Below are 222,021 nucleotides of genomic sequence, written 5' to 3' on the forward strand. Positions count from 1 at the left end.
AGGAGCCTATGACCATCGCAGGCTCCTGCTTTCGCAGGAGCACGGTTCTGATCAGGTGCTCGTGATCATCCCGCTTACTCAAATCCCTGTATCGCAAACCGCCGGATCGCCGCTGTCGAGCCCCTTCTTCAGCCATTCCATCCGCTGGGCCGACGTTCCGTGCGTGAAGCTGTCCGGCATCGGCCGCTGCCCCGCTTCCTTCTGCAGCGTGTCGTCGCCGATCGAATTCGCCGCCCGCATGCCTTCCTCGATGTCGCCCGGCTCCAGGAGCTGCCGGTTCCGCGCCCCCCAGACGCCGGCGTAGCAATCCGCCTGCAGCTCCACCTTCACCTGCACCGCATTGCCTTCGGCGGAGGAGGCGCGCGACTGCAGCTGCCGCGCCTTGTCCAGCGTGCCCGTCAGGTCCTGGATATGGTGCCCGATCTCATGCGCGATGACATAGGCCTGCGCGAAGTCGCCCGGCGCGCCGAAACGCTGGCTCAGTTCGTCGAAGAAGCTGGTGTCCAGATACACCTTCTGGTCCGTCGGGCAGTAGAACGGCCCCATCGCCGACTGCGCCGCGCCGCATCCCGACACGTCGGACCGGGTGTAGAACCTGAGCGTGGACGGCTGGTAGCGCTGCCCGCTCTCGGCGAAGATCTTGCCCCAGGTGTCCTCGGTCGATCCCAGCACCTTCAGCGACCAGCGCTGCACCGGCGTCAGCTGCGAGACGTCGCGCGACCCCTGCGTCTGCACCGGCGCGCCGCCGCCGCCGATCAGGCTGAGCGGGTTGATCCCCATCACCAGCGCGCCGACGATCATCACCACGATAACCAGGCAGCCGAGCTTGGGATTGGCGAAAAGCAGGCCGAGCGGTAGCCCCCCGCCGAACCCGCCGCCACCGCCGCGCCCCCCGATCTCGAAGTTGGAGCTTTCGCGCTGGTCGTCGAGCCGCATCGCAGGTCCTTTCGCTGACGGCACAAATGCGCCACGTCAGCGCCGGTTGCATGCTGCAGCGCAGCATCCCATGTTGCCGGCATGGCCGATGCCGATCCGAGTCGCCCGCCGAAGAGCGCGCTGCCCTTGCCGCCGCAGGTCGCGCTGGTCCTCCAGGGCGGCGGCGCGCTCGGCTCCTATCAGGCCGGCGTCTATGAGGCGCTGAACGCGGCGGGGGTCGCGCCGAACTGGGTGGCGGGCATCTCGATCGGTGCGGTGAACGCCGCGATCATCGCCGGCAACCCGCCGGAACGCCGCGTCGAACGCCTCCGCGCCTTCTGGAACAACGCCTCCAGCCAGCTGCCCAGCTTCCCGATCTGGCCGGACGACAACATCCGCGAGTTCCTGCACGAATGGTCGGCGGGCTTCGTCGCGATGGCCGGCATCCCGGGCTTCTTCAGCCCGCGCCTGCTGCCCCCCGTCTTCGCGCCGCCGGGCAGCTGCGATGCGCTCAGCTTCTACGATTCGGCGCCGCTTGCGAAGACGCTCGACGCGCTGGTTGACTGGGATCTGCTCAACACCGGACCCGTCCGCCTCTCGGTCGGCGCGGTGGATGTGGAGAGCGGCAATTTCCGCTATTTCGATACCTGTACCGATCGGCTCGACGCGCAGCACGTCATGGCATCCGGTGCCCTCCCGCCGGGCCTGCCCCCGGTAGAAATCGACGGCCGCTGGTACTGGGACGGCGGCATCGTCTCGAACACGCCGCTGCAACAGGTGCTGGATGGGCAGCGGGAGGAGATGCTCGTCTTCCAGGTCGATCTGTTCTCCGCCACCGGCGCGCGGCCTAAGACCATCCTCGACGTCTGGGCGCGGCAGAAGGAGATCCAGTATTCCAGCCGCACCCGCCAGACGACCGACCAGATGCTCGCCACCCGCAAGGCCCGCGCGCTCACCGCCCGCGTGCTGAAGCGCTTGCCTGAGGACATGCGCGACGATCCCGACGTGAAGCGGCTGATGGCGATGGCCGAGGAGAAGCCCGTCAGCGTCGTCCACCTGATCTACCGCGCGAACGCCTGGGAAGGCGGTTCGCGCGACTACGAATTCTCCCGCCGCACGATGGAGGAGCATTGGGCGGCCGGCGGCGCGGCGGTGGCGGACACGATGCGCGAGAGCGCGGTGATCGCGCGCAACATCGTCGATGGCGCGGTTGCCTCGTTCGATCTGACGCGGCGTTAGGACTACATACCCCCACTCCGTTCGCCCTGAGCTTGTCGAAGGGCCAGCGCCCACCGTCTCACTGGCGCTTCGACAGGCTCAGCGCGAACGGGTTCTGGATTGTAGGAGAGACAGACACATGACCGAAACCCGCACCGAAACCGACAGCTTCGGCCCGATCGACGTCCCCGCCGCCGCCTATTGGGGCGCGCAGACGCAGCGGTCGATCGGCAACTTCCCCTTCGGCGCGACCGAGCGGATGCCGATCGGCATCGTTCATGCCCTCGCCATCGTGAAGCAGGCGGCCGCCCGCGTGAATCGCCGCCACGGTCTCGACTCCAAGATCGCCGACGCCATCGAAGCGGTGGCGGCCGAGGTCGCGGCGGGCAAGCTCGACGACCAGTTCCCGCTCGTCATCTGGCAGACCGGCTCCGGCACCCAGTCCAACATGAACGTCAATGAGGTGATTGCCGGCCGCGCCAACGAGATCCTGACCGGTACGCGCGGCGGCAAGTCGCCCGTCCATCCCAACGACCATGTCAATCAGGGCCAGTCCTCCAACGACAGCTTCCCGACCGCGATGCACATCGCCGCAGCACTCGCCTGCCGCGATCGGCTATTCCCCGCGCTGGAGAAGATCGAGGCGGCGCTGCTCGAAAAGGCCAAGGCCTGGGACGACATCGTCAAGATCGGCCGCACCCATCTGCAGGATGCGACGCCGCTGACCCTCGGCGACGAGTTCTCCGGCTATTACGCGCAGATTCGCCTCGCCCGCACGCGCCTCTGGCCGCTGGTCGAACATGGCCTCGCCAAGCTGGCGCAGGGCGGCACCGCCGTCGGCACCGGCCTCAACGCGCCGAAGGGGTTCGCCGAGGATGTCGCGAAGGAGATTGCGGAGATCACCGGCTTCCCCTTCGAGACCGCGCCCAACAAGTTCGAGGCGTTGGCCAGCCACGACACGCTGGTGGACCTCTCCGGCCGCCTCAACACGCTCGCCGTCGCGCTGACCAAGATCGCCAACGACATCCGCCTGCTCGGCTCCGGCCCGCGCTGCGGCCTGGGTGAACTCCATTTGCCGGAGAACGAGCCCGGCAGCTCGATCATGCCCGGCAAGGTCAACCCCACCCAGGCCGAGATGCTGACGATGGTCGCCGCCCAGGTCATCGGCAACCACACCGCGATCACCGTCGGCGGCATGCAGGGCCATATGGAGCTGAACGTGTTCAAGCCGCTGATCGGCGCGAACATCCTTCGCTCGATCGATCTGCTGGCGACCGGCATGGACAGCTTCACCGACCGCGCCCTCGCCGGCCTCGAACCCGACCGCCGCCGCATCGCCGACCTCCTCGACCGCTCGCTCATGCTGGTAACCGCGCTCGCGCCAGAAATCGGCTACGACAACGCCGCCAAGATCGCCAAGCACGCCCACCAGCACGGCCTGACCCTCAAGGAAGCGGGCCTGGCGTTGGAGTTGGTCGACGCAGAAGCCTTCGACCGCGTCGTAAAACCCGAAACAATGCTCGGCCGCTAAGACATCCTCCCCACGCTGTGCATGGGGAGGGGGACCGCCGCCGCAGGCAGTGGTGGAGGGGAATGCGCGCGCTACCCCTCCACCACGCTCGGGGAGGATGACCAAGCCCAAAAACTCCGTCCATCCCGAGCGAAGTCGAGGGACCCCATCGAGCGAAGCCGAGATGCCACCCGCACCGCCTCGGCTACGCTCGGCGAATGTCCCTCGACTTCGCTCGGGATGAACGGTCTATGGACGGGACACTCTGCAAGGATCCCCATGCCTACCGGTCTCGTAGCGCTCCTCGACGACATCGCCGGCCTCACCAAGCTGGCCGCCGCCTCCCTCGACGATGTGGGCGCGGCGGCGGGGAAGGCGGGGGCTAAGGCGGCGGGGGTGGTGATCGACGACACCGCCGTCACCCCGCAATATGTCACGGGCCTCAGCCCGCAGCGCGAACTGCCGATCATCGCCAAGATCGCCGCCGGCTCGCTCCGCAACAAGCTGCTCATCCTGCTCCCCGCGGCACTCCTGCTCAGCGCCTTCGCGCCCTGGGCGATCACGCCGATCCTGATGTGCGGCGGCGCCTATCTCTGCTTCGAAGGCGCGGAAAAGGTGATCGAGGCGTTCGAGGGCGACACCCATGCCGCCGAGGAGGTCATCCCCACCGACCCCGCCACGCTGGAAAAGCGGCAGGTGGCGAGCGCGGTGCGTACCGACCTGATCCTCTCGGCCGAGATCATGGCCATCGCGCTCGCTGAGGTCGCGGCGGAGCCGATCTGGGAACAGGCGGTGATCCTCGCGCTTGTCGGCATCGCCATCACCATCGGCGTCTACGGCGTCGTCGGCCTGATCGTGAAGATGGACGATATCGGCCTCCACTTCGCGAAGAAGCGTGGCGCCGCTGTCCAGGCGATCGGCCGTGGCCTCGTAAAGGGGATGCCGATCGTGATGAACGCCATCTCCGTCATCGGCACGGCGGCGATGATCTGGGTCGGCGGCGGCATCATCGTCCACGGGCTTGAGGTGCTCGGCCTCCACGAGCCCGCCGGCACGCTCCACCACTGGTCTCACGCGGCGGGCGGCGGCCTGCTCGGCTGGCTGGTCACCGCCATCGGCTCCGGCGTCGTCGGTCTCCTCCTCGGCGGCGCGATCGCCTTCATCCTCCACAAGGTGAAGCACTGAGGGCCTCAACCGTCATCCTGACGCCCTCCCCTCGTCATCCTGACGCCCTCCCTCGTCATCCTGACGAAAGTCAGGATCCATTCGACGCTACGCCAGAACATCTGACGCTGCGCCGAATGGATGCTGAATCAAGTTCAGCATGACGGGTGCGCCATCACGGTGCGGCGATGGAACTTCACCCCGCCTGCCGCGCTTGTCCCCGCGACATCGAACAGGGAGACGAACATGATCGGCAAGGTTCTCGCAGCGATCATCGGCAGCAAGATCGACCAGCGCGACGGCAGCGGCGGCGTGAAGGGCGCGATCCTCGGCGCGACCGCGGCCGGCGTCATCCGCCGCATGGGTCCGCTCGGCATCGTGCTGGGCGGCGCCTATCTCGCCAAGAAGGCGTACGACAAGCGCCGCACCGAGCGCGTCGTCACCCCGGCCGAATAACCCACTCCCGTCATCCTGACGAAAGTCAGGATCCATTTACGCTCGCGTCCCACTGAAACGGAGCGCCGAATGGATGCTGGATAAGGTCCAGCATGACGAACAGGCCTAGCCGCAATCCCCCTCCGCGCACCCTTCGGTCAGCTCGACCTGAAGGGTGACGTGCCCGATCCCGAAATCATGCTCCAGCCGGTGCTTCGCTGCCTCGAAGAAGGCGAGACCCGGGTAGCGTGGCATGACGACATGCGCCGTCAGCGCGGTCTCGGTCGTGCTCAGCGGCCAGATATGGACATGGTGCACGCGCTCGACGCCGGGTAGCGCGCGCAGCGTCCCGTCGACCGCCGCGACATCGATCCCCTCCGGCACCGCCAGCAGCGACATCGATACGGAATCGCGCAGCAGCCCCCATGTCCCCCACAGGATCACCGCCACGATCACCAGGCTCACCGCCGGGTCGATCCAGGCGAGCCCGGTCATCTGGATCACGAACCCCGCCACCACCACGCCCGCCGACACGCCCGCATCCGCCGCCATGTGGAGATACGCGCCCCGGATGTTGATGTCCCCCTTCTGCCCGCGCGCGAAGAGGAGGGCGGTCGCCCCGTTCACGACGATGCCGATCCCCGCGACGATCATCACCGTCGCCCCCGGCACCGCCACGTCCTCGCCGATCCGCCGCACCGCTTCCAGCGCGATCGCGCCCATCGCGACCAGCAGGAACAGCGCGTTGAACAAAGCCGCCAGGATCGTGCTGCCGCGCAGGCCGTAGGTAAAGCGCGGCCCGCCGCGCCGCTTGCCGATCGCCACCCCGGCCCAGGCGACGACGAGGCCGAGCACGTCGGACAGATTGTGCCCGGCGTCCGCCACCAGCGCCATCGATCCTCTCGTGAACCCGACCGCCGCCTCCACCACCACGAAGGCGAGGTTCAGCGCGATGCCGATCGCAAAGGCGCGCCCGAAATCGGCGGGTGCATGGCTGTGCCCATGGTCATGACCGTGGTGGTGATGGGCGTGTCCGGCGCTCATGGCCTTTCACCTAACAGCAACCGCGCCTTCACCCCAACTGCCAAGTCCGGATCGCCGCGACCGGGTGCACCAGCATCAGCACGTTCAGCGTCAGATTGTCGCGGATCATCCAGAGCGTCAGCAGCTCGAAGACCACCGCCAGCGCAACCGTCGCCGCCACCGGCAAACGCCGCGCCAGAAAGAACCCGATCGCCATCGCCCCGATATCCGCCACCGAGTTCACCACGCTGTCCCCGACATAGCCGAAGGCGAAGGTGGCATGGCGATAGCGGTCGATGATCACCGGACTGTTCTCCACCACCTCCCACGCCGCCTCCAGCGCCACCGCGATCACGAAGCGGATCGGCACCGGCTTCTTGCGCAGCAGCAGCCACCCCGCCGCATAGAACAGGAACCCGTGGATGACGTGGCTCGGCGTATACCAGTCCGCCAACATCTGGCTGTTGGTCGCCCCGGTGACGGCATTGCTCCACAGATCCACCCGCCCGCAGGTGCAGATCGGATGCCGCCCCATCAGCAGCAGGATGACGGCAGCGGCAAGGACGACCAGGAGAGCGGCGGCATACGGACGACGACGGATCATGCCCCGGCCTACCCCATCCTCCCCGGCACGGGGAGGGGGACCGCGCGAAGCGTGGTGGAGGGGGCGTTCCGCACACAAGGCGGTGGATGTTGGCAACCCCCTCCGTCAGCGCGTGCGCGCTGCCACCTCCCCGTGCCGGGGAGGATCGATCCGCGATTGACGCACCCCGCTCCTCCGGCGCACAGCCCCGCCATGACCCCGTCCGCCACGCCACCCCATCTCGAACTGCCCCGGCGCGGCCTGCTCTTCGTGTTGTCCTCCCCCTCGGGCGCTGGCAAGTCGACGATCGCGCGGATGCTCTTAGAGGCGGACGGCCGCATCGCCATGTCGGTCTCCGCCACCACCCGGCCGATGCGCCCCGGCGAGGTCGACGGCCGCGACTACCATTTCGTTGATGTCGCCCGGTTCAAGGACATGGTGGCCGCCGGCGACCTCCTCGAATGGGCGCATGTCTTCGACCATCGCTACGGCACCCCGCGCGGCCCTGTCGAGGCGATGCTGGCCGAGGGTCAGGACGTCCTCTTCGACATCGACTGGCAGGGCACGCAGCAGCTCTATCAGCAGGCGGGCGGCGATGTCGTCCGCGTCTTCATCCTGCCGCCATCGATGGAGGAGCTCGGCAAGCGCCTGCGCGGGCGCGGCACCGATGACGATGCGGTGATCGCCGGCCGCATGGCCCGCGCCGCGGCCGAGATCAGCCATTGGGACGGCTACGACTATGTCCTCATCAACGACGATATCGATCGCTGCTTCGCCGACGTCACCGCCATCCTCCAGGCCGAACGTCTCGCCCGCAAGCGGCAGACCGGCCTGATCGGCTTCGCCCGAAAGCTCATGGCCCCGGCCTAAGGCCCGCGCTACAACCGCTCCCACACACAGGGAGGGTTTCGCCAATGGTCCGCGTCCTGATCGGCAGCATCGTCGCCGCCATCGCCATGTTCATCACGGGCTTCGTCTTCTGGGCGACCCCGCTTTCGAAGCTCGGCCTCTCCTCGGTCGACGTACAGCAGAGCGCGAACGTCCAGGCAGCACTCGCCGCCAACCTTCCCCACACCGGCGTCTACATGATCCCCTGGCCCGACACGCCGGAGGGGACCGCCATGTTCGGCCGCGGCCCGATCGCCAGCGTCGATTACAACACCGCCGGCGCCAGCCTCACCAACCCGACCCCGATGATCGTCGGTTTCGTGCAGGAGGTGATCGTCGCCCTCTTCATCGGCCTCGGCCTCCTCGCCATCTCGGGCCGCGTCACCGACTTCCCCTCCCGCATTAAGGTGGCCTTGGCGCTGACCGGCGCGGCGGCGATCCTCATCACCACGCAGGACCCGATCTTCATGCACGGCGACTGGCGCCACGCCCTTTACAACCTCATCGCCTGCTTCGCGGTGCTGGCGGCGGGCAGCTTCGTGCTGGTCAAGTGGTTCCTCCCCAAACCGATCTCGGTAAGCCTGCGCTGACCGATCATCCTCCCCCGCCAGGGGGAGGGGGACCGCCAAAGGCGGTGGAGGGGGAGGCCGGCGACGTCTTTCGAAACGGGCCTTCCCATCCGCCCCCTCCGTCAGGCTCCGCCTGCCACCTCCCCCTAGCGGGGGAGGATTTCCCACCGCCAATCCTCCCCTGGAAGGGGAGGGGGACCGCCGCAGGCGGTGGAGGGGTAGGGTACCGCACAAGACCGGCGTCCGATCGATGCTGACCGGCCCGGCTCCGCCAAACCACAACCCGCGCCCCCGCACCACCTACCCCTCCACCAGCCTGCGGCCGGTCCCCCTCCCCCTCCGGGGGAGGATGAAGGAGGCCCATCCACAGCCCCGCACAAAGCTGGGGAGAACCCGCGCTCAACCACTAGACATGGCATCCCGCCCCCGGACATACTACATTCTGTAGCGTGGGCCGGTTGAGTCGTGCCGCCGCGCCCGTACCCAAAGCGGAGTTCGTGAAGCCATGTCCCTCCTCCAGGCGTCCCGCGTCTACAAGCCGTTCGAATACCCCTGGGCCTATGACTTCTGGAAGCGGCAGCAGCAGCTCCACTGGCTGCCGGAGGAGGTGCCGCTGGGCGAGGATTGCCGCGACTGGGCGCAGAAGCTGACCGACCACGAACGCAACCTGCTCACCCAGATCTTCCGCTTCTTCACCCAGGCGGATGTCGAGGTGCAGGATTGCTACCACGAAAAATACGGCCGCGTGTTCAAGCCGACCGAGGTCAAGATGATGCTGACCGCCTTCTCCAACATGGAGACGGTCCACATCGCCGCCTACAGCCACCTGCTCGACACCATCGGCATGCCCGAGAGCGAGTACAGCATGTTCCTTCAGTACAAGGAGATGAAGGACAAGCACGATTACCTGGCGACCTTCGGCGTCGATACCGATGAGGACATCGCCCGCACGCTCGCCATGTTCGGCGGCTTTACCGAGGGGCTGCAGCTCTTCGCCAGCTTCGCCATGCTGATGAACTTCCCGCGCTTCAACAAGATGAAGGGCATGGGGCAGATCGTCACCTGGTCCGTCCGCGACGAGAGCCTGCATTGCGACGGCATCATCCGCCTGTTCCACGCCTTCGTGAAGGAACGCGATTGCCTGACCAAGGCGGTGCAGGAGGATATCCTCGACCAGTGCCAGAAGACCGTCCGGCTGGAGGACGCGTTCATCGACCTCGTCTTCGAACAGGGTCCGGTCAACGGCATGACGCCGAAGGACATCAAGAAGTACATCCGCTTCGTCGCCGACTGGCGGCTGGGTCAGCTGGGGCTGAAGCCGATCTACATGATCGAGGACCATCCTTTGCCGTGGCTCGCCCCGCTGTTGAACGGCGTCGAACACGCCAACTTCTTCGAAACCCGCGCGACCGAATATTCGAAGGCCGCGACCAAGGGCAACTGGACCGACGTCTGGGACGCCTTCGACCGCCGCAAGGCCGCCAAGGCCAAGGCCGAGGTCGCGAACGAGGACGCCGAAGGCGGGCTGTTCGGCACGGCGGGCGTGGCGGCGGAGTAGCAGTATCCTGCGAGGCTGATACACCTGATGAGTTCATCAACCGAATGGGAGCGCGTTAAGAACTTCTGGCCAGTTCTGGTCGGCACGTACCCTGTAGTCGTAGGGATGTACGCCGCAGGGCTTTTTTGGTCTCTCCCGAAGGGAGTCATAGGAGCATTCGGAGCAAGTGACTTCCTTTTTCGGGCATCTATCATATATCTTACTTTGGCCGCCGGACTGATTATACCGATATTGATTATTACTACAGTCTACTCCGCTTTGGTTCCAGATCAAACGCACGAGAAGATTAAAGCGGCAGAGTCTGCGGGTAAGGCAGTTCGGTGGCAGGAGATGAGTAGGCGCCGAAGAGTAGCCTACATAATACCCTGCACTGCCATGTTGGCTCTTATGTTGTTCTCGTTTGTGTATGATCGCGAATATGCTGCCGAAGGTCCGAGGCTACTCTTCAACGCTATTATATTCTTGTTTGTCTTCGGAATAATATGTCGTCCTTTCTTCCCGCCCGGGAAGTGGAGGGAGCTGAATCTTTTGTTTTGGTGCACTGCCTTGGTAACGCTCCCGCTTGTTCTTGGGTATAACCAGGGGCAGCCTGAGAGAGGCGCTCCAATTATCAACTTCAAAGGGGTGGCGTGTCCGGTGACACTTGTCGGTGAGACGTCAATTCTAGCCCGCTGCCAAGAGCACTTCATAGTGATATCTAGGGTCCGGACTCACAACCACCAGATGACGGTGGCGGCGAGGGCGATGGCGCTCATGAAGTTCTTGATGTTGCGATCGAAGCGGGTGGCGAGCCGCCTCCAGTCCTTGAGGCGGCAGAACATGCGCTCGATGACGTTGCGCTGTTTGTAGATGGTGCGGTCGTAGTCGTACTGGACCTTGCGGTTGCAGCGCGGCGGGATGACGGCCTGGGTGCCGCGCTGGTCGAGCCACTCGCGCAACTCCTGACTGTCATAGCCCTTGTCGGCGACGAGTTCGACGGATGGGGGCAGCGCCGCGATGCAGGTCTTGGCGACCTTGCAGTCGTGGACGTTGCCGGGCGTCAGCAGGAGGACGTGAGGGCGGCCCTTGGCGTCGCAGACGGCATGGACCTTGGTGTTCCGGCCGCCTTTGGTGCGGCCGATACCATGGGCCAAGGCCCCCCTTTTCCACCGCCTGCGCAGCGGTGGACCTTGATGCAGCTGCTATCGATGAACAGCCGGTCCGGCGCGTCGTCGGCGCCTGCCAGCGCGCTGAAAATCCCCTCCCAGATGCCGCGCTCGGACCAGCGCACGAAGCGATTGTAGAGCGTCTTCTTTGGCCCGTACACGTCCGAGCAGTCCACCCAGCGACCGCCGCAGCGGAGCGCATGCACGATCCCGCTCAGCACCCGGCGATCATCCACACGTGCCTTGCCGCGAACGTCCGTCGGCAGCAGTGGTGCGATCCGCTCCCACTGCGCATCGGAAAACCAGAAGAAATCAGCCATTCCACCGCCTCCACACCAACGCAGTGAATCACGATCCAAGCGGTAGCAAAAGCCGTTATTGGGTCCGGACCCTAGAGACTCCCTCGATACACCACTAGTGTGGAGAAAGAAAAAGAACTAGAAAACGTGTATTGATATAGGGGTCGCCGGATCGGCTTTAATTTAGGGTAACACAGTGGGCCTTGATAGCACGATAGACATGATCGTAAAGCAGACCCTTGCGATCTGGACTGCTCCAGTGCCATTCACTGTCTGTTTGATCATCGTTACGGCGTTAGTCTGGCGTGCCATGAAGTGGATTTACGAACAGAAACTTGAGAGACTGAAGGACGATGTTGCTTGGGCGGAGCGGCAGGTGCGGCGGAAGAGCGCTGAAGAACATGCAGCCCTCTCTGTACAGATCGATCCATCTGTCCCGCTACGATCTGAGGTTCACATCAAGGCGGATGCTGGTCTGTTAGCGCCAAAAGAACGCATCTTCCTTCCCAAGGAAGCGACGCCCGAGAATTTGGCCTCTCTTCGGCTCAGGAGTTCCGGGGTAGAGACCGACCGACAGCTTGCTAGCTATAAAGGCAAGTGGATCCATTTCTCTGGTATCGTAGAGGCAACGGGTTTCAGCATGGGCGAGACTTACGTAAGACTGAACCCGGGAGAGCGGAGCAGCCTACGTGAAACCTTCGCACATCAAGTTACGGTGTATCCGTCAAGTTTAAGCGCCAACACTGTGGAGTTTCTGACGCCGGGGCAGTCACTAAGTGGTATTGCCGAGATCGAGGATGTTGGCACGTTTGGTATAATCCTTATCAAGGCAGAGTTCGACTGAACCCTCGTGCGGTAAGCGCCGAACTTTCAAACCTGCTGTCCTACAGCTAACCAAATCGGCTAGCGCTCCCCGAATCACACAACCGGGGATGCACCATGACCGACGCCAGCCACGCCGACTTCGACCGTTCCGAAGACACCTCCGCCGATCTCCCCAGCTTCACCCCCGCCGTCACCCGCGCGCGGCATGACGGCTGGACGGCCGATCGGCAGCGTGTGTTCATCGCCGTGCTGGCGGAGACGGGGTGTGTCACCGATGCCGCCGATGCGGCGGGGGTCAGCCCGCGTTCCGCCTATCGCCTGCGCGCGCGGCTCGATGCGGCGGACTTCGCCTTCGCCTGGGATCATGCGTTGCGCCAGGCGTCGAACCGCCTCGTCTCCGCCGCGTTCGAGGGCGCGATCCACGGCCGCACGCAGCAGATCTGGAAGAAGGGCGAGCTTGCGGTGCAGAGCCGTACCCCGTCGGACCGCCTGCTGATCTTCCTGATCAAGCATCTCGACCCCAACCGCTTCACCCATCCCAGCCATTCGAAGATCAACGATCGCCTGCGCGCGCCGGAATATCTCGCCAGCCGTCAGGCCAAGCTGGTCGACCTGCCGCTCGATCCCGACCCCGGCCTGCCGATCGAGCCCCACACCGGCAACCACCCCCGCGACCCCGCCTGACCCCTCACGCGTATACGCGTACGTACATGCGCGCGCGTTGAGGTGAGACTTTTGCGACTTTCCGGGCCGTCCGAACGGCCCACCCGCTCTTTCCAACCGTCGAAAACCACCACAGTGAGATAGGGGCCGCCGCCAACTCCCCTCGTCCGACCGCGCCGCGAACACCCGTCCATCCCGAGCGAAGTCGAGGGACGCAGGCCGAGCGCAGCCGAGGCGCTCTTCCGCCCGCCGCGCGAAACCTCTCGACTTCGCTCGATGACCGTCCCTCGACTTCGCTCGGGATGGACGGAGCGAGGTGGACACCGTTCCCGCGCACAACCGCCCCCACACCCGTTCGCACTGAGCCTGTCGAAGCCTGTCCTGAGCGACTGTCGCAGGCAGGCAGTCGAAGGGTGCTGCCCACCGCGTTCCGCTGGTGCTTCGACAGGCTCAGCACGAACGGCGTGGGAGAAGGTAGACCGGGTGATGGGGCGCCCGCTCCGTTCGCACTGAGCCTGTCGAAGTGCCACCGCCCACCGCCCCACCAGCGCTCCGACAGGCTCAGCACGAACGGCGTGAGAGAGGGAACAGGGGGCACCGGATCGCTTCCACGCCCACCCGCTCCGTTCGCACTGAGCTTGTCGAAGCCTGTCCTGAGCGCCTGCCTTGCAGGCAGTCGAAGGGTGCCAGCGCCCACCACTCACCAGCGCTTCGACACGCTCAGCGCGAACGGGCGGCGCGAGAATGCCAATCGAACTCCCCGTCCCAACCTTCCCCCGCTGGACCCGCCGCCCAACCCCTGTAATCTGGCGCGATGCGTCATCCGTTCCGTACCGCCGTCCTCGCCCTCCTCATCCTCCTCCCCGCCGCCGCCACCCCGGCCCACGCCGCCGGCGGCATGGTCTCCGCCGCCGATCCCCGCGCAGCCGAGGCCGGCCGCAATATCCTGCGCGAAGGGGGCAGCGCCGCCGACGCCGCCATCGCCATGATGCTGGCGCTGACCGTGGTGGAGCCGCAGAGTTCCGGCATCGGCGGCGGCGGCTTCCTCCTCCACCATGATGCGAGGACCGGCACGATCGGATCGGTGGACGGGCGGGAGGCGGCACCCGCCTCCGCAGGGCCTGACCGGTTTCTCGGCGCGGATGGCCGGCCGATGCCCTTCATGTCGGCCTGGCCGGGCGGCTATTCGGTGGGCGTGCCGGGCAACATCCGCCTCGCCGCCCGCGTCCACGCCCGCTGGGGCCGCCTGCCCTGGAAGGCGCTGTTCGCCCCCGCCATCACCCTGGCCGAGGAGGGCTTCAAGGTCACCCCCCGCCTCAACCGCGCCATCGCCAACACGTCGAAATACACCAACTGGCAGGACTTTCCGGCGATCGCCGCCCTCTACCTGAAGGACGGCGAGCCCGCCGCGGTCGGCACCCTCATCCGCAACCCGGCGCTGGCGAAGACCCTCCGCACCCTCGCCGATGAAGGGCCGGACCCCTTCTACACCGGCGAGATCGCCCGCCAGATCACCGATGCGGTGGCGACCACCACCCGCAACCCGACTGCGCTCACCGCCGCTGATCTTGCCGCCTACCAGGCTAAGGATCGCCCGCCCGTCTGCGGCAAGTACCGGGCGTACAAGGTCTGCAGCATGGGCCCGCCCTCATCCGGCGCGCTGACCATGCTGGAGATCCTCGGCCTCCTCGAACGCTTCGACATTCGGAAGCTCGGCAAGGACAATCCGGTCGCCTGGCACCTGATCGCCGAGGCGATGCAGCTCGCTTATGCCGACCGCGAAATGTGGATGGCCGATGCGGATTTCGTGAAGGTCCCCGTCGCCGGCCTCATCGACCCCGCCTATCTCGCCGCCCGCTCCCGGCTGATCTCCCCCACCCACGCTGCCGCCAAGTACCCCGCCGGCAATCCCAAGGGTGCCGAACCGCGCACCGCCTCACCGGAGACCGAACCCGCCGGCACCACCCACTTCGTCGCCGTGGACGGGGAGGGGGATGTCGCCACGATGACCTCCACCGTCGAAAGCGGCTTCGGCAGCCAGCTCGTCGCCGGCGGCTTCGTCCTCAACAACGAGCTGACCGACTTCTCCTTCGCTCCCGAGAAGGACGGTGCCCCCGTCGCCAACCGGGTCGGGCCGGGCAAGCGTCCGATGTCTGCCATGACCCCGACCATCGTGTACGACGCATCGGGGAAGCCGGTCTTCACCGTCGGCGCGGCGGGCGGCCAGACGATCATCATGCAGGTGACCAAGGCCGTCATCGCGCATCTCGACTGGGGCCTCTCGGCGGAGGAGGCAGTGGCGCTCCCCGCCCTGTTCCGTGCCGCCCCGGCCGTGGCGCTGGAGGACGGCACGGCCATCGTCGCAATGAAACCCGCCCTCGAAAAGCTCGGCCACACCGTCGTCCTCGGCAAGAACGCGCTGAAGGCCAATGCGGCGGAACGGACGGCGGACGGCTGGATCGGCGCGGCGGACCCGAGGAGCGAAGGCGTGTGGCTGAAGGAATGAACCACACCTCGGTTCGCAAGGAGAGAATACCTCCCGCCGTTCGCCTGAGCCTGTCGAAGGGCCAGTGAGACGGTCGGCGCTGGCCCTTCGACAAGCTCAGTGCGAGCGGCGTGGAGAGGAGAGCGAGTGTTGAAACCCGAACAAGCCCCCAACCTCGTCGCCTTGTTCCGCGCTCAGGCGGCGGCGAAGGGCGGCGCCCCCTTCCTCTTCGCCAAGACGGACGGCCGCTGGTCCTCGCTGACCTGGGCCGAGGCCGCCGCTCAGATCGACGCCCTCGCCGCCGCCCTCCGCACCCTCGGCGTCGCCCCCGGCGACCGCGTCGTCATCCTGTCCGAGAACCGCCCCGAATGGCTGATCGCCGATTTCGCGATCATGGCGGCCGGCGCGATCACCGTGCCGGCCTACACCACCAACACCGCCGCCGACCACGCCCATATCCTTACCGACAGCGGGGCGCGGGCGGCGATCGTCTCCACCGCCAAACTCGCCAGACCGCTGATCGAGGCGCTGGCCGAGGCACCCGCCTGCCGCGACCTCATCGTCATGGAGCCGGTCGCGGCCCCTGTCGCCGTTCAGGACTGGCGGACGCTCCTCGCCACCACGGCCAGCCCGCCGCCACTCGCCACCACCCGCACCGACCTCGCCTGCCTGATCTACACCAGCGGCACCGGCGGCCGGCCCAAGGGCGTGATGCAGAGCCACGGCGCGCTCCTCGCCGACATCGCCGGATGCGCGGACATCATTGAGGGCGACTTCGCGATCGGCGAGGATGCGCTCCTCTCCTTCCTCCCCCTCAGCCACGCCCTCGAACACACCGCCGGCCAGTTCCTCCCCGTCGCCCTCGGCGCGGAGATCCATTATGCCGAGGGGATCGACAAGCTCGCCGCCAACATGGCCGAGACGCGACCCACCGTCATGATCGTCGTCCCTCGCCTGTTCGAGGTCCTCCGCCAGCGTATTGCCCGAGAGATCGAGAAGCAGGGCGGACTGCCCCTCCGCCTCCTCAACCGCGCCCTCGCCGCCGCTGACCGCAGGGCGGCGGGCAGGACCACGCTCCTCGACCGCCTTCTCGCCCCGGTCATCGATCGCACACTCGGCGCGAAGGTCCGTGCCCGCTTCGGCGGTCGGCTGAAGGCGCTGGTATCCGGCGGCGCGCCGCTCAATCCGGAGGTCGGCCGCTTCTTCGAGGCGCTCGGCCTCACCGTCCTGCAGGGCTATGGGTTGACCGAGACAAGCCCCGTCCTCTCCTGCAACCGCCCCTCGGCCGGCGTCGCGATGGACACCGTTGGCCCGCCGATCAAGGGCGCGGAGATCCGCATCGCCGAGGATGGCGAGATCATGGCCCGTGGCGAGATGGTCATGCAGGGCTACTGGAACCTGACGCAAGAAACCGCTCGCGTCCTCTCCCCCGATGGCTGGCTCGCCACCGGCGACATCGGCCGCTTCGACGAACGCGGCCGCCTGCAGATCACCGATCGCAAGAAGGACATCATCGTCAACGACAAGGGCGACAACATCTCGCCCCAGCGGCTGGAAGGCCTGCTGACGTTGGAGCCGGAGATCGCCCAGGCTGTGGTGACGGGCGACCGCCGTCCCTACCTCGTCGCCCTGATCGTGGCGGAGGAGGGGGCGGACGCCGCCGCAGTCCAGGCCGCGCTCGACCGCACCAACCAGCGCCTGGGCGTCACCGAAAAGGTCCGCCGCTTCATCCTCGCCGACTCGCCCTTCACGATCGAGAACGGCCAGTTCACCCCGTCGCTCAAGGTCCGCCGCCACGCCGTCCGCGCGGTCTACGGCGATCGGCTGGATGCGCTCTATCGCGCCTGATTAGGTGACCGACGGAGCTTGTGGTATAACCCGACTCATCGGCGTTCCTAGTATTGGCACGGCGCTGACTGACGGTCGTTACCAAGGCTGCCGCTATCGCGAGGCAGCCCCTATGCGTACTGTCGAAATCCTTCAGTCCACCGTCGATGATTGGCCCGTCTTCCACGGTCGCTACAACGGCGCCCCCGTTACCATCCGGCTGGACCGCACCGCCTACATCAAGCTGGGCGGCGACTGGTCGCCCAACATGGCCGCCGTCAAGGACGCGCAGGTGCTGAAGCGGGTGGAGGAATGCGCCGGCCGCATCATCGCCGCGAACCGAACCGGTACCGCACCAGGCGACATCGTCATCACCGCACTCGACCTCGACTGACCTTTCCGCTGTCCTACAGGATGGCACCTGCCACATAGACACGGAGCCAGGACTCATAGCCACCAGCGGCGAGGCTGATGGCGGGGGGGGGCATTGGGGATCACCGATGGGGTGTCGCGGCCGATGAGCGGCGGAGCACGTCGCTGTCGTGGGCGCCGTCCGCGGCTCGGCCGGCGGTCCACCGGCTGTCGCCGGCGCCTGGAATGCGCGCTGCCACCCGCTCTCGGCCGAGCGGTTGTAGAGCGTCTTCTTCGGCCCGTAGCAGGCCCGCGCATCCACCCACAACCACCGCTCAGTAGCACCTGCGGATGCCCGAGATGACCCGACGGTCGCCGCTTCATCAAAGGTTCACGCTTGTCTGTCACTCTTCGCAAGTCATCAGGAGGGGGTGCAGCATGGCGACGCTGCCACAGGACGGCCAGGAACGCGGCTTCACGCTGCGGCACGATGTCGAACGGCTCTGCGCCGACTTTGCGGGTCTGCCCGTTCGTATTCTCTACAACCGGTTGCGCGAGGTGCGGATGATCGCGGCGGAGCTGGGCTGGACGCCGCTGGTCGCGCTGGTCCGCCGCTGCGAGGAGGCGGTGGCCGATGGCAGCCATGTCGTCGCGCGCGGCCTTCTGACTGACGCGATGCGCGACGCCGCCGCGCTGGGCAAGGGCGATGCGGCGGCAAGCCAGGCCTATCTCGCCAGCGTCAACATGCGCCTGCGGGGCTAAGCCGCCTCATCTCACGCAAAGACGTCACCCCAGAGAAGGCCGGCGTCGCTCCAAATGATCGTCTTTACCGATCGTTGCGATCGAGGAATTAAACCCTCATCTTGGCGAAACCATGCCATCGGCATGGCGTTCGGGGACGCAATAGCGTTCTTGCAGTACGGAGATAGATGATGGCCGACACCGCCCCCGCCCCGCTTGCCACCCCCACCGACATCACGTCCAACTCGGCCAAAACGGTCGCGGAGGCGCTGAACGGCATCCTCGCCGACAGCTTCGCCTTGTATCTGAAGACCAAGAACTTCCACTGGCACGTCTCCGGCCCGCATTTCCGCGACTATCACCTGATGCTGGACGAACAGGCCGCGCAGATCCTCGGCACTACCGATGCGATCGCGGAGCGGGTCCGCAAGACCGGCAACACCACCTTGCGTTCGATCGGCGACATCTCCCGCCACCAGACGATCGAGGACAACGACAAGGACTTCGTCTCGGCCGAGGACATGCTGAAGGAACTGCGCGAGGACAATCTCGCCCTCGTCACCTCGCTGCGTGAGGCCAAGGACATCGTCGACGACGCGAAGGACAACGCGACCAGCGGCATCCTCGACGAATGGACCGACCTTGCCGAGGAGCGCGCCTGGTTCCTCTTCGAGGCGAGCCGCAAGGGCTGAGCCGAGCCGTGCCGGAACAGCGCCCATCGCACGGCGTTACGCTCCTATAACAAGGGAGTTCTGCCATGCTTAGATGGGCGCTCATTTTCCTCGTCATCGGCGTGATCCTCAGCGTCCTCGGCTTCGGTGGCCTTGGCGGGACGTTCGTGGACATCGCCAAGATCCTTGCCTTCGTCGCGATCGCGATCTTCGTGATCTTCCTTGTGCTCGGGCTGATAGCCGGTCGAAAGGTGATGTAGCGATACCGCCTCATCATCCCGGCAGAGGCTCGGATGATGAGGCGAAGGTTCTTAGATGCACGCCTTTTCGCAGCTCCTCGACAATCTGGTCTACACGCGCTCGCGGAACGGCAAGCTGAAGCTGATCGCGGACTACCTCCGCGTCACGCCCGATCCGGATCGCGGCTATGCGATGGCGGTGCTGACCGGCGCGCTCGATCTGCCCGCCGTGAAGCCCGCCGCCATCCGCGCCATCGTGGAGGAGCGGGTCGACCCCGTCCTCCTTTCGATGAGCCACGACTATGTCGGCGACTTCGCCGAGACGGTGGCGCTGATCTGGCCCAAGCCGGAGGGCGAACCGGAGGAGCTCGACGACGGATCGCTGAGCCTGTCGGCGGTGGTCGAACGGCTGACCTCCTTGAGCCGCGCCGAAGGGCCGCGCGCGCTTGCCCGCATGCTCGACCATCTCGATGCGGCCGGGCGCTTCGCGCTGCTCAAGCTCGCGACCGGCGGCCTCCGCGTCGGCGTCTCTGCCCGGCTGGCCGCCACCGCCTTCGCCCAGGCCTTCGACGTCGATGTCGATCATGTGCAAGAGGCCTGGCATGGCGATCGCCCGCCTTTTACCGCGTTGTTCGAATGGGCGGGGGGCAAAGGCGAGCGGCCGGAGGCGAAGTTTCGCCCCTTCATGCTGGCGCATCCGCTGGAGGACCTGCGGGTCGATATGGCCGACTATGCCGCCGAGTGGAAATGGGATGGCATCCGCGTCCAGATCGCTCGCGCTAATGGCGAGACGCAGCTGTTCAGCCGGGCGGGCGACGACATCACCGGCAGCTTCCCCGATGTGGCGCACGCCTTCGACCGCGACGGCGTGGTGGACGGCGAACTGCTGGTAAAGGGCGAGTTCCAGGGCGGAGAGGCTGCGAGCTTCAACGCGCTCCAGCAGCGCCTCGGCCGCAAGGCCGTGACCGCCAAGATGCAGGCCGACTACCCCGCATTCGTCCGCCTCTACGACATCCTGGTCGATGGCAGTGAAGACGTGCGCGACCTGCCCTGGAGCGATCGGCGTACGCGGCTGGAGGCGTTTGCGTCGAAGCTGAACCCAGACCGCTTCAATATTTCCGCCCTTATCGATGCGGACAGCTTCGACACGCTCGAGGAGATCCGGGCCACCGCTCGCGATGCCGCGATCGAGGGCGTCATGCTGAAGCGGCGAGACAGCCCCTATGTCGCCGGCCGCCGCGTCGGTCTCTGGTACAAGTGGAAGCGCGATCCGCTCTCCGCTGATTGCGTCGTGATGTACGCGCAGCGCGGGCACGGCAAACGATCGAGTTACTATTCCGACTACACCTTTGGCTGCTGGACCGAGGATGGCGAGCTATTGCCAGTCGGTAAGGCCTATTCCGGGATCACCGACGAGGAGGTGCGCTGGCTCGATCGCTTCGTCCGCAACAATACGGTGCAGCGCTTCGGCCCGGTGCGGGAGGTGGCGAAGACTTTGGTGCTGGAGATCGCCTTCGACTCGATCCACGAGTCGAAACGGCATAAGTCCGGCGTCGCCATGCGCTTCCCCCGTATCTCCCGCCTCCGCACCGACAAGCCTGCGGCGGAGGCGGACCGCATCGACACTTTGCGACGAATGATTGCCTGACGGAACCGCATCGGTGGTCCGGCGCTTGAAAAAGCGTCACTTCTAAAAGGACCAGTACATGCGTAGCTCAGCGTTCCGATTGACCGCCATCACCCTCCTCCTCGGATCGGTCACCCTGACCGGCGCCTGCTCGCGCGGGGCGACCCGGGGCGGCTTGATCGGCGGCACGGCGGGCGCGGTCGCGGGATCGGTGACGGGTCTCGGTACGACCACAGGCGCGGTCCTGGGCGGCACCGCGGGTGCTGTGATCGGCGACAAGGACGGCAAGAAGCACAAGCACCGCCGTCACCGCGACAACTGATCTATCCGGCATCTTCGTCGCCGCAGCCGCGTGGTTCGTCGTGAACCGCGCGGTCGTCGCGTGTCCGCCGCCCTTCGTCGTGGCGTGATCGTCCACCGCTGACAGCCTCGCCAAAGGGCGTCCCCAGAGTTTTCTCAGGGAGATTGCACGTGGCGAAGAAGACGGGCGGATATGGCGCGGATCAGATGCTCGACATGGTCGGCGAAGCGGACGAGTTCCGCGGCGGCTATGGTGGCGACTCGCTCTATGGCATGGCGGGCAACGACAAGCTGTACGGCCAGCAGAACGACGACACGCTGAACGGCGGTGAGGGTAACGACTACCTGGATGGCGGTTCGGGCTATGACATGCTGTTCACCGACGCTGGCAAGGACACCCTGTTGGGCGGCGCGGGCGATGATACCTTCTTCGTGATCGACCTCGCCGACGCCAAGGGTGACACGATGGACGGCGGCAAGGGCGTCGATACGCTGACCCTCTCGCTCACCGACAGCAATGCCGCCATCAAGTTCACCGCCGCGGACCCGATCAAGTCGGTCAAGTTCAACGGACAGTTCGACATCAAGGGCATCGAGAAGTTCAACATCTTGGCCGGCAAGGGCAATGATGCGATCACCGGCTACGTCCTTGGCGATTACCTGAGCGGCGGTGCAGGCAAGGACACGCTGAACGGGTCGGCAGGCAACGACTTCCTGCAAGGTGATGCCGGCAACGACAAGCTGGACGGTGGTCAGGACAATGACTTCATTTACGGCGGGACCGGCAAGGACGTCATCAACGGCGGAAGCGGAAGCGACTTCCTCTATTCGGACGGGACGCTCAACACGGATGACGACAGTTCCGGTGGTGACAGGGGGACCGAAGCGGATACGCTGAATGGCGGCACCGGCGGCGACCGTGTTTCGGTAGGCGTCAAGGACGTGGCGGACGGTGGCGCCGGTCATGACAACCTCCACCTCTACTTCCGCAGCAGCAGCGTGGCGGAGAACTTTACCTTCAAGGCTTCGAACACGTTCAAGAGCGGCGGCTCGGCCAAGAACTTCGAGACGCTGCACTTCGAAGGCGGCTCGGGTGCGGACAGCGTGACCGGAGGCGCAGGCGACGACATCCTCGACGGCGGCTCGGGCAAGGACGTGCTGCGCGGCGGCGCGGGTCAGGACACGCTGATCGACAGCGCGGGCGCGGACAAGATGTACGGCGATGGCGGGGCCGATTACTTCAGCATCGGCACCGAGGCACTGGACAAGGACGTGATCGACGGCGGGAGCGGCACTGACGAGGTGTGGTTCTCGGACGAGGCGGACTTCTCCGTCTACCTCGACATGGCCGACCAGAAGAAGCACGAAGGGCTGGCCAAGGGCGACACCTATACCTCGATCGAGGCGTTCCATGGCACCGGGCTGGACGACGTGATGATGGGATCGCGCAAGGCCGCGGATCGCTTCTTTGGCGAGGATGGCGACGATGTCCTGAACGGCCGCGACGGCAATGATAGGCTGGAAGGCGGCGAGGGGGCGGACGAGCTGACCGGCGGCGCTGGCAAGGACGTGTTCGTGATGAACGTCGCCGACGACGAGGACGACTCGCCCTATGCCAACGGCCATTGGCGCGGCGACACGGTGGTCGACTTCAAGCAGGGCGACGACAAGCTGCAGATCTCGCTCAGCGACTTCGGGCTCGGCAGCGCCAAGGCCTTCGTGCTCACCTCAGGCACGGCGGCGAAGACAGCGGGCGCCGAGTTCTTCTTCGACGCCGCGACCGACCGCCTCTGGTTCGACGCGGACGGCAAGGGCGGCGACCATGCCGCCGAGCTGATCGCCACGTTCGAGAACGGCGTAAACCTGAAGGCGACCGACTTCATCTTCGGGTGAGCCACGGCTGAAGCACGGGAGCCGGCGCCTCGACGTCGGCTCTCATTTCAACGCATGGTGGCCAGACGATCCTCGCAGGCGTGCATGGCGTTTCCGCTCCACGCTGTTCTTGCCAAGACAGGCCGGGCCGCCGATCTTTGTCTCGGGAGGACCATCGTGGCGGACCATTGTTGTGCAGCCAAGGGCCGCGAACTGGAGCGTCTTGCCCAGCAGTCCGAGCAGCGGCGCGTGCTGCAGATCGTGCTCGTCATCAATGCCGCTATGTTCGTGGCGGAATTCGGCGCAGGGTTGGTCGCTGGATCGACGGCGCTGATGGCGGATGCCGTCGATATGCTCGGTGATGCGATCGTCTATGGTATCAGCATCTATGCCCTGACGCGCAGCGCGCGCTGGAAGGGCGGCGCGGCACTTGTCAAAGGGCTGTTCATCCTGGCGTTTGGCGTCGTTATCTTGATCGAGGTCGCGGTCAAGTTGGCGAGCGGCGTGCCGCCATCGTCGGCGCTGATGCTTGTCTTTGGTGGGCTTGCGTTCGCCGCCAATCTCGTCTGCCTGCGCCTGCTTTGGCGCTTTCGCGGGCAAGACGTGAACATGTCGAGCACCTTCGAATGTTCGCGCAATGACGTGATTTCGAACGCTGGCGTGCTGGTGGCCGCGGGTGGCGTGGCGCTGTTCGCGTCTCCGTGGCCGGACCTCATCATCGGGGCGGTGATCGCAGCCCTGTTCCTGCGGTCAGCCTTGGGGGTGATTCGGGATGCGCTGCCGGTGATGCGCGCGGCCTGATGTCGCCGGGTGCGAACCGCGAGACTAACCAGCTCGACAAAAAGCCCGGCCTGCATTGCTGCGGGCCGGGCTCTTTCTATCCGCCGGGGCGGAGGGGTCAGATCGTGGTCAGGTTCACCGCGGCGTACTTGCCGCGACGGTCGACCTCGAGTTCGAACTCCAGGCGGTCGCCCTCGTTGAGGTTCGACATGCCCGCGCGCTCGACCGCGGAGATGTGGACGAAGGCGTCCGGCTGTCCATCATCGCGCTGGATGAAGCCGAAGCCCTTCATCGCGTTGAAGAACTTTACCGTGCCCGTCGACTTCTCACCGGTCAGCTGACGCTGCGGACCGCCCATGCCGCCGCCGGCGCCGCCACGGGGGCCGCCCGGGCCCGCGTCACGATCGCGCGGCGGGCCGCGGTCGGTGACGGGAAGAGGCTCGCCCTCGATCTTCAGCTCGGTCGCGGAGACCTTGCCGCCGCGATCGACCAGCGTGAATTCCAGCGGCTGACCTTCGGCCAGGCCGGTCAGGCCCGCCTGCTCGACAGCGGAGATGTGGACGAACACGTCCTCGCCACCGTCATCACGGACGACGAAGCCGAAGCCCTTCTGCGCATTGAAGAACTTCACGACGCCCTTGCCGGTGCCGACGACCTGGGGAGGCATCCGGTTGCCGCCGCCGAAGCCGCCACCACCGCCGCCGCCACGGAAACCGCCGCCGCCGCCACCGCCGCCGAAGCGATCGCCGCCGCCGCCGTAACCGCCGCCGCCACCGCCGAAGCGATCGCCGCCGCCGCCATAGCCGCCGCCACCGCCGAAGCGATCACCGCCGCCGCCGTAACCACCGCCGCCGCCGAAACCGCCGCCGAAGTCATCGCCGCCGAAGCCGTCGCGCTTGTCCCTGCCACCGCGCTGACCGCGCCGTCCTCTATCGAAACCCATGCCTTGCAGTACTTTCCCGCCGCCCAAATTCGTCCAAGACCGGCGCACAGGGCGTTGCCCACCGGTCCGTCAGCGCCCGAGCAGTGAGCGCCAATTGGAAGCCATAGCCTACATTCCCTCTTGCGGCGAGGGGATTCACGTGATTCAGCTTCGATTCAGCCGTCATGTGGCGCGATCAGCCTTAAAAGCGGATCGACTCACCGCAACGATCGCGTAGGAGAGGCGAAATGGATGGGATTTTGGCGCTTCTATCGGACCCCTCCGCCTGGGCGGCGCTCATCACCCTGATTGTGATGGAGGTCGTGCTCGGCATCGACAACCTGATCTTCATCTCGATTCTCTCCAACAAGCTGCCGCCGGAGAGCCGGGCGCGAACGCGGCGGATCGGCATCGCCCTGGCGCTCGGCATGCGGCTGGGGCTGCTGTCGATGATCGCCTGGATCGTCGGCCTGACCGCGCCGGTGTTCGACCTCGGCATCCGAGGGCCGGTCGATGCGCATGGGCTTGCCGCCTTCGAAACGACCTTTTCCTGGCGGGACCTGATCCTGATCGCGGGCGGCCTCTTCCTGGTGTGGAAGGCGACGACCGAGATCCACCATTCGGTCGACGACAAGCCTGCCGACGCGGGGACCGTCGCGGGCAAGGCGAGCCTGACCGTAAGCGCGGCGATCGTTCAGATCATCCTGCTCGACCTCGTCTTCTCGATCGATTCGATCCTGACGGCGGTCGGCATGACCGAGCATCTGCCGGTGATGGTGGTGGCGGTGATCTTCGCGGTGGGCGTGATGCTGTTCGCCGCCGATCCGCTCGGCAACTTCATCGCACGCAACCCGTCGGTGGTGATGCTGGCGCTCGGCTTCCTGCTGATGATCGGCATGGTGCTGATCGCCGAGGGTTTCGGCGCGCATGTGCCGAAGGGGTATATCTACACCGCCATGGCGTTCTCGGCCGGGGTGGAGGCGCTGAACCTCTGGTCCCGCGCGGCGAAGGCGAAGCGGCGCTAGGAACGCCGCCTCGCCGGCCGTTACTGGTAACCGCCTTCCTCTTTCCGCTCCTCGGCGGCCTCTTCCTGCGCTTCTTCCATGTCCTTGGCCTCGTCGTCGGCAGGGCCGGTCTTGGGATCGTCGATCATGGCGATCATCTCCTTTGCTGGGGCAGGGGCAACGATCGGGGCCGGGGGCGTGTCCGTCCATATGGCCCACGATGATTTTATTGAGCCGCCCGCGCCATCGGCCTATGCGCCGGGGATGACAGTTCACTTTCACGAAGAAGACCTGCCCGAAGGCGTGCTTGCGCCCGGGCCCGTGGCCGTCGATACCGAGACGATGGGCCTCATCACGCCGCGCGACCGGCTCTGCGTCGTGCAGATCTCCGACGGGCGGGGCGACGAGCATCTCGTCCGCTTCGGCCCCGGCAGCGACTATGCCGCGCCGATCCTGCGCGCGGTGCTCGCCGATCCCGACCGGTTGAAGCTCTACCATTTCGCCCGCTTCGACCTGGCGGCGATCAAACATTACCTCGGTGTCGTCGCCGCCCCTGTCTACTGCACCAAGACGGCGTCGCGGCTGATCCGCACCTATACCGATCGCCACGGCCTCAAGGAGATCGTGCGCGAGCTGTTGGGGCAGGAGATTTCCAAGCAGCAGCAGTCCTCCGACTGGGGCGCGCCCGAGCTGTCCGACGCGCAGAAGGACTATGCAGCCTCCGACGTCCGCTACCTCCACGCGCTTCGGGAAAAGCTCGACGAGCGGCTGAGCCGCGAGGGGCGGATGCCGCTTGCCCAGGCCTGCTTCGACTTCCTGCCGCACCGCGCCGATCTCGATCTCGCGGGCTGGCCGGAAATCGACATCTTCGCGCATATCTGAGGCGGCGGCGTGGCCTCGGGGGCCTTGGAGAAGCGCGGCTGGCGCGAGCGCTGGGCGACACCTGGCGGACGCCATGATCGCGTCATCCACGCCCTGCGCATCGCCTTGCCGGTGGCGATCGGCGCGATGGTCGCCGTGCTGGCGCTGGCGCCGCTGACCAGCGGGCGGGACATCAGCTTCGTCCTGTCCAAGGACCGGGTGGAGGTCGCCAAGGAGCGGATGCGGGTGACCGACGCGCTCTATCGCGGGCAGGATGCGCAAGGGCAGCCGTTCAGCCTGCGCGCGGGGTCCGCGGTGCAGGCGACGTCTCGCGACCCGGTCGTCAAGCTGTCGGCGCTGACCGCCAAGATCCAACTGCAGGACGGCCCGGCCGATGTGGTGGCGAAGACCGGGCGCTACGACATGAACGCGCAGAAGGTCTATGTGGACGGGCCCGTGACCTTCAACGGCCCGGACAATTACCGGATGCTGACCCGCGACGTCAGCATCGACCTCAACACCCGGAAGGTGGTGAGCGGCGCGCCGGTGGACGGGACGATGCGGCTCGGGCGGTTCAGCGGCAACAAGATGACCGCCGATCTCAACGCGCGCACGGTGCGGCTGGACGGGCGCGCGCGCTTGCATATCGACCGGCGCGGCGGCAGAGCGGCGCGATGATCGCCCGCGCGCCGCTTTCACTTCTTGTCCTGAGCTTGGTCGCGACCTCCGCGTTCGGGCAGGCGACGTCATCGCTGAAGAACCACGACAATAACGCGCCGATCGACTTCGACGCGGATTCGATCGAGGTGCAGGATCGCGCCGACCGTGCCGTGCTGACCGGCAACGTCCATGTGCGCCAGGCCGAGATGACGATGGAGGCGGCGCGGGTCGTCGTCGCCTATACCGACAACGGCCAGTCCACCGATGTGCAGCGGCTGGACGCGTCGGGCGGCGTCACCCTGCGCAGCCCCACCGAGACGGCGCGGGGTGCCTTCGCGATCTACGACGTACCGGGGCGGCTGATCACCATGATCGGCGGCGTGACGCTGCAGAAGGGCAGCAACCAGGTGAAGGGCGGCCGGCTGGTCGTGAACCTGGTCACCGGCCGCGCCACGATCGACGGATCGGCAGTGGGCGGCGGCAACATCAACTCCTCCGGCGGCCGTGTGAGCGGCAGGTTCACCGTGCCGAAGCGGGCCGGCCAGCCGACGGGCAGCGTGACCCCGCCGGGCAAGATCTCGGCGACTCCGCCGAAGTAAGGGCGGGCGTTCCGCTCCCTTAAGTTGTGTAAGTTGCGGCTCGTGAAGCGTCTTGCCCGCCTTTGCGCCGGGCAGGCGGCACCGAGGCGGCGGGTACGCGGCATCGACGCGGCAGTTGCGCCGCGCCGAGGCGATCGGTCGCTTGCAATCGGGGTGAGGCGTGGAATGACTCATCCGGGAAGGTGAACCAGAAAAGGCGCGTGTAGGACAGCGAAGTTGCGGGCCGCTGCTTACGATCCGTCGTTCGGGGTGACGCTGCGGCGCGTCAGGCGCTACACACGACTCGTGGCTCTCGCGATCATCCTTTCCGCGCTGGCGATGACGCTGATCGTCGGGGTGCGATATCTGATCGTCTCCGGAGCGTTTGCCTTTGCCACGCGGCTGCGTCAGCCGGGGCTCTATGTCGGGCTGGACAAGCAGATGCGGCGGGAAGTGTGGTGGTCGCTCGCCTCCGCCGCGATCTACGGGGTGCCGGCGGGGGTAGTCGCCTGGGGCTGGCAGGAACGGGGGTGGACGCGGATCTATGCCGATGTTCAGGCGTATCCCCTCTGGTGGCTGCCGGTCTCCGTGCTGCTCTTCCTCTTCGCGCACGATACGTGGTTCTACTGGACGCATCGCTGGATGCACGCGCCGCGCCCCTTCCGGATCGCCCATGCCGTCCACCATGCCAGCCGCCCGCCGACGGCATGGGCGGCGATGTCCTTTCATCCGATCGAGGCGCTGACCGGCGCCGTGGTGATCCCGGCGCTCGTCTTCGTGATACCGATCCATGTTGCCGCGCTCGGGATCGTGCTAAGCATCATGACCGTGATGGGTGTCACCAATCACATGGGGTGGGAGATGTTTCCGCGGGGCATGGTGAACGGGGCGGCCGGACGATGGTTGATCACCGCGACCCATCACCAGCGGCATCATCGTGACTACAGGTGCAATTATGGGCTCTATTTCCGCTTCTGGGATCGCCTCTGCGGCACGGATCACGGGCTTGGCGATTTCGACACTCGCGCTGATGGGAACGGCGCCGGCCGGCACGCTCCACGTCTCGATCGAGAAGCTGCGCAACCATGACGGCCTGCTGCAGGTCTGCCTGACGACCAATCCGAAGCGCTTTCCCAATTGCGTCGGCGATCTCGCCGCGCATCGGCTCAGCCAGCCGGCGACGAACCCGAACGTCGCGTTCACCGGCCTGCCGAGCGGCGACTACGCTCTCGCCGTCTTCCATGACGAGAACGCCAACAAGCGGCTCGACAAGGTGATGATGGTGCCGCGCGAGGGCTATGGCTTTTCGCGCGACGCCGCCGTCCGCTTCGGCCCGCCGCGCTTCGCCGACGCCGCCTTCCCCGTGACTGCGGGCGACACGCAACAGTCATTGAAGATGCGATACCTCCTCTGAATTGGCGGTTGCCAATCGCAAGGCGGCACCGCACCTTGTGAACAGACGGGCGGCGCGCCCTCGCGCGCCCGGAACGGAGGGTTATGTCGCGCAAGCCTGTTCAGGCTCAGGCCGGGGAGCGTTCCCGGCTGGAACTCCAGTTCGACAAGCCGCAGCTGCTCGGGCGGCTCTTCGGCGAATATGACCGCAACCTGATCGCGATCGAGAATCGCCTCGGCGTCTACGTCTCGGCGCGCGGCAACAAGGTCCAGGTGGAGGGAGAGGCGAGCGCCATCGCGCGCACCCGCGACATCCTGACCGGCCTCTACAACCGTCTGGTCCGCGGCGAGGATATCGATGCGGGCGCGGTCGAGGCGGTGATCTCCATGACGGCCGAGCCGATGCTGGACGGCATCGTCCGGGTCGAACAGAATGACGGCCCGCCGATCCTGATCCGGACGCGGAAGAAGACGATCGTCCCGCGATCGATCACCCAGATCCACTACATGCAGATGCTGGCGTCGAAGGACATCATCTTCGCGCTCGGCCCGGCCGGCACCGGCAAGACCTATCTGGCGGTGGCACAGGCGGTGCAGCAGCTGATCGCCGGCTCGGTCGATCGCCTGATCCTATCGCGCCCGGCGGTGGAAGCGGGCGAGCGGCTCGGCTTCCTGCCCGGCGACATGAAGGAGAAGGTCGATCCCTATCTTCGCCCGCTCTACGACGCGCTCTACGACTGCCTGCCCGCCGAGCAGGTCGAGCGGCGGATCGCCAGCGGCGAGATCGAGATTGCGCCGATCGCCTTCATGCGTGGTCGGACGCTGGCCGACAGCTTCATCATCCTGGACGAGGCCCAGAACACCACGCCCGCCCAGATGAAAATGTTCCTCACCCGCTTCGGCCAGAACAGCCGCATGGTGGTGTGCGGCGATCCGAAGCAGATCGACCTCCCCGACATCGGCAAGTCGGGGCTGGCCGACGCGGTCAACAAGCTGGAGGGGGTGGAGGGCATCGCCACCGTCCGCTTCGGCGCGGGCGATGTGGTCCGCCACCCGATCGTCGGCCGGATCGTGGAGGCCTATGAGGGGCCGCTGGACTAGGCGAACTTTCCTGACCCCGTTCGGGCTGAGCCTGTCGAAGCCCCAGTGAGACGGTCGGCACCGGCCCTTCGACAAGCTCAGGGCGAACGGGCTTGGGTGGATACGAGCGGTTCTGAACCGTTGCGCCTTTCCGCCGTTCGTGCTGATCGCGGAGCGAACGGAGGCGCCTGATGATCGAAGTCGAGACGGATGTGGGTGAAGGCTGGCCCGAGGGCATCGACTGGCCCGCCCTCGCGCAGCGCGCGGTGGAGACGGCGGTGGTCAACAGCCCGCACAAGGTCCTCGCCGCGAAGACCTATCCGATCGAGGTCTCGGTCAAGTTGACGAACGATGCCGAGGTCCAGACCCTCAACGCCGCCTATCGGCAGAAGGACAAGCCGACCAACGTCCTCTCCTTCCCGATGATCCAGGAGGATCTGCTCGACGCGGTGAACCGCGAGACCGACGGGGAGGTGCTGCTGGGCGACATCGTCCTGGCGCTCGGCGTCTGTGCGGCCGAGGCGGCGGAGAAGGGCGTTTCGGTCGAGAGGCACGCCACCCATCTGATCGTCCACGGCACCTACCACCTGCTCGGTTTCGACCACATGAACGATGCCGAGGCCGAGGAGATGGAGCAGCTGGAACGCGACGCGCTGGCTCAACTCGGCATCGACGATCCCTATGCGGTGGAGGAGGCGTGAGCGCGTGACCGACCACGTCCTCGCCGCGCTGGTGGCCGCCGAACAGCGCGGCTTCGCCCTCCTCGATGCGATCGAAGCCGCCGGGATCATCGCTCCCGGCCGGCTCGAATCGGAGATCGAGCGCGACATCTTCGCGATCGCCGCGCGCGACTTCGGCGTGACCGAACATTGGCACGACCGGGTGGTGCGCGCCGGGCCGAATACGCTGTGCATAGCCGGCGAACCCGCCCCTGACCGCATTGTAGCGACCGAGGACGTCGTCTTCCTCGACCTTGGCCCCGTCTTCGGCGATTGGGAGGCGGATGTCGGGCGAAGCTACGCGGTGGGCGGCCACCCGGAGATGCACCGCCTCGTCGCCGATCTGGAAACCGTCTTCGATGTCGTGAAGGCGCGGTTCGATGCGGACGACGCGATCACCGGCAGCGGCCTCTGGGACGTCGCGCTGGCCGAGGCGGAGGCGCGCGGCTGGCGCTTCGGGGGGCAGATCGCCGGCCATGTCGTCGGGCAGTTCCCCTACGCCCGCTCCCCCGCCGGCCGCGACGGCGGCCGCGTCAGCCCCGCCAACCCACAGCGGATGCGCGACCCCGACATGCTCGGCCAGCCCCGCCACTGGATCCTGGAAGTGCACCTGGTCGAACCGGGCGGCCAATGGGGCGGCTTCTACGAACGGCTGATGCTCTCGAACTAACCGCTCGGGAACGAGGGAGGCCATAGGAATCCCCCGCCACTCCCGCTATCTCTCTCCCCGTCACAACAAGGGGCCAGCGGCCGAAAGATGCCGGACGATTCCAGTAGCAGCGGGTCCGCCGATAGCGGCGGGCGATTGTGGCGGGGCTTGCGTGCCCTGCTGTTCGGGGAGGAAAGCGAGCCGACGCTCCGCGACCAGATCGAGGAAGCGATCGAGGAGCATGAGGACGACGCCCCCATCAAGGGCGACCTCTCGCCTGTCGAGCGCCAGATGCTGCGCAACCTGCTACACTTCGGCGAGCGGACGGCGGGCGATGTCGGCGTGCCGCGAGCGGACATCATCGCGGTCAACGAGAAAGCGAGCTTCGCCGACCTGATCGGCTGCTTCGCGGAGGCCGGGCACAGCCGCCTGCCGGTTTACCGCGACAGCCTGGATACGGTGATCGGAATGGTCCATGTGAAGGACGTGTTCGCGATCATGGCCCGCGGGGACGCGTACCCAGAGGATTTGAGCGGCCTGATCCGCCAGCCGCGCTACGTGCCCGAATCGATGGGCGTGCTCGATCTGCTGGCCGAGATGCGCTCCACCCGCACCCATCTCGCCATCGTGCTGGACGAATATTCCGGCACCGAGGGCCTCGTCACCATCGAGGACCTGATGGAGGAGATCGTCGGCGAGATCGAAGACGAGCATGACGAGGAGGCGACCGCGCTGATCGTGCCGCTGGACGACGGCCTCTGGGCGGTGGACGCCCGTGCCGAGCTGGAGGACGTCGCCGAGGCGATCGATCCGCGCCTTGCCGAGGTGGAGGAGGATGTCGACACGATGGGCGGCCTCGCCACCGTGCTGGCCGGCCATGTCCCGGCCGTCGGCGAGGTGGTGGAACATGCCAGCGGCTGGAAGCTTGAGGTGACAGAGGCCGACGAACGGCGGGTGTCGCGGCTGAGGCTGCACCCGCCCGCTCCCGAACCGCAGGAAGACTGACCATGCTGAAACGCATCCTGATCGCGCTGACGGTCGTCATCATCGCCGGGATCGGCCTGATCTGGTGGCTCGCCTCGGGCGGGCAGGCGAAGCTGGATGTGGCGGACGTGCAGGGCCGTTTCCCGAAGATCGTCGACCCGATCGGCGCGCGCATCATCCCGGTGATGAACGTCCCCAAGGCGGTCGGGTGGAAGGACGGCGCGACGCCGGTGGCCGCCCCCGGTCTGAAGGTCGCGGCCTTTGCCACGGGCCTCGACCACCCCCGTCAGGTCTATGTCCTGCCGAACGGCGACGTGCTGGTGGCGGAGAGCAACAAGCCCGCCGATTACGGCGACGGGAAGGGCTTTACCGGCTGGGTTCAGGGACTCGTCATGGGTCATGCCGGCGCGAAGGCACCGTCCGCCAACCGAATCACCCTGTTGCGGGACACCAATGGCGACGGGGTCGCGGACGTGAAGACGCGGTTCCTGACCGGCCTGTGGGGGCCGTACGGCATGGCGCTGGTCGGCGACCAGCTCTACGTCGCCAACACCGATTCGCTCTGGCGGTTCCCCTATCAGACGGGAGCGACGAAGATCGCGTCGAAGGGCGTCAAGGTGATGGACCTGCCGGGCAAGCCGTTCAACCATCACTGGACGAAGAACCTTGTCGCCTCGCCCGACGGCAAGTTCCTCTACATCGCGATTGGATCGAACTCGAACGTGGCCGAGAACGGGATGGCGGCCGAGGCCGAGCGGGCGCGGATCTGGCAGTTCGACCTGACGACGAAGGAACGGACGACCTTCGCCTATGGCCTGCGCAATCCTGTCGGCCTCGCCTTCGAGCCGCATTCCAAGCGGCTGTGGACGGCGGTGAACGAGCGTGACGAGCTGGGGTCGGACATCGTGCCCGACTATATCACCAGCGTGCAGTTCGGCGGCTTCTACGGCTGGCCCTATTATTACTGGGGCGGTTTCCCGGACAAGCGCGTCGGGCCGGACGAGTCGACATCGCAGGAACAGATCGACGCGATGGCGCAGTACGTGACCCGACCGGACTATGCCGTCGGCCCGCATACCGCGTCGCTTGGCCTGACCTTTGCCGAGGGCGCGAAGCTGGGGCCGAAATTCGCCGATGGCGCCTTCGTCGGCCAGCACGGATCGTGGAACCGGCGGCCGGTCTCCGGCTACAAGGTGATCTATGTGCCGTTCGGCGCGAATGGCTTCCCGGTGAAGGACGTGAAGCCGGTGGATGTGCTGACCGGCTTCCTCAACAAGGATGGCGAGGCGCAGGGTCGGCCGGTGGGTGTCGCGGTGGACAAGGCGGGCGGGCTGCTGGTGGCCGATGACGCGGGTAACACGATCTGGCGGGTGACGGGGAAGTAGCAGAACCCGTCCATCCAGAGCGAAGTCGAGGGACGCTCATCGAGCGAAGCCGAGAGATGTGTGGACGGGCCTCGGCTGCGCTCGGCCTCAGTCCCTCGACTTCGCTGGGGACGGACTGTTGATGATCAATCCCGCGCGAACAGCTTGGATCGATCGCGAAAGGCCTTGAACTCCAGCGCATTCCCGCTGGGATCGCGGAAGAACATCGTCGCCTGCTCGCCCGCCTTGCCGGGGAAGCGGACATGCGGTTCGATGCCGAAGACGACGTCCGCCGCCTTCACCCGCTCCGCCAGCGCCTCCCAGTCCGACCAGTCGAGCACCACGCCGAAATGCGGCACCGGCACGTCATGACCGTCGACCGGATTGGTGAGCCCGGCGGGCTGCGCGGCGGGATCGAGATGGGCGACGATCTGGTGGCCGTAGAGGTCGAAGTCGATCCACTCGTCCGCCGACCGCCCCTCCGGACAGCCGAGCACGCCGCCGTAGAAGGCTCGCGCGGCGGCGAGGTCGTGGACCGGGAAGGCGAGGTGGAAGGGGGCGAGCATGGGGGAGTAATACAACATCCTCCCCGAGCTTGTCTCGGGGAGGGGGACCGCCGCCGTAGGCGGTGGTGGAGGGGCCGGCGCGACGACCGGTGCTACGCACCGCCCCTCCACTAGCTCCGCTGGTCCCCCTCCCCATCTCCGATGGGGAGGATGTGCAGGATTGCTCCGGTCACATTCCTCGGCAATAGCCGCCTTCGTGCTGCGCTACCCCAAGACCATCGCCTTTGCCGCCGGTCTCGTCTCCGCGACCGGCTTTGCGCCGCTGTCGTTCTGGCCATTGACGATCCTTGCCTTCGCCGTGCTGATCGCGCTGCTTGCCGAGGCGAAGACGGTGTGGCGGGCGGCGGGGCTCGGCTGGTGGTTCGGGCTGGGGCAGTTCGTGCTCGGCCTAAACTGGATCGCGACGTCGTTCACCTATCAGGCGGCGATGCCGGCCTGGCTCGGCTGGATCGCGGTGGTGCTGCTGTCGCTCTACCTAGCGCTCTACCCGCTGGTCGCGACGGTCGCGGCATGGGCGATCGCACGCCGCTATCCTGCGGTCACCGGCCTGGCGCTCGCCGGCACATGGGCGGTCGGCGAATATCTGCGCGGGACGTGCTTCACCGGCTTCGCGTGGAACCCGGTGGGGGTGGCGCTGGTCGATCGTTCGATCGCCGGTGTGGCAACGGTGCTCGGCACCTACGGGCTCTCGGCCATGGTCGTTCTGATGGGCTGGCTGATCGCGGTGGCGGTGCGTGGGCCGGACCGCCGCTGGGCCTATGCGCCCGCCGTCATGCTCCTGCTGCTGCAGGGTGCGGCGGCGCTGGTGCCCCCCGCGCCGCAGCCGACGCGCCACGCGCCGCTGCTCCACATCGTCCAGCCAAACATCGGCCAGCAGGACAAGTGGCGGGAGGATTTCGAGGCGCAGAACTTCGCCCGCCTGGCCAGCCTGTCGGGTCGGCCCGGCCCGCGCCCGCGCCTGCTCCTCTGGCCCGAGGCGGCGGTGCCGGACTATCTCGAACTCGATGCGCTCGCCCGCAATCGCCTCGCCGCGCTGCTCGGCCCGCGCGACGTGATGATGACGGGCGGCGTGTCGCTGGTGACGAACGGCACGCAGGTCACCGCCGCGCGCAACAGCCTGTTCACGCTGGACGCGGGCGGCCGCCTCCTCGGCCGCTACGACAAGGCGCATCTGGTGCCTTATGGCGAGTATCTGCCGATGCGGCCGCTGCTCTCAGCCCTCGGCCTGTCGCGCCTCGCGCCCGGCGATCTCGACTTCCTTCCTGGCCCCGGCCCGCGCAGCGTGGACGTGCCGGGCTTCGGGCGGGCGGGGATCCAGATCTGCTACGAGATGATCTTTTCCGGCCATGTCATCGACGACGCGGATCGCCCGTCCTTCGTGTTCAACCCGTCCAACGACGCCTGGTTCGGCGCCTGGGGTCCGCCGCAGCACCTCGCGCAGGCGCGCCTCCGCGCGATCGAGGAGGGACTGCCGGTGCTGCGCTCCACCCCCACCGGCATCTCGGCGGTGATCGCGGCCGATGGCCGGCTGGAGAAGGCACTGCCCTGGCGCGTCGCGGGCGCGATCGAGACGGTGCTGCCCGCGCCCAAGCCGCCGACGCCGTTCAGCCGCCTCGGCAACATCCTGCCCGGTCTCTTCGCGCTCGCCCTGATCGCCGCCGCCATCGCTGCCCGGTGGCGCTTCGCATGACCTGGGCGAAGGTCGCGCCGGTCCTGATGCTGGTCTGCTCGAACGTGTTCATGACCTTCGCCTGGTACGGTCATCTGAAGCACAAGGCCGCGCCGCTGGTTCTGGCGATCCTCGTCAGCTGGGGCATCGCCTTCTTCGAATATTGCCTCGCCGTCCCCGCCAACCGCATCGGCAGCGAAGCCTATGCGCCGGCCCAGCTGAAGGCGATGCAGGAGGTGATCACGCTGGCCGTGTTCTGCGGCTTCTCGGTGCTGTACCTTGGGCAGAAGGTGACGGTGAACCAGCTGATCGGCTTCGCCTTCATTGCGCTCGGTGCGTTCTTCGTGTTCCGCAATCCGCTGGGGGTCTCATGAAGGGACTGGTCGCGCTCCTCGCGCTTCTCGCCGCGCCGGTGCACGCTGGTGAGGTCAAGGTCGCGGTCGCGGCGAACTTTACCGAGCCGGCGAAGGAGATCGCGGCCGCCTATGAGAAGGCGAGCGGCGACCGCGTGACGCTCAGCTTCGGGTCCTCGGGTGCGTTCGCCACGCAGATCGCCAATGGCGCGCCGTTCGAGGTCTTCCTGTCGGCGGATGCGGAGCGGCCCGCCGTGCTGGCGATGGGCGGGCAGGGTGTCGCGGGCAACCGCTTCACCTACGCCACCGGCCGCCTCGCGCTCTATTCGACCAAGGCCGTTCTGGCTGCCAGTCCATCGGCATTGGCCAAGGGCGCCTATGCCAAGCTCTCGATCGCCGACCCGAAGGCCGCGCCTTACGGGCAGGCTGCGGTCGAGACGCTGAAGGCGCTGAGGCTCTACGACGCCGCCGCCCCGAAGATCGTGCGCGGCGCGTCGATCGCGCAGGCTTATCAGTTTGTTGCATCGGGTGCGGCGGACCTCGGCTTCGTTGCCCTCAGCCAGATCGTCACGGTGCCGGGCGGATCGCGCTGGATCGTGCCGGAGAAGTACCACAGCCCGATCACGCAGGATGCGATCCTGCTGAAGACTGGTGTCGCCAACCCCGCCGCCACCGGCTTCCTCCGCTTCCTGAAGTCCGCCAGGGCAAAGGCGATCATCAACCGCTACGGCTACAAGATCGGCTGAGATGGAGAGCGGGCTCGGCACGGTCGTCGCGACCACCCTGTCGCTGGCCGCGCTGACCACCATCCTGCTGCTGGTGCTGGCGACGCCGCTCGCCTGGTGGCTGGCCCGGCGGCCGTGCTGGTGGAAGGAGATCGTCGGCGCGGTGACCGCCCTTCCGCTGGTCCTGCCGCCGACGGTGATCGGCTTCTACCTGCTGCTGGCGCTCGGGCCGGACAGCCCGCTGATGACGCCGCTCCACGCCTTCGGCATCCGCACCCTCGCCTTCACCTTCGAGGGGCTGGTGATCGGGTCGGTGGTCTATTCGCTGCCCTTTGCGGTCCAGCCGCTGCGCAATGCCTTCGAAGCTCTTGGCCCCGCGCCGGTCGAGGCGGCGCTCAGCCTGGGCGCATCGCCGCTGCAGGCCTTCGTCCGCGTCGCGCTCCCCCTAGCGCGCGGTGGCTATGTCGCCGCCGCCATCCTCGTCTTCGCGCACACCATCGGCGAGTTCGGCGTCGTCCTGATGATCGGCGGCGTCATCCCCGGCGAGACAGAGGTGCTGTCCACCCGCCTCTTTACCCTGGTCGAATCGATGCAGTGGCACGACGCGCACCTCATCGCCGGCGGCATGGTCGCGCTGGCGTTCGTGGCGCTGACCGGGCTGATGGTGGTGCAGCGCGTGACCTTCTTCCGCGACGGGCGGGAGTAGGGCCCCCCAGGCGCTAGAGTATGAAGTCCGCCGCCGTCAGCTTGATCGCATGGTCGAGGTCGATGACGAGGTCCGCCTTCCGGTCGCCATTGGTATCCGCGCTGATGTAGGTATGTCCGCCGGACAGTTCGTAGCGGACCTCGCCACCCTTGCCGCTGAACGCCGCCGTGCCGATGAAGGCGAAGGCATTGTTCTTGCCGCCCGGCCTTGCGTCGATCGCCGAAAGATCGATGCGGTCGCCCTGACCCCGGTCGAAGTCGGCGATGCGATCAGCGGTGGCGCGGGTGCTGCCGCTATCGCGCGCGGCGAAGGCGAAGACGTCGTTCCCCGCCTCGCCGGTCAGCACGTCCTTGCCGGCCCCGCCGAGCAACGTGTCGTCGCCATAGCCGCCATTGAGGCGATCCGTGCCGGTGCCGCCCTCCAGCCGGTCATTGCCCATGCCGCCGACCAGGCTGTCATTGCCCGACGCGCCCTGGACGGTGTCGTCGCCGCGGCTGCCGTCCAGCTTGTTCGCGCCGGTATTGCCGGTGAGGAGGTTGGCGTCGTCATTGCCGGTCCCGCCAAGCGCCGCCTTGCCGGTCAGCACCAGCACCTCGACATTCACGGGCAGGGTATAGGTGACCGAGGATCGGATCGTGTCGCGCCCCTGGTCCGCCCGCTCCACGACGAGGTCGGACTTGTTGTCGATGATGTAGACGTCGTCACCGGTCAGCCCGCCCATCTTGTCCGCGCCGGACCCGCCGTCGAGCGTGTCGCCATAGGTCGTGCCGATCATCGCGTCGCCGCCACCGAGGCCCATGATGTGCCATTGCGCCGTGCTCGTCGGCTGCAGTTCGTCGGCGCCCGCGCCGCCTTTCAGCATGTGGACCTTGTTGTCGGCGTCCACGACGACGGTGTGAACGCCCGCGCCGCTGCCGTCCTGCCCGCTGTCGTCGGTCCAGCTGACGGTGAAGCCGCCGTCCTCGTTGGCGAGGAGATCGACGAACCCGTTCGAGCCCTTGGTCACCAGCGGAAGCTCGCTGCCGATCTTCACGCCGCGGGCGTCGAGGATCTGCGCGACCAGCTGATTGCCTTCGGTGGTGTAGGCGATGGCGATCTGCTTGTTCGCCAGCTGGACGACCGCGGGGTTGTCGTAATTGGCATATTCATCGCTGACGACGAAGGCGTCCCCGATCGGCTTGCCATCCGCGCCGAAGATGCGGGCATTGATGCCGCGCGGCAGCGTCGAATCCCAGGTGACGATGAAGCCGCCCCCCGCCAGCGCGGTCACGACGCTGTGCTGGCCGATGTGATGCGGCTGCTCGTCGATCACGAAATTGTCGCCGATCTTCTTGCCCGCGGCGGAGATCCGCTGTCCGTAAAGGTCGCCATAATTACCGGGATTGTCGTTGCTGGTGGTCCACGTGACGACGACGCTCCCGTCGGTGAGGGACGTGACGGAGGGAAGCACGGCACCGGGGTGGCGGACGACGTCGATCGCCAGTTCCGCGCCCACCTTCTTCCCCGTCGCGGAGAAGAATTGCGCCCTGATCCCTTCATTGTACCCGAACGCCCTGACGGCGCTGCTCTGCCAGACAGCGACGAAGCCGCCATTCGCAAGCGGGGTGAGATCGGGGGCGTGCTGAACGAGGTCGGTCTGCGTATTGAGCACGAATTCGTTGCCGACGGGCTTCCCCGACTTGCCCAGGATCTGCGCGCGAACGTCGTAGTCGTTGTAGACGCCGCCGGCCCAGGCGACAACGACATTGCCGGATTTCAGCGTGATGATCGACGGTTCCATCTGGTTGCCGGTGGTCACCGTGTTGACCGCGATCTCGCCGCCGACCTTCTTGCCCGCCGCATTGTAATACTGCGCCATCACGGCGTAGCCGTCGGTGTCCTGATTGGTCTCGCTGCCGTCCGTCCAGGCCAGGGCATAGCCGCCGTTCGAAAGGCGGGTCATGCGCGCGTCGAACTGATGCCCAAGCTTCGTCGTGTTCACGATCGCCGATTTCGAACGCAATACATAGCCGGTCATGCGAATCCCCCCGCCCGTACAGATCCCGACGCGGTCGGTGGCGAAATCGACCGCGGCAGTCAAAAGAAATTAACCGTGTTTTCGGTTGCTTAACCAAGTTTTTCATATCGCGCGATCGGACTTGCCGTCGCGACGATGACGGCTAGGTTGCGGTTCCATGAAGAGCATCCTCCTTGCCGCCGCCGCCCTGTTCCTCGCCGCCCCGGCGCTCGCTGCCGAGCCGCCGAAGAAGGAGGAGGCCGCAAAATCCGACCTCGACCTGCCGCCTATGGCTCCGGACAAGACGATCAAGCAGACCGCCCGCATCGGCGGCGCGACGGTCGGCTACGAGGCGACGGTCGGCCATATCGACGTGCGGGACGAGAAGGGGAAGGTGATCGGCCAGGTCGTCTATACCGCCTACACCATCCCCGGCCGAGCCAATCGCCCGGTCACCTTCGCCTTCAATGGTGGGCCGGGCGCGGCGTCGGTGTACCTGAACCTTGGTGCGCTCGGGCCGAAGCGGGTGCAGTTCGGCGGGCAGGGCGATGCGCCGTCCGACAGCGCGGTGGCGGTCGACAATCCCTATAGCTGGCTCGACTTCACCGACCTCGTCTTCATCGATCCGATCGGCACCGGCTTCAGCCGCAGCCTCGTCGATATGGATGCCACCAAGAAGGCGTTCTGGGGGCCGGAACAGGACATCAAGTACCTGTCCCGCGTCGTCTACGACTGGCTGCAGAAGGAAGGGCGGATGACGGCGAAGAAGTACGTCGTCGGCGAAAGCTATGGCGGCTACCGCGCCCCGCGCCTCGCCTTCGCACTCCAGCATGACATCGGCGTCGGCGTGAACGGGGTGGTGATGGTCTCCCCCTATCTCGATCCCGCCGCGACCGGCGACAGCACCGCCATGTCGCCGATGCCCTGGGTCATCACCCTGCCGTCGATGGCCGCCGCCTATCTGGAGCGGCAGGGCAAGCTCTCGGCCGAGGCGATGCGCCCGGTCGAACAATACGCCCGCACCGAATACGCCACCGACATCCTCGCCGGCCGCTCCGACCCGCAGGCGACCGCGCGCATGGTGCAGAAGGTCACCGCCTTCACCGGCCTCGACCCCGCGCTCGTGCAGCGGATGGAGGGCAAGGTCGACAGCTGGACCTTCACGCGGGAAGTCCACCGGCGGGAGGGCAAGATCGGCAGCTGGTACGACACCAACGTCACCGGCTACGATCCCTTTCCGGCGGCGGCCCAGCGCAATTCGGACGATCCGATCCTTGAAGCGCTGAAGGCGACGACGACCAGTGCGATGGTCGATTTCGTGACGCGGCAGGTCGGCTGGAAGACGGTCGATCACTACGAGCCGCTGTCCGAGACGGTGAACCGCAACTGGGACCGCGACGGCATGGACGACAAGCCGGTCACCGACCTCCGCAAGGCGATCGCCAACGATCCGAAGATGGGCGTGCTGATCGTCCATGGCTGGGACGACCTGTCCTGCCCCTATTTCGCGTCGAAGCTGATCGCCGACCAGATGCCGTCATTCGGCAAGGCCGAGCCGGTGGCGCTGCGCGTCTACCCGGGGGGTCACATGTTCTACAGTCGCGCGGAGAGCGCAGATGCCTTCAAGCGCGACGCACGGGCGATGTACGGGTTGTAAGGCTGTTCGGGGTGTCTGCGGTCCGGCGGTCAACTTAGCGGAAGATATGAATGCGCTTCTGTTGGCGGCGGAGGGGAGCTGGACATCCCCCAAAAAAGCGTCGGGACAGCATAATCCCACCCACCGGTTATGAAGTGGCGAAGTTCCGCACCAGTTTCGGGCAGATCATGTGACTTTCGGCCATGCACCTGGGCGCAACCCGGACGCGGACGGTCTTGGCTGAGCTTTACCTGCTTATCCCAGGCAGCGGGCTCATAGTCTCGCCGATCGTCGCCGGCTGAGGTAAGCGGAGGCCAGTGATCAGGTCTAAACCGTACGCAGAGGGCGATACTGACTCCGCGTTCGCACCATCCCGCGGGCCCTGCAATGACTCACATCGTCCAATTTAGACTCTAGGCTTTTTGCGTGCGGCTCATAGCGTCGCGGCAGGGCTGACACCTTGATCCTTACGGGACGCCTCGATGGAGTCGATGCGGCTGCAGGCACGCACCGTCACGAAGGTCATGGTGACCATCCAGCCGAAGAAGACGGCGAAGATGAACCAGAAGTCGATCAGGCCGGCATAGGTGAACGGCCCCGTCTTGAAGAACTCGATCAGGGCGGCGGGGCTGATCGTGAGGGCGCACCAGAAATTGTACATGGCCACCCAGCGCGGCATCAGCCTGGGGACGTTGTGGTCGCGCAGGATCGCGATGCCGATCATCACCATGAAGACGGCGAAGGGCGGCCAGCTGAGGATGAAGGTGAACCAGGTCCAGTCGTTCATCACCTGGATGAACCAGGCGTCGAGATCGGGCGCGCGATAGGCGAGCGTGGCCCAGGTGAACGGCATGATGAGGAAGAAGACCACGCCCGCCCCCGCATTCGCGACGGACACGAGGGTCAGCACGGGAAGGCCGCGCTCCATGAAGCGAAGAACCATCGCAATGGCGCAGGCCCAGGTGAGATAGCAGGTGAAGCCGAGGCACTCGATCGCGGTGCCGATGCGGATCTGCAGCGCCCGCTCGACGAAGATCGCCTTGATCGCCTCGGCCGGGAGAGCGGGGGAGGGGGGCGGCAGGAAGCCCATCAGCCAGAAGCTGAGCGCCAGGCTGCCGACGAGGACGACGCCGGACCATGCCATGACCCTGATCAATCCGGTGTGGGTCCTGTGTTCCATCTACTCGCCCCTCCCTGCTTCGGCGTTGTTCAGCCCCCGAACTTGTAGGCGAAGGTCACGCCGTAGGTCGCGCCCATTCCGGTATAGCGGCCGATCACGTCGGCGAGCGAGACCACGTTGTTCCAATAGTACTTGTTGAAGATGTTCTTGCCCCAGAGCTGGGCGCGCCAGCGATCGTCGGCAGAGGCGATGCCGGCGCGGGCATCGACCAGCGTGTAGCCCTTGATCACGAAGAGGCCGTCGCGGGCGGGTATGGCGCCGACCGGATTGGTCCGGCCGCCGACCACCGCCACGGTGGACGACCGGTAATTGGCGGCCGCGCCGACGAACAGCTTCAGCGAGTCGCCGAGGGGCACGCGGTATTCGGCGTCGGCGGCGAGCTGATATTTGGGCGTGAACGGCACCTCGCTGCCGGCGAAATCCGCCTCGACGCCCGAGGCGTTGATGCCGGTGAACTCCTTGATCTTGGCGCGCGTGTAAGTGAAGCCGGTGGAGAGCGTGAAGTTCTCGCCCGGCGTCAGGATCGCCTCGACCTCCGCGCCCTTCACGTCCGACTTCGGGATGTTCTGCACGACGTCCAGAAGGGCGAAGACGGGGTCGCGCAGCTTCGACCGCAGCTGCTTGTCGGTGTACTTGTAATAGTAAGCGGCGGCGTTCAGCTGGAGCAGCCGGTCGAACGGCCGCAGCTTGACGCCGAGTTCATAGGCCAGCACCGATTCCTGAACGACGGGCAGGTACTGCGCGAAAGTCGAGGCGGAGGTGGTCGGGAAGCTGCCCGCCTTATAGCCCTTGCTGACATTGGCGTAGACCAATGTGCCGCGCTGCGGCTTCCAGTCGATGCCGAGACGCCAGGACAGATTGTCCTCGTTGATCCGGGCGTTGTACGCGCCAGGCGCGCCGGCGGGCAGGTAATCGACCACCGGGCTGCCGTCCGGGAACTGGTTGAAGCTGAAGCAGCGGTCGGGTGAGTAGGCGCCGTAGGCACCGCCCAGCAGCACGTCGAAGAAGAACCCGCCGGTCCCGTTCGGCGCGCCGCTCGGATCCTGGTTGCACATATAGGCCTTGCGCTTCGCCTCGGTATAGCGCGCGCCGGCCTTCAGAACGAACTGGCCGACATCGACCTCGCCGTTACCAAAGACGGCGTAGTTCTCCATCGTCTGATTGTTCGTATAAAAGCTGTTGAAGATCGGATAGCCAAGCGTCTTGCCGAGATAGATGTTGGCGAACGACTCATCATAGCGGTTGTCGACATTCTGATCGACGGTACTGTGTTCGTAATTCGCGCCGACGGTCCAGCGGAATGCCTGATTGCCACCGTTCGACAGCCGCAGTTCCTGCGAGAAGCTCTTAATCCGGCCGCGGTCGGCGGTCAGTTCGAGGGTGCGGATCGGCAGGCCGTCCCCTTCCGTCCCCTGCCGCTGCTTGTAGTCGGTATAAGCGGTCAGGGACGTCAGAGTGATCGCGTCGGTGATGTCCACCTCGCCCCGCAACGACGCCTGCCCCATGCGATTGTCGGCATAAGGGATGCCCGGCGTCCAGTCCGCCGCACGCGGATTGAACGGCGTGAACGGGAAGTTGAACGCGCCACCATCCGCCGGAGTGACAGGATAGCTCGGGAACAAAGCGAGGAACTGCGGCGACTGGGTCGAACTCTTGTCCTTCCAGCCGTTGACGTTCAGCAAGAAGCGCACGCCGTCGTCATCGTCATAGCTGAGCAGCAGGCGGCCCATATAGTTGCGAAGATTGGCGTTATGATCGCCGGGGCGGCTAACGCTGTACTGCCAGCCGCCGCCATGTTCGACGCGGCCGGACACGCGGATGCCGACGGTCTCGCTCAAGGGGCCGCTGACATAGCCTTCACCAGTGAAGCGGTTGAAGCGGCCATAGCCGACCTCCAGCCCCGCCTGAAAATCCTTGGTTGGCTTGGCGGCGATGTAGTTGATAGCGCCGCCGGTGGCGTTCTGGCCGAAGAGGGTCCCCTGCGGCCCCTTCAGCACCTCGATCCGCTCCAGATCGAAGACCGAGTGGCGGGTGAGAACCGGAAAGGAGAGGGGGACTTCGTCGAGGTAGACGCTGACCGTCGGGTAGGAGCCGAGCGACGTGTCGTAGAAGCCGACGCCGCGAAGGGTGAACACCGGCGTGCCGTTCTGCGTGTTGGAATAGCTGAGGCCGGGCACCAGCTTCGCCACGTCGTCCAGCGAGGCGACCTGTCGCTGACGCAGGCTCTCGCCGCTGACCGCCGCGATGGTGAGGCCGACATCGTTGATCGACTGGGCGCGCTTTTGCGCGGTGACGATGATCTCGCCGCTATTGTCCTCCGGGGAGGGGCCGGTTGGTGAGGTCTGCGGCGAGACCGGAGTCTGGACCGGCTGCCCGGCCTCGATCTGGCTCTGGGCGAGCGCGGAGGCGGGGAGGGCGAGCGCGGCAAGGCCGGCGACACCCGACATGAGCCCGATCTTGCGGTTCGAAAGGCGCGACTGCGCGGCGGCTGCTTTCATCTGATCCTCCCAGTTCTATTTTGTTGCCCGGTCGAAGACTGTCCTCGCCGGTTCGAGTTCTTGGCTATGCTTGCAGTGGAAACAGGATGCTGCGGGCGTCTTCATCCAGGATGAGCGGATCGGGGATTGCGTCCAAGTCCACGGCCCGCCGCACCGCAGGACGCGCGGCGACGGCCTCAAACCAGCAGGCGACGTTCGGATAATCGGCCAGATCGATATCGTGATGGTGCCGGAACGCGATCCAGGGCCAGCAGGCGATATCGGCGATCGAGTAATCGTCGACGATGAACTCGCGACCCTCCAGTTGCGTATCGAGGACCTTGTAGAGCCGCTTCGCCTCCGTCCAGTAACGGTGGTAGGCGTAGGCGATCCGCTCGCTCGCATAATGGCGGAAATGGCCGAGCTGTCCCAGCATCGGGCCTTGCCCCGCCATCTGCCACATCGTCCACTGGAGCACCCGCGCGCGTCCTCGCGCATCCTGCGGGATCAGCCGGCCGGCCTTTTCGGCCAGATAGACGAGGATCGCGCCGGATTCGAACATCGGGAACGGCTCGCCGCCATCGGCCGGGTCTTGATCGACGATCGCGGGGATCTTGTTGTTGGGGCAGATCGCCAGGAAAGCGGGATCGAACTGCGCGCCCCTTGTGATATCGACCGCGTGAAAGCGATAGTCGAGGCCAAGTTCTTCCAGAGCGATCGACACCTTGAAGACGTTCGGGGTGGCGCCGCCGTAAAGGTCGATCATCGAAGAGCGGCCGATGCGGACGGAAGTACCATGCGCTGCGGGATCGCGCCCTGCGACGGGCGCGGCGTTTGCTTCGCCATTTCCCTCTCCTGTTTGCGTGTGAGGGCCGCGTTCCTTCACGCACCCTGCAAGCATCAACAAAACCGACTATACGTTATCTAAAGTAAAGGCTTTCTGTCAATCGCTTTAGTTGGGCCGTTCAGGGTTTGCTTGACCTTCAGCCATGTTTTTCGAGGAGACGACGGAGCGCCTCCGAGATCGTGTATCCGCCTGCCGCCAGGAAGGAGAGCAGGACGTCCTGATGCGTCTGCCCGTCGCCCGCGCGGAGCGCACAGCCGAGCGACAGGACGAATTGCTTCCAGGTGGACAGGACCTTGTGCCAGGCGAGCTTCTGCGGATCGATGGGCAGGCCGCCCGCCGCCGCATAGGCGTCGAGCAGTTGCGCCTCGCTCTCGAACATGCCGCAGTGGAACGGCTTGCCGTCCTCCCGCGTGACGTAGAAGTCGGTGAGGATATAGGCGAGGTCGGCGTGCCGATCGCCCAAATAGCCGAGTTCCCAGTCGAGCACAGCCGTGATCTCGCCGGTCGCCTCGTCGAAGAGGAAGTTGCCGGTGCGGAAATCGCCATGCACGACCGAGAGGCGATCCAAGATCGGCGCGTTCCCGCGTAGCCATTCCTGCGTCAGGACGGCGATCGGGGTGTCTTCGTAGAGATCCTCCGCCCAGGTCCGCGACCACCAGTTGACCGCAAGGTCGGCCGCTTCGGTGGTGCCCTCGCGGGGGTGGACGAAGCTGGGGAGGGCGTCGGCCGGCACCGTGGCGCGGTGCAGTTCCACCATGCAGCGGACGTAGTCGGGGGCCAGCCCCTCGCGATACTCCTGCGTGAAATGGGTTCCGATGCCGCTGACGTTCGATGAGACCTTGCTCGGCTTCGTCACGCCGCGGACGAAGCCGGAGACCAGCGACGGCGTGCCCATCTGAGATCCGTCCTCGTCGATGAAGTAGACGGGCGGGGCGGGGATGATCGTCCCGCCGAACTGCATCAGCTCGAACTCGCGGCGGCGGCTTGTCTGCACGATCGAGGCGGCCGGCTCGCAGCGCAGGACCATCGTCTCGCGCTGCCGTCGCTCGCCATCGTGCGACCAGTCGAGATCGAACAGGAACTGCTCCTTGGACGCGCCGCCGGTCAGCGGGCGAAGATTGCGGACGGTAAAGGGGCCTTCTACCTGAGTTTCGAGGAAGCGGTTCAGCCGCTCGCCGACGATCTCCAGCGGTGGCGATGAGTAATGTTTGCGCTCGCGCCGACGCATCAGCTTTTCCGTCAGCGTCTGGTCCACCGCCGGCTCGGTGGGAAAGCGCTGCCGCAGCGACGCGATCCAATCCTCGGTCGGACGTTCGCGGAGCGCTGGCGTGTCGATCATGGCTGTCCTCTCCTCCGACCCGTCGATGCGGGCTTTGCGCAAAGCCTATGCCAGCAGAGCGAAGGACACAATTGCAAATTGACCATTTGGTTTTTAACTGGAGTTCGCGTTACATGAGCGCCGGAGGCTGCGGCACGCGATCGCGGCGAAAGAGGAGAGCGAGATGATCCGTTCCGAAGATGTTGGATATCACACGCCGGAAAACGTCACCTACGACTGGGCCGAGACCTCGTTTTTCTCGATTTACCTTCCCGAACCGAACCTCGTCGCCTGGGTCTACCTTGTCGCGCGGCCCGGGGTTGGGGCCATGGTCTGCGACGTCGAGGTGATCGACCGCATCGGCCGGATCTCGCTGGAGGCGCGCTATGCCGATTTCCAGCAGCACCTGCCTCTGCCGGAGCGATTCGAGTCATTTACCTTACCAAATGGTCTGACGCTGGAGGCAAAGGACGAGCGGACTTACCGGATCGACTATGTGGGTGTCGACGACACCGAACTGCACTGGGATGTGCGTGGGCTGATGGAGCCGTTCGACATCCACGATCAGGGGATGGACCCGCTGGCGTCGCATGACCCCAACGCCAGCGGCTTCGGTGCGGCCTATGCCAACCATTTCGACATGACCGCGCAGGTCACCGGCACGATCAAGGTGCGCGGCAAGAGCTATGACGTCGATTGCGTGACCACGATGGACCATAGCTGGGGTCCGCGTGGCGAGCGGGGCATGCGCTCGATGGGGTGGATCAATGCCAATTTCGGCACCGACCTCGCCTTCCAGACGATCTGGAGCTTCGATCCGCTGGCGATCGGCTGGGATCAGTTCAAGCTGGCCCATGGCTATGCCCTGATCGACGGGCGCGTACGCGGGCTGACGGCGGGTCGCATCCGTGCGATCCGTCCGGGTGGGAAGAAGGTGTTCCCGGGTGGCTACGAGGCGGTCCTCACCGACCTCGACGGCGCGGAATACCGGCTGGTCGGCACGGTCGTCGCGCAGCAGCCCTGGGCCTGCTACAGCTGCAGCATGCCGATCCTGTCGCTGGTCCGCTGGACCTACAAGGATCGTGAGGGATCGGGACAGGCGCAGGAAAACTGGCCGCTCGACTCGCTGACCGGCCAGGGTTTCGAGCCGTAAGGAGGCGAGGATGCAGCCCAGCTTCGATCTTCGGCTCCGCTCGGTCGAAAAGGCTCTGACCGAGACCATCCTCCCCGCGATCGACCCGGCCCAGTCCGCCGCCGTCGAGCAGCTTCACCTCGTGATCGGCTCGCTTCGCGTTCTTCGCGACCAGTCGGACTACGCCCATTGGTTCGAAGTCGTGGAGGCGCGCGAGATGGGCGCGCTGGCGCGCGAACTGATCGATCGCTTGCCCGCCGATGCAGACGAGGTCGGTGGTGCGCGCGACGTGATCCGCGCCGCCGACGAATGCGCCGCGCGCTTCGATCGCCCGCTCTCGGCGCTGCGTGAGGCGAACCGCGCCTTGCGCGACGCGCTCGCCGCGCTGATCCGCGCCGCGCTGGCGGATCCTTCGGCTAACGGAAAGCTGCGCGCTCAAATACTCGCGCATAGCGAGCGCCAGATCGCGCGGGAGCGGGCCTTTGTCGCGGCAACCGGCTTCGATTGTTATCCCGATACGCTGCGGGGGATCGAAGAAGCGCTGCGCTGACCGCCGGATGTCGTAAACGTGTGATCTAAGTGTTGCGTCACATGTTTGTGTATGTATTCTACGCAAAACAACGAAAGCAGAGGGGATCGCCGTGGTTCGGCCTTATCGCTACGTCCGTGCGTGCGCCTGGAGCGGGTTGATCCTGCTCGCCGCAACCGTGCTTTTCTGGGGGGTGCTCGGCCGCAACATCCCGCCGATCTCTCCCGCGCTGGATGCCGAGGCTTTCGCCGCCGAACTGCGCCGCCACGCGCCGACGATCCGCATCGGCATGATCCTGCAACTGCCGTTCTCGGTGCTCTACCTCGTCTGGGGTGTCGCCATCTCCAAGGTGATGGAGCGGGTGGAAGAGGACAACAATGTCTTGTCCACGCTGCAGATCTGGGGCGCCGGTTTCACCACCGTCGTTTTCGTCGTGCCCTGCGCGATGTGGCTGACGCTGGCTTACCGGCCGGAGGTCATGGACCCGAGGACGCTTCAGATCCTCTATGACTTTGCCTGGTTCTTCTTCGACATGGCCTATTCTTTGACGACGCTGCAGACGATCGCGATCGGCATCTGCTTCCTCTCGGACAAGCGGCCGCAGCCGCTCGTCCCGGCCTGGGTCGCCTGGCTGACCATGTGGGTCGGCATCAGCTTCGTCCTGGAAACGATGATGCCGCTGGTGACCGACGGGCCGTTCGCCCGCAACGGCCTGCTGAACTACTGGGTGGAATTCTCGCTGTTCTTCCTGATGATGCTGGTTTTGTCGATCTATATCTTGAAGGCGATCACCCGGCTGGAGCTGGAGCATAGGGAAACGGGCGCGCGCGCATGAGCGAGGTCGCCGACAGGGCGCATGAGACCGAGAAGACGGCGAGCATCTGGACGTTCATCGCGCTGGATTGTGCCAGTTTCGGCCTCTTCTTCCTGGTGTTCATGACGGAGCGGATCGGGCAGGCGGCGTTGTTCGATCGCTCGTCCCGGATGCTCGATGACCGTATCGGGCTCATTAACACCGGCATCCTGATCACCAGCAGCTGGCTGGTGGCGCGGGCGACGCATCTGTTCCGCCGGGGCGATGCGGCCGCCACGCTGCGCAATCTGGTGGCGGCGCTGGTGGTCGGCAGCGGATTCGCGCTGCTCAAGGCCTACGAGTATGCGGTGAAGATCGAAGCGGGCATAAACCCGCTGACCAATGAGTTCTTCACCTTCTACTTCGCGCTGACCGGCGTTCACCTGCTCCACTACCTCGTGGGTCTCCTGATCCTCGGCGTGCTGATCGCCGGCGCGCGGGCGGCGGCGCAGGGAAGGCCGGCGGCAAGCTATCCGGTCTGGCTCGAATCCGGCGCCCTCTACTGGCACCTCGTGGATCTGTTGTGGGTGTTCCTCTTTGCAATGCTCTACCTGTTGGGAGCGCGCTAATGGCAGGCATCACAGCAGTGACGCGTGCATGGCTCGCGCTCCTCGTCATAAGCGCGATCAGCTTCTGCTTCGCCGAAATTCTGGAGAACCGGGCGCTCGCCGTCGCGCTGATCATGAGCATCACCGCGGTGAAAGTCGGCATCATCCTCATCCGCTTCATGGACCTGCGCACGGTATCGCGCGGCCTTCAGGTCTATTTCGCTCTATGGACAGCAGCCTGTGCGATCCTGATCTTCAGTTGCTCGCTGCTTCCGTGAGTTTGAGGGCAATTGCGCCCTCTTTTTAGTCCGTAAACCTGTTGACAAGTACGGCAGGGCACGTACTTTGCGTACGCCGGAAACGTAAAAAATAGCGTCGGCGGTACAGGAGAGGAATTTGCCCATGAGGTCCAAACTGCTCTGCGGCATCGCCGCGGTTACCGTAACGTCCCTCCATCCTGCAGTGGTGAGCGCACAGGCGACACAGGTGCCGGACGGAAGCCAGTCCGCGCCGCCGCCTGCCGCTGGCGCGATGGAGACCGTTCCTCAGGATCAGCCGACTCGCTCCGTCGGCGTTCAGGCGGCGACACCGGCCAACACGGCTGATGTTGCGACCGGGGCGGAAGAGACCAACACCGCCCAAATCGCCGACATCATCGTGACGGCGACCCGCCGGTCGGAGAACCTGCAGAACGTCCCCGTCGCCGTCTCCGCGATCTCCTCGGCGGCGCTGAAGAACGCGGGCGTGTTCGAGACGTCGGATCTCAACCGATCGCTTCCCAACCTCCAGGTCTCCTCGCCCTATGGCAAGCAGCAGCCGAACTTCTCGGTCCGCGGCGTCGGCGTCGGTACGGAGTTCAACGCGAACGCGGCTTCGCCGGTCGGCGTCTATGTGGACGAGGTCTACCAGGCGTTCCGGTCCTCGCACGGCCAGCAGCTGTACGATCTCAACCAGATCGAAGTCGTGCGGGGACCGCAGGGGACCTTGTACGGTCGCAACACGACGGGCGGCGCGATCAACTTCATCACGCACGGTCCCTCGCTCGAAGGGCAGGAAGGCTACGTCACGCTCGGCTACGGTAACTTCAACCGGCGCGCGGCGGAGGGCGCGGTCGAGGTGACGCCGGTCGCGGATACCTTCGGCATCCGCATCGCGGGAACCTATGTCGATTCAGACCCTTACCTGCACAACATCCTGCCGGCCGGCTTGAACACCAGCGTTGCGGGCGGCGCATCGGGGCTGAACCGCAACAGTGGACGCAGCCCGGGCGGGTACAAGAGCACCGGTCTGCGCATCAGCATGCGTTTCAAGCCGAGCGAGGATCTGGACCTCGGCGTGAAGGTCTATGCGGGCGAGTCGATCGGCGGAACGGAGCCGCCGATTCCCACCGGGCAGTCGAAGAACAGCGACGTGATCGACTATACCAGCCCCACCTTCCTACTGGGTGGCCTGTTCTCGAGCCTCGCCCCGACGGGGCTCGTCCCAACCTCGTACAGCCGGGATGCGCGCGGGCTGAAGGAGCGGCAGCTGGAACTCGACACCATCGGCTCCGCCGAAAGCAGGGCGCGCGGCGCGGTGTTCAACGCCAAGCTTCGCCTCAGCGACACGCTCCGCCTGATCAACATCACGGGATATGATGACGGCGAGTATCTGCAGACCTCGACCGACTGCGACGGATCGCCGTTGCGACTGTGCGCCATCGGTTACGGATCGAAGTTCCACGCCTTCAACCAGGATACGCGCCTGGATTTCACGTCCGGCAAAGTGAAGTTCATCGTCGGCGGCTTCTACGGCAAGGATGTCGTCACGACCGACAACCGGCCGGACTTCTTCAATCTGCTGAGCGATGTCCGGACGGCGGTTGGCCTACCGGCCAGCTATTTCAATCCCGGTGGCAATTTCAACGGCACCATTCTTTCGGCGACGTCGCTGCCGACCGGTATTCGCGCCGAGAACCACTTCCGGCAGACCCGCTCCTCCCTAGCGGCCTATGGCGAGGGCAGCTACCAGATCACCGACACCCTGAAGATCACGGCGGGCCTTCGCTACACGAAGGACAAGAACCGGTTCAAAGACGGCCTGACCACCTATTACGACGACGCCGGCGTGGCGCGTCTGGTCAGCGTGTCCGGGTTCCAGCAGGGCGGGGCCTTCGCCCCGTACTTCCTGCAACCGGTTCTGAACGAGGCGGGCGAAGTGGTCGTGCCGGCCTATTCCAGTCTCGGCCTCGCGCCGCCTACGCCGCTGGAGCGCAAGGGTTCGTCCAACCGCCTGTCCGGTCGCGCGATCATCGATTGGAAGCCGACCGACCGGACCCTGCTCTACGCCAGCTACAGCCGTGGCTATCGCGCGGGCACGTTCAACGGTCTGGCCTATGGCAGCGCCAACCAGGTGTATTTCGTCCCGCCCGAAACGGTGAATGCCTATGAGGCCGGGTTCAAGTCGCGCTTCTTCGACAACCGGTTCCAGCTGAACGCAGCCGTGTTCTACTACGATTACAAGGGCCAGCAGGGTCAGGTGGTGGACGCGACCGCGACGGCGAACCTGATCTCGCTGGACGGCACGCTGAAGGGGCTGGAGGTCGATGCGCAGCTCGTCGTCACCCGCCGCCTGCGGTTCAGCGCCGCCTTTGGCCTGCTCGATTCCAGCTATAAGGACGGCGACTGCCCCTCCACCCCTGTCACGGGCTTCCCGGCGCAGATCGGCAGCTGCGTCGTGTCATCGGGCGGTGCGGTCAGCGTCGCGGGCAATCCGTTCCCCTTCGCGGCGAAGAGCTCGGTGAACCTCGGCGGCGACTGGGATGTGTTCGACATCGGCGAGGGCAAGTTCACCCTGCATGCCGACGCATCCTATACGGGCCGCTTCTACTATGACTCGTTCAAGGACTACAGCCGGCCGCCGCTCACCAGCGTCACGACGGGCAAGTTCGCCAATGGCGAGGGCAATTACTGGGTGGTCAACGCCCGCGCCACGGCAACGATCGGGCAGGTGTCGATCTCCGGCTGGGTCAAGAACCTGACCGACACCGTCTACTATCCGTACGGCATCGCACTCGAAAACCTGTTCGGCAATGGCTATCGGGCGCGGAATGAGCCGCGCACCTATGGCATCGACGCCACCGTCCGCTTCTGACGATCGAAGTCGCGATTGGCCGGCCTGTAGAGAGGATCTAGAATGAACGCTGCGACATCCCTTTGCAGGCTTGCCCGTCCGGGGCTGGCCGTGGACCCGATCCACGACAATCGCCACAGTCTGCCGGATCTGCCCACCGCGCGGGAATCCAGCCCCTATCTGTTGCACCTGCCCGATGAAGGGATCGCCTGCTTCACCTATACCTGGGTGAACGGGAACAGCGAGGCGGGGGCGGCGCTCGCGATCTTCGGGCCGGGCGTGGGCGCGCCGATCGAACAGAAGCTCGCCGACCGGCCGATCCCGCGCGATGTCGACTGGCGCGACTGGCGCATCGAAGGTTTCGAGATGCGGCAGGACGTGCAGTTCGGCCATGCCGATGTCCGCTGGGAAAGCGCCGAGGCGCTGGTGGAGTTCAGCTTCGACGCGTTCCACCCGCCCTATGCCTATGGCACCAACGCGGAGGGTTGCCCGTCTTACGCCGCGACCGACCGGATCGAGCAGAGCGGGCATGTCGCCGGTCGCTTCGTCCTGGCGGGTCGCGAGATACCGTTCACCACCGTCGGCCATCGCGACCACAGCTGGGGCACGCGCGACTGGGGCGCGTTCCAGCATTACAACTGGTTCCAGGGGCAGAGCGCCGACGGCACGTCGATCCACTGGTGGCGCTTCCTCGTCCACGGGCGGATGCATCTGCGCGGCTATGTCGTGAAGGACGGGCTGATGGCGGAGGTCACCGACGTTCAATCCGACGTGACGTTCGATGAGGCCCTCTGGCAGCAGCGGCTGACCGCCACCGTGACTGACGAAGCGGGACGGCGCACCGAGGTGACCGCCGAGTTCTACGCGCACTACACGCTCCGCGCCGACGCGAAGCTGCACCTGCGCGAAGGCGCTGCGCGCGCGACCTTCGACGGGCGGCCGGGCAATGGCTGGCTGGAGGTGGCTTGGCCGCCCGCCTATCTCGAACACGCCGCCCGCTGAGGAACCCTCAGGCGAGCAGTTCGGCGATCGGCGGCACTTCGGCCTCGCAATGGTCGAAGCCCGCCGAATTGAACCAGCTCCGACTCCGCAGCGACTGCCGCTCCGAAAAGGCGAGGACGGCCCCATCGACCTGCCGCCGATAGGCAGGGTCGCCATCTGCCGCCGCCGCGCGCATCAGCCTTTCGAGCGAGAGCCCCAGCTGGTGGAAGGCGGCGCGGTCGTCTGTCGCATCCCTGGCCTGCGCGCGATCGGCGGCAAGCGTCTCCGCCGCCGCCATCGTCTGCGGCCCGCCCGCCGCCTCCGGCAACCCATCGACGATCTGCGCGAGATCGTTCAGGCAGGTGCGGTGATAGGCGCCAATCATCGGCATATGTTCGATCAGCATGGCGAGTTGCGCCGCCATCACGCCGCATTGCTCGACCGCCAGCGCGTTGTTCGGGTCGATGGCGGGGACGATAACTTGGCTGAAGGTGTTGAGGACGCTTTGGAGGCGGATCGCGGGGTCCGGGGTCATTCGACATGTCCCTTCAAAAGCTTGCAAAGCGTGTCCGACATGCCCGCCGCGCAGGAGGCCAGGAAGGCGAGCAGGGCGTTCTGGTGATTGGTGCCGTCGCGCGCAGCGCGGATGGACGACGCATGGTTCATCCCGATCAGCTTGTAGCTGGTCAGCACGCAATACCAGTGCAGCACCTTCGGATCGACGACCCGGCCGGTCAGCGCGCTATATTCGCGTATCAGTTGCGAGATGGGGAACATCGACCCCGCCATCAGCTCGCCTTCGCTGTTGCGCGTTCCGAACAGCGGCTCGAAATTATAGGCGAGGTCTTCGTGGAAGTCGCCGATATGGGCGAGTTCCCAGTCCAGCACGGCGGTGATCTGCAGGCTGTCCTCGTCGAACAGGAAATTCCCGATCCGATAGTCGCCGTGAAGCAGCACCGGCTCCTCACAGACCGGCAGGTGATCGTAGAGCCACGTTTCTGCCAGGGTCAGCAGGGGCAGAGCGTCGATCTGCTCCAGCTCGCGCACCTTCGTCCAGTAGTTGACCTGCCAGAGCGCGGCGTCGGTCGTGCCCGCACGCGGTCGTGGATAGTCGGGCAGCGATGCCGACCCGAGGTCCGTCGCGTGGATCGAGACGAGATGGCGGATGAACTGCGGCGTCAGTGCAGCGCCCACCCGGTCGCCCATCGTCGCGCGAACGCCGGACGGGCCGCTCGTGCTGGCGCTCGGCTTGGTCACGCCGCCGACGAAGCCGGTGATCATCGCCGGCTGTCCCATGGCGCTGCCGTCATCGACGCACAGGACGGGCGGGACCGGCACGACCCCGGCAACCGCGCGAAGCACCTGCGCCTCGCGCGCGCGGCAGGTCTCGATGATACCCTCCAACGGGTCCATGCGGAGGACGCAGCGGGCGAACTGCGGCGGCACATCGCCCTCCAGATCGAAGACGAACTGTTCCTTGGACGCGCCGCCGCCCATTCGGCGGACATTGCGCGCGCGCGCCGGGATGGCTTCGCGGGCAAAGAGATGTTCGAGGCCGGTGACGACTTCTTCCACCGTCTTCGGAATGTATCTTACCGTGCGCGGACGTGCGGCCTTCGTCTCCAGCAGTTCCAGCAGGCGCGATTCGATCGCCTCACGCGTGGCTTCCACGGCTCATCCTTCCTGCGCCGCGCTGGGCGCGCTCCTATCGCTTCACATCCGCCTCTTTCGGGCGGGTAGGCCGTAAACAGCCTAACCATTAGGTCAGGATGCGGCAATGGGGTTGTGAGGCTCGACGCTTGATGTCCACGGCGGAAGCGCCAAGATCGGCGGGTTCGTTGGCGTGCTTCGCCGACCGACTGTGTTTGACAGACTGGTCAGTCTTCCGGCACTATACGTGAAGGACATACGCGCTGGATCACGACCGGCCCGAGTCTGTGAGAGGAAACATGCAGGCTGCCGTTCACGCCTACCGGTTCTGCAATACGAGACCGCTGGAGTCGCGACGCCTGCCCGGCCTGTTGGAGGCGCGACGATGAACGAGATGGTGGCCGATTTTCGCGGGCCGACGACGAATTTCACCGCGCTCATGGACTTGCCGACCGGGCCGGTCCCGACCGAACCCTACCGCTCGCCCGCCTATTTCGAGCTGGAGCGGGAGCGCATCTTCAAGCGCGCTTGGCTGTGCCTCGGCCGGGAGGAGCGGCTGGAGAAGCCGGGCAGCTATTTCGTCCAGCCGATCGAGGTCGCCAAGGCGTCGGTGCTCGTCTGCCGCCAGAAGGATGGATCGATCAAGGCGTTCCACAATGTCTGCGCGCATCGCTCGAACACGCTGGTGCTCGATACCGAAGGGACGGCGACCCGCTTCGTCTGCCGCTACCACAACTGGACCTACCGCAATGACGGCGCGCTGGCCGGCGTGCCGGACGAGCGCAACTTCTTCGGCCTCGACAAGAAGACCTGCGGGCTGAAGTCGATCGCCACCGAGACCTGGGAAGGCTGGATCTTCATCAACCTCCAGCGCGAACCGGAAGTCAGCCTGGCCGAGTTCCTCGGCGACTTCGGCGAGCAATATCGCGGCATTCCCTATCAGAACGCGAACAAGTCGATCCTCTACGTCTCGCATCTCAACGCGAACTGGAAGGTGATCGCCGACGCCTTTGCCGAAACCTACCACATCCCCGCGATCCACCCCGAGACGATCGGATCGACATTCGCGAGCAAGGAAAACCCCTATGCGCGCCCGATCAGCGCGCAGGGTTGGGGGCCGCATCGCTCGGTATCGACCTATGGCAACCCGGAATACGCCCCGCCGGAGCGCGCGCGGGTCGAGCGGCTGGCCTATAGCAGCATCGCGACCGGCAACGTCCTGTCCGCCGCCGGGCTCGACGACATGGACGTGTTCCTGAAGCATCCGGCTATCAATCCAACCAAGTCGCAGCATTGGGCGGTCGACGTCACCTGGCTGTTCCCGCATTTCCAGTTGGATGTGTCGCCGGGTGGATTCTGGACGCATCACTTCTGGCCGGTCACCTACAACAGCACCCGCTGGGAAGCGCGCTTTCACATGCCGGATGCGCAGGATGTGTGGCAGCGCCTCCAGCAGGAGCACTACATCGCCCGGCTCGGCGAGATCCTGCTGGAAGACGTCGGCAATACGGAGCGCACGCAACAGGGCCTCGAATCCGGCGCGCACGACACGATGCCGCTGCAGGATGGCGAAGTGATGATCCGCCACAACCTGCATCACGTTCAGAAATGGATCGATGCGGAGACGGCCAGGGACGCGCTGGCGTGATCGCCGGCTGACTGACACGATAGATTTGGGGAGACTTGGACGATGGGTGCCGAACATCAGCGTTTCGCGACAGGTTCGCGCGGAGACCTGACCGAGGCGGCGGGACTGGCGACGACCCCGGTTCCCCTCGAACCCTATCGCTCGCGTGCCTTCTTCGAGCTTGAGCGGGATCGCATCTTCAAGCGGGCATGGCTGATGCTCTGCCGCGAAGAGGAACTGCCGGAGGTCGGCAGCTATGTCGTCCGCGAGATTCGCCCCTGCAACGTCTCGACGCTGGTGACGCGTTCGAAGAACGGCATTCAGGCGTTCTACAACAGCTGCTCGCATCGCGGCAGTCAGGTGGTCAACGCGCCGCAGGGCAAGTCGGCGCGGTTCGTCTGCCCCTATCACAAATGGACCTATTCCAGCGACGGTCGCCTTATGGGCATCACCGACGAATCCAATTTCTTCGAGGTCAACAAGGCCGATTGCGGCCTGACCAAGATGTCGACCGGTGTCTGGGAAGGCTGGGTTTTCGTGAACCTGCAGCGTGAGCCGGAGGTTTCGCTCGACGAGTTCCTCGGCGACCTGAAGCAGCATCTCGCCGGCTTCTACTATCAGGGCGCGGAGAACCCGGTCGTCTTCACCGCCGAACTCGACGCCAATTGGAAGGTTGTCGCCGACGCGTTCATCGAGACCTATCACATTCCGCATATCCACCCGGAGACGATCGGGACCACCTTCGCGTCGGCCGTGAACCCGCATTCTCGGCTGCTGAGCGCCACGCAGCTGAAGCCGCATCAGGCCGTGTCGATGTTCGGCAATCCCGACTACGCGCTGGACCCGAATAACAAGGTCGAGGCCCTTGCGGCTGCGGCGGCAGGCGAATCCGGTAACGTCATCTCTGCGGCCACCAAGGAAGATGCCGCACGCTTCCTCGCACATCCGGCGATCAACCCGACGCGATCGACGCATTGGTCGATGGACGTCAATCACATCTTCCCGCACGTCCATATCGACACCGGACCCGGCGGCTTCTGGGTCCACCATTTCTGGCCGGTATCCGAGAACACATCCTTCTACGAAGGCCGCTTCTACATGAAGCAGGCGACCACGATCCAGGAACGGTTCCTGCAAGAAATCTACATCAACCGTGTGGCGGAGGTCGTGCTGGAGGATCTGGTCAACGTCGCGCGGACACAGGCCGGTATCGACAGTTGCGGCAAGGAAAGCATGCAGCTTCAGGACAGCGAAGTGGCCATCCGCTATTCGGTGGATCAGGTGCTGAAATGGGTCGCGGCGGACAGCGTTGCGGAGGCGCTGGCATGATCGCGACAGAGACGGCGACCCGCCTTCCGGACGGGTTCGAGGAGCTGGAGCCTTTCGTCGGTAAATGGGCGGCGGAGAATACCGAGCGCCGGATCCAGATCCGATCCGAGTCCACGATGGAGGACATCCAGGCCTTCTACGATGCGATGACGGAGCGTGCTGCCGAGGCGATGAACCATGTCGCCAAGTTCCCGCTGCACGATCTTCCCCCTCAGGAGGCGACGTTGAGCAAGCTGCTGCTGGCCCTCGCCAGTGCGGCGACCGCGATCGAGATCCATGGTCAGCCGGTGGCACCGGGCGCGGTCTACCCCAACAGCATCCGGCTGGTTCGGGGAACGGCGCCGTTTGGCTGAGTAATCCGCCAAAGACGGCTTGACCCTCCCGAACGATGTCGTAAACTCGTTCACAAAATAGGAGGGGCTATGACGTTCGCGAAGCTTTCGCTCTCGGTCGAGAACGGTCTGGCGCGTTTGACGCTGACCGATGCGGCGCGCGGCAATCCGATCGACGACATCCTCTGCGGCGAATTGTCGGAGGCGGCGATCCGCTTGTCGGAGGACGCGGAAGTACGCTGCGTCTTGCTGACCGCGGAGGGTAAGGCGTTCAGCTATGGTGGCGATATCGCCGCTTTCACCAGCGACCTCGACGATCTTCCCCGCAACATCAAGCGGTGGACGACGACGCTGCATAGCGCGATCGCGCGGCTTCAGCGGATGGACGCACCGATCGTCACCGCGGTCCAGGGCGTTTGCGCCGGGGGCATGTCCGGCTTTGTCGCCGGCAGCGACATCGTCGTTGCAGGTGAGGATGCCCGCTTCGTCGCCGCCTATGCCGGCATCGGTTTCAACTGCGACGCCGGCTCCTCGATCATGTACACCCGCCGCATGGGCGCGGGACGCACACGCCGCTTCCTACTGCTGAACGAGACGCTGAGCGCGGAGGAGGCGCTGGCGGTCGGGCTGGCGGACAAGGTCGTGCCGAGTGCGGACCTGATCGCGGAGGCGACCGCCATCGCCACCAGGCTGGCGAACGGGCCGACCAAGGCCTTCGGAGAGATGCGCCGCCTGCTGCTGTCGGTCCACGATCAGCCGCTGGAAACCCAGCTTGAGCTTGAGGCTCAGGCGCTCGCGCGGAGTGCCGGGACGGAGGACGCGCGGGAGGCGCTCACCGCCTTCGCGCAGAAGCGCAAGCCGACGTTCCGGGGAGCTTGAGCCATGTGGGCCTACCCGGAAATCCGCATCCTCGGTCAGTATCCGACCTACTGGGCGCGCCATGACCCCAGCCGCGCGGCGCTGCGAACGGCAGACGAGACGCTGGACTTCGCGGGGTTTGAGCGGTTCGCCAACCAGGTCGCCCATTGGCTGAACGACGGCATCGCGGCGCAGGGCCGGCTCGTCGGCTTCATGGGCCGCAACAGCATCGACTTCTACGGCGCGCTGTTCGGTTGCGCGAAGACGGTCAGCGGTCTGGTCATCTACAACTGGCGTCTCGCGCCGGCCGAGCTGGCGGCTCAGATCGCCGACAGCGGCGCGCGGCACGTCATCCTCGAACGCGAATGCGAGTCTTTGTGGTCGCAGGCGCTGGCCCTGCTGGAGAACCCGCCCGAGGCGATCTGGATCGATGCCGAGCGTGATCTGCGCTCGATCGTGGCTGGATTCGCCACCGACGAGCCGGCGGCGCAGCCCTCGCTCGAAGACGTCGCGTTCCAGCTTTATACGTCCGGCACCACCGGCCGCCCCAAGGGCGTGATGATCAGCCACGGCGGATCGAACATGATGCGCTTGAGTGAGCATCTCGAACCCGCCTTTGACTGGCAGGCGGGCGACAGCTTCGTCAACGCCCTGCCGAACTTCCACCTCCTCCACATCGGCATCATGCTGCAATGCCTGTATAACGGCGTCGCCATCGACATCGTTCGGCAGTTCGAACCCGCCGTGGTGCTGGAGGCGATCGACCGCAGGCGGCCAACGCTGCTGACGCTCACGCCGACGATGCTGCAGATGTTGCTGGATCATCCTGCGGCGGCGGCGACCGACTTCTCGTCGATCCGCCTGACCCTCTACGCGGGGTCCCCGATCTCGCTCGGCCTGATCAAGCGGGCGATCGCGTCGATGCCGGGCCAGTTCATGCAGTTCTACGGCTCGACGGAGGCGGGTGGCGCCACGTCGATCCTGCGTCCCGACGAACATGATTTGACCAGCGAGGAGAAGCTCAAGAGCTGCGGCCGGCCGCTGCCTCTGATCGAGTTCCGCATCGTCGATGGCGACGGCAATCCGGTGGCGGATGGCGAGCCAGGCGACCTCTGGATCCGTCAGCCGTCGATCACCACCGGCTATTGGGGCCAGCCGGAACTGACCGCCCAGGTGCTGAAGGACGGCTGGTACAATAGTGGCGACATCGCCCGCCGTGACGAGGAAGGCCTCTACTACATCGTGGACCGGGCCAAGGACATGATCGTGTCCGGCGGCGAGAACATCTATTCCGCCGAGGTGGAGAATGTCCTGTCGACCCACGCGGCCGTGGCCGGCGTCGCAGTGATCGGTGTGCCGGACGCCCGCTGGGGCGAATGCGTGAAGGCGGTCGTCATCACGCGCGCCGGCCATGACAGCGACGAGGCGGGCCTCATCGCCTACTGCCGACAGCATCTCGCCGCGTACAAGGTGCCGAAGAGCGTGGACTTCGTAGACGCCTTTCCGCTCGTCCCCTCGGGCAAGGTGTCGAAGAAGGACCTTCGCGCCACCTATTGGGCGGGACACGAGCGCAGCGTCGCATAGTCGCGAACGCAGAGCAGATCGAAGCTCTGCCAGCTTTTCCTTCCGATGTAGGAAAATAAGTGCTTTGCCGCTGCTGGCTCTTTCGATCGTCTATAATGCCTCCCGCGTGCGAGCGCGCGCAGGCGGGCGCGGGCGCACGCGTTGAGGGGCGACCTTTGAGACTTTCCGGGCCGTTCGCCAGTCCGTGGCCGCCAGCGACCCTCCTGGCAGTCCGTCGCGCTTAGGCGGGCATCCTCATTGCCCGGCGGGCAGCGGCGTAATCCTCCGCGAGCCGGTCGATATACGCGGTGGCCGACTCGACCCGCTTGATCGCGCCGATCCCCTGGCCGGCGCTCCAAATGTCGCGCCACGCCTTCTGGTTCGATCCGCCACCCTTGATGTTGATCGCGGCACCTTCCGGCCTCTTCAACTCCGCAGGGTCGAGGCCGTTGGCGAGGATCGAGGGCAGCAGGAAGTTCGCGTCGACCCCGGTGAAGCAGTTGGTGGTGACAATGTCGGCGGCGGCACTGTCAACGATCATCTGCTTGAACCCGTCCTGCGTGTTCGCCTCGGTCGAAGCGAGGAAGGGGGAGCCGATATAGGCGAGGTCCGCGCCCAGCACTTCGGCCGCCAGCACGGCGCGCCCGGTGGCGATGCAGCCGGACAGGATCAGCAGCCCGTCCCACCATTCCCGGATTTCGGCGGCAAGCGCGAAGGGGGAGAGCGCGCCGGTATGGCCGCCCGCGCCAGCGCCCACGGCGATGATCCCGTCCACGCCCATCTCCGCGCATTTCCGCGCGTGACGGTCCTTCACCACGTCCTGGAAGACAAGGCTGCCGTTCGCCTGCAGCGTGCGGACGAGATCCGGGTTGGCGGCGAGTGCCAGGACGACGATCGGCACCTTGTGGCGCAGCACGACGTCGAGGTCGGCTTCAAGCCGGTCGTTGGAGGCATGCGCGACGAGGTTGATGCAATATGGCGCGTCCCCCACCGCCTCGCGGATGCGGGCGATGTCCTCGTCCAGCGCGGCGGTGCTGCGCGGATTGAGCGCGGGCATCGCGCCGACGATACCGGACGTGCACTGCGCGATCACGAGGTCCGCTGTCGATGCGATGAACATCGGCCCGGCCATGACCGGCAGGCGGAGCCGTGCGCGGAGATCTGCGGCAGGCGAAGGGCGCTGGTCAGCCAATGGTCATCACTCCCCGGTCAAGAACAATGCGGTCGCCGACGTTCGCGGCGAACGCGAAACCATCGTCGGTCCGCCAGATGGAGAAGGCGAGGGTGTCGCCCGGCATCACCACGCCCGCGAACCGACAACCCAGCGTCGTGATGCTCGACGGGTCGGCCCCGGTTGCACGCGCGACCGCGATGCCGGCCATGCCGTAGGAGGCGAGGCCCTGCAGGATCGGTCGGTCGAAGCCCGCCGTTCTCGCGAAAGCGGGATCGAGGTGGAGCGGGTTCCAGTCGCCGGACAGGCGATAGATCAGCGCCGCGCGCCGGCTGGTCGGCACCGAACACTGGTAATCGGGGACGCGGGCGGGGACGGGATCGTCCTGCCTGGCAGGCGCGGGACCACCGAAGCCCCCGTCTCCGCGCAGCAGCAGCGTCTGCCGCAGCTCGCAATGAAGCGCACCGGACTGCGCATCGGCGATCTGGCGCGCGACGGTCAGCACCGCACCGCGACCCTCACCGCGATCGGTGAGCGACTCGACGCCGCCGGTGCCGATGATCTCGCCCTTCGGAGGGAGCGGCGCATGGAAGCGGGCGAACTGTTCGCTGTGGACAAGCCGCTTGAAATCCACGCCGAAGCGTTCGTCGCGTATCCACATGCCCGGCGAGGCGAGGGTGACCGCATAGCTCGGCAGCACGCGCAATTGACGCTCATCCAGAAAGGCGAGGTCAGCCGCGTCGCAAGGATCGGCACCGAGCCCCAGGCCCAGCGCGTAAAGAATCGCATCGCGCTCGGTATAGGCGTGCCGCGTCGGCGCGAAGCTGTGCGCGAGCAACGCCTCGGCATTCAGCGCCATCGTCAGACCGGATCCCAGGTGAAGACGTCGCCCGATTTGTGTAGCGGGTAGAAGTCGTTGCGGAATTGCGCAAACACCCGCTCGGCCACCGTCTCAGGCGTCCAGCCCTCAGCTGTATGCGCCGTCCGGATCGGGCGGGGCTGCGAGAACAGGTAGATCTCGTTGTTGCGGACGCCGAAGATCTGGCCGGTCACGTCCGCGCCCTCGTCGCTCGTCAGGGCCACGACGAAGGGGGCGATCTTCTCCGCCACCAGCTTCTTCAGGCCTTCGACGCGCTTCTGCTGCTCGGGCGTTTCGTTGGGGATCGAGCTGACCATCCGCGTCCAGGCGAAGGGGGCGACGGCGTTCGAGCGGACGTTGAACCGCTGCATGTCGATGGCGATCGACTTGGACAGGCCGACGATGCCGAGCTTCGCCGCCGCATAATTCGCCTGGCCGAGATTGCCGACCAGACCCGAGGTGGAGGTCATGTGGACATAGGCGCCCGAGGCCTGTTCCTTGAAGAAGGGGGCGGCCGCGCGGCTGGTGTTGAAGCTGCCCTTCAGGTGGACGGCGATCACCGCGTCGAAATCGTCCGGGCTCATGCGCGGGAAAAGCACGTCGCGCAGGTTGCCGGCGTTGTTCACGACCGCGTCGATCCGGCCGAACGCGTCCACCGCGGCCGTGACCATCGCGCAGGCGCCAGCAAAGTCGGCGACACTGTCGTGGTTGGCGATCGCCCGCCCGCCGGCTGCCCGGATCTCTTCGACCACCTGCTCGGCGGGGGAGGCACCTTCCGCCTCGCCCTCACCGTTGAGGGCGACGCCAAGATCGTTGACGACCACCGCCGCACCCGCGCGCGCGTATTCAAGAGCGATGCCCCGTCCGACACCGCGGCCCGCGCCGGTGACCAGCACGGCCTTTCCGTCCATCATCCCCATTGAAACGTCCTCAGTAGCTCTTTGGAAGGTCGAGCACCTTCTCGGCGATGAAGCTCATGATCAGCTGCTCGGTGATCGGGGCCAGGCGGGTCAGCGCGCTTTCGCGGTACAGCCGCTCCACGTGATATTCCTTGGCGTAGCCGAAGCCGCCATGCGTCGCGACCGCCTGCCAGGCGGCGTCATGGCAGGCGCGGGCGGCGAGGAACTTGGCGCTGTTCGCCTCCGCGCCGCAGGGCAGGCCCTGATCGTAGAGGCGCGCGGCCTTCTGGACCATCAGCCAGGCGCTCTCCAGATACATCCACTTCTCCGCGAGCGGATGCTGGATGCCCTGGTTCATGCCGATCGGACGATCGAAGACGACCCGCTCCTTGGCATAGGTAACGGCGCGGCGGAGCGCGTCGCGGCCAATGCCGATCGCCTCACAGCCGATCAGGATACGCTCAGGGTTGAGGCTGTGGAGGATGTAGCCGAAGCCCTTGCCCTCCTCTCCGATGCGGTCCTCATCGGGGATGAACAGGCCGTCGATGAAGATCGCGTTCGAATCGACCGCTTTGCGACCCATCTTCGGGATCAGGTGGACGTCGATCTTCGACCGGTCGAGATCGGTGTAGAAGATCGTGATGCCGTCGGTCGGCTTCTTGCAATCCTCCAGCTTGGTCGTGCGGGTGAGGAGCATGATCTTGTTCGCGACCTGCGCGGTGGAGGTCCACACCTTCTGCCCGTTGACGACATAGCCGCCCGGCACCTTTTCGGCGAAGGTCTTGATGCGGGTGGTGTTCAGCCCGGCGTCCGGCTCGGTAAAGCCGAAGCAGACCTGGTCCTCGCCGGAGACCAGCCGGGGCACCCAGCGCGCCTTCTGCTCATCGGTGCCCTTCACCACGATGGGATGCGGCCCGAACAGGTTGATGTGGATGGTGGACGCCGCCGCGAACCCGCCGCCGCAGGACGCGACCTCGTTCATCATGGTCATCGCCTCGGTCACGCCGAGGCCGGAGCCGCCATATTCCTCCGGCATGGTAATGCCCAGCCAGCCGCCGTCCGCCATCGCGCGGTGGAAGTCGCGCGGGAACTCGCCGGTATTGTCGCGGTCCAGCCAGTATTCGTCATCGAACGGCGCGCAGACCGCGCGCACGCCCTCACGGATCGCGTCCAGATCCTCGTCGGTCGGCAATGGCCTTGCCTCGCTCATGCTCGCACGCCTCCGATACGCTTGAAGAGTTCCGGTCCCCGCCAGAGCAGCCAGGCGGCGGGAACGATGTTGCCCATCGCACAGGTCAGGATGAACAGGCCGATGGTGAAGCCCAGCCGCCGCTCGAACGCGTAGACGATCAGCGCGAACAGCAGGAAGCCGCAATAGACGTCGGCCCAGACGAACACGCCCCAGGCGCGCTGCCAGACATAGAGCTGATCGGCGATCACATCGCCTGTCGCGAAGGCATAGAGCACGAACGCCGTCAGGAAGACGATCACGCCTATGCAGATGATACGTGCAGTCGCGCTCATGCGGCTTCTCCAATGGCGGCGAGCGTCCGGCGTGCGGCCTTGAGATGGGGGATGTCGTACATCTTGCCGTCGATCCCCAGCGTGCCGGCATCCGGCGCGGCCGCGAACGCGTCCACGATCCGCCGCGCCATCGCGACCTCCGCTTCGGAGGGCGAAAAGCAGTGGTTGATCGTCGCGACCTGATCGGGGTGGATGGCGATGCGGCCGGTGAATCCGTCGCGGCGCGCCTCGCGGCAGGATTGTTCCAGCCCCTCGGGGTTGCGGAAGTCGGCGTAGAGCGTGTCGATCGGGGCCACGCCCGCACTGGCAGCGGCGTAGAGGCACATCGACCGGGCCTGCTGGTAAGGCCGCGTCCAGGCACCGTCGGCCTCCTTGTTGTCGGTCGCGCCGATCGCGGCGGCGAGATCCTCCGCGCCCCAGGTCAGGCCGACAAGGCGCGGATGGGCGGGTGCGTAGCTGCCCAGCGCGAACATCGCGGCAGGCGTCTCGGTCGCGACCACGGCGATCTTCACGGTACCGACCGGCATCCCTGCCTTGGCTTCGAGCGCGTCGAGATAATGGCCGATGCGCACAATGTCCTGCGCGCCGTCCACCTTGGGGATAAGGAGGCCATCGAGACCCGGCTTCACCACGGCGGCGAGGTCGTCGAGCGTCAGCCCGGTATCGAATGGATTAGTCCGCACGAAGAATGCCCAATCACGCGCCGCCCGATCGTCGAGCAGTTCGGCGACCTGCGCCCGCGCGCGCTCCTTCTGCGAGGGAGCGACGGAGTCCTCTAGGTCGAGGATCAGCACGTCCGCGCCTACGCCCGAAGCCTTGGCGAACTTACGCTCGCTGTCCCCCGGCACGAACAGCAGCGAGCGGAGCCTCATGCCGGTCGCGCCATCATCAGCGCCGCGCGGGTGGTGCGGCAGACAACCTCATCACGCTGGTTCAGGCCGACATGCTCGAAGGTAACGATGCCCTGGCCGGGGCGGGAGGCGGAGGGGCGCAAGGCCTTCACCTCCGTCTCCGACCGGATCGTGTCGCCCGCGAAGACCGGCTTCGGGAACACGGTATCGGTCATGCCCAGATTGGCGACGGTGGTGCCGAAGGTGGTCTCCTGCACGGTCAGGCCGATGACGAGGCCGAGAGTGAAGATCGAATTCATCAGCGGCCGGCCGAACTCGGTCGTCGCGCAATAGGCGTGGTCGATGTGGATCGCCGCCGGATTGTAGGTGAGCGAGGAGAACAGCATGTTATCCATGTCGGTGACGGTCCGGCGGATCTCGTGCCGAAACACGCGGCCGATCTCGAACTCCTCGAAGTAAAGTCCTGGCACTTAATCCGCTCCCTCGTTGAGGCGGCCGAGGATCGAGACCGCCGCGACGCTGTTATACGGCGCACCGCCGAGATTGTGAGTGAGGCCGAGGCGGACGTCATCCCGTTGCCGCTCACCCGCGCGGCCGCGCAGCTGGGTGTAGATCTCATAGGCCATGCGCAGCCCCGACGCGCCGACCGGGTGACCGAAGCATTTCAGGCCCCCGTCGATCTGACAGGGCAGGTCGCCGTCCCGATCGAAGCGCCCGTCGAGCACGTCGAAGGCGGCGCGCCCCTCGTCGGACAGGCCGAGGTCTTCCATCGTCACAAGTTCCGTGACCGAGAAGCAGTCGTGCACCTCGGTCAACGACAGGTCGCGGCGGGGATCGTCGACGCCCGCTTCGGCATAGGCCCGCTTGGCCGCCTCCCGCGTGTTGCGGACCGACGCGCCGTCCCACTCGCTGTACTGCATCTCCCATCCGTTGCTGGCCGACAGCTGGATCGCCTTGATCGTGACGGGGTTCTTCTGGCCGAGCGCCCTTGCGATTTCCGGCGTGGTGACGATGGCGCAGGCGGCCCCGTCCGACACGCCGCAGCAGTCGAAGAGGCCGAGCGGGTCGGCAATCATCGGTGCGCCGAGGATCTTGTCCATGTCCACCGCCTTGCGCAGATGCGCCTTGGCGTTGAGCGCGCCGTTCTGGTGGCTCTTCCACGAGACATGCGCCATCGCGCGCTTGAGATCACCGGGGTCGAGATCATGCCGCGCGGTATAGGCCCCGGCCAGCTGCGCGAAGGTACCGGGCGCGGAGCCATAGGGCATCCACAGATCGTTCGCGACGCCCTTCGTACGCAGCGGCAGGCCACCATAGCCAGTGTCCTTCAGCTTCTCGACCCCGAGGGCGAGCGCCACGTCCACCGCACCGGCCGCGACTGCATAGGTCGCAGCACGCAGCGCCTCGGTGCCGGTCGCGCACATGTTCTCGACGCGGGAGACCGGGATGTTCTTCAGGCGCAGCGCATGGGCGAGCGGCAGCGCACTGTTGCCGACATTGATGTCGTCGAGGGCATTGCCCATCCACGCCGCCTCGATCCGCTCGCGCTCGATGCCGGCGTCGGCGATCGCCTCCTCGAACGCCTCGACCATCAACTCGTCGGCACCCTTGTTCCAGTGCTCGCCGAAGGTTGTGCAGCCCATGCCGATGATCGCGACGCGATCCTTGATGCCGCTTGCCATGTCAGTTCTCCAGCACCGGACGTGCCGCCGGTGCAGCCTTCCAGAAATAGGTACGGAAGCCGCGCCGCCGGTCGTGCGACTTGATGCGGAAGCGCATCCGCAGCTGGTCGCCGACCCGGAACCCTTCGGCACCCGCGTCGGTCAGCTCCATCAGCACGCGCGCGCCGTTGTCGAACTGGACCAGGCCGAACCAGAAGGGCGGGTCGGGCGTGTAGTTGAGCCGGTCGGCGGTGACCGACTTCAACGTGGCGGTCAGGTCCGCCAGCCGCACGTCCTCCATCGCCTCGGGCCCGCTCGCATCCGGGCGGACGGGGACGCGGCTCTTGGGGAACTGGACGTTGCCGGCGGCATCGCGCCCGCCGACGAACCCCATCGCATCGCGGCCGTGGCGTTCAAGCACGGTCCCTTGCGCCTTCTGCTCGAACTCGGCGCGCATCCCCCAGTCGAGGTCGATCGCGCCAGTCAGCGAAAGAAAGCGGGTGTAATCCTGCGTAACGAGCCCGCCGCGCAGCATCTCGGCCACGTCGGCAGAACCCGCCACTTTGCCGGTGACCTCGAACAGGAGCGCGTCGCATCCCGATCCGAAGCCCGCGACGAGAACGATGTCGCCGGGCTTCGCAGCGGAGAAGGCGAGGCCCGCGGCGAAGAGCGCATGAGCAGCACCAAGGTCGCCGGCGCGGCTTTCAAGGTCGGCGGCGTGGTTGGGGGCGGCGGTGCCGACTGCCCGCGCGAGATCCTTCCACGTCCCGGACAGCGGCTCATGGACCGCGGCATGGGCGATCCGGCCGCCATCGATCCCGGCTGCCGCGCAGGCGGCCCGGATCGTTGGTGCCAGGACGGCGGAGACGGCCGTCTCACGAACGAACCGTTCCTCATAAGCGTAGGGTAAAGGCGACTCGCGGGACGCATAGAGATCGACAAGGTCGTGCGAGAGGCTGGCATGGCCGATCAGCCGCGCCGCGCCCGTATCGCCCACGCGCACCGCGCCGCCGCCATCGCCAAAGCTGCTATGCGCGGCGCTGCCCGGCTTGGCCGGCCGCTTCTCGCCCGCGATCACCACGGTGTCGCCCCCGCCGAGCAGCGCGTCCAAAAGACCGGACACTGCACAGCGCCGCGTCCCCGCAAGGTCGCTGGTGCGGGTGGTTGGCGCTAGGCCGAGCGCCTCGACCGCAAGGGTGGCATGCGACCGCTCGTAGAAGGGGGCGGAGGTGGAGGCGAAGACGAGTCGATCGAAGGGTGCGCCGACGATCTGCCGGCCGGCTTCGACTGCCATGGTCACCGGGTCCTCATCCCACCCGGCAAGCGCGCGATAGCCGCCGCCGCGTCCGCCGAGGCCCGCATAGCGCAGCGCCTTCGATGCCGCCGCCCGCTCGAAACGCAGCAGCGGCAGATAGCCGCCGACTGCCGAGATGAACCTGTCTGTCATCCTCAACCCGTTCTGCTGTCCCGCGCTTGTTGACAGGTGCGAACAAGTTTGTAAACAGGTTGACGACAATGAGCGCTGTGCGCCGCGGGAGAGATGCGTGACCGACGTCTTCAAGGATGATGTGCTGGCCGGCAAGTCGGTTCTGGTGACCGGCGGCGGATCGGGTCTCGGGCGTGAGATCGCCGGTGCGCTGGCCCGCAAGGGGGCGGTGGTCCATATCTGCGGCCGGCGTGAGGCTGTGCTGGCGGAAGCGGCGGCGGCGATGCCCGGCGAAGTCCATGCCCATGTCTGCGACATCCGCGATGCCGAGCAGGTCGACGCGATGATCGACGCGATCTGGAAGGTCGGGCCGCTGACGGGGCTGCTCAACAACGCGGCCGCCAATTTCATCGCGCCTACCAAGGAACTGTCGCCCCGCGGTTTCCGCGCGGTGACCTCCACGGTGATGGACGGCAGCTTCCACGTCACGCTGGCCACCGGCAAGCGCTGGATCGCCGAGGGGCTGCCCGGATCGGTGGTCAGCAACCTGGTCACCTGGGTGTGGACCGGCTCGGCCTATGTCGTGCCGTCCGCCATGGCCAAAACCGCGCTCCATGCGATGACGATGTCGCTGGCGGTCGAATGGGGCCGCTACGGCATCCGCCTCAACGCCACCGCGCCGGGACCCTTCCCGACGGAGAGCGCGTGGGAGAAGCTCAGCCCGATTCCCGACGTGCAGTCGAGCGCGACGCGGCCGGAGACGGTTCCGCTCGGCCGCTATGGCCAGATGAGCGAGTTGGAGAACCTGATCATCTTCCTCTTGTCCGGCGGGTGCGACTACCTGACCGGTCAAACCATCGCGATCGACGGTGGGCAGCATATCGCCGGCCCCGCCACCTTCGCCGACCTCAACCAGATGACCGACGAGCAATGGCGCGCCGCGCGCGAGGCCATCCAGCAATCGACCGCGCGCGACAAGGCGCTGCGTGCGACCAAGGACTGACAGGCATGATCCAACGCACCATCTTCCGCGAAGAACATGAGATGTGGCGCGAAACCGTGCGCCGTTTCGTCGAGAAGGAGATCGTCCCCTTCCACGCGGAGTGGGAAGAGCAGGGCATCGTGCCCCGCGAGCTCTGGCTGAAGGCCGGTGAGGCGGGCCTGCTGTGCTGCACCGTACCCGAGGAGTATGGCGGCCTTGGCCTCGACTATCTGTTCGATGTCGTCGTGTTCGAGGAATTGTGGCGTGTCGGCGCGAGCGGGCCGGGCTTCCTGATCCACACCGATCTGGTCGCGACCTATATCCTGTCCTTCGGGACCGAGGAGCAGAAGCGTCACTGGCTGCCCAAGATGGTCAGCGGCGAGGCGATCGGCTCGCTCGGGATGACGGAGCCCCATGCCGGCAGCGACCTGAAGGCGGTGCGCACCCGCGCGATCCGCGATCCGCAGGCGGCCGCCGGTGACAACGACGCCGACTTCATCGTCAACGGGCAGAAGGTGTTCATCTCCAACGGGCAGATGTGCGACCTCATCGTGCTCGCGACCAAGACGGACAGCGCGGCGGGGGCCAAGGGCGTCACCCTGTTCCTGGTCGATGCGACGACCGAAGGTTTCAAGCGCGGCCGCAACCTCGAAAAGCTCGGCATGAAGGCGCAGGACACGTCCGAGCTGTTCTTCGAGGACATGCGAGTGCCCGCCTCCGCCATGCTGGGCGAGGAGGGTGCCGGCTTCAAGATCATGATGACCAAGCTGTCGCAGGAGCGGCTTGCCCAGGCGATCCGTTCGGCCACGGTGACGGAGACGATCATCGATTGGACGGTGGACTACACCGCCGAGCGCAAGGCGTTCGGTCAGTCGATCGGCGATTTCCAGAACACGCAGTTCGTGCTGGCGGACCTGAAGGCGCGGGCGACGATGGCGCGTGTCTTCACCGACCGCTGCATCGACCTGTTCATGGCAGGCCAGCTCGACTCGGTCGATGCGGCGATGCTGAAGATGGTCACCACCGAGCTGCATTGTGAAGCGGCGGACAAGTGCCTGCAGCTCTTCGGCGGCTGGGGCTATATGTGGGAATATCCGATCTGCCGGGCCTATGCCGACGCGCGCATCGTCAAGATCGCCGGCGGATCGATCGAGATCATGAAGACGATCATCGCGCGGGAGATGTTCAAGGGTAAGCTCGCCAAGGCCGCGGCCTGAGAAGCATGGTGTCGGCGCAAGTCGTTCAGATGTGTATGGTTGTTCTGCGGCGGGCCGCTATGGTGCGGGTCCCCTCGAACTTGCAGGACCCGCCGTGCCCAAGGATTTCGCCACCAGTGTTCGCTTCGGCTTTCTCGTCCACGATGTCTCCCGCCTGCGCCGCATCGTCATCGATCGCGCCCTTAAGCCGGTGGGCATCACGCGTTCGCAATGGTGGGTTCTCTCGTTCCTCGGGCGGCGCGACGGCATGACCCAGACCGCGCTCGCCGCCGACCTCGATCTGACCAAGGTCGCCATCGGCGGCCTGCTGGATCGCATGGAAGGGTCGAAGTTCGTCGAGCGGCGGGCCGATCAGCGCGATGGCCGGATCAAGCGCGTCTACCTGACCAGCGCGGGCGTGAAGTTCCTGGAAAAGATCCGCGCCAATATCGAGGAGGTCGAGACCGAGATCCTCGACGGAATCGATGAGGGGGCGCTGCAGACGACGACCGCCACGATGCGCGAGATCAAGCAGAAGCTGCTGGTGATGGCCGGCGGCGATACCGGTGTTTCGGACGAGTAGGGAGATTTCTGGTGAGGGGATTGCAGGGGAAGGTGGCGATCGTCACCGGTGGCGGCCAGGGGATCGGGCGCGCATTGTCGCTCCGTCTTGCCGAAGAGGGCGCGAAGGTCGCGATCTTCGACCTGAAGCCTGAGGCCGGGGAGGAGACGGCCAAGCTCGCCGGCGAGGGCGCGACGGTCAGCACTTATGCGCTCGACGTCGGCGATCAGGATGCCGTGAAGGACGCGGTCGCGCGGGTCGAGGCCGAGCTGGGTCCGATCTGGGCGCTGGTCAACAATGCCGGCTGGGATCAGCCGATGCCGTTCCTCGCCACCGACAAGGCGCTGTGGGACAAGATCATCCGCATCAACCTCTACGGCCCGCTCAACACCCATCATGCGGTGGCCCCGCTGATGGTCGAGCGTCGCGCCGGTCGCATCATCAACATCGCGTCCGACGCCGCGCGCGTCGGGACCAGCAACGAGGCGGTCTATTCCGCATGCAAGGGCGGGCTGATCAGCTTCACCAAATCGGTCGCGCGTGAGCTTGCTTCCAAGGGCGTGCTGCTGAACGCGGTCTGCCCGGGGCCGACCAATACGCCGATGATGGCAAGCGTGCTGGGCGAGGGCGAGCAGGCGGTGAAGTGGAAGGACGCGATGGTCCGCGGCATCCCGCTGAAGCGCATGGGCGAGCCGGACGACTATGCCGGCATCGTCGCCTTCCTCGCTTCGGACGACGCGAGCTTCATCACCGGCCAGACCTTCTCGGTCGCCGGCGGCATGAACATGATCTGACATGGCGGACGCCGAAGCCCCGCCATTCCCGGGTGACTGGGACTGCACCGAACTGTCCAACACCGGACCGTGGACGATCGGTCAGGTCTGGATCGATCGGACGCAGGGCAAGTACTGCATGATGGTCGGAGAGCAGCACTGCAACGCCTTCGGCATGATGCACGGCGGGGCGATGGCGACCTTCGTCGATGCGCAGGTGGTGGCGGTGCGGCCCTATACGGGCGCGGAAAGCAACCATACGCCGACGGTTACGCTCTCGGTCGACTATCTCGCCGGGGTGCCGGCCGGAAGCTGGCTTCTGCTGACGGTGGAGATTCTCCGCACCACGCGCACGTTGATTTTCACGCAGGGCGTTGCGACCGTCGATGGCAAGGCCGTCGCGCGGACCAGCGCCATCTACCGGAACAACCAAGACAAGGGAGCCTGAGATGGCTGAGCATCAGTTCGAAGACATCATCTACGAAGTCCGCAAGCGCGCGGCCTGGATCATCATCAACCGCCCGAAGCTCTACAACGCGTTCCGCGCGCAGACGATCGAGGAGCTGATCGCCGCATTCAAGCTGGCGGCGGACGATCGTGGCGTTTCCTCGGTGGTGCTGACCGGTGCCGGCGACAAGGCGTTCTGCACAGGCGGCGACCAGTCCGCGCATGAGGGGCAGTATGACGGCCGCGGCATCGTCGGCCTGCCGATCGACGAGTTCCAGTCGATCATCCGCGACATTCCGAAGCCGGTGATCGCCCGCGTGAACGGTTTCGCGATCGGCGGCGGCAACGTCTTTGCGACTCTCTGCGACCTGACCATCGCCGCCGACACGGCGAAGATGGGTCAGGTGGGGCCGAAGGTCGGTTCGGTCGATGCCGGCTGGGGCACCGCGATGCTGGCCCGCCATGTCGGCGACAAGAAGGCGCGTGAGATTTGGTTCCTGAACGAGCAGTACACGGCGCAACAGGCCCTTGAGATGGGCCTGGTCAACAAGGTCGTCCCCGCCGCCGAACTGGACGCTGCGGTCGATGCGTGGACCGACATCCTCGCGGAACGCTCGCCCACCGCGCTCGCGCTCGCCAAGCGTTCGTTCAATGCCGACAGCGACAACATCCGTGGCATCAGCATGCTGTCGCTGAACGCGGTGAAGCTGTTCTACGATACCGAGGAGTCGAAGGAAGGCGTGCGGGCGTTCACCGAGCGTCGCAAGCCGGACTTCCACAAATACGTGAAGTAACGGCGCGACCGCCGTGCCGCGCGCGATCGCACCCGATCAGCTGGCGGAGGTGCTTCCGCCGGGCGGCCTGACCCTCGTGTCGGGCTGCTCGGCGGACTCCACCGTGCTCCTCGACGCTGTGGAGGCGGCGGGCGAGGCGCTGGGCGCGATGACCTTCTCCGGCATCTTCGTCGGTGGCCTGAACCGGCGCACCTGGCGCGCCGGTCTCGACAGCCGGGTGCTGTCCTTCTTCCTGACGCCGGAACTCCGCGCCGAGCGGGAGCGGGTCGAATTCCTGCCGCTCTGCTATGAGGACCTGATCGCAGAGCTGCGGCGGCGCAGGCCGGCTGCGATGCTGTTGATGTGCGCGCCGCCGGACGCATCGGGCATGTGCAGCTTCGGCACGGAGGTCGGTGTTCTCGCCGATTTCTGGCGCGAGGTCCCGGTCCGCATCGCCCATATCAACCCTTTGATGCCGCGCACGGCGGGCGATTCCGGCATCCCCTATGATGCGCTCACGGCGGTGATCGATCACGCGCAGCCGCTCGCCGCGATGGAGTCCGGCCGCGACGATCCGGTGGCGGATGCGATCGCCGGCCATATCGCGCCGCTGGTGCCGAACGGGGCGACCCTGCAGACGGGCCTCGGCAAGGTTCCCGACGCCGCGATGCGGGCGCTGACCGGCCACCGCGACTTGCGCGCCCATACCGGCCTGTTAGGGGAGGGGCTGCTCGACCTCGTCCATTCGCCGGCAATGGCGGACGGGCCGAGCGCCGTCGTCGGCGTGGCGATCGGGGACGAAGCGTTCTACGGCCGGCTGGATCACCCCCGGCTGGACTTCCGCCCCGCCTCGGTGACGCACGATCCCGACGTTCTCCGCGCCATTCCCGACTTCATCACGATCAACTCCGCGCTTGAGGTCGACCTGTTCGGCCAGGTCTACTCCGAACTCACGCCCAAGGGCCTGATGTCCGGCCCCGGCGGTGCTTCCGACTACGCCCGGGGGGCGCGGGGACATGGCGTTCGCATCATCGCGCTGCCCGCCAGTGCCGCGCGCGGGGCGGTCAGTCGTATCGTGCCAGCGGGCACCCCGGCTGGCCCGGTCTCGCTCGGCCGCATGGATGTGGACGTGATCGTGACCGAACATGGCGCGGCCGATCTGCGCGGCCTCGGCCATGACGCGCGCGCTCAAGCGCTGATTGCAATCGCCGCGCCCGATCACCGCGACAGCCTTGCCGATGGCTGGGACGCCTTCGCCCGCCGCCTCTGAGCGGCCACACTCCAGCACGGATCGCCTCTATGATCGACCTACCCGCACTCACCCAGTTCCGCGTCGAGCCGCAGGATAATGGCCTCGTCCATTTCGTCTTCGACTGTCCCGGGCGCACGATGAACGTATTTTCGGAGGCGGCGATCGAGGATCTCGGCCGCTTCGCCGAATGGCTGGCGGATGCGCCAGTGAAGGGTGCGCTGATCCGCTCGGGCAAGGACAACGCGTTCTGCGCGGGGGCCGATCTGACCGAGCTCGGCGTCGCTTACGACATGATCGTCGCCGCGCCGGAGCGGAAGCGCTTCAACTTGGCCTTCGACCATTTCTTCCGCCTGAGCCTCGCCTGCCGCGCGCTGGAGACGGCGGGCAAGCCCGTCGCCGTCGCGGTCGCGGGTCTGGCATTGGGCGGAGGCTGCGAACTGACGCTTGCCGCGCATCACCGTGTGCTTGTGGACGATCCGAAGGTGGCGATGGGCCTGCCGGAGTCGCTGGTCGGGCTCCTGCCCGGTGCCGGCGGGACGCAGCGTCTGCCGCGTCTGATCGGCATCGAGGCGGCCTTGCCGATCCTGCTGGAGGGCGCGAGGCTGAGCGGGCAGGCGGCGGTCGATGCGGGGCTGGCCCACGCGCTCGCCGCGCCGGGCGAGGAAATCGCCCGCGCCGAGGCGTGGCTGCTCTCCGCGCCCGAGGCCAAGCAGCCCTGGGATCGCGACGGGTGGATCGCACCGGCCGGCGGGGATGTGGCCGCGACGATCGGGCCGGTTCGCGAGCGCATTCTGGCCGAAACGCTGGGCCATTATCCCGCGCCGCTCGCCATTCTCGACTGCCTTGAGTTCGGTCTGCCGCAGGTCTTCGACGGCGCGATCCGCACCGAGATGTCGATCTTCGCGCACCTCATCCAGCGGGAGGAGGCGAGGAACATGATCCAGACGCTCTTCCTTGGTCGCACCGATCACGACCGTCTCGCTCGTAAGGACGCGCTGCCGTCTGTCGTTCGGGAGGCGGTCGATGCGGTGAACCGCGCGCTCAGCGACGTGGCCGACGCTGCGGCGCTCCGCCATGCAGGTTTCTCGCTGCCCGCCGGCGAGAAGGTCGCGCCGGTTCGCCAGCGCGCCGGGCGCGGCTACTGGATCGAAGGCGCGGACGCTGTCGCACCGGAGGCGAAGCGCCACATCGACAGCATCAGCGCGGCCGTCGCCCCGCTGGCTGCGGACCGCTCACCCGAGGAGCTGCGGATCGCGGATTATGCGATCGTGCAGGCCACCGGCTATCCCGCCTATCTCGGCGGACCCTTCGCCTATCTTCGCCGGGGCGGTTAGCGGATCGAGCGGAAGCAGGTCCTGAGCTCGTCCACGAACAGGGCCGGCTGCTCGAACGCCGCGAAATGCCCACCGCGGTCGACTTCGTTCCAGTGGATCAGGTTATGGATGCTGCGCTCCGCCCAGCTGCGCGGGGCGCGGTAGATGTCGTGGGGGAACACGCTGCATCCGGTCGGCACATCGAGTTCGACCGCGCCGAAGCCGCCCTTGAAGCTTTCCCAATATAGCCGCGCCGAAGAAGCGCCTTTGTTGGGCAGCCAGTAGAGCATGATGTTGTCGAGCATCTCGTCCATCCCGAGCGCGTCGGTGGGGCTGCCCTGATTGTCGGTCCAAGACCAGAATTTCTCGTAGATCCACGCCGCCTGTCCGACGGGCGAGTCGGCCAGGCCGTAGCCGAGCGTCTGCGGACGGGTGGATTGCTGGATCGCGTAGCCGTTGTCGACGCGGGCATAGTCTTCCATGTCCGACAGCATCCGCGCCTCGCCTTCGCTGAGCGATCCGCTCACATCGGCCGGCATGACAAGCGGCATGTTGACGTGGATCGCCGCCAGCTCCTTCGGCCACAGGCGACCCAGCATGGTAGTTATCGCCGCGCCCCAGTCCCCGCCCTGCGCGACATAGCGTGAGTAGCCGAGGCGCGGCATCAGCGCGGCCCAGGCGGCGGCGATGCGCTGCACCGACCAGCCGGTCGATCGCGGCGTGTCGGAGAAGCCGTAGCCGGGCAGCGAAGGCACCACGACATGGAAGGCGTCCGCCGGATCGCCGCCATGCGCCGCCGGATCGGTCAACGGGCCGATCACCTTGCTGAATTCGATCACTGATCCCGGCCAGCCATGCGTCAGGATGATCGGCAGGGCATTCGCTTCGGGCGAGCGGACGTGCAGGAAGTGGATGCCGACACCGTCGATCTCGGTGCGATACTGTCCGAAGCCGTTCAACATCCGCTCGCATCGCCGCCAGTCATAGCGGGTGCGCCAGTGCTCCACGAGCGCGCGGACCGCTTCGAGCGGCGCGCCCTGGCTCCAGTTATCCACCGACTCCCTGTCGGGCCAGCGGACCGCCTCGAGGCGGCGGCCAAGGTCGGCGAGCTCCGCCTCGGGGATGTCGAGGGTGAAGGGCTCGATGGCCGCGCTTTCCGAACCCGTCATTGCGCTCTCCTGCTGTTATCGAGGCGAGCATAACCTGACCGGATGGTGCGGACCACCGATATCACCGCAGAAGCGGTGGACGCGAGTTGGTAAACTGACTTATGATCCAGAAAAGGCAGGAGAGGGTGATGTTGGACGTAACAGGACGCACGATCTACAACGAGGATCACGCCCAATTCCGCGAGACGGTGCGCCGCTTCCTCGCCGCCGAATTCACGCCCAAGCTGGAAGAGTTCGAGGCGGAGGGCAAGGTCAGCCGCGACCTCTGGCGCGCGGCGGGTGAGGCCGGGCTGCTCTGCCCCGGCGTACCCGAACGCTTCGGCGGGCCGGGCCTCGACTTCTCGTTCAACGCGGTCATCAATGAGGAATTCGGCTATGCGATGATGTCGGACTGCCTGACGCTGCAGACCGACGTCAGCATGCCGTACATCCTCCATTACGGGACGGATGAGCAGCGCGACAGGTGGTTGCCCGGCATGGTGTCGGGGGAGATCGTGAGCGCCATCGCCATGACCGAGCCGGGGGCGGGGTCCGATCTCCAGGGCGTCCGCACCACCGCCCGGCGGGAAGGCGACGAATACGTCATCGAACGGATCGAAGACCTACATCACCAATGGCCAGAACGCCGATGTGATCATCGCCGTCTGCAAGACCGACCCCTCAGCCGGTGCCAAGGGCACGTCGCTCATCCTGATCGAGGCTGATCGGGCGGGCTTCAGCCGCGGTCGGAACCTCGACAAGGTCGGCCAGTGGTCGGCGGACACGTCGGAGCTGTTCTTCGACGGCGTGCGCGTGCCTGTGAGCAACCGGCTCGGCGACGAGAATCGCGGCTTCGTCTATCTCGTCAGCGAGCTTGTGCAGGAGCGTCTGTCGATCGCCTTGACCTCGCAAGCGGCGGCGCAGCGCGCCTATGACGAGGCGGTCCGCTTCGTGCGTGACCGCAAGGCGTTCGGGCGCACCGTCATCGAGTTCCAGAACACCCGCTTCACGCTGGCGGACCTCGCCTCGCGGCTGCAGGTCGGCTGGGCGCATCTCGATTGGGCGATCGCCCGCCATGTCGCCGGCGCGCTGACGGTGGACGAGGCGGCGAAGGCCAAGCTCTGGCATACCGAGACGCAATGGCTGGTCTGCGATGCGGCAATGCAGCTGCACGGCGGCGCCGGCTATATGAACGAATACCCGATCGCCCGAATCTGGCGCGACGCCCGCGTGCGACGGATCTATGGCGGGTCTTCGGAGATCATGAAGGAACTGATCGGGCGCAGCCTCTAGCGCTCCGCCTCCTTCACCACGACGGAGCAAAGATGACCATGTCCCTCGCAACCGCGCCGAACTTCCGCGACTTCGGCGGCCATGTCACGCGCTCCGGTGCGACCGTGCGAAGCGGCCTCATCTACCGGTCGGAGGCTCTGCTGGAGCCGACCGAAGAGGATGCGCGCGTGCTTGCCGATAAAGGCATCGCGCTCGTCTGCGACCTGCGGAGCGAGCAGGAGCGGGATCATGCGCCCAATGCCTGGTTCCGGGCGCGGGGGATCGAGCATCTCGAACTCGACATCTTGCAGCGGATCAAGCGGGAGGGCGGACCCTGGGCGGTCCTCGCGGCCCAGCCCGATGCCGCCGGTGCGACCGCGGCGATGCAGACCGTCTACGCCGGCATGCCGGACGCGGGCGGCGATTTCCTGGTGACGATCTTCGACCGGATCGCCGCAGGGCGGCTGCCGCTCCTCATCCACTGCACGGCGGGCAAGGATCGGACCGGGTTCGTCTCGGCGATCATCCTTGCCGCTCTTGGTGTCGCTGAGGAGGACATCTTCGCCGACTATCTGCTCAGCGCCGGGCGACGCACGGCGCGTGCGCGGGAGGCAACACGCGTCATGCTGCAATCCCGAGTCGAGGCGGTGCTGGATGAGGCGACCTTGGACACGCTGATGGGCGTGGAGCCCGATTATCTTCGGACCAGCTTCGACACGATTCGCGCGCGCTACGGCGGTGTCGAGCCCTACCTCGCCGAACATGGCCTCTCCTCGGACACGCTTTCCGCCGTGAAGGAGCGCCTGCTCGCCTGACATCCGCTTGAGCCGCTTGCATTCTCTCGAAAACGCGTATAGACAATACGCAAGAATGGAGAGGTGCGATGGATCGCTTGCGGTACTATTTTCCGGTGCTCGTCCAGCTTTGCGCTTACGCAAGCTTCTGGGCGGGCGGTATGTGGGTCTGGTTCGGCATCGCGACGCTGCCCGGAATCGGCCTGATCGACTCGCTTTTGCCCGACGACATGAAGCCGCGCCGCATGAAGGAGGGCCTGCTCTCCGACCTGCCGGTGTGGATCGCCACGCTGCTCGCCCCCGGCCTCTACGTGATGGCGGCGCTCTGGGTCGCTCGGACGCCCGACATCGCGCCGATCGAATATGTCGGTGCGGTCCTGTCGCTCGGCTGGATGAGCGTCATTCCGCTCGTGCCGTCCAGCCACGAACTCTACCACGCCCGTGGCAAGCTCCGCCGCTTCGTCGGCCGCTATGCGCAGGTCTGCTATCTCGATTGCACGCGTGAGATCGCGCATGTCGTCGGCCATCACATCAACGTCGCGACTGACAAGGATGCGGACACCGCGCCGCGCGGGACCTCGCTCTACCCGTTCACCGCGCGCGCCGTGTGGCTGAGCACGATCGAGGCGAATCAGACGGAGGCGGACGCGCTGGAGAAGCAGGGTTATGCCCGCTTCGGCATCCGTCATCGCATCTGGAAGGCGGTCCTAGCCCAGGTGATCATGCAGGGGATCATCTTCGCGATCGGCGGCTGGCGCGCCAATGTCGTGGCGCTGCTCGGCATGGTGCTCGCCCGCTTCTGGATCGAATCGTTCAACTACTTCCAGCATTACGGCCTGATCCGCGTGCATGGCGGCACCATTTCCCGCCGCCACGTCTGGAACCACCTGAAGCCGCTGTCGCGGATCATGGGGTACGAGATCACCAATCACGCCGATCACCACACGGACAGCTTCGCCAAGTTCCACCAGTTGGTGCCCGATCGCCAGTGGATTCGGATGCCGAGCGTGTATCTCTGCTTCTTCGCCGCCCTGATCCCGCCCGTCTGGCACAACCTGATCATCAAGCCGGCGCTCAAGCGCTGGGACAATGAACTGGCGACGCCGGAGGAGCGGGCGCTCGCACGCGAGCAGAACCGCAAGGCCGGCTGGCCCGACTGGTTCGACGAGGCACCGGCGCGCGGCGGGTTCGCCCACGCCGCCTGAGTTCCCGAGAGGGGGGTAAGGGAAGGCCGCGGGAACGATGTTCCCGCGGCCTTTTTCTTTGTGCCGGCAAGAGGGGAAAAGCGGAGGCGCAGAACGCCTCCGCCCTCTGGTTTACGCCATCACGTAGATCGACTTGAACTGCTGATAAGCGCCCAGCGCCTCCGGCCCGAACTCGCGGCCCATGCCGCTCGTCTTGATGCCGCCGAAGGGGGAGCCGAGCGACGGCATATAGCCGTTGATGCCGATCGTTCCGGTCTGCACCTGCCGCGCCACGCCGATCGCGCGCTCGGCGTCCTGGCTCCACACCGATCCGCCCAGGCCGAAGTCGCTGGCATTGGCGATCCGGATCGCGTCGGCATCGTCGGTATAGGGGATGACGGAGAGAACGGGTCCGAAGATTTCCTCGCGCGCGATCGTCGCATCATTGTCGACGTCGGCAAACAAGGTGGGCTCGACGAAGAAGCCGTGGTTCATGCCCGACGGCCGCCCGCCGCCGGCAACCAGCCGCGCCTCGTTCCGCCCCTTCGCGATATAGCCCTCCACGCGATCGCGGTGCGCGGAGGACGCCATCGGCCCGACATGGGTTGCGGGGTCGAGCGCATCGCCGACATTGAGCGACGACATCATCGCCGCCATCGCATCCACCACCTCGCCATAGCGGCTCTTCGGCGCGAGAACGCGCGTGCCGTTATAGCAGGCCTGGCCGTTGTTGAGCAGCGACGCGGTCGGTAGTCCCTGAAGGAAGGCGTCGAGATCGGCGTCCTCCAGCACGATCGAGGCCGACTTGCCGCCGAGTTCGAGCGTCACCGGGCGCAGCAGCTCGCCGCAGACCGCCGCGATCTTGCGCCCCGCGCCCGTGGAGCCGGTGAACGCCACCTTGTCCACGTCGGGATGGGAGACGAGATAGGCGCCGACATCGCGATCGGCCGCCACCCAGTTCAGCACGCCGGCCGGCACTCCGGCCTCCAGCGCCGCCTCGGCAAGGATGTAGCTGTCGAGCACCGTGCCCGGCGAAGGCTTGATCACCAGCGTGCATCCGGCCGCCATGGCCGGCGCGATCTTGCTCATCGCCAGCGTCACGGGGAAGTTCCAAGGCACCACCGCCGCGACGACGCCGAGCGGCGTGCGATCGACCAGTGTCTCCTTGCCCATCTGCGACGGACGAACGTCGGGTGTGCCGAGCGTCTCGGCAAGACCGGCATAATAGTCGAGCACGCCCAGCGGGAATTGAGCCTCAAGCAGGCCGCTCAGCGAGATCGGCATGCCGTTCTGGATGCTGACCGCGCGCGCGATGTCATCGCCCCGCGCGGCGAGCGCGCCGATGAAGCGGCGCATCACGCCGGCGCGATCGGCCGGCGTCATGCGCGACCACTCGCCGGTCTCGAACGCGGCGCGCGCGGCGGCGACGGCCCGGTCGACATCCGCCTCGGCCGCCTCCGGCACGGTCGCGATCACCTCGCCGGTCGAAGCGCCGATCACCTCGAAGGTCCGGGACGTCGATGGGGAGACCCATTCGTTGCCGATGAAAAAGGCGTTGCGATCCAGGGTCACGATCTTCTCCTTGGGTTCAGTTTGATTGTACTGCTTTTCGCGGGACGTGCGTATCCACCGGCCGCGTAGCGGGATTACTGCGGCGTCACTCTGTCACCCCCGGCCTATTCCGCCAAGTGAGATTGTGAACCGGTTGACTTTTCGTGGGCCCGGCCTAGCCTTTCCGCCGCCAGGTACGCGAAGTCCGGCATGAGATGGAGGGGACTAACGTGACCGCCTGGCCGACACCCGCGCCGCGCGACGGGCGCACTTCCGCGACGATGACCGATATGGAGCCGGTGCTCGCCGGGCTCATCGCCCGCCGCGCCCATATCCGCACGCTGGGGTCCTATTCCGCGCGCAACACCGATGATGTCGCGGTGGCGCTCACCCGTTTCTTCGCCCGCGAACAGCCGGGCGCGACCGTGTCCGACACGCGGCGGATGGGTGGCGGCGCATCGAAGGAGCAGTTCGTCTTCACGCTGACGACCGGGGACGGCGAGGCCACACGCCATGTGCTGCGCATGGACCCGCTGGGATCGATCACCGAGACCGACCGGCTCCGCGAGTACGAGGTGCTTCACGCCGTCCAGGGCATCGTGCCGGCCCCGCTCCCGGTCTGGATCGATCCCGACGGGAGCGACTTCGGCCAGCCCGCGGTGATCATGACCTTCGTCCCCGGCACCACCAAGCCCAGCGACGCCGCGCTGCGCGTCAGTGGCCTCGGCACGCGGCTCGGCCCCCGGTTGCGCGACCTGTTGAAACAGCAGTTCCTCGACAACCTCGTCGCGCTCCATGCCCTCGACTGGAAGACGGCTCAGCTGCCGAGCTACGCGGTGCCGGATGCCGATCCCAAGCAGGCGGCGCGCTGGTCGCTCAACTTCTGGCGCGCGCTCTGGCAGGTCGATCTGGTCGAGGAGCGGCCGATCGCAGCCCTCGCCGAACGCTGGCTGGAAGACAATCTGCCCGATGCGCGGGAGCTGGTGCTGACCCACGGCGACTACCGCACCGGCAACTACCTGTTTGACGAGGAGAGCGGGAGGATCATCGCCGTTCTCGACTGGGAGCTGGCGCGGATCGGCGATTATCACGAGGATCTCGCCTGGGTGCTGCATACGCTGTTCGGTCATACCGAGGACGGCGTCTTCCGGGCGAGCGACCTGTATGAGCGCGACGCGTTCATCGCCGCCTATTCCGCCGCCACGGGCCGTGTGGTCGACCCGGTCACGCTCCACTTCTACGCCGTGTTCTGCACCTACAAGACCTACGTCATCGTCGCGGCGAACGGTCTGGCCTGCGCCCGCGCGCAGCAGAACCATCAGGATGTGCTGCTGACCTTCCTCGCCGCGGCGGGGCCGGCGCTGGCGGACAGCCTGTGCGACCATGTCGAGGAAGGAGCCCGCACATGATCCCGTCGATTGATGATCGTCTGGCGAGCGTTGCCCGCGCGCTGAGCGACGTGGTGCTTCCGGCGTTGCCGCCCGAGGCGGGGCTGGCGGCGGAGCAGGTCCAGCTGGCGATCGGCCACCTCCAGATCATCCGCAGCCAGATCGACGCCGCCCCTGCCTTCGAGGCGGAGGAACTGGCGGACACGATCGAACTGACCCGCACGTTGCTGTCGCTGGTCGATGATCAGCCACTGAGCGCGGCGCTGTTGAAGGCGGATGCCGCCACCACACCCGGCGACATCCGTCAGGCGCGCGCCGCGCTCAACCGGGAGATCGCGCGCGTACTGCTGGCCGAAGGCGGACGCGATGAGGTGCGCAGCGCCGTGATCGACGCCGAGCGCGCGCGTTCGCGGAAGGACCGCGAGTGGTTCAAGCCGTTCGGGTTCGATCCCGATCGGAGCGGTTGAACCAATTGGTCAGTCGAATTACGCCTCGGCTCGCCTCGATGTCTGCCGATCGGCGGTGGCGACAGGCGGACGGCTTTGCAGCTTGACCATTTGGACGAGTACCCGCATCCTAGCCGAAAGAGCGCTGAAAGCGTCGTTTCTGACAAGACGGAGGGGTTGGCATGAGCAGGCTCGCGAATAAGATTGCGATCGTCACCGGTGGCGCGTCCGGCATCGGTCGCGCCTGCGCGATGCGGATGGCGGCGGACGGCGCGATCATCACCATCGCCGACATCAATGACGAGGGTGCGGAGACGGTCGCCGACGAGATCCGGCAGGCCGGCGGGCAGGCGCATACCGTCCGCTGCGACATCACCGAAGAGGACAGCATTCGCGCCGCCATCCAGTCCGTCGCGAGCAAGCATGGCCGGCTCGACATCCTCCACAACAACGCCGCCTACACCCCGCTGGCGGTTCTGGAGGAGGATGTGGACATCCTCACCATCTCGACCGAAAGCTGGGACAAGGTGATGCAGGGCACGCTGCGCGGCACCATGCTCGGCTGCCGCTACGGCGTGCTCGAGATGCTGAAGAACGGCGGCGGCAGCATCATCAACACCTCGTCGATGTACGGCGTCGGTGCGTTCAACCGCCAGCCGGCCTATGGCGTGTCCAAGGCGGCGATCAACATGCTGACCGAGTACGTCGCCACGGCGTTCGGCAAGCAGGGCATCCGCTGCAATGCGGTGGCGCCGTCGATGATCAGCACGCCGCTGCTGCGTGGCTTCATCCCCGAGCCGCTGGTCAAGCTCAACGAGGACGCCACGCTCACGCCCTTCCTGGGCGAGCCGGAGGACATCGCCGCGATCGTCGCGTTCCTCGCATCCGACGATGCTCGCTACCTCACCGGCCAGGTGATCCGCGCCGATGGCGGCACGACCGCGCATCTGCCCACCTATTCCGACGCCCGCCGCTTCTTCGGCGAAGCCTGATCCGAACCGAGGGAGTACAGCCATGATCAAGATGGTGGTCGAGGTCTGGAAGAAGGAAGGCATGACCGACGATGCCTTCGCCAAGCGCTGGCTGGTCGAGCATGGCGCGCTGGTCCGGAAGCACGCCCGCGCTATGGGCTTCGTCCGCTACATCCAGAGCCACAAGCGCCCTTCGCCCGAGATCGACGCCTTTGCCGAGGGCCGGGGCTGGAAGCGGCCGCCCGATGGCCTGACCGAGGTCTGGTGGGAAAGCGAGGCCGCGATGCAGGCGGCCATGTCCTCGCCCGAGGGCCAGGAGGCGAGCGCCATCCTCGCCGCCGACGAGAACCAGTTCATCGAGCCGAGCAAGATCAGCGCGTTCCTGGCGGTCGAGGAGGTGATCTTCGACTTCACCACCGCCGGCCAGGCCGCCTGACCCGATAGGAGAAACCAATGCGCCGCTACGTCATCACGCCCGGCGAGGGCATCGACGGCCTGAAGCTTGTCGAGGCGGAGCGTCCGTCGCCTGCGCGCGGGCAGGTGCTGGTCAAGATGCACGCTGGCTCGCTCAATTTCCGCGAGCTGCTGATGGTCAACGGCCAGTATCCGGGCGGCAGCGGGGAGCCCGTCGTCCCCCTGTCGGACGGCGCGGGCGAGGTGATCGAGGTCGGCGCGGATTGCACCCGGTTCAAGGTCGGCGACCGCGTCGCCGGTGCCTTCATGCAGGGCTGGACCGGCGGTGGCGTGGTCGATGCGGATATCCCCACCGCGCTCGGCGGCGCGATCGACGGCGTGCTGACCGAATATCGCGTGTTCGAGGAGAGCGGGCTGGTCTCGATCCCCGATCACCTCTCCTACGAGGAGGCGGCGACGCTCCCCTGCGCGGCCGTGACCGCCTGGAACGCGCTCTACGGCCTGACGACGCTCAAGCCGGGCCAGACCGTGCTGACGCTGGGCACCGGCGGCGTCTCGATCTTCGCGCTGCAGTTCGCGGTCGCTGCCGGCGCGCGCGTGATCGCAACCTCGTCGAGCGATGAGAAGCTGGCCCGCGCGCGCGAACTCGGCGCGGCGGAGACGATCAACTACCGCACGCATGAGGATTGGGATCAGGAGGTGCGCCGCCTGACCAATGGCCGCGGCGTCGACACGGTGGTCGAGGTCGGCGGCCCGGGCACGCTTGCCCGCTCGATCGCATCCACCGCCCGCGATGGCAGTGTGCAGCTGATCGGCGTGCTGTCGATGGCTGAGATCGATCCCCTGCCGATCCTGACCGGTGGCGTCATGGTGCGCGGCTTCATGGTCGGCTCGCGTGAGATGTTCGAGGCGATGAACCGCGCTATCGCGGTCAACGGGCTCCGGCCGGTGATCGACCGCAGCTTCGCCTTCGAGGAGGCGGCGGACGCCTTCCGCTACCTCGCCTCCGCCGCGCATTTCGGCAAGGTTGTCATCCGCATCGCCAGCTAGCCCTGCACCCGAAGGTTCGTAAAGATGTCCACACCCGCAGATCCGCGCGCCGCTCCGACCGACGCTTTCATCGAGGCAATCCGCCGCCGCTTTCCCGTCGAGACCGAGATCGACCGTATCCTCACGCGCAAGATGCGCCTGCGCGGCGGGGAAGGGTATTCTCCGGTTCCGATGCAGCGGCTGATCGACGGTCTGCACAGCCTGATCGAGGCGAACGGCACAAGCGACTTCGCCCTGTCGCGCGTGCGCTGGCTGACCGGTGGCGCGTCCAAGATCCAGGTCGCGTTCGATCTCGAATGGAACGGCGTCGAGGGCGGCGATCGCCGGGTCACCCCCATGGTGCTCCGCATGGAGCCGCCTGAATCGGTCGTGGAAACCAGCCGCCAGCGCGAGTTCGAGCTGATCCAGGCGCTCGACGGCATCGTGCCGGTGCCCCCCTGCTTCTGGGTCGATCCCGACGGCCAGCATCTGCCCTATCCGGCGCTCGTCTACGGTTTCGCCGAAGGTGTCACCCGGCCGACCAACCTGCCCACCACGCAAGTCACCGGCATCGGCCTGAACTACGGCCCGGAGTTCCGCCCCGTCCTCGCCGAGCAGGTGCTGAACCACATCGGCCGCATTCATCGCGAGGGCGCTGCGATCGCGGAGAAGCTCCCGCATTATGACAAGGCGGAGATCGGCAGCAACGCGTCCACCATCCGCTTCGTCAACTGGTGGCGGCGGGTATGGGAGGAGGATCGCGAGGAAGACGATCCGCTGATGGAGTTCGCCTATCAGTGGCTGATCGCCAATGCCCCGCCGCTCGATCATGTCTCGGTCGTCCACGGCGACTGCCGCAACGGCAACTTCCTCTTCAGCGAGGAAACCAAGCAGATCACCGCCTGGCTCGATTGGGAACTGGCGTTCCTCGGCGACCGCCATCAGGATCTCGCCTGGGCCTCGCAAAGCGCGTTCCGCCACCGCAGCGAGGACGGCAAGCACGACCTGATCGCCGGCCTGTTCCCTTCGACCGAGTTCGCGGAACGCTATGAGGCGGCCTCCGGCCTCTCGGTCGATCCGAAGCGGATGCGCTATTTCCGCGTGCTGGCGGCCTATATGTCCGTCTCGATCTGCGCCGGCACCGGTTATCGCGTCGCGCGCGGCGGCAAGACCCATCAGGACATCGTCGTCGCCTGGCTGGCGATGGTGTCCTATCCGCTTATGGAACAGATGCGCACCACGCTGGAGGAGGCCGCCTGATGGTTCCCGATCTCGACCTTCAGCTCCAAGTGGTGCTGAAAGCGCTGCAGGACACGATCAAGCCCGCGCTCGACCCGGCCGACAAGCCTGCGGGCGAGCAGCTGGGCCTCATCATGGCCACGCTCGGCCTGGTGCGCGCCAACCTGCCGAAGCAGCGCCGCTTCGTCCGCCGCCTGCTGGAAAAGGCGATCGCGCTTGCCGAGACGCTGAACGCCGGATCGGCCGAGGCCGCGCTGGCACAGGCGATCGACGACGCCCGCGCAATGCTCCGTGATCCGGAGGCGGAGGCGTTCGAGGTCGAGGCGTGTCGCGGCGCGCTCAACGCGCGGCTGGCGGAACGGATCGCGGCGGCGGGTGAGGGCGGGATCGCTGCCCTGTCGGCCGATGTCCTGTCTGGCACGCGCGGCACGGTGGAGCTGATCCGCGCCTTCAACGCCGGGTCCGGCTTCGAAGGCGCGGACTCCACCGTCCCGCCGATCGACACCCTGCTGACGCCCGCGCGCGTTTGAAGCGGAGGGCGGGGGAAACCCGCCCTCGCGCCATCAGATGCAGGTATGTCCGCCGTCGACCGCGTAGGACGCGCCGGTGACGAAGCTCGCCTCGTCCGAGATCAGGAAGCGCGCCGCCGCTGCGATCTCTTCCGGCTGGCCGAAGCGGTTCATCGGGTGGACGGCCGCAAGCGCCGGCTCCAGCCCCCGATCGAGCGCCATCGCGCCTTTCAGCATCGGCGTGAGCGTCCCACCCGGCAGCACGGCGTTGATGCGAATGCCCTTGGTTGCGTAATCGATCGCGCCGCCCCGGACGAGGCCCATCACGCCCGCCTTGCTGGCGCAATATTCCGCGCCGTTGGGAAAGCCGACCATCGCCGCCGTCGATGCGATGTTGACGATCGATCCGCCGCCCGCCGCCAGCATCGCCGCGACCTCGTACTTGTTGCACAGGAACAGGCCGCGCAGGTTCACGCCGTGGCACCGGTCCCATTCAGCCAGGTCGACCTCGTGGAGGAGCTTGCCGACCTGCGGCACCCCCGCCGCATTGACCGCGCCGGTCAGCGGACCAAGACGGCCGGCTGCTTCCACCATCGCGCGGACGTCATCCTCGGACGAGACATCGGCGGTGACCGCCTCCGCCACCTGACCGGCGTCGCGAATCTCACGCGCGACCGCCTCCGCCGCCTCTGCCGTACGGTCGGCGACCGTGACCCGCGATCCCGACTCGGCCAGCAGCAGCGCCACCGCGCGCCCGATGCCGCTACCGCCGCCCGTCACCAGCACGGACTTGCCGCTCAAACCCCGCATGACCCTCTCCTTTATGTCGTCTTCCGGCGTACATCCTGACCAGATTGTCAGCTTTTCGCAAGCGGAGCTCTTTGGCGTCTTGACGCGGCAGGCGATTGCCGCAAACCACCGATCGACAAAGTTTTGGGGAGGACGACATGGCGAGCGACAAGGTTATCATCACCTGTGCGATCACGGGTTCTATCCACACCCCGTCGATGTCGCCGCATCTGCCGGTCACCGCGCAGGAAATCGCCGAATCCGCCCTCGGCGCGGCGGAGGCGGGTGCCGCGATCGTCCACCTCCACGCGCGCAATCCCGAGGATGGCCGCCCGGATCAGTCGCCCGAAGCATTCGAGCCGTTCCTCCGCGTCATCAAGCAGTCTTCTAACGTCGTGGTGAACCTCACCACCGGCGGCTCGCCCTACATGCCGGTCGAGGAGCGTATTCGCCCGGCCTCCGTGTGGAAGCCGGAAGTCGCCAGCCTCAACATGGGATCGATGAACTTCGGCCTGTTCCCAATGCTGAAGCGCTTCAAGGAGTTCAAGCACGACTGGGAACCGGCGATGCTGGAAGGCAGCCATGACCTCGTCTTCCGCAACAGCTTCAAGGACATCCGCTACGCGCTCGAAACGCTGAACGAGACGAACACCCGCTACGAATTCGAGTGCTACGACACCAGCCACCTGCACAACCTCCACTATTTCTACCAGGAAGGCTTGGTGAAGGCGCCGCTCTTCATCCAGACCGTCTTCGGCCTGCTCGGCGGCATCGGCCCTTCGCCGGAGGAGGTGCTGCACATGAAGCGCACCGCCGACCGGCTGTTCGGCGACGATTACCGCTGGTCGGTGCTGGGGGCAGGGCGCAGCCAGATGCCGATTGCCGCGATCGGTGCGGCAATGGGCGGCAATGTCCGCGTCGGGCTGGAGGACTCGCTGTGGCTCGGCAAGGGCCAGTTCGCCAAGACCAACGCCGATCAGGTTCTTCAGGTGCGCAAGATCATCGAGGGGCTTGGCCTGTCGGTGGCGACGCCGGACGAGGCGCGCGAAATTCTTCAGCTGAAAGGCGGCGACCAGGTCGCGTTCTGAGCGAAGCGGCCGGCGCGGGTCAGCCCCGCGCCGCCGCGCCGTGCCGCACGCGATAGGCCATCGCGCTGTTTTCCATGGCCAGGCCGTGGCCGACATCGCCGCCGAGCGTCCAGCGCATCAGCGAGATGCCGACGTCGACGCTTGGATAGACTGGCCAGGGTCCGCCCGCGATCGCCGCGCCGTATAGGGTCAGACGACGTCCGTCGGCGTCCTCGACTTCCCAGATACCGGCGATGGGCTGGTATTCCAGGCGGGTGAGCTTCAGTTGGCCGCCGGTCAGCCCGGTCACCTTTCCGCCTTCGCAGATGTAGCCGTGCGCCAGCGACAGGGTGTCGCTGGCTGCCGGGTCCGCCGGGAAGAAGGCGTGGACGGCAAGGTCGCGCTCCGGAAAGTAGCTGCCCAGCCACATCATCGCCGGCAGTTCGGTCTCGGTGCGCGGCCCCCAGCTGTGATCCATCACCTGCACGCAGTCGATCGGGAAGGTCTCGCCCCGGCAGCGGATTTCGCCGGTCACCCGCGCGTGCATGTCCCAATGCCCGCGATAGGCCTCGCCCAGCACGAAGCCGCCGTCCATCTGCCGCCGGGTCACCGGGTCCATCTCGGGATCGGCGATGTCGTAGGGCGGCATGATCCCGCGCACGTCGAAGTGGATCTCCGTCTCGTCCGTGCCGAGATAATCGACGCGGTAGTCGCGCACCGACAACGCCTCGACCGACAGGCCGCTCGGCAGGGTATAGCGGCGCAGGCTCTTCGACATCGGCTGGTGATGGTGGTTGGCGACGTAGAGCGCATCCCAGCTGCGGTTCACCAGCCCGCGCCAGATCCGCACGTCCGTCATCACCACTCCCAGATTGGGCCGGAACAGCGCCTGTAGATGCCCGCAGATACCCAGTTCCGCATTGAAGAAGGCGAAGTAATTGGTCTCCGCCCAGTCGTGCTGATCGGGGTCGGTCGGGTGAAAGTCGATATCGGCGTCCTGGATCATCGTCCTCTCCCGTCTTTTTTCGATCAGCCGAAAGTGGCGAAGCTCCGCGTCACCGTCAGCTGGTCGGGATAGGGCGCATAGGGTGCGCGGGGCGCGCCATGCACCTCGATCGCCATCGCCGCATGGTTCAGCGCCAGCAGCAGGCGGTAGAGACGGGCGACATCCTCAGGCAGGTCCGGAAAGGCATGGCCATCGACCAGCGCCAGCGCGTCGGAGGCGCGCGGCACCATTGCGTCGTAGAACCGCCTGATCTCCTCCATCGATCGCCCACCACGATAGGCGCGGCGCGCGTTGAAGGTCGGAAGGTCCCATTCCTCGACGAACGGCTCCAGTTCCTCGAAGCCGGCCGGAAGACGGCCGGTCACGCCGTCGCCTCCGCCACGCTGTGCGCCCGCGCCCAGCGTTCGACATGGTGGACGGAATGGCGGATCATCACCTCGTTCTGCTGCAGCACCATGAAGTCCTTGCCGCCGGAATCGATGCCGCGCTGCGTCCGCTTCACGTTGCTCAGGTCTTCCAGCAGCACCTCCAGCACGCGGCAGATATATGCCTCCTGCATGAAGCGGAGGCGCGCGTTGTCAGCCTCCGCGATGTAGAAACGCGCCTCGTACCGGCAGGTATTCGGCGTCAGCGGCCAGAACTGGTGGGTTAGGAACCCGCCCTGACCCGTATCGATATGAAAGTTCGGGAAGATGACGTGGACGTCATGAACCCATTCCTTCGCTTTCGGGAAGTTGACGGCGGGATGCGCCAGGTACGACGCCATGTCGTCCTTGCTGCCCGCCGCCACGACATTGGCGGTCCCCATCGCCTCATAGGCCAGTCGCTCGACATAGGCCTCGCCGGACGGGACATAGTCCGGATTGCCGTACAGCGCCGCGCTACGATGCGGGCCAAAGAACCGCGCGCCCAGGATATGGGCGAACTTGTTGTCCTGCGAACTGAAGGTCTTGCCGATCGTGTTCGCGTGAATGGCGGGGATGTGGTACGCCTCCATGAAGGCGTCGAGCGCAACCTTCCAGTTGCACTCAAGCTCGGCCTCGATGACGATCGGGTTGTCGGCGTATTTGTACTCGATCCCTTCCAGATAGGGGCCGAGGTCGCCGAGGAATTCCTTCAGCGTGGTCGACGGCTGCCGTTCCAGGTTGACGAAGACGAAGCCTTCCCAGACCTCGCAGGTGATCTTCGACAGTCCGCACTTTGCCTTGTCGAGGTTCTCGAACGATCCCTCGTCCGGAACGCCGATCAACCGCCCGTCATTGCCGTAAGTCCAGTTGTGGTAACGGCAGAGCAGGCGCGAGGCATTGCCCTTCTTGTCCCAGACCACCTGATTGGCACGGTGCGAGCAGACGTTGTGGAAGGCGCGGATCTGCCCGTCGCGGGCGTGCGTCAGGATGACCGACGCGCCGAGCACCTCGATCTCGCGGACGAGATAGTCGCCGATGTTCGGCAGCTCCTCGATGCGCGCCAGCACCAGCCAGCTTCGCCCGAAGACATTGTCGCGCTCCGCCTCGAAGAAGTCCTTCGTTCGATAGGGATCGAGCGGCACAGGCTCGGGCAGCAGGCCGGCCTCGCGCGTGTAATTCAGGGCCAGCTTCGCAGGCTCGGCCTCGATCTTCTCGTCGTAAGTCATGCGGGCACTCCTCGCGCGCGCGGTGCGGATCAGATGAAGCGTTCGGCCTGCGCCAGCATCGTCACGGATCTGCCGCCACGGTCGAGCAGCGCTCGGAGCGCCGCGGGCTCGCGATCGGCCGACTTGTGGAACTCCAGGCGGGTCGGCCACCAAAGCTCGCGCAGGCCGATGAAGGTCGGCGCGTTGTCATGCACCTCGGCGATGGGGCGAGCCCGGGTGTGGCGGAATACGCCGAGCTTTTCGCCCAGCGCCTCATCGTCGGCCTGCGCCCAGTCGGCATTGCCGTCCGGTAGGATGAACTGCAGGATCTTGACGCTCATCGGGCTGCGCGCCGGGTTCCACATCTCGTCGCCGGGATGCAGGCCGATGTTCCAGCGCGGCCCGGAAGTCAGGACCTCCGACACGCCCGCAAAGAAGGTCAGCCGATCCATGTCGACGAACTTCGGCTCGTCCTCGATCAGGTATTTGACGAGCACCGGTTCCTCGCGGAAGTTCACGGCGTCGGCGACGTTGTCGAGCCAGATCTCGGCGACCGCCTCGAACGGCGCGTCATAGGCGGGCAGGCGATCGGTCTCGATGCGGTGGTTCTGGTAATAGCCGCGCATCGTGGAGAGATGGCGACCCATCGTCCCGTGCGGATGGCGGTAATAATCGTGGAACTCGTCGAGGCCCATGCCCGGCTTCGGCGGGATCAGGCCATACATCTTTACGCTCATACGAGTCTCCACGAAGCGGCGGTACTTGAAAGAAAAAGGGCCGGGATCATCGATCCCGGCCCCTCTTGCGTCAGAACTTGTAGGAGGCGCTGACCCCGTATTCGGCGGGCCGGCCGGCATAGCGGACGATGTTGTCATATGCCTGGATCGCCTGGGTCCAATAGTACTTGTTGAAGATGTTCTTGCCCCAGACGGTCATCCGCCAATGCCCGTCCGCGGTGGCGATGCCGAGATTGCCGTCGACCAGCGCGCGGGCGTTGATCTTGTAGCGTTCGCGATCGAGCGCCGAGGTCGTCAGGATGCCGATCGAGGAGCTCTGGCCGTTCACGCCCGCGCCGATGAAGAAGTTGAAGCGGTCGTTGATCGGCGTCGTGTAGTCGGCGCGGATGGCGTACTGCAATTCGGGCGCGAAGGGCAGGTCGACGCCCTTGAAGGATGCAATGACCGGATCACGCAGGCCGAGTGAATTAACCGTCGAGCCGACAATGCCGTCATAACGGCGCACCTTCGCGTCGAGGTAGGTCGCCGAGGCCGACAAGGTGAGGCCCTGCGCCGCCTGGGCGTTGATCGAGATCTCGGCACCCTTTACCTTCGACTTCGGCACGTTCACGAGGTTGTCGAGCGCGCCGAAGATCGGATCGACGAACTTCGCGCGAAGCTGCTTGTCGCGGAAGTCGTACAGGAACGCGGCACCGTTGATTGACACCTTGCGATCGAAGAGCTGGGCCTTGAACCCGCCTTCATAGTCGGTCAGCTTTTCCTGCGTCACCGGATCGTAGGCCGAGTAGATGGCGCCGGCTAGCGTCGGGAAGCTGCCCGCCTTGAAGCCGCGCGAGACGTTCAGGTAGATCAGCAGGTTGCTGGTCGGCTTGAAGTCGACGCCCGCGCTCCACGAGGTGCTGTCCTCGTTGAGCTTGTCCTGACGCGGCTTGGTGGTCAGGTAGGTGTCGGGATCAACCGGCGTCCCGTCGGCATTGACGCGGTTGTCGATCGCGATGCCCTCGCCACACTGGATCGTCGGCACGGCCCCGCCATACAGCGCCGCGTAGGTCGCGTTGAAGAAGTTCGTGAGCGAGCACGGACCCAGCGCGCCGCCGGGGAACAGCCCGGGTGTCTCGAATGGTGAGCGGATAAAGGCGTCGCGCTTGGCCTTGGTCTGCCGGATACCACCCTTCAGGGTGATCTGGTCGGTGACGTCGAATTCGATATTCCCGAACGCGGCGTAGTTCTTCATCGTCTGGTCGGAACCGTAGGCATTACCCGAAAAGCCGTTCTGCGCGCGTGACGAGGTTCCGCCGATATAGAGGTAGATCAACTCGTCGGCCGTGGTGTGCTCATAGTTCGCACCGAGAGTGTAGCGCAGGCGATTGCTGCCCGAGTTCGCGATGCGAAGCTCGCTCGTGAACGACTTCACCTTGCCGATATCCGGATCAAGGTCCAGCCCCTCGGTCGATGTACCGTCCGATTCAGTGGCGTTCAGGAACCGGAGATGGCTGTACCCGCTGATCGAGGTGATCGTCAGATCATCGGAGAGATCGTAGTCGGCGCGCAGCGAGGTTTGCCAGAACTTGTTGTCCGCAAACGGCCGGTGGTTCGGATCCCAATCAGCCGCCCGCGCCTTGTTCGGCGCGATCGGGTAGAGGAAGATCGGCAGATTGGCGGGCACCGCACCGATCGGGCCGACCGAACCCGGCGGGTTCTGCGGCTGGACGTATTTGTGCTGCGGCGCCTGCGGATCGCTCTGGTCGCGCCAGCCGTTCAGGTTGAAGCTGAACCGCAGGCTGTCGCTCGGCTCCCAGTCGAGCAGGAAGCGGCCGGCGACGTTCTTGGTCTCGCCGAGCGTGTCCTGCCGGTTGTTGCTGCTGGGCGCCACGCCGATCGCCACCAGCGCTGGATCGACGCCGCCGTCGACGCGGGTATAGCTCTTCTGCCAATCGTCGCCGCGCGCGAACTTGACGGCAAGGCGCGCTTTCATCGTGCTGGTCAGCGCGCCGCTGACATAGGCCGAACCCTCGACCATGTTGAACCGGCCGTAGCTGAGCTCCGCACCGGCATGGAAGGCGTCGGTCGGCTTGGCGGCAACGAAGTTGATCGCGCCGGCGGTCGCGTTATTGCCGAACAGGGTGCCCTGCGGCCCCTTCAGCACCTCGACGCGCTCCAAGTCGAACGCGGTCAGCGCCGACATCGCGGGCAGCGAGAGAGGCACCTGATCGAGGTAGAGGCTGACGCTCGGATAGGCGGCAAGCGACGCTTCGAAGAAGCCGACGCCGCGGATCGTGTAGACCGGCGTCGAGTTCGGCGTCGGGGCGAAGGTCAGGCCGGGCGTCACCTTGGCGAGGTCCGCCACGTTGCCGACGCGCTGGGTGGCGAGCTGCTGGCCGCTCAGCGCCGAGATGGTCAGGCCGACGCGGTTCAGGCTCTGCTCGCGCTTGGTCGCGGTGACGACGATCTCGCCGACATTGTCGCTGGATGAGGCGTCTGCACCGGGGCCGGCGCCACCGGCCGCGCCGGGCTGGCCGGGCGCTGCGCCGGCGGGACCCGCGCCGCCCGTATCGCCGCCGCTCGGCGCGGTCTGGGCGAACGCCGTCGCGCTGCTAACGCTCACGAGCAACAGCGCCGAGCTGCCAAGCAGGCGCAGGAAGACTGGCGATTTCATCAATGCATCCCCTCTGAAACGGCATTTTCCGTGCCTTCGCGTTTGATCTTATGGCGAAGGCGCATCTCCTATACGCAAGACAATCGAGCCGATCAAAAACTTTCCATGCGAGTGACCTGTTTTTTCCGGGGCGAGATTCTCGCGTCTGGCGGGGCAGGGTCGTTGCCGAGCAGATCGGCATCCCGCCCGGCATTCTGCGCCGCCTCGCCAACAGGAGGAGTGCTAAGCGAACCGCCCGATCTTTAGCCTTCCAATGTAGGAAAATAAGTGCTTTGCCGCTGCTGGCTCTTTCGATCGTTTATCATCCCCGCTCGCGTGCGGGCGCGTGCAGGCGGGCGCGGGCGCACCCGTTGAGATGGGACTTTTGAGACTTTCCATCCTTTCGCGGCCGTCGCGACATTACCTGTCGCGCTCTCCCGGTGCGATCGGCGGCAACATCGCAGGCTCCGGCAGCACCGGCGCATCGTCCTGCGTCGCGTCATGGATAAAGCGCATGAACGACTTCTGCCGCAGCAGGCCAAAGAAATCGAGCATCAGCGGTAGCGCCTGTTGCAACATGGTCGCCGCCCGCTCCTCATCGATGCGCCCTGAAACCCTTTCAAGAAAAAGTCGGGCCTCGTTCGCCGCGACATATTCGGACGCCTCGCGGTAGTAGGACAGGATGTCCGGCGAAAAGCCGATCTGCTCGATAAAGCCGACCTGCCGCATCCGACCCCAGATCTCGATCAGCTTCGCGTCGCTCAGGGTCAGCCGCACACCGCCGTCCTCGCGCTGCGGCGAGACGAGGCCGAGCTGTTCGAGCGCATCGACGTCCGTCTCGGCGCTGGGATTGCTGTCGTGGAGCACATCGACCGGCACCGTCTCGGCACCGATCCCAACGCGGGTGGCGAGGAGTTCCTCCAGATGATGGAACGCGCCCGCCTCCAGCCGGCGGGATGCGTTGCCCGCCAATGCCGACTTGATCTGCGCCAGCGTCAGCCCGCTGTCCCGTTGCAACTCCCGCACGGCCAGGATCGCGCGGACATGGGTCTCGTCATAATCGGCGACATTGCGGGCCGGGCGATGCGGTTCGGGCAAGAGGCCGTTGCGAAAGAAGACGCGGATCGTCTCGCGGTTCACCCCCGTCCGCGCCTCCAGATCCCGCATCTTCATCCAACTTGTCCCAACCGCTCGGTGTGCTCCGCCCGCCATAGCGGGCACGGCGACGGATTGTCACCTTCGGCCGAACCGGGCATGCCCATGCGAAATCGAGGGAGGATGTCATGGTAACGGCGGCGGATCAGCGCCTGGTTCAGCAGGCGGCGCGCGCATTGGGCGGCGCGGGGCTGGTCCATGCCTATGGGCATTGCAGTCTGAGGCTCGATGCGGACAGTTTTCTCGTCTGCGCGGCGATGCCGATGGGGCTGATCGGGGAGGAGCCAGGGACCGTGGTGCCGGTGGCCGCTCCCTTGCCGGACGGCGTGCTGGGGGAGGTGCGGGCGCATCAGGCGATCTACGCGCGCCGGCCGGAGGTGCGCGGCATCTGCCGGATCATGCCGCCGGCGCTCATGGCGCTGTCCACCCAGCGCATCTTGCCGCGCCCGCGCCACGGCATCGGCGCCTATTTCCCCGATCTGGTTCTCTGGGACGACCCGCGCCTTCTCCGCGACGATGCCAGCGCCGCCGCGCTCGGGGAGACGCTCGGCGGCGCACCGGCGATCGTGATGCGGGGCAATGGCGCGGTGGTCGTCGCCGATGCGCTGGAAAAGGCGGTGACCCTCTCATGGTTCCTTGAGGACGCCGCGCGCGTCGAGCTGGCGGTGCGCTCCAGCGGTGCCGATCCGGAGACGGGCTTGCTCGACGCCGAGGAGACCGCCGCCCGCCAGGTCTTTGCGGGCGGCGTCGTCGAGAGGATGTGGGCCTATCTCACCGCCAAGGCGGGCTGATCAGCCGAGCAGGAATGGGGTCACCAGTTCGACGAAGCGGTCGCGCTTCTCGATCTGGGTCCAATGGCCGCATTCGCCAAAGACGTGCAGTTCGGAATGCTTGAGCAAGCTGGAAAAGCGATAGGCGTTCTCGACCGGCACGATCACGTCTTCGCGTCCGTGGACGATCATCGCCTTGTGCTCGATGCGGCGGATGTCGTCCTCCGGCGTGGCGAGGCGGGACAGTTTCTCCTGCCGCGGTTCGGGGAACAGGCGCTCATAGGCGGCGCGGCCTTCCGGACGCAGGCTCGCCTCATGCCGCGACTGCACGATCACGTCGGTGACGAGGTCGGCATTGTACGCAAAGGTCGTCATCAGCGCGCGCATGTTCTCAAGCGTCGGCTCGTAGTTCCAGACCCGCTCGAGCCCCTCGGTCATCTTGAAGTCGAGGCCGGCCGCGCCCATCAGCACGAACTTGTCCACCCGGTTCGGGTGCCGCGCGGCCGTAGCGAGGCTCAGCGCGCCACCATAGCTGTTGCCGATGAACGACGCCTTCTCGATCCCCAGCGCGTCGAGCAGGCCGATGATATGGGCCACCCAGACATCGAGCGTGAAGTCCTTGATGTCTGCCGGACAGTCGGTGTAGCCGAAGCCGACCATGTCCGGCGCGATCACGCGGAAGTGGCGGGCAAGATCGGGAATGACGCCGCGCCAGTTGGCGAAACCGGTGACGCCCGGGCCGGACCCGTGGATCAGGATCAGCGGCGGACCTTCGCCTTCCTCGATATAGTTGGTGCGGATGCCATTGGCGACGATCGACTTGCCGATCTCGGGATTGGTCACGGAAACTCTCTCCTGTAAAAGCGCGTGAAGCGGCTCAGAGCATCGTCGTCCCGCCGTTCACCGAGATGACCTGCCCGGTGACGAAGGCGGCTTCGGGTGAGGCGAGATAGGCGACCATGCTCGCCACCTCTTCGGATGTGCCGGCGCGGCCCATCGGAATGACGTCGACGACCTTGCGGATCAGTTCGGGATCGCGCGCCTCGATCTCGCGATATTGCGGCGTCACCACGGCGCAGGGTGCCACCGTGTTGACGGTTATGCCGTCGCGCACGAACTCGCGCGCCAAGCCGCTCGTCATGCCGTGGACGCCGCCCTTGGCCGCGTTATAGCCGGCATGATCGACCAGACCGTTGCGGACCGAATCCGCGCCGATGTTGACGATGCGGCCCCAGCCTGCCGCCTTCATCACCGGCAGCGCGTAGTAGCTGCACCAGACGGCGGTCCACAGGTTGCGATCGATCGTCGCCCGCAGCGTCTCCACCGTATGCGACAGGAACGGGCGGATGATGCCGCCGCCGGCATTGTTGACCAGCACGCCGACCGGCCCGAATGCCGTGCTCGTCGCTTCGATCAGCGCCGCGGCAATCTCCGGATCGGACAGGTCGCCCTCGTGCGTCGCGGTGCGTTCGCCCTTGGGATCGATGCGGCGCGCGGCTGCGTCCGCCTCATCCCTGGAAAGGTCGGCGATCATCACGCGCGCACCGTCGGCCCAAAGGCGCGCGGCGATCGCCTCGCCGATGCCCCGGCCCGCGCCGGTGACGACGGCGACCCGCCCGCTGAGGTCAGGCATCGACGGAGGCCAGAAGCGCGCCGGTCTTGGCGAAGCGCGGATCGGGTACGCTGCCCCAGGTGTCCAGCGTCTCGGGCGTCGGGTCCAAGTCGCGCGGATCGCGCGCATCGTGCTCGCCGAACTCTTCCATGCCGAAGCTGTACTCGGCCGTCATCCCGTCGGGATCGAGGAAGTAGAGGAAGATGCTGCCCGACGGCTCATGGCGGCCGGGGCCGAAGACGATCGGCACGTCGGCCTTCTTCATCCGGTTCATGCCGCGTCCCACGTCGTCGATGTCCGACACCATGAAGTTGACGTGGTTGTACCCGTCCTGCGGTGCCGCGATCACCGCCAGCGAGTGGTGCAGCGGATTGGGGAAGCAGCGAAGGAACGCGATTCGGTTCGGCACCGCGTCGGAGATCGCGAAGTTCAGCGTCTCCGTCCAGAACTTGAGCACCGCCGGGAAATCGCCGACATTCATCACGACATGCCCCAGCCGCGCGATCTTGGCGACGGTCGGCTCGAACGCGCCTTCCTCCTGCAAGCCGGTGATGAGTTCGACCTCCAGCCCCGATCCCGGTGCTGCGCAGCGCAGGCCCTTCTCGAAGCCGATCGAGGCCGCCTCGTCCGCCGGGACATCCTTGACGCTCAGCCCGGCGGCCGCGATCCGTTCACGGGCAGTGGCGAATTGCTGCGTGTCCGTCAGCTCGAACGACACGCGCCGCAGGCCGGGCGTCGGTCCCTTGCGCAACATGAGGTCGAGCGTCTTGCCGCTGCACCGCAGGCGCGCCTCGTCGGCATTGCTGGAGATGGTCTCCAGGCCGACAAGCCTGCCGTAGAAATCCGCACTCGCCGCGACATCCGTCACATCCAGCGCGATATAGGCAAGCCGCTTGTACCGGATCTTGTCGGTCATTCTTGCCTCACAGGATGATGCTGATGCGGCCGTGCGGTCGCAATGCTTCGAGATCGAGCACGCAGGTCTTGCGCGCGATGCGCAGGTCGGCACCGTCGTCGGTCAGGAGATAGAGGTAGTGGCCGATATAGCTGTCGGTGACCCCGTCCTTGGATCGGTAGACGACGAAGGACGCGCGGACCGATACGAGGTCGCCCTCTGGCCGGGCAATCACGTTGGAGATCAGGCGCCGCGTACGGGATCGGGGCCATTCCGAATGCGCGCCCTTGTTCTTCAGGCGAACCACGCGCTCGTGCAGACGCGTGCGATCGTCGAACACGTAAAAGAGCGAGGTGTCCGGAGAAGCGGTATCGCCGTCCACGTCCATCGGCGGCACGAGATATTCGGCGTCGTCGGTGAACAGGGCCTCCCACTCGGTCAGCTGCCAGCGATCGAGCAGGTCGGCCTCATGAAAGAGCAGCGCCTCGACCCGGTGCTGCAGGATCATCGCGGCGGTGACGTCGGGTGCGCTCACGCGTCCACCCCCGCGATCCGGCGATCCCATTCGGCCCAGAAGGCCCGCATCTGCAGCTCGTCGTCATAGGCCGATCCGCCCTCGCGCAGCATCCCGCGCGAAATGTCGTTCCAGGCGGCTTCCTTCTCGTTGGCGTAGCCGATCTGGCACTTCTCGATCGCCTCGACGTCGTCGGGCGTGGCGAAGCCGCCGGGCCCCAGGAACTCGGTGAAGTTGAACAGCCTGTACTTGCGCAGCCAGTCGGACTCCTCGCGCGGGGCAAGCGACCAGGCGTTGACGTTGATGTAGTCCGGCGCGGTCGGGTAGAAGGTCCTGACCGTGATCGCCATGATGTCGTTCACGACCAGATTGGGGAAGATGATCATGTTGCGGTTGCGCCGGGCCAGCCGCTCCGCGCGCTCCTCGCCCAGCCGCGCCTCCAACTGCGCGTAGATCGCGTCGATCTCCATTTTGCCCTGCTCGCCCCAAAGCGGCACCCAGCTTGCGATCGGGCGGCCCCAGGGTGCCGCATATTCGATCACCGCATGGCCCTTGCGCAGGTCGCGGCCCACGCCTTCCAGCCGCGTGTTGTGGAGCGCGCCGTTGGCGTTCTTGAGGTATTCCAGATAGGTCGAATGGGTGCTGGCCGCGTGGTAGCCGTCCACCGAATTCTCGGCGAGCAGCTTCCAATTGCCGCGAATCGCATATTCTTGCGTCCCGCCGCTGATCACCATTCCCGACGGCGAGTGCTCCTGAACCAGCGTCAGGTAATCGCCCGCGTCGGCAAGATAGTCCGCCAGATCCTCGCCATCGGCGGCGAAGCTGATGAAGAAGAAGTCGCCGAACCGCGCGAGCCTCGGCACATGCGTCATCTGGCGGAACGGGTCCGTCTTCCAGTCCTCGCCGTAGCCGCCTGCACTCGGCAGGGTCATCAGCCGGCCATCCGCGGCGAAGACCCAGCCGTGGTACATGCACTGGAACGCCGGCGACTTGCCCTTGCGCTCGCGACACACCATCGCGCCTCGGTGTGGGCAGGTGTTGAGCAGCGCGTGGAACTCGCCATCGCGATCGCGGGTGAAGAGGATCGGGCGGCGCGCGACGGTGCGGGTGATGAAGCTGCCCGGCTCCGGCAGTTCGGACGCATGGGCGAGATAGAGCCAGCATCGATCGAAAATCGCGCTGTATTCCCGCTCGAATACGGCCTGATCGGTGAACGCGCGGCGGGGCACGCGGAAAATCCCGCGGCTCTCATCCACGACGGGGCGGAGATCGGTCAGCACGCGGACACCTCGCCTAACCTCGCACGACATCCGGCGAGACTTTGTTATAAACCGAACAATCAGTATCTAAGCTGCGGCGCGCCTGTCAACGGGCAAGTTGGACCGGTGGCGGTTCAATCAAGTGGCACTTGACGGCCCATCGTGCTGTAATAGCGAGGGTTCGAAGGGGGCTGTGGAGGGGATGTCGGAGTTGAAGGTCGGTTCGAAGAAGGCGGTTCGTACGCCCGCCGTCCGCCGCACACAGGCGCAGCGCACTGAAGAAATGCGCGCGAAACTGTCGCAAGCGGCGTTCGAGATCGTCGCCGAAAAAGGGCATTCGGCATTCCGGACGGCGGCTGTCGCGGCGCGTGCGGGGGTGAGTCAGGGTGCGCAGGTACACCACTTTGCGACGAAGGACGGGCTGACCCTCGCCGCGCTGGAATATGCCTTTGCCGAGGCTTCGCGGCTTTCGCGGAAGCGGCTTGCCGCGATCCCCGCTGGTGCGAACCCGCTGCCGCATCTTCTGGCCGATCTGCGCGAATTCTTCCTGGGCACGCATTACTGGGTCGCGCTCGACATCGCGATCGATGGGTCGAAGACCGACGGGATCAAGGAAGAAATCAGCCGGATTGCGGGCGAATATCGCGGGCAGGTCTATGCGAACTGGAGCCGGGTTCTGGTCGATTCGGGCTGGGCGGCAAGCGACGCCGAAGAGATCGTGCGCATCGCTGCCTCGATGCTCGGCGGCATGGGTATGCGCTCGCTCTGGGAAGACGTGACGCCGCATCTCGATGCGGTGATCGCGCGCATCGAGCAGATGATCGTCAACACCTGGCCACTCCCAGCAGCTCTCGACGGGAAACCGAAGCGGCGCCGGACGAAAAGCTAGGCGGCGTTCGCGGTCAGCTTAGCCAACGCGGCTTCGATGGCACCGATTGCTGAGGGGTCATCGATCGTCGCGGGCATGGTGAAGGCTTCCCCATCCGCGATCCGGCGGATGGTCGAGCGGAGCACCTTGCCCGATCGGGTCTTCGGCAGCAGGCTGGTCACCGCGACCGACTTGAACGCCGCCACGGGGCCGAGTTCGTTGCGCACCCGCTCAACGACCTCGCGGCAGATCGACGCCTCGTCCCGCGACACGCCGCTCTTCAGGACGACGAGGCCGAGCGGCACCATGCCCTTCAGCGCGTCGGCTACCCCCACGACCGCGCATTCCGCCACGTCGGGATGGGCGGCGACGATTTGCTCGATCCCCCCGGTGGACAGGCGATGGCCGGCGACGTTGATGATGTCGTCGATTCGGCTCATCACATGGACATAGCCATCAGCGTCGATCAGGCCGGCGTCCCCGGTTGTGTAATAGCCCGGATGGGCGGTGAGATAGGCATCGACGAAATGCGCCTGCCGCTGCCACAGGGTGGTCAACGCGCCGGGGGCCAGCGGCAGGCGGATGACGATGTCGCCGGTCTCACCCGCAGGCAGCTCCTCGCCCTCTGCGTTGAGGATGGCGAAACGGTAGCCGGGCACGGGTCGCCCCGCGCTGCCGTGCCGTGTGGCGGGTGGGCCCAGACCGAGGCAGGTGGCGAGCGCGGGCCAGCCGAGTTCGGTCTGCCACCAATGGTCGATGACCGGCACGCCCAGTACGCGTTCCGCCCAGCCGAGCGTATCGGGGTCGGCCCGCTCGCCCGCCAGGAACAGCGCGCGCAGTTGGCCTGTGCCATGTGCGGCGACCTCACGGCCCTCCGGATCCTCGCGCTTGATCGCGCGGATCGCAGTCGGTGCGGTGAAGAAGACGTCGACATCGTGGTCGCGAATCACCCGCCAGAACGTGCCGGCATCCGGCGTGCCGACCGGCTTGCCCTCGAACATCACCGTGGTGCAGCCGAGGAACAGCGGGCCATAGACGATGTAGCTGTGTCCGACCGCCCAGCCGATGTCCGATCCCGCCCAGAATGTCTCGCCGGGGCGGACGCCATAGATGTTCGGCAGGCTCCAGGTCAGCGCGACGGCATGGCCGCCATGGTCGTGGACGACGCCCTTGGGGATGCCCGTCGTGCCCGAGGTGTAGAGGATGTAGAGCGGATCGCCCGCGGCAACGGCCGTGCAGGGAGCCTCCTCCGAACCGGACAGCGCGTCCGCCCAGTCGAGGTCGCGCATCGGCAGTAATTGAGCGGTCAGCTGCGGCCGCTGGAGGACGATGCAGCGTTCGACCTTGCTGACCGACAAGGCGATCGCCTCGTCCAGCAGCGGCTTGTAGGCGACCACCCGGTTCGGCTCCAACCCGCAGGAGGCGGTGAGCACCAGCTTCGGCGTCGCGTCATCGATCCGCTTGGCGAGCTCGGCCGCCGCAAAGCCGCCGAAGACCACCGAGTGGACCGCGCCTAGACGCGCGCAGGCGAGCATCGCGAACACCGCCTCCGGCACCATCGGCATGTAGATGAGGACGCGGTCGCCCTTCGCGACGCCGAACGCGGCCATCATCCCCGCGACGCGCGCGACCTCGGTCTGCAGCTGCCGGTAAGTGAAGCGGCGAACGTCGCCGGTCATCGCGCTGTCGTGGATCAGGGCGATGCGCTCGCCGAGGCCCGCCTCCACATGCCGGTCCACGGCATTGTAGCAGGTGTTGAGCGTGCCGCCGGGGAACCAGTCGGCCATGCCGTCGTCGCGCAGGCGGAAGGCTTGCTCCGGTGGCTGATCCCAGCCGACCGCCTCCGCCGCCTTACGCCAGAAGCCCTCCGGATCATCGACGCTGCGGCCGTAGACATCGTCATAGTCGCCGACGCGATCGGGCACGGCAGGGGCGGTCATGCGCCCGCCCGCTGCTTGGCCATGTCGAGCGCGACGTCGACGATCATGTCCTCCTGCCCACCGACCATCTTGCGGCGGCCGAGTTCGATCAGGATCGCGCGGGTGTCGAGGCCGTGGTCCGCCGCCGCCTTCTCCGCATGGCGCAGGAAGGAGGAGTAGACGCCCGCATAGCCCAGGCTCAGCGTCTCGCGATCGACGCGCACCGGCCGGTCCTGCAGCGGGCGAACGAGGTCCTCCGCCGCATCCATCAGGCCGAAGAGGTCGCAGCCGTGGTTCCACCCCTGCACGTCGGCGGCGGCGATGAACACCTCCAGCGGCGCGTTGCCCGCGCCCGCGCCCATGCCGGCGAGGCTCGCATCCACCCGTACCGCGCCGTTTTCCACCGCGACGATCGAATTGGCGACGCCCAGCGAGAGGTTGTGGTGGGCGTGGACGCCGCGCTGCGTCTCCGGCTTCAGCACGCGGTCATAGGCCTGCAGGCGCGCGGCGTACTGCGCCATCGTCATCGCCCCGCCGCTGTCGGTCACATAGACGCAATGCGCGCCATAGCTTTCCATCAGCAGGGCCTGCTGCGCGAGCGCATCCGGCTCGCTCATATGGCTCATCATCAGGAAGCCGGAGACGTCCATGCCGAGGTTGCGGGCGTATTCGATATGCTGCTTGGCGACATCCGCCTCGGTGCAGTGGGTCGCGACGCGCACCGATCGCACGCCGAGGTCATAGGCATGCTTCAGGTCGTGGATGGTGCCGATACCGGGCAGCAGCAGGGTGGTGAGGACGCTGTGCTCCAGCACCTCCGCCACCGCCTCGATCCAGTCCCAGTCGGTATGTGCGCCGAAGCCGTAGTTGAAGGATGAGCCGGACAGGCCGTCGCCATGCGCCACCTCGATGGCATCGACCTTTGCGGCATCGAGCGCGCGGGCGATCGCCTGGACGTGATCCAGCCCGTATTGATGACGGATCGCGTGCATTCCGTCGCGGAGCGTGACGTCCTGGATGTAGAGCTTCTGCGTGGCGGGATCGAGGCTCATGCCGCCACCTTCTGGAGCCGTGCCGCCACCTTCTCCGCCGTGCGGAGCGCCGCCGACGTCATGATGTCGAGATTGCCCGCATAGGCCGGCAGGTAATGGGCGGCACCCTCCACCTCCAGGAACACGCTGACCTTCAGGCCGGTGAACTCGGCGTCCATTTCGGGGATGCGCAGCGGCTGGTTGCCGCCGATCCGTTCAACCTGCACCTCCTGCTTCAGGCGATAGCCCGGGACATAGGCGCGCACCTCCTCGACCATCGCCTCGACCGAGGCGGCGATCGCCGCCGGGTCGCCGTCGTCCGTCAGGCAGTAGACCGTGTCGCGCATGATGAGCGGCGGCTCTGCGGGGTTGAGGACGATGATCGCCTTGCCGCGGTCCGCCCCGCCCACTTCGGATATGGCGCGGCTGGTCGTCTCGGTAAACTCGTCGATATTGGCGCGGGTGCCGGGTCCGGCCGATTTCGACGCGATCGATGCCACGATCTCGCCATAGCGGACCTTCGCCACCCTGTTCACCGCCGCCACGATCGGGATCGTCGCCTGCCCGCCGCAGGTGACCATGTTGAGGTTGCCGGCGTCCAGATGCGCGTCGCCGTTGACAGGCGGAATCACATAGGGGCCGATCGCCGCCGGGGTGAGGTCGATCACCGTCTTGCCGTGGCTGCGCAGCACCGCGTCATGATGCTTGTGCGCGCCGGCCGAAGTCGCGTCGAACACGATGCCGATCTCGGCGAAGCAGGGCAGGGCGACGAGGCCGTCGATGCCGCCCGATGTGGTCGCGACGCCCATCCGCTCGGCACGCTTCAGCCCGTCCGATTCCGGATCGATGCCGACCATCGCCGCCACCTCCAGCGTGTCGGACAGGCGCATCACCTTGATCATCAGATCGGTGCCGATATTGCCCGATCCGATGATCGCGACCTTGGTCTTCATGAGCGTACCCCACAACTGAAGCCGACGCTGCCGAGGCCGCCGATCTTCGCCTCCAGCCGGTCGCCCGGCCCGAACGCCACCATCGGCCCCAGCGCACCCGAAAGCACGACATCGCCCGCCTGCAGCGCCTCGCCCCGCTCCGCCAAAGTCGCTGCCAGCCAGCGGACGGCGTTCAGCGGATGGCCGAGGCACGCCGCGCCCGCACCCAGCGACACCACCGCGCCGTTCTGCGTCATCGCCATGCCGCAGGTGTAGAGGTCGAGGCCGTCCAGCTTGCGCCGGTCGTCGCCCAGCACGAAGAGCGCGGAGGAGCCGTTGTCCGCCACCGTGTCGGCGAAGGTGATCTTCCAGTCGGCGATGCGGCTGTCCACGATCTCGATCGCGGCGGCGGCATGGTCGATGGCGGCTGCGAGATCCTCCACCGACAGGTTCGGATCGTCCACCGTCCGGCCCATGACGAAGGCGACCTCCGCCTCCGCCTTCGGCTGGATCAGGCGGGTGGGATCGACCTCGCCGCCGTTCGGAACGGCCATGTCGGCGAACAGGGCCCCGAAATCCGGCCGGTCCACCCCCAATTGCGCCTGCACCGCCTTGGCGGTCAGCCCGACCTTGCGACCGACCAGCTTGCGGCCTTGGCGCTGCCAATGCGCGACGTTGATCGACTGGACGGCATAGGCACCGTCCGCATCGGTCGGCTCCAGCGCATCGCGCAGCGGTGGCACCACGCCGCCCGTATAGGCGGCGCGCAGCCTTGCCGCGATCGCGGGATGATCGGTCGCCATTCCGCTCACAGGCTCATGAAGATGCCGCCGTCAACGACGATGTTCTGGCCGTTCACGTAGGACGCCTCGTCGCTCGCCAGCCACAAAGCCGCGCCGGCGATGTCGCCCGGCTGCTGCGGCCGCTCGATCGTGCGCATCTGGGATGCGACGCCTTCGAACTGGGCGTGTTGCTCGGCATTGGCCATCGCATTGGCGGAGTGGGTGTAGCCGGGCGAGATCGCGTTGACGGTGATGCCCGCCTTGGTCGCCCCGAACTCGCGCGCCATGCCGCGGGTCATCGCCGCGAGCGCGCCCTTGCTGGCGACATAGTGGAGCATGAACGGAATGCCGACGTGCGCGATCACCGAGGCGATGTTGATGATGCGTCCGCCGCCCTTTTCGCGCATCGCGCCGGAGACGGCGGTGGCGCAGAGCCAGGGGCCCATCACGTTGACGGCCATCATCTTCTGCCAGTCGGCGATTTGTAGCGCTTCCATCGGGGTATAGCTGACGCCGGTGAAGATGCCGGCATTGTTGACCAGCACGTCGATACCGCCGAAGCGGTCGACGGCCGCCTTGGCCATCGCCTGCGTGCTTGCCTGATCGGAGACGTCGGTCGCAACGCCCAGGGCCTTGTCGCCCAACTCCGCCGCAGCGGCATCGGCGCCCTTCATGTCCGCGATGACGACGTTGGCGCCTTCCTTCAGGAAAAGCTCCGAAATGGCGCGGCCGATGCCGGCAGCGCCTCCGGTAATGATCGCGGTGCGGCCTTCGAGACGCATGTTCTAACTCCCCTCTCTATTGCTTTGAGCCGTCCGTCACGCGGTGGCGGCGGCGGTCGTGCTGGCGTCGGTGAACTTGTCGTAGTGGATGCAGTCGAGCGGCACGCCGCCTGCGGTGAGCGTCTCGACACCGGCGTCGATCATGCCGGGCGGGCCGCACAGATAACCCTGAGCTCCGCCCCCCAGACGATCGAGCGCCGCCGCGATATGCGCGGTGACGAAGCCGTCGCGCATCCCCGCGACCGGCTCTTCCGACAGCACCGGCCAGTAATCGAAGAACGCGGCCCAGCGCGACCGGATCGCGGCGATGCGATCCTCGGCATAGAGGTCGCGCGCACCCCGCGCACCGAACAGCAGGATGCAGTCGCGCCGCGCCCCGCGCGCCGCCGCGTCCTCCAGCAGGCTGATGATCGGGGCCATGCCGCTGCCGCCCGCGATGCAGACGATCGGGCCCGTCCCTTCGCGCAGCCAGAAATTGCCATGCGGCCCGTCCAAGGTCAGCGGATCACCCGGTTGCGCCGTGTCGAAGATGTACCCGGTGAAAGCGCCGCCCGGCACGCGCCGCACGAAGGTAGAGATACGCTGCCGCCCGCCTGCTTCCGGCTTCTCGGCATAGGAGTAAGATCGCGTCCGCGTGTCGCCGGGCCAGCCGACATTGACATACTGCCCTGCGATGTACGGCATCGGCCGGTCCAGCTCGATCACCAGCCGCTTGATGTCATGGGTGAGGTTCTCGCTTTCGACCAGCCGGCCCTGATAGCTCTCGGCACCCGGCCGGTCGGCGACGGCGGTATCGACCTCCAGCACCACCGGCCCCTTCGGCACCGCCTGGCAGGCGAGGATGTACCCGGCCTCCAGCTCCTCACGGCTCAGCGTATAGCTGAATGGGGTGATCGCATCGACCTTCCCCTCGATCAGCTTGCTGCGGCACGACCCGCAGGTGCCGACCGTGCAGTCATGCGGATAGGCGATGCCTTCCTTCAGCGCGCGCTCAAGGACCGTCTCGCCCTTCGGCACCGCGAACTGCGCGCCGGAGGGCTGGAGCGTCACGGTCCGTTCGGACCCGCCGCTGCCGCCGCCACCGAAGATCGACTTCAACCAGGACATTGTGTTCTCTTTATCCTCGAGTTCGAAGGAGCTAGTCCTGCAGCGATCAACACAAACCGTATGACCGGTTTATACCGCGGCTCTGCCAGGCGCAACCGCTTCACCACGTCATGCGTCCACTTGCGATAATGCGGCGATCCGCTCGGCGAACGGCGCGAAGGCCGCACTGTCGAAATACTCGTCAATCCGCACGATCTGGTCACCGCGCAGCTTCAGAACGAGGCAGGCGTGCAGGTCGGGGGTCGGAGTACCATCAGCGAAGGCGCCCACCAGGCTGTGCTGCTGCACAATGCCGTCTTCGATCCGGAAGCGGCGGATGTCGGCGTAACGAAGGCGCGAGGTGATGCGGAAGACTTGGTCGAGAAGAGCGATATTCTCGGCCTTGCTCTGCTCCACATTGGTCACGCCGTGCCAGATTGCGATGTCCTCGGCATACAGGCTTTGCAGCCCCGCCGTGTCGCGCGCCTCGATTACCGCACCGAGCGCATCGGCGGCCTGTTCTGCAGCTTCGGTCACGGCATTCTCTCCTTCGTCTCCGCCCTCGGCTATCCCAAGGGCTTCCGACTGTATCCTATGCAAATGGTCAGGTCAGTTCTACCGGCAGTTGCGGGTCGGCCTTGGCGCGGGTGGCTTGAAACGCAGGTCGCGCGCTCACCCGCTTCAAATAGGCCTGAATCGCGGGCAGGCCGGAAATGTCGTAAGGCGTGAACATCCGCATCGTGCCGAGCGGAAAGGCCATCATGATGTCCGCGAGCGTGAACCGATCACCGGCGAACCACTCCGCCTGACCAAGCCGAGTCTCGATCATCGCATAGGCGCGGTCGAGCCGCCCACGCAGCCCGCTAAGCGTCGTGTTGTCGCTGTCGGCACCGGCGAGGCCGAGCGCGACCTCGATCATGCCGTTCGCCATCAACGAGGCATTCGAGAAATGGAACCAGTAGAGGTACTCCGCAAAGTTCGCATCATCGGGCCCCAGGATGAAGCGTCCGCCGCCGTGCTTGCGAGCGACATACTCCAGGATCGCCCCCGACTCCCCAAGCACGACATCCCCGTCGACGATGACGGGAGCCGTGCCGGCGGGATGCAGTGCGCGATAGGCGTCGGGGGCGAGCATCGTCTCCGCATCCCGCGCGTGGATGACGAGATCGTAGGGCAGGCCCAGTTCCTCGCACAGCCAGACGACCCGCTCCGACTGCGAAATCCCGAGGTGATGGACGGTCAACATTGCTTGTCGGCTCCTCAGAACTTGTACGCGACCTTCATGCCGTAGATGCGCGGCTGTCCGGGAAAGTCGCTCAGCGTCGAACCCAGCGCGAGCACCGTACGCCGGTACCGCTGCTTGGTCACGTTGGTGGCATAGCCGGTCACGCGGAAATTCCCGAACTCATAAGCGGCGCGCAGGTCGAGCAGACCATAGGACGGCTCGCGAGTCAGGCTGGTCGCCCCGCCGAAGATTGGGTTCGCCTCGCCCGGCTCATGGAAGAACTCGTCGAGCAGAGCGTAATCTGCCCGTAGAGTCAGGCGGCTCTCGTCACCGATCGGGATACGCCATTCCGCGCCAATGTTCAGGCTGTTCTTCGGCGCGCGAACCATCTGCGTGCCGGAGAAGTCCTGGACCGCGTTGAACACATATTCGTCGTAGTTCGCGTCGAGATAGCCGTAGGCGACGCTCACGTCGAAATTGTCGCTGGGCCTGGCCAGGATCTCGACATCGACGCCTTTGATCGTGCTCGACGCCGCGTTGTTGATCAGGCTTGCTGCTGCGCCACCGCCGAGATCGACGATCTGGGAGACCTGCAGGTCCTTGTACGAATACTTGAATGCCGAGACGTTGAAGCGCAACCGGCGGTCCAGCCATTCCGATTTCAGGCCGATCTCATAGGTCTTGATGTCTTCCGGCTCGAACAGGACGTTCGCCTGGGCGGCGGAGAAGGGGACGTACTGAAAGCCGCCCGACTTGAAGCCGGTCGAATAGCTCGCATAGACGCTGACATCGCGGTTGAGCTTGACCGTCGCCACGATGCGCGGATCGAACGAGGTATACGTCGCCTCGTTATCGACCGCGAAGGGCGCCGCGATCAGCGGCACGCCAGGCTGGGTGTTCGTGCCCGTCTGGATCGCGCGCTTCTCGTCCCGGGTGTAGCGACCACCCAGGGTCAGGTCGAAATGCTCGCCGAAATGCGCCGTCGCTTGGCCGAAGACGGCGTAGCTGTCGATCTGGTAGCGGGACGCCGCGACGCTGGTCTGCGGCCCACCGCTCAGCAGCGCGGTGACGCTGTCCACGCCCAATTCGAACGCATCGGAGCGGTTGCTGCGATCGCGGTAGTAGAAGCCGCCGATGATCCAATCGAGCGCGCCTCCGAAGCTCAGCGCGCCGTCCGGATTGGAGGTGATGCGCAGTTCCTGCGTGAACTGCTTGGAACGTTCGCGGCTCAGCTGGTTGACGACGTCCAGCGATGAGCCTTCGAGGTCACGGCCGTCATTGATCTTGAGCTTGCGATAGGCGCTAATCGCAGTGATCGTCGCGAAGTCGGTGTCCTGCTCGATGCGGCCGATATACGCCTCCACCCGGCGGTCGAGATACGGGTCGAACGACAGGGCATAGCTGTTGCCGCCCGTGTAGGGGACTGCGGCGAGACCCGGCCGGCCCAGGAAGGCCGCGCTGGGATTGGCAGGAACATAGGCGCCCCCCGCCGTGATGGATGGGCCGCTGCCGCGGCTAAAGCCGGAGAATGCCGCCTCATCATCGTCCTGGACCACTTCCGCGGTCAGATCGATGCGGGTCGTGTCGGTCGGCCGGAATGCCAGCCGCGCACGACCGCCCCAATTGTCGAGGCCCTGGAACTTCGTCCCCGTGGTCTCATTCTTCATGTAACCGTCGCGATAGGTACGCCAGCCGGCGACGCGGAACATGACCTTGCCATCGCTGGTGACAGGCCCGCCCACCGCGCCGAACACCTCGTAGCCGTCGTAATTGCTAATGCCGGCCTCCGCCTCGGCGGTGAAGTTGGGCGTCGGCCCCTTGGTGATGACGTTGATTGCGCCGGCGATGGTGTTGCGGCCGTACAGTGTCCCCTGCGGCCCGCGCAGCACCTCGATCCGCTCGATATCGCGCAGCGATCCGAAGGAACCGGAGGCGCGGCCGAGATAGACGTCATCGACGAACACGCCGACCGAGCTCTCCGAGCCCGGATCGAAGGAACGGGTGCCGATGCCACGAATATACAGCTGCGGGCGGGACGCGCCGAAGCTGCCGAAGTAGAAGCTCGGCACGCGCGGCGCCACATTCTCCAGGCTGACGATACCCAGCCGCTGCACCTGCGCACCACCGAAGGCGGAGATTGCGACGGGGATGTCCTGCACGCGCTCCTCGCGCCGTTGTGCGGTGACGATGATCTCGCCGCCGCTGGAGTCGGTGCTTGCGGGGGCTTCCGGATCAGCGCGGACAGCCTCTCCAGTCGGACCGGTGCTCGAAGCGGGCACTCCGTCCTGCGCGAAGGCAGGCAGCGCAACGGTCGCCAGGATCGTGGACGCAAGCTTCAGGTAAACGGACTTCGCCATATTCCTCTCCCATTCCGCCTGCCGCCTGTTCTCCCCACAGTCGGGCGACAGGCTTGTTCGGCGATTCGTTTTGCTCTGCTGCCGAAACAGCGTGCCAGCGTCTTAGCTTACTCCCGGATCATGCCAAACACATATCGAGTGTCCGACCTGTTTCTGTATTCGTAAACCGACTTACAATGTCGCAGAAAAATCGGCGGCGTCAACGTATCGGTGCAGCGGATCTTCGTTGTGGCGGCACCATGCTGCAGGCGGGGCGTTGATCGCGCTTCGACAGGAGAAGCCAGATGCCCGCCAAGTCCGCCGCCCAGCAAAAGGCCGCCGGCGCCGCGCTCAGCGCCAAGCGCGGCGACAGTCCCAAGTCGAAGCTGAAGGGCGCGTCGAAGAGCATGGCGAAGTCCATGACCGAGAAGCAGCTCGAGGAAATGGCGCACACCAAGCGCAAGGGTAAGCCGGAGCACAAGAGCGGAGGCTGAGCCGAAATGACCGATCCGTCACATCCGCTTCGCCTGGGCTTTCCGGTCAAGGTCATGGGCAAGCCGGGTCTGAAGACGCAGGATACCCGCCGCTGGCAGAAGAACCCGCATCTCAAATGCTCGCTTGGATTGCTCGACCCGGTGCTCGATTATCTGAAGTCGGAGCGGCTCGACATGTACCGTCTCTCCTCGGACATCGCGCCCTACGCCACCCACCCGGACATGCCGCAGTTCCACTCGATGGTGGCGGACAGCGATGCGGAGCTTCGCGCCTTCGGCGCCAAGGCGCGGAGCTACGGCATCCGCCTGTCCTTCCATCCCTCGCAATACGTCCTGCTCAACGCGCCCGATCCGGAGCTGACGCGGAAGAGCATCTGGGACCTATCCAGCCAGGCCGAGATGCTCGACCGCATGGAGCTGGACGACGAGGCGGTGATGATCACCCATGTCGGCGGCGTCTATGGCGATCATGAGGCGAGCCGCGCCCGCTGGATCGATGGCTGGGAGCAATGCCCCGAGCATGTGCGCCGCCGCCTGGTGCTGGAGAACGACGACGTTCGCTTCTCCGCCGCCGACACGCTGTGGATCCACGAACGGACCGGCGTGCGCCTCATCTTCGATTACCAGCACTTCTGGTGCCTCAACCCCGAGCGGCTGGACATGCGCGAAACGCTGGAACGCTTCCTCGCCACCTGGCCGGAGGGCGTGCGCCCCAAGATCCACTTCTCATCGCCTCGTACAGAACTGCGCGAGATCAAGCAGAAGATCACGCCCAAGCAGCGCGCCGATGCGAAGGCGGGGAAGGGCAAGGCGAAGGCGGGCGAGGTGCTGAAGGCACCGGTGAAAGCGGCGGCACGCACAAAGACCGTGCTGCGCCCGCCGATCTGGACAGGACATGCCGACTTCACCAACCCATTCGAGTTCGCCACCTTCATGCGCATGGCCGAAGGGCTGATCTTCGACGTGATGCTGGAGGGCAAGTCGAAGGACCTCAGCCTGCTGCGCCTTCGCCCCGATCTTCTCCGCTTCGCGCCTGACGTGGCCGCCCGGTTCGGCATCACCGAGGCGCAGGCCGACGCCTATGCCGCCGACGAGGCGCGGCTGGAGCGCGGCGTCGATGCGGAAGACGAACCCGATGTCGATGAAGGCGCGCTTCTCGCCGCCGAGTGACCGATCATGATGGAGAGAGCAGCATGACCAAGACTCTGAAGGCCGGCGATCACGTCACTTGGGACACGCCGCAGGGCGAGACTTCGGGCAAGGTGGTCAAGAAGGAGACGGGCACGGCCAAGGCCGGCGGCCATACCGCCAAGGCGAGCAAGGACGACCCGCAATACCGCGTGAAGAGCGACAAGTCCGGCAAGGAAGCCGTCCACAAACCGGATGCGCTCAAGAAGAAGTGACGGGCGCTCCCGCGGCGGCATAGATTCGATCGAGTACGTCCGCGCTCGCCGCGAACGCCTCGGCCGTCGGTTCGAAGCGCGATCCGGCGGCAAGCGCGCGCGCCCAGGCGGCGGCGGCACGACCGCCCCATTCGTCGGGTGGGCTGACCAGCAGTTCCTGCTGTGTCCCGTTCAGGCGCAAGGCCTCAAAATCGTAGAACGACCCGCCGATGTTGCGGAGCTTCGCGCCCCCGTTCGTGCCGTAGAAGCTCGCCTCGATCACCGCCTCCTGGCCCGCCTGTAGCCGCCAGGAACAGGCGAGCCGCACCACCGTGCCGCCGGCAAGATCAAGGGTTGCGACGGCGTAGTCCTCCACCGCGTGCGGCGTCTCCCTGAGCGGCTTGCCGCTGGCCGACAAGGAGGCACTCACCCGCTCGACCACAGGAAAGTCGAGCAGCCACAAGGCGAGATCGACAAGGTGCACGCCGAGGTCGATCACGCATCCGCCGCCGGACAGCGCCCGGTCGTAGAACCATGGCTTGTCCGGCCCGTAGGCGTTGTGGAACACCAGATCGATCGCCTGCACCCGGCCGATCGCTCCATCACGCAGCAACGGCGCGATCGCCCCCACCGCAGCGGTATGGCGGTAGGAAAGGTCGACGCCGAGTAGCCGATTCACCGTCTTCGCCGCGCCGATTACCGCGCGCGCCTCTGCGGCATTGCGGCCAAGGGGTTTCTGACAAAATACCGCCGCACCCGCTTGCAACGCGTGGATCGACTGTTCGGCGTGGGCCGCGCTCGGCGTCGCAATGACGATCCCGTCGAGTTCCATCGCCAGCATCTCGTCCAGCGATCCCGCGACCTGCGCATCCGGCGCCAGCGCCCGCGCCTCCGCGACGCATTCGGGCGCGGGATCGCAGATCGCCGCGGCCTCGATCACGCCTGTATCCAGCATCGCCGCCATGCGATGCCGCCCGATCCAGCCGGTGCCGAGAAAGCCGACCCGCGGCTTATTCATAGGTCACCAGCGCCTTCACGAAATCGCCGGGCTTGTCGCGCGTGTCGTCCAGAGCCTGACCAAGGTCCTCAAGCCGGTAGCGCTTCGAATAAAGCGGGGTCGGGTCAAGCCGCCGGCTCGCCACCGCGTCCACCGCCTCGCGCAGGCCGCGCATCTGCACCGCCGGGTCGCGCTCATGGGCGTTGACGACATCAATCCCCTTCCAGTTCCACATCTGCATGCTCACCTGGCGCGGCCCGTCCTGATGGTAGCCGGCGACGATCAGCTTCCCGCCGAACCCGACCAGTTCTCCCGCAAGGTCAAGCGGCCATTGCTTGCCCACCGCCTCGATCACCCGCTCGCACAGGGCCTCGCCGGTGATCCCCTTCACCCGCTCGATGATCTGCCAATGATCGTGCATCGGGATCGTCTCGGCGGCCCCGTAAGCCTTTGCGAGGTCCAGCGACTCCTGCCGCCGCGAAATCGCGATCACCCGCGCGCCCGCGTCTGTCGCCAGTCGCGTCAGCACCGCCCCTAGAAAGCCGATGCCGACGATCGCCACCGTCTGCCCCGCCTGGATCTCGCTGCGCCGGAAGATATTCATGGCGCAGGCGATCGGCTCGCCGGGAAAGGGCTGGCCTGCGAGCGCGTCGGGCAGCTTCACCGCCGCCGCCGCATCCACAACATCGTATTCAGCGAAGCTCCGGCCCGACAGCATCGTCACCCGATCGCCTGTCGCGAAACCTTCGACGTTCTCGCCGACCGCATCCACCACGCCCCAGCCCTCATGGCCGAGCCCGCCCGCTTCCGCCGGATAGGTCATCCACTCCAGCCCCGCCCACGGCTCCAGGTTCGACGCACAGACGCCGCATCCCTCCAGCCGCACGCGCAGCTGCCCCGGCCCTGGCTCGGGCCTCGCCACCTCCGCGATTCGGATCTCGCCGGGTCCGTGCAGCACCGCCGCGCGCATCATGCCGCCTTCTCCATGCAACCAAAGACCTTCCCTGACATTCGGCGTGAATGACCGATCCTGCGCTCGCCGCGACGATGACCGGAACGCTGGCGGAGAATATCGCCACCCTGCGGGCGCGGCGCGCGGCCGAGCAGCGCGACGCCCCGTTCAGCGAGCGGATCGCCGACTACATCACCCGCTTCACCGGATCGATGACCTTCGTCCTGATCCACGTTTTGCTTTACGGAAGCTGGATCGCGATCAACCTCGGCTGGGTGCCGGGCGTCGCACCCTTCGACCCGACCTTCGTCGTGCTCGCCATGGAGGCCTCCGTGGAGGCGATCTTCCTCTCCACCTTCGTCCTCATCAGCCAGAACCGAATGGCCGCCGCCGCCGACCGCCGCGCCGACCTCGACCTGCACATCAACCTGCTGGCCGAACACGAACTCACCCAACTTGCCGGGCTGGTCGATCGCATCGCTCGCAAGCTCGGCATCGAGGAGGAGGATCCCGACTTCCACGAGATCAAACGCGACGTGAACCCCCATACCGTCCTCGACGCAATCGAGGAGGAAGGGAGGGGCTAGCGGACCTCCGCCCGCCGTGCTCCTGCGAAAGCAGGAGCCTAAACGCTCCGGTTCAACAAGGCCACCCCTAGGCTCCTGCCTCCGCAGGAGCACGGTCGCATGGTTGCCCCTCACGCCCCGGCCGCGATGAACGCCTCCACCTGCGCATAAGCCTCGTCGTCGGTCATCTGCTCCGGCGGATGCTTGCAGAAATAGGCAGCGGGCGCGAGGATCGGACCGCCCAGCCCCCGATCCTTCGCCAATGCCGCGCATCGCACCATGTCGATCGCGACGCCTGCCGAATTGGGGCTGTCCTCCACCGACAGACGCAGTTCCAGGTTCATCGGCACGCCGCCGAACAGCTGCCCTTCCATGCGCAGGAAGCAGACCTTGTTGTCGTTCTGCCAGGCGACGTAATCGGAAGGCCCGACATGGATGTTCTCGTCCTCAAGCCGCGTCTCGGCCACCGACTGCACCGCCTCGGTCTTGCTGATCTTCTTCGATTTCAGACGGGTGCGGTTCGACATGTTGAGGAAGTCAGTATTGCCGCCGGTGTTCAGCTGGTACGTCCGATCGAGCTTCACCCCACGCTTGCGGAACAGGTCGGTCAGCACCCGGTGGACGATGGTGGCACCCAGCTGTGCCTTGATGTCGTCGCCGATGATCGGCACGCCCGCCGCCTGGAACCGCTCCGCCCATTCCGGCTCGCTGGCGATGAACACGGGGATATTGTTGACGAAGGCGACCCCGGCCTCCAGCGCGCATTCGGCGTAGAACTCGGTCGCTTTCTGGCTGCCGACCGGCAGATAGTTCATCATCACGTCGACGCCCGCCTCGCGCAGCGCCTTGACCACGCTCTCCCGCGTCGCCTCCGCCCTCTCGGCCATCACAAAGGTGCGGTTGTCGTCGGGATAGTCGGTCATGTGCTCGGCCACGCCGTCCAGCACCGCGCCCATTTGAACGGTGGCCCCGGTCTCCGTCACCTCCGGGCAGAAGACGGCGGTGCAGTTCGGCTTGGCGAAGATCGCGTCGGCGACATCCTGCCCCACCTTGCGCGCGTCCACGTCCCAGGCGGCGACGACCTTCAGGTCCGCCGGGCGATAGCCGCCGATCTCCCAGTGCATCAGACCCGCGAGGTCGTTCGCACCCTGGCCGTAATGCTGGATGCCCTGCACCAGGCTCGACGCGCAATTGCCCACGCCGATGATCGCGACGTTGATGGGCCGGCGGGGAGGGGTCAGCATCAAGCGGCGCTCCGCTCTGCGGCGAGGCGCTCGTCGCGGTTGAAGTTGAGGGTGGACATCGGCGAGGCGGTTTCTTCGGCCAGCGGAGCGAAGGGCGCCGCCTTCTGCTCGACCGCCTGCGCCGGCGCATAACGCTCGATCATCCACGCGCAGAAGTCTGCGAAGGCCTGCGGATCGCGTGCCGGGCTGGTGTGGTGCGGCTCTATGCCGAGATGTGCGGGCGTGAAGCAGAAGGTGACGGTCACATCGAAGTCGGCCAGCGCCTCCATCTGTCGGTCGAACCAGCCGATCGCGTCGGGCCGGAAGCTGTCCGCCCAGCTGAGGCCGGTGCGGATGCGCTTGGTGCCCAGCCGCTTCATCCACGCCACGGCCTCGTCCAGTCGCGGGTCCTGATAATGGAACCACTGCATCAGCCCGACATCGGCCGCGACCTTCGCATAGGTCTCAAGCGCGGGCTTCGGCGTACCGTCCTCGCGGATCAGGCCGAGGTAGAAGTGCCGGTAGTATGACGAACCCTCGGCCTCACGGTGCCGCGTCTCCGCGCCCCAGCTCATCGGCAGATCGAACAGCGAGTACCAGAAGACGCGCGGTGCCTTGTCCTTCAGGAGGGCGGCCGTCTTCGCCAGTCCGAAATCCTGAACCTCCTCCGCGCCGAAGGAACTGACGCCGACTTCCGTTACCCAGACCGGCTTGTCGGTGATGGCCTTGATCTCGTCGATCTTCTCCGGCCAGCTCGACAGCGGCCAGAGGTTCCAGTCGAGCGGGAAGCCGTGCACAGCCACCGCATCAACGGCATCGAGCGCACCATGCCCCTCCATTCGGCGGAGCCAATGCGGGTCGATCGGCGACATGCCGCCCAGCACCCGCGTCACCGCCGGGTTCACCGCATGGATCGCGTTCCCGGCGCGGATCACATGGTCCGCGAACCTCGCCCAGTCGGGGTCCACCGCCGGGTCCCAATGCGACTTGTTGTTGGGCTCGTTCCAGAGCATCGCGGCTTCGACGGTCACGCTTCACTTCCCCCCTTGGGATAAACGGCGGCAGGCCCGTACTGCGCGAACGGCACCGGCACGGCGCGGCAGAGGAACACTTCCGGCTCCGGGTTCTCCAGAATCTCGAAGCCGGACGCCCGCAGCATCGCGGCGCTGCACGCCCGGTTCGGCGCCCACCAATTGGTCCAGTCATTGGCAAAGGACCGCTCGATGAAATGCATCTTCGGATAGGCCGGATCGTCGAAGATGGGTGGGGACTCGAAGCTGCCGGGCACGAAGAACGGGTGGTCCTCCGGCACGTCGATCACATCCTCGGACCCCTGCTGCATCGTCTGGAACAGCATCAGGTCGCCGGCGACATGCTCGCGGATCAGGTCGAGCGCGAGGAGGGGGTGCCGCAGGTGATAGAGCACGCCCATGAACACCACGAGGTCGAACTTCTCGGCCAGCGCGCCGACATCGTAGACCGACAGCTTGGCGAACTCGACGCCCTCGAACCCCAGCTCACGCGTCGCCAGCCGCGCCTGCGCCAGATAGCGGTCGTCGCTGTCGATCCCGAGCACGCGCGCCGCGCCGCGCCGCTTCATCTCGACCGAGTAGAAGCCGGCGTTGCACCCGATGTCGAGCACGCTCTTTCCCGTCAGGTCGGTGGGTACGGCGCTTGCGAAGCGGGCGAACTTGTCGGCGGGATAGTTGCCGAGGAAATGCTCCGGCGCGGTGACAATGCCGCCGCCCAGATCAATGTTGTGGAACCAGGGCGCGAGCGCCGCGACCTCCTCTGCCAGCCGCGCGGAACGATCCCGATCCACAGGCTGTTCGGCCATCTGCATTCCGTCCCATCCCCTGCCGGACATCGCTGACATCCTGCTAGGGGATTCGAGCGTCTAAGGTAAGTACCTCCTCCGCAACGCTCCTGGATCATTGCTGTTCCATAATAAAGATAAGGAACGAAACTGATCTATGATAATATCATGGATCATCTTTATCATCGTAGATGAAGCTGCGATTGACCCTGACGTTGGGTGGAACCCTTCCTACACTCGGCTATTTCCGCGCCCGTGAGTATGGATCGGTGGACCGCGGCGATCCGCGCGGGCGATTTCGACAGTGCCTGGGCGATGTCGGCTGCATGGCTGGCGCTGCGCGATCCCGCCACCCGCGACGATCCGCGCCTGCCTTATCACAAGCGCTGGGTTTGGGACGGCCGCCCGTTCGACGGCTGCGACGTGCTCGTCCGCTGCTATCACGGCCTCGGCGACACCATCCAGTTCGCGCGCTACCTGCCGCTCCTCGCCCGCCGCGCCGCAAGCCTGACGGTGGAGACGCAGCCGTCGCTGGTCCCGCTCCTCTCCGGGATCGCTCCGAACGCCCGGTTCGTTCCCTTCGACCAGGCGCATCCCTCGCCGCCTGCCGCATGCGATATCGAGATCACGGAGCTTCCATTCGCCTTGCGTGAAGGCCCGCTCTGTGGCGCGCCGTACCTGACGTGCGATGCGGAACCGCTCCCCGCCGGAACCATCGGCCTCTGCTACGAGGGCGGGGATTGGGACCGCAGCCGCTCGATCGCGCCGGATGCCTTCACGGACATCTGCGCGACCAATCCCGTTTTCACCCTCGTCGGCGCGCCCACCACCCTGCCGGTCCTGAACCCGCAAGGCTGCCCGATGGACATGATCGCCACCGCTCGCGCGGTCGCCGCCTGCGCGCTGGTGGTGACGGTCGACACGATGATCGCCCACCTCGCCGGCGCCCTCGGCCGCCCGACCGCCCTCCTGCTCAAGGCAGACCCCGACTGGCGCTGGACCCCTGGTGCCGCGACGACGCCGTGGTACGCCTCGATGCGCCTCTATCACCAGACCACGCCCGGCGACTGGAGCGGGCCGATCGCGCAGCTAACCAAAATCCTCCCCCGCCAGGGGGAGGTGGCGCCGAAGGCGACGGAGGGGGAGGGCGGCGGCGCACCATCCAATTAGAGGCCCCTGTCCGCCCCCTCCGTCACGCTACGCCTGCCACCTCCCCCTGGCGGGGGAGGATGTCTTTGAAATCAAACCCCCAGATTCAACCGCACCAACCGCACCCCCTCCGGCCCGATCGTTAGCGTACTGACCGACGCCGGTTCGCAGTCAATCGACAGGATGCGATCCACCCCTACACCCAAATAGTGCAGCACCAATCCCCGGATCACATCGCAATGGCTGACGCAGGCGATCGTGCGCCCCGCCGGCACCGCCTCGATATGGGCCGCCGCGCGGAGCACCGCCTCCATCATCGTCTCGCCGCCCGGCACCCTCGTAACGCCCCGCCGGGCGTTCCACGCATCCCAATCCGGATCACCGTCCAGTTCCGCGAAGCTGCGCCCGGTCCAGATCCCGAAGTCTACCTCGTCCAGCGCCGGCACCATCTCCACCGGCAGTCCGGTTGCGGTGGCGATCGCCTCGGCCGTCTCTATCGCGCGCGGTCGCGGGCTGCTGTGGATCGCACCCACCCCCTTGTCGCGCAGCCATTCGCCGAGCCGCGCCGCCTGCGAGCGCCCACGCGCATTGAGCGGGATCACCGATCGGCCGCTCAGCACACGGCCGACCTCGTCATGGTCGCCGTGCCGGATCAGGTGGATAGTGGCGGTCAGAACGCGCGCCGGAGCTTCTTCATCAGCCGGCAAAAACAGTCGAGAAGCAGAAGTTCCACGCCCGTCGAAAAATATTTCGGTGGACAGACCCGACAGGGAACAAAGATGAAGAAGCAGCCTTTGTCACGCAAGCACAACAAAGTCGTCATGTACGACAATAACCTGGGTTAACTTTGTTGCAAGCTGCTGATCCAAGTTAATCAGGGAGGTCGAGTGGAGACGATCCTAATCACCGGCGGTGCCGGTTTCATCGGCCGGTCCGTCGCGGATGAGTTGATCCGCCGCGGCAACCAGGTCCGCGTGCTCGATAGCCTGATCGAACAGGTCCACGGCGAGACCGACGGTTCGCAGATGCTGAACAAGGATGCCGAGCTGGTCATCGGCGACGTCCGCGACAAGGCGAAGGTCGCGACGGCTCTGAAAGGCGTCGACGCGGTCGTTCATCTCGCGGCTGAAGTCGGCGTTGGCCAGTCGATGTACGAGGTCGAACGCTACACCTCCACAAACGACGTCGGCACCGCGGTCGTGTTCGAGGCGCTGATCGACAATCCCGTCCGCCGCGTCGTCACCGCCTCCTCAATGAGCATCTATGGCGAGGGTCTCTACCGCGACGCCGACGGCCAACTGATCGAGGATGCCGAGCGCAAGTCTCTGAAGGACGGCCAGGCGAACTGGGAACCGGTGGACGCGCAGGGCCGTCCGCTCGCGCCCGTCGCCACGCCCGAATGGAAGCGCCCGAACCTCGCTTCGATCTACGCGCTCAACAAGTACGTGCAGGAACGCACGACCCACATCATGGCCGCGCCCTATGGGATCGAGGGCGTCTGCCTCCGCCTGTTCAACGTCTACGGTCCGGGCCAGGCGCTCTCCAACCCCTATACCGGCGTTCTCGCCATCTTCGCCTCGCGGCTCCTGAATGGACAGCAGCCGATGATCTTCGAGGATGGGGAGCAGCGCCGCGACTTCGTCCATGTCTCGGACGTCGCCCGCGCCTTCTCCGACGCGCTCGTCCTGCCGCAGGCGTCCGGCGGCACCTTCAACATCGGCTCCGGCCATGACCGCTCTGTGACCGAGGTCGCGACCGAACTCGCCCGCGCGATGGGCAAGAACAGCATCGAGCCGCAGATCGTCGGCAAGGCGCGGATCGGCGACATCCGCCACTGCTTCTGCGACACCACCCTCGCCGCCGACCGCCTCGGCTTCACCGCCGCGCAGGACTTCCAGGAAGGGCTTTCCGAACTCGCCGAATGGGTGGCCCAGCAGACCGCCTCCGACCGCGTCGAACAGATGCGCGGCGAGCTGGAAGCGCGGGGCCTCGTCGCATGAGCGCGGCGGACGACCGGCCCGTTCTCGTCACCGGCGGCGCGGGCTTCATCGGATCCAACATCGCCGATCGCCTGGCGGTGGAGGGCCACCGCGTCCTCATCTACGACGCGCTCTCCCGCGCCGGTGTCGAGGATAATCTCAACTGGCTGAAGCGTAATCACGGCGATCGGATCGAGGCGATCATCGCCGACATCCGCGACGAGGACCGCCTCGCCGCCGCCGCGACCCGCGCCAAGGCCGTGTTCCACATGGCCGCGCAGGTGGCGGTCACTACCAGCCTCACCGATCCGCGTGACGACTTCACCATCAACATCGCCGGCACGCTCAACCTGCTCGACGCGCTCCGCACCGGTGCGCCGGACACGCCGGTCATCTTCGCCTCCACCAACAAGGTCTATGGCGACCTCATCGACCTCGACTTCGCGGTCGAGGGCGAGCGCTATGTCGCGACCGACCCGCAGGTCGCCGCCTACGGCATTGGCGAGGCACGCCCGCTCGACTTCCACACGCCCTATGGCTGCTCCAAGGGTGCCGCCGACCAGTACGTGCTAGACTATGCGCGCAGCTACGGCCTGCGCGCCGCCGTCCTCCGCATGAGCTGCATCTATGGCCAGCGGCAGATGGGGACCGAGGATCAGGGGTGGGTCGCGCACTTCCTGATCCGTGCTCTCGAGGGGCGACAGATCACCCTCTACGGCGACGGACGACAGGTTCGCGACATCCTCGACGTGTCGGACGCGGTCGATGCCTATCTCGCCGTCTGGCGCGATATCGACACGGTCAAGGGTCGCGCCTTCAACCTCGGTGGCGGCCCGGCCAATTCGATCAGCCTGCGCGAGCTTCTCGCCCATATCGGCGGCGTGCTCGGGCGGCCGGTGGACATCCGCTACGACGATTGGCGCGCGGGCGACCAGCGCTACTTCGTCGCGGACACCCGCGCGGGCGACGCGGCGCTCGGCCTCGGTCCTAAGGTGCCGTGGCGCGACGGCGTGGCCCGCCTCGCCGGCTGGCTGGCCGAAGCGCGTGGCCTCGATCTCGCGCCGGCGCGGCAGGACGTCGCCGCGTGACATCACGCCGATTGCTGATGACGGCGGATGCGGTCGGCGGCGTGTGGCAATATGCGACCGAGCTGGGCCGCGCCCTCTCGGCTCTCGACTATGAGGTGGTGCTCGCCCTGCTCGGCCCCGCGCCCACCGATGCACAGCGTCAGGCCGCCGCCGGCCTTCGCCTGGTGGAGACCGGCCTGCCCGTCGACTGGCTCGCAGAAGACGAAGGCGAGGTGCGCCGCGCCGCCCAGCAAGTCGCGGCGCTTGCAGGCGAAGTCGGCACCGACGTGATCCAGCTGAATCAGCCAAGCCTCGCCGCCGAGCCGATGCCCGCGCCCGTTATTGCCGTCGCGCATAGCTGCGTCGCCAGCTGGTGGGCGGCGGTGAAGGGAGGGCCGCTGCCCTCCGACTTCCGGTGGAAGACCGACATGGCGGCGCAGGGTCTCGCCGGCGCGCAGGCGGTGGTGACGCCGAGCCGCGCCTTCGCCGAAGCGACCCGCGCCACCTATGGTCTCGCGACCCTGCCGGAGGTGGTCCATAACGGCCGCACACCGATTGCCACCCCAAATGGCGCGATGCACGACTTCGTCTTCACCGCCGGCCGCCTGTGGGATGAGGGCAAGAACCTCGCCGTCCTGGACCGCGCCGCCGCCCGCCTTGCCGTTCCGGTGAAGGCGGCAGGTCCTTACGAGCATCCGGGAGGGGGCCGGGCCGACTTCCCCGAGCTGAGCCTAAAAGGGCCGATGGCGGAGGCGGAACTCGCGTCCTGCCTCGCCGCCCGCCCGGTCTTCGTCTCGACCGCACTCTACGAACCCTTCGGTCTGGCGGTGCTGGAGGCGGCCCAAGCCGGCTGCCCGCTCGTCCTCTCGGACATCCCGACCTTTCGCGAGCTTTGGGGCGATGTCGCGATCTTCGTCGATCCCCATGACGATCGCGCCCTAGCCGACATCCTTCAGGCCCTTGTCGGCGATGAGGCCGAGCGGCTGGCCCTGGGAGAGCGGGCCAAGGCCCACGCGCTCGCCTTCACCCCCGCTCGCATGGCGGCCGGTATGGACCGCATCTACCGGCGGCTTGCCCCGCCTTCGAAGGCCGCCGCATGAAAATTGCCTATTTCACCCACTCGCTCGACAGCTGCTGGAACCACGGCAACGCCCATTTTCTCCGCGGTCTGCTCCGCGAGCTGATCGCGCGTGGCCATGACGTGCGCGCGCTTGAGCCCGCCGACAGCTGGAGCCGCGCCAATCTCGTCGGCGATCATGGCGAAATCGGACTGGACGCCTATCGCAGCGCCTATCCCGAACTCTCCTCCGACCGCTTCGCCGCCGCCGACGATGTTGTCGCCCTGATCGGCGATGCCGAGCTGGTGATCGTCCACGAATGGAACGACCCCGCTTTGGTCGCCGCGATCGGCGCGCTCCGGAAGACAGGTGTCGCCTTCACCCTCCTCTTCCACGACACGCACCACCGCGCCGTCAGCGATCCCGATGCAATCCGCGCCTTCGATCTCTCCGGCTATGACGGCGTCTTGGCCTTCGGGGAGACCTTGTCGGAGGTCTATCGCCGCTGGGGCTGGGCCGGGCGCGTCTGGACGTTCCACGAGGCCGCCGACACCCGCCTGTTCCACCCACCGGAGCAGGAGGGCGATCGCAACGGCCTGATCTGGATCGGCAATTGGGGGGATGGCGAGCGCACGCAGGAGATCGAGACCTTCCTGCTCCGTCCCGCCCAGGCGGCCGGCCTCTCGCTCGACATCCACGGCGTTCGCTATCCGGACGCGGCGAAGGACCTCCTCGCCCGCTACGGCGCCACCTATCGCGGATGGGCTCCAAATGCCGCCGCCCCCGCGCTCTTCGCCAGCCGTATAGCCACGGTCCACGTCCCCCGGCGCTATTACACCACCATTTTGCCCGGCATCCCGACGATCCGCGTGTTTGAGGCGCTCGCCTGCGGCATCCCGCTGCTCTCCGCCCCCTGGGACGACAGCGAAGGCCTGTTCCGCATCGGTCAGGACTTCCTGATGGCGCCCGACGAGGCCGCGATAACCCGCCACATGCGTGAGATCCGCAGGGACCAGGACCTCCGCAACGCGCTCATCGCCTCGGGTCTCGAAACCATCCGCGCCCGCCACACCTGCTCGCATCGCGTCGATGAGCTTCTCGCCATCGCCGCCACCCTCAATCAGCTGCCCGAGAGAACCGCCGCATGAAGATCGCTTTCTACGGATCGAGCCTCCTCTCCTCCTACTGGAACGGGGCCGCCACCTACTATCGCGGCATCCTCGGCGAACTCGCCCGTCGCGGCTACGCCATCACCTTCTACGAACCAGATGCCTTCGACCGGCAGCAGCATCGCGACATCGATCCGCCCGAATGGTGCCGCTCCGTGGTCTACCCGGCGACCGACGACGGCCTCCGCTCCGTCCTTGCCGAGGCGGGAGATGCCGACATCGTCGTCAAGGCGAACGGCGTCGGCGTCTTCGATCGCGAGCTTCTGGAGGGTGTCACCGCGCGCGCCCGGCCCGGCGCGCTCCGCATCTTCTGGGATGTCGACGCCGCCGCCACGCTGGACGAGATGCGGGGCGACCCCTCGCATCCGGTCCTCCGTGCGCTGCCGGACCTCGACATGGTGTGCACCTATGGCGGCGGCCCGCCGGTGATTGACGCCTATCAGGGCTTCGGCGCGGCCGCCTGCATCCCGGTCTACAATGCGCTGGACCCGAGCACGCATCACCCGGTCGACCCGGATGGGCGCTTCGCCTGCGACCTCGCCTTCCTCGGCAACCGCCTCCCCGACCGCGAGGCGCGCGTGGAGGAGTTCTTCCTGCGCCCCGCCGCCGCACTCGCCGACCGCAGCTTCCTGATCGGCGGCAATGGCTGGGAGACGAAGGACATGCCGGCGAATGTCCGCCATCGCGGCCATGTCTATACGACCGAGCACAACGCCTTCAACGCGACCCCGCTCGCCGTCCTCAACGTTGCCCGGGACAGCATGGCGGCGATCGGCTTCTCCCCGGCCACCCGCGTGTTCGAGGCGGCGGGCGCCGCCGCCTGCCTCATCACCGACGCATGGGAAGGGATCGAACTTTTCCTGAAGCCGGATGAGGAGGTCCTCGTCGCCCGCGACGGTCAGGACGTCGCCGACCACCTCGCCGCGCTCACCCCCGAACGCTCCCGCGCGATCGGTCAGGCCGCGCTCGCCCGCGTGAAGGCCGAACATACCTACGCCCTGCGTGGTGCGCAGGTCGACGCACTCTTTCGCGATCACTTCGCTGGCAAGCGGGAGGCGGCATGAACATCGTCGTCCTCGGCCTGTCGCTCTCCTCCTCCTGGGGGAACGGCCACGCCACCACCTTTCGCGCGCTCCTGAAAGCGTTCGCCGCGCGCGGCCACGACATCCTGTTCCTCGAACGCGACGTGCCCTGGTACGCCAGTCAGCGCGACTGCCTCGACCCGGCCTATTGCCGCCTCGCCTTCTACAAGGACCTGACCGAGCTTGAGGGCTGGCGCACTGAGATCGCCGCCGCCGATGCGGTGATCGTCGGCTCCTATGTGCCGGAGGGCGTTGCCGTCGCCGAGTTCGTGCAGCGGACGGCGGACGGCGTCACCGCTTTCTACGACATCGATACCCCCGTGACCCTCGCGAAGCTCGCGCGCGGCGACTTCGAATATCTCTCGCCCGAGGTCATCCCCGGCTACGACGTGTACCTCTCCTTCACCGGCGGCCCGACGCTCGACCGAATCGAGCGTGACTACGGCTCCCCCGCCGCCCGCGCGCTCTACTGCTCGGTCGATCCCGAGCTGTACTATCCGATGGGCATCAACCGATGCTGGGATCTCTCCTATCTCGGCACCTACAGCCCCGATCGTCAGCCGACGCTGGAACGCCTGCTTATCGAGCCAGCGCGCCGCATGCCCGATCGCCGGTTCGCCGTCGCCGGGCCGCAATATCCCGCCGACGTCGACTGGCCGGAGAATGTCGAGCGTATCGAGCACCTTCCCCCGCGCGATCACGCCGCCTTCTACTCGGCTTCGCGCTTCACCCTGAACGTGACGCGCGGCGACATGATCGCCGCCGGCTGGTCCCCCTCCGTCCGCCTGTTCGAGGCGGCCGCCTGTGCCACCCCGATCATCTCCGATCGGTGGGAGGGGATCGACAGCCTCCTCGCCGATGGAAGCGAGATCGTCCTTGCCGACAGCACGGCCGACGTGATCGCCGCCATCGCCGGCGACGGCACCGCGATCGGCAAGGCGGCCCAAGCCCGCGCGCTCACCGCCCACACCGCCGCGCACCGCGCGGAGGAGCTGGAGAAGCACCTCCTCGAAGCGGCGTCGACCAACACGAGGTTGGCTGGCGCGGCCTGAGGCCCAACGCTCTTTTCGCTGTCCTACAGCAGGTCCGCCGCCGCATGGACTTGCGGATAACGATCATCTTTGCCCGTATTGATTCCACCGAGCGTCAGTGCGTCGGCGTCGCGAACTTCAGAGTTGTTGTCGTTTTGCCGGAACTTTCGGAACCTTCGGCCCGGATCAGCCCTCGCCGCGTCCCTCGATCCGGCGCAGCAGGGCACCGAGCCGCCCGCGCGAATAGGCGATCGCCTCGTATAGCCGCAGCGTCATTCGCGCCCAGCGCACGTAGACCGTCGGCCAGTCCGACCCTTTCGCCAGCGCGGCGAAGCGATGGCTGTTCGCACTGATCCGCCGCCGCATCGCGTAGATCAGCTTGCGCCGGCGGGGCAGATCCCCACCGCCCGGGGTGACCCGTTTGCGGAGCGGCAGGCGGGGAGGGTGCGTGCGCAGCCGATATGCCAGCCCCTCGCGCCGCTGCCGGAACCCCGCTGCCTGCGTGTTGGCGATGAAGGCAGCGTCCACCGGTTCGAGCGCGAGTTGCCCTTGCTCGATCGCCTCGGCGACGATCGCCTGCACCTCCGGCTGCCTCGTGATCACGACATTGGTGCCCCGGCCGTCGGAGGAATAGGGCTCTACCCAGGCATCCCCGAACGCGATGTCCGCCGTTTCGGCCACGACATCGTCGCAATAGTTGCAGGCGGAGTTCTGGAAGAAGCCCGCGCCCCAATCGCCGTCGGCGAGGTGCATCCAGTCCTGCCAGCGCGCGCTGCCGTCGTTCAGGGTCAGATGCGCGGTGTACCAGTTGGCGGGGCGATCCGGGTTCTTCTGGCGGTACTCGACGGCACGGACATCGCCCGTGTCCACGCCCAGCTGCCAGGCGAAGCTGTCGACCAGCCGCGCGCTCTTCATATGCCCGCAGAACAGGCCGAGCGTGTAGGCGATCCGCTCCTCCAGTACCGGGTTCTCGCGGCGCAGCAGGTGGACCGCCTTGATGAAGCACGGCACGCCGACGATGGCGTAGCGGCCGGGGACGCGGCGGATCTCCTCGATCACGCCGGAAAGCTCGACCGGATAGTAACGCGATCGCGCGCCCTGCTGCACCTCCGCCACGCTCCGCGAGAGGCGATAGCCGAAAAAGCGACCGTCCTCCGGATTGCTCGGCGCGACATGGGCGACGCCATCCACCAGCCCGCGCCGCAACAGCTCCGCCGCGACCCAGCTGACCATACCGCCCGAGCTGCCGCCGGGGCGGAAATCGCCCTCCGCGACATGGCCCACGTAGGCCGCCTCGAAACTGCCGATCAGGTGGTCGCGCTGCGCCGGCGCGGGGAAGCGCGCGGCCGCAATCTCGTCCTCGTTCGCCGCCTCGGGGGAGAAGGGGCAGGTCCGCGCGAAGCTCTCGCTCGCCTCATGCGTCCACGCGCCGGATGGCTTCAGCTGGCCGTAGCGATCCCATGCCAGCGGTGTCTTGCCCGCCGCGCACCCACCGCAGCCGATGCACAGCCCGGCGCCGGTGACATCGCCCGGGGCGAGCGCCTCAGCCAAAGACCGTCCTCAGGTAATCGTCCGACTGGACGCGCATGGCCGCGATCCGATCCTGGAACGGCGGGTCCAAGGGCGCGCCGAGCAAGGCCGCATAGTCCTCCGCCCCGGTCGCCTCGAAGACGATATGCCGCTCGGCACCCAGCAATGCCGCAAGATCCCGCACCTTGTTGAATCGGTACGCAGACGGCGCGCTGACGAACGGCCGCTGGTGGAGGAGCGCGAAAACGCAGCCGTGGAAGAAGTTGGTGGCGACGGCATCGGCGGAGGCGATCAGCGCGGAGAACTCCTCCGGCCCCGCCTCGATCAGCTGCTCGTCCGCCCAGTCGTTGCGATATCCGATGCTGACCACCCGTCTCGCGTTCTTGTCCGCCCATGTCCGCAGCTGCGCGGCGAACCAGTTAGGAAAACCGTGTCCGTAGACGGCCAGATAGGGGGTTCCCTCCACCGGCTCCGGTGCGGGCGGCGGAAACTGCAGGCAGGGGTCGAGCACGAGCGACGGCTCCCGACCGATGCTCTCGCGGATCAGCGTCCGGCTGTTCTCGTCGCGCACGGACAGGCAATCGAACGCCGCCAGCTTCTCCGCCCAGCCTGGTTCGATCCCTTGCGCGGCATCGTGGTTGCCGAAGCTCGCGGCATAGGAGGCGAGCCGCCCGGTGCGCAGGTCGGTCCCGAAGAACAAGGGCTTGTACCCGTACCAGGGGTGCCGGAAATTCCAGACCTCGTCGCTGCCGACCAGCACGACGTCGTAGCTGCCCGCTTCCTCGGGATGGTCGAGCGGAAAGCGCGGGGATTGGGGCAGCGCGTCGAACGCCGCCAGGAACTTACGTCCCTTCGCGGCATAAAGGGGGAGGTCGGCGCGTGGCGTCCGCACCGGCAGCGTCGGCTGAAACGCGCAACGCCATTCCACACGCCGCACATATTCCGCGTCGTGGTCGAGCAGCACCGCGTCCAACCCCCGCGCGCGCAGGCCCTCCACAAGGCACCGCGCCTGCCAGTAGGATCCATAATTGACGCAGCGATGAAACGTCAGAACGCCAACTCTCATCGCTGTAACGGCTCCCGATTGCTGCTGAGCGGTGACTGCCCCGCCGCACAACCATTGGCGGTCTTCCGGGTTCAGTCCATGCTGTATCTGAAATCAGCGGTCGTCGCAGGCGTCCCAGTTCCCGCTCCGGCATTCCACGACGCGCTGCCGCCAGGCCGCCATCTGGCGCTGATACCGCGCGTCGGCGTCACGATAGTCCTCCCGAGCATCCGCATTCCGCGCCTGACGCCGCTCAACAATCTTCGCCGCCTGCCGGTTCAACTGCTCGGTCCGCTCCCGATCGGCGCGATGCGCGGCGTCCTCCGCCTGAGGTGCTGCTAGCAGGAGGAGAGCCGCTGGCCAGATCATCGTCACAGCATCGCGTCAGGCGGCTTAACCTCAGATGTCCTGCGCGATCCGCCCGTAAAGCTCCGGCCGCCGGTCGCGGAAGAAGCCGAAGGCTGCGCGATGCCGCTTGGCAAGATCGATGTCGAGCGTCGCGACCAGCACGCCGGTCTCTTGCGCGCCGAACTCGGCCAGCATGTCGCCCCGCTCGTCGCAGATGAAGCTGTGGCCGTAGAACGTCTGGCCGTCCTCGGTCCCGATCCGGTTCGCGGCGACCACAGGCACGACGTTCGACACGGCATGGCCGATCATCGCCCGCCGCCACAGCCGCGAGGTGTCGAGATCGGGGTCATGCGGCTCGTTGCCGATTGCGGTCGGGTAGAACAGGATTTCCGCGCCCATCAGCATCATCGACCGCGCCGTTTCGGGATACCATTGGTCCCAGCATACGCCGACGCCGATCGTCGTCTCCGCCGCGTTCCACACCTTGAACCCGGTGTTGCCGGGCCGGAAATAGAACTTCTCCTCATATCCCGGCCCATCCGGAATATGGCTCTTGCGGTAAACGCCGGCGATCTTCCCGTCCGGTCCGATCATCGCCAGGCTGTTGTAGTGATGCGGCCCATCCGCCTCGAAGAAGCTGGTGGGGATGGCGACCTTCAGCTCCTGCGCCAAGGCCTGCATGGCGACGACCGCCGGATGGCTGCCGACCGGCTTGGCCCGCGTGAACGCGCCCTCATCCTCGACGCGACAGAAGTAGTGTCCCTCAAACAGCTCCGGCGGCAGGATCACCTGCGCGCCCTTGCCCGCCGCCTCGCGGACCAAAGCGGACACGGCGCCGATATTTTCCTCCACCACGTCGGAAAAGGCGAGCTGCAGGGCGGCGACGGTGATCTGGGTCATGCCCCTCATATAGCGCGGGATTGTGACCATTAAATCCTTCCCATCGTAGATGGGGAGGGGGACCATCCGGAGGATGGTGGAGGGGCCGGCGTAGCCGGTGCTGCGCACCGCCCCTCCACCACCGCCTGCGGCGGCGGTCCCCCTCCCCAAGCAAGCTTGGGGCGGATGATTACGCGCGCGGCACTTGCTGGCTAATGCAGTGGAAGCTGCCGCCGCCGGTCAGGATATGATCCGCGCGGTGGCCGATCGCCAGCCTTTCGGGGAACAGCGCCTGCACCGCCACGACGCCCTCCGCATCCCGGTCCGATCCGTATTGCGGCACCACCACAGCGGCGTTGCCGATGTAGAAGTTCATGTACGACGCCGGAATGATCTCTCTCTCGCGCTCGACAAGGCCGGGTGAGGGGATGGTCACCACCTCGACCCCGAACGCCTCAGCCCGCGCCCGCGCGTCGGCATAGACGGCCGCATTGGGATCGTCCGCACCCGACGCCTCGGGCACCGCCAGCCGCCCCGCGCCGACGAAGCGCGCGAGGTTATCGACATGCCCGTCGGTATGATCGTTCAGCAGCCCGTCGCCGAGCCAGAGGATGCTCTCCACACCGAGCGTCTCGCGCAGCCGCGCCTCGATCTCTTCTTTCGACAGGCCGGGATTGCGGTTAGGATTGAGCAGGCATTGTTCGGTCGTGACGGCAAGGCCCGCGCCATCGACGTCCAGAGCGCCGCCTTCGAAGATCCACGGCGACTTCGCGACAGGGAACCCGGTGGTCGCGCCCAGCCGCGCGCCGATGCTGTCGTCGCCGGGCAGGTCGTACTTGCCGCCCCAGCCGTTGAAATCGAAGTCGACCGCCGACAGGCCGTCAGCGCCGCGCACGATGATGGGCGCCGTGTCGCGCAGCCAGATGTCGCCGAACGGCTGCACGATCACCGTCGCGTGCGGTGCCAAGCGCCGCGCCGCCGCGCCCGCCTCGTCATTTGCCGCGACAAGGTGGACGCGCTCGCCCCGGCCGTCCGCATGGACGGCACGGGCGAAGGCGGCGACCTCCGTCTGCGCGGGTTCGAGGTCGTCCTGCCAAAGCTCCGGATGGCTGGGAAAGCCGATCCACACGAAGTCGTGCAGCTCCCATTCGGCCGGCATCCGCTTCATGGGTCGCTTACTTCCCCGCCCGCGACTTGTCGCGGATCGCGCGGAATTCGGCGGTCGGCGACCAGTTCGGCCAGGCATCGCTATCGGCCAGTTCGCGGGCAAGATTATAGGTCAGGCTCAGCTCCTGCACTCCGCCCGACCAGTCCCAATCGTCGTGATATTCGTCGGACGGGGCATGATAGTGCGCCGCTGTGTACGCTTCCGTGACAGCCTTGCCGCGCGCGGTGCCGCCGTTCACCAGATCGAGGCCGTTCTCGAAATAGGCCATCGGCACGCCGCGCTTGGCGAAGCTAAAATGGTCGGAGCGGTAGTAATAGCCCTTCTCCGGCGTCGGCTCCGGCTGGACAGTCTGGTTCTGCGCGGCTGCGGCGCGGGTGACATAGGTGTCCAGCTCCGACTTGCCGGGGCCGGTGATCGTCACGTCCTTCGACGCGCCGTAGATGCTGACCCCGTCGAGGTTCACGCCCCCCACGGTCTGCCCCAGCGGGTAGAGCGGGTTGGCCGCATAATATCCGGACCCGAGCAGCCCCGACTCCTCGGCCGTTACCGCAAGGAATACGATCGAGCGATCCGCCGGGCCCGCCTTCGCATTCGCCTCGGCCAGCGCGATCAGGCCCGCCGTGCCGGACGCATTGTCATAGGCGCCGTTGCAGATGTCGTCGCCGTTCACCGGCTCGCAGCGGCCGAGATGGTCCCAATGCGCTGACAGGAGGACGTATTCGTCCGCCCGCTTCTTGCCGGGCAAGATGCCGACGACGTTGTGCGACATCGTCTTGCGGGTCTCGTTGTTGAACGCGGTCGACAGCTTCAGACCCAGCGGCACCGCCTTGAAGCCCTTGACCTTGGCGGCGGCTTTCATCTGCGCGAGGTCCCTGCCGGCGGCGGCGAAGACCTTGGTCGCGGCATCGCCCGTCATCCAGCCGATCGCCTTCGACTGGTCGGCATAGCCGTTCGCGGCATCCAGCTCGATCTGCGGCCCGGTCCAGGATGAGACGACGACGTTGAAGCCATAGGCGGCAGGTTCGGTGTCATGCACGATGATCGCGGCGGCGGCACCCTGACGCGCCGCCTCCTCATATTTGTACGTCCAGCGGCCGTAATAGGTCATCGCCCGCCCCCCGAAGGGGCCGTCCAGCGTCTTCGTCTCCCAATCCGGGTCATTGATCAGGATGACGACCGTCTTTCCCTTCACATCGACGCCGGCATAGTCGTTCCAGCCAAGCTCCGGCGCGTTGACGCCATATCCTACGAAGACGACATCGCTATCCTTCACCGCGATATGCTGCTGCACCTGCCGCGTCGCGACCACCATGTCGGTCTTGTAAGCAAGGGTGACCGGGGCCTTGCCGCCCGAGAAGGCGAGGGTCATGCCCGGCTGCGCGGTGATCTCCACCATCGGCACGTCCTGATACCATTTGCCGTTGGCGCCCGGCTTCAGCCCGGCCTTCTCGAACCGCTCCGCGATCAGCTTGATCGACTTGTCCTCACCCGGTGTCCCCGGCGCGCGGCCCTCGAATTCATCGGAGGAGAGCGTCTTGGTCACCTCCTTCAACGTCTCGACAGAGATGGCGGGTGCGGCAAGCGCGGGCACGGCGGTGGTCAGGCACAGTGCAAGCGCGGCGGCGCGGCTGGAGAGGGTCATGGGAGGACTCCGATGTACGGGCGCGCCCTGCGGGCGACGGATGAACCCTTCTATGGGCGGCAAGAGCGTCCGCGCAAGGCGGTCAGCGTGCGAAGCGGCGGGCGGTGATCGCCCCGCCGATCGCCGCCACGACGCTGATGAGGGCAGCGACCAGCAGGCTGATGCCGGGATGGTCGTCCACCGTCACCCCGTAGAGCCAGCCGAAGAACAGGGGAGAGGCGACGCCGGCGATCGCCCCGACGGAGTTGTTGGCCCCCTGCAACTGGCCCTGTTCGCTCTCCGAGACGCGCGCCGTCATCAGTGATTGGATGGTCGGCATCGCCAACCCCCAGAACGCATTGGGGATCATCGCCAGCGCGAACAGCAGCCCGGTATTGGCCAGCCCCATACAGGCGAGGCCGACCGCCCCCATCGCCAGCCCGATCACCATCGTCCGCCGATCGCCAAGCCGCTTCACAACGCGGCCGACGATCAAGCCCTGCATCACCACGTCGAGCACGCCGACAAAGGCGAGGAGCATGCCCACCTCGAACACGCCCCAGCCATAGCGGTGCCCGGCATAGAGCACGAACACCGCCGAGAAGACGTGATGCGCGAAATAGAGCGCAAAGTTGACGGTGGCGAGGCCGGTCAGCTCGGGATGAGAGAGGAGCAGCTTCAACGCGCCGAACGGGTTGGCTCGCGCCCATGAGAACGCCATCCGCTTCTCGCGTGGCAAAGACTCCGGCAGGATGAACAGACCGTAGACGAAGGCGAGCGCAGACAGCGCCGCCGCCACCCAGAACGGCACGCGCGGGCCGAAGGTGCCGAGCAACCCGCCCAGCGCCGGCCCCGCCACGAATCCTGCGCTGAACGCCGCGCTGATCAGGCCAAAGGCGCGGGCGCGGTCCTCCGGCGCGGTGATGTCGGCCATATAGGCGTAGATCGCGGTGAAGCTGGATGATGTGACGCCGCCGATGGCGCGGCCCACCGCCAGCCACCAGAGGTTTGGCGCCAGTGCCATCAGCGCCCAATCGATCGACAGCCCGGCGGCCGAAACCAGGATCGTCGGTCGCCGCCCATACCGGTCCGAGATCGAGCCGATCACCGGCGAGCACAGGAACTGCATCGCCGCCCAGATCGCCACCAGCGCGCCGTTCCAGAACCCTGCATCCGCCTCCGATCCGGTGAACTCGACGATCAACTGCGGCAGGACCGGGATGACCAGTCCCATCGCCATGATGTCCAGCACGGCGGTGACGAAGATGAAGCCGAGGGCGGGGCGGAAGGAGCGGAGAGTCATTGGATACCTCCGGCAGTGATGCGGGCGTGTTGCGCGCATGTGAAAAGGGCGGCCCCGTTGCCGGAGCCGCCCTTTCGCATTCGCGATGCCGCTGAACTTAGCGCGAGTAGAACTCGACGACCAGGTTCGGCTCCATCTTCACCGGATAGGGAACCTCGTCCAGCGTCGGCACGCGGACAAAGGTGACCTTGGCGGCGCCGTCGGGCGCGACATAGTCGGGGATGTCACGCTCGGAAAGGCTCTGCGCCTCCAGCACCAGCGCCATCTCCTGCGCCTTGGTGCCGAGCGTGATCTCGTCGCCCGGCTTCACCTTGCGCGAGGCGATGTTGCACTTCACGCCGTTGACGCGGACGTGACCGTGGCTGACCAGCTGGCGCGCGGACCAGATCGTAGGGGTGAACTTGGCGCGATAGACAACGGCGTCCAGGCGCTGTTCCAGCAGGCCGATCAGGTTCTGGCCGGTGTCGCCCTTCATGCGGGCCGCCTCGATGTAGTTCTTCTTGAACTGCTTCTCGGTGACGTCGCCGTAATAGCCCTTCAGCTTCTGCTTCGCCTTGAGCTGGATACCGTAATCGGTGGCCTTGCTCTTGCGGCGTTGACCGTGCTGGCCGGGGCCGTATTCGCGCTTGTTGACCGGGGACTTCGGACGGCCCCAGATGTTCTCGCCCATGCGGCGGTCGAGCTTGTACTTGGCGCTGCTGCGCTTCGACATGATACGTCCTTCAATTGCGTGACCCGGCCGGTTTGGCCTGATCGGTTAAGTCCCGGAACCGCGCTGCTGTCTTCATGCGAAGGGCAGGGCTACCGCTCTCACCGGGGTGCGGAGCCAATTGCGAAGGCGCGGCCTATGGCGAAAAGGTCTTGCGCCGTCAAGATGGACAGGCGGATGCCGCCTCCCTAGAGCGCGGAGCATGAACGACGGCGCGCTGGAACCCGACGATTGCACCACGATGGCGGAGGTCCGCATCGGGGTGGATACGGTTGACGAGGCTCTGTGCGAACTGCTCGGCAAGAGGTTCGCCTACATGCAGGCGGCCGCCCGCATCAAGACGGAGCGGAGCCAGGTTCGCGACGAGGCGCGCAAGACGCAGGTAATCGAGAACGTCCGGCTGGCGGCAGCGCTCAATGGCTGGCCGGCCGAGCTTGCGGCGAATTTGTGGGAGCGGCTCGTCGAAGCGTCGATCGCCTATGAGTTGGAGCGGTGGGACGACGCTCACCGCTGATCAGCGGGGCCGTGGTTTGGCCAGCGCGCTTAGCACCCCGCGCAGGGTCCGGACCTCCTGCGAGTTCCACGCGGGCTTGGTCAGGATAGAGCGAAGGGTGCGCCGCGTCGCTGGTACGCGATCCGGTGGAAAATAGAATCCGGCCTCATCCAGCATCCCGTCTAGCTGCGCGATCATGCCGTCCAGCTCGGCTTGCGGCGCGGGCGGGTCCAACGCGGTCGCGGTCGGCTGCACCAGAGGGGTGCGCTTCGACCATTCATAGGCGACCAGGATGACCGCTTGGGCGAGATTGAGGCTGCCGAACTCCGGATTGATCGGGACGGTCAGGATTGCGCGGGCAACCGCGACGTCATCGGTCTCCAGCCCCGATCGCTCCGGTCCGAACATGATCGCCGTCCTCTCCGGCGCGGCCCAGATCTCGGCTGCGGCCTCATCCGGCGTCACCACCGGCTTCGTCACGCCGCGCTTGCGGACCGTCGTCGCGTAGACGTGCGCACAGTCTGCGATCGCCTCCGCCAGCGTGTCGAACACGCGGGCGTTCTCAAGCACGAGATCCGCGCCGGACGCGGCTGGGCCAGCGTCGGGGTTGGGCCAGCCATCCCGCGGCGCGACCAGGCGCATGTCGGTGATTCCGAAGTTGAGCATGGCCCGGGCGGCCTTGCCGATGTTTTCGCCGAGTTGCGGGCGCACGAGGACGATGGCGGGGGAAAAGATTCCACTGTCCCGTCCGTTCCGAGCGAAGTCGAGGGACCTTGGCCGAGCGAAGGCGAGGCCCGCGCCAGCCGTTCCGAAGGCGGCTCGGCGGCAACGCTCAAGGCCTCCCAATCTCCGCGGATGAGCGCCTCCTTCTTGGCGCGTGACCAGGGCTTGATACGGTGCTCCGCCTCGCGTGCTTCATCGCGGGTCGAAAAAGGTTCGGACCAGACCAGCTCAACAGGGCGGCGTTCTGCGGTGTAGCCTGGAATCACGCCTTTCTGGTGCTCATAGACGCGGCGCTCAAGATCATCCGTCTGGCCGGTGTAGTAGCTGCCGTCCGCGCAGCGGAGCATGTAGGCCCAGAACGTCACGGCCTGCTCCGACAGTTGGTCCGGGCGCCTCGGCTTCGCTCGGCGATGGTCCCTCGACTTCGCTCGGGACGGACGGGCGTTTTAAGGATCACTCCCGCCCCGCATCCGCCACCTGCCCCGCGAAGTCTTCGAAGTCCTTCGCCTCGGCGAAGTCCTTGTAGACGCTCGCGAAGCGGATGTACGCGACGGTGTCGATCCCCTTAAGCCCCTCCATCAGCATCTGGCCGATGCGGGCGGAGGTGACCTCGCTTTCGCCGCTGGTTTCGATCTGGCGCTGGATGCCGGTGATCAGCCGCTCCAGCCGCGCCGCCTCTACGGGCCGCTTGCGGCAGGCGATGGCAATGGCGCGTTCCAGCTTCGCCCGGTCGAATGGCTCGCGGCTCTCGTCGGACTTCACCACGGTCAGCTCGCGCAGCTGCACCCGCTCGAACGTGGTGAACCGCGCGCCGCAATCCTCGCACTGGCGGCGGCGGCGGATGGAGGCGCCGTCCTCGGTCGGACGGCTGTCCTTCACCTGGCTGTCTTCATGCGAACAATACGGACAGCGCAATTACAGCTCCGGATAGATCGGGAAGCGGGCGCAGAGGGCCTCGACGCGACCCTTAACATTGGCCTCGACCTGCGCATCGCCATGCTCGCCCTTCTTGGCGAGCCCGTCCAGCACGTCGGCGATCATGTCGCCGATCTCACGGAATTCGGCCGGGCCGAAGCCGCGCGTGGTGCCGGCGGGCGATCCGACGCGGATGCCGCTGGTCTTGACCGGGGGCAGCGGATCGAAGGGGATGCCGTTCTTGTTGCAGGTGATGCTCGCCCGTTCGAGCGCCTCATCCGCGTCGCGGCCGGTGACGCCGAGGGGGGTGAGATCGACCAGCGCCAGATGCGTGTCGGTGCCGCCCGACACGATCTCCGCCCCGCGCTCCTTCAGCCGGGCGGCGAGCGCCTTGGCGTTCTCGATCACCGCTGCCGCATAGGCCTTGAAATCGGGCTGCAACGCCTCGCCGAAGGCCACCGCCTTCGCCGCGATGACGTGCATCAGCGGGCCGCCTTGAAGGCCCGGGAACACGGCCGAGTTGATCTTCTTCGCGATCGCCTCGTCATCGGTCATCACCATGCCGCCGCGCGGCCCGCGCAACGTCTTGTGCGTGGTGGTGGTGACGACATGGGCGTGGCCGAAGGGGGGCGGATGAACGCCGCCGGCGACGAGGCCTGCGAAATGCGCCATGTCGACCATGAACAACGCGCCGACCTCATCCGCGATCGCGCGGAAGCGGGCGAAGTCGATATGGCGCGGATAGGCCGAACCGCCGGTGATGATCAGCTTGGGGCGATGCTCCTTCGCCATCGCCTCCACCGCATCATAGTCGATCAGATGCGTGTCGCGGGTCACGCCGTACTGGACGGCGTTGTACCATTTGCCCGACAGCGCCGCCTTAGCGCCGTGGGTCAGGTGCCCGCCCGCGTCGAGGCTGAGGCCCATGATCGTGTCGCCGGGCTTGGTCAGCGCCAGCATCACCGCGCCGTTCGCCTGCGCGCCCGAATGCGGCTGCACATTGGCGAAGCCGCAGCCGAACAGCTGCTTGGCGCGCTCGATCGCCAGCGTCTCGACCTCGTCGGACGGCGCGCAGCCCTGATAGTAGCGCTTGCCGGGATATCCCTCCGCGTACTTGTTGGTGAAGACCGAGCCCTGCGCCTCCAGCACCGCCTTCGACACGATGTTCTCGCTGGCGATCAGCTCGATCTGGTTCTTCTCGCGCGCGATCTCCTTTTGCACGCCGCCGAAGACGGCCGGATCGGCGTCGGCGAGGCTGCGGCTGAAGAAGCCGTCGCTGCGGATGGGGAGGGCGGGGACGGGCTGGGTGCTCATGCGGTCACCTTCTGCAGATCGGGGTTGGAAAGCTTGTCCACGCGGCGGGCGTGGCGGTCGCCGGCGAAATCGGTCGAAAGGAAGGTTTCGAGGCAGGCCCGGGCCATGTCCGGCCCGGTCAGCCGCGCGCCCATGGCGATGACATTGGCGTCGTTATGCTCGCGCGCCAGCTTTGCCGAAAGCGGTTCCGACACGAGGGCGCAGCGGCATTCCGGGTGGCGGTTCACCGCGATCGAGATGCCGATGCCCGAACCGCAGAGCGCCACGCCACGTGTCGCCCTGCCGTCGATGATGGTGTGGGCGAGGCGATAGCCGAAATCGGGATAGTCGACGCTCTCCGGCCCGTCGGTGCCGAGGTCGATGACTTCATGCCCCTGCTCGCGCAGCCAGGCGGCGAGGGTCGCCTTCAACTCATAAGCGCCGTGATCGGAGGCGATGGCGATACGCTCGGCCATTGCAGGGTCCATTGCTGGTTGACTCGGATGGCGCGCTCTCTAGTCGTTCACGGTGCTCAATGCCACAAGCTGTTGATGGAGAAGTTGACGTGCGCCGGATAGCTCTTCTTGCCCTTGGTCTCGCGCTCGCGGGCTGCGGCGGCGACGCGCCCGAGGCGAACGACGTGGTCGTGGAGACGAACTACGCCGCGATCACCATTCCGGAGCGGCAGTCCCCGATCTTCTCCTCGCCCGCCGCCGACTGGATCGGGCATTGGAGGGGGCCGGAGGGGCTGACGCTCGACATCGCCCGCGACGAGAAGACGGGCGACGGGATCTACTCGCTTAAGATGAAGTACACGTTGGATGACGAGGGCAGCTTCAAGGCGGTCGCGACGCCCACCGGCCTGTCGTTCGAACGCAATGGAAAGCCGCTCACCGTCACCGCCGGATCGGGCGCGAAGACCGGCATGAAGTGGCTGGCCGGCAAGAAGGACTGTCTGGTCGTGATCTACGGCTCGGAGGGGTATTGCCGCGACTAAACTGATGCGAGTGGCGTATGCGGACGGCGGTGAGGGGCAGGGCGAGTTTGAATGCTCCCAGTTCGTCATTCCCAATCTGAGGAAGGGGATGACGGCGGGTGCGTGAGTTCGCTATGGTGAGCGAGAACTGGAGGGCGGAAGTTACGCCGCCCGCTTCAACTCGATCCGGCTCCAGATCTCGACCAGTGCATCGGTCAGTTCCTGCATCATCATTTCGTCATGCGCCGGACCCGGGGTGAAGCGCAGCCGCTCGGTGCCTCGCGGCACGGTGGGGTAATTGATCGGCTGAACGTAGACGCCGTATTCGGCGAGCAGGATGTCGCTGACCCGCTTCGCCTTCACAGGGTCGCCGATCATCAGGGGCACGATATGCGTTGTCGTCTCCATGACCGGCAGCCCGGCATCGGCGAACATCGCCTTCAATCGCGCCGCCCCTGCCTGCTGCCCGTCGCGTTCCACGGACGAAGCCTTCAGGTGGCGCACGCTGGCCAGCGCACCCGCGACCAGCACCGGCGACAGGCTGGTGGTGAAGATGAACCCCGGGGCGTAGGAGCGTATCACGTCGATGATCATCTGGTCGGCCGCGATATAGCCGCCCATCACGCCGAAAGCCTTGCCGAGCGTACCCTCGATGATCGTCAGCCGGTCGGCCACCGCCTCCCGGTCCGAAATGCCGCCGCCGCGCGGGCCGTACATGCCGACGGCGTGGACCTCGTCGAGATAGGTCAGCGCATTGTACTTGTCGGCGAGGTCGCAGATCGCCGCGATCGGCGCCACGTCCCCGTCCATCGAATAGACGCTTTCGAAGGCGATCAGCTTGGCGGCGTCCGCAGGAGCGGCGGCCAGCAGCTCTTCGAGATGCTCAAGGTCGTTGTGGCGGAACACCTGCTTCTCGCAGCCCGAATTGCGGATGCCCGCGATCATCGATGCGTGGTTCAGCTCGTCCGAGAAGACGATGCAGCCCGGCAGGATCTTGGCGAGGGTTGAGAGCGTCGCCTCGTTCGAAACATAGCCACTGGTGAACAGCAGCGCGCCTTCCTTGCCGTGCAGGTCGGCCAGCTCGCGCTCCAGATCGACATGGTAATGCGTGTTGCCGCCGATGTTGCGGGTGCCGCCGGAGCCCGCGCCCACATCGTGCAGCGCCTCTTCCATCGCCGCCAGCACGCTCGGATGCTGGCCCATCGCGAGATAGTCGTTGGAGCACCAGACGGTGATCGGCTTCGGCCCGTTATGCCCGTGGAAGCAGCGAGCGTTCGGGAACATGCCCTTGTTGCGCAGGATGTCGATGAACACGCGATAGCGGCCCTCGGCATGCAGCCGATCAATCGCCTGCGTGAAGATGCGCTGATAGTCCACCTGGCACTCCCCGGCGCCCTACCCGGCGCCTCCGCTCCGCAAATATCGCCGGGGCACATAGACTTGGGGGCGGCGCTTGGCCAGTGCGAACGGCTCGCAAGGATTCCGATCAGAGTGAACGCGCGTGGCGCTTACAACACCTCGATCCGGGCGAGACCGCGCGCGGCAAGGCCGGGGGCAAGCGCCTGATTGGCGGGTGTATCGGATGTGAATACCGCCAGCCCCGGCCCCGGCTCTGACGGCCATTCCTGCCCCTCGGTCAGCACGGCCACCCGGCGCGCGATACCGGCACCGCCGTCCACGAACTGGAGGAGCTGGGGCGCGGCGGCGGCAAGCTCCTCCTGCACCAGCGGGAAATGCGTGCAGGCGAGGACCACCGTGTCGAGCCGCTCTCCGCCCGGCTGTCCGCTCAGCGCCGCAAGCTCGCGCTCGTAAACGGCCGGATCGACCGCCTCGCCGCGCAGCTTCGCCTCCGCCGCCTTCACCAGCGCGTCGGACCCGTGGCGCAGCACGGTGCAGTCCGCGGCGAACTCGGCCGAAAGCTTGTCGACATAACGCTGCCGAACCGTACCGGCGGTGCCGAGCACGCCGATCACCCGACTCTTTGACACCAGCGCCGCCGGCTTGATCGCAGGCACCGTGCCTACCACCGGCAGGTCGAGGGCCGCACGGATCTCCGGCAGGGCAATGGTGCTCGCCGTGTTGCAGGCGATGACGATCAGGCGCGGGCGATAGCGTTCAACCAGCCGGCCGAGCAGGGCCGGCACGCGCGCCGCGATCTCGGCCTCGGTCTTGGTGCCATAGGGGAAGCCTGCCGAATCCGCCGCGTAGACGATCGGCGCGGCGGGTATCAGCGCGCGGACGGGGCCGAGCACGGAAAGCCCGCCAACTCCGGAATCGAACAGCAATATCGGCCGTGTGTCGCTCACAGGCATTCAGGTAGCAGCGCGCCGCGCCGCCGCAAGGGCCGCTTGATCGAAGGTGTTGCGGTGGCGGCACCATCGCTTATGCTGCGGGATCGCGGGGGAGCGCTTGTTGATGACCGCCTGGTTTCCACCGGCCGCCGCGCTGGTGATCGGATATCTGCTTGGCTCGATTCCGTTCGGGCTTATCCTGACGCGCCTCGGCGGCGCGGGCGACATCCGCAATATCGGGTCCGGCAACATCGGGGCGACCAACGTGCTCCGCACCGGGCGCAAGGGCCTTGCCGCCGCGACCCTTATCCTCGACGCACTCAAGGGCGCGGTGGCAGTCTGGGTCACCGCGCTGATCGCGCCAGACCTCGGCGTTGTCGGTGCCGTAGGCGCGTTCTTTGGGCATCTCTATCCGGTCTGGCTCCGCTTTCGAGGCGGGAAGGGGGTCGCGACCCTGCTGGGCCTTGCGCTCGCGCTCCATTGGCCCTGCGGCCTCGTCTACGCGGTGGTGTGGATCGGCGCTCTCGCGCTCTCGCGTCGTTCGTCGGTCGGGGGCATGTCGGCGGCGATCGTCCTTCCGGTCTCCGCGATGGCGATGCGCCAGCCCGCTCTGACCCTCGTCTTCATTCCCCTCGCGGCGCTGCTGCTGTGGAAGCATCGCGCCAACATCGCCCGCCTTTTGGACGGCACCGAGCCGAAGGTCGGTGCCAGGACGGCGGAGGCAAGCGACGCCTGACATGGGCGCTCCGGCCGGTCCTGCGGATGCCGTCGCCCGGCTGCGCCTTGCGCGCTCGGCGCAGATCGGTCCCGTCACTTACCGCCAGCTTGTTCTCCGGTTCGGCAGCGCGGAAGCGGCGCTGGACGCCGTGCCGCAACTCGCCGCGCGTGGGGGGCGTCGCGACGTCCGCCTCGCCAGCGTGGCCGATGCGGAGCGGGAACTGGCTGCGATCACCCGCAAAGGCGCACGCTGTCTCTTCGTGGGAACGGCCGCCTACCCGCCGCTCCTCTCAGCGATCGACACTGCGCCGCCGATGCTGATCGTCTCAGGGGACGCCGGCCTGCTTGACCGTCCCACCGTCGCCATCGTCGGCGCACGCAATGCCTCGGCCGCCGCATGCCGCTTCGCGCGTGAGATCGCCTTCGATCTGGGGGAGGCGGGCGTGACGGTCATCTCGGGTCTCGCTCGAGGCATCGACACGGCGGCCCATCACGGATCGCTGGGCTCCGGCACGGTGGGCGTGGTCGCAGGCGCCATCAACGTCTTCTACCCGCCGGAGAATGAAGGGCTGCAGCGCGAGATCGCCGCGAAGGGCCTCCTCGTCGCCGAACAGCCACCCGGCACCGAGCCGCGCGCGCGCCACTTCCCTTATCGCAACCGCATCATCGCCGGCCTAGCCCAGGCGACCGTGGTGGTCGAGGCTGCACCCAAGTCCGGCTCCCTCATCACCGCGCGCCTTGCCGCCGAGTTCGGGCGTGAGGTGCTGGCCGTTCCCGGCTCCCCGCTCGACCAGCGCGCGCAAGGCTGCAATCTGCTGATCCGAGAGGGCGCCACCCTGATCCAGAACGCCGCCGATGTGCTGGAGGCGCTCCGCCCGATCGGCACGGGGCTGGTGCGCGAGCCGCCCGCTGCCTGGGCGGGCGCGCAGATGGACAACGCGTCGGATGCCGACCGCCAGCGCATCCTCGACCTGCTCGGCCCCACCCCCGTCAGCGTCGACGAGATCGTCCGCCAATCCGGGCTGCCCGCCGGTGTCGTGCAGACCGTCCTGCTCGAACTGGAACTCGCCGGCCGCCTCGATCGCCATGCCGGCGGCCGCGCCAGCCTGGCGGTGTAGCCGCGCCGCTCTGCGCCTTGTCCCTAAGTCGTCGAGCAGTATACCCCATCAGGTCGCATACGGGTAAGGGGGCGTTCGTGGTCGATAGCCGGCGGTCCACAATTGATTCAGGGGATTACTGGGACAAGCGCTACGCCACGGGCCGCAACTCCGGGGCCGGAAGCTACGGCCGCCTGGCAAAGTTCAAGGCCGCATTTCTCAACCGCTTCATCGAAGCGAACGGCGTGGAGAGCGTGGCCGATTTCGGCTGTGGCGACGGTAACCAACTGAGCCTCATGAACGTCAGAGGCTATATCGGTGTCGATGTCTCGAAAACGGTCCTCGATCAGCTGAAAACCCGCTTCGCGGATCGCCCGGAACTTGTCTTCCGCCATACTTCCGAACTGGCCGACGTTGCGCCATGCGAGCTCGCGATGTCAATCGACGTTATCTATCATCTGGTCGAGGACGATGTCTTCACCGCCTATATCGATCGCCTGTTCGCCTTCGCCACGAAGTTCGTCGTCATCTATTCCGACGATCGGGAGGTTCCCTATGGCGGCAAGCATGTGAGGCATCGAAAGTTCTCAGACTATGTGGCTGCCTCGCAGCCCGATTGGTCGTTGGCCGGGCATGTGCCCAATCCCTATCCTTTCGACCCGGCCAACAAGAACAAGACCAGCTTCGCGGATTTCTACATCTACGCGCGCCAGGGCGAGGCGGCGGTCATCCCGCCGGCGATCGTACCGCCTGCCCCGGCGCGACCGGCCCCACGTCCGCCATCGCGGAGTTCCTTCGCGGCAAGGCTTGTGCGATGGGTGAAGCATGGACCTCGACGCGTTGCTTCTTCATTATTTCGGCACAGATGATCCCAACACGCTCAGCGACTTCGCGCTGAAGATCGGGCTGGAGCGGCTGTCGGTCGATTTCGGGACGGAGAATGAGCCGAGCCGTCGCTTTGCGCTCTGGACGCTGCTGGAAGTCTTCGACCAGGCACCCCCGCCAGCAATGGCGTTCGAGAAGGACGAGGCGCTCCGCCGCGCGGCCGAGGACTACCTTACTGCCGCCTTCCGCATGGAGCGCGACGAGGACCCTAGCTGAAGGGCGTCAGGTCGTGCTCGGTCGCGGTCATGTAGTCGCGCGTCATCGGCAGGGCGTAGCGGTCGCGGATGTATTGCAGCTGGAAGTTGACATGGTCGCCGAACTTGAAGGCGGCCGCCGCCCCGGCGAGGTAGAACTGCCACATGCGGAAGAATCGCTCGTCATAAAGCGCGACGATTTCTGCCTTCGCCGCGTTGGTCCGCGCGTACCATTCGTCCAGCGTCAGCGCGTAATGCAGGCGCAAGGTCTCGACGTCGCTGACGATCAGATGCGCCCGCTCGCTGGCGGTGACGATCTCCGATAGCGACGGGCTGTACCCGCCGGGGAAGATGTACTTGGCCGTCCAGGCATCCGTCACGCCGGGTGTGCCTATCCGGCCGATCGTGTGGAGCAGCATCGCCCCGTCCTCGGCCAGCAGCGACCGGCACTTGGCGAAGAAGGTCTCGTAATGCGCCGGCCCGACATGCTCGAACATGCCGACCGACACGATGCGGTCGAACGTGCCGGTGACATTGCGATAGTCGATCAGCTCGAACTTCACCTTGTCGGCCACACCCTTCTCCTCGGCGCGGCGGCGGGCGACCTTCAGCTGTTCCTCGGACAGGGTGACGCCCAGCACCTCGGCACCGGACACCTCGTTGATGTAGAGCGCCATCCCGCCCCAGCCGCAGCCGATGTCGAGCACGCGGTTGCCCGGCCGCAGGTTCAGCTTCGCCGCGATATGCGCCTTCTTGTCGCGCTGCGCCTGTTCCAGGCTGTTCGCCGGATCGGTGTAATAGGCGCAGCTGTACTGCCGGTCGGCGTCGAGGAAGAGGTCGTAGAGCCGGTCGGAAAGATCGTAATGATGCGCGACGTTGCGCTTCGACTTCGCCTGCCAGTTGATGCGGTCAAGCTTGCCTTTCACCGATCCCAAGGCACGCCGCAGCGCGGAATCCTGCAGCAGGCCCGCATTCTCCCAGCGGAGATTGTGGAGAATGATGTCGATCAGGTCGCGGATGTCGCCCTGTTCGACGATAAGCCGCCCGTCCATGAACCCTTCGCCCGCGCCCAGTTGCGGGTTGCTGATGATCGCGCGCTGCACTGCGCTGTCGGTCAGACGGATGGTGAGTTCGGGGAAGCCGTCCGCCGCTCGTCCATATTCGTGAACCCTGCCGTCCGGGTCGATGGCGATCAGCCGGCCGTTGACAACGATCCGCTTCAGAAAGGCGTCGAGCATCCACATGCCGGCGTTCTTAGAGGTCTTTGCGCGGCGCGATCAACGGGGAGAAAGCTGACCTGAGGCTGACAGCCGCATTCAGGAGGACGTCAGTGCGACTCGTCTAGTTGGATTGCACAGCGGCGCGGTGGCGCGCCCAATGTGTAGGAGATTGAACATGAGGAAGTTTCTGACCTTGGGCCTCGTCAGCCTCGCAACCGTGGCGGCGATGCCGGCGCTCGCCGATCAGGCCAAGCAGCCGCGCGGTCCGGAGACCCGCGCCGAAGCTCAGACCAAGGCGGAACAGCATTTCGCCCGCTTCGACACCGATCGCAACGGCGTCGTCACCAAGACGGAGTTCGATGCCGCGCGGGAGAAGATGCGCGGCGAATGGCAGGCCAAGCGTGCCGAGCGTCACGGCGAGCGCTTCGCCAAGCTGGATGCCGACAAGAACGGACAGCTGTCCAAGGCCGAATGGGACGCCGGCGCTGCGCATCGCGGTGCGGGAAAGGGCGCCGACGCCAAGGGCTCGGACCGGGATCATCGGGGTTATGGGATGCACCGCATGTCCGGCCACGGCGGTGGCCGCTGGTTCGATCGTCTCGACGCCAACAAGGACGGTCAGGTGACCAGGGCCGAGGCCGTCGCCGCCAGGCTGGCGATCTTCGACAAGGTTGACGCCAACAAGGACGGCACCGTCACGCCGGAGGAGCGCAAGGCCGGCTGGGACGCGAAGCGGGCCGAGTGGAAGGCCAAGCGCGGCTGACGCCCCGTCGCCCCGCCCTTTGCCGCTGTGGCAGGGCGGGGCGTGGTCGCCAGTACATCCGAGTATCCGGGAACGTCATGATAGGCGAAACCATCGTCGTCCGCTGGGCCGATGCGGACACGGCCGATCGCGCCGTCGCCCTGTTCCGCGCCAAAGCCGTTTAGCCCAGAGCCGCCTGCTTCTCTTCCGCCAGTCGGTCGAGCTCGGCCCGGCTCTTCTTCTCGCTCGCGGTCTTCAGCTGTCCGCATGCGGCGTTGATGTCCCGCCCGCGCGGCGTGCGCACGGGTGCGGAGATGCCGGCTTCGAACACGATGTCGGAAAAACGCTTCACCCGCTCGGGCGTGCTCGTCTCATAGGCAGCACCGGGCCAGGGATTGAACGGGATCAGGTTGACCTTGGCCGGCAGCTTGAACTTGCGGATCAGCCGGACGAGCTCGCGCGCATCCTCGTCGCTGTCGTTCTTGTCCCTAAGCATGACGTACTCGAATGTGATCCGCCGCGCATTGTTGACGCCGGGATAGTCAGCGCAGGCCTGCAGCAGCTCCTCGATCCCGTATTTGCGGTTGAGCGGCACGATCTCGTCTCGCACCTCCTTCGTCACCGCATGAAGCGACACCGCCAAGTTCACGCCGATCTCGCGCCCCGCCCGCTCCATCATCGGCACCACGCCGGAGGTCGAAAGCGTGATGCGACGGCGGGAGAGGGCGAGGCCGTCGCCGTCCATGACGATCGACAGGGCGTCGCGCACCGCGTCGAAGTTATAGAGCGGCTCGCCCATCCCCATCATGACGATGTTGGTCAGCATCCGCCCGTCGGGACTGGACGGCCACTCGCCAAGCGAATCTCGCGCCAGCATCACCTGCCCGACGATCTCGCCTGCCGTCAGGTTGCGCACCAGCCGCATCGTGCCGGTGTGGCAGAATCGGCAATTGAGCGTGCAGCCCACCTGGCTCGACACGCAGAGTGTACCGCGATCCGCATCGGGGATGAACACCATCTCGTAGTCGTTGCCGTCATCCGACCGCAGCAGCCATTTGCGCGTCCCATCGGTCGAGACCTGCGCCTCCACGACTTCCGGCCGCGACAAGACGAAGCGGTTTGCAAGCCAGAGGCGCATGTCCTTGGCGATATCGGTCATCACCGCGAAGTCGGTGGCGCCACGATTGTAGATCCAGTGCCAGAGCTGCTTGGCGCGAAGCTTCGCCTGACGCGGCTCCAGCTGCGCGGTCTCCAGCGCCATGCGGATCTCGTCGCGCGCAAGGCCGATCAGATCGATGCGCCCATCCTTGCGCGGCGGCAGGGTGCGCGGGACGGGCACGGGATCGACATGGCCGGGTATGGCCATCGGCGTTATTGTCTGGGGAGCGTTCACCCTACGCACTTAATCTATCCGGCCCGATTTTTCCATCCGGCGTTCGCGGGACCTCCTCCACATCCGTGTTGCAGCCGCGAAGCCATGATCGTCCGCGTCTCGAATTAGGACGGTTCCGCCGATGCTTGAGAATTTGTTGCTGCTGCGAATCCATTACACGTTGGTTAAAGGCGTGTTATGCACGAGCAGGAGCAGCAAATCGCCGCCTTGAGGGCGCGTGCTCGCCGTTATCGGGAAATGGCCATGGGCGCCGACCCCCGCACGCGCGACGCCCTGGTGAGCGAGGCCGAAGCCGCCGAGCGCCGGGCCGCCCGCCTGTCACAAGAGGCCGGCGCACCCTAGGACCGCTTCTCTCGCCTATTTGGCGGTCCATACCCGCGCCCCGCCAATCCACGTTTCCATCACCTTCGTCGCCCTGATCTGTTCGGCCGTCACGGTGAAGATGTCGCGGTCGAGCAGCAGGAAGTCGGCGTGGTGGCCCGGCTCAAGCGAACCCAAACGATCCTCGGCGAAACCAGCGAAGGCCGCACCCTTCGTATACGCGGCGAAGGCCTGTTCGAGGGTCACCTTCTCCTGTGGCTGCCACCCGCCCGCTGGCGCGCCCTTCTCGTCCTGCCGGGTCATCGCCGTCGCAATCCCGGCAAACGGATCCGGCTTCTCGACCGGCACGTCCGATCCGAACGCCAGCGGCGCGCCTGCACGCGCGATGCTCGCCCAGGCATAGGCGCCAGCCAGCCGGTCCGGCCCCAGCCGCGCCTCCGCCATCAGGCGGTCGGAGGTCTCGTGAACCGGCTGCATCGACGCGATCGTGCCGAACTTGCCGTACCGCTGGATGTCTCTCGAATCGACCACCTGCGCATGTTCGATACGCCAGCGTCGGTCGCCCTTGTAGGTGTCCGACAGTTCCTCGATCGCGTCGAGGACCTGCGCGTTCGCCGCGTCGCCGATCGCGTGGACGGCGACCTGCAGATTGTCCATCGCCGCCCGGCTCATCAGGTTGCGCAGCTTGGCGTCGTCCAGGAAGGACAGCCCCTTCTGGTCTTGCCGGTCGGCATAGGGCACCTTCAGCCAGGCCCCGCGCGATCCCAGAGCCCCGTCGTCGTAGAGCTTCACGCCGACCATGCGCAGCCGGTCGCCATAGAGCCAGGGCGTCGGCCCCGTCCCCGCGATCGAGATCGCCGGCTCGACACCGGCCGAGTAGGAGATGATGCGGACGCGCAGCCGCCCCGCGTCGCCGGATCGGCGATAGGTGTTCCAGTCGTCGAAGCTGGTCCCCATGTCGGCGATCGCGGTGATGCCGTAGCCGAGCAGAATGTCCTGCGCCTTGGCGAACGCCGTATCAGCCTCGCGCGGCAGCGGTGGCGGCACGAACTTCGCGACGAGATCCTGCGCCTTGTCGATGAACAGGCCGGTCGGCTGGCCCGCCGCCATCTCGATCCGCCCGCCTTCCGGTGCTTTCGACGCGGCGGTCACACCCGCCTCCCGCAGTGCAAGAGTATTTCCTACGCTGGCATGGCCGTCCACCCGCTCCAGCCATACCGGCCGGTCCGGCACCACCGCGTCCAGATCGGCGGCCGTGGGCATAGCGCGGTTGGGCCACAGCTCCTGGTTCCAGCCGCCCCCGGTGATCCACTTCAGATTGGGCCGCTCCGCCGCATAGGCGCGGAGCTTGGCCTGCAACTCGCCAAGCGACGCCGCCCCGGTCAGATCCAGCCGGATCGCGCTGAAGCCCAGCCCCATGACGTGGCCATGCCCGTCTATGAGCCCCGGGATCAGCGTCCGCCCCTGTCCATCAAGCCGGAAGTCGAGATAAGCCGGCCGCTTGTCGCCGCGCCCAAGCAGCTTCACGACCTTGCCGCTCTTGACCAGCATCCCGTCGAAGCGGACGAGCTTGCCCGCCTTGTCCAGCGTGTACCCGTTGACATTGTCCACCAGCCCGCCTGCGCTGGTGGTATCCACGGGAGCCGCCACCCGCTTCTTGGCGGCGGCAGGGGCGGCCAATGCCAGTACCGCGACCAGCGCGAGGGCAAGTGCCCTCACTTCACCAGCCTCCGCACCAGAGACGACGTGTCGTTCCGCCCGCCACCCATCGCCTGAACCTCGCCATAGAACTGGTCGACCAGCGCCGCGACCGGCAGAGACGCCCCGTTGCGCCGTGCCTCATCCAGCGTCAGTCCCAAATCCTTGCGCATCCAATCGACCGCGAAGCCGAAGTCGAACTTGCCGTCCGCCATCGTCTCCCAACGGTTCAGCATCTGCCAGCTCGACGCCGCCCCGCCGGAAATCGCCTCGAACACCTTGCCCGTGTCCAGCCCCGCCGCTTTGGCGAAGCCGACCAACTCGGCCAGGCCCTGGACCAGTCCCGCGATCGCGACCTGATTGCACATCTTGGCCAACTGCCCCGCGCCGGCCTCTCCGATCCGCGTGATCCGCTTGCCATAGGCCTGCATCATCGGCACCGCCGCCTCGTAGTCCGCCACGGCGCCGCCGCACATGATGGTCAGCGTGCCGCCTTCCGCCCCGGCCTGCCCGCCGGAGATCGGCGCGTCGAGGACCCTCAGCCCGCGCGCCGCGCCCTCGACAGCAAGCCGGCGTGCGATATCGGCCGAAACCGTGGTGTGATCCACGAACAGCGCCCCCTCAGCCATCACCGCGAAGCAGCCATCCGGCCCAAGCGTCACCGCCTCCAGATCATGGTCCGCCCCGACGCAGGAGAACACCGCCTCCGCGCCCTCGGCCGCCTCCGCCGGCGTCGCCGCCGCCCGTCCGCCATGCGCGGCGACCCAGGCTTCCGCCTTGGCGCCGGTCCGGTTGTAGACGGTGACGTCGTGCCCTGTGGCGGTGAGGTGGCGGGCCATGGGCGCACCCATGACGCCCAGCCCGAGGAAGGTGACCTTTGCCATACCCCGCGCATAAGCCGTGTTTCACGGCCCCGCCAGATGGAGTAGGGCGCAGACATGGCTACCGCACAACAATCCGCGCCTGAGGTCACGCCTCTGGTCAACATCGACGATGTCCGCGCCGCTTACGCTCGGATCGCACCGTCGATCGTGCGGACGCCGACACTGCTCAGCAAGACGCTCTCAAATTTGACCGGCGCCACCGTCTACCTGAAGTTCGAAAACCTGCAGTTCACCGCCGCCTACAAGGAGCGGGGGGCGCTCAACAAGCTGCTGCTCCTGACCGATGACGAGAAGCGGCGCGGCGTGATCGCGGCGTCGGCCGGCAACCACGCCCAGGGCCTCGCCTACCACGCCGCCCGTCTCGGCATCCCAGCGACCATCGTCATGCCGAAACCGACACCGGTGGTGAAGATCTCCCAGACCGAGGGCCATGGCGCGCAGGTGATCCTGCATGGCGAGCGGTTCGACGACGCCCACGCCCATGCGCTGGCCGTCGCCGCCGATCGTGGCATGACCTTCGTTCACCCCTTCGACGATCCCGCAATCATCGCTGGGCAGGGGACCGTCGCCCTCGAGATGCTGGACGACGCGCCCGACATCGATACGCTGGCAATCCCGATCGGCGGCGGCGGCCTGATCTCCGGCTGCTCCACCGTCGCTCGCGCGCTCCGGCCCGACACGAAGATCATCGGCGTACAGGCCGAACTCTACCCGTCAATGTATGCCAAGCTGCGCGGGCTGAAGCTCCCCTGCGAAGGCGATACCCTGGCAGAGGGCATCGCGGTGAAGGTGCCGGGCGAACTCACCTCACGCATCGTCCGCGATCTCGTCGACGACATCCAGCTCGTCACCGAGCGCGATCTCGAACGCGCGCTCTCGCTTCTCCTCCAGATCGAGAAGACGGTGGTCGAAGGGGCAGGGGCCGCCGGCCTCGCCGCCATGCTCTCGCACCCCGCGCAGTTCCGCGGCCGCACCGTCGGCATCGTGCTTTGCGGCGGCAATATCGACACGCGCCTGCTCGCCAACGTCCTGCTGCGCGACCTTGCCCGTTCCGGCCGTCTTGCCCGCATCCGCATCAGCCTGCAGGACCGGCCGGGCACGCTCTACAACGTCGCCCGCGTCTTCCAGGAACAGAACGTCAATATTCTGGAGCTCTATCATCAGCGCATCTTCACCACCCTGCCGGCCAAGGGGCTGACGCTGGATGTGGAATGCGAGACCCGCGATCAGGCGCAGCTCGATCGCCTGATGGATGCGTTGGCGCGGGAGGGGTACGAGGCGACTCGGGTGGAGCTTGCTTAAAAGAGGGTAAAGACCGGCCGGGTTAACCACCTTTCGTGGTTAACGCCCCTTTTCCTATTGCAACCTTGCCTTCATATTCCCCTTTGTCAGCAACCGAAGCAGAGGGAATCGAGAGGACTGTGACCGCGCCGTTTCGCTTTCCCCGCTTCTTCGTCACCGCGCCGAGCCCGTGCCCCTATCTCCCGGGTCGGACCGAGCGGAAGGTGTTTACGGAGCTGACGGGCGGCAACGCGGCGGAGCTGAACGACGCGCTCGGCCGCATCGGTTTCCGCCGCAGTCAGGGTGTCGCCTACCGGCCGAGCTGCCAGAGCTGCAACGCCTGCGTCTCCGTCCGCGTCATGGCAGAGGAGTTCCGGCCCAACGCCACCCAGCGCAAGCTGATGCGCAGGAACGACGATCTCGTCGTCACCGCCTGCAAGCCGTGGACCACGGAGGAGCAGTTCGACCTCCTCCGCCGCTATCTCGCCGCCCGCCATCCGGGCCGCGGTATGGCCGAGATGGATGAGAACGACTACGCTGACATGGTCGAACAGACGCCCGTCAACAGCTACGTCATCGAATATCGGGAGCCGGCGCCGCACGGCCGCGGTCGCCTGATCGGTGCCTGCCTGACCGATCAGCAGGATGACGGGCTGTCGATGATCTACAGCTTCTTCGATCCCGACCTGGCGAGCCGCCCCGGTCTCGGCACCTACATCATCCTCGACCACATCGCCCGCGCCGCCCAGGCGCGCCTGCCCTATGTCTATCTCGGCTACTGGGTGAAGGGCTCGGCCCGGATGCAGTACAAGACCAAGTTCCAGCCGATGGAGGGACTTGGGCCGAGCGGCTGGCGGCGCATGGAACCGACGGACTATGCGGACGACACGGTCCAAGGCCTCGGCGCGGGGCTCAAGCCGGATCTGAAAGCGGTGGTGCGGTAAAAGTAACGCCAGAGGATTTTACCTCCCTGGCCGTTCGCCCTGAGCCTGTCGAAGGGCCAGCGCCACGCCTTGACGAACTTACCGAACTGACGTGGATAAGGGGGGCTGATCAGCCCTTCTTCTTAGCCTCGGGCTCCACCTTCGCATCCGCTGTCTTCACCGGCGCGCTCCCGCCCACCCGCGTGGACAGCAGCCGCGCCAGCGTCGACCGGAACTTCGCCAGTTCCGCCCCGGCCAGTTGCGCCCGTGTGGTGAACTTCACCGACGTCGGGTTGATTGCCGCGCCGTTCTTGTAGAGCTCGTAATGCAGATGCGGTCCGGTCGATAGGCCGGTCGAACCGACGTAGCCGATCAACTGCCCCATCCGCACCCGCTGGCCCGCGCGGGCGACGATGCGACTCATATGGCCGTAGCCGGTCGCCAGCCCGCCGGCATGACTTAGCCGGACATAGTTGCCGTGCCCGCCATGCCAGCCGGAGAACGCCACGACGCCATCGGTCGCCGCCACGATCGGAGCACCACTCGGCGCACCATAGTCGACGCCCTTGTGCATCCGGGAAAAGCCGAGCAGCGGATGGCGGCGCAGGCCGAAGCTGGAGGTCAGCCGCCCGACCACCGGTGCGCGCATCTGGCCCCGCGTCTCGCCGACGCCCGAGGCCTCGAACCACTGCGTCCGCCCATCCTGCTCCCAGCGAACCATCTGGATCTTCTTCGATCCCTGATTGAGACCGGCGAAGACCAGGTTGCCCGTTTCAACCTCGCCCGTGGCGGCGCGGCGCTGCGTCACGATCAGGTCGAAGCGATCGTCGGCGCGCACATCACGGCCGATGCTGAGGCGGCTGCCGATCGCCTTGATATAGGCCTCGACCGCACGCGCCGGCGCACCGGCATTGCGCGCCGCGATGTAGAGGCCGGAGCCGACGCGTCCTTGAACGCGAAGCGGCGTGTTATCCACGGCGATCGGGATGCGGCGCAGGCGCAGCACCCCGTTCACCCGCTCCACCGCCAGCGACAGCTCGAACTTCGCGCGGAAGGCGAGGGTGTCGAGCGGGCGCGCCACCTTCTTGTTCGGACGTCTGCCGAGCGTGATGTCGAGTTTGGTACCCGATTTGATGTCGGACAAAGGCACGGCGGCGGTGACCATCTTCGCCACCTGCGCAGCCTCGTCACTGCTCACCCCGTTGCGCTCCAGCACCCGGGCGAACCCGTCGCCGAGGCCCAGGGTTGCGGACATCTCGACCTGCGGCCGTTCCGGCGTTTCCGCCAGCGGCTCGACCAGTGCGTTGCCGGCAGCATGGCGCCCGATATCGGCGCCAAGACCCAGCGGCGCGATCGATGTCGCCGCCAATTCGTCGCGCTCCGCCGAACCATAGGTGATCGGCGCAACGTCGGTCAGCGGATGGAAGGTCGGTCCCAGCGCCCAAGCCGAGGCGCAGAGCGCGGTGCAGGTGGCAAGCCCCCGCCACCATTCTAGCGAACCGATGCGGACGCCGAGATCGACGGTAAGGTCCGGGTTCCATGCATGGCGGGGCGGCGTCGCAGGGCGCAGCGTCGGCCGGCCGAAGATCGGGCCGATCGCCGTTTCGAGGCTGAGGGTGGCGGCCGCCGCCCCGGACCCGAACTGCACGTTATTCTGCTGGTACAAACCCAGGCCCCCGCTCGCGGAAATCCTCCAGACCGCTGTCATCGCGGCTGGCGGGAGGATTGTGCCGCCAAGGTCCTAAAGTCAATTTAACGGCAATTCACCATCTTCGCGCTTGCGACGAGCCGTGCAGAAAGACTCACGAGGCGAGCAGAAGCGACGAAACTTCAAGGAGTTCGCCCCTCACGCTCACATTCATCCTCCTCAGCCGCGCGCGCTGAGCCGGTCGAAGCGCCAACTCACCGACATTATCGGCCCCTCGACATGCTCAGGGCGAACGGCTTGGGGGAGCGGCCCGTTGACAGCTGGTGTAACCGCTTGCCTTTCCCAACCCCGCGTCCGATCTAATCATCATGGCCGCTTCAAACTCCGGCGTGACCGCGGTGCTTGGGCCGACCAACACCGGCAAGACCCATCTCGCGGTCGAGCGGATGTGCGGCCATTCCAGCGGCATGATCGGCTTCCCGCTGCGGCTCCTCGCCCGCGAGGTCTACGACCGGGTCGTCAAGCTGAAGGGAGAGCGATCGGTGGCGCTCGTCACCGGTGAGGAGAAGATCCTGCCGGCCGAGGCGCGCTACTTCCTTTCCACGGTCGAGGCGATGCCGATGGAGCGCGACTGCGCCTTCGTTGCGCTGGACGAGGCGCAGCTCGGCACCGATCCCGAGCGCGGCCATGTCTTCACAGACCGGCTGTTGCGCGCACGAGGGCGCGAGGAGACGATGATCCTCGGTTCCGAGTCCCTGCGCCCCATGATCCGCGCGCTCCTGCCCGATGCCGAGGTCATCAGCCGCCCGCGTTTCTCGACGCTCTCCTATGCGGGTGCCAAGAAGCTCAGCCGTCTACCGCCCCGCTCCGCCATCGTCGCCTTCTCGGCGGAGGAGGTCTACGCCGTCGCCGAGATGCTGCGCCGGATGCGCGGCGGCGCGGCGGTGGTGATGGGCGCGCTCAGCCCCCGTACCCGCAACGCGCAGGTGGCGATGTTCCAGGCGGGCGAGGTCGACTACCTCGTTGCCACCGACGCGATCGGCATGGGCCTCAACATGGACGTGGCGCATGTCGCCTTCGCCAGCCTCCGCAAGTTCGACGGCCGACGTCAGCGGCGGCTGACCGTCGCGGAGATGGCGCAGATCGCCGGCCGCGCCGGGCGGCACCAGCGCGACGGCACCTTCGGCAGCCTCGCCGAAGAGGGTGAGGGCAGCTTCACGCCCGAGGAGATCGCGGCGATCGAGGAGCATCGCTTCCCCAAGATCGAGCATCTCTACTGGCGCGAAGGCCTGCCCGATCTGTCGAGCGTGGACGCGCTGATCGCCAGCCTCGAACGGCGGCCGGATGCCCCCGTTCTCCGCCCCGCACCCGAGGCGGTGGACCTGGCCGTGCTGAAGCGGCTGGCCGGGGAGGACTGGGTCCCGGCGCGCCGCCAGGTCCGGCGGCTCTGGGACGCCTGCGGCCTACCCGATTTCCAGAAGACCGGCGCGGACGCCCATGCCCGGCTGGTCGGCCGCGTGTTTCGGCATCTGAGCGAAGGCAGCGGCCACCTGCCGCAAAGCTGGATCGCCGAGGAGGTGGCGCGGCTCGACAATGTGAACGGCGATGTCGACACCTTGTCGCAGCGCCTCGCCGGCATCCGCACCTGGGCCTATATCGCGCAACGTCCGGACTGGCTGAGCGATTCCAAGGAGATGGCGGCGCGCGCGCGCGCGGTCGAAGAGCGGCTGTCCGATGCGCTCCACCAGAGCCTCACTCAGCGCTTCGTCGATCGCCGCACCACCGTGCTGATCCGCGACCTGGGCGCGCGAGGCGCGGACCTGCTGCCCGTCACCATCGGCGAGGACGATGTCGTTGCGGTGGACGGCGAGGCGATCGGCACGCTTCACGGCTTCCGCTTCAAGGTCTCGCCGCAAACCAGGCACAGCGATGCCAAGATGCTGCTTGCTGCGGCAGAGCGTCGGCTAGGAGCGGAACTAGCTCGCCGGGCGGCGGCTCTGGCGGACGACAGTGGCGTCGCCTTCACCCTCGCCTTCGATCCCGGCCGGCCGGTCGCGATCGCCTGGAAGGGCGAGGTCGTGGTGCGTCTGGCGCGCGGCAAGATGCTGCTTGCGCCCCAGCTCATCCCCCATCGTGCGGTCGACGCGCTCCAGCCCGCCGACCGCAAACGCATCCTCGACCGCACGCAGCGTTGGCTTGCCGAGACCGTCGATCGCGTGCTCGGCCCCCTCGCACGCATCGCTGAGGCAGCGACACAGGCTGCCACGCCGCCCGCCGCCCGCGCCGTCCTTGCCGCCCTAGTCGAAGGCGGCGGGGTAGCCGCGCGCCGCCCGCTCTCCGCCGCCGTAGACGCCCTCGCCGGCGATGGGCGTGCGCTGCTCCGCAAGCTCGGCATCCGCATCGGCACACTCGACCTGTTCCACCCCGCGCTCCTGAAGCCGGAGGCGGTGATCTGGCGCATCGCGCTGATGGCGGTGCAGGCCGGGCGCGACATGCCGCCGCTGCCGCCTTTCGGCGTGCCGCTGCTCCCTGCGCCCGAAGCCGCCGTCGCCCCGCTCTGGGAGGCGGCTGGGTTTCGGCGCTTCGGCGACCAGATGCTCCGCATCGACATGGCCGAGCGTATCGCCCGCGATCTCCATGACCAGCGCACCAAGGCGCCTGGCGGCCTGCGCGCCGCGTTCACCGCCGATCCCGCGCTGGCGGTCTCGATCGGCCTCAAGCCCGATGCGCTCGCCCGGCTGATGCGGCTTTGCGGGTTCGAGCTGACGCGCGGCGACAATCCCGGCTGGCGCTTCCGCGGCGCCAAGGCCCCGCCGCCGCCCCGTGGCCCGGCACGGCCCGGCAACGCCTTTGCGGGCCTGGCGGAGTTGATGTCCGCCGATGGCTGAAGGCGCGATGCGGATCGACAAGTTCCTCTGGTTCGCCCGCCTGACGAAGACGCGCAGCCTCGCGCAGTTGGTCGCGGAGGGCGGGCATCTTCGCATCGACGGCCGACCCGTGGCCTCGGCCCATGCCGCCGTGCGGCCAGGAAACGTGCTGAGCTTTGCGCTGCATGACCGGGTCAGGGTAATACGCGTGGAGGCACTGCCAGCTCGGAGGGGTCCGGCACCCGAGGCGCGGGAATGTTATTCCGAGGTCCTGTAACCACCTCCGTTCGCGCTGAGCCTGTCGAAGCGCCAGTGAGCAGGTCGGTGCTGGCGCTTCGACAGGCTCAGCGCGAACGGCGTTTTGCTGCACTATCCCCAACCCAAGCCCCGGTTTGTTGACGACCGCCGCCTCCGCCGACTAGAGGGCGGCGCGCGCCCGCATGTCCGGGCACCCTACGTACAAGCGGACACCGAACCCCATGACCTACGTCGTCACCGACGCCTGCATCCGTTGCAAGTACATGGACTGCGTCGAGGTGTGTCCGGTCGATTGCTTCTACGAGGGCGAGAACATGCTCGTCATCAACCCGTCGGAGTGCATCGACTGCGGCGTGTGCGAGCCGGAATGCCCGGCCGAGGCGATCCTGCCCGATACCGAGGGCGGGCTGGAGCAGTGGATGGAGCTGAACGCCACCTTCTCCGCGCAATGGCCGAACATCACCCGCAAGGGCGAGGCCCCCGCCGATGCCGACGAGATGAAGGCGGTGACCGGCAAGTACGAGAAGTTCTTCTCGCCGGAGCCCGGCACCGGCGACTGATTACACGCTGGGCCCTAACCGCACCGTCTCACGTCGAAATTCTGGAAATCGCGCGTCGCTTGTGTTACAAGGCTGGCCAACGCGCGGGTGTCTGTCGCCCGGCTTGATGTGAATTGTCGTTTCGGTAGCCGCCGGTTTCGCCCGCGGCGCCACCTCGGAAAGGTCCAAGATTCATGGCTACGAAGGCATTGAGCTTCGATGTCGGCGACTTTGTCGTATATCCCAAGCACGGCGTCGGCCGTGTGATCGAACTGCAGAGCAAGGAGATCGCGGGCACCAAACTCGAACTCTACGTCCTTCGTTTCGAAAAAGAGCGGATGACGCTCTCCGTCCCGACCGCGAAGGCCGAGGCGGCGGGCATGCGCAAGCTCGCCAGCAACATGACCATGAACGAGGCGCTTGCGACCCTGAAGGGCAAGCCCAAGGTGAAGCGCACCATGTGGTCGCGCCGCGCGCAGGAATATGAGGCAAAGATCAATTCGGGCGACCTCGTGTCGATCTCCGAAGTGGTCCGCGACCTGTTCCGTGCCGAGGACCAGCCCGAGCAGAGCTATTCCGAGCGCCAGATCTTCGAGGCCGCCTGCAGCCGCCTCGCCCGCGAACTCGCCGCAACCGAGCAGGTTGACGAGCCGACGGCACAGACCAAGATCCTCGACATCCTGCGCGAGGCGGCGGGCACCCACGCCAAGTAAGCGCGGGTTCCGGTTCGGGATCGAAGGGGCGGCCGGCGACGGTCGCCCTTTTTATTTTGGTTCACGCGGAGGCGCGGAGGCGCGGAGAGGTCGCTGGCGCGCGTAGCGCCTCTGTTCATTCTCCGCGCCTCTGCGTCTCCGCGTGAACTATAGCGGCTTCGCCGCGGTCATGACGACGGGGCTCAGTCGCTCTCCCGCCGCTGCCGCCGGGTCGCGAGCAGCTTGTCGATCTTGCGGCCATCCATGTCGGCGATCTCGAACCGCCAGCCATGCGCGTCGAAATGCTCGCCCGTGGTCGGCAGGTGCTTCAGCACCGACAGCGCGAATCCCGCCGCTGTCGCGTAGTCGCGGTCCTCGTCCAGATCGATCGACAGAGTCTCCGCCAGCACGTCGGCCGAGAGCGAGCCGGATACCAGGTAGCTGCCGTCCTCCCGCTCAACCAGCGCCGGATCGCTGTCCTCGTCCTGGTCCGAGGCGAAGGCACCGGCGATCGCACCCAATAGGTTGGCGGGGGTGATGAGGCCTTCCAGATGGCCGTATTCGTCGCGGATCAGCGCCATCGGCACCTCGGCGCGGCGCAGGACGTCGAGCGCATCCATCGCATCGACCTGATCCGGCAGCACCGCCACCGGCCGCATCAGCGCGCGCAGGTCGAGCGGCTGGCCCGCGAGCAGCGCCAGCACGATGTCCCGCGCGATGACCACGCCGATCACCTCGTCTACCGATCCCTCACCCACCGGCACCCGCGAATGGCCGAGCGTCGGCAGGCGCTCGCGCACGCCGGCCTCGTCCAGTCCGGCGTCCAGCCAGGCGATCTCGGTCCGGGGCGTCATCACCTCGCGCACCGGCCGGTCGGCCAGGCGCACCACCCCGGAGATGATCGCCCGCTCGCTCTCCTCGATCACGCCCGATTTCGATGCCTCGGCGACGATCAGGTGCAGTTCCTCCGCCGTCACCTGCGCCTCCGATTCGCGGTTGAGGCGGAGCAGGCGGAAGACGAGCGCGCTGGTCTGGTCGAGCAGCCACACCACCGGCGCGCAAATCCGCGCGATCCACTGCATCGGCAAGGCGACGAGAGCCGCGATCGGCTCCGGCGCGCGCAGGGCGAACTGCTTGGGCACCAACTCGCCGATGATCAGCGAGAGATAGGTGGTGGCGACGATCACGATCGCGAAGCCGACTTCGCCCGCGCTCGCAGCCGGCACGCCGAGCAGGGCAAGCCGGTCGCCCACCGGCTGCCCCAGGCTCGCCCCCGAATAGGCGCCGGCGAGGATGCCGATCAGGGTGATGCCGATCTGCACCGTAGACAGGAACTTGCCCGGATCGGCCGCGAGGCGCAGCGCGACCCTCGCGCCCGTCCGTCCCGTCTTCGCCATCGCCTCCAGCCGCGCCTTGCGCGAGGAGACGATCGCCAACTCCGACATCGCGAAGACGCCGTTCAACGCCACCAGGGCGATGATGATCAGGAGGTTAGTCCAGGGAAATGGGGAAAGGGGCTGGGCCATCGGTCGAGCGACAACGCTCATGCCCGCTTTCTGACGACTCGGCAACGACCGCGTCAGGAATCGTTCACGGGCAATAGCGGAACAGGCTCGCTCGCGAGGGGGTTAGGCACCCAAAGCAGAGGAGCCGCATATGAAGAAGAGGGTTTTCACCGGCAGCATTCTGGCTGTCTCGCTGGTCGCGACCGCCGCCTGCACGACCGATCCGAACACCGGCCAGCGGACGATCTCCAAGACGGCGATCGGCGCGCTTGCGGGCGCGGCGCTCGGCACCGGCACCGGCGCGCTGGTCGGCGGCCGCAACAAGCGGACCGAGATGATCGTCGGTGCGGGCATCGGCGCGATCGCGGGCGGTGCGGTCGGCAACTATATGGATCGGCAGGAGAAGAAGCTGCGCGAACAGACCGCCGGCACTGGCGTCCAGGTCGAGCGCAAGGGTGACGAGTTGCTGCTCAACATCCCGTCGGGCATCACATTCGACACCAACAGCTACGCGATCTCGCCCGCGTTCCAGTCCACGCTCAACCAGGTCGCGGCGACGCTCGCCCAGTACAACCAGACCTATATCGACGTGTACGGCCATACGGATTCGACCGGCACCGACGCGATCAACCAGCCGCTGTCGCGCAACCGCGCTGATGCGGTGGCGAACTATCTGGCCGGTCAGGGCGTCGCCCGCGCCCGCATCGGGACCCAAGGCTTCGGCTCCAGCCAGCCGGTCGCCAGCAACGACACGCCGGCGGGCCGGCAGGCCAACCGCCGCGTGGAGATCAAGGTCGTGCCGGTGACCACGACGACGAACGGGTAAGGAGGCCGTCTCATCCCCCCCGCGAGGGGGAGGTGTCACGCGCAGCGTGACGAAGGGGGAGGACAGCGGCTGCCTCAAGTATTTAGGGACGCCGCCGCCCTCCCCCTCCGTCGCCTACGGCGCCACCTCCCCCTGGCGGGGGAGGATGAGAGTGCCGCTACCGCCGCTCCGCGAAGAACCGCCGCAGCATCGCCGCGGCCTCGCCCTCGCCTAGCCCCGCGATCACCTCCGGCCGATGGTGGCATGTCGGTTGCGTGAACAGGCGTGGGCCGTGGTCCACCGCCCCGCCTTTTGGATCCGGCGCGGCGTAATAGACCCGCGCGATCCGGGCCATCGCGATCGCCCCGGCGCACATCGCACAAGGCTCCAGCGTCACCCACAGGTCGCATCCGTCGAGGCGCGACCGTTGCAACGCGTCGGCGGCGCGGCGGATCGCCAGCATCTCGGCATGGGCGGTCGGGTCGAAGGCGGCACGCATCGCGTTGGCGGAGGTGGCGACTACGGTGCCGTCCAGTGTCATCACAGCACCGACCGGGACTTCGCCCGCCTCCGCAGCGGCGCGGGCGAGATCTAGAGCGAGCCGCATCGGGGAAGGCAGTGGAAAGGACACCGCCGCCACTTACAGGCAACGACGCGCCTTTCACAGGCAACCCCGACCGTTCGCACTGAGCTTGTCGAAGTGCTGGTGCTAGCGGTCGCGCTGGCGCTTCGACAGGCTCAGCGCGAACGGCGTTGTGTCACTAGGGTCTAAGAACGCTCCACAGCGCGAACACAACGCCCGGCAGGAACGCCACGATCGTCAGTCCGGTCGCGATCCAGAAGTCGCGCCCGAGCCCGCGCTTAAGATAGACGCCGAGTGGCGGCAGCAGCACCGCGCCAACAACCTGTCCCGGAGTTGCAGCCACCATCGCGCTCACTCCGGCTTCTTCACGGCGATGGTGGGGACATCGACCGTCTTGGTCTCGGTGCCGACCTTCGGCACCTCCACTGTGGTCTCCTTGGTGCCGACCGAGACGTTCGCGGTATCGACGTCGAACTTCGGCAATTGCCCTCCCTGAACGGAGACGCTCGGCAACGCGCCTTCCTGCGTCTGCTTCGCCCCGATGAAGCCGGTGAAGAACCCGACGATCACGATCAGGACGATGATGGCGAGAATGGCCACAATGGCGCGCATGGGCGGGGTTTCCTTGGCAGTATCATCAGGTCAACGCCGCTTCGCCGAAACGGTTGCGGAGTTGACGGACCGGCAGGCAGCCGGTATGGGCGCGGCCTTTCCGGGCAACCGTATTCAGGAATTAGAACGATGGCGCGCATCTGCGAACTGACCGGCAAGGGTCGCCAGGTTGGTCACAACGTCTCCCACGCGAACAACAAGACCAAGCGCACGTTCCTGCCGAACCTGCAGAACGTGACGTTGATGTCCGATTCGCTGGGCAAGAGCGTGCGGCTGCGCGTTTCGACCCACGGCCTCCGTTCGGTCGAGCATAATGGCGGTCTCGACAATTGGCTGCTGAAGACTTCCGAGAGCGACCTGTCGCTCCGCGCGCGCCGCCTGAAGCGCGAAGTCGCGAAGAAGGTCGCTGCAGCGGCCTAATTCGGCCGAGCAGGCCTGATCGAAAAAGCCCGGTCCCTGTGCGGGGGCCGGGCTTTTTCGTGTCTGCGCTCCATCTGGCCTGAACGCTCGATAACAGGCGCGTTCAGGCCGGACTTACGCGAATCGCTTCATAAGGGCAGCCGACGGAGAAGACGCCGGCCCGCCGCAAAATGGCGGAACGGACCGGATCCGGCAGGGATTGAAGTACACAGACGCAGGAGACGGACCATGTTCAAGCGTTTCACGATCGGAGTTCTCGCCACTCTCGCCGCCGCCACTGCGGTCCCCGTCGCGGCCGAGGCGCAGCCCTATTATGGTGGCTACAACGGCTATAGCGGCGGCGGCTACAGCGAGATCGCGTATCGCGATCGTCATCGCGGCTATTATCGCGGCGACCGCCATTATCGTGGCGACCGTGGCTATTACCGGGATCGGGGTTATCGCGGATCGCGTGGCCGTGGCTACTGCCGCGACAAGGGCAATGGCGGCACCGTAATCGGCGCGATCGCCGGCGGTCTGCTCGGCAACGAGGTCGCGGGCCGCAACGGTGACCGCACCCTCGGCACCATCGTCGGCGCCGGCGTCGGCGCAGTCGCCGGCCGCGCGATCGACCGCGACTGCTAAGACAGCGCTACGCCAGCAAAGGCTGACATAGCGTGAAAACGAGAGGGACCGGCCAGCGATGGCCGGTCCCTTGTTATGTGCATTCGACGCTGCCCATCCCGCGCCGGGCGATCGAACACTTTGCGCCACCCGCGACCGAGACGCTGCCGACGCCCGCTGCCTCGCCCGTGGCAGTACCGGTCGCGCGCACGTCGATGCTGCCGGTGCCCCTCAGGCTGACCTTTAGGTCGCGGGTGGTGAACTTGTCGAGGTCGAAGCTGCCGACCCCCTTCAGCATCAAAGTCGTGGTCTGGGCCGATCCCGCCGCCTCGACGCTGCCCGCCCCGGTGATCGACATCTCGGCCGTTCGGACCGCCACCTCGCCGACCTCGGCGCTCCCCGCACCGGTCAGCGCCAGTGCGAAGCTGTCGCCCCGCACCTTGTCGATGTCGAGGCTGCCGGGGCCGGAGATCAGCGCCGTCGCGATCGCGGGCATGGTGACGGTGATCTCCGCACCCCGGCCGCTATAGCTCATCCGCCCTTCCTTGCGGCCGACACGCAGCAGCCCGCCCTGCACCTGGATGTCGATACCCTCGACCGCGCGGCGCGGCCCCTTGGCGGTGACCGAGAAGGCCGGGCCGGTCTTTACCGTCACGCTCTCCGGCCCGCGTAGCTCGACACCGTTGAAGCCGGTGGCGGGAAAGGTCTGGGTGATGTCGGGCCCGGTATCCCGGACCATCTTCGTGGCATCCAGCTTGTCGCAGGCGCCGAGCAGGAGGACGGGGGCGAGCAGGAGGGCAAGGCGCATCGGATCGTTCCTCCGTGTATTGTTCGTATAATACACCTTCGCTTCTCCCGTTCAATCCCGCCTTAGCGCACAGCCGCGCGCCGCAGCCGATCGTTGATCGCCAGCCCCAGACCATCCTCCGGAACGGGTGCCACGGCAATGGCGTCGCCCGGCGCGGCATCGGCGCGGTGAAGCGCGTCGAACAGCCGCGCCGCAGCCTCGACCGGATCGCCCGCCGGGCTCAACGACTCGTCGCCGGCCACGGCGCCGAAGCCGATCAGCCACTCGCCGGGACGCGCTTCCTCTGCATCCAGGCGCACCGGCTTGCGCGGCGCATAATGGCTGGCGAGTTGGCCGGGCGCAGAAACACCCGTCTCCTTCGCCGTCGCGATTGTCACTCCGGTCCGTCGGAGGACGTCTTCCTCCGTCACCGGACCCGGACGCAGCAGGAACACGCCTGCGTCCCGCACTGCCAGGATCGTCGACTCGACGCCGGCGCCGGTCGGACCGGCATCGACGATCAGCGGGATGCGCCCGTCCAGGCTCTCCCGCACATGCTCGGCCCGCGTCGGGCTGATCCGCCCGCTGGCATTGGCCGAGGGTGCCGCGAGGGGCCGGCCCGCCGCCTTGAGGATGGCCTGGATGGCGGGATGCACCGGCACACGGATGGCGACCGTCGGCAGGTTGGCCGAGGCGATCCGCGCGATGCCGTTGTCGGCGCGGGCCGGCAGCACCAGCGTCAGCGGCCCCGGCCAGAATGTCGCCGCGAGAGCCTCGGCTCGCGCATCGAATGACGCGATCCGCCGCGCCGCCTCCAGCTCCGGCACATGCACGATCAGCGGATTGAACGATGGCCGCCCCTTCGCCGCATAGATCCGCGCGACCGCCTCGGCATCCGTTGCGTCGGCAGCGAGGCCGTACACCGTCTCCGTCGGCAACGCGACCGGCTGACCACCAAGGATCAGCGCAGCGGCCTCGGCAACGGCTTCAGGTCCAAAGGGCAGGATGCGCGTCAACGAACACTCCGTTGCAAGCGGTGCCTAGGGGACAGCCTGCAGCAGATCCTCGACATCCAGCCCCAGCGCGCGGATGCGCCGTGCGATCGACGGCCAGTGCTCGGTCAGGAACGTCTCGCGCTCGCTGCGACGCAGGCGGTCGCTCGCCCCCTCCGCCACGAACATGCCGATCCCGCGCCGCACGGTGACGAGCCCGTCGTCCTGGAACGTCTGGTACGCCTTGGCGACGGTCAACGGGTTGAGGCCATGCTCCGCCGCGAGGCTCCGCACCGAGGGGAGCGAATCGCCGTCACTAAAGCGCCCGTCAAGGATCGCGCCGACGATCTCGCCGCGCAGCCGTAGATAGGCGGGGCTGTCCTTGCTGTTCACGGCCGTAGCACTGTCCTAATACACCAGGACGGTCAACCCTTCGGCGGCCAGGATTTCACCACCATGTCCAGTGTCGGGCGCGGCCGCTCCTCAAGCGGCTGCCCCGGTGACCCGATGAAGATGAAACCCGCGATGCGCGATCCGGGGCCATCGAACGCGTCACGCACCGTCTCCGAGAAGGAGGGCCAGCCGGTGAGCCAGCATCCCACATAACCAGCTGCATGGACAGCGTAGAGCAGGTTGAGGCATGCCGCCCCGGCCGACAACTCCTGCTCCCAGAGCGGGATCGCGCTCGGCTGAACCGGCACCGAGGTCACGCAGACGATCGCCTCGCCCTGCCGCGCGAAGTCCTTCAGCGCCTGCAGGCTGACCTTCTCCGGCACGTTCCGCTCGGTGCGGAAGGCGCTGGTCAGGAGGTTCTCGAAAGCATCGCGATCGGTGATGATGTGGAAGCGCCAGGGAAAGAGCTTGCCGTGGTCCGGCACCCGCGCCGCCTGCCCGATGATCGCGCGCAGCTCCGCCTCGCTCGGCCCCGGCCCAACCATGTCGCGCGGCTTGCCCGACCGGCGGCTGGCGATAAGGGCGGCGGGGGAGGAGAGATCGTTGAACATGGGGCTGGAGGTAGGGGTTCACGCCGCTCTCGTCACCTGCGGAAAACATTCCACTGCCGTTCGCGCTGAGCCTGTCGAAGCGCCAGCACCACCGTCCTCGCAGGCACTTCGACAGGCTCAGTGCGAACGGACGTAGGATGCCGCCACGCGCGACTTCGCCTTCCCACTCGACGCCACCGCTCCGCCCCCCTAGTCTCCCCGTCCATCACCGGCGCGTCGCCGCTGCCGCCCCGTACCGATGGAGTCCCAATGGTCCTTCCGACCGCAGATGCCACCCCGGAACCCGAAACCCCGCATGTAAGCCGATCGGACGGCGACAGCTGGTTCGGCCATCCCCGCCAGCTTGCCCGGCTCTTCACCACGGAAATGTGGGAGCGTTTCGGTTTCTACGGGATGCGCGCGCTGCTGACGCTCTACCTCGCGCAGCACTTCATGTTCTCGGACGGGACGACCAACGGCATCTATGGAGCGTTCACCAGCCTGGTCTACCTGACCCCACTCGTCGGCGGCTGGGTGGCGGATCGCTATCTCGGGTCGAAGAGTTCGGTAAAGCTCGGCGCGATCCTGATGGCGGCGGGCTATTTCATCCTCTGCTTCGGCGGGGAGACCGCCAAGCCCTATGCGGTGATCGAGGGCACACGCTACGAAGTGGTGGTGCAGAAGGACGCGCAATTCGTCCGCACTCCCACCGCCGAGCTGAAGATCCGGGGCAATGACGACAAGTCGGTGTCCCTCCTCGGCGCGGACGGGGCCGAGGTCCGCCATGTCGCGCCGGGCCAGTTCGAGTCCAACGCCGACCGCGCCTGGTTCTTCGTCGCGCTGATGCTCGTCGGTCTCAGCTGTATCACTGTCGGCAACGGCTTCTTCAAGCCGAACATCTCGACCATCGTCGGCACGCTCTACGCGCCCGGCGACCGCAGGCGGGATGCCGGTTTCACCCTGTTCTACATGGGCATCAATCTTGGCTCGTTCCTGTCGCAGTTCTTCTGCCCGATCCTCGCCGAACAGGTCGGCTGGTGGGCGGGCTTCCTGCTGGCTGCACTCGGCATGTTGTTCAGCTGGTCGCTGATGCAGTTCGATGGCGGGCGTCTCGCCGGCTATGGCGAGAAGCCGGCCGACGCGCCCGACCGCAGGGTGATCATCTGGATCCTCGCGATCCTCGCCGTGCCCGTGGCTTGGGTGCTCTACTACAACATGATGCAGAACGCCGATGCGGTGGCGGCGGCGGCCAAGGGCGGCGGCATTGTCGGCTACATCACAACCCTGCCGATCCTTGGCCAGGTGATGTTCGGCACCTTCTTCCTCTCGGTCATCGCCATCCCGATCTGGTCCTGGCGTGCGGGCGACCGCACCGAGTTCCAGATGATGGCGGTGGCGATCGTGCTGGTCGTGTTCAACGTCGTGTTCTGGACGTTGTTCGAACAGGCCGGCTCCTCGCTGACCTTCTTCGCCGACCGCAATACCGAGCGTGACCTCGGCTTCTACACCATGCCGGCCGGGCAGGTTCAGGTGTTCAACGCGATCTGGATCGTGATCTTCGCGCCGATCTTCTCGATGCTCTGGCCCTGGCTGGCAAAACGGGGTCTGGAGCCATCGATCCCCGTCAAGTTCTCGCTGGCTCTGATCGGCGCGGGGCTGGGCTTCCTCCTCCTCGTTTTCGGCACGCGGTTCGTCGGACCCGACTTCAAGGTCGCGCTGGTCTGGGTGGCCGCGACCTATTTGGTCCATTCGATCGCCGAACTCTGCATTTCGCCGGTCGGCCTGTCGATGATCACCAAGCTCGCCATGGCCCGCGTCGTCGGCCTGATGATGGGCCTGTGGTTCCTGTCGATCGCGACCGCGCAGTACGTCGCGGGCGCGGTGGCGCAGCTCGCCAGCGTGGAGACGGTCGGCGGTCAGGTCACCAATCTGAAGGTCAGCCTCGACACCTATGCGCAGGTGTTCTGGACGATCGGCCTGATCTCGACCGGCATTGGCGTCGTCCTCCTGCTCCTTTCTCCGGTGCTGAAGCGCTGGATGCACGGGGTCCGCTGATGGCCAGATACTTCGGCACCGACGGCATTCGCGGCCTCACGAACGTCCACCCGATGACCGCCGCGATGGCGATGAAGGTGGGGCAGGCGGCGGGGGCCTATTTCGTGCGCGGCGATCACCGCCACCGCGTCGTCATCGGCAAGGACACGCGGCTTTCCGGCTATATGATGGAATCGGCGCTGACCGCCGGCTTCACCTCGGTCGGCATGGACGTGGTGCTGCTCGGCCCGATGCCAACGCCTGCCGTCGCGATGCTCACCCGGTCGATGCGCGCCGACATTGGCGTCATGGTCTCGGCCAGCCACAATCCCTTCGCGGACAACGGCATCAAGCTCTTCGGCCCGGACGGCTACAAGCTCAGCGACGATGCCGAGGCGGCGATCGAGGCGGCGATCGACGCCGAGCCCACCCTCGTCCCCGCGCCCGAGATCGGCCGCGCCCGCCGCATCGACGACGCACAAGGCCGCTATATCCAGTTCGCCAAGGACACCTTCCCCGAACACCTCCGCCTCGATGGTCTGCGCATCGTCGTCGATTGCGCGAACGGGGCGGCCTATCAGGTCGCACCCGCCGCGCTCTGGGAGCTGGGGGCGGACCTGATCTCGATGGGCGTCAATCCCAACGGCATCAACATCAACCTCGACTGCGGTTCCACCGCGCCCAAGGCGCTGCAGCAGAAGGTGCTGGAGGTCCGCGCCGACATCGGCATCGCGCTCGACGGCGACGCCGACCGACTGATCGTGGTGGATGAGAAGGGCAAGATCGTTGACGGCGATCAGGTGATGGCGCTGATCGCCTCCGCCGCCGCCCGGCGGGGTCAGTTGCGCGGGGACGGGGTAGTCGCGACGGTTATGTCGAACCTCGGTCTGGAGAAGTATCTTCAGAAGCAGGGCCTCGCTCTCCACCGCACCGCCGTCGGCGACCGTCATGTACTGGAGGCCATGCGCGCGGGCGGCTACAATGTCGGCGGCGAGCAGTCGGGCCACATCATCCTGGCCGATCATGCAACTACCGGCGATGGCCTTGTCGCCGCCCTTCAGGTTCTCGCCGAACTGGTCGAGACCGGCCGCCCTGCCAGCGAACTGCTCCACCGCTTCGATCCCTATCCACAGCTCCTCAAGAACGTCCGTTTCAAGGGCGGTCGGCCGCTCGATGCCGACAGCGTCAAGGCGGCGATCGCGGAGGGTGAGGTGCGCCTCGGCAGCGGCGGCCGCCTGGTCATTCGCCCGTCCGGTACCGAGCCGGTGATCCGTGTGATGGCGGAGGGAGAGGACAAGGCGCTGGTCAAGGCGGTGGTCGACCAGATCTGCGATGCGGTCGCCAAGGCGGCATGATCCCGCGCGTCCTGATCGTCGCCGGATCGGACTCCGGCGGCGGCGCCGGCATCCAGGCGGACATCAAGACGGTCACCATGCTGGGCGGCCACGCCATGACCGCGATCACCGCCGTCACCGCGCAGAACAGCAAAGGCGTCAGCGAAGTCCACACCATCCCCACAACGACCGTGATGGCGCAGGTGGAGGCGGTGGCGTCGGACCTCGGCGTAGATGCGGTGAAGGTCGGCATGATCGGATCGGCCGAGACCGCCCATGCGCTTGCCGACTGGTTGGGTCGCGTGGACTTCAGCGTCGTCTTCGACCCGGTGATGATCGCCAGTAGCGGCGCGGTGCTGGCCGATGCCGACACGATCAGCGCGTTCGAACGGCTGATGGCTGTGGCGACCGTCACCACCCCGAACGCCGCCGAACTCTCAGCGCTATCAGGATTGCCGGTGGGAGACGTTGCTCAGGCGGAAACGGCCGCGAAGCTGCTGAGCGAGCGCCACAACACCGCCATCCTCGCCAAGGGCGGGCATCTGGACGCGACATTCAACGGCGTCCCCGTCGTCCGCGACACCCTCGTCACGCCAGGCGGGACCGAAAGCTGGTCCGCCGGCCGCATCGACACCCGCCACAGCCACGGCACCGGCTGCACTCTGGCGAGCGGCATTGCGACCGGCCTGGCGGCAGGCCTACACCTCATCCCCGCGATCACCCGCGCCCGCGCCTATCTCCGCGCCGCACTCAAGGCTGCGCCGGGCCTGGGGGAAGGCCACGGCCCGATGGGCCACGTCCTCGGCGGGGTGCCCTTCGAAGTGATGCGGGATAGTCCCTCACCCGGAAGCATTCTCCACCCCCGTTCGGGCTGAGCCTGTCGAAGCCCCAGCGCGACTGTTGAGCGCGGCACCGGCACTTCGACAAGCTCAGTGCGAACGGCGTGGGACAGAACTTCGTCACCCCGGACTTATTGCGGGGTAACGGAGGAGCAGTCCTAACAGCTTGCCGTCACCTTCACCTTGGCGGGCGCCAGCCATTGCCGCAGTCGCTGGATCGGTACCCGCGCCTTCCAGCGGGAGCGCTTAACGTCCGCCTCCGGTAGCACCGCACGCGAGACCGTCGGGGCCGCCCGCTGCCCGTCGATCTCGCGCGGCGATCCCCGCTCCGTCGCGGCGGCGGGAACCGCGATCAGCATCGCGGTGGCCAGTATGATGATGCGCCCCCCGGCTCGCTTCATGCCTTGCCCGTCCCTCCGCTCAGGAATGCCTTGGTCCTCTCCGCCGAGAGCCGTTCCATGATGGTCAGCGGCATCGCGCCGAAGGTCAGGATCGAGTGGAACTGGCGGATGTCGAAGCGGTCGCCTGCCGCCGCCTGCGCCGCCTTGCGCGCGCGGTCCCAGGCCATGTGGCCGACCTTGTAGGAGCAGGCCTGCCCCGGCTGGGTGCAGTACCGCTCCACCTCGCGCTGCGATCGCGGCTGGGCGAAGCCGGTGTTCTCGACGAAGTACTGGGTCGCCTGCTCGCGGGTCCACTGCTTGGTGTGAATGCCGGTATCGACCACCAGTCGCGCCGCACGGAACAGGAAGCTTTGCAGATAGCCGGCCTGCTCGATCGGCGTGGCATAGCCCTTCAGCTCGTCGGCCAGCCCTTCCGCATAGAGCGCCCAGCCCTCGGTATAGGCGCCGAAGAAGCCGATCTTGCGCAGCATCGGGATGTCGCCCGATTGCTGCGATATGCTGATCTGCGTGTGATGACCCGGCACCGCCTCGTGATAGGTGAGCGAGGGGAGCGAGTATTTCGGCCAGTCGCCGACATCCTTCAGGTTGATGAAGTAGATCGCCGGGCGCGACCCGTCTAGCGCGGCGCGCTTGTAATAGCCGTTCGACGCGCCGTCCTGGATCTCGACGGGCACCGCGCGGATCTCCAGCGGGGCGTCCGGCGGATTGTCGAGGATCTGCGGCAGTTTCGCCTGCATCGCGCGATAGCCCTCGTTCAGGGACCGGATCAGCGCGGTGCGGCCCTCCGCCGTGTCCGGGTAGAGCTGCGCCGGGTCCTTGTTCAGCGCGTTCAGCCGCGCGCCGATCGAACCCTGGCTCATCCCCTGACCCTTCAGGATGGTGTCGAGCCGGGCGGAGAGTTCGGCGACCTGTTCGAGGCCCATCTTGTGGACCTCGTCCGGCGTGAAGTCGGTGGTCGTCGCCTGGCGAAGCGCGGCGGCATAGATCGCCTCGCCCTCGGGCACCCGCCAGACGCCCGCGCCGGGCTTGGTCTGCGCCCGCTCGGCCTTCATCAGCGCGATCTGGCGGTCGAGCGCGGGATAGACCTCGCGCTCAACGATGGCCGTCGCGGCCTTTTCCCAGTCTCCGGCTATGCCCTTCGCCTTGGCGCGGGTGGCGAGCGACCGGACGAGGCTGTTCTCGGCGGCGGGCACGCGCCGCATCTTCTCCATCTGGCCGATGGTCAGATCGATGCAGAAGTCGGGCGCGATATAGCCTCGCGCACCGCGCGCCTTCTCCACCTGCGTATCGGTGTCGAGCACGGCCGGGAACTGCTTCAGTCGGTCGACATAGGCGGTCGCATCCTCGGCATTCTCGATCGTATGGGTGTCGTTGAGGAAGTCGGGCACCGAGTAATAAGCGCCGCCCTGCTGGAAGATGCGGTACGGACGGATCACGGAATCGAGGCCGAATTTCTCCGGCGCGACCGTCTGCGCTTCGGTCGAATAGATCACGATCTCGCGGTTCAGCGCGGCGGCGGGGGAGAGGCCGGGCGTCGGGAACGCCTTCAGCTTGTCCAGCCAACCCTTCGTGCGCGCGAGATTGCGGCGCATCTCCGCCTCGCTCTCGTCGTCCAGCTTGTGCTTCAGGGCCGCCCGCGGGCCCTTGTCGAGGCCGAGCGACGAGGCAAAGCCCGGCGAATTGTCGATCGTGTCGTCGAAGATCGCCTGGAACAGGGTGTTCAGCTTGGCGTCGGCTGTTCCGGTCGCGGCGAAGGCCGCCTTCGGGGCAAGGGCAAGGGCGGCCACCGCGCTCCCGCTTGCCAGAAATTGGCGACGATCCATGACTTGTACTCCTTACTGAACGCGACGTGCGGTGATGATCTTGAGAGGGGCGGCGAGCATCTGGCCCTGCATGGCGGCGGGACCGCCCGGCTTGGTCGGCGCGTCAAGCGTGGTCTTCACCAGATCCATGCCGTTTTCGACATGGCCGAACACGGCGAAGCCGGGATCGCCGCCGGGCTGGGCATCCATCGTCGGGAAGCCGCCGACAACGATGAAGAAGTCGCCCGCCGCCGTGCCGGGCGCATTGCGCGCCATCGACACCGCGCCCTCGACATGGGCAAGGCCGGTCTTGCTGGTCGGCTCATGCGCGATCGGCTTCAGCACCTTCTTGGGATCGTTGTTCACCCCGCCCTGAATCAGGCCGTACCCCGCCTGTACCTTGACCGCGCGGTAGATCGCGGTGCCGTCGAACCGTTTCTGGTCGACATAGGCGAGGAAGTTTTTCGCGGTGATCGGCGCGCGCTCTGTCTCCACCGCGATGTCGATCGGGCCGCTGGTGGTCTGCAGGCGGACGAGGGTGGTGGCGTAGGCGGGCGGCGGGGTGGGTGCGGGCGGCGGCGCTGCCGGCACTTGAGCGGCGAGCGGCGTCGCGATCAGGAATACGAACGGCGCGAATCGTAATAACATGGCGTCAGGTTGCAGTCTCGTGACGCGCTCCGCAAGGTGCCTCACGGCCGGCGCCCTGGCCGGCACTCTCACGCCGTTCGGACTGAGCCTGTCGAAGGGCCTGCGCCACCGTCTCACCGGCGCTTCGACAGGCTCAGCGCGAACGGGCGGGGGTCACGGTTGGCAGGTGAAAAGGAGAAGGCTGGACCTCTCCCCAACGCGCCCTATGTTCCCACCCACATGGCCGCCATCCTCGAAATCGCCGACCTTTCGAAGACCTATGACAGCGGCCAGCAGGCGCTGAAATCCGTCTCCCTCTCGATTGAAAAGGGCGAGATCTTCGCCCTTCTCGGCCCCAACGGCGCGGGCAAGACAACGCTGATTGGCGCGGTCTGTGGCATCGTTCGGCCGACCTCGGGGAGCATCATGATCGGTGGCGTCGATCTCCTCGCCGATCCGCGCGGCGGCCGCGCCAGGATCGGCCTCGTGCCGCAGGAACTGTCGCTCAACATCTTCGACTATGTCGGGCGGGTGGTGAGTTTCTCGCGCGGCCTGTTCGGCAAGCCGCGCGATCCCAAGGTGGTTGAACGCGTGCTGAAGTCGCTCTCGCTCTGGGACAAGCGCGAGGCGCGCATCCAGGCGCTGTCGGGCGGCATGAAGCGCCGCGTGCTCATCGCCAAGGCCCTGGTCCATGAGCCGGAGGTGCTGTTCCTCGACGAGCCCACCGCCGGCGTCGATGTCGAGCTGCGCCGCGACATGTGGCGGCTGATCGGCAAATTGCGCGATCAGGGCGTCACCATCATCCTGACGACGCACTATATCGAAGAGGCGGAGGAAATGGCCGACCGCATCGGGGTGATCGACAAGGGCGAGCTGATCCTGGTCGAGGAGAAGAAGGCGCTGATGGCGAAGCTCGGCAAGACCGAGGCTGTGGTCGGTCTTGCCGCTCCGCTCGACACGATCCCGCCCACGTTCGCCGACTGGCCGCTCACCCTCTCCGAAGACAAGCAGACGCTGACTTACACCATCACCGCCGAGGAGGCGGAGAACCGCGGCCTCGCCGCGCTCATCAAGGCGCTCGAATCGGCTGGCATCGACTTCAGGACACTCGACACGCATCGATCGAGCCTTGAGGACATCTTCGTCGATCTGGTGGAGGGCCGCTGACCATGGCTGCGATGGGCCTGAACGTTCCCGCGATGCGCGTGCTTTACCTGTCGGAGCTGGAGCGCACCTGGCGCACCTTGTTCCAGAGCATCCTGACGCCGGTGCTCACCACATCGCTCTATTTCATTGTCTTCGGATCGGCGATCGGCAGCCGGATGCAGACGGTCGATGGCATCTCCTATGGTGCGTTCATCGTGCCGGGGCTGATGCTGCTGACGGTCCTCTCCGAAAGCATCGGCAATGCGAGCATCGGCATCTACCTGCCGCGTTTTACCGGCACGGTGTACGAGACGCTTTCCGCGCCGATCGGCGTGCCGGAGATCCTGGTCGGCTATGTCGGCGCGGCGGCGACCAAGTCGGCGATCCTGGCCCTCATCATCCTCGCCACGGCGCGGCTGTTCGTGCCGTTCCACATCGTCCACCCGGTCTGGGCACTGGCCTTCCTGATCCTCATTGCGGTCAGCTTCTGCCTGCTCGGCTTCATCCTCGGCCTGTGGGCGGACGGGTTCGAACGGTTGCAGATCGTGCCGATGATGGTCGTGACTCCGCTCACCTTCCTTGGCGGCACCTTCTACTCGATCTCCATGCTGCCGGAACCGTGGCGGACGGTGACCCTGTTCAACCCGGTCGTCTATCTGGTGAACGGCTTCCGTTGGTGCTTCTACGGCACCAGCGACGTCGATATCCGCATCTGCGTGGCCCTGACATTGGCGTTCATGGGTGTCTGCATCGCGATCATCGCCTGGATCTTCCGCACGGGTTACAGGCTGCGCGGCTAGAGCCCCCCTTGCGGGGGCTCTAGCGAAGTCGAGGACGCAAAGCCGGGGCCATCCCGGCCTTGTTCGCAATGCTCTGGCGGGGGTTATCCGATATGCCGCAGCCGCGCGCAAATCCTCGCTCGCCTGCCGCGACGAACACCGGCTCGCGCACTTCGAGGGAACAGTAATGATCAAGGCCGGGAGCTACATCGAACCTGACCTGAAGAGATGAGCTTCAATGTAGGCTGATCTTCCTTGTTCCTAAATCATGGTAGCATTTCGCTTAACCATCATTCTGTGAAACAATGTTCATTATCGACCTGTTGTGGCCGTGGAGGGATGTCCAATGCCTACAGCGTTGATCCAGAGGATGGCTCGTATCTATGTCAGGCGACACCAGAGCCGTGCGCCGATCCTGGTGGGGGATCACATCTCCAGGTCGATCGCCGCCGGACGCTTGCAGCGTTCGCACCAGTGGCGGGCCGTGCGGGATGCGATCTGGAAGATGGACGGCTTCCTGATCTAGCCGGTCGTCTCTTCCGCGCAGTCGTGCGTTGAACGGCCATGACCGACACGCACATCCACGAGACACCCCCCGATGGCGCCGCCGCGGACTGGACGGTGCCGCAGGACTGGGGCCGCTACACCGCGGAGGAGCATGCCATCTGGGACCTGCTCTTCGCGCGCCAGTCCGCGCTGTTGCCCGGCCGCGCGTCGCAGGCCTGGCTGAACGGCCTCGACGTCCTCCGTCTCTCCAGGCCCGGGATTCCCGACTTCGATGAACTGTCCGACCGACTGATGAAGCTGACCGGCTGGCGCGTCGTCGCGGTGCCCGGGCTCGTCCCCGACGCGGTGTTCTTCGATCACCTCGCCAACCGCCGTTTCGTAGCCGGGAACTTCATCCGCTCCCGTGACCAGCTCGATTACTTGCAGGAGCCGGATGTCTTCCACGATGTCTTCGGCCACGTCCCGATGCTCGCCGATCCGGTCTTCGCCGACTACATCCATGCCTATGGTCAGGGCGGCCTGCGCAGCCTCGGTTATGGCGCGCTCCACAAGCTGGCGCGGCTTTATTGGTATACGGTGGAATTCGGGCTGGTGCGCGAAGGGGGCGATCTGCGCATCTACGGCTCCGGCATCGTGTCGAGCCATGGCGAGAGCCGCTTCGCCCTCGACAGCGACAGCCCCAACCGCATTGCCTTCGACCTCGAACGCGTGATGCGCACCGAATACCGCATCGACGATTACCAGCAGAGCTATTTCGTCATCGACAGCTTCGACCAGCTGCTGACCATGACGACGGCGACCGACTTCGCCCCGCTCTATGCCCGGCTGGACGGCCTCCCGGACATCGCGCCGGCCGCTATCCTGCCTGAGGATCGCGTCATCACCACGGGATCACAGGCGTGGGCGTGGGGGCGAGCGGCAGGATGACGCGCGCCGACCGCCGCTTGCGCAGGCGGAGCGTCGGCCATTTGCCGCGATCGATACGGTCGATCGGGTGCAGGCCCTGGCGTCGATAGCCCGCGATCACCGCATCCGCCTGCGACTGCATCAGCCCGGCGAGGATCACCTGCCCGCCCGGCGCCACCGCCGCCGCGAAGTCGCGCGACAATTCGATCAGCGGCCCGGCGAGAATATTGGCGATCAGCAGGTCATAGGGCGCGCGCCGCACCAGCGCGCGGTGCTGCAACCCTGGTGCCACCGCCAGCGCCAGTGCGCCGCGCGCGGGGCCGCTCGCGATACCGTTCAACGCCGCATTCTCCGCCGTTACCTCGATCGACACGGGGTCGATATCGGACGCGATGACATCCGCCTGCCGCCACAGATGCATGGCGGCGAAGGCGAGCAGGCCGGTGCCGGTCCCCACATCGGCGATGTTGCGGAACCGCGCGCCCGCCCGCGCCATCCGATCGAGCATCTCAAGGCATCCGGTGGTCGTTTCGTGATGCCCGGTGCCGAATGCCCGGCCGGCGTCGATCTCGAACGGTACAACGCCAGCCGGGATCTCGGCCGCATTATGCCCGGTGTGGACGAAGAAGCGTCCGGCGCGGATCGGCTCCAGCCCGGCCTGGCTGATCGTCACCCAATCGGCGTCGGCGATCCGCTCCACCACCGGCTCCGTCTCGGCGCTTGGCACCAGCGCCTGGAGCATGCGCAGGGTGGCGGCATCGGGCTCGGCCTCAAGATAGACGTCCAGTCGCCATTCCTCGGGCCGGCTCGGATCGGGCTCGCTGGTCATCAGCACCGGCACCGGCTCCAGCAACGCCAGCGAGGGAATGTCGCCCGAAAGCGCCTCAGCCTCCGCCCTGGTGCAGGGCAGTGTTACTTTCCAGCTATCGGACATAGCTCGCCCCATTCACGTCGAGCACCGCGCCGGCCATCGACTCCGGCGCGCGCAGCGCCAGGAACGCGGCCATCTCCGCCACCTCCTCCGGCATGGCGACACGGCCGAGCGGAATGTCGGCGAGGAGCTTGTTGCCGCCCCGGCTCGCCAGATAATCGTCCGCCATTCCCGTCATGGTGAATCCGGGGCAGATCGCGAAGGCGAGGATGCGCTCGCTCGCATAGCCCCGCGCGATCGACTTGGTCATTCCGACCATGCCCGCCTTCGATGCGGCATAGTGCCAGTGCGCGGGCGAATCGCCGCGATAAGCGGCGCGGCTGGCGATGTTGACGATCCGCCCGCCTTTGCCGCGCTCGCGGAAGTGCTGGACGGCGAAGCGGCAGAGTTCGGCGGACGCGGTCAGGTTGATCCGCATCGTCCGCTCCCAGCCCTCGACCCAATCGGCATCGGGCAGGTCGATGCCGTTCGCCTCGAACACGCCGGCATTGTTGACGATGACGTCGATGCGCCCGTCGAGCCGTGCCAGCGCCTCGCGCCACAAGGCGGCGGCGGAGCCGGGTTGCGCCAGGTCGGCGGCGATCAGGCCGCCGGCGGCAGTGGTCGCCTGCCCCACGACCGCGGTGCTCTCGGTGGCGAGGCGTTCGACGATGGCGGCGCCGATGCCGCGGCTTGCGCCGGTGACGAGGACATGTGTGGCCATGCACCGGCCACTAGCGTCCCCGCCCCACAGGCGAAAGCGTCTTAGGCTCCGATCTCGGTGATGAACGCGTTGGCGGCGTTGGCCAGGTTGGTCAGCCGCTCGTCCACTTTCCGGAACCCGGTCTCCAGCGCGTCGATATCGGTCGCGACCGCCTCCGTCTCCTCGTGGATCGAGGCGATCGTGCTGGACATCGAATCGGCCGCGAGCGCGGTTTCGTCGACGGCCGCGGTGATCATCGTCACCGTCTGCGCCTGCACCTCCATCGCCTGCTGGATGCGGCGGGCGGAGGTCTGCACTTCGCCCACCGTGTCGCGGATCGACCCGTTGGCGCTCAGGGTCTCGCGCGTCGCCGCCTGGATGACCGAGATCTTGGATGCGATGTCGTCGGTGGCGCGTGCGGTCTGGTTGGCGAGGCTCTTCACCTCCTGCGCCACCACGGCGAAGCCGCGTCCGGCGTCACCGGCCCGCGCCGCCTCGATCGTGGCATTGAGCGCGAGGAGGTTGGTCTGCCCGGCAATGTCGCGGATCAGGCCAAGGATCGACTCGATCGCCTTGGCGTGACCGGACAGTGCCTCCGATGTCTCGACCGCCTTGGCCGATTGATCGCCGGCACGCACTGCGACCGTTGCGGCCAGTTCGACCTCGGACCGGGCGTCCTCGATGGCGCGGATCAGGCCGGCGGCCGTCTGAGCCGCCTCGCGCATCGCGACGGCCGACTGTTCGGCGGCGGCGGCGACTTCCGACGCCTTGCCCAACATGGCGCGCGTCGCCTGCGCGGTATGGACCGTTCGATTGCTGAGCGCGCCCGCCTCATGCGCGGCAGAGTCGACGATCTGGGCAATCTGCTCCTGGAATCGGCGCGACTGGCCCGACAGGGCACCCGACGCATGGGCCCGCTCGATCGCGGTGTAGTGCCAAGACATAACCTCGACCTGGTAGAAGCATAGCCGGCTGAAGGTGGTGCTGAGCCGGTCCACCTCTTCGAAATCATGGCCGAACTTCTGGCGAATCCGCCGATGCACGCGGGAGGCCATGTCCGTGAAAAGCGCGATGATCTGCGGCAGGTCCTGTCCGCGCGCGAACAGGTCGGCGGCGGGCGCCGCCAGCCATTTCACCCAGGTCTCGTCGAATGGGGCGTTGTAGATGCCTGCGGCGAAAGCCTGCCCCTTCTTCAAGATCGCCTCGGCGTCTTCCTGATCCTCGGCATCAAGGATGCCACTTCTCAACAGAACGAGGATCTTCCCCGTCTCGTCGGAGAGGATGTCGCCCGCTTGCTGCCAGAGATGGCTCGCTTCGCGGAAGAAGGCGCCGTCGGCGCCATAGATGGTTACACGCCGGGCAATGTCTTGCGCGCCCATCGCGATAGCGATGGGCAGCGAAGCCGTGGCGGCGATAGGGTCCATCCTCATCAGTGTCTCCGTCCGATCCAGTACGGCTTTGTTACGGCACAACGGTAAACAGGACGTTAGCCGTGCCCGCTTGCTCGAATGCTGCGGCGCGGCGGTTGCATGAAGGGACGAACCGTCTAAAGACGAGCCGTTCTAATCAGGCGTTCGTCGGGGATAGCCTCATGTCTCGTAATCATGCGCGGCCCTTGTCGCCGCATCTGACCATCTGGCGGTGGGGACCGCATATGCTGGTCTCGATCCTTCATCGCGTCACCGGCAGCGGCCTTGCCACCGTCGGCACCGGCCTGTTCGTCTGGTGGCTCGCCGCCATCGCGGGCGGCGCGGACAGCTACGCCAGCTTCGTCCATTGGGTGATCAAGGCGGAACCGGGCGAAGGCGGGCAGCACGTCGTCAACATCCTGGCGCGCCTCGTCGGCCTCGGCCTGACCTGGGCGTTCTTCCAGCATCTCGCCAACGGCGTGCGCCATCTCTTCCTTGATGCCGGCGCCAATTTCGAGCTGCGGGGCAACAAGACCAGCGCCATCGCGACGCTCGTCTTCTCGATCGTGATGACCGTCCTCGTCTGGGGCTACATCCTGGGGGTGAAGGGCTGATGGGCAACGGTACGGGCATCGGCCGCGTCCGCGGTCTCGGGTCGGCGAAGACCGGCACGCATCATTGGGTCATGCAGCGGCTGACGGCGGCCGCGAACATCATCCTGCTCATCTGGCTGGTCGTCTCGCTCCTCCGCCTGCCGCTCAGCGACTATCAGGCGGTGGCGACCTGGGCGTCATCGCCCTGGGTGGCGGTGCCGCTCCTCCTCATCGTCATCAACACCTTCTGGCATTTCCGCTTGGGGCTGCAGGTGGTGATCGAGGATTACCAGCATGACGAGAGCCGCATCGTCGCGCTCGTCCTTCTCAACTTCTTCACGATCGCGGCGGGTGCGCTCGCCATCTTCTCGATCCTGAAGGTCGCGTTCACGGGGGTGGCCCACTGATGGCCGAGGCATATCAGATCATCGACCGTGTCTATGACGCGGTCGTCGTCGGCGCCGGCGGCTCCGGCCTGCGCGCCACGATGGGCTGCGCGGAAAAGGGGCTGAAGACGGCCTGCATCACCAAGGTGTTCCCGACCCGCTCGCACACCGTCGCCGCGCAGGGCGGCATCGCCGCCAGCCTCGGCAACAACACGCCGGATCACTGGACCTGGCACATGTTCGACACCGTCAAGGGTTCCGACTGGCTCGGCGACCAGGACGCGATCGAATATATGGTGCGCGAGGCACCGGCCGCCGTGATCGAGCTGGAGCACGCGGGCGTGCCGTTCAGCCGCAACGATAACGGCACGATCTACCAGCGTCCCTTTGGCGGCCACATGCAGAACATGGGTGCCGGCCCGCCCGTGCAGCGCACCTGCGCCGCCGCCGACCGCACCGGCCACGCCATGCTCCACGCGCTCTATCAGCAGAGCCTGAAGTACGACGCCGACTTCTTCATCGAGTATTTCGCGCTCGACCTCATCATGGAGAATGGCGAGTGCAAGGGCGTCCTGGCGCTCTGCATGGAAACCGGCGTCATCCACCGCTTCCGTGCCCATGCCGTCGTGCTGGCGACCGGCGGATCGGGCCGCACCTATTTCTCCGCCACGTCGGCGCATACCTGCACCGGCGACGGCGGCGGCATGGTGCTTCGCGCGGGGCTTCCGCTGCAGGACATGGAGTTCGTGCAGTTCCACCCGACCGGCATCTACGGCGCGGGCGTCCTGATTACCGAGGGCGCGCGCGGCGAAGGCGGCTATCTCACCAACAAGAACGGTGAGCGCTTCATGGAGCGCTATGCCCCGTCCGCCAAGGACCTCGCCTCCCGCGACGTCGTCGCCCGCTCGATGGCGGCGGAGATGCGCGAAGGCCGCGGCGTCGGTGAACACGGCGATTACATCTACCTGCACCTCGACCACATCGATCCGAAGGTGCTGGCCGAGCGGCTGCCGGGCATCACCGAGACCGGCAAGATCTTCGCCGGTGTCGACCTCACGCGCCAGCCGCTGCCCGTCACGCCGACCGTCCACTACAATATGGGCGGCGTCCCCTGTAACTATCACGGCGAAGTCGTGACGCTGAAGGACGGCAACCCGGATGCGGTCGTCCCCGGCCTGTTCGCGGTGGGGGAGGCGGCCTGCGTCTCCGTCCACGGCGCCAACCGCTTGGGCTCCAACAGCCTGATCGACCTCGTCGTCTTCGGCCGCGCCACCGGCTTCCGCATCGCGGAACTGGTCCAGCCGAATTCGAAGCACGGAACGGTAGTGAAGGAGGCGGACGACAAGGCCGTCACCCGCCTCGACCATTATCGCAACGCTAAAGGCGGTACGCCCACCGCGCAGATCCGGCTGGACATGCAGCGGACGATGCAGAAGCACTGCGCCGTGTTCCGCGACACCGCGCTCCTGCGTGAGGGCATGGAGAAGATCGACAACGTCTACGCCACCCTGCAGGACGTCGGCGTCTCTGATCGCTCGCTGATCTGGAACACCGACCTGGTCGAGACGCTGGAGCTGGACAACATGCTGCCTCAGGCGGTCGTGACGATGCATTCGGCGGCGAACCGCAAGGAAAGCCGCGGCGCGCATATGCACGAGGACTTCCCCAACCGCGACGATGCGGAATGGATGAAGCATACCATCGTCTGGTTCAACAAGGGCGGCGTCACGATCGACTACCGCCCGGTCCACGATTACACGCTGACCGACGAGGTCGAGTACATCAAGCCGAAGGCGCGCGTTTACTGACCGGGCCCGGAGGTCGTTGTGGCAGGGGATTTCCGGCACGGAACCGTCCACAACGCCTCCGAAGACCTGCAGGTGGCGATCCGCGCGAACCCGGAGGTGCTCACCCTGTGGGAGGGCCTGACGCCGCTCGGCCGCAACGAGTTCATCTGCTGGGTCGATGACGCCAAGCAGGTGAAGACACGCCAGCGCCGCATAGAACGGACCTGCGAAGAACTGCTTGAGGGCAAGCGCCGGCCGTGCTGCTGGCCCGGCTGCATCCACCGTACCGACAAGGCACCGGGCCGGTGGCAACAGGCGGTCCTCGTGGACGGGAAGAAGTAGCCGCGCGAGCCGTCACAGCCTGGGTTCAGCCGCGCTATATCCCTCCTTCGGCATCATGGAGGAGGCTCGGCTATAGGTCGTCAATCGAGACCTCAATGCCCTCCTGACCCTCCCGCGGGCGCACGATTTCGACCAGTTCGACATCTTCCAGGCGATCCATGATGGCCTCCCAGGCATCGGCCGGGATCAGATAGGCGGCTGGACGATTGCGGCTCAGGATCGCGACTGGAAACCCCTCCGCAGCTTCGACCACCGCGCTCGGGTTCTTCTTCAGGTCGCTGATGCTGACGCACTGCGGTGCGAGAAGAGGCATGTTCACGACTTATCGTAGGTCATCGAAATCGGTCTCTTCAACCGGAGTTGCGCAGCGCAGTGGCGATCGCGTTGATCGACAGCTGGATGCCCTCGGCGATGCGCGGGTCGTCCTCACCTGCGCGGTGCCGCTTCAGCAGCTCGACCTGCAGATGGTTGAGCGGTTCGATATAGGGCAGGCGCAGGCGGATCGACGCGTCGAGTGCGGGGTTCTTCTCCAGCAGTCGCGTCTGCCGCGTAATCGACAGCAGGCAGTCATGCGCCATCCGCCATCCGTCGCGGATCTGCGGGAAGATGCTGTCCGCCAGCGCCTTGTCCTCGACCAGCGGGAGGTAGCGTTCGGCGATGCCCATATCCGACTTCGCCAGCACCATCTCCAGATTGGCGAGCGTCGCCTGCAGGAACGGCCAGCCTTCGACCATCTCGCGCAGGAGGGCGGTGTCCTTGAACCCCTTCAGCGCTTGCCCGACACCATACCAGCCGGGCAGCATCACCCGCGCCTGCGCCCAGCTGAACACCCAGGGGATCGCCCGCAGATCCTCGATCGCGTCGGATTTGGTGCGGCTTGCCGGGCGCGATCCGATTTTCAGCGTGGCGATCTCGGCGATCGGCGTGAACTGGCGGAAAAACTGCCGGAAGCCATCGGTGCCGTAGACGAGCGCGCGATAGGCCTTGAACGCATCGCCCGACAGCTGGTCCATCGCGGCGGCAAAGCGCTTTGCGTCGGCCTCGCTCAGCACCGGTGGCTCCAGGCTGGCGAGCACCGTCGCCGACGCCATCGCCTCAAGGTTCGCGATCGTGCTCTCGCGCGTGCCGTATTTGGCGGCGATCACCTCGCCTTGTTCGGTGATGCGGATGCGGCCGTTGACGCTGCCCGGCGGCTGCGCGCGGATCGCCGCGAAGGAGGAGCCGCCGCCACGCCCGACCGCACCGCCGCGCCCGTGGAACAGCTGCATCGCGGCGCCCGCCTGGGCGAACACCGGCTCGAGCGCGAGCGCCGCCTGATGCAGGCTCCAGACGGAGGTCAGGTAGCCGCCATCCTTGTTGCTGTCCGAATACCCGACCATCACCTCCTGATGGCCGCGCGCCGCCGTCAGCGCCGCCGCCTCGGGCAAGGCGAACCAGTCGGTCATGATTCCCGGCGCGTTCTCCAGATCGCCGATCGTCTCGAACAAGGGCGCAACCATGATCGCGGAGGATGGCGTCTCGCCCGGCCGGTACAGCCCCGCTTCCTTCAGCAGGATATGGACCTCCAGCAGGTCCGACACGCTCGCCGACTTGGAGATCAGATAGGTGGTGATCGACTGCGGCCCGTAACGCTCATGCGCCTCTGCAGCCGCGCGGACGATCGCCAGTTCGGACCGGGTTTCGTCGCTATATTCGGCAAACGGGCTGGCCAGCGGCCGCGCATTGGCGAGCTCCCGCCGCAGCACCGCGACACGATCCTCTTCGGGGAGCGCGAGGTAATCGGCCACGACCCCGGCGACCTTCAGCAGTTCGGCCACGGTCCGCTCGTGCACGTCGGCGTTCTGGCGGAGATCGAGCGTGGCGAGATGGAAGCCGAAGGTCTCTACCGCGCGGATCAGTCGCGCCAGCGCGCCTTCGCCGCCGAGCGCCCCGCCGCCCGGCCCGTGCAGGCTGTGCGCCAGCCGCACCAGATCCGCGCGGAAATCCTCCGGCGTCGCATAGCGTTCCGCCTGATGCTTGGCGGGCCGGGGCGGGGCCTCGCCATGCAGCGCGCGATAGGTCGCGGCCAGCCGGTCGTAGATGCCGGTCACCGCGCGGCGATAGGGCTCGTCCCGCCTCGCTGGCGCGTCGTCCCCGCTCGCCTCGGCCAACGCTGTCAGTTCCTCGTCCGCCGGCACCAGCTCGGTCGAAATCGACAGCTCGCCGCCCAGCGCATGAACCAGATCGAGATAGTGGACGATCACCGCCCGGCTCGCGCTCCCCAGCGACAGGCGCAGCGTGTCCGCGTTGACGTTCGGGTTGCCGTCGCGGTCCCCGCCGATCCAGTTGCCTGGCCGCAGGAAGCTCGCCGGTCGCGCGCCGAGCGCGCGGTGCCAGCGTGTGTAGAGCGCGGGCAACGCCGGCAGGAAGCTGTCGCGCAGATAGGCGAGCGCCGTCTCCACCTCGTCCGCCACATAGAGCCGCTCGCGCCGCAGCGGCCGCGTCTGCCAGAGGAGAGCGATCTGGCGATAGATCGCCCGGTCGATCAGATCGCCGCCGTCGGTCTCCTCGCGCCCCTGATCCTTCAGCGCCATCAGCTCGGCGATGCGGTTGCGGTGGTCGATCATGCTCTTGCGCCGCACCTCGGTAGGGTGCGCGGTCAGCACGGGTGCGACGAGGCCATCGGCGAGCAGGTTGAGGATCTTGTCCTTGCCGACGCCCTGTTCGGCCAGTCGCGCCACCGCGCTCGCCATGTCCGCCCCCGGTTCGGCGGCGATCCCCTGCCGGTCCTCGGCGAGGTTGGCGAGCATGGAGAACAGCATGAACCCGCGCACGAAGGCGAGCGTGTCGTCGAGGCTCAGCGCCTCCAGCCCGCTGTCCACGCTGTCGGCGTCCGCGATGCCGCGCGCACGATCCACTGAGGTCGACCGGATGTATTCCGTACGCCGGTAGAGCTGCTCACCGCCGTAAGCCCGGATCACATCGCCGAGCAGGCGGCCGAGGAAGCGGATATCGGGGTTCTGCGGGATCGCGGAGGAGGTGGCCATGCGCCACTTGCTGCACCCGCGAAGTGGACGGGTCAACGGACTACGGGGCTTTACCCTGACCCGTCAGCCGTACCAGCCCCTCTGATCCTCAAGCCTCCAGCGGCACGTCCCAGTACAGCCAGTCGCGCCAGCTGTCGTGCAGGTGGTTCGGCGGGAAGGCACGGCCGTTGTCCTGCAGCTGCCAGCTCGTCGGGCGGATCGGGTCGGTGGCCAGCGCCATCCGCGCCTGACGCGGCGTCCGACCGCCCTTGTGCAGGTTGCACGGCGCACAGGCGGTGGCGACGTTCTCCCAGGTGGTGCGCCCACCCTGAGCGCGCGGCACGACATGGTCGAAGGTCAGCTCGTGCGGGCTGCCGCAATACTGGCACTGGAAACGGTCGCGCAGGAACAGGTTGAACCGCGTGAAGGCGGGGAACTGCGACGGCTTCACGAACTGCCGCAACGCGATGACCGAAGGCAGCTTGATCGCGTGCGTCGGGCTTTTCACCTCGCGCTCGTAATGATCGACGATGTCGACCCGCTCCAGGAACACCGCCTTCACCGCCGTCTGCCAGGGCCAAAGGCTGAGCGGGTAGTAGCTAAGGGGCGTGTAGTCGGCGTTGAGGACCAGTGCCGGGCAAGCCTCGGGATGACGAAGAACATCGGGATGATACATCGAACCGCGAAAGCCTCCCGCTCGTACGGGTTAAAGGCCCAGCAGCCGGTCGCCTGTCGCACTCAGGACGCGCCCCTGAACGGCCCGTCACCCTGATGCCACGCTTCTGCTAGTGTCGCGTGACAGGGTGATGACACCACTTCTGGTGTCGGCGCGTCAAGCCAAATAAAACGGGCGGCCCTCATGAGGACCGCCCGTTGCGTTTGGATCGTAGGTCTCAGAGCGCGGCGTAGGCGACGCGCGTGCGGCGGCGCATCGCCCCGCCGACCAGGCCGAAGCCCGCGATCATCATCGCCCAGCTGGCCGGCTCCGGCACGGCGGCGGTGGCGGTCACGGCGTTCAGGTTGTCGACGATGACGTTGCCCTGCGCATAGCCCAGGATGTCGAAGCCGCCGATGCCGTTGGTCGAGGTGATCGAGAAGTTGTTGTACCCGGTCGGCGTATAATAGGCGGAAACCGGCGAGTTCGGCACGGTGAAGCTGCCGAGCGTCGCGCCGTCGGTGTCGTAGAACACCAGGGTCGCGCTCTGCAGCGCGCTCGCGATGTCCAGGCTGAAGCTGGTCAGCGATGCGGCGAAATCGGTGTCGAAGCGCAGGTTGATGTTGGCGTAGTCGCCGCCATCCTGCCAGTTGTCGCCGTCGGTCAGCCACAGGCCGTGGACGTCGGGGCCGCCCTTCCAGTCGGGGCTGTCGCCATATTCGGAGACATAGTAGTTCTGCGCGTTGGAATTGGTGCCGAACCAGCGGCTTTCCCAGCTGCCATAGGGCGCGGTGTCGAAATCTTCGGTGAAGCTGGCGGCGGTCGCGCCGGTGGCGGCGAGCAGGCCGGACGAAATGATGGCGAGGTGCTTGAGGTAACGCATATGCTCTCCCTGCAACGGACATGTTGCGCGATGGCGCGCGTTAACCATGATGGCCGGCCATGACGTTTCGGTTGCAGATCGATGTATTCCAGCAATGACGCTGGTCTCTCGTTTCGCGCCGAGCCCGACCGGACGTCTCCATCTGGGACATGCCTATTCCGCGCTTCGCGCCCATGATCTCGCCAAGGCGGCGGGCGGCCGCTTCATCCTGCGCATCGAGGACATCGATCCCGGCCGCACGCGCGAGGAGTATGTCGGGGGGATCGTGGAGGATCTCGACTGGCTCGGCCTCCACCCCGAGGGTCCGGTCTGGCGCCAGTCCGAACGTGTCGCAGTCTATGCCGATGCGCTGGATGGGCTTCGGGGCAGGGGCCTCCTCTACCCTTGCTTCTGCACCCGCGCCGACATCGCAGCCGCAACGAGCGCGCCGCATGGACGGGAGGGCGCAGTCTATCCGGGCACCTGTCGCGGGCTGGACCCGGCGGAGGCGGCCCGACGCATCGCGGCGGGAGAGTCCCATGCCTGGCGACTGGATGTTGGGGCGGCCTTGTCCCTGGTTCGTCGTCCTAGTGAAGACTGTGACCGCTCGGGTTCGAAGGACCACCCGATGCCAGCCCCCGCTGGCATGACGAACGATCGGTTGCGCTGGCACGACTCCACCGCCGGCTGGATCACCGCCGACCCCGCCGCCCATGGCGACGTCGTCCTCGCCCGCAAGGACGCACCCGCCTCCTACCACCTCGCCGTCACCATCGACGACGCAGCGCAGGGCGTGACGGACATCGTGCGAGGGCTCGACCTGTTCGCCGCGACCGACGTCCACCGCCTCCTCCAGGCGCTGCTCGGCCTGCCGACCCCGCGCTACCACCACCATCCCCTCCTTACCGGACCGGACGGGCGGCGCCTGGCCAAGCGCGACAACGCCCCGACGATCGCTGCGCTGAGGGAAGGCGGGGCCGATCCGATGGCGCTGGTCCGCGCGCTCCGGCGCGGGCAGGTTCCGGTTGGATTTGGCCTCGCGAGCGCCTAGATACCGGCCATGCAGACCTTCCTCGTCATCCTCCTCATCCTCGCCATGATCGCGACAGTCGTCGCGCTGGTCCGTGGCATCGTTATCTTCCTCAAGACGACCGAGCAGGACCTGCTCGGCACCGGCGTCAGCAACTCGGGCGTGCGGCAGAACAAGGCGATGCGTCAGCGCATCATGTTCCAGGCGCTCGCCGTCGTGGTGATCGTCCTGATTCTGATTTCCACGCGGGGCTAAGGCGCGAGTCTTGGTCAAGCTCAACCGCATCTACACCCGCACGGGCGACGCGGGCACGACCGGCCTTGTGGACGGTTCGCGCGTGTCGAAGGCGGACGCCCGCATGGCTGCGATCGGCGATGTGGACGAGGCGAACTCCATCGTCGGCGTCGCCCTCCTCCATGTGACGGACGAGGGGTATCGCGCCACGCTCGCCCGCATCCAGAACGAGCTGTTCGATCTCGGCGCAGACCTCGCCACACCGGGCGAGCAGTTCGAGCCGGACGAGATGACGCTCCGCATCACCGCCGTCCAGGTCGAGCGGCTGGAGGCGGAGATCGACGCGATGAACGAGGCGCTAGGCCCCTTGCGCAGCTTCATCCTTCCCGGCGGCGATCCGGCGGCGGCCCACGTCCATCTCGCCCGCGCCGTCGTCCGCCGTGCCGAACGCGCCGCCGTCGCCGCTTCGGCGGAAGTCGCGCTGAACCCCCAGGCGCTCGCCTACATCAACCGCCTCTCCGACCACCTCTTCGTCCTCGGCCGCGCGATCAACGCGGCGGGCAGGGGCGACATCCTCTGGGTCCCCGGCGCAACGCGCAGTTAAATCCTCCCCATCGAAGATGGGGAGGGGGACCATGCGCAGCATGGTGGAGGGGGGGTGCGAAGCACCGTTGCGCCGGCCCCTCCACCACGCCGCTTCGCGTCGCGGTCCCCCTCCCCGAGCAAGCTCAGGGAGGATTGAGACCAGCAACCATCCCCCAACCCGTTCGTTACACCCCCGGGATGGCCTCGCTACAATCCGAACCCCGCCTCGCGTCCGGCACGCTGCTGGACCGCTACGTGGCCACGCGCGCGCTCAGCGTCGCCCTCGTCGCCACGCTCTCGGATGCCGACGCTACCGTTCAGCCCAACCCGGACGCGTCTCCCGCCAAATGGCACCTCGCCCACACCACTTGGTTCTTCGAGACATTCGTCCTGCGCGATCACGTCCCCGGCTACCGCGCGTTCGATGATCGCTACGCCTATCTCTTCAACAGCTATTACGAGGCGGAGGGTGCGCGCCACCCGCGCGACCGGCGCGGTATGCTCACTCGGCCCACGCTCGAGGCGATCCTCGCCTGGCGCGCGCATGTCGATCAGGCCCTGATCGCCGCCGACCTGCCCTCAGAGGCGCTCGCCCTCATCGAACTCGGCATCAACCATGAGCAGCAGCATCAGGAACTGCTCCTCACCGACATCCTCGCCACCTTCGCGGAGAACCCGCTGGCCGATCCGGTCTGGGATCATCCCCGCGCCGCCGCCTCGCCGATGCCCGGTCCGATCGGCTGGATCGAGCATCCCGGCGGCGTGGTGGAGATCGGTCATGCGGGCGACGGCTTCCACTTCGACTGCGAGGGGCCGCGCCACCGCACCCTCCTCCACCCCCACGCCATCGCCGATCGCCCGGTCACCAACCATGAATGGCGCGCGTTCATGGCCGATGGCGGCTACACCCGCCCCGAACTCTGGCTGGCGGACGGCTGGGCCTGGGTGCGCGGGGAGGGGGTGGACGCCCCGCTTTACTGGCGGCGACATGGCGATGACTGGCTGAGCTTCGCGCTCGACGGTCTCCACCCCATCCGCCCCGGCGCGCCCGTCACCCATATCTCCTATTACGAGGCCGAGGCCTATGCCCGCTGGGCCGGTGCCCGCCTGCCGACCGAGGCCGAGTGGGAGACCGCCGCCGCCAGCGCCGACCCCCTCGCCGGCAACCAGCTCGATGCCGCCGGACCCGTTCGCCCACAGGCGCAGCGCGGCACCGATTGCCAGTTCTTCGGCGAGGTCTGGGAATGGTCCGGAAGCGCCTATCTCCCATATCCCGGCTTCCGCGCGGCGGAGGGTGCGGTCGGCGAATACAACGGCAAGTTCATGTCAGGCCAGTTCGTGCTGAAGGGCGCGTCCTGCGCCACCCCGCGCGGCCATTCGCGCGCCAGCTACCGCAACTTCTTCTACCCCCATCAGCGCTGGCAGTTCACCGGCCTCCGCCTTGCCAAGGACATCTGACATGCTGCTGGAGAAGATCCCCGCCAGGGCCGACACCGCCTTCCGCGCCGACGTCCTCTCCGGCCTCGCCTCCCGACCGCGGGCCATTCCCGCCCGCTGGCTCTACGATCACGAAGGCTCCGCGATCTTCGAGGAGATCACCCGCCTTCCCGAATACTACCCGACGCGCACCGAAAGCGCGCTGCTCCGGGATCGGTGCGAGGATGTCGCCGCCCTGGTCGGCCCCGGTCGCGCGGTCATCGAATTCGGCTCCGGCTCCTCCACCAAGACGCCACATCTCCTCGGCTGCATCGAACCGGCGGCTTACGTCCCCATCGACATCTCGGGCGAGTTCCTCCGCGAATCTGCCGCCGCCCTCGCGCGCGATTTCCCGACCCTGCCGGTGATCCCGCTGGAGGCCGACTTCATGCACCCGATCGTCCCGCCCGACGGCGTGGCGAAGCTGCCGAAGCTCGGCTTCTTCCCCGGCTCGACCATCGGCAACATGGTGCCGCTGACCGCGGTCAACCTGCTCCGCGCCATGCTGGAGAGCCTCGGTTACGGCTCGATGCTGCTGATCGGCTTCGACATGCTCAAGGGGCGGGAGGTGCTGATCCCCGCCTATGACGATGCGGCGGGCGTCACCGCCCGCTTCAACCTCAACCTCCTCCACCGCATCAACCGGGAGCTGGGCGGCGACATCCCCGTCGATGCCTTCCGCCACCGTGCGATCTGGAATGACGACCATTCGCGCATCGAGATGCACCTGCAGGCCCGCGCCGACATCGCCCTTACCGTCGCCGGCGAGCGCTTCGAGATCGCGGCGGGCGAGACCATCCACACCGAGAACAGCCACAAATACGGCCTCCGCGACGCCCGCCTCCTGCTCCGCGCCGGCGGCTGGGCCCCGCTGAAGGAATGGACCGATCCCAAGGGCCTCTTCGCGATCATCCTCGCCGAAGCGCAGCCGCCACGCACTGCGCCGTAAAACGATCCTCCCCCTTGCGGGGGGAGGATGCCATCCGCCCTTGCCTCATTCCCTCATTTCCCCCAATCCCCGCCCCACAATCAGGGGAGTTCTGCGATGAAGACAGTCGGCGTGATCGGTGCGGGTCAGATGGGCGCGGGGATTGCGCAGGTGAGCGCGGCGGCCGGCCTCGACGTGGTCCTTTCCGACCGCGAGCTGGCTCTCGCCGAAAAGGGCAAGGCCGGGATCGCCAAGCTCCTCGACCGCCAGGTCGACAAGGGCAAGCTCGAAGCCGCCACCCGCGACGCGACCCTCGCCCGCATCAAGCCCGTCGGCGATCTCACCGCCATGTCCGCCGCCGATCTGGTGATCGAGGCCGCGACAGAGCGGGAGGATATCAAGCGCACGATCTTCGCCGATGTCGGCAAGGTGCTCGGCGCCTCCGCCATCCTCGCCTCCAACACCTCCTCGATCTCGATCACGCGCCTCGCCCAGGCGTCGCCCGATCCCGCCCGCTTCATCGGCATGCACTTCTTCAACCCCGTGCCACTGATGCCGCTGCTGGAGATCATCCGCGGCCTCGCCACCTCGGACGAGACGGTCGCCGCCGCCCAGGCCTTCGCGCAGAAGGTCGGCAAGGAGACCGTCCTCGCCAACGACTCGCCCTGCTTCGTCGTCAACCGCATCCTCCTGCCGCTCCTCAACGAGGCGTTCTTCGCGCTTGGCGAGGGTGTCGGCTCGATCGAGGACATCGACAAGGGCGTGAAGCTCGGCCTCGGCCACCCGATGGGCCCGCTGACCCTTGCAGACATGATCGGCCTCGACACCATCCTGCTGATCCTGAAGGTTCTGCAGGAGGATTTCGGCGACCCCAAATACCGCCCCGCGCCCCTGCTGGTGAAGTATGTCGAAGCCGGCTGGCTGGGCCGCAAGACCGGACGAGGCTTCTACGACTATTCCGGCCCGGAACCCGTGCCGACGCGGTGACGTAAGATCCTACCCTGGAAGGGGAGGGCGACCAGCGAAGCTGGTGGAGGGGTAGGTGCCGCAAGTGCCACCGCCCGCATGTGCGGCACCTACCCCTCCACCGCCTGCGGCGGTCCCCCTCCCCCTCCGGGGGGAGGAATGTCACGGCCGCTTCCTATAGCCGCATCGCTCCCCTAAAGGCGCGCGCATGATCGACGCGAACACCCCCCAGTCCGAACTGCTCGCCAAGGCCGAGACGCTGACGGAGGCGCTGCCCTATCTGCAGCTCTACCGCGGCCAGACCTTCGTCATCAAATATGGCGGTCACGCGATGGGCGATCCGGACAAGGCGCGCCAGTTCGCCGCCGACGTGACGCTGCTCCAGGCGGTCGGCATCCTTCCCGTCGTCGTCCACGGCGGCGGTCCGCAGATCGGCGCCATGCTGAAGCGGCTGGGTGTCGAGAGCCGCTTCGTCGACGGGCTGCGCGTGACGGATGCCGAGACGGCGGACATCGCCGAGATGGTCCTTGCCGGATCGATCAACAAGGAGATCGTCGGCTGGATCGGCACCGCCGGCGGCCGTGCGGTCGGCATCTCCGGCAAGGATGGCTGGCTCGTCACCGCCACCAAGCTCACCCGCACCGAGGCCGATCGCAACATCGGCATCGAGCGTCACGTCGACCTCGGCTATGTCGGCGAACCCACCCATGTCGACCGCACCGTCATCGACACGCTGACCGCCGCTGGCATGATTCCGGTGGTCGCCCCGATCGCCATCGGTCAGGACGGCTGGACCTACAACATCAACGCCGACACGATGGCGGGCGCGCTCGCCTCCGCGCTCGGGGCGTCGCGGCTGTTCCTGCTGACGGACGTGCCCGGCGTGCTCGACAAGAGCAAGAACCTGCTGACCGACCTCGTGCCGCAGGACGTCGAGTTCCTGCGCGCCAACGGCACCATCACCGGCGGCATGATCCCCAAGGTGCAGACCTGCGTGGACGCTGTGCAGGCGGGCGTGGACGCCGCCGTCATCCTCGACGGCCGCATCCCCCACGCCATGCTCCTCGAACTCTTCACCCAGCGCGGCGCGGGGACTTTGGTGCGGGCGGGATAAGACTCGGCCGGGACGGCGCGTATCTCTGTCGTACAGGCTCGCCGATGCGCTACCGTCTGTTCATGCCGGTACGACACGCTCCTACGCCGTTCGCCCAGAGCCTGTCGAAGGGCCTGTGCCGACCGTATCACTGGCGCTTCGACTGGCTCAGCGCGAACGGGCGTGTGGGATATGAGGCTCGCTGCGATCCGCAACTTTCACAACTTAACGCCACCTCCGCCACGCCGAACGAAGCGATTCCCGGCGTGACGTAGCGCAAACTTGGCAAACTTCCGCGCACCCAACCGCCCGCATCGCGCCGTTGTCCTGAAGCTCGCCCGCGCCTAGGTTGGCCGCTCGCCACAAGAGGAATCCAATGGTTCTCGTCACCCTCTACCAGATCATCGATCTCCTGCTGACCGTGCTCTGGTGGATCATCATGATCCAGGCGATCCTGTCCTGGCTCGTGGTGTTCAACGTCATCAACACGCACAGCCCGTTCATCCGCAACGTAATGGTCGCGCTCGATCGGATCACCGAGCCGCTCTACCGGCCGTTCCGCCGCATCCTGCCGGACTTCGGCGGGCTCGACTTCTCGCCGCTGATTGTGCTGCTGCTGATCTACATCATCCAGAACATCCTGCTGCCGAACGCCATGCGCACCATGGTGGCTCCGTACTGATGACGACGGGCGAGATCATCGACGGCAAGGCCTTCGCAGCCGAGGTTCGTGCGCGGGTGGCGGAGGGTGTCGCCGCCTTCCGCGCCAAGGCCGCCCGCGCGCCGGGCCTCGCGGTCGTGCTGGTCGGGGAGGATCCGGCGAGCGCCGTCTACGTCCGCTCCAAGGGTAAGGCGACGCGCGAAGCGGGCATGGAAAGCTTCGCGCATCGCCTCCCCGCCGAGGCCAGCCAGGACGACCTCATCGCCCTGGTCGAGCGGTTGAACACCGACGGCGCGGTGGACGGCATCCTCGTCCAGCTGCCCCTTCCGAAGCAGATCGACGAACGCGCGGTGATCGCCGCCATCGCGCCCGACAAGGACGTGGACGGCTTCCACCCGGAGAATGCCGGCCGCCTCGCCTCCGGTCTAGACGGCTTCGTGCCCTGCACGCCGCTCGGCTGCCTGATGATGCTGAAGGATCGGTTGGGCGATCTCTCCGGCCTCGACGCGGTGGTGATCGGCCGGTCGAACATCGTCGGCAAGCCGATGGCGCAGCTTCTCCTCGGCGAAAGCTGCACCGTCACCATTGCCCACTCACGCACCCGCAACCTCCCTGCCGTGATCGGCCGCGCCGATATCATCGTGGCGGCGGTCGGCCGTCCGCAGATGATCAAGGGCGACTGGATCAAGCCCGGGGCCACCGTCATCGACGTCGGCATCAATCGCGTCCCGGCGGAAGAAGAGGGCAAGACCCGGCTGGTCGGCGACGTCGATTTCGCCGGCGCACTCCCCCATGTCGCGGCGATCACGCCCGTCCCCGGCGGCGTCGGCCCGATGACCATCGCCGTCCTCCTCCGCAATACCCTCGTCGCCGCGCACCGACATGCAGGTCTGCCGTTCGAGGTCGAAGGCCTTTGATCGAGCTGTTCATCTCGGCTGTCGCCACCTTCTTCGTCATCATCGATCCGCCGGGCTGCGCGCCGATCTTCGCCAGCCTGACGGGCGGGACCAGCAACGCCCATCGCCGCGCGATGGCCGTGCGCGCCGTTTTCGTAGCTGCACTCATCCTGCTGTTCTTCGCGCTGGTGGGAGAGGCGTTCCTCCGCCTGATCGGCATCAGCCTCGACGCGTTTCGCATCGCCGGCGGCATCATGCTCTTCCTCATCGCGCTCGAAATGGTGTTCGAGAAGCGTACTGAGCGGCGGGAGAGCCGCGCGGAAGAGGTCAAGACCCGCGCGCCGGACGACATCTCGATCTTCCCCATGGCGATCCCGATGATCGCCGGCCCGGGCTCGATCGCCTCCGCCATGCTGCTGACCTCGCGGCGGGAAGGGCCGGAGGAGATCGGCGTCGTTCTCGCCGCCCTCGCAGTGGTGCTCTTCGCCACCCTCGCATCCCTTCTCGCGGCGGGCGCGATCATGAAGCTGATCGGCGCAAAGGCCGAAGCGGTGATCACGCGCCTCCTCGGCGTCATCCTCGCGGCGCTCGCGGCACAGTTCGTAATCGACGGGATCAGGGCCAGCCTTGGCTAGGCCGCGCGCTTTACCCCAGCGTGACGTCCAGTATCAGCATCAGGCCGAGGCCCGACATCAGCCCCAAACTCGCCCGGCTGCCGCCCAGCCGGCTATGCGTGTCGGGAATGATCTCGGACGCGACGACATAGATCATCGCGCCCGCCGCGAACCCGAGGCCCCAGGGCAGCAGCGCCTGGGAAAGGGTGACGATGGCCGCGCCGATGGTGCCCGCCACCGGTTCGACCAGCCCCGAGGCCAAAGCGGCGAGAAGGGCGGTCCGGCGCGAATAGCCGAGGCTGGCCAGCGCACCCGCCACCGCCAGACCCTCCGGCATGTTCTGGAGGCCGATTCCCATGGCCGTGGTCATCCCGGCCTTCATGTCGCCGCCGCCGAAGCTGACGCCGACGGCCAAGCCCTCGGGGAAGTTGTGAAGCGTGATCGCCGCCACGAACAGCCAGATGCGGCGGAACCGGGCCTCCGCAATGCCGGTCGGCCCGAGGCCGAGGCGATCGAGCGGCGGCACGATGGCGTTCAGCTGGCTGAGCACAAGGCCGCCCAGCATGATGGCCGCTACGACCATGCCCGCCGCCACGGCGCGGGTGGCACCCTGCGCCTCGGCCTGTTCGATGCCGGGGATGATCAGCGAGAAGAAGGAGGCGGCGAGCATGACGCCTGCCGCGAAGCCCAGCATAAGGTTCTGCTGGGCTTCGGTCGGTCGGCCGATCGACAGGATCGGCAGGGCACCGACGGCGGTGGCGAGCCCGGCAAGCAGGCTCCCCACGCTACCGGCAATGATCGCCCCCTGGTCGGTCAACGCGGGGCGAGTGCGTCGGCCTTGGCGGCCGCTTCCTTGATGTCCGTCGCACCGCCCTTGTCGCCGTTGGTCGTCAGGCCGGCACCGGGCCCGGCACCCAGGTCGGCACCGGTCAGCGGATCGGCCGCAGGGTCGGATGCGAGGCGGACGGTCATGCGGTCATACGCGTCCTTCTCGTCCCCGCTCAGCGTGACGGACGCCGTCCCGTCGCCACCCTCGTCGAAGGGCAGGCTGCCGGGGATGTCATCCACGCGCTGCCACTGCTCGCCGGAGTTCCACGGACCTTCCACGTCGCCGACACCTTGGGAAGTGTTGACATAGACGCTCGCGAACTTGGCGATACCCGGCAACTTGCCCGGCGGGAAGTTGTCTTCGATCGAGTAGAGCGCCTTCTCGAACGACTTCTGATGCGCCACCTCGCGCGTCATCAGGAAGCCGAGCGCTTCCTTGATGCCGGGGTCGTCCGTGATGTTGATCAATCGCTCATAGACGATTTTTGCCCGGCTCTCCGCGGCGATGTTCGACCGCAGGTCGACCGTCGGCTCGGACCGGCTGTCCACATAGGCTGCCGTCCACGGCACGCCGGCCGAATCGATCAGGGCAGGCCCGCCACCGAACAGCAGGCTCTCCTTGGCGCTGGTGCCGGACGCGCCGATCGTTTGGTAGAGTTCGGCCTCGCTCTTCTGCGCTTCCGACAAGGTCGCCTTGGCACCCTTGTTCAGCATGGCGACGATCGACCCGATCACCTCCAGATGGCTGAGTTCCTCGGTCGCGATGTCGAGCAGCATGTCCTTGCGGCCGGGATCATCCTCGCCGAGGCCCTGCGTGAAATAGCGCATCGCGGCGGCAAGCTCTCCGTCCGCGCCGCCGAACTGTTCGAGAAGCAGGGTGGCAAGCTTCGGGTTCGGCTCCGACACGCGCACGGTGTACTGGAGCCGCTTGTTGTGCATGAACATCGGCATAACTCCGTTGTGTGGGGAGGCCTCAGAACATACGGGTTTTATGCCTGTTCCGGCTCTTGTCCGATTATTTTACTTCCGCGGAGCTTCTATCAAGAGTTAAGCTATGTACCTGTTCTTTGTGACGCCGATGCAACGACAATAAAGCGGCGGAACTCCGATGCACCCGACAGGTTACCGCGCCGATCCCTCTCGAGAGGCTTGCATGTCATCGAAGCTCATCCGCAATGGCGCCGCGGCGCTCGGTCTCTTCACCTTGCCGCTCATCGGCTGCACCACCGCGACGCCCTATCAGCCGCTGGCGCAGAACCGGCCATCGGCGGGTGGCTACAGCGATCAGCAGATCGAGGACAATCGCTTCCGCGTCACTTTCGCCGGCAACAGCATGACCTCGCGGGAGACTGTGGAAACCTACCTGCTCTACCGCAGCGCGCAGCTGGCGGTGGATCGCGGATTCGACTGGTTCGTCATGGCGGACCGGAACACCGATCGCCACAGCAACACCTATGTGGATCGGCCGTTCGCGACAGGTCCGTATGGTTATTGGGGTCCGGCTTGGCGCTATCGTGGCGCGGGCTTCGGCTGGCGTGGTTGGGACCCGTATTGGGCGATCCCTTCTGGGGCGACAACATGGATATCCGCACCGTCGACCGGTACGAGGCCACGGCCGAGATCGTGCTCGGACGCGGTACCAAGCCGGCGGACAACCCGCGCGCCTTCGACGCCCGCTCGGTGCTCGCGAACCTGGGCTCCAGGATCAAGCCGCCCGCCTGATCTCGGGCGGAACCTCGCTCCCTTCCAAGCTTTGCGGCCTTTTGGACAGCAGGAGCTTCGCAGATGATCCACGACAGCTGGATGACGTGCGCGGCGCGGGCGGTTTGACGTAGCCGTGCTGCGCGCTCTTCTTCCCCAAGTCGAAGTCAGTGAGGCGGAGCGCGCGGCTGGGCTGCGCAAGCTGATCTACGAGGCCGGCTATTCCAGCGCGACCGCCGCCTTGACCAGCGGCGTGATCCTGACCGCCTTTGCGCTGTACCTCGGTGCGTCGAACCTCACGGTCGGCATCCTCGCCAGCGCCCCCTTCCTCGGCCAGTTGCTGCAGGCGCCCGCCGTGCTGCTCGTCGAGCGACTGCGCACCCGCAAGGCGATAGCGGTGTTCAGCAGCCTTATCGGGCGGTCCATGCTGATCCTGATGGCGCTTGCGGTTTTCCTGCCGTCTGCTCTTGCCATCACTGCCGTGATCGTCGGCCAGTTCGTGCTCTGCGCGATGAGCGCTGTCGGCACCTGCGCCTGGAATGCCTGGCTTCGCGACCTCGCCCCGCAGGAGCGGCTGGGGGAGGTGTTCGCGCGGCGCACCGTCTACACCACGTCCGTCACATTGCTGGCAGGCCTTGCCGCCGCGTTCCTGCTGGACCGCACCGCCGCCGGATCGAACCTCCGCGCGATCGCCTTCGCCGGGCTCTATCTGGTGGGCTGCGCGGCGGGTTTGGCCAGCGCGTTCGTCGTCGCCCGCATGCCGGAACCCTGCATGCCCCCTCGGCCTGCGGAGAGCATTCGCTTGCGCGACCTGTTCGCCGCGCCCCTGGCCGACCGCAACTTTCGTCGCCTGATCCACTTCCTCGCCAGCTGGCAGTTCTCGGTGAACCTCGCCACGCCCTTCTTCACTGTCTTCATCGTCCGCCAGCTCGGTTTCGAGATGACCTTCGTCATGGTGCTGAGCGTCGTCAGCCAGATCGCCAACCTTCTCACCCTCCGCAGCTGGGGCGCGCTCAGCGACCGCTTCGCGCACAAGTCGGTATTGGCGGTTGCCGCGCCCACCTACATCCTCTCGATCGTCGGGATGATCGGCGCGTCACAGCTGGGCAACAGCATGGCGGGGATGATCTACCTGATCGGCCTTCACATGCTGATGGGCGCTGCCGTGGCGGGCGTCACCCTCGCTACGGCGAACATCGCGCTCAAGCTCAGTCCGAAGGGCGAGGCTACGGCCTATGTTGCCACCAGCGCGCTCGCCAGCTCACTCGCCGCCGGCATCGCACCGATTTTGGGTGGGCTGTTCGCGGACTTCTTCGCCGCCCGGCGTTTCGACCTCCTGCTGCGTTGGACCAGCCCGGAAGGAGTAAAGCTGATCTCCCCTGTCATGCTCTCCAGCTGGGATTTCTACTTCCTGATCGCTGGTCTCCTCGGCCTCTACGCGCTCCACCGCCTCTCGCTTGTGCAGGAGGAGGGGCAGATCGAGCGGCGGGAGATGATCAATCAGGTCTGGTTCGAAACGCGCCGGGTCGCACGCAATCTGGGGACCGTCTCGGGCCTGCGCGGCCTGACTGAGCTGCCAGCCTCGCTGGTCCGCGATGCCCGGCTCCGAGCACGCTGGCTCCGCCGCCAAGGGAAGCAGATGCATCCGGCCGGGTGATCAGATCGAAGGCGCGATCCGCCATGCCTTGAAGGGCGAGTTCTTCGGCAGGTCGACCGGGCTAAGCCAGCCGGGCACATCGCCGCGCATCAGCTGGCGATAGAAGCCCTTCGGGTTCTCCTTCGCGTAGATCGTCGACTCGGAATAGTAGGGGCAGATCAGCAGCAGGGTCGCGCCATGCTTTCGGGCGATGGCGAGCGCATCCTCCGAGTTGCCTCGGAAGGCGCGCTGTACGTCGAGGATCGCCTCGCCGTTGCGATGATAGGGACCCGCTATAGCGCGGTGGTGGGTCACCGTGATGAGGCGCGGGCCGAAATCGACGAAGGTGAGCACGGTTTGCGCCGGAAGTTTCGCGATCGGGCGCAGGGCGGAGAGCGTTGGGCAGCGTCGGTTGGCAAGATTGACCTTCTTGCGCGTCTCTCCGACCGGCTTGGCCGGAATGCGATCGATAACTAGGTTCACCGCCGTGCCGGAGAGGAGCGCGAAGACCGCCGCCACGCCGAGAACGCGGACGACCATGACATCCGCCCGCATGATCCAGGGCACGACCAGGAAGGCGAGCGCCGTGACACCCGGGATTGCAAGGACCTGAGCACTCGCCGCCGCGCGCATCTGCCAGAGGAGGAGGAGCAGGGAGCAGAGCGTCCAAAGCGCGACGACCGCCCAGGGTATGAAGTCGGGGCTGCCCCGGCGGCGCCAGGCCGACAGCGCCGCGCCGGCAAGGCCAAGGAGCGGCATGACGAGCAGGGTGACGATCCGTCGCCAGTCCTGAACGTAGAGCGGCCGCGCCTCCCGCACATGATCGAACCAGTCCCGCTTCAGCTTGGGCGAGATTCCTTCCAGCATCCCGACGCAATGCGGCCAAAGCGCAACGTAGAAACCGGCAACCGTCAGGCCAACGACCACCGCCAGCGTCAGGCGCACGCCGGGATGCGGAACGGAGAGGCGGGAGATGAAGACCAGCAACCCGCCGCCAAGCAGGGCCACCGACAGCCAGACGGGCGACAGCGCGTCGCAGACGGGTGGCCGATTGGCGTAGGAAGCAAAGAGCATGAACCCTGCCGCGCTCCCCGCAGCCAGCGCCGCGCCATAGGCGGTCAGCCTGGGTGCGTCCTCCCGATCCAGCGCCCAGCGCAACGCCGTCGCGGCAGCGGCCATCGCCACGTAGGGGAGCAACTCTAGCCCGATTGTCAGCGACAGAGCGGATGCCAGCCCCGCAGTCACGCCGCCGCGCACCCGATCGCGGTCGGCGATGCCGGCGATGGTCCAGGCGAGGCAGGTCAGTTGCCAGCCGTGATGATCGACGCGGAGAGGAGAGAACATCGACAGCGCCGAAGCGCCGCAGATCAGCAGCACCGGTGCGAGCAGAACGGCGAGGGGAGAGACGAGACGGCGGGTCGTCACCGCCATCGCGAACATCGTCAGGGCGAGCGGGATCAGGGGGGCGAGCGCGGCCGCGAACTTCTCCGCCCCGAAGAAGCCGAGGAACGGGCGGGCGATCAGGATCAGCCCGGCGATCGGCAGGTCCACCACGCGGCTCCAGTGGATGTTCGCGCCGCCGGGCGGGTCCATCTTGTACTGGCGAAGGTCGTACCAGCCCTGACCGCCAAGCCAGACGCGGACCTGCGACATGCGCATGTTGTCGTCGGTGTCGGTCAGGCCGAAGCGCTGGATCGCGCCCCATTTGACCCAGATCAGATAGGTGGCGGCGGCGAGGAAGATGACGCCGACGATGGCGATCCAGTGCCGGTCGGCCAAGCGCCGCAAGTCGTTCATCCGGCGTCCGCCCTTGCCCTTCGCCCGCCGCCCGCATTATCGCCGCCACAGCAAAGGGCAAGCCGGGGGCGCGTTTGAACAAGGTGGGGCTGGCGGGGTTGTTGCGGGATCGCGCGCTCCTCTGGCAGATCGTGCGCTATGGCATCACCGGCCTCGGCGTGACGGTGTTCGCCGCGGCCGTCTACTGGCTGCTGGCCGCCTTGGCCGGCGTGCCGGAGCAGGCCGCCAACTTCATCGCCTGGTGCCTCTCCGTGGTGATCGGCTTCACCTTCCACAGCCGCTTCACCTTTCGAAGTCACGGCAGCCGGACCAATCCGAACGCCCGCCGCTTTCGCTTTCTTGTCGTGGCGGTGTTCGGGCTGGGTCTGAACGCGCTCTGGGTGTGGCTGATGGTGCATCGGCTGGGTGGTGCCGAGTGGTGGCCGATTCCCTTGATGGTGTTCGCCACGCCGGTCATCGTTTTCCCGCTGAACCGCCGCTGGGTTTTCGGCTAGGGTCGACTTTCGATGTCCAGCGTCATCCCGCATCCGGCCCAAGCGCCTGCCGCCAAGCGCTTGCCCCTCGTCACCGTAATCGTGCCGGTGAAGGACGAGGAGGATGGCGTCCATCCCTTCGTCACCCGCGTGTCGGCGGTGCTGGCGACGTTGCGGGACGATGATGGCGCGCCGGCCGAATGGGAGATCCTGTTCGTCGACGACGGCAGTACGGATGCCACGCTGCCCGCGATCATCGTCGCCAATCGGGATGATCCGCGCGTCCGGGGTCTCTCCTTCTCGCGCAATTTCGGGAAGGAGGCAGCGCTGTCCGCCGGTCTCGACGCGGCGCGAGGGCGGACGGTCATCCCGCTCGATGTCGATCTTCAGGATCCGCCGGAGGTCATCCCGGAGATGATCGCAAAATGGCGGGAGGGCGTGGATGTGGTCTACGGCGTTCGCCGCAATCGGCAGACCGACAGCTTTCCCAAGCGGCTGACGGCCGACCTCTACTACCGCGCCCATAACTGGCTGTCGGCGGACAAGATCCCGGAACATGCCGGCGACTTCCGCCTGCTCGATCGCAAGGTGGTGGACGTGATCTGCCGGATGCCGGAGCGGAACCGGTTCATGAAGGGTCTGTTCGCCTGGTCCGGATTCCGCCAAGCGGCGGTGGAGTATGACCGCGCGCCCCGTGCGGTTGGCACAACCAAGTTCAACTACTGGAAGCTGTGGACGCTCGCGATCGACGGCATCACCTCCGGCTCGACCCTGCCGCTCCGGGTATGGAGCTATCTCGGCGGGATCGTGGCGCTGCTGGGTCTCGCTTATGCGGTCTACATCATCATCCGCACGCTGTTCTGGGGCATCGCGACGCCGGGCTATCCCTCGCTGATGGTGGCGATCCTGTTCTTCGGCGGGCTGCAGCTGCTCTCGCTGGGCGTGCTCGGCGAGTATGTCGGGCGCATTCTGGTCGAGGCGAAGGGGCGTCCGCTCTACGTCGTGCGGGACCGCATCGGGGGTGACGAGTAAGTGGAGCGGCATACCTACGAGCGGATGGCGGAGATCGATGGCGAGCATTGGTGGTTCACCGCCCGCCGCCGGATCGTCGCCGCGCTGATCGAGGCGCAGGTCAAGCCGAAGCCGGGCGCGCGCATCCTGGAGGTCGGCTGCGGCACCGGGTCCAACCTTGCCATGCTGCAGCGTTACGGCCGGGTCGATGCGATCGAGCCGGATGGGCCGGCGCGCGCGCTGGCGGAACGGCGGAGCGGGCTTTCGATCCAGTCCGGGCTGCTGCCCGACGGGGTGACGCTTGAGGACGGGGCGTACGACCTGATCGTCCTCCTCGACGTGCTGGAGCATATCCCTGACGACGCGGGGACGCTGGACTACCTCCGGTCGAAGCTGGCGCCGGGCGGCAAGCTGCTGCTGACCGTGCCGGCCTCGCCCTGGCTGTGGAGCGCGCATGACGTGATCCACCATCATCAGCGGCGCTACACCAAGGACACCCTGACCAGAGTGGTAGAGGGGGCGGGGTTCCGTATTCGGCATCGTACTCATTTCAATACGATCCTCTTCCCGGTGGTCGTCGCCTTGCGGGCGGCGAACAAGCTGCTGAAGCGAGAAGCGGCGGATGACGCGATGCCGTCGCCGCTGGTGAACCGCATCCTAAACGCGACCTTCGGGGCGGAAAGTCACTGGGTGGCGCGACGGTCGCTGCCCTTCGGCGTGTCGCTTGGCGTGGTGGCGGAGCCGTTGATCCGGTAGAGCGCGCCGGTCCGGCGGCCGTGCCAGACCTGAACCAGTTCGGGATCGTCCACCGGCCACTTCCATCTCGGCGTGTCGATCAGCCAGAGATAGTCGAAATCCTCGCGCGGGAAGGCCTCGACCGCCTCCTCCAGCGTCTTGCCGCGCATCTTGCGACCGGCGCACATGCCGGGGCGGCGGACCTGGCTGGGATCGATCCCCCAGCGGCCCGGCTTGTCATAGGTGACGCGGAGCAACTGGGCCCCCGGCATCACCCATTGGCCGTTGACGAACGCATCCTTCCGGACGGTCGCGATCGCGCCGATATGTTCGGTGCGGGGCAGGAACCAGCGACCGGAGCAGGGCAGGTTGACCAGCGCGAAGACCCGCGCGCCGCGGTCGATATGGTCGATCGCCGATAGCTGATCGCGGTAGAGCGCGTCGCGATTGAGGAACGTCAGCGTCGTGGTGGTCAGCCGCGCGCCGTAGAAGGCGAGGGCGGCGACGGCGAAGCCCGCCATCCACCGCCGGTCGAACCGCTCCGCCGAGATGCCGATGACGGCGATCGCGACCATATACGCCACCAGCCGCATGTCGGCGTAGGCCGAGCCGATCAGGATGCGCGGGATCAGCAGATAGGCGGCCAGCAGGATGATCGCGGCGGCCCCGAGCGTCCGCTTCATGGTCAGCCCGGCGCGGAAGGCGGCCACGGTGATCAGCGTATAGAGGATCGTGGCGGCGGCGATGTCCCATGTCGGGCTGCGTTCCCGCAGCACGGTCAGCATCCAGGCGCGCTTCGCCGTCCAGTTGAGGAAGTCGGTGGTGCGCCCGGCGACTCCGCCCGACCGCCACATCACCATCAGCAGCAAGGGCGGGGCGAGCGGCAGGCAGGCGATGCCGCCGTAGACGAGCGCGAGGAGCCAGTTGCGGTGCTTCTTCTGCGCCTCGATCACCTCCGCCGCGAAGGCAAGGAGGCCGAGGACGCCCCAGCCATAGGTGTGACAGACCCAAATGAGGACACCCAGAGGCAGGAAGATCGCGGCGCGCAGCCTGATCCAGCCCTGCCGCCCGAGGCGGAGCCAGACCCCGAAGGCGAGGAGCGCCAGCGCCATCGACAGCGCGTAGTTTACGAAGCCGAATTGGAACGGGAAGCCGTAGGCGAGCGGGAGCGCGAAGGCGGCGGTGGGGGGCAGGCGGCCATGCACCTCCCGCGCGATCAGGAGGAGGCCCGCGACGGTCATCGCCGGGATCGCCATGACGATCAGCTTGACCCCAAGCTCCAGCCCGAACAGCCGCGCCATCGGCTCTATCGCGAGATCGACGCCGAGATTGCCCATCAGCGCCCAACTGAAGCTGTACCATTGCCGGAGGAACGGCGAGCGGCCGATCTCCATCTGGATATGGTAGCGGCCCATATGCTCGGGCAGGTCGATGATCGGCGGGATCGCCGGCCAGAGCAGCGGAATCATCGACGCGAGGATCAGCGCGACGGCGTATGGTCGCGTCTCCCACCAGTTGGTGCGCGGATCGGGGGGAGGGGCGGACGACATCGCGGGCGCGCCCCTTATGCCAAGGCCGGCCCGCGCGACAAGCGGCGAAGTGGGGCGCGGAAGTTTGCCAAGTTTACACTACGTCACGCCGGGAATCACGTTCGCGGCGTGTCTGAGGCGGCGTGCGGCGGGTGCGCTAAGTTGTGTAAGTTGCGGTTCGCGACGCAACTTCAGGCGGGGTTGTGCGCATGGGCGCTGGCGGTTGCGGGCGGGTGCTGAGGTGGTGGTGTTGTGCATGGTGGTCGCCCCGGTGAGATCGAGGGCGGTCATTTATCGCAGAGCAGCGGCTGTAGGACAGCAAACATTCCCCTCCCTGCAAGGGAGGGGCGAAGTCAGCCGAGGCGTGCCAGTGCTGCTGCCAGACGCTCCGCTTCCGCCGCTTTCTCGGCGTGGTCGGCCTTGGCCTTCTCCACGGCCTCGGGCTTGGCACGCTCCACGAAGGAGGGGTTGCCGAGGCGGGCGGCGAGGCTGTCGCGTTCCTTTTCCGCCGCCATCCGGGCCTTGTCGAGGCGGGCGCGCTCGGCGTCGAGGTCGATGACGCCTTCCAGCGGCAGGCGGAACAGCGCGCCCTCGTGATCGACCGAGAGTGCGGCCTTGGCCTGATCCTCGGCAAGCGTGGCAGGGAGGATGCGCGCCATGCGTTCCAGTGTGGTCGCATACTTCGTCGCGCGGAGCAGCGCGATCGAGGCGAGGGCGGGGTCGCCGCCGATCTCCGCCGCCATCTTGATGCCGGGGGCGATGCCCATTTCGGTGCGGGCCGAGCGGATGCGCTCGATCAGGCCGCGCAGCCAGTCGATCTCCTGCACCGCCTGCGGGTTCATCGCGCGGGCGTCGGCCATCGGCCAGCGGGCGGTGATCAGGTCGTCGCGGTCGCCGAGCGCGTGCCACAGCTCTTCGGTGATGAACGGCATGAAGGGGTGGAGCATGACGAGGATTTGATCGAGGACCCAGCCGGCGACGCCCTTCGTCTCATCATCGATCTGACCCTTTATCAGTTCCAGGTACCAGTCGCAGAACTGGCTCCAGACGAAGTGGTAGATCGTATTCGCCGCCTCGTCGAAGCGGAGGTCCGCCAGCGCGAGGTCGAGTTGCTGGATGGTCTTCTGCGTGCCGGCGACGATCCACTGGTTGACCGGCAGGGTGGCGGCGGGGGGCTCCAGCGTGGCCGACGCGCCGATGCCGTTCGACTGGCAGAAGCGGGTGGCGTTCCAGAGCTTCGTCGCGAAGTTGCGATAGCCCTCGACGCGCTTCTCATCGAGCTTGATGTCGCGACCCTGGCTTTCCATCGCGGCGAGGGTGAAGCGTAGCGCGTCGGCGCCGTAGCGGTCGATCAGGCCGAGCGGGTCAACGGTGTTGCCCTTCGACTTCGACATCTTGGCGCCGGTCGCGTCGCGAACGAGGCCGTGGAGGTAGAGGCGGCGGAAGGGCACGTCGCCCATGAACTCCAGCCCCTGCATGATCATGCGGGCATCCCAGAAGAACAGGATGTCGAAGCCGGAGATGAGGATGTCGTTCGGGTAGCGGCGGGAACGGATCAGTTCCTCCCTGGTACGGGGAGGTGGCGCGCCGAAGGCGTGACGGAGGGGGGTGTCAGCGGGCGAGGCGGTCGCCTGCGGCACGCCCCCTCCACCATGCTCCGCATGGTCCCCCTCCCCGTTCCGGGGAGGATGTTCGTTACCCCAGCCGAGGGTCGCGAAGGGCCAGAGGGCGCTGGAGAACCAGGTGTCGAGGACGTCGCTGTCGCGGGTCAGGCGCTTGTTGCCGGCTTGGCTCCGCGCCTCGGCCTCGGTCTCCGCGACATAGGCCCGGCCGTCCTCATCGAACCACGCCGGGATCTGGTGCCCCCACCAGAGCTGGCGCGAGACGCACCAGGGCTGGATGTTGTCCATCCAGTTGAAATAGGTCTTTTCCCAGCTTTTCGGCACGACCTCGATCGCGCCTGAGCGGACCGCCTCGATCGCGGGGCCGGCGAGGGTCTTGGCGTCGACATACCATTGGTCGGTCAGCCAGGGCTCGATGACCACGCCGGAGCGGTCGCCATAGGGTGTCTGGATGACGCGGTCCTCGACCTTTTCCAGCACGCCTTCGGCTTCCAGCCGGGCGACAACGGCCTTGCGCGCGTCCCAGCGGTCGAGACCGAGGAGGTCGTCGGGCACGCCACCGCACTGGACGATCCGTGCGTCGGCATCGAACATGTTGAGCATGTCACCGGCCTTGATGCCGGCGCGGATGCCGACCTCGAAATCGTTGAAGTCGTGACCGGGCGTGATCTTCACCGCGCCCGAGCCGAGTTCGGGATCGGCGTGCTCATCGGCGACGATCGGGATCAGGCGGCCCGTGATCGGCAGGCGGATCTGCTTGCCGATCAGCGCCTTGTAACGATCATCCTCCGGGTTCACCGCGACGGCCATGTCGGCGAGCATCGTCTCGGGCCGGGTGGTGGCGACCGAGATCGTCCCGGAGCCATCCGCGAGCGGGTAGCTGAGGTGCCAGAACTTGCCCTGCACCTCCTTGGTCTCGACCTCCAGGTCCGAGATCGCGGTGCGGAAATGGGGGTCCCAGTTCACGAGGCGCTTGTCGCGGTAAAGGAGGCCACGCTTGTGGAGTTCGACGAACACCTTGATGACGGCGTTCTCGAAGCCGGGGTCCATGGTGAACCGCTCGTTCGCCCAGTCGCAGGACGCGCCCAGGCGGCGGAGCTGGCGGGTGATGGTGCCGCCGCTTTCTTCCTTCCACGCCCAGACCTTGGCGATGAAGTCTTCGCGGGTGAGATCGGTGCGCTTGATGCCGTCGGCACCCAGCTGGCGTTCCACGACCATCTGCGTGGCAATGCCGGCATGGTCAGTGCCGACTACCCAGAGCGCGTCCTTGCCCTGCAGGCGCGCATGGCGGACGAGGATGTCCTGAAGGGTGTTGTCGAGCGCGTGCCCGATGTGGAGCGAGCCGGTGACGTTCGGCGGGGGGATGACGATCGTGAAGGGATCGGCGCCGGGGCGCTCAGGCCGGAAGCGGCCGTTCTGCTCCCAATGAGCGTACCAGCGCGCCTCGATGGCGGCGGGATCGAAGGTCTTGTCGAGTTCAGTGGTCATCGCGCGCCCGCCTTAGAGGGACGAGCGCGCGACGCCAACCGTTAGGCGGCAATGACCGCCGGGGTGTTCTCGTTGGACGCGGTCGCTTCGGGGACGAAGCGGGTGCGCGCCTTGGAGTAGAGGTCGCGGGCGAGGGTTGTCGCCTGCTCGCGACGGCCGGCATTGGCGAAGAAGCCGGCGGCAGCGGCAAGCGCGCCGAGGCCGATCGCGGCACCAATGCGCGGGGCGGTCGCCTGCTCGCGCGCGGTCTTCAGCGCCGAGCGGGCGCGCGTGGAGGTGCTGCTGTTGCTGCGACGCTGATGGGTGTTCGAATTGCCGTTGGTCTTGGTGGTGGCCATGACGTTTCTCCGCTTTTCTGACGTTCGGGGGTCTCAACCCGTCAGCGGCGGACAGGGTTCCCTATTTTTGCTTGACTTTCGGCCGCGCCGGTCGGGTGTCCCGGCGCGGGCCGCCACGCGGCGGGCCGTTCGGGCGGTTCGGGCGATCGCCGCGCGGGCCGGGGCGGGGGCCGCGCGGGCCGGCGCCGGGGCCACCCTGGGCGGGGACGATCAGCACGCCGCCATCGCCCTCGCGATCCTCACCGGCGGTACGTTTCAGCGCGTCGGCAAAGCGGGCGGCGGCCTGGCGCGGGATCTCGAACAGGGTCTGCTCGGCCTCGATGCGGATCGCGCCGACATCGCGCTTGGTGATGTGGCCGCGACGGCAGAGGAGGGGGAGGAGCCAGCGCGGATCGGCGTTCTGGCGGCGGCCGACGTTGATCTTGAACCAGACCGTGTCCTCGAATCCGGCGCGGGGGCCCTCGTCGCGGCGATCGGGGCGCTCGCCGCGATCGACCAGTTCCTCCGGTGCGGGGAGCTTGGCGCGATGGGCGTGAACGAGCGCGGCGGCGATGTCCTCGACGCTGCGCTCTGCGATCAGGCGGGCGGCGAGGGCGCGATCCTGATCGTCATATTCGGCGGGCGCGAGGAGCGTTTCGAGGAGGCGTTCGGAATCGCGCGCGGCTATGTCGGCGGCGGAGGGCGGCTGCACCCATTCGGCGGGGATGCGAGCGTCGCGCAGCATCGCCTCGACCCGGCGGCGGCGCTGATAGGGGACGATGAGGACGGCGGTGCCCTTCTTCCCCGCGCGGCCGGTGCGGCCGGAGCGGTGCTGCAGCGTGTCGGCATCGCGCGGCAGCTCGACATGGATGACGAGGCTCAGCGTCGGCAGGTTGATGCCGCGCGCGGCGACGTCGGTCGCGACGCAGAGACGGGCGCGGCGGTCGCGCAGCGCCTGGAGCGCCTGGTTGCGCTCGTTCTGGCTGTGCTCGCCGGAGAGGGCGACGGCGTCGAAGCCGCGTTCGAGCAGGCTGGCGTGGAGGCGGCGGACGCTGTCGCGGGTGGCGCAGAACAGCATCGCGGATTCGGCGTCGTGGAAGCGCAGCAGGTTCACGACCGCGCCCTCGATGTCGGAGGGGGCGACGGTCACCGCCTGATAGGCGATGTCGCCATGGCCGCGCTCCTCGCCAACCGTCGAGATGCGTAGCGCGTCGCGCTGGTAGCGCCGGGCGAGCGCCTCGATCGGCTTCGGCATGGTCGCCGAGAAGAGGAGGGTGCGCCGCTCGGGCGGGGTGGCGTCGAGGATTTCTTCCAGATCCTCGCGGAAGCCCATGTCGAGCATCTCGTCCGCCTCGTCGAGGACGGCGATGCGGAGATTGGAGAGGTCGAGCGCACCGCGTTCGAGATGGTCGCGCAGGCGCCCGGGCGTGCCGACGACGATGTGAGCGCCGTGGCTGAGGCGGCGACGCTCGGCCCCGGCGTCCATCCCCCCGACGCAGGTGGCGATGCGGGCGCGGGCGGCGTCGTAGAGCCAGCCGAGTTCGCGGCTGACCTGCAGCGCGAGTTCGCGGGTGGGGGCGATGATGAGCGCGAGCGGAGTGGTCGCGAAGGGCATCTGCTCGCCCTTCAGCAGGTCCTCCGCCATGGCGAGGCCGAAGGCGACGGTCTTGCCCGAACCGGTCTGCGCGGAGACGAGGAGGTCGCGACCGGCGGCCTCCGGCTGCAGCACGGCGGCCTGCACGGAGGTCGGCGCGGCATAACCGCGCGCGGACAGCGCCTCGGCAAGGAGGGGGGGCAGATCGGCGAAAGACATGGGCGTTCCGGGGGAAGAGGGCGCGCGCTGGCGGCGGGCAAGCGGGGCCTATGCGCTTTTTAGGGGCGGGATGCTACCCCTCCCCATCTGCGATGGGGAGGATGGCGCGGGCTTCACCCTTCCTCCCTATGCGCAGCATGGGGAGGGGGACCAGCCGGAGGCTGGTGGAGGGGTATCACCGCCTGGAGAATGTGGCGAACGGTCGCATCCAGATCGGCGAGGACATCGGCTGCTCGGATGCGCAGGGTGGTTAGGCCCTGCGCCGCCAGCCACGCGTCCCGCGCTGCATCACGTTCCGGGTTGCTGCCCATGTCGTGAGCGATCCCGTCAACCTCGATCGCGAGCTTGCCTTGCGGGGAGTGGAAGTCGAGGATGTAAGCGCCGACGGGGTGCTGGCGGCGGAAGCGGAGGCCGCTGGGACGCGTTCTCAGGGCCGTCCAGAGCCTTACCTCCGGTAGAGTCATGGCGCGCCTGAGAGTTCGGGCGTTTTCGACTGTCTTGCGTGGCGCCATTCCCCTCCACCATCCTTCGGATGGTCCCCCTCCCCATCTGCGATGGGGAGGACGTTTGAGCGTTATTTGCTGGGCGCTTCGTCGGTCCACTGGTGCATCCAGCCGAGGACCTCGCGGTACCATTGCAGGCTGTTCTTGGGCTTCAGGATCCAGTGGTTCTCGTCCGGGAAGACGACGAGCTTGGAGGGCACGTCGCGGCGCTGGAGGGCGGTGAAGGCGGCGAGGCCCTGCGTGTACGGGATGCGGAAGTCCTTTTCGCCGTGGATGACCAGCATGGGCGTCTGCCATTTGTCGGCGAAGCGGACGGGGTTCCACTTCTCGTATTCGGCGGACTGTTCGTAATAGGGGCCGCCGTGCTCCCATTCGTCGAACCACAGCTCCTCGGTCTCATAGGCCATGGCGCGGGCGTCGAACACGCCGGCATGGGTGACGAGGCAGCGGAAGCCGCCCGGCCAGTTGCCCGCGATCCAGTTCATCATGTAGCCGCCATATGAGCCGCCGAGCGCGCAGGCGTTCTTCGTGTCGGCCCATTTGAACCTGGCACCGGCGGCGGCGAGGCCCTTTTGCAGGTCCTCCAGCGGCCAGCCGCCCCAATTCCTGTTGATCGCGTCGGTGAAGGCCTGGCCGTAGCCGGTGCTCCCGTGAAAATCGACGAAGACGGTGGCGAAGCCGGAGCCGGAGATGACGGCCGGGTTCCAGCGATAGGACCAGCCGTTGCCGACCGTGCCCTGCGGCCCGCCATGGACCATGAAGGCGACGGGTGCGGGCGTCGCGTCGGTCACCCCGGCGGGCTTCACGGCATAGCCCCAGACGGTGTCGCCGTTCGCGCCGGTGAAGCTGAACCTGGTCGGCTCCGGCATGTCGACCCCGGCCAGCTTGTCAGCGTTGACCTGGGTGAGGCGGGTGAGCTTGCCGGCCTTGTCCATGCGATAGAGGTCGGCAGGCGCGGTCAGGCTGTCGAGCGTCAGGATCGCGCCACCACCGGCGAGCGGGCTGATGTTGGCGGTGGAGCCGTCCTTGGTCAGGCGGGTGACCTTGCCCGAGGGCACGTCGACGCGGAAGACGGGGCGATCGTAGATGTCCTCGGCCGTGACGAGCAGGCTCCGGCCGTCCTTCGCCCAGGCGATCGAGCCGACCGAGCGGTCCCAGCCCTCGGTGAGGGCACGGGTCTGCCCGGTGGCGAGGTTGCGGAGCTGGACGACCTGGCGATCGGCTTCGTAGCCCGGCCGCTTCATCGCGACATAGGCCAGCCACTTGCCGTCCGGCGAGACGGTCGGGAGCGTGTCGGTCGCGTCGTTGGCGTCGGTCAGGTTCTCGGGCTGGCCGGACCCGTCCGCCGCCACCGCGAAGATGTCGAGATTGGTGGAGAGCGATTCAATGCGCCCCGCTTCTCGCAGGGTGAAGTAGAGGGTGCGGCCGTCCGCGCTCCACGCGATCTCGGTGCCGTCGCCGAAGGGCTTGGACGGCACGTCGCCGATGCGGTCCTTGCTGACCGACACGCCGTAGCCGGGTGCCTTGCCGCCGGTGACGGGGAGCACGAAGAGCTGCGAGCGGTCACCATTGCTCCATGTGTCCCAATGGCGGACGAACAGGCCCTCGTAGACGCGGCCCGATCCGGCGTTCGGGTCCTTCTTGACCATCGGCGATTCAAGGCTCGGCGCGCCCGGCTTGCGGTCGGCCCAGACCGCGACCTTGTCGCCGGTCGGCGCGATCTTGAAACCGGAGAGGTCGAGCTTCTCGGTGACCGATGCCGCCGCGCCGCCCGTGACCGGGACGCGCCAGATCTCGTTGGTGCCGGAGCGGTCGGAGAGGAACCAGATCTCCTGGCCGTCGGGCGAGAAGACGGGGCTGGTGTCTGACGCGTTCTCGGTGGCGGCGATGCGCACCGGCTGCGCGCCGCGCTTTGAGAGGTCGAGCAGCCAAAGGCCGTTGCGGCCCTTGTTGGCGTCGAGGTCAGTCTCGCGCAGCTGATACACCGCCCAGCGGCCATCCGGCGAGACGGCGGGTTCGCCGAGGCGGCGGAGGGTGACGAGGTCCATCGCGGTAATCGGCCGGGCGAGGGCCGGGGCCGAGGCGGAAAGGGCGAGCGCGGCGAGGCCGCAGGTGAGGATGCGGTTCATGGGCCGGGTGCTAGACCGGAGGCGGAAAGCGGGCAAGCGGGTCGCGCCTCCTCCCCGGCCGTTCGCCCTGAGCTTGTCGAAGGGCCAGTGAGACGGTCGGCACCGGCGCTTCGACAGGCTCAGCGCGAACGGCAACGGGAGATGGGGAGCTTACAGCCCCTCGCCGGCGATCCGCGCAACCTCTCGCGCGACGGCCGCCTCCACAATCTCAGGCAGGCGTTCGTCGAGCCAGGCCTTGAGCATCGGGCGGAGCATTTCGCGGACGAGGCCTTCCAGCGTGTTGTCCTTGCCCCCACTGACGATCAGGCCGGAGAGCTGCGACAGCGCCTGCCGCGACGCGTCGGCGGCGGCGGTGGAGAGGAGCGAGTTGGCCGGTCCCGCTGGCCTCTGCATCTTGGGCGTCAGTTCGAGCGGCGCCTCTGCCGGGCGGACTGGTGGTGGGGCGGTGGACACTGCGCCGCTCTCGTCCACGAAGGACAGGCCTTCCTCCGGCTCCGCCTCCTCCGCATGATCCCCGGCGGGGGCCTGATCCTCGTCAGCGATGATCTTGCGGATCGAGGCCAGGATGTCGTCCATCGAGGCGGCGGGCATCGGGGCTGGTTCGCTCATGTCCGTACTATCGGCCAAGCCCGCCGGCCGATCAATTCGGTTTCGCAGCCGCCCCTTCCTGAGCGGTCGGTGGCGCGATGCCGACGGTCCGGGTTGCGACGGGCTGCGGATCGTGGCCGTTGTTCCAGTCGAAGAAGGAGCCGCGCATCCGGCGATAGTTGATGGTCGGATCGTAGAGCGGGCCGCCGTCGATGCCGAGGTCCGCCGCCTGCGCGCGCCCCATCACGGCCAGGAGCGCGAAGCCCGCGACATAGGCGTCACGCTCGGCCGAAACGAGGGTAGTGCGGGCGTTCAGCAGTTCCTGTTCGGCATTCAGCACGTCGAGGATGTTGCGGCTGCCGACACCCTGTTCGGCGCGCGTGCCTTCCAACGCCAGTGCGTTGGCGGAGGTGGCGGTCTCCTGCGCCTTGATGACCTCCAGCGAGGCCTGATAGCGCGAGAAGGCAACGCGGGCGTCGTTGACGACCTGCCGCTCGACCTCGGTCACCCGCTCGATTGCCTGGCTCTTGCGCGCCTTGGCCTGACGGACCTGGGCCGAGGGGCCGCCGCCCTGATAGAGCGGGAGCGTCGCCTGGATGCCGACAGTCGCGGTCTTGTCGGTCTGGCTGAGGCCGGAGCCGCCGGCACCGAGCGCACCGCTCGCCAAGGTCCCGCGATAATCGACATAGGTGCCGCTGCCGAACGCGCTGATCTTCGGCAGGCGGTAGGAGCGGGCGGTGTCGACGTCGTAGTCGGAGGCGCGATATTGCTGGCGCGCGGCCTCAAGCGTCGGGTTCTGCACCACCGCGACGTTCACCGCCTCGTCCGTGTTGGCGGGGAGCGGCGGGATCGCGGGCGGCGGCTGCAGGTCGCGGGGATAGCTGCCGACCAGCCGCATGTAGTTTTCCCGGCTGACGTCGAGCTGGGCGCGTGCCGCCTCCAGATCCGAACGGGCGAGGGCCAGCCGCGCCTCGGACTGGGCGACGTCGGTGCGGGTGAGGTCGCCGACCTGGAAGCGATCGTTCGTCGCCTGGAGGTTGCGTTCGAGGACGCGGGTGTTGCCGGCGTTGAGATCGACGATCTGCGTGTCGCGGATCACGTCCATATAGGCCGCGACGACGGCGGTGAAGGTGTTCGATTCGACCCCCTGCAGGTCGGCCCGGCCGGCGAGAACCCGCGCCTCCGCCGCGCGGATCGAGTTGCGGACGAAGCCGCCCTGAAAGAGCGGGATCGTCGCGTTGATCGCAGCATCGCGCGACCGCTTCGGCGCGCTCGGGTTGTTGGTCGATCGCTGGACGAACTCGCTGATCGTGCCGGTCGCGCCGATATTGGGCAGGCCCTGGGCGCGGGCAATGGCGACGTTCTCGTCCGTGGCGGCAAGGCCGGCGCGCGCACCGGTCAGCGTCGGATTGGTCCGGTATGCGGCGGCGAGCGCCTCCTGCAGCGTATCGGCCCCGGCCGGCGTCGCCGTCGTCAGCGCCGCCGCCGTCAGCGCCGCCGCTGTCGTCGCCCCCCAGAACCTCCCCCGCATGTTCGAACCCCTAGAATTTGAAGCTTGGTGGCTCCGCGAAGCCGGGCAGCGGCGCCGCATCGGCATCCGCGAAGGCGCGCAGGCCGACCGCGCCGCCAGACTTGCGACCGACGGTCAGGCGGGTGACGCCATTGTCGACGATCGCGGCGGCGATGCGGCCGCCGTCCGCGAGTTGATCGATGATCGCTGCCGGAATCCGCTCGACCGCGCCGTCGATCAGGATGACGTCGTAGGGGGCGCCGGCGGCATGGCCCTCGACGAGAGGGCCGATAACGGTCTCGACGCCCGACAGCTCCGCCGTGGCAAGGCCGGCGAGGCTCTCGTCCTCCTCCAGCGCGGTCACCGAGGCGGTCAGCCGGGCGAGAATGGCGGCGGCGTAACCGCTGCCCGCGCCGATCACCAGCGCGCGATCGGTCGGCCGCGTCTCCAGTTCGACGATCAGGCGCGAGGTCGCCATCGGGGTGTTGAGCGCGCGCCTGGCGTTGAGCGGTACCGGACGATCGATATAGGCGACGGCGGCGCGATCGGCCGGCACGAAGCGCTCGCGCGGGACGGCGGCGATCGCGGCGATGACGCGCGGATCGTTGACCTCGTTGGTGCGCAGCTGGCTGGCCACCATCGCCTGTCGCATCGCGTCGAAATTCTGCTCCGTCATAACGGCTCCGTCGCACAAGTGAGTTAGTAAGGCAATACACCTTGAGGGCGTCGGCGTCGTCTTAGCTTGGAGCGCGTTCGGTTGCCAGCGTGGGCAAGGCTCAGGGGGTTTCCCGCACCACCGCGTCGAGATAGCGGCCGAGGCGGTCCAGCGTGTCGCGGGACAGGCGGATCGAATCACCGCCCGGGCCGGGAACCTGTTCCAGCACGTTGTCGTCGACCAGGATCGCCACCCAGCGCAGCGCGGTGCTGCGCGGCAAATTGGGCATCAGGCGGAGCGCGGAGAGCGAGGGCTCGTCTCCCTCCATCTGGCGGACGTAGAGTTCGAGCAGGATGTCGTGCGACGGCTCGGCCGCGAGCGGCAGGTCGAAGAACGAGGATCGCAGCCGCCGTGCGGCGAGCAGCGTGCGCGCGACGGAGAGACGCGCGGCGAGGGCGGCCGCCGCCAGCGGATCGGGAGCCGCATCACCGTCCGAGGGGCCCGCGGGCGCGAACTCCAGATCGCCGTCGCTGGCATAGAGATGGGCGCGGATGAAGTCGTCGAGCAGGGCCAATGCCTGCGCGACGTCCCCCGGCTCCGCGCCAGGTCGGTCGGCCACCCCGCTATCCCCGCCTCTGCCTCAAATCAGCCCCTCCTGGCGGAAGCTCTTCCAGCCCGAGCGCGCGATCAGCAGGTGATCGTGGACGGTGATATCGAGTTCCTGCGCGGCGCGGATGATCCGCTGGGTCATCACGACGTCCGACTTGCTGGGCGTGGGATCGCCCGAGGGGTGATTGTGGACGAGGAGGAGGGCGGTGGCACCCACGTCCAGCGCGCGGCGGATCACCTCGCGCGGGTAGATCGGCGCCTCCCCAATGGTGCCGCGGCCCATCACCTCGTCGCGCAGCAGGCGGTTGCGGCGGTTGAGGAAGAGGACGCGGAACTGCTCGACCGGCGCATAGGCCATGTCGAAGCGGAGATATTCGATGACGCCCTTGGTCGAGCCGAGGACGGGCTTGCTCAGCATCTCGCGCCGCAGGCTCTGCAGCATCGCGGCGTGGACGACGCCCAGATAGCGCGACACCGCCGATCCGGGTCCGAGGACGCGGACGCGGGAGATGTCGTCGGCGGCGAGGACGGCGGCGAGCGAACCGAATTCGCCGATCAGCTGCCGGGCGATCGCCTCGGCACCGTCCTTGTCGATGGGGCGGAGGAGTTCGGTCAGAAGCTCCCGGCACTGGCGGGAGCCCGGAGCCTCCGCTGATGCCGCACGGTTGCGACGATCAGCAGGACGAGCATCGGGTAGCTCCACAGCGTGATCGCGTTCCAGTACGTCCACGCCCGCACCTGCGGCAAAAGCCGACCCAGATTGGCCAAAACCGTCATGGCTTGCATAGCCGTCATCCATAGCGGCCAGTACCTCTCGCTCATCAGGGCCACGGCCAGCATGACGGCCAGCAGCCCAATATCGACAAACATGACCCCGAGTTCGAGGCCCGCGTAACGGACGTCCACAGAGCGGAGCAGCAACACCGTCAGCACCGTACAGACCACATAGCTGATCGCGACCACCCGCTCTGGGATGCCGCCCCTGACGATCGCGTAGCCGCAGCTGGCGATCATCAGGATGACGAAGAAGAATTGCCTGACCATCGTTCACCCGGACCACGCACGAGCGGCGATGGTCAAGGGCTTCAGGCGATCCGAAGACGAGCCGGAGCGCCGGCATCCATGG

General features: G+C 66.7%; 225 protein-coding genes and 4 pseudogenes (1 of these 229 only partly in view). 123 read left to right on the forward strand and 106 right to left on the reverse strand.

The window, feature by feature from the left end:
• Positions 1-78 precede the first annotated feature (78 nt).
• Complete coding sequence (locus ACM608_RS01810; protein ID WP_419681331.1) at positions 79-936, reverse strand: neutral zinc metallopeptidase; 858 nt, start codon at positions 934-936, stop codon at positions 79-81.
• A gap of 81 nt (positions 937-1,017) precedes the next feature.
• On the opposite strand from ACM608_RS01810, the gene ACM608_RS01815 reads away from it, so the two are divergent.
• From ACM608_RS01815 to ACM608_RS01830, 4 genes are all read left to right on the forward strand, one after another.
• Positions 1,018-2,154 carry a DUF3734 domain-containing protein gene (locus tag ACM608_RS01815; RefSeq protein ID WP_419681333.1) on the forward strand — a complete coding sequence of 379 codons (1,137 nt, stop codon included), beginning with the start codon at positions 1,018-1,020 and terminating at the stop codon, positions 2,152-2,154.
• Between the two features lie 118 nt (positions 2,155-2,272).
• Positions 2,273-3,664 (forward strand): class II fumarate hydratase, encoded by a 1,392-nt coding sequence (fumC, locus tag ACM608_RS01820; protein WP_419681334.1) that lies wholly within the window; start codon positions 2,273-2,275, stop codon positions 3,662-3,664.
• Positions 3,665-3,922: 258 nt separating this feature from the next.
• Positions 3,923-4,828 carry a DUF808 domain-containing protein gene (locus ACM608_RS01825; protein WP_419681336.1) on the forward strand — a complete coding sequence of 302 codons (906 nt, stop codon included), beginning with the start codon at positions 3,923-3,925 and terminating at the stop codon, positions 4,826-4,828.
• 225 nt (positions 4,829-5,053) lie between these two features.
• Positions 5,054-5,263 (forward strand): hypothetical protein, encoded by a 210-nt coding sequence (locus ACM608_RS01830; RefSeq protein WP_419681338.1) that lies wholly within the window; start codon positions 5,054-5,056, stop codon positions 5,261-5,263.
• Positions 5,264-5,368: 105 nt separating this feature from the next.
• On the opposite strand, the gene ACM608_RS01835 is transcribed toward ACM608_RS01830, so the two are convergent.
• Together ACM608_RS01835 and ACM608_RS01840 are read right to left on the reverse strand one after the other, a co-directional pair.
• Positions 5,369-6,286 carry a cation diffusion facilitator family transporter gene (locus ACM608_RS01835; RefSeq protein ID WP_419681340.1) on the reverse strand — a complete coding sequence of 306 codons (918 nt, stop codon included), beginning with the start codon at positions 6,284-6,286 and terminating at the stop codon, positions 5,369-5,371.
• Positions 6,287-6,314: 28 nt separating this feature from the next.
• Positions 6,315-6,869: a DUF2585 domain-containing protein gene (locus ACM608_RS01840; RefSeq protein WP_419681342.1), complete on the reverse strand. Its 555-nt coding sequence runs from the start codon at positions 6,867-6,869 to the stop codon at positions 6,315-6,317.
• A 192-nt stretch (positions 6,870-7,061) separates the two neighbouring features.
• On the opposite strand from ACM608_RS01840, the gene gmk reads away from it, so the two are divergent.
• From gmk to ACM608_RS01855, 3 genes are all read left to right on the forward strand, one after another.
• The gene (gene gmk / locus ACM608_RS01845; protein ID WP_419681344.1) at positions 7,062-7,718 is read left to right on the forward strand and encodes a guanylate kinase; all 657 of its coding nucleotides are present in this window, start codon (positions 7,062-7,064) and stop codon (positions 7,716-7,718) included.
• Between the two features lie 44 nt (positions 7,719-7,762).
• A complete protein-coding gene (locus ACM608_RS01850; protein WP_419681346.1) occupies positions 7,763-8,326 on the forward strand; it encodes a hypothetical protein in 564 nt (187 codons plus the stop codon).
• 484 nt (positions 8,327-8,810) lie between these two features.
• The gene (locus tag ACM608_RS01855) at positions 8,811-9,863 is read left to right on the forward strand and encodes a ribonucleotide-diphosphate reductase subunit beta (RefSeq protein WP_419681348.1); all 1,053 of its coding nucleotides are present in this window, start codon (positions 8,811-8,813) and stop codon (positions 9,861-9,863) included.
• 710 nt (positions 9,864-10,573) lie between these two features.
• Here ACM608_RS01855 and ACM608_RS01860 read toward each other — a convergent pair.
• A protein-coding gene (locus ACM608_RS01860; protein WP_419681188.1) for an IS5 family transposase occupies positions 10,574-11,328 on the reverse strand; the annotation gives its coding sequence in 2 pieces (ribosomal slippage) (positions 10,574-10,984 and positions 10,987-11,328; 753 coding nt in all).
• Positions 11,329-11,527: 199 nt separating this feature from the next.
• Between ACM608_RS01860 and ACM608_RS01865 the strand changes: the two genes are divergently transcribed.
• From ACM608_RS01865 to ACM608_RS01885, 5 genes are all read left to right on the forward strand, one after another.
• Entirely contained in the window at positions 11,528-12,151 is a 624-nt protein-coding gene (locus tag ACM608_RS01865) for a hypothetical protein (RefSeq protein ID WP_419681350.1), read from the forward strand.
• 95 nt (positions 12,152-12,246) lie between these two features.
• Positions 12,247-12,816, forward strand: coding sequence for a hypothetical protein (locus tag ACM608_RS01870; RefSeq protein WP_419681352.1), 570 nt, complete (start codon positions 12,247-12,249; stop codon positions 12,814-12,816).
• A 793-nt stretch (positions 12,817-13,609) separates the two neighbouring features.
• The gene (gene ggt, locus ACM608_RS01875; RefSeq protein ID WP_419681354.1) at positions 13,610-15,301 is read left to right on the forward strand and encodes a gamma-glutamyltransferase; all 1,692 of its coding nucleotides are present in this window, start codon (positions 13,610-13,612) and stop codon (positions 15,299-15,301) included.
• Positions 15,302-15,427: 126 nt separating this feature from the next.
• Positions 15,428-17,128, forward strand: coding sequence for an AMP-dependent synthetase/ligase (locus ACM608_RS01880; RefSeq protein WP_419681356.1), 1,701 nt, complete (start codon positions 15,428-15,430; stop codon positions 17,126-17,128).
• A gap of 112 nt (positions 17,129-17,240) precedes the next feature.
• The gene (locus ACM608_RS01885) at positions 17,241-17,501 is read left to right on the forward strand and encodes a hypothetical protein (protein ID WP_419681358.1); all 261 of its coding nucleotides are present in this window, start codon (positions 17,241-17,243) and stop codon (positions 17,499-17,501) included.
• A 165-nt stretch (positions 17,502-17,666) separates the two neighbouring features.
• Here the strand turns inward: ACM608_RS01885 and ACM608_RS01890 are convergent.
• Positions 17,667-17,832: pseudogene (locus ACM608_RS01890) on the reverse strand (IS5/IS1182 family transposase); the annotation flags it as partial.
• A 64-nt stretch (positions 17,833-17,896) separates the two neighbouring features.
• On the opposite strand from ACM608_RS01890, the gene ACM608_RS01895 reads away from it, so the two are divergent.
• From ACM608_RS01895 to ACM608_RS01925, 7 genes are all read left to right on the forward strand, one after another.
• The gene (locus ACM608_RS01895; protein ID WP_419681360.1) at positions 17,897-18,220 is read left to right on the forward strand and encodes a hypothetical protein; all 324 of its coding nucleotides are present in this window, start codon (positions 17,897-17,899) and stop codon (positions 18,218-18,220) included.
• Positions 18,221-18,390: 170 nt separating this feature from the next.
• The gene (locus tag ACM608_RS01900) at positions 18,391-18,891 is read left to right on the forward strand and encodes a Dps family protein (protein WP_419681362.1); all 501 of its coding nucleotides are present in this window, start codon (positions 18,391-18,393) and stop codon (positions 18,889-18,891) included.
• 65 nt (positions 18,892-18,956) lie between these two features.
• Positions 18,957-19,130: a DUF1328 domain-containing protein gene (locus ACM608_RS01905; protein WP_419681363.1), complete on the forward strand. Its 174-nt coding sequence runs from the start codon at positions 18,957-18,959 to the stop codon at positions 19,128-19,130.
• 55 nt (positions 19,131-19,185) lie between these two features.
• Positions 19,186-20,757: a cisplatin damage response ATP-dependent DNA ligase gene (locus tag ACM608_RS01910; RefSeq protein ID WP_419681365.1), complete on the forward strand. Its 1,572-nt coding sequence runs from the start codon at positions 19,186-19,188 to the stop codon at positions 20,755-20,757.
• A gap of 58 nt (positions 20,758-20,815) precedes the next feature.
• Complete coding sequence (locus tag ACM608_RS01915; RefSeq protein WP_419681367.1) at positions 20,816-21,058, forward strand: hypothetical protein; 243 nt, start codon at positions 20,816-20,818, stop codon at positions 21,056-21,058.
• A 149-nt stretch (positions 21,059-21,207) separates the two neighbouring features.
• On the forward strand, positions 21,208-22,929 hold the full coding sequence (locus ACM608_RS01920) for a calcium-binding protein (protein ID WP_419681369.1): 1,722 nt from the start codon (positions 21,208-21,210) through the stop codon (positions 22,927-22,929).
• 84 nt (positions 22,930-23,013) lie between these two features.
• Entirely contained in the window at positions 23,014-23,709 is a 696-nt protein-coding gene (locus ACM608_RS01925; RefSeq protein ID WP_419681371.1) for a cation transporter, read from the forward strand.
• Between the two features lie 97 nt (positions 23,710-23,806).
• Here ACM608_RS01925 and ACM608_RS01930 read toward each other — a convergent pair whose 3' ends face one another.
• A complete protein-coding gene (locus tag ACM608_RS01930; protein ID WP_419681373.1) occupies positions 23,807-24,631 on the reverse strand; it encodes a cold-shock protein in 825 nt (274 codons plus the stop codon).
• Between the two features lie 227 nt (positions 24,632-24,858).
• Between ACM608_RS01930 and ACM608_RS01935 the strand changes: the two genes are divergently transcribed.
• From ACM608_RS01935 to ACM608_RS01985, 11 genes are all read left to right on the forward strand, one after another.
• A complete protein-coding gene (locus tag ACM608_RS01935; protein WP_419681375.1) occupies positions 24,859-25,635 on the forward strand; it encodes a TerC family protein in 777 nt (258 codons plus the stop codon).
• A gap of 243 nt (positions 25,636-25,878) precedes the next feature.
• Positions 25,879-26,496: a ribonuclease D gene (locus ACM608_RS01940; RefSeq protein ID WP_419681377.1), complete on the forward strand. Its 618-nt coding sequence runs from the start codon at positions 25,879-25,881 to the stop codon at positions 26,494-26,496.
• A gap of 9 nt (positions 26,497-26,505) precedes the next feature.
• Positions 26,506-27,153 (forward strand): LPS export ABC transporter periplasmic protein LptC, encoded by a 648-nt coding sequence (lptC, locus tag ACM608_RS01945; protein ID WP_419681379.1) that lies wholly within the window; start codon positions 26,506-26,508, stop codon positions 27,151-27,153.
• A complete protein-coding gene (locus tag ACM608_RS01950; RefSeq protein ID WP_419681380.1) occupies positions 27,150-27,734 on the forward strand; it encodes an LptA/OstA family protein in 585 nt (194 codons plus the stop codon). The genes lptC and ACM608_RS01950 overlap by 4 nt, the downstream gene beginning before the upstream one ends.
• Positions 27,735-28,019: 285 nt before the next feature.
• Complete coding sequence (locus tag ACM608_RS01955; protein ID WP_419681382.1) at positions 28,020-28,802, forward strand: sterol desaturase family protein; 783 nt, start codon at positions 28,020-28,022, stop codon at positions 28,800-28,802.
• The gene (locus tag ACM608_RS01960; RefSeq protein ID WP_419681383.1) at positions 28,744-29,127 is read left to right on the forward strand and encodes a DUF2141 domain-containing protein; all 384 of its coding nucleotides are present in this window, start codon (positions 28,744-28,746) and stop codon (positions 29,125-29,127) included. Before ACM608_RS01955 ends, ACM608_RS01960 begins: the two co-directional genes overlap by 59 nt.
• Positions 29,128-29,210: 83 nt before the next feature.
• Positions 29,211-30,206: a PhoH family protein gene (locus ACM608_RS01965; protein WP_419681384.1), complete on the forward strand. Its 996-nt coding sequence runs from the start codon at positions 29,211-29,213 to the stop codon at positions 30,204-30,206.
• Positions 30,207-30,376: 170 nt separating this feature from the next.
• Entirely contained in the window at positions 30,377-30,886 is a 510-nt protein-coding gene (gene ybeY, locus ACM608_RS01970; RefSeq protein ID WP_419681386.1) for an rRNA maturation RNase YbeY, read from the forward strand.
• Between the two features lie 4 nt (positions 30,887-30,890).
• On the forward strand, positions 30,891-31,574 hold the full coding sequence (locus ACM608_RS01975) for a M24 family metallopeptidase (protein ID WP_419681388.1): 684 nt from the start codon (positions 30,891-30,893) through the stop codon (positions 31,572-31,574).
• Positions 31,575-31,661: 87 nt separating this feature from the next.
• Entirely contained in the window at positions 31,662-32,558 is an 897-nt protein-coding gene (locus tag ACM608_RS01980; protein WP_419681389.1) for a hemolysin family protein, read from the forward strand.
• A gap of 2 nt (positions 32,559-32,560) precedes the next feature.
• Positions 32,561-33,922 carry a PQQ-dependent sugar dehydrogenase gene (locus tag ACM608_RS01985; RefSeq protein WP_419681391.1) on the forward strand — a complete coding sequence of 454 codons (1,362 nt, stop codon included), beginning with the start codon at positions 32,561-32,563 and terminating at the stop codon, positions 33,920-33,922.
• Positions 33,923-34,047: 125 nt separating this feature from the next.
• Here the strand turns inward: ACM608_RS01985 and ACM608_RS01990 are convergent, their stop codons facing one another.
• Positions 34,048-34,467 (reverse strand): VOC family protein, encoded by a 420-nt coding sequence (locus tag ACM608_RS01990; protein WP_419681392.1) that lies wholly within the window; start codon positions 34,465-34,467, stop codon positions 34,048-34,050.
• Positions 34,468-34,627: 160 nt separating this feature from the next.
• Between ACM608_RS01990 and lnt the strand changes: the two genes are divergently transcribed.
• Genes lnt through modB form a run of 4 tightly spaced genes read left to right on the forward strand, consistent with a single transcriptional unit; the run spans position 34,628 to position 37,920 of the window.
• Positions 34,628-36,157: an apolipoprotein N-acyltransferase gene (gene lnt, locus ACM608_RS01995; protein ID WP_419681394.1), complete on the forward strand. Its 1,530-nt coding sequence runs from the start codon at positions 34,628-34,630 to the stop codon at positions 36,155-36,157.
• Entirely contained in the window at positions 36,154-36,510 is a 357-nt protein-coding gene (locus tag ACM608_RS02000; protein ID WP_419685064.1) for a DMT family protein, read from the forward strand. The genes lnt and ACM608_RS02000 overlap by 4 nt, the downstream gene beginning before the upstream one ends.
• Positions 36,507-37,235: a molybdate ABC transporter substrate-binding protein gene (gene modA, locus ACM608_RS02005; protein WP_419681396.1), complete on the forward strand. Its 729-nt coding sequence runs from the start codon at positions 36,507-36,509 to the stop codon at positions 37,233-37,235. The genes ACM608_RS02000 and modA overlap by 4 nt, the downstream gene beginning before the upstream one ends.
• Before the next feature lies 1 nt (position 37,236).
• Complete coding sequence (gene modB, locus ACM608_RS02010; protein ID WP_419681398.1) at positions 37,237-37,920, forward strand: molybdate ABC transporter permease subunit; 684 nt, start codon at positions 37,237-37,239, stop codon at positions 37,918-37,920.
• Positions 37,921-37,933: 13 nt separating this feature from the next.
• Here modB and ACM608_RS02015 read toward each other — a convergent pair whose 3' ends face one another.
• Positions 37,934-39,937: a calcium-binding protein gene (locus ACM608_RS02015; RefSeq protein ID WP_419681400.1), complete on the reverse strand. Its 2,004-nt coding sequence runs from the start codon at positions 39,935-39,937 to the stop codon at positions 37,934-37,936.
• 157 nt (positions 39,938-40,094) lie between these two features.
• Between ACM608_RS02015 and ACM608_RS02020 the strand changes: the two genes are divergently transcribed.
• Entirely contained in the window at positions 40,095-41,573 is a 1,479-nt protein-coding gene (locus ACM608_RS02020) for a S10 family peptidase (RefSeq protein ID WP_419681402.1), read from the forward strand.
• 412 nt (positions 41,574-41,985) lie between these two features.
• On the opposite strand, the gene ACM608_RS02025 is transcribed toward ACM608_RS02020, so the two are convergent.
• The 4 genes from ACM608_RS02025 to ACM608_RS02040 all read right to left on the reverse strand — a co-directional run bounded on the left by ACM608_RS02025 (position 41,986) and on the right by ACM608_RS02040 (position 47,395).
• A complete protein-coding gene (locus tag ACM608_RS02025; RefSeq protein ID WP_419681404.1) occupies positions 41,986-42,732 on the reverse strand; it encodes a hypothetical protein in 747 nt (248 codons plus the stop codon).
• Positions 42,733-42,761: 29 nt separating this feature from the next.
• Positions 42,762-45,230: a TonB-dependent receptor gene (locus ACM608_RS02030; protein WP_419681406.1), complete on the reverse strand. Its 2,469-nt coding sequence runs from the start codon at positions 45,228-45,230 to the stop codon at positions 42,762-42,764.
• Between the two features lie 64 nt (positions 45,231-45,294).
• Entirely contained in the window at positions 45,295-45,975 is a 681-nt protein-coding gene (locus ACM608_RS02035; protein WP_419681408.1) for a glutathione S-transferase N-terminal domain-containing protein, read from the reverse strand.
• 217 nt (positions 45,976-46,192) lie between these two features.
• Positions 46,193-47,395: a phosphotransferase family protein gene (locus ACM608_RS02040; protein WP_419681410.1), complete on the reverse strand. Its 1,203-nt coding sequence runs from the start codon at positions 47,393-47,395 to the stop codon at positions 46,193-46,195.
• Between the two features lie 163 nt (positions 47,396-47,558).
• Between ACM608_RS02040 and ACM608_RS02045 the strand changes: the two genes are divergently transcribed.
• The 7 genes from ACM608_RS02045 to ACM608_RS02075 all read left to right on the forward strand — a co-directional run bounded on the left by ACM608_RS02045 (position 47,559) and on the right by ACM608_RS02075 (position 54,549).
• Entirely contained in the window at positions 47,559-48,527 is a 969-nt protein-coding gene (locus ACM608_RS02045; RefSeq protein ID WP_419681412.1) for a DUF7065 domain-containing protein, read from the forward strand.
• A gap of 10 nt (positions 48,528-48,537) precedes the next feature.
• Entirely contained in the window at positions 48,538-49,056 is a 519-nt protein-coding gene (locus tag ACM608_RS02050; protein WP_419681414.1) for a hypothetical protein, read from the forward strand.
• Positions 49,057-49,147: 91 nt separating this feature from the next.
• Positions 49,148-49,870 (forward strand): DUF4386 family protein, encoded by a 723-nt coding sequence (locus ACM608_RS02055; RefSeq protein WP_419681416.1) that lies wholly within the window; start codon positions 49,148-49,150, stop codon positions 49,868-49,870.
• Positions 49,867-50,457 carry a cytochrome c oxidase subunit 3 gene (locus tag ACM608_RS02060; protein WP_419681418.1) on the forward strand — a complete coding sequence of 197 codons (591 nt, stop codon included), beginning with the start codon at positions 49,867-49,869 and terminating at the stop codon, positions 50,455-50,457. The genes ACM608_RS02055 and ACM608_RS02060 overlap by 4 nt, the downstream gene beginning before the upstream one ends.
• A complete protein-coding gene (locus tag ACM608_RS02065; RefSeq protein WP_419681420.1) occupies positions 50,457-50,714 on the forward strand; it encodes a cytochrome C oxidase subunit IV family protein in 258 nt (85 codons plus the stop codon). The genes ACM608_RS02060 and ACM608_RS02065 overlap by 1 nt, the downstream gene beginning before the upstream one ends.
• A 124-nt stretch (positions 50,715-50,838) precedes the next feature.
• Positions 50,839-53,568: a TonB-dependent receptor gene (locus ACM608_RS02070; protein WP_419681422.1), complete on the forward strand. Its 2,730-nt coding sequence runs from the start codon at positions 50,839-50,841 to the stop codon at positions 53,566-53,568.
• Between the two features lie 42 nt (positions 53,569-53,610).
• The gene (locus ACM608_RS02075) at positions 53,611-54,549 is read left to right on the forward strand and encodes a DUF7064 domain-containing protein (RefSeq protein ID WP_419681424.1); all 939 of its coding nucleotides are present in this window, start codon (positions 53,611-53,613) and stop codon (positions 54,547-54,549) included.
• A 7-nt stretch (positions 54,550-54,556) separates the two neighbouring features.
• Here the strand turns inward: ACM608_RS02075 and ACM608_RS02080 are convergent, their stop codons facing one another.
• Positions 54,557-55,063: a hypothetical protein gene (locus tag ACM608_RS02080; RefSeq protein ID WP_419681426.1), complete on the reverse strand. Its 507-nt coding sequence runs from the start codon at positions 55,061-55,063 to the stop codon at positions 54,557-54,559.
• Entirely contained in the window at positions 55,060-56,199 is a 1,140-nt protein-coding gene (locus ACM608_RS02085) for a phosphotransferase family protein (protein ID WP_419681428.1), read from the reverse strand. The genes ACM608_RS02080 and ACM608_RS02085 overlap by 4 nt, the downstream gene beginning before the upstream one ends.
• Positions 56,200-56,563: 364 nt before the next feature.
• Between ACM608_RS02085 and ACM608_RS02090 the strand changes: the two genes are divergently transcribed.
• The 5 genes from ACM608_RS02090 to ACM608_RS02110 all read left to right on the forward strand — a co-directional run bounded on the left by ACM608_RS02090 (position 56,564) and on the right by ACM608_RS02110 (position 61,908).
• Complete coding sequence (locus ACM608_RS02090) at positions 56,564-57,826, forward strand: aromatic ring-hydroxylating oxygenase subunit alpha (protein ID WP_419681430.1); 1,263 nt, start codon at positions 56,564-56,566, stop codon at positions 57,824-57,826.
• 42 nt (positions 57,827-57,868) lie between these two features.
• Positions 57,869-59,134 (forward strand): aromatic ring-hydroxylating oxygenase subunit alpha, encoded by a 1,266-nt coding sequence (locus tag ACM608_RS02095; protein WP_419681432.1) that lies wholly within the window; start codon positions 57,869-57,871, stop codon positions 59,132-59,134.
• Complete coding sequence (locus tag ACM608_RS02100) at positions 59,131-59,487, forward strand: hypothetical protein (RefSeq protein WP_419681434.1); 357 nt, start codon at positions 59,131-59,133, stop codon at positions 59,485-59,487. Before ACM608_RS02095 ends, ACM608_RS02100 begins: the two co-directional genes overlap by 4 nt.
• Before the next feature lie 69 nt (positions 59,488-59,556).
• Positions 59,557-60,345: an enoyl-CoA hydratase/isomerase family protein gene (locus ACM608_RS02105; protein ID WP_419681436.1), complete on the forward strand. Its 789-nt coding sequence runs from the start codon at positions 59,557-59,559 to the stop codon at positions 60,343-60,345.
• A gap of 3 nt (positions 60,346-60,348) precedes the next feature.
• The gene (locus tag ACM608_RS02110) at positions 60,349-61,908 is read left to right on the forward strand and encodes a class I adenylate-forming enzyme family protein (protein ID WP_419681438.1); all 1,560 of its coding nucleotides are present in this window, start codon (positions 60,349-60,351) and stop codon (positions 61,906-61,908) included.
• Positions 61,909-62,128: 220 nt separating this feature from the next.
• Here ACM608_RS02110 and ACM608_RS02115 read toward each other — a convergent pair whose 3' ends face one another.
• From ACM608_RS02115 to ACM608_RS02155, 9 genes are read right to left on the reverse strand one after another with little or no spacing between them, the layout of a single operon-like run.
• Positions 62,129-63,079, reverse strand: coding sequence for an NAD(P)H-dependent flavin oxidoreductase (locus tag ACM608_RS02115; RefSeq protein WP_419681440.1), 951 nt, complete (start codon positions 63,077-63,079; stop codon positions 62,129-62,131).
• Complete coding sequence (locus ACM608_RS02120) at positions 63,072-63,917, reverse strand: MaoC/PaaZ C-terminal domain-containing protein (RefSeq protein ID WP_419681442.1); 846 nt, start codon at positions 63,915-63,917, stop codon at positions 63,072-63,074. The genes ACM608_RS02115 and ACM608_RS02120 overlap by 8 nt, the downstream gene beginning before the upstream one ends.
• A gap of 2 nt (positions 63,918-63,919) precedes the next feature.
• The gene (locus ACM608_RS02125; RefSeq protein WP_419681444.1) at positions 63,920-64,837 is read right to left on the reverse strand and encodes an SDR family NAD(P)-dependent oxidoreductase; all 918 of its coding nucleotides are present in this window, start codon (positions 64,835-64,837) and stop codon (positions 63,920-63,922) included.
• A gap of 10 nt (positions 64,838-64,847) precedes the next feature.
• Positions 64,848-66,026: an acyl-CoA dehydrogenase family protein gene (locus ACM608_RS02130; RefSeq protein ID WP_419681446.1), complete on the reverse strand. Its 1,179-nt coding sequence runs from the start codon at positions 66,024-66,026 to the stop codon at positions 64,848-64,850.
• On the reverse strand, positions 66,023-66,340 hold the full coding sequence (locus ACM608_RS02135) for a hypothetical protein (RefSeq protein WP_419681448.1): 318 nt from the start codon (positions 66,338-66,340) through the stop codon (positions 66,023-66,025). Before ACM608_RS02135 ends, ACM608_RS02130 begins: the two co-directional genes overlap by 4 nt.
• Positions 66,337-67,212, reverse strand: a complete 876-nt coding sequence (locus ACM608_RS02140) for an HpcH/HpaI aldolase/citrate lyase family protein (protein WP_419681450.1) — start codon at positions 67,210-67,212, stop codon at positions 66,337-66,339. The genes ACM608_RS02135 and ACM608_RS02140 overlap by 4 nt, the downstream gene beginning before the upstream one ends.
• Positions 67,209-67,661, reverse strand: a complete 453-nt coding sequence (locus ACM608_RS02145; RefSeq protein ID WP_419681452.1) for a MaoC family dehydratase — start codon at positions 67,659-67,661, stop codon at positions 67,209-67,211. The genes ACM608_RS02140 and ACM608_RS02145 overlap by 4 nt, the downstream gene beginning before the upstream one ends.
• Entirely contained in the window at positions 67,662-68,873 is a 1,212-nt protein-coding gene (locus ACM608_RS02150; RefSeq protein WP_419681454.1) for an acetyl-CoA acetyltransferase, read from the reverse strand. It abuts the gene before it with no gap.
• A gap of 1 nt (position 68,874) precedes the next feature.
• Positions 68,875-70,299, reverse strand: a complete 1,425-nt coding sequence (locus ACM608_RS02155; RefSeq protein WP_419681456.1) for an OB-fold domain-containing protein — start codon at positions 70,297-70,299, stop codon at positions 68,875-68,877.
• A gap of 97 nt (positions 70,300-70,396) precedes the next feature.
• Between ACM608_RS02155 and ACM608_RS02160 the strand changes: the two genes are divergently transcribed.
• The 8 genes from ACM608_RS02160 (at position 70,397) to ACM608_RS02195 (ending at position 77,597) form a co-directional block, all read left to right on the forward strand.
• Positions 70,397-71,281, forward strand: coding sequence for an SDR family oxidoreductase (locus ACM608_RS02160; protein ID WP_419681458.1), 885 nt, complete (start codon positions 70,397-70,399; stop codon positions 71,279-71,281).
• Positions 71,282-71,286: 5 nt separating this feature from the next.
• Positions 71,287-72,477 carry an acyl-CoA dehydrogenase family protein gene (locus tag ACM608_RS02165; RefSeq protein ID WP_419681460.1) on the forward strand — a complete coding sequence of 397 codons (1,191 nt, stop codon included), beginning with the start codon at positions 71,287-71,289 and terminating at the stop codon, positions 72,475-72,477.
• 94 nt (positions 72,478-72,571) lie between these two features.
• Positions 72,572-73,039, forward strand: a complete 468-nt coding sequence (locus ACM608_RS02170; protein ID WP_419681462.1) for a MarR family winged helix-turn-helix transcriptional regulator — start codon at positions 72,572-72,574, stop codon at positions 73,037-73,039.
• 11 nt (positions 73,040-73,050) lie between these two features.
• Entirely contained in the window at positions 73,051-73,812 is a 762-nt protein-coding gene (locus tag ACM608_RS02175; RefSeq protein ID WP_419681464.1) for a glucose 1-dehydrogenase, read from the forward strand.
• Position 73,813: 1 nt separating this feature from the next.
• Positions 73,814-74,239: a PaaI family thioesterase gene (locus ACM608_RS02180; protein ID WP_419681465.1), complete on the forward strand. Its 426-nt coding sequence runs from the start codon at positions 73,814-73,816 to the stop codon at positions 74,237-74,239.
• A 1-nt stretch (position 74,240) separates the two neighbouring features.
• Positions 74,241-75,032, forward strand: coding sequence for an enoyl-CoA hydratase-related protein (locus ACM608_RS02185; protein ID WP_419681467.1), 792 nt, complete (start codon positions 74,241-74,243; stop codon positions 75,030-75,032).
• Between the two features lie 13 nt (positions 75,033-75,045).
• Positions 75,046-76,281 carry an acetyl-CoA hydrolase/transferase family protein gene (locus ACM608_RS02190; protein WP_419681469.1) on the forward strand — a complete coding sequence of 412 codons (1,236 nt, stop codon included), beginning with the start codon at positions 75,046-75,048 and terminating at the stop codon, positions 76,279-76,281.
• A gap of 29 nt (positions 76,282-76,310) precedes the next feature.
• The gene (locus tag ACM608_RS02195) at positions 76,311-77,597 is read left to right on the forward strand and encodes an enoyl-CoA hydratase-related protein (RefSeq protein WP_419681470.1); all 1,287 of its coding nucleotides are present in this window, start codon (positions 76,311-76,313) and stop codon (positions 77,595-77,597) included.
• On the opposite strand, the gene ACM608_RS02200 is transcribed toward ACM608_RS02195, so the two are convergent.
• Positions 77,594-78,745 carry an epoxide hydrolase family protein gene (locus ACM608_RS02200; protein ID WP_419681472.1) on the reverse strand — a complete coding sequence of 384 codons (1,152 nt, stop codon included), beginning with the start codon at positions 78,743-78,745 and terminating at the stop codon, positions 77,594-77,596. The two genes, ACM608_RS02195 and ACM608_RS02200, sit on opposite strands and share 4 nt — an antisense overlap.
• Before the next feature lie 128 nt (positions 78,746-78,873).
• On the opposite strand from ACM608_RS02200, the pseudogene ACM608_RS02205 reads away from it, so the two are divergent.
• From ACM608_RS02205 to ACM608_RS02215, 3 genes and pseudogenes are all read left to right on the forward strand, one after another.
• Positions 78,874-80,017, forward strand: a pseudogene (locus tag ACM608_RS02205) (acyl-CoA dehydrogenase family protein).
• Positions 80,018-80,049: 32 nt separating this feature from the next.
• Positions 80,050-80,811 carry a tyrosine-protein phosphatase gene (locus ACM608_RS02210; RefSeq protein ID WP_419681474.1) on the forward strand — a complete coding sequence of 254 codons (762 nt, stop codon included), beginning with the start codon at positions 80,050-80,052 and terminating at the stop codon, positions 80,809-80,811.
• 68 nt (positions 80,812-80,879) lie between these two features.
• Positions 80,880-81,995 (forward strand): alkane 1-monooxygenase, encoded by a 1,116-nt coding sequence (locus ACM608_RS02215; RefSeq protein ID WP_419681476.1) that lies wholly within the window; start codon positions 80,880-80,882, stop codon positions 81,993-81,995.
• A gap of 111 nt (positions 81,996-82,106) precedes the next feature.
• Here ACM608_RS02215 and ACM608_RS02220 read toward each other — a convergent pair whose 3' ends face one another.
• A complete protein-coding gene (locus tag ACM608_RS02220; RefSeq protein ID WP_419681478.1) occupies positions 82,107-83,546 on the reverse strand; it encodes an aldehyde dehydrogenase in 1,440 nt (479 codons plus the stop codon).
• Positions 83,547-83,755: 209 nt separating this feature from the next.
• Here ACM608_RS02220 and ACM608_RS02225 point away from each other — a divergent pair, with 209 nt between their 5' ends.
• The 7 genes from ACM608_RS02225 (at position 83,756) to ACM608_RS02255 (ending at position 89,542) form a co-directional block, all read left to right on the forward strand.
• Positions 83,756-84,934: a phosphotransferase family protein gene (locus tag ACM608_RS02225; RefSeq protein ID WP_419681479.1), complete on the forward strand. Its 1,179-nt coding sequence runs from the start codon at positions 83,756-83,758 to the stop codon at positions 84,932-84,934.
• Positions 84,931-85,380 carry a hypothetical protein gene (locus tag ACM608_RS02230; protein ID WP_419681481.1) on the forward strand — a complete coding sequence of 150 codons (450 nt, stop codon included), beginning with the start codon at positions 84,931-84,933 and terminating at the stop codon, positions 85,378-85,380. The genes ACM608_RS02225 and ACM608_RS02230 overlap by 4 nt, the downstream gene beginning before the upstream one ends.
• 161 nt (positions 85,381-85,541) lie before the next feature.
• Complete coding sequence (locus ACM608_RS02235) at positions 85,542-86,351, forward strand: SDR family NAD(P)-dependent oxidoreductase (RefSeq protein ID WP_419681483.1); 810 nt, start codon at positions 85,542-85,544, stop codon at positions 86,349-86,351.
• Between the two features lie 22 nt (positions 86,352-86,373).
• Positions 86,374-86,766, forward strand: a complete 393-nt coding sequence (locus ACM608_RS02240; RefSeq protein ID WP_419681485.1) for an EthD domain-containing protein — start codon at positions 86,374-86,376, stop codon at positions 86,764-86,766.
• A 17-nt stretch (positions 86,767-86,783) separates the two neighbouring features.
• Entirely contained in the window at positions 86,784-87,794 is a 1,011-nt protein-coding gene (locus ACM608_RS02245) for a zinc-dependent alcohol dehydrogenase family protein (RefSeq protein WP_419681486.1), read from the forward strand.
• Positions 87,795-87,818: 24 nt separating this feature from the next.
• Positions 87,819-89,033, forward strand: coding sequence for a phosphotransferase family protein (locus ACM608_RS02250; protein WP_419681488.1), 1,215 nt, complete (start codon positions 87,819-87,821; stop codon positions 89,031-89,033).
• Entirely contained in the window at positions 89,033-89,542 is a 510-nt protein-coding gene (locus ACM608_RS02255; RefSeq protein WP_419681490.1) for a hypothetical protein, read from the forward strand. Before ACM608_RS02250 ends, ACM608_RS02255 begins: the two co-directional genes overlap by 1 nt.
• A gap of 33 nt (positions 89,543-89,575) precedes the next feature.
• Here ACM608_RS02255 and ACM608_RS02260 read toward each other — a convergent pair whose 3' ends face one another.
• A complete protein-coding gene (locus ACM608_RS02260; RefSeq protein WP_419681492.1) occupies positions 89,576-90,331 on the reverse strand; it encodes an SDR family NAD(P)-dependent oxidoreductase in 756 nt (251 codons plus the stop codon).
• Positions 90,332-90,468: 137 nt separating this feature from the next.
• On the opposite strand from ACM608_RS02260, the gene ACM608_RS02265 reads away from it, so the two are divergent.
• Positions 90,469-91,398 (forward strand): 3-keto-5-aminohexanoate cleavage protein, encoded by a 930-nt coding sequence (locus ACM608_RS02265; protein WP_419681494.1) that lies wholly within the window; start codon positions 90,469-90,471, stop codon positions 91,396-91,398.
• A 19-nt stretch (positions 91,399-91,417) separates the two neighbouring features.
• Here ACM608_RS02265 and ACM608_RS02270 read toward each other — a convergent pair whose 3' ends face one another.
• The 6 genes from ACM608_RS02270 to ACM608_RS02295 form a co-directional block, all read right to left on the reverse strand.
• On the reverse strand, positions 91,418-92,383 hold the full coding sequence (locus tag ACM608_RS02270) for a DUF7065 domain-containing protein (protein ID WP_419681496.1): 966 nt from the start codon (positions 92,381-92,383) through the stop codon (positions 91,418-91,420).
• Positions 92,384-92,406: 23 nt separating this feature from the next.
• Positions 92,407-92,748, reverse strand: a complete 342-nt coding sequence (locus tag ACM608_RS02275; protein WP_419681498.1) for a hypothetical protein — start codon at positions 92,746-92,748, stop codon at positions 92,407-92,409.
• Positions 92,745-94,016, reverse strand: a complete 1,272-nt coding sequence (locus ACM608_RS02280; protein ID WP_419681499.1) for an aromatic ring-hydroxylating oxygenase subunit alpha — start codon at positions 94,014-94,016, stop codon at positions 92,745-92,747. The genes ACM608_RS02275 and ACM608_RS02280 overlap by 4 nt, the downstream gene beginning before the upstream one ends.
• Before the next feature lie 29 nt (positions 94,017-94,045).
• Positions 94,046-94,732, reverse strand: a complete 687-nt coding sequence (locus tag ACM608_RS02285; protein ID WP_419681501.1) for an EthD domain-containing protein — start codon at positions 94,730-94,732, stop codon at positions 94,046-94,048.
• 70 nt (positions 94,733-94,802) lie between these two features.
• On the reverse strand, positions 94,803-97,388 hold the full coding sequence (locus ACM608_RS02290) for a TonB-dependent receptor (protein WP_419681503.1): 2,586 nt from the start codon (positions 97,386-97,388) through the stop codon (positions 94,803-94,805).
• Positions 97,389-97,787: 399 nt separating this feature from the next.
• Positions 97,788-98,540, reverse strand: coding sequence for a MerR family transcriptional regulator (locus tag ACM608_RS02295; RefSeq protein WP_419681505.1), 753 nt, complete (start codon positions 98,538-98,540; stop codon positions 97,788-97,790).
• Between the two features lie 110 nt (positions 98,541-98,650).
• On the opposite strand from ACM608_RS02295, the gene ACM608_RS02300 reads away from it, so the two are divergent.
• On the forward strand, positions 98,651-99,313 hold the full coding sequence (locus tag ACM608_RS02300; protein WP_419681507.1) for a class II aldolase/adducin family protein: 663 nt from the start codon (positions 98,651-98,653) through the stop codon (positions 99,311-99,313).
• Here ACM608_RS02300 and ACM608_RS02305 read toward each other — a convergent pair whose 3' ends face one another.
• Genes ACM608_RS02305 through ACM608_RS02325 form a run of 5 tightly spaced genes read right to left on the reverse strand, consistent with a single transcriptional unit; the run spans position 99,314 to position 103,593 of the window.
• Positions 99,314-100,135: an alpha/beta fold hydrolase gene (locus tag ACM608_RS02305; protein ID WP_419681509.1), complete on the reverse strand. Its 822-nt coding sequence runs from the start codon at positions 100,133-100,135 to the stop codon at positions 99,314-99,316.
• A gap of 34 nt (positions 100,136-100,169) precedes the next feature.
• Entirely contained in the window at positions 100,170-100,925 is a 756-nt protein-coding gene (locus tag ACM608_RS02310; RefSeq protein WP_419681511.1) for an SDR family NAD(P)-dependent oxidoreductase, read from the reverse strand.
• On the reverse strand, positions 100,918-101,820 hold the full coding sequence (locus ACM608_RS02315) for a VOC family protein (protein WP_419681512.1): 903 nt from the start codon (positions 101,818-101,820) through the stop codon (positions 100,918-100,920). Before ACM608_RS02315 ends, ACM608_RS02310 begins: the two co-directional genes overlap by 8 nt.
• A gap of 7 nt (positions 101,821-101,827) precedes the next feature.
• Positions 101,828-102,334 (reverse strand): aromatic-ring-hydroxylating dioxygenase subunit beta, encoded by a 507-nt coding sequence (locus ACM608_RS02320; RefSeq protein ID WP_419681513.1) that lies wholly within the window; start codon positions 102,332-102,334, stop codon positions 101,828-101,830.
• A complete protein-coding gene (locus ACM608_RS02325) occupies positions 102,331-103,593 on the reverse strand; it encodes an aromatic ring-hydroxylating oxygenase subunit alpha (RefSeq protein WP_419681515.1) in 1,263 nt (420 codons plus the stop codon). Before ACM608_RS02325 ends, ACM608_RS02320 begins: the two co-directional genes overlap by 4 nt.
• A gap of 181 nt (positions 103,594-103,774) precedes the next feature.
• Between ACM608_RS02325 and ACM608_RS02330 the strand changes: the two genes are divergently transcribed.
• Positions 103,775-104,461 (forward strand): TetR/AcrR family transcriptional regulator, encoded by a 687-nt coding sequence (locus tag ACM608_RS02330; protein WP_419681517.1) that lies wholly within the window; start codon positions 103,775-103,777, stop codon positions 104,459-104,461.
• Here the strand turns inward: ACM608_RS02330 and ACM608_RS02335 are convergent.
• From ACM608_RS02335 to ACM608_RS02375, 9 genes are all read right to left on the reverse strand, one after another.
• Positions 104,458-106,380: an AMP-binding protein gene (locus ACM608_RS02335; protein ID WP_419681519.1), complete on the reverse strand. Its 1,923-nt coding sequence runs from the start codon at positions 106,378-106,380 to the stop codon at positions 104,458-104,460. The genes ACM608_RS02330 and ACM608_RS02335 overlap by 4 nt on opposite strands.
• The gene (dmpG, locus tag ACM608_RS02340) at positions 106,377-107,411 is read right to left on the reverse strand and encodes a 4-hydroxy-2-oxovalerate aldolase (RefSeq protein WP_419681521.1); all 1,035 of its coding nucleotides are present in this window, start codon (positions 107,409-107,411) and stop codon (positions 106,377-106,379) included. The genes ACM608_RS02335 and dmpG overlap by 4 nt, the downstream gene beginning before the upstream one ends.
• Positions 107,408-108,343, reverse strand: a complete 936-nt coding sequence (locus ACM608_RS02345) for an acetaldehyde dehydrogenase (acetylating) (RefSeq protein WP_419681523.1) — start codon at positions 108,341-108,343, stop codon at positions 107,408-107,410. The genes dmpG and ACM608_RS02345 overlap by 4 nt, the downstream gene beginning before the upstream one ends.
• Positions 108,340-109,125, reverse strand: a complete 786-nt coding sequence (locus tag ACM608_RS02350) for a 2-keto-4-pentenoate hydratase (RefSeq protein ID WP_419681525.1) — start codon at positions 109,123-109,125, stop codon at positions 108,340-108,342. Before ACM608_RS02350 ends, ACM608_RS02345 begins: the two co-directional genes overlap by 4 nt.
• A 5-nt stretch (positions 109,126-109,130) precedes the next feature.
• The gene (locus ACM608_RS02355; protein ID WP_419681527.1) at positions 109,131-109,886 is read right to left on the reverse strand and encodes an SDR family NAD(P)-dependent oxidoreductase; all 756 of its coding nucleotides are present in this window, start codon (positions 109,884-109,886) and stop codon (positions 109,131-109,133) included.
• A 36-nt stretch (positions 109,887-109,922) separates the two neighbouring features.
• Positions 109,923-110,993 carry a 2Fe-2S iron-sulfur cluster-binding protein gene (locus ACM608_RS02360; protein ID WP_419681529.1) on the reverse strand — a complete coding sequence of 357 codons (1,071 nt, stop codon included), beginning with the start codon at positions 110,991-110,993 and terminating at the stop codon, positions 109,923-109,925.
• 108 nt (positions 110,994-111,101) lie between these two features.
• Positions 111,102-111,509, reverse strand: coding sequence for a nuclear transport factor 2 family protein (locus ACM608_RS02365; RefSeq protein WP_419681531.1), 408 nt, complete (start codon positions 111,507-111,509; stop codon positions 111,102-111,104).
• Positions 111,510-111,576: 67 nt separating this feature from the next.
• Entirely contained in the window at positions 111,577-112,218 is a 642-nt protein-coding gene (locus ACM608_RS02370) for a glutathione S-transferase family protein (RefSeq protein WP_419681533.1), read from the reverse strand.
• Positions 112,219-112,232: 14 nt separating this feature from the next.
• Entirely contained in the window at positions 112,233-114,554 is a 2,322-nt protein-coding gene (locus tag ACM608_RS02375; RefSeq protein ID WP_419681535.1) for a TonB-dependent receptor, read from the reverse strand.
• Between the two features lie 284 nt (positions 114,555-114,838).
• On the opposite strand from ACM608_RS02375, the gene ACM608_RS02380 reads away from it, so the two are divergent.
• From ACM608_RS02380 to ACM608_RS02390, 3 genes are read left to right on the forward strand one after another with little or no spacing between them, the layout of a single operon-like run.
• On the forward strand, positions 114,839-115,027 hold the full coding sequence (locus ACM608_RS02380) for a DUF3008 family protein (protein ID WP_419681537.1): 189 nt from the start codon (positions 114,839-114,841) through the stop codon (positions 115,025-115,027).
• A 6-nt stretch (positions 115,028-115,033) separates the two neighbouring features.
• Positions 115,034-116,197 carry a UV DNA damage repair endonuclease UvsE gene (gene uvsE, locus ACM608_RS02385; RefSeq protein ID WP_419681539.1) on the forward strand — a complete coding sequence of 388 codons (1,164 nt, stop codon included), beginning with the start codon at positions 115,034-115,036 and terminating at the stop codon, positions 116,195-116,197.
• A 23-nt stretch (positions 116,198-116,220) separates the two neighbouring features.
• A complete protein-coding gene (locus ACM608_RS02390) occupies positions 116,221-116,430 on the forward strand; it encodes a DUF2945 domain-containing protein (RefSeq protein WP_419681541.1) in 210 nt (69 codons plus the stop codon).
• Here the strand turns inward: ACM608_RS02390 and ACM608_RS02395 are convergent.
• A complete protein-coding gene (locus ACM608_RS02395; RefSeq protein ID WP_419681543.1) occupies positions 116,417-117,427 on the reverse strand; it encodes a Gfo/Idh/MocA family protein in 1,011 nt (336 codons plus the stop codon). The genes ACM608_RS02390 and ACM608_RS02395 overlap by 14 nt on opposite strands.
• Positions 117,420-118,379: an MDR/zinc-dependent alcohol dehydrogenase-like family protein gene (locus tag ACM608_RS02400; RefSeq protein WP_419681545.1), complete on the reverse strand. Its 960-nt coding sequence runs from the start codon at positions 118,377-118,379 to the stop codon at positions 117,420-117,422. Before ACM608_RS02400 ends, ACM608_RS02395 begins: the two co-directional genes overlap by 8 nt.
• Before the next feature lie 47 nt (positions 118,380-118,426).
• On the opposite strand from ACM608_RS02400, the gene ACM608_RS02405 reads away from it, so the two are divergent.
• Positions 118,427-118,945, forward strand: coding sequence for a DUF1003 domain-containing protein (locus ACM608_RS02405; protein ID WP_419681547.1), 519 nt, complete (start codon positions 118,427-118,429; stop codon positions 118,943-118,945).
• 110 nt (positions 118,946-119,055) lie between these two features.
• On the opposite strand, the gene ACM608_RS02410 is transcribed toward ACM608_RS02405, so the two are convergent.
• Genes ACM608_RS02410 through ACM608_RS02420 form a run of 3 tightly spaced genes read right to left on the reverse strand, consistent with a single transcriptional unit; the run spans position 119,056 to position 122,014 of the window.
• Positions 119,056-120,168, reverse strand: a complete 1,113-nt coding sequence (locus tag ACM608_RS02410) for an inositol-3-phosphate synthase (RefSeq protein WP_419681549.1) — start codon at positions 120,166-120,168, stop codon at positions 119,056-119,058.
• Entirely contained in the window at positions 120,168-121,178 is a 1,011-nt protein-coding gene (locus ACM608_RS02415; protein WP_419681551.1) for a glycosyl hydrolase, read from the reverse strand. Before ACM608_RS02415 ends, ACM608_RS02410 begins: the two co-directional genes overlap by 1 nt.
• Positions 121,175-122,014, reverse strand: coding sequence for a TIGR04290 family methyltransferase (locus ACM608_RS02420; RefSeq protein ID WP_419681553.1), 840 nt, complete (start codon positions 122,012-122,014; stop codon positions 121,175-121,177). Before ACM608_RS02420 ends, ACM608_RS02415 begins: the two co-directional genes overlap by 4 nt.
• Before the next feature lie 210 nt (positions 122,015-122,224).
• Here ACM608_RS02420 and ACM608_RS02425 point away from each other — a divergent pair, with 210 nt between their 5' ends.
• Positions 122,225-123,133, forward strand: coding sequence for a hypothetical protein (locus ACM608_RS02425; protein WP_419685066.1), 909 nt, complete (start codon positions 122,225-122,227; stop codon positions 123,131-123,133).
• Between the two features lie 71 nt (positions 123,134-123,204).
• Here ACM608_RS02425 and ACM608_RS02430 read toward each other — a convergent pair whose 3' ends face one another.
• Positions 123,205-123,819, reverse strand: coding sequence for a histidine phosphatase family protein (locus ACM608_RS02430; RefSeq protein WP_419681555.1), 615 nt, complete (start codon positions 123,817-123,819; stop codon positions 123,205-123,207).
• A 180-nt stretch (positions 123,820-123,999) separates the two neighbouring features.
• Here ACM608_RS02430 and ACM608_RS02435 point away from each other — a divergent pair, with 180 nt between their 5' ends.
• From ACM608_RS02435 to ACM608_RS02460, 6 genes are read left to right on the forward strand one after another with little or no spacing between them, the layout of a single operon-like run.
• Positions 124,000-125,112, forward strand: coding sequence for an NAD-dependent epimerase/dehydratase family protein (locus ACM608_RS02435; RefSeq protein WP_419681557.1), 1,113 nt, complete (start codon positions 124,000-124,002; stop codon positions 125,110-125,112).
• Positions 125,109-126,179: an SDR family NAD(P)-dependent oxidoreductase gene (locus tag ACM608_RS02440; protein WP_419681559.1), complete on the forward strand. Its 1,071-nt coding sequence runs from the start codon at positions 125,109-125,111 to the stop codon at positions 126,177-126,179. The genes ACM608_RS02435 and ACM608_RS02440 overlap by 4 nt, the downstream gene beginning before the upstream one ends.
• Positions 126,176-127,258, forward strand: a complete 1,083-nt coding sequence (locus ACM608_RS02445; RefSeq protein WP_419681561.1) for a glycosyltransferase family 4 protein — start codon at positions 126,176-126,178, stop codon at positions 127,256-127,258. The genes ACM608_RS02440 and ACM608_RS02445 overlap by 4 nt, the downstream gene beginning before the upstream one ends.
• Positions 127,255-128,364, forward strand: a complete 1,110-nt coding sequence (locus ACM608_RS02450; protein ID WP_419681563.1) for a CgeB family protein — start codon at positions 127,255-127,257, stop codon at positions 128,362-128,364. The genes ACM608_RS02445 and ACM608_RS02450 overlap by 4 nt, the downstream gene beginning before the upstream one ends.
• A complete protein-coding gene (locus ACM608_RS02455) occupies positions 128,361-129,449 on the forward strand; it encodes a CgeB family protein (protein ID WP_419681565.1) in 1,089 nt (362 codons plus the stop codon). The genes ACM608_RS02450 and ACM608_RS02455 overlap by 4 nt, the downstream gene beginning before the upstream one ends.
• Positions 129,446-130,519, forward strand: a complete 1,074-nt coding sequence (locus ACM608_RS02460; RefSeq protein ID WP_419681567.1) for a CgeB family protein — start codon at positions 129,446-129,448, stop codon at positions 130,517-130,519. Before ACM608_RS02455 ends, ACM608_RS02460 begins: the two co-directional genes overlap by 4 nt.
• Positions 130,520-130,684: 165 nt before the next feature.
• Here the strand turns inward: ACM608_RS02460 and ACM608_RS02465 are convergent, their stop codons facing one another.
• The 8 genes from ACM608_RS02465 to rpsD form a co-directional block, all read right to left on the reverse strand.
• Positions 130,685-132,049, reverse strand: a complete 1,365-nt coding sequence (locus tag ACM608_RS02465) for a Coenzyme F420 hydrogenase/dehydrogenase, beta subunit C-terminal domain (RefSeq protein WP_419681569.1) — start codon at positions 132,047-132,049, stop codon at positions 130,685-130,687.
• Positions 132,042-133,094, reverse strand: a complete 1,053-nt coding sequence (locus ACM608_RS02470) for a polysaccharide pyruvyl transferase family protein (RefSeq protein ID WP_419681571.1) — start codon at positions 133,092-133,094, stop codon at positions 132,042-132,044. Before ACM608_RS02470 ends, ACM608_RS02465 begins: the two co-directional genes overlap by 8 nt.
• 93 nt (positions 133,095-133,187) lie before the next feature.
• Positions 133,188-133,442 (reverse strand): hypothetical protein, encoded by a 255-nt coding sequence (locus tag ACM608_RS02475; RefSeq protein ID WP_419681573.1) that lies wholly within the window; start codon positions 133,440-133,442, stop codon positions 133,188-133,190.
• A gap of 30 nt (positions 133,443-133,472) precedes the next feature.
• Entirely contained in the window at positions 133,473-134,321 is an 849-nt protein-coding gene (gene aguB, locus ACM608_RS02480) for an N-carbamoylputrescine amidase (protein WP_419681575.1), read from the reverse strand.
• Between the two features lie 169 nt (positions 134,322-134,490).
• A complete protein-coding gene (locus tag ACM608_RS02485) occupies positions 134,491-135,468 on the reverse strand; it encodes an agmatine deiminase family protein (protein ID WP_419681577.1) in 978 nt (325 codons plus the stop codon).
• A gap of 7 nt (positions 135,469-135,475) precedes the next feature.
• Complete coding sequence (locus tag ACM608_RS02490; RefSeq protein WP_419681579.1) at positions 135,476-137,110, reverse strand: M28 family metallopeptidase; 1,635 nt, start codon at positions 137,108-137,110, stop codon at positions 135,476-135,478.
• A gap of 82 nt (positions 137,111-137,192) precedes the next feature.
• Positions 137,193-138,392 carry a TCR/Tet family MFS transporter gene (locus ACM608_RS02495; protein ID WP_419681581.1) on the reverse strand — a complete coding sequence of 400 codons (1,200 nt, stop codon included), beginning with the start codon at positions 138,390-138,392 and terminating at the stop codon, positions 137,193-137,195.
• A 97-nt stretch (positions 138,393-138,489) separates the two neighbouring features.
• A complete protein-coding gene (gene rpsD / locus ACM608_RS02500) occupies positions 138,490-139,104 on the reverse strand; it encodes a 30S ribosomal protein S4 (RefSeq protein WP_419681583.1) in 615 nt (204 codons plus the stop codon).
• A gap of 199 nt (positions 139,105-139,303) precedes the next feature.
• On the opposite strand from rpsD, the gene ACM608_RS02505 reads away from it, so the two are divergent.
• A complete protein-coding gene (locus tag ACM608_RS02505; protein WP_419681585.1) occupies positions 139,304-139,615 on the forward strand; it encodes a chorismate mutase in 312 nt (103 codons plus the stop codon).
• On the opposite strand, the gene ACM608_RS02510 is transcribed toward ACM608_RS02505, so the two are convergent.
• From ACM608_RS02510 to rpiB, 5 genes and pseudogenes are all read right to left on the reverse strand, one after another.
• A complete protein-coding gene (locus tag ACM608_RS02510) occupies positions 139,616-140,260 on the reverse strand; it encodes an RNA methyltransferase (RefSeq protein WP_419681587.1) in 645 nt (214 codons plus the stop codon). It lies immediately after the preceding gene.
• 260 nt (positions 140,261-140,520) lie between these two features.
• Positions 140,521-140,664: pseudogene (locus tag ACM608_RS02515) on the reverse strand (GIY-YIG nuclease family protein); the annotation flags it as partial.
• A 106-nt stretch (positions 140,665-140,770) separates the two neighbouring features.
• Entirely contained in the window at positions 140,771-141,232 is a 462-nt protein-coding gene (nrdR, locus tag ACM608_RS02520) for a transcriptional regulator NrdR (protein ID WP_419681588.1), read from the reverse strand.
• A complete protein-coding gene (glyA, locus tag ACM608_RS02525; RefSeq protein WP_419681590.1) occupies positions 141,233-142,546 on the reverse strand; it encodes a serine hydroxymethyltransferase in 1,314 nt (437 codons plus the stop codon). It lies immediately after the preceding gene.
• A complete protein-coding gene (gene rpiB / locus ACM608_RS02530) occupies positions 142,543-143,001 on the reverse strand; it encodes a ribose 5-phosphate isomerase B (RefSeq protein WP_419681592.1) in 459 nt (152 codons plus the stop codon). The genes glyA and rpiB overlap by 4 nt, the downstream gene beginning before the upstream one ends.
• 89 nt (positions 143,002-143,090) lie before the next feature.
• Here rpiB and ACM608_RS02535 point away from each other — a divergent pair, with 89 nt between their 5' ends.
• Positions 143,091-143,522 carry a hypothetical protein gene (locus ACM608_RS02535; RefSeq protein ID WP_419681593.1) on the forward strand — a complete coding sequence of 144 codons (432 nt, stop codon included), beginning with the start codon at positions 143,091-143,093 and terminating at the stop codon, positions 143,520-143,522.
• A 141-nt stretch (positions 143,523-143,663) separates the two neighbouring features.
• Here ACM608_RS02535 and hemA read toward each other — a convergent pair whose 3' ends face one another.
• Both hemA and murI read right to left on the reverse strand, forming a co-directional pair.
• A complete protein-coding gene (gene hemA / locus ACM608_RS02540; RefSeq protein ID WP_419681594.1) occupies positions 143,664-144,878 on the reverse strand; it encodes a 5-aminolevulinate synthase in 1,215 nt (404 codons plus the stop codon).
• A 131-nt stretch (positions 144,879-145,009) separates the two neighbouring features.
• Complete coding sequence (gene murI / locus ACM608_RS02545) at positions 145,010-145,813, reverse strand: glutamate racemase (RefSeq protein WP_419681596.1); 804 nt, start codon at positions 145,811-145,813, stop codon at positions 145,010-145,012.
• A gap of 103 nt (positions 145,814-145,916) precedes the next feature.
• On the opposite strand from murI, the gene plsY reads away from it, so the two are divergent.
• From plsY to ACM608_RS02565, 4 genes are all read left to right on the forward strand, one after another.
• Positions 145,917-146,528 carry a glycerol-3-phosphate 1-O-acyltransferase PlsY gene (plsY, locus tag ACM608_RS02550; protein WP_419681598.1) on the forward strand — a complete coding sequence of 204 codons (612 nt, stop codon included), beginning with the start codon at positions 145,917-145,919 and terminating at the stop codon, positions 146,526-146,528.
• Position 146,529: 1 nt separating this feature from the next.
• Complete coding sequence (gene dprA, locus ACM608_RS02555; RefSeq protein ID WP_419681599.1) at positions 146,530-147,627, forward strand: DNA-processing protein DprA; 1,098 nt, start codon at positions 146,530-146,532, stop codon at positions 147,625-147,627.
• A gap of 77 nt (positions 147,628-147,704) precedes the next feature.
• Positions 147,705-148,475: a methyltransferase domain-containing protein gene (locus ACM608_RS02560; RefSeq protein WP_419681601.1), complete on the forward strand. Its 771-nt coding sequence runs from the start codon at positions 147,705-147,707 to the stop codon at positions 148,473-148,475.
• Entirely contained in the window at positions 148,432-148,707 is a 276-nt protein-coding gene (locus tag ACM608_RS02565; RefSeq protein ID WP_419681602.1) for a hypothetical protein, read from the forward strand. Before ACM608_RS02560 ends, ACM608_RS02565 begins: the two co-directional genes overlap by 44 nt.
• Here ACM608_RS02565 and ACM608_RS02570 read toward each other — a convergent pair.
• Entirely contained in the window at positions 148,700-149,929 is a 1,230-nt protein-coding gene (locus ACM608_RS02570; protein WP_419681604.1) for a class I SAM-dependent methyltransferase, read from the reverse strand. The genes ACM608_RS02565 and ACM608_RS02570 overlap by 8 nt on opposite strands.
• Positions 149,930-150,080: 151 nt before the next feature.
• On the opposite strand from ACM608_RS02570, the gene ACM608_RS02575 reads away from it, so the two are divergent.
• Positions 150,081-150,668, forward strand: a complete 588-nt coding sequence (locus ACM608_RS02575) for an EF-hand domain-containing protein (protein ID WP_419681606.1) — start codon at positions 150,081-150,083, stop codon at positions 150,666-150,668.
• 160 nt (positions 150,669-150,828) lie between these two features.
• Here ACM608_RS02575 and rlmN read toward each other — a convergent pair whose 3' ends face one another.
• A complete protein-coding gene (rlmN, locus tag ACM608_RS02580; protein WP_419681608.1) occupies positions 150,829-152,013 on the reverse strand; it encodes a 23S rRNA (adenine(2503)-C(2))-methyltransferase RlmN in 1,185 nt (394 codons plus the stop codon).
• 204 nt (positions 152,014-152,217) lie between these two features.
• Between rlmN and ACM608_RS02585 the strand changes: the two genes are divergently transcribed.
• Positions 152,218-152,382 (forward strand): hypothetical protein, encoded by a 165-nt coding sequence (locus ACM608_RS02585; RefSeq protein WP_419681610.1) that lies wholly within the window; start codon positions 152,218-152,220, stop codon positions 152,380-152,382.
• 15 nt (positions 152,383-152,397) lie between these two features.
• On the opposite strand, the gene ACM608_RS02590 is transcribed toward ACM608_RS02585, so the two are convergent.
• Together ACM608_RS02590 and ACM608_RS02595 are read right to left on the reverse strand one after the other, a co-directional pair.
• A complete protein-coding gene (locus ACM608_RS02590; RefSeq protein WP_419681612.1) occupies positions 152,398-154,080 on the reverse strand; it encodes an amidohydrolase in 1,683 nt (560 codons plus the stop codon).
• Positions 154,077-154,943 carry an NAD(P)-dependent oxidoreductase gene (locus tag ACM608_RS02595; protein ID WP_419681614.1) on the reverse strand — a complete coding sequence of 289 codons (867 nt, stop codon included), beginning with the start codon at positions 154,941-154,943 and terminating at the stop codon, positions 154,077-154,079. The genes ACM608_RS02590 and ACM608_RS02595 overlap by 4 nt, the downstream gene beginning before the upstream one ends.
• Positions 154,944-154,997: 54 nt before the next feature.
• Between ACM608_RS02595 and ACM608_RS02600 the strand changes: the two genes are divergently transcribed.
• Both ACM608_RS02600 and ACM608_RS02605 read left to right on the forward strand, forming a co-directional pair.
• The gene (locus tag ACM608_RS02600) at positions 154,998-156,245 is read left to right on the forward strand and encodes a threonine ammonia-lyase (RefSeq protein ID WP_419681616.1); all 1,248 of its coding nucleotides are present in this window, start codon (positions 154,998-155,000) and stop codon (positions 156,243-156,245) included.
• A gap of 119 nt (positions 156,246-156,364) precedes the next feature.
• Positions 156,365-157,168 (forward strand): arginyltransferase, encoded by an 804-nt coding sequence (locus ACM608_RS02605; protein WP_419681618.1) that lies wholly within the window; start codon positions 156,365-156,367, stop codon positions 157,166-157,168.
• A gap of 109 nt (positions 157,169-157,277) precedes the next feature.
• Here the strand turns inward: ACM608_RS02605 and ACM608_RS02610 are convergent, their stop codons facing one another.
• Complete coding sequence (locus ACM608_RS02610) at positions 157,278-158,855, reverse strand: M23 family metallopeptidase (RefSeq protein ID WP_419681620.1); 1,578 nt, start codon at positions 158,853-158,855, stop codon at positions 157,278-157,280.
• A 308-nt stretch (positions 158,856-159,163) separates the two neighbouring features.
• Between ACM608_RS02610 and ACM608_RS02615 the strand changes: the two genes are divergently transcribed.
• From ACM608_RS02615 to ACM608_RS02630, 4 genes are all read left to right on the forward strand, one after another.
• Positions 159,164-161,683 (forward strand): helicase-related protein, encoded by a 2,520-nt coding sequence (locus tag ACM608_RS02615; protein ID WP_419681622.1) that lies wholly within the window; start codon positions 159,164-159,166, stop codon positions 161,681-161,683.
• Positions 161,676-161,939, forward strand: coding sequence for an RNA-binding S4 domain-containing protein (locus tag ACM608_RS02620; protein ID WP_419681624.1), 264 nt, complete (start codon positions 161,676-161,678; stop codon positions 161,937-161,939). Before ACM608_RS02615 ends, ACM608_RS02620 begins: the two co-directional genes overlap by 8 nt.
• Positions 161,940-162,141: 202 nt before the next feature.
• Entirely contained in the window at positions 162,142-162,480 is a 339-nt protein-coding gene (gene fdxA / locus ACM608_RS02625) for a ferredoxin FdxA (RefSeq protein WP_419681625.1), read from the forward strand.
• Positions 162,481-162,653: 173 nt separating this feature from the next.
• Positions 162,654-163,172, forward strand: a complete 519-nt coding sequence (locus tag ACM608_RS02630) for a CarD family transcriptional regulator (RefSeq protein ID WP_419681627.1) — start codon at positions 162,654-162,656, stop codon at positions 163,170-163,172.
• 182 nt (positions 163,173-163,354) lie between these two features.
• Here ACM608_RS02630 and ACM608_RS02635 read toward each other — a convergent pair whose 3' ends face one another.
• Entirely contained in the window at positions 163,355-164,677 is a 1,323-nt protein-coding gene (locus ACM608_RS02635; RefSeq protein WP_419681629.1) for a hemolysin family protein, read from the reverse strand.
• Between the two features lie 130 nt (positions 164,678-164,807).
• Between ACM608_RS02635 and ACM608_RS02640 the strand changes: the two genes are divergently transcribed.
• On the forward strand, positions 164,808-165,482 hold the full coding sequence (locus tag ACM608_RS02640) for an OmpA family protein (RefSeq protein WP_419681631.1): 675 nt from the start codon (positions 164,808-164,810) through the stop codon (positions 165,480-165,482).
• Positions 165,483-165,639: 157 nt separating this feature from the next.
• Here the strand turns inward: ACM608_RS02640 and ACM608_RS02645 are convergent, their stop codons facing one another.
• The 3 genes from ACM608_RS02645 to ACM608_RS02655 form a co-directional block, all read right to left on the reverse strand.
• Entirely contained in the window at positions 165,640-166,068 is a 429-nt protein-coding gene (locus ACM608_RS02645; protein WP_419681633.1) for a nucleoside deaminase, read from the reverse strand.
• 154 nt (positions 166,069-166,222) lie between these two features.
• Complete coding sequence (locus ACM608_RS02650) at positions 166,223-166,387, reverse strand: YqaE/Pmp3 family membrane protein (protein WP_419681635.1); 165 nt, start codon at positions 166,385-166,387, stop codon at positions 166,223-166,225.
• An 8-nt stretch (positions 166,388-166,395) separates the two neighbouring features.
• Positions 166,396-166,656, reverse strand: a complete 261-nt coding sequence (locus tag ACM608_RS02655) for a hypothetical protein (protein ID WP_419681636.1) — start codon at positions 166,654-166,656, stop codon at positions 166,396-166,398.
• Between the two features lie 129 nt (positions 166,657-166,785).
• On the opposite strand from ACM608_RS02655, the gene rpmB reads away from it, so the two are divergent.
• Both rpmB and ACM608_RS02665 read left to right on the forward strand, forming a co-directional pair.
• Positions 166,786-167,076: a 50S ribosomal protein L28 gene (gene rpmB, locus ACM608_RS02660; RefSeq protein WP_419681638.1), complete on the forward strand. Its 291-nt coding sequence runs from the start codon at positions 166,786-166,788 to the stop codon at positions 167,074-167,076.
• A gap of 228 nt (positions 167,077-167,304) precedes the next feature.
• The gene (locus ACM608_RS02665; RefSeq protein ID WP_419681640.1) at positions 167,305-167,700 is read left to right on the forward strand and encodes a glycine zipper 2TM domain-containing protein; all 396 of its coding nucleotides are present in this window, start codon (positions 167,305-167,307) and stop codon (positions 167,698-167,700) included.
• Between the two features lie 73 nt (positions 167,701-167,773).
• Here the strand turns inward: ACM608_RS02665 and ACM608_RS02670 are convergent, their stop codons facing one another.
• From ACM608_RS02670 to ACM608_RS02685, 4 genes are all read right to left on the reverse strand, one after another.
• Positions 167,774-168,487, reverse strand: coding sequence for a head GIN domain-containing protein (locus tag ACM608_RS02670; protein ID WP_419681642.1), 714 nt, complete (start codon positions 168,485-168,487; stop codon positions 167,774-167,776).
• A 62-nt stretch (positions 168,488-168,549) separates the two neighbouring features.
• A complete protein-coding gene (locus ACM608_RS02675; RefSeq protein WP_419681644.1) occupies positions 168,550-169,482 on the reverse strand; it encodes an L-threonylcarbamoyladenylate synthase in 933 nt (310 codons plus the stop codon).
• Between the two features lie 24 nt (positions 169,483-169,506).
• Positions 169,507-169,851, reverse strand: coding sequence for a GntR family transcriptional regulator (locus ACM608_RS02680; protein WP_419681646.1), 345 nt, complete (start codon positions 169,849-169,851; stop codon positions 169,507-169,509).
• Positions 169,852-169,883: 32 nt separating this feature from the next.
• Positions 169,884-170,462, reverse strand: a complete 579-nt coding sequence (locus ACM608_RS02685; protein ID WP_419681648.1) for a nitroreductase family protein — start codon at positions 170,460-170,462, stop codon at positions 169,884-169,886.
• 249 nt (positions 170,463-170,711) lie between these two features.
• On the opposite strand from ACM608_RS02685, the gene ACM608_RS02690 reads away from it, so the two are divergent.
• The 3 genes from ACM608_RS02690 to thiD are packed head-to-tail and all read left to right on the forward strand — an operon-like array spanning position 170,712 to position 174,684.
• Positions 170,712-172,496 carry a peptide MFS transporter gene (locus ACM608_RS02690; protein ID WP_419681650.1) on the forward strand — a complete coding sequence of 595 codons (1,785 nt, stop codon included), beginning with the start codon at positions 170,712-170,714 and terminating at the stop codon, positions 172,494-172,496.
• Positions 172,493-173,830 (forward strand): phosphoglucosamine mutase, encoded by a 1,338-nt coding sequence (gene glmM / locus ACM608_RS02695; RefSeq protein ID WP_419685067.1) that lies wholly within the window; start codon positions 172,493-172,495, stop codon positions 173,828-173,830. The genes ACM608_RS02690 and glmM overlap by 4 nt, the downstream gene beginning before the upstream one ends.
• On the forward strand, positions 173,827-174,684 hold the full coding sequence (gene thiD, locus ACM608_RS02700) for a bifunctional hydroxymethylpyrimidine kinase/phosphomethylpyrimidine kinase (RefSeq protein ID WP_419681652.1): 858 nt from the start codon (positions 173,827-173,829) through the stop codon (positions 174,682-174,684). The genes glmM and thiD overlap by 4 nt, the downstream gene beginning before the upstream one ends.
• 122 nt (positions 174,685-174,806) lie before the next feature.
• Here thiD and ACM608_RS02705 read toward each other — a convergent pair whose 3' ends face one another.
• Genes ACM608_RS02705 through ACM608_RS02715 form a run of 3 tightly spaced genes read right to left on the reverse strand, consistent with a single transcriptional unit; the run spans position 174,807 to position 177,499 of the window.
• On the reverse strand, positions 174,807-175,049 hold the full coding sequence (locus ACM608_RS02705; protein WP_419681654.1) for a hypothetical protein: 243 nt from the start codon (positions 175,047-175,049) through the stop codon (positions 174,807-174,809).
• A complete protein-coding gene (locus tag ACM608_RS02710) occupies positions 175,046-176,872 on the reverse strand; it encodes a DUF885 domain-containing protein (RefSeq protein ID WP_419681656.1) in 1,827 nt (608 codons plus the stop codon). Before ACM608_RS02710 ends, ACM608_RS02705 begins: the two co-directional genes overlap by 4 nt.
• 12 nt (positions 176,873-176,884) lie before the next feature.
• A complete protein-coding gene (locus ACM608_RS02715) occupies positions 176,885-177,499 on the reverse strand; it encodes a peptidylprolyl isomerase (protein ID WP_419681658.1) in 615 nt (204 codons plus the stop codon).
• Positions 177,500-177,718: 219 nt separating this feature from the next.
• Between ACM608_RS02715 and ACM608_RS02720 the strand changes: the two genes are divergently transcribed.
• The 4 genes from ACM608_RS02720 (at position 177,719) to phhA (ending at position 180,837) form a co-directional block, all read left to right on the forward strand.
• Complete coding sequence (locus ACM608_RS02720; RefSeq protein WP_419681660.1) at positions 177,719-178,645, forward strand: ABC transporter ATP-binding protein; 927 nt, start codon at positions 177,719-177,721, stop codon at positions 178,643-178,645.
• Between the two features lie 2 nt (positions 178,646-178,647).
• On the forward strand, positions 178,648-179,424 hold the full coding sequence (locus ACM608_RS02725) for an ABC transporter permease (RefSeq protein ID WP_419681662.1): 777 nt from the start codon (positions 178,648-178,650) through the stop codon (positions 179,422-179,424).
• A gap of 349 nt (positions 179,425-179,773) precedes the next feature.
• Positions 179,774-179,929 carry a hypothetical protein gene (locus tag ACM608_RS02730; protein ID WP_419681664.1) on the forward strand — a complete coding sequence of 52 codons (156 nt, stop codon included), beginning with the start codon at positions 179,774-179,776 and terminating at the stop codon, positions 179,927-179,929.
• Positions 179,930-179,967: 38 nt separating this feature from the next.
• Positions 179,968-180,837, forward strand: coding sequence for a phenylalanine 4-monooxygenase (phhA, locus tag ACM608_RS02735; protein WP_419681666.1), 870 nt, complete (start codon positions 179,968-179,970; stop codon positions 180,835-180,837).
• On the opposite strand, the gene ACM608_RS02740 is transcribed toward phhA, so the two are convergent.
• The 3 genes from ACM608_RS02740 to ACM608_RS02750 are packed head-to-tail and all read right to left on the reverse strand — an operon-like array spanning position 180,791 to position 183,859.
• Positions 180,791-181,750 carry a 50S ribosomal protein L11 methyltransferase gene (locus tag ACM608_RS02740; protein WP_419681668.1) on the reverse strand — a complete coding sequence of 320 codons (960 nt, stop codon included), beginning with the start codon at positions 181,748-181,750 and terminating at the stop codon, positions 180,791-180,793. The genes phhA and ACM608_RS02740 overlap by 47 nt on opposite strands.
• Positions 181,740-182,450, reverse strand: a complete 711-nt coding sequence (locus tag ACM608_RS02745; protein WP_419681670.1) for an SDR family NAD(P)-dependent oxidoreductase — start codon at positions 182,448-182,450, stop codon at positions 181,740-181,742. Before ACM608_RS02745 ends, ACM608_RS02740 begins: the two co-directional genes overlap by 11 nt.
• Before the next feature lie 41 nt (positions 182,451-182,491).
• Positions 182,492-183,859, reverse strand: coding sequence for a methyl-accepting chemotaxis protein (locus ACM608_RS02750; RefSeq protein WP_419681672.1), 1,368 nt, complete (start codon positions 183,857-183,859; stop codon positions 182,492-182,494).
• A 161-nt stretch (positions 183,860-184,020) separates the two neighbouring features.
• On the opposite strand from ACM608_RS02750, the gene sdhC reads away from it, so the two are divergent.
• The 4 genes from sdhC to ACM608_RS02770 are packed head-to-tail and all read left to right on the forward strand — an operon-like array spanning position 184,021 to position 186,946.
• Positions 184,021-184,452: a succinate dehydrogenase, cytochrome b556 subunit gene (gene sdhC, locus ACM608_RS02755; RefSeq protein ID WP_419681674.1), complete on the forward strand. Its 432-nt coding sequence runs from the start codon at positions 184,021-184,023 to the stop codon at positions 184,450-184,452.
• Positions 184,452-184,838 carry a succinate dehydrogenase, hydrophobic membrane anchor protein gene (gene sdhD / locus ACM608_RS02760; RefSeq protein ID WP_419681676.1) on the forward strand — a complete coding sequence of 129 codons (387 nt, stop codon included), beginning with the start codon at positions 184,452-184,454 and terminating at the stop codon, positions 184,836-184,838. The genes sdhC and sdhD overlap by 1 nt, the downstream gene beginning before the upstream one ends.
• Entirely contained in the window at positions 184,838-186,625 is a 1,788-nt protein-coding gene (gene sdhA, locus ACM608_RS02765) for a succinate dehydrogenase flavoprotein subunit (protein WP_419681678.1), read from the forward strand. Before sdhD ends, sdhA begins: the two co-directional genes overlap by 1 nt.
• Before the next feature lie 18 nt (positions 186,626-186,643).
• Positions 186,644-186,946 carry a YdeI/OmpD-associated family protein gene (locus ACM608_RS02770; RefSeq protein WP_419681680.1) on the forward strand — a complete coding sequence of 101 codons (303 nt, stop codon included), beginning with the start codon at positions 186,644-186,646 and terminating at the stop codon, positions 186,944-186,946.
• Between the two features lie 70 nt (positions 186,947-187,016).
• Here the strand turns inward: ACM608_RS02770 and ACM608_RS02775 are convergent, their stop codons facing one another.
• The 4 genes from ACM608_RS02775 to ACM608_RS02790 form a co-directional block, all read right to left on the reverse strand.
• Positions 187,017-187,259 carry a type II toxin-antitoxin system Phd/YefM family antitoxin gene (locus ACM608_RS02775; RefSeq protein WP_419681682.1) on the reverse strand — a complete coding sequence of 81 codons (243 nt, stop codon included), beginning with the start codon at positions 187,257-187,259 and terminating at the stop codon, positions 187,017-187,019.
• Positions 187,260-187,296: 37 nt separating this feature from the next.
• The gene (gene ppc / locus ACM608_RS02780) at positions 187,297-189,972 is read right to left on the reverse strand and encodes a phosphoenolpyruvate carboxylase (RefSeq protein ID WP_419681684.1); all 2,676 of its coding nucleotides are present in this window, start codon (positions 189,970-189,972) and stop codon (positions 187,297-187,299) included.
• A gap of 88 nt (positions 189,973-190,060) precedes the next feature.
• Positions 190,061-190,627 carry an HNH endonuclease gene (locus tag ACM608_RS02785; protein ID WP_419681686.1) on the reverse strand — a complete coding sequence of 189 codons (567 nt, stop codon included), beginning with the start codon at positions 190,625-190,627 and terminating at the stop codon, positions 190,061-190,063.
• A 217-nt stretch (positions 190,628-190,844) separates the two neighbouring features.
• Positions 190,845-191,489 (reverse strand): PEPxxWA-CTERM sorting domain-containing protein, encoded by a 645-nt coding sequence (locus ACM608_RS02790; RefSeq protein ID WP_419681688.1) that lies wholly within the window; start codon positions 191,487-191,489, stop codon positions 190,845-190,847.
• A 94-nt stretch (positions 191,490-191,583) separates the two neighbouring features.
• Here ACM608_RS02790 and gluQRS point away from each other — a divergent pair, with 94 nt between their 5' ends.
• The 11 genes from gluQRS (at position 191,584) to ACM608_RS02845 (ending at position 199,972) form a co-directional block, all read left to right on the forward strand.
• Positions 191,584-192,519, forward strand: a complete 936-nt coding sequence (gene gluQRS, locus ACM608_RS02795; RefSeq protein WP_419681690.1) for a tRNA glutamyl-Q(34) synthetase GluQRS — start codon at positions 191,584-191,586, stop codon at positions 192,517-192,519.
• A 9-nt stretch (positions 192,520-192,528) separates the two neighbouring features.
• Complete coding sequence (locus tag ACM608_RS02800) at positions 192,529-192,753, forward strand: twin transmembrane helix small protein (RefSeq protein ID WP_419681692.1); 225 nt, start codon at positions 192,529-192,531, stop codon at positions 192,751-192,753.
• A gap of 10 nt (positions 192,754-192,763) precedes the next feature.
• Positions 192,764-193,336 (forward strand): cob(I)yrinic acid a,c-diamide adenosyltransferase, encoded by a 573-nt coding sequence (locus ACM608_RS02805; protein ID WP_419681694.1) that lies wholly within the window; start codon positions 192,764-192,766, stop codon positions 193,334-193,336.
• A 179-nt stretch (positions 193,337-193,515) separates the two neighbouring features.
• Positions 193,516-194,775, forward strand: coding sequence for an ergothioneine biosynthesis protein EgtB (egtB, locus tag ACM608_RS02810; RefSeq protein WP_419681696.1), 1,260 nt, complete (start codon positions 193,516-193,518; stop codon positions 194,773-194,775).
• 1 nt (position 194,776) lies between these two features.
• Positions 194,777-195,742: an L-histidine N(alpha)-methyltransferase gene (egtD, locus tag ACM608_RS02815; RefSeq protein ID WP_419681698.1), complete on the forward strand. Its 966-nt coding sequence runs from the start codon at positions 194,777-194,779 to the stop codon at positions 195,740-195,742.
• Positions 195,743-195,838: 96 nt separating this feature from the next.
• Entirely contained in the window at positions 195,839-196,708 is an 870-nt protein-coding gene (locus ACM608_RS02820) for a 3-hydroxybutyryl-CoA dehydrogenase (protein ID WP_419681700.1), read from the forward strand.
• 187 nt (positions 196,709-196,895) lie between these two features.
• Entirely contained in the window at positions 196,896-197,801 is a 906-nt protein-coding gene (gene argB / locus ACM608_RS02825) for an acetylglutamate kinase (RefSeq protein WP_419681701.1), read from the forward strand.
• Positions 197,802-197,845: 44 nt separating this feature from the next.
• A complete protein-coding gene (locus ACM608_RS02830; protein ID WP_419681703.1) occupies positions 197,846-198,055 on the forward strand; it encodes a hypothetical protein in 210 nt (69 codons plus the stop codon).
• A gap of 101 nt (positions 198,056-198,156) precedes the next feature.
• Positions 198,157-198,462: a YggT family protein gene (locus tag ACM608_RS02835; protein ID WP_419681705.1), complete on the forward strand. Its 306-nt coding sequence runs from the start codon at positions 198,157-198,159 to the stop codon at positions 198,460-198,462.
• Entirely contained in the window at positions 198,462-199,358 is an 897-nt protein-coding gene (gene folD / locus ACM608_RS02840) for a bifunctional methylenetetrahydrofolate dehydrogenase/methenyltetrahydrofolate cyclohydrolase FolD (RefSeq protein WP_419681707.1), read from the forward strand. The genes ACM608_RS02835 and folD overlap by 1 nt, the downstream gene beginning before the upstream one ends.
• Positions 199,355-199,972: a MarC family protein gene (locus tag ACM608_RS02845; protein ID WP_419681708.1), complete on the forward strand. Its 618-nt coding sequence runs from the start codon at positions 199,355-199,357 to the stop codon at positions 199,970-199,972. Before folD ends, ACM608_RS02845 begins: the two co-directional genes overlap by 4 nt.
• Before the next feature lie 10 nt (positions 199,973-199,982).
• Here ACM608_RS02845 and ACM608_RS02850 read toward each other — a convergent pair whose 3' ends face one another.
• Both ACM608_RS02850 and ACM608_RS02855 read right to left on the reverse strand, forming a co-directional pair.
• Positions 199,983-200,735: a ZIP family metal transporter gene (locus tag ACM608_RS02850; RefSeq protein WP_419681710.1), complete on the reverse strand. Its 753-nt coding sequence runs from the start codon at positions 200,733-200,735 to the stop codon at positions 199,983-199,985.
• 29 nt (positions 200,736-200,764) lie between these two features.
• A complete protein-coding gene (locus tag ACM608_RS02855) occupies positions 200,765-201,724 on the reverse strand; it encodes a manganese catalase family protein (RefSeq protein ID WP_419681712.1) in 960 nt (319 codons plus the stop codon).
• 208 nt (positions 201,725-201,932) lie between these two features.
• Here ACM608_RS02855 and ACM608_RS02860 point away from each other — a divergent pair.
• Both ACM608_RS02860 and ACM608_RS02865 read left to right on the forward strand, forming a co-directional pair.
• A pseudogene (locus tag ACM608_RS02860) lies at positions 201,933-202,501 on the forward strand (CC0125/CC1285 family lipoprotein).
• A gap of 115 nt (positions 202,502-202,616) precedes the next feature.
• Positions 202,617-204,137 carry an MFS transporter gene (locus ACM608_RS02865; protein ID WP_419681714.1) on the forward strand — a complete coding sequence of 507 codons (1,521 nt, stop codon included), beginning with the start codon at positions 202,617-202,619 and terminating at the stop codon, positions 204,135-204,137.
• On the opposite strand, the gene ACM608_RS02870 is transcribed toward ACM608_RS02865, so the two are convergent.
• Positions 204,138-205,913, reverse strand: coding sequence for an AcrB/AcrD/AcrF family protein (locus tag ACM608_RS02870; RefSeq protein WP_419681716.1), 1,776 nt, complete (start codon positions 205,911-205,913; stop codon positions 204,138-204,140).
• An 83-nt stretch (positions 205,914-205,996) separates the two neighbouring features.
• Between ACM608_RS02870 and ACM608_RS02875 the strand changes: the two genes are divergently transcribed.
• Genes ACM608_RS02875 through ACM608_RS02885 form a run of 3 tightly spaced genes read left to right on the forward strand, consistent with a single transcriptional unit; the run spans position 205,997 to position 208,153 of the window.
• The gene (locus tag ACM608_RS02875) at positions 205,997-206,407 is read left to right on the forward strand and encodes a GtrA family protein (protein WP_419685068.1); all 411 of its coding nucleotides are present in this window, start codon (positions 205,997-205,999) and stop codon (positions 206,405-206,407) included.
• A gap of 12 nt (positions 206,408-206,419) precedes the next feature.
• The gene (locus ACM608_RS02880) at positions 206,420-207,418 is read left to right on the forward strand and encodes a glycosyltransferase family 2 protein (protein WP_419681718.1); all 999 of its coding nucleotides are present in this window, start codon (positions 206,420-206,422) and stop codon (positions 207,416-207,418) included.
• The gene (locus ACM608_RS02885; RefSeq protein ID WP_419681720.1) at positions 207,419-208,153 is read left to right on the forward strand and encodes a class I SAM-dependent methyltransferase; all 735 of its coding nucleotides are present in this window, start codon (positions 207,419-207,421) and stop codon (positions 208,151-208,153) included.
• Here the strand turns inward: ACM608_RS02885 and ACM608_RS02890 are convergent.
• The 13 genes from ACM608_RS02890 to ACM608_RS02950 form a co-directional block, all read right to left on the reverse strand.
• Positions 208,081-209,682, reverse strand: coding sequence for a hypothetical protein (locus ACM608_RS02890; RefSeq protein WP_419681722.1), 1,602 nt, complete (start codon positions 209,680-209,682; stop codon positions 208,081-208,083). The two genes, ACM608_RS02885 and ACM608_RS02890, sit on opposite strands and share 73 nt — an antisense overlap.
• A gap of 332 nt (positions 209,683-210,014) precedes the next feature.
• Positions 210,015-212,771, reverse strand: coding sequence for a valine--tRNA ligase (locus ACM608_RS02895; RefSeq protein WP_419681724.1), 2,757 nt, complete (start codon positions 212,769-212,771; stop codon positions 210,015-210,017).
• Positions 212,772-212,812: 41 nt separating this feature from the next.
• Positions 212,813-213,109, reverse strand: coding sequence for a hypothetical protein (locus ACM608_RS02900; protein ID WP_419681726.1), 297 nt, complete (start codon positions 213,107-213,109; stop codon positions 212,813-212,815).
• 61 nt (positions 213,110-213,170) lie between these two features.
• Positions 213,171-214,901: a DEAD/DEAH box helicase gene (locus tag ACM608_RS02905; RefSeq protein WP_419681727.1), complete on the reverse strand. Its 1,731-nt coding sequence runs from the start codon at positions 214,899-214,901 to the stop codon at positions 213,171-213,173.
• Between the two features lie 113 nt (positions 214,902-215,014).
• Positions 215,015-215,365, reverse strand: a complete 351-nt coding sequence (locus ACM608_RS02910; RefSeq protein WP_419681729.1) for an endonuclease domain-containing protein — start codon at positions 215,363-215,365, stop codon at positions 215,015-215,017.
• A 110-nt stretch (positions 215,366-215,475) separates the two neighbouring features.
• Positions 215,476-217,533, reverse strand: coding sequence for a prolyl oligopeptidase family serine peptidase (locus tag ACM608_RS02915; protein WP_419681731.1), 2,058 nt, complete (start codon positions 217,531-217,533; stop codon positions 215,476-215,478).
• A gap of 150 nt (positions 217,534-217,683) precedes the next feature.
• Positions 217,684-218,142 carry a DUF2497 domain-containing protein gene (locus ACM608_RS02920; RefSeq protein WP_419681733.1) on the reverse strand — a complete coding sequence of 153 codons (459 nt, stop codon included), beginning with the start codon at positions 218,140-218,142 and terminating at the stop codon, positions 217,684-217,686.
• Between the two features lie 31 nt (positions 218,143-218,173).
• Complete coding sequence (locus tag ACM608_RS02925; RefSeq protein WP_419681734.1) at positions 218,174-219,652, reverse strand: TolC family outer membrane protein; 1,479 nt, start codon at positions 219,650-219,652, stop codon at positions 218,174-218,176.
• A 10-nt stretch (positions 219,653-219,662) separates the two neighbouring features.
• Positions 219,663-220,307, reverse strand: a complete 645-nt coding sequence (locus tag ACM608_RS02930) for a protein-L-isoaspartate O-methyltransferase family protein (protein ID WP_419681736.1) — start codon at positions 220,305-220,307, stop codon at positions 219,663-219,665.
• Positions 220,308-220,407: 100 nt separating this feature from the next.
• Entirely contained in the window at positions 220,408-220,905 is a 498-nt protein-coding gene (locus tag ACM608_RS02935) for a hypothetical protein (RefSeq protein WP_419681737.1), read from the reverse strand.
• 21 nt (positions 220,906-220,926) lie between these two features.
• On the reverse strand, positions 220,927-221,598 hold the full coding sequence (locus ACM608_RS02940; protein WP_419681739.1) for a JAB domain-containing protein: 672 nt from the start codon (positions 221,596-221,598) through the stop codon (positions 220,927-220,929).
• Positions 221,508-221,939 (reverse strand): hypothetical protein, encoded by a 432-nt coding sequence (locus ACM608_RS02945; protein WP_419681741.1) that lies wholly within the window; start codon positions 221,937-221,939, stop codon positions 221,508-221,510. Before ACM608_RS02945 ends, ACM608_RS02940 begins: the two co-directional genes overlap by 91 nt.
• Before the next feature lie 41 nt (positions 221,940-221,980).
• Positions 221,981-222,021: the 3' end of a hypothetical protein gene (locus ACM608_RS02950; protein WP_419681743.1), read on the reverse strand. The gene runs 319 nt beyond the window's last position; only the last 41 of its 360 coding nucleotides appear in the window; the start codon falls outside the window, past its right edge; its stop codon occupies positions 221,981-221,983.

The organism is Sphingomonas sp. ID0503, assembly GCF_048565625.1.
Lineage (GTDB): Bacteria > Pseudomonadota > Alphaproteobacteria > Sphingomonadales > Sphingomonadaceae > JBLZUR01.

Bases quoted from the DNA above. Each gene is read 5' to 3' on its own strand.
- ACM608_RS01810 (WP_419681331.1), bottom strand. From the start codon at position 936: ATGCGGCTCGACGACCAGCGCGAAAGCTCCAACTTCGAGATCGGGGGG.
- ACM608_RS01815 (WP_419681333.1), top strand. From the start codon at position 1,018: ATGGCCGATGCCGATCCGAGTCGCCCGCCGAAGAGCGCGCTGCCCTTG.
- fumC (WP_419681334.1), top strand. From the start codon at position 2,273: ATGACCGAAACCCGCACCGAAACCGACAGCTTCGGCCCGATCGACGTC.
- ACM608_RS01825 (WP_419681336.1), top strand. From the start codon at position 3,923: ATGCCTACCGGTCTCGTAGCGCTCCTCGACGACATCGCCGGCCTCACC.
- ACM608_RS01830 (WP_419681338.1), top strand. From the start codon at position 5,054: ATGATCGGCAAGGTTCTCGCAGCGATCATCGGCAGCAAGATCGACCAG.
- ACM608_RS01835 (WP_419681340.1), bottom strand. From the start codon at position 6,286: ATGAGCGCCGGACACGCCCATCACCACCACGGTCATGACCATGGGCAC.
- ACM608_RS01840 (WP_419681342.1), bottom strand. From the start codon at position 6,869: ATGATCCGTCGTCGTCCGTATGCCGCCGCTCTCCTGGTCGTCCTTGCC.
- gmk (WP_419681344.1), top strand. From the start codon at position 7,062: ATGACCCCGTCCGCCACGCCACCCCATCTCGAACTGCCCCGGCGCGGC.
- ACM608_RS01850 (WP_419681346.1), top strand. From the start codon at position 7,763: ATGGTCCGCGTCCTGATCGGCAGCATCGTCGCCGCCATCGCCATGTTC.
- ACM608_RS01855 (WP_419681348.1), top strand. From the start codon at position 8,811: ATGTCCCTCCTCCAGGCGTCCCGCGTCTACAAGCCGTTCGAATACCCC.
- ACM608_RS01865 (WP_419681350.1), top strand. From the start codon at position 11,528: ATGATCGTAAAGCAGACCCTTGCGATCTGGACTGCTCCAGTGCCATTC.
- ACM608_RS01870 (WP_419681352.1), top strand. From the start codon at position 12,247: ATGACCGACGCCAGCCACGCCGACTTCGACCGTTCCGAAGACACCTCC.
- ggt (WP_419681354.1), top strand. From the start codon at position 13,610: ATGCGTCATCCGTTCCGTACCGCCGTCCTCGCCCTCCTCATCCTCCTC.
- ACM608_RS01885 (WP_419681358.1), top strand. From the start codon at position 17,241: ATGCGTACTGTCGAAATCCTTCAGTCCACCGTCGATGATTGGCCCGTC.
- ACM608_RS01895 (WP_419681360.1), top strand. From the start codon at position 17,897: ATGGCGACGCTGCCACAGGACGGCCAGGAACGCGGCTTCACGCTGCGG.
- ACM608_RS01900 (WP_419681362.1), top strand. From the start codon at position 18,391: ATGGCCGACACCGCCCCCGCCCCGCTTGCCACCCCCACCGACATCACG.
- ACM608_RS01905 (WP_419681363.1), top strand. From the start codon at position 18,957: ATGCTTAGATGGGCGCTCATTTTCCTCGTCATCGGCGTGATCCTCAGC.
- ACM608_RS01910 (WP_419681365.1), top strand. From the start codon at position 19,186: ATGCACGCCTTTTCGCAGCTCCTCGACAATCTGGTCTACACGCGCTCG.
- ACM608_RS01915 (WP_419681367.1), top strand. From the start codon at position 20,816: ATGCGTAGCTCAGCGTTCCGATTGACCGCCATCACCCTCCTCCTCGGA.
- ACM608_RS01925 (WP_419681371.1), top strand. From the start codon at position 23,014: ATGGCGTTTCCGCTCCACGCTGTTCTTGCCAAGACAGGCCGGGCCGCC.
- ACM608_RS01930 (WP_419681373.1), bottom strand. From the start codon at position 24,631: ATGGGTTTCGATAGAGGACGGCGCGGTCAGCGCGGTGGCAGGGACAAG.
- ACM608_RS01935 (WP_419681375.1), top strand. From the start codon at position 24,859: ATGGATGGGATTTTGGCGCTTCTATCGGACCCCTCCGCCTGGGCGGCG.
- ACM608_RS01940 (WP_419681377.1), top strand. From the start codon at position 25,879: ATGACAGTTCACTTTCACGAAGAAGACCTGCCCGAAGGCGTGCTTGCG.
- ACM608_RS01950 (WP_419681380.1), top strand. From the start codon at position 27,150: ATGATCGCCCGCGCGCCGCTTTCACTTCTTGTCCTGAGCTTGGTCGCG.
- ACM608_RS01960 (WP_419681383.1), top strand. From the start codon at position 28,744: ATGGGAACGGCGCCGGCCGGCACGCTCCACGTCTCGATCGAGAAGCTG.
- ACM608_RS01965 (WP_419681384.1), top strand. From the start codon at position 29,211: ATGTCGCGCAAGCCTGTTCAGGCTCAGGCCGGGGAGCGTTCCCGGCTG.
- ybeY (WP_419681386.1), top strand. From the start codon at position 30,377: ATGATCGAAGTCGAGACGGATGTGGGTGAAGGCTGGCCCGAGGGCATC.
- ACM608_RS01980 (WP_419681389.1), top strand. From the start codon at position 31,662: ATGCCGGACGATTCCAGTAGCAGCGGGTCCGCCGATAGCGGCGGGCGA.
- ACM608_RS01985 (WP_419681391.1), top strand. From the start codon at position 32,561: ATGCTGAAACGCATCCTGATCGCGCTGACGGTCGTCATCATCGCCGGG.
- ACM608_RS01990 (WP_419681392.1), bottom strand. From the start codon at position 34,467: ATGCTCGCCCCCTTCCACCTCGCCTTCCCGGTCCACGACCTCGCCGCC.
- ACM608_RS02000 (WP_419685064.1), top strand. From the start codon at position 36,154: ATGACCTGGGCGAAGGTCGCGCCGGTCCTGATGCTGGTCTGCTCGAAC.
- modA (WP_419681396.1), top strand. From the start codon at position 36,507: ATGAAGGGACTGGTCGCGCTCCTCGCGCTTCTCGCCGCGCCGGTGCAC.
- modB (WP_419681398.1), top strand. From the start codon at position 37,237: ATGGAGAGCGGGCTCGGCACGGTCGTCGCGACCACCCTGTCGCTGGCC.
- ACM608_RS02015 (WP_419681400.1), bottom strand. From the start codon at position 39,937: ATGACCGGCTATGTATTGCGTTCGAAATCGGCGATCGTGAACACGACG.
- ACM608_RS02020 (WP_419681402.1), top strand. From the start codon at position 40,095: ATGAAGAGCATCCTCCTTGCCGCCGCCGCCCTGTTCCTCGCCGCCCCG.
- ACM608_RS02025 (WP_419681404.1), bottom strand. From the start codon at position 42,732: ATGGAACACAGGACCCACACCGGATTGATCAGGGTCATGGCATGGTCC.
- ACM608_RS02030 (WP_419681406.1), bottom strand. From the start codon at position 45,230: ATGAAAGCAGCCGCCGCGCAGTCGCGCCTTTCGAACCGCAAGATCGGG.
- ACM608_RS02035 (WP_419681408.1), bottom strand. From the start codon at position 45,975: ATGATCGACCTTTACGGCGGCGCCACCCCGAACGTCTTCAAGGTGTCG.
- ACM608_RS02040 (WP_419681410.1), bottom strand. From the start codon at position 47,395: ATGATCGACACGCCAGCGCTCCGCGAACGTCCGACCGAGGATTGGATC.
- ACM608_RS02045 (WP_419681412.1), top strand. From the start codon at position 47,559: ATGATCCGTTCCGAAGATGTTGGATATCACACGCCGGAAAACGTCACC.
- ACM608_RS02050 (WP_419681414.1), top strand. From the start codon at position 48,538: ATGCAGCCCAGCTTCGATCTTCGGCTCCGCTCGGTCGAAAAGGCTCTG.
- ACM608_RS02060 (WP_419681418.1), top strand. From the start codon at position 49,867: ATGAGCGAGGTCGCCGACAGGGCGCATGAGACCGAGAAGACGGCGAGC.
- ACM608_RS02065 (WP_419681420.1), top strand. From the start codon at position 50,457: ATGGCAGGCATCACAGCAGTGACGCGTGCATGGCTCGCGCTCCTCGTC.
- ACM608_RS02070 (WP_419681422.1), top strand. From the start codon at position 50,839: ATGAGGTCCAAACTGCTCTGCGGCATCGCCGCGGTTACCGTAACGTCC.
- ACM608_RS02075 (WP_419681424.1), top strand. From the start codon at position 53,611: ATGAACGCTGCGACATCCCTTTGCAGGCTTGCCCGTCCGGGGCTGGCC.
- ACM608_RS02080 (WP_419681426.1), bottom strand. From the start codon at position 55,063: ATGACCCCGGACCCCGCGATCCGCCTCCAAAGCGTCCTCAACACCTTC.
- ACM608_RS02090 (WP_419681430.1), top strand. From the start codon at position 56,564: ATGAACGAGATGGTGGCCGATTTTCGCGGGCCGACGACGAATTTCACC.
- ACM608_RS02095 (WP_419681432.1), top strand. From the start codon at position 57,869: ATGGGTGCCGAACATCAGCGTTTCGCGACAGGTTCGCGCGGAGACCTG.
- ACM608_RS02100 (WP_419681434.1), top strand. From the start codon at position 59,131: ATGATCGCGACAGAGACGGCGACCCGCCTTCCGGACGGGTTCGAGGAG.
- ACM608_RS02105 (WP_419681436.1), top strand. From the start codon at position 59,557: ATGACGTTCGCGAAGCTTTCGCTCTCGGTCGAGAACGGTCTGGCGCGT.
- ACM608_RS02110 (WP_419681438.1), top strand. From the start codon at position 60,349: ATGTGGGCCTACCCGGAAATCCGCATCCTCGGTCAGTATCCGACCTAC.
- ACM608_RS02120 (WP_419681442.1), bottom strand. From the start codon at position 63,917: ATGGCGCTGAATGCCGAGGCGTTGCTCGCGCACAGCTTCGCGCCGACG.
- ACM608_RS02125 (WP_419681444.1), bottom strand. From the start codon at position 64,837: ATGGGGATGATGGACGGAAAGGCCGTGCTGGTCACCGGCGCGGGCCGC.
- ACM608_RS02130 (WP_419681446.1), bottom strand. From the start codon at position 66,026: ATGAGCGAGGCAAGGCCATTGCCGACCGACGAGGATCTGGACGCGATC.
- ACM608_RS02135 (WP_419681448.1), bottom strand. From the start codon at position 66,340: ATGAGCGCGACTGCACGTATCATCTGCATAGGCGTGATCGTCTTCCTG.
- ACM608_RS02140 (WP_419681450.1), bottom strand. From the start codon at position 67,212: ATGAGGCTCCGCTCGCTGCTGTTCGTGCCGGGGGACAGCGAGCGTAAG.
- ACM608_RS02150 (WP_419681454.1), bottom strand. From the start codon at position 68,873: ATGGCAAGCGGCATCAAGGATCGCGTCGCGATCATCGGCATGGGCTGC.
- ACM608_RS02155 (WP_419681456.1), bottom strand. From the start codon at position 70,299: ATGACAGACAGGTTCATCTCGGCAGTCGGCGGCTATCTGCCGCTGCTG.
- ACM608_RS02165 (WP_419681460.1), top strand. From the start codon at position 71,287: ATGATCCAACGCACCATCTTCCGCGAAGAACATGAGATGTGGCGCGAA.
- ACM608_RS02180 (WP_419681465.1), top strand. From the start codon at position 73,814: ATGGCGGACGCCGAAGCCCCGCCATTCCCGGGTGACTGGGACTGCACC.
- ACM608_RS02185 (WP_419681467.1), top strand. From the start codon at position 74,241: ATGGCTGAGCATCAGTTCGAAGACATCATCTACGAAGTCCGCAAGCGC.
- ACM608_RS02195 (WP_419681470.1), top strand. From the start codon at position 76,311: ATGATCGACCTACCCGCACTCACCCAGTTCCGCGTCGAGCCGCAGGAT.
- ACM608_RS02200 (WP_419681472.1), bottom strand. From the start codon at position 78,745: ATGACGGGTTCGGAAAGCGCGGCCATCGAGCCCTTCACCCTCGACATC.
- ACM608_RS02210 (WP_419681474.1), top strand. From the start codon at position 80,050: ATGACCATGTCCCTCGCAACCGCGCCGAACTTCCGCGACTTCGGCGGC.
- ACM608_RS02215 (WP_419681476.1), top strand. From the start codon at position 80,880: ATGGATCGCTTGCGGTACTATTTTCCGGTGCTCGTCCAGCTTTGCGCT.
- ACM608_RS02230 (WP_419681481.1), top strand. From the start codon at position 84,931: ATGATCCCGTCGATTGATGATCGTCTGGCGAGCGTTGCCCGCGCGCTG.
- ACM608_RS02235 (WP_419681483.1), top strand. From the start codon at position 85,542: ATGAGCAGGCTCGCGAATAAGATTGCGATCGTCACCGGTGGCGCGTCC.
- ACM608_RS02240 (WP_419681485.1), top strand. From the start codon at position 86,374: ATGATCAAGATGGTGGTCGAGGTCTGGAAGAAGGAAGGCATGACCGAC.
- ACM608_RS02245 (WP_419681486.1), top strand. From the start codon at position 86,784: ATGCGCCGCTACGTCATCACGCCCGGCGAGGGCATCGACGGCCTGAAG.
- ACM608_RS02250 (WP_419681488.1), top strand. From the start codon at position 87,819: ATGTCCACACCCGCAGATCCGCGCGCCGCTCCGACCGACGCTTTCATC.
- ACM608_RS02255 (WP_419681490.1), top strand. From the start codon at position 89,033: ATGGTTCCCGATCTCGACCTTCAGCTCCAAGTGGTGCTGAAAGCGCTG.
- ACM608_RS02260 (WP_419681492.1), bottom strand. From the start codon at position 90,331: ATGCGGGGTTTGAGCGGCAAGTCCGTGCTGGTGACGGGCGGCGGTAGC.
- ACM608_RS02265 (WP_419681494.1), top strand. From the start codon at position 90,469: ATGGCGAGCGACAAGGTTATCATCACCTGTGCGATCACGGGTTCTATC.
- ACM608_RS02270 (WP_419681496.1), bottom strand. From the start codon at position 92,383: ATGATCCAGGACGCCGATATCGACTTTCACCCGACCGACCCCGATCAG.
- ACM608_RS02280 (WP_419681499.1), bottom strand. From the start codon at position 94,016: ATGACTTACGACGAGAAGATCGAGGCCGAGCCTGCGAAGCTGGCCCTG.
- ACM608_RS02285 (WP_419681501.1), bottom strand. From the start codon at position 94,732: ATGAGCGTAAAGATGTATGGCCTGATCCCGCCGAAGCCGGGCATGGGC.
- ACM608_RS02290 (WP_419681503.1), bottom strand. From the start codon at position 97,388: ATGAAATCGCCAGTCTTCCTGCGCCTGCTTGGCAGCTCGGCGCTGTTG.
- ACM608_RS02295 (WP_419681505.1), bottom strand. From the start codon at position 98,540: ATGAAGATGCGGGATCTGGAGGCGCGGACGGGGGTGAACCGCGAGACG.
- ACM608_RS02300 (WP_419681507.1), top strand. From the start codon at position 98,651: ATGGTAACGGCGGCGGATCAGCGCCTGGTTCAGCAGGCGGCGCGCGCA.
- ACM608_RS02310 (WP_419681511.1), bottom strand. From the start codon at position 100,925: ATGCCTGACCTCAGCGGGCGGGTCGCCGTCGTCACCGGCGCGGGCCGG.
- ACM608_RS02315 (WP_419681512.1), bottom strand. From the start codon at position 101,820: ATGACCGACAAGATCCGGTACAAGCGGCTTGCCTATATCGCGCTGGAT.
- ACM608_RS02330 (WP_419681517.1), top strand. From the start codon at position 103,775: ATGTCGGAGTTGAAGGTCGGTTCGAAGAAGGCGGTTCGTACGCCCGCC.
- ACM608_RS02335 (WP_419681519.1), bottom strand. From the start codon at position 106,380: ATGACCGCCCCTGCCGTGCCCGATCGCGTCGGCGACTATGACGATGTC.
- dmpG (WP_419681521.1), bottom strand. From the start codon at position 107,411: ATGAGCCTCGATCCCGCCACGCAGAAGCTCTACATCCAGGACGTCACG.
- ACM608_RS02345 (WP_419681523.1), bottom strand. From the start codon at position 108,343: ATGAAGACCAAGGTCGCGATCATCGGATCGGGCAATATCGGCACCGAT.
- ACM608_RS02350 (WP_419681525.1), bottom strand. From the start codon at position 109,125: ATGGCGACCGATCATCCCGCGATCGCGGCAAGGCTGCGCGCCGCCTAT.
- ACM608_RS02355 (WP_419681527.1), bottom strand. From the start codon at position 109,886: ATGCGTCTCGAAGGCCGCACCGCGATCATTACCGGAGGCGCTGCCGGC.
- ACM608_RS02360 (WP_419681529.1), bottom strand. From the start codon at position 110,993: ATGTCCTGGTTGAAGTCGATCTTCGGTGGCGGCGGCAGCGGCGGGTCC.
- ACM608_RS02370 (WP_419681533.1), bottom strand. From the start codon at position 112,218: ATGTTGACCGTCCATCACCTCGGGATTTCGCAGTCGGAGCGGGTCGTC.
- ACM608_RS02375 (WP_419681535.1), bottom strand. From the start codon at position 114,554: ATGGCGAAGTCCGTTTACCTGAAGCTTGCGTCCACGATCCTGGCGACC.
- ACM608_RS02380 (WP_419681537.1), top strand. From the start codon at position 114,839: ATGCCCGCCAAGTCCGCCGCCCAGCAAAAGGCCGCCGGCGCCGCGCTC.
- uvsE (WP_419681539.1), top strand. From the start codon at position 115,034: ATGACCGATCCGTCACATCCGCTTCGCCTGGGCTTTCCGGTCAAGGTC.
- ACM608_RS02390 (WP_419681541.1), top strand. From the start codon at position 116,221: ATGACCAAGACTCTGAAGGCCGGCGATCACGTCACTTGGGACACGCCG.
- ACM608_RS02395 (WP_419681543.1), bottom strand. From the start codon at position 117,427: ATGAATAAGCCGCGGGTCGGCTTTCTCGGCACCGGCTGGATCGGGCGG.
- ACM608_RS02400 (WP_419681545.1), bottom strand. From the start codon at position 118,379: ATGATGCGCGCGGCGGTGCTGCACGGACCCGGCGAGATCCGAATCGCG.
- ACM608_RS02405 (WP_419681547.1), top strand. From the start codon at position 118,427: ATGACCGATCCTGCGCTCGCCGCGACGATGACCGGAACGCTGGCGGAG.
- ACM608_RS02410 (WP_419681549.1), bottom strand. From the start codon at position 120,168: ATGCTGACCCCTCCCCGCCGGCCCATCAACGTCGCGATCATCGGCGTG.
- ACM608_RS02420 (WP_419681553.1), bottom strand. From the start codon at position 122,014: ATGTCCGGCAGGGGATGGGACGGAATGCAGATGGCCGAACAGCCTGTG.
- ACM608_RS02425 (WP_419685066.1), top strand. From the start codon at position 122,225: ATGGATCGGTGGACCGCGGCGATCCGCGCGGGCGATTTCGACAGTGCC.
- ACM608_RS02440 (WP_419681559.1), top strand. From the start codon at position 125,109: ATGAGCGCGGCGGACGACCGGCCCGTTCTCGTCACCGGCGGCGCGGGC.
- ACM608_RS02450 (WP_419681563.1), top strand. From the start codon at position 127,255: ATGAAAATTGCCTATTTCACCCACTCGCTCGACAGCTGCTGGAACCAC.
- ACM608_RS02455 (WP_419681565.1), top strand. From the start codon at position 128,361: ATGAAGATCGCTTTCTACGGATCGAGCCTCCTCTCCTCCTACTGGAAC.
- ACM608_RS02460 (WP_419681567.1), top strand. From the start codon at position 129,446: ATGAACATCGTCGTCCTCGGCCTGTCGCTCTCCTCCTCCTGGGGGAAC.
- ACM608_RS02470 (WP_419681571.1), bottom strand. From the start codon at position 133,094: ATGAGAGTTGGCGTTCTGACGTTTCATCGCTGCGTCAATTATGGATCC.
- ACM608_RS02475 (WP_419681573.1), bottom strand. From the start codon at position 133,442: ATGATCTGGCCAGCGGCTCTCCTCCTGCTAGCAGCACCTCAGGCGGAG.
- aguB (WP_419681575.1), bottom strand. From the start codon at position 134,321: ATGACCCAGATCACCGTCGCCGCCCTGCAGCTCGCCTTTTCCGACGTG.
- ACM608_RS02485 (WP_419681577.1), bottom strand. From the start codon at position 135,468: ATGAAGCGGATGCCGGCCGAATGGGAGCTGCACGACTTCGTGTGGATC.
- ACM608_RS02490 (WP_419681579.1), bottom strand. From the start codon at position 137,110: ATGACCCTCTCCAGCCGCGCCGCCGCGCTTGCACTGTGCCTGACCACC.
- ACM608_RS02495 (WP_419681581.1), bottom strand. From the start codon at position 138,392: ATGACTCTCCGCTCCTTCCGCCCCGCCCTCGGCTTCATCTTCGTCACC.
- rpsD (WP_419681583.1), bottom strand. From the start codon at position 139,104: ATGTCGAAGCGCAGCAGCGCCAAGTACAAGCTCGACCGCCGCATGGGC.
- ACM608_RS02505 (WP_419681585.1), top strand. From the start codon at position 139,304: ATGAACGACGGCGCGCTGGAACCCGACGATTGCACCACGATGGCGGAG.
- ACM608_RS02510 (WP_419681587.1), bottom strand. From the start codon at position 140,260: ATGCTCAACTTCGGAATCACCGACATGCGCCTGGTCGCGCCGCGGGAT.
- glyA (WP_419681590.1), bottom strand. From the start codon at position 142,546: ATGAGCACCCAGCCCGTCCCCGCCCTCCCCATCCGCAGCGACGGCTTC.
- rpiB (WP_419681592.1), bottom strand. From the start codon at position 143,001: ATGGCCGAGCGTATCGCCATCGCCTCCGATCACGGCGCTTATGAGTTG.
- murI (WP_419681596.1), bottom strand. From the start codon at position 145,813: ATGCCTGTGAGCGACACACGGCCGATATTGCTGTTCGATTCCGGAGTT.
- plsY (WP_419681598.1), top strand. From the start codon at position 145,917: ATGACCGCCTGGTTTCCACCGGCCGCCGCGCTGGTGATCGGATATCTG.
- dprA (WP_419681599.1), top strand. From the start codon at position 146,530: ATGGGCGCTCCGGCCGGTCCTGCGGATGCCGTCGCCCGGCTGCGCCTT.
- ACM608_RS02565 (WP_419681602.1), top strand. From the start codon at position 148,432: ATGGACCTCGACGCGTTGCTTCTTCATTATTTCGGCACAGATGATCCC.
- ACM608_RS02570 (WP_419681604.1), bottom strand. From the start codon at position 149,929: ATGTGGATGCTCGACGCCTTTCTGAAGCGGATCGTTGTCAACGGCCGG.
- ACM608_RS02575 (WP_419681606.1), top strand. From the start codon at position 150,081: ATGAGGAAGTTTCTGACCTTGGGCCTCGTCAGCCTCGCAACCGTGGCG.
- rlmN (WP_419681608.1), bottom strand. From the start codon at position 152,013: ATGGCCATACCCGGCCATGTCGATCCCGTGCCCGTCCCGCGCACCCTG.
- ACM608_RS02585 (WP_419681610.1), top strand. From the start codon at position 152,218: ATGCACGAGCAGGAGCAGCAAATCGCCGCCTTGAGGGCGCGTGCTCGC.
- ACM608_RS02595 (WP_419681614.1), bottom strand. From the start codon at position 154,943: ATGGCAAAGGTCACCTTCCTCGGGCTGGGCGTCATGGGTGCGCCCATG.
- ACM608_RS02600 (WP_419681616.1), top strand. From the start codon at position 154,998: ATGGCTACCGCACAACAATCCGCGCCTGAGGTCACGCCTCTGGTCAAC.
- ACM608_RS02610 (WP_419681620.1), bottom strand. From the start codon at position 158,855: ATGACAGCGGTCTGGAGGATTTCCGCGAGCGGGGGCCTGGGTTTGTAC.
- ACM608_RS02615 (WP_419681622.1), top strand. From the start codon at position 159,164: ATGGCCGCTTCAAACTCCGGCGTGACCGCGGTGCTTGGGCCGACCAAC.
- ACM608_RS02620 (WP_419681624.1), top strand. From the start codon at position 161,676: ATGGCTGAAGGCGCGATGCGGATCGACAAGTTCCTCTGGTTCGCCCGC.
- fdxA (WP_419681625.1), top strand. From the start codon at position 162,142: ATGACCTACGTCGTCACCGACGCCTGCATCCGTTGCAAGTACATGGAC.
- ACM608_RS02630 (WP_419681627.1), top strand. From the start codon at position 162,654: ATGGCTACGAAGGCATTGAGCTTCGATGTCGGCGACTTTGTCGTATAT.
- ACM608_RS02635 (WP_419681629.1), bottom strand. From the start codon at position 164,677: ATGGCCCAGCCCCTTTCCCCATTTCCCTGGACTAACCTCCTGATCATC.
- ACM608_RS02640 (WP_419681631.1), top strand. From the start codon at position 164,808: ATGAAGAAGAGGGTTTTCACCGGCAGCATTCTGGCTGTCTCGCTGGTC.
- ACM608_RS02645 (WP_419681633.1), bottom strand. From the start codon at position 166,068: ATGCGGCTCGCTCTAGATCTCGCCCGCGCCGCTGCGGAGGCGGGCGAA.
- ACM608_RS02655 (WP_419681636.1), bottom strand. From the start codon at position 166,656: ATGCGCGCCATTGTGGCCATTCTCGCCATCATCGTCCTGATCGTGATC.
- rpmB (WP_419681638.1), top strand. From the start codon at position 166,786: ATGGCGCGCATCTGCGAACTGACCGGCAAGGGTCGCCAGGTTGGTCAC.
- ACM608_RS02665 (WP_419681640.1), top strand. From the start codon at position 167,305: ATGTTCAAGCGTTTCACGATCGGAGTTCTCGCCACTCTCGCCGCCGCC.
- ACM608_RS02670 (WP_419681642.1), bottom strand. From the start codon at position 168,487: ATGCGCCTTGCCCTCCTGCTCGCCCCCGTCCTCCTGCTCGGCGCCTGC.
- ACM608_RS02685 (WP_419681648.1), bottom strand. From the start codon at position 170,462: ATGTTCAACGATCTCTCCTCCCCCGCCGCCCTTATCGCCAGCCGCCGG.
- ACM608_RS02690 (WP_419681650.1), top strand. From the start codon at position 170,712: ATGGTCCTTCCGACCGCAGATGCCACCCCGGAACCCGAAACCCCGCAT.
- thiD (WP_419681652.1), top strand. From the start codon at position 173,827: ATGATCCCGCGCGTCCTGATCGTCGCCGGATCGGACTCCGGCGGCGGC.
- ACM608_RS02705 (WP_419681654.1), bottom strand. From the start codon at position 175,049: ATGAAGCGAGCCGGGGGGCGCATCATCATACTGGCCACCGCGATGCTG.
- ACM608_RS02710 (WP_419681656.1), bottom strand. From the start codon at position 176,872: ATGGATCGTCGCCAATTTCTGGCAAGCGGGAGCGCGGTGGCCGCCCTT.
- ACM608_RS02715 (WP_419681658.1), bottom strand. From the start codon at position 177,499: ATGTTATTACGATTCGCGCCGTTCGTATTCCTGATCGCGACGCCGCTC.
- ACM608_RS02720 (WP_419681660.1), top strand. From the start codon at position 177,719: ATGGCCGCCATCCTCGAAATCGCCGACCTTTCGAAGACCTATGACAGC.
- ACM608_RS02725 (WP_419681662.1), top strand. From the start codon at position 178,648: ATGGCTGCGATGGGCCTGAACGTTCCCGCGATGCGCGTGCTTTACCTG.
- ACM608_RS02730 (WP_419681664.1), top strand. From the start codon at position 179,774: ATGGCTCGTATCTATGTCAGGCGACACCAGAGCCGTGCGCCGATCCTG.
- phhA (WP_419681666.1), top strand. From the start codon at position 179,968: ATGACCGACACGCACATCCACGAGACACCCCCCGATGGCGCCGCCGCG.
- ACM608_RS02740 (WP_419681668.1), bottom strand. From the start codon at position 181,750: ATGTCCGATAGCTGGAAAGTAACACTGCCCTGCACCAGGGCGGAGGCT.
- ACM608_RS02745 (WP_419681670.1), bottom strand. From the start codon at position 182,450: ATGGCCACACATGTCCTCGTCACCGGCGCAAGCCGCGGCATCGGCGCC.
- ACM608_RS02750 (WP_419681672.1), bottom strand. From the start codon at position 183,859: ATGAGGATGGACCCTATCGCCGCCACGGCTTCGCTGCCCATCGCTATC.
- sdhC (WP_419681674.1), top strand. From the start codon at position 184,021: ATGTCTCGTAATCATGCGCGGCCCTTGTCGCCGCATCTGACCATCTGG.
- sdhD (WP_419681676.1), top strand. From the start codon at position 184,452: ATGGGCAACGGTACGGGCATCGGCCGCGTCCGCGGTCTCGGGTCGGCG.
- sdhA (WP_419681678.1), top strand. From the start codon at position 184,838: ATGGCCGAGGCATATCAGATCATCGACCGTGTCTATGACGCGGTCGTC.
- ACM608_RS02775 (WP_419681682.1), bottom strand. From the start codon at position 187,259: ATGCCTCTTCTCGCACCGCAGTGCGTCAGCATCAGCGACCTGAAGAAG.
- ppc (WP_419681684.1), bottom strand. From the start codon at position 189,972: ATGGCCACCTCCTCCGCGATCCCGCAGAACCCCGATATCCGCTTCCTC.
- ACM608_RS02785 (WP_419681686.1), bottom strand. From the start codon at position 190,627: ATGTATCATCCCGATGTTCTTCGTCATCCCGAGGCTTGCCCGGCACTG.
- ACM608_RS02790 (WP_419681688.1), bottom strand. From the start codon at position 191,489: ATGCGTTACCTCAAGCACCTCGCCATCATTTCGTCCGGCCTGCTCGCC.
- gluQRS (WP_419681690.1), top strand. From the start codon at position 191,584: ATGACGCTGGTCTCTCGTTTCGCGCCGAGCCCGACCGGACGTCTCCAT.
- ACM608_RS02800 (WP_419681692.1), top strand. From the start codon at position 192,529: ATGCAGACCTTCCTCGTCATCCTCCTCATCCTCGCCATGATCGCGACA.
- egtB (WP_419681696.1), top strand. From the start codon at position 193,516: ATGGCCTCGCTACAATCCGAACCCCGCCTCGCGTCCGGCACGCTGCTG.
- egtD (WP_419681698.1), top strand. From the start codon at position 194,777: ATGCTGCTGGAGAAGATCCCCGCCAGGGCCGACACCGCCTTCCGCGCC.
- ACM608_RS02820 (WP_419681700.1), top strand. From the start codon at position 195,839: ATGAAGACAGTCGGCGTGATCGGTGCGGGTCAGATGGGCGCGGGGATT.
- argB (WP_419681701.1), top strand. From the start codon at position 196,896: ATGATCGACGCGAACACCCCCCAGTCCGAACTGCTCGCCAAGGCCGAG.
- ACM608_RS02830 (WP_419681703.1), top strand. From the start codon at position 197,846: ATGCGCTACCGTCTGTTCATGCCGGTACGACACGCTCCTACGCCGTTC.
- ACM608_RS02835 (WP_419681705.1), top strand. From the start codon at position 198,157: ATGGTTCTCGTCACCCTCTACCAGATCATCGATCTCCTGCTGACCGTG.
- folD (WP_419681707.1), top strand. From the start codon at position 198,462: ATGACGACGGGCGAGATCATCGACGGCAAGGCCTTCGCAGCCGAGGTT.
- ACM608_RS02855 (WP_419681712.1), bottom strand. From the start codon at position 201,724: ATGTTCATGCACAACAAGCGGCTCCAGTACACCGTGCGCGTGTCGGAG.
- ACM608_RS02870 (WP_419681716.1), bottom strand. From the start codon at position 205,913: ATGAACGACTTGCGGCGCTTGGCCGACCGGCACTGGATCGCCATCGTC.
- ACM608_RS02880 (WP_419681718.1), top strand. From the start codon at position 206,420: ATGTCCAGCGTCATCCCGCATCCGGCCCAAGCGCCTGCCGCCAAGCGC.
- ACM608_RS02890 (WP_419681722.1), bottom strand. From the start codon at position 209,682: ATGTCGTCCGCCCCTCCCCCCGATCCGCGCACCAACTGGTGGGAGACG.
- ACM608_RS02895 (WP_419681724.1), bottom strand. From the start codon at position 212,771: ATGACCACTGAACTCGACAAGACCTTCGATCCCGCCGCCATCGAGGCG.
- ACM608_RS02900 (WP_419681726.1), bottom strand. From the start codon at position 213,109: ATGGCCACCACCAAGACCAACGGCAATTCGAACACCCATCAGCGTCGC.
- ACM608_RS02905 (WP_419681727.1), bottom strand. From the start codon at position 214,901: ATGTCTTTCGCCGATCTGCCCCCCCTCCTTGCCGAGGCGCTGTCCGCG.
- ACM608_RS02910 (WP_419681729.1), bottom strand. From the start codon at position 215,365: ATGACTCTACCGGAGGTAAGGCTCTGGACGGCCCTGAGAACGCGTCCC.
- ACM608_RS02915 (WP_419681731.1), bottom strand. From the start codon at position 217,533: ATGAACCGCATCCTCACCTGCGGCCTCGCCGCGCTCGCCCTTTCCGCC.
- ACM608_RS02920 (WP_419681733.1), bottom strand. From the start codon at position 218,142: ATGAGCGAACCAGCCCCGATGCCCGCCGCCTCGATGGACGACATCCTG.
- ACM608_RS02925 (WP_419681734.1), bottom strand. From the start codon at position 219,652: ATGCGGGGGAGGTTCTGGGGGGCGACGACAGCGGCGGCGCTGACGGCG.
- ACM608_RS02930 (WP_419681736.1), bottom strand. From the start codon at position 220,307: ATGACGGAGCAGAATTTCGACGCGATGCGACAGGCGATGGTGGCCAGC.
- ACM608_RS02945 (WP_419681741.1), bottom strand. From the start codon at position 221,939: ATGGTCAGGCAATTCTTCTTCGTCATCCTGATGATCGCCAGCTGCGGC.